The sequence below is a fragment of the Marinospirillum alkaliphilum DSM 21637 genome (assembly GCF_900119735.1).
Classification (GTDB): domain Bacteria; phylum Pseudomonadota; class Gammaproteobacteria; order Pseudomonadales; family Halomonadaceae; genus Marinospirillum; species Marinospirillum alkaliphilum.
On the sequence record NZ_FPJW01000002.1, the window covers coordinates 226,653 to 448,272 of the forward strand.

Here is a 221,620-nt window from a genome sequence, read left to right on the forward strand (position 1 = left end):
CTTGCAGGAGGCTGTACAGCCGGTGATTGAGCGGCATCAGTTGCGGTTCAGTTGGGAGGTGCAATCGGTTGATGGTGAGCTGGTGGCCAGCCTGGATTCACTGGTGGGTGCGCTGCTGAATCTGGTTAATAATGCCGTGGAGGCGGTCAGTCCGGCACCGGGCATCACCCTGCACCTGGAGGTGGTGGACGATCTGCCGGGTTTTGAAGGGGCGCACCTGTTATTGTGTGTGGCTGATGATGGCCCCGGCATTGATGAGGACAAGGTTCAAAAAGCCCAGGAGCCTTTTTATACTACCAAGTCTCAGGGTACCGGATTAGGTTTGGCCATCGTGCGTGCTGTGGTGGAAGCCCATCAAGGGCGTTTTTGGTTGCAGTCCCGCCCTGGACAGGGTGTGCGAGCCTGGATTGCCTTGCCGATGGAAGGTGGTTTACTGAATAGTGGAGCAGAAGATGCAGCAGATACTGATCGTTGAGGATGATGCGGACCTGCGGGAAGCGCTGGAAGATACCCTGGCGCTGGAGGGTTGGTCTTACATCTCGGCTGGCAACGGTCAGGAAGCCTTGTTGCTGTTAAAAAAACAGCCGGTCAGCCTGATTGTTTCCGATGTCAGCATGCCGGTGATGGATGGGCATCAACTGCTGGATTCGGTGCGCGAACACTGGCCAGGGATTCCCATGGTGCTGATGACTGCCTTCGGCTCAATTAATCAGGCCGTTGAAGCCATGCGCCGGGGCGCAGCGGACTATCTGGTCAAACCCTTTGAGCCGGATGTGCTGGTGAAAGTATTGCGTCCCCTGTTGCAGTCGCGTCCTGCGGCAGGTGTTGAATCTGATGGGCCAGTAGTGGATGACCCGGCCAGTCGAGAGCTGCTGCAACTGGCTGCACGAGTGGCTAAAAGTGACGCCTCGGTGATGATTGGTGGTGAATCGGGTACTGGTAAAGAGGTGCTGGCGCGCTATATTCATATGCAGTCTCAGCGGGCTGATAAGCCCTTTGTGGCCATCAACTGTGCGGCCATACCGGAAAGTTTGCTGGAAGCAACCCTGTTTGGTTATGAGAAGGGGGCCTTTACCGGGGCTAATGCCAGCACACCGGGCAAGTTTGAACAGGCGGACGGCGGTACCCTGCTGCTGGATGAAGTGACCGAAATGCCACTGGAATTGCAGTCCAAGCTGTTAAGGGTGTTGCAGGAGCAGGAAGTGGAGCGGTTGGGTTCGCGCAAGACTCTGAAGCTGGATGTGCGGGTATTGGCAACCAGCAACCGCAATTTGCGTCAGGCGGTAACGGATGGGGTGTTTCGTGAGGACCTCTACTACCGCCTGAATGTGTTTCCGCTGGCCTGGCCCCCGCTGCGGGAGCGGCTGGGAGATATACTGCCGCTGGCGCGAGCCTTGTTGGTCAAGCATGCTCAGCGTATGGGTGTGGCTCGTGCTCCGGAAATTCATCCTGATGCTGCTAAAATGCTAAAGCAGCATAGCTGGCCAGGTAATGTGCGTGAGCTGGAAAACGTGATGCAGCGAGCGTTGATTCTGGCGGGTGGTGACCCGATCACCCCGCGGAGTCTGGTTATTGAGCAGGTGGCAGTACCCGTGACGGGTGTGCCAAAGCCTGAGCTTTCAGGTGGTGGTGGTGAAGATTTGCGTGAAGACCTCAGGGAGCAGGAATATCGCATGATTCTGGATGCACTGCGTCTGGAAGGTGGTAAGAAAAAAGAGACTGCTGAGCGGCTGGGAATCAGTCCAAGAACGCTGCGCTACAAGCTGGCGCGAATGCGGGAAGAGGGTTTTTTGCAGGAAGGGTGATGAAGTGTAATCATGGGTGTGGATGCTTACATTTCGAAACATATCAGATCAGTATTTACCGATAAATTGTAGGCGCTTGGTGTAGTCACGCGTCAGGCTTTTCGGTAGAGTAAGCAAGCTGCGCCCTTATTGCAGTCGGGTGTCTGTGGCTGTATGCAGGGGATGCAAACAAAAAAACATTCAAAACAGCTTTGGCACATGCATAAATGTAACATTTTTTTAATGCGTGCTGAGGCAGATGGGTAACCAGGGTAGGCCGGAATGATAGAACGCGCTGACATATCAGGTGTGCTGATGCAAATTCGCTCGGCACAAGGCCAGATCAATTCGGGTTTTTCTTCATCTGTAGGGCAGGGGCCACTCGTGCACGGCTTGCGCGAAGGTGTTACTGGTCCTGCAGGCGTGCAGGACTCTTTGCCGGTCAAGGAAGTACCGTCTTTTGCCAGTCTGCTCAAACAGGCCATCGATAATGTGAATGGTCATCAGCAGACAGCCAACGATCTGCGGACTCGCTATGAACTGGGAGATCCGGATGTTGATATCGTGAACGTGATGATTGCCTCACAAAAGGCAACAGTGGCTTTTGAAGCCATGTCACAGGTCAGGTCACGGTTGGTTGGTGCCTACCAAGAAATCATGCGGATGCCGATCTGATCACCCTGGTGATCAGAATGGAATAACTGGGGTTATTGAATGGAAAATGCACCTGCCAATGTTGCGGCTGATTCTGCAGCTAACCTGCCGGAAGCTGTGCAGGCGGACGCAGGCGGCGTTACTGCGGACAAGGGCGACAGGCAAGGCAAGTCCAGCTTTCTGAAAAGCGGCAGCCGGGCCGAGACCATCCTGTCCAACTTCAATCAGTTGGACGTATTGCGTCAGATGGCTCTGCTGATTGGGTTTGCAGCAAGTATTGCACTGGGTTTTGCCGTGGTGCTCTGGTCGCAGTCCGACAGTTACCGTCCACTGATGTCCAGCCTGAATGAAGTGGATTCAGCAGCCATTGTTGAAATTCTTGAGCAAAATCGTATCAAGTACCGAATCGATCCTTCCTCTGGTGCTTTGTTGGTGCGTGAAGATGATATTCATCGTGCTCGCATGCAGGTTGCGGGTGCAGACATACGTCAGCCCAACACTGTGGGTTATGAGTTGCTGGAGCGTGATCAGGGGCTGGGTACCAGCCAGTTTATGGAAAATGCCCGCTATCTGCGTAGTGTCGAAGGTGAGTTGTCGCGCACCATTTCAAGTCTCGAAAGTGTAAGGCAGGCACGAGTTCACCTGGCGGTTCCCCGGCAGTCGGTTTTTCTGCGTGATCAACGCAAGCCTTCAGCATCCGTGTTTTTGAATCTGACGCCTGGCCGCAGCATGGAGCCGTCCCAGGCGCAGGCCATCATGCGTCTGGTTGCATCCAGCATTCCACAGATGGATGCCAAGGATGTCACGATTGTTGATCAGCGCGGCAATCTTTTGTCTCAACGGGAAGAAAACGAGACAGACAAGGCGATGGCACGCCAACTGGAACATACCCGTCTGGTTGAACAGCGCATTAATGAACGTATTCGCTCCATTCTGGAGCCGGTGGCAGGACCAGGTCGTTTTCAGGCTGCTGTATCTGTAGATATCGATTTTACCCAGATCGAACAGAGTGCAGAGCTGTTTAATCCCGATATGCCTGCCATTCGTAGTGAACAGACGGTAGATGAACAGCGTTCTGGTGATTTTGGTCCGATGGGAATTCCGGGTGCCTTGTCCAACCAGCCGCCCCAGGATGGCTTTGCCCCTGAAGAGGCAGCAGGCCTGGGTGGAGGGGCTCAGACACCGACCAACCGCCGTTCACAGGCGACTCGCAACTTTGAGCTGGATCGTACGTTGAGTTATTCGCGGAATGACTCTGGACGCATTGCGCGCATGACGGTTGCAGTGGTTGTTGATGACCTGATCCAGCGTAACCCACAAACTGGTGTGGCTGAGCGGCTGCCCTGGAACGAAAACGAAATTGAGCGGATTACCACGCTGGTACGCAACGCCGTAGGTTACAGTGCGGCCCGTGGTGATAGCGTCAGCGTGATCAACTCACCCTTTGTTGAGGGCATGGTTGAAGAACTGCCCGCACTGCCCTTGTGGGAGCAGCCTTGGGTATGGGATCTTGCCAAACAGATACTGGCAGGCCTGTTTGTCCTGATTCTGATTTTTGGTGTGTTGCGACCCATTCTCCGCAATCTGGCCACGCGCTCCGATAAGGATGTGGATGATGCCGAGCTGGATGCGCTGGCACCCTTGGATGGTGGTCTTTCTGATGACCAGGTTACACTTAGCGCTTCAGATGATCCGTTGTTGGCACCACCCAGCGACCTGTATGAGCGCCAGTTGAATGCCATCAGAGCGTTGATTGCCGAGAATCCCGGGCGCGTTGCCCAGGTTGTGCGCCACTGGATAGCAAATAATGAGTGACGACGATCTCTATAATGAGAGCCTTTCCTCGCTGGAAAGAGCTGCAATCCTGCTGATGTCTCTGGGTGAGACAGATGCAGCGCAGGTGCTCAAACACATGGGGCCGAAGGAAGTTCAGAAGATCGGTCTGGCGATGTCACAGCTGCAGAATGTCAGTCGTGCCCAGGTTGAAGAGGTGCTGGGTGACTTTCTGGAAGACGTTGGTGAGCAAACTGGTCTGGGTGTGGGTGCTGATAGTTACATCCGCCGCATGCTCAGCGAAGCGCTGGGTGAAGACAAGGCCAATGGCCTGATTGACCGGATACTGCTGGGTGGTAACACCACCGGTCTGGATACCTTGAAATGGATGGAGCCGCGCGCTGTGGCTGATATCATCCGTTTTGAGCACCCACAGATTCAGGCCATAGTGATGTCCTATCTTGATCCTGATCAGGGTGCTGAGATTCTGCGCTACTTTGATCCCAAGGTTCGCCTGGATGTCATGTTGCGCGTTGCGGCTCTGGAATCCGTGCAACCTCAGGCACTGCAAGAACTGAACGACATTCTGGAAAAACAGTTCTCCGGTTCGGGTGGCACACAAACCACCAGTATGGGTGGTGTCAAGGTGGTTGCTGACATCATGAACAACCTTGATAGCACCGTTGAAGGTGAACTGATGGATGCCATTAAGGAAATTGATGAAGCGCTGGGAGAGGAAATTGAAGACCTGATGTTTGTCTTTGATAACCTTGCTGATCTGGATGACAAGGATCTGCAGACCCTGTTGCGTGAGGTTAAACCGGAAACACTGACGCTGGCCTTGAAAGGTGCGGAAGCACGGGTACAGGAAAAAATCTTCAAAAACATGTCCAAGCGTGCTGCTGAGCTGCTGCGGGACGACCTGGAGGCTCAGGGTCCTGTTCGTGTCAGTGAAGTTGAATCTTCGCAGAAAGAAATCCTCGGTGTTGCAAGGCGTCTTGCAGAAGATGGCACCATCAACCTTGCATCGGGTGGTGATGAGCTGGTCTGATCTGAGGCCAGCCACCACTCTGAATAAGCCAGGAAACCTTTTGGGGATGTACAAGTGCATAACAAAAAGCGCATACCGGCCAGTGCAAATATTGCTTACCAACGCTGGGAAATGCCGGACCTTACCGGTGTGCGTCGCCGTATTGCCCAGCGCCTGGATGAGCTGAAAGCGGAAGAGGAGGCTTCAGCCTCTGAGGCTGCTGAATTAGAAGAACCGCATATCCCCACCCCTGAAGAAATTCTTGCCGAACGTGAAGCCGCACGTCTTGAAGGTTTTGCTGAAGGTCAGGCACAAGGCCAGCTGCAAGGTTATGAGGATGGTCGTGCCCAAGGTTATGCTGAGGGCGAAGCAACAGGTCAGCAAGCTGGTTTTGATGCTGGTTATCAGCGAGGCCTTGAACAGGCACGTCATGAAGTGGATCAGCAGTTGGCACGTTTGCAAGGGCTGATTGAACAGTTGCAAGGTCCTGTAGCAAGACTGGAGCACGAGGTAGAAGAGGCCTTGCTGTCGCTGGTTGACCTGGTCTCCCGAGCCATTCTGCGTCGTGAAATATCCCTTGATCGTACCTTTTTGGCTGATGTACTCCGCGAGTCGGTGGCTGCGCTTCCTGTGGGCCATCAACGCCTGAGAATTTTTATTCACCCTGATGATCAGGCTTTGGCCGAAGCTGCTTGTCGAGATCTGCTGGAGGACTACCGGCTGGTTTCCGACCCTGCAATTACACCGGGTGGCGTGCGGGTGGAAACCCTGCAGAGCCTGGTGGACTCAACTTTGGAAAATCGCTACAAAAAAGTGATCGATCAGCTGCTCAATGCTGGTTACCGAGTGGATGACTCCAGCCTAAAACCATTGCCAGACGATGTGCTTCCGACCAAAGACACTTCTCCTCTTGAAAGCCTGGCGTTCACTGAGCCATCCACTACGCAGCTAAGACAAGATATACCGGATCCTGACCATTCTTCGGCAGTAGATCCGTCAGATCCTGAGGCTTCAAGTATTGATGCAAGTGCGGAAGAGTTGTTGTCGGATGGCGAAGAGGCTGCCGTGATGACTCCTGCTGCAACTGAACCTACGCGGGTAAGCCTGCAACGGGGAGGTGTACCTCGCAAGCTGCCAGCAGATGCTGGTGCCGCTGGTGCAGCAGCAGTTCCTGATGTACCGGAAGCTGTGCCTCAGGATAATCCTGCCATGGATGCTGCACTTACTGATGCATCAAGTGTAGTTGATGAGCCTGTAGATGATGTTGTTGAGCCGGCTGAAGCTGATGAAGACGCTTTTTTTGAGCAGGCATTTGATGCATTGATCCAGCAATCAGGAAACACGGAAGAAAATGTTGCTGAAGATGGCGACCATGCTGAAGCTGAACTGGATGCCTTCCTTGAAGGCTTTGAAGAAAATCTGGCAGCACCGTCTTTGAAGGCGGATTCAGATGAAGCAGCCTCAATGGATCAGCTTGAGGTGAGTGAGGCTGAGTCTGAGATGGAAGAAAAAGCCTGGGCGCCTGAGTCGGTACATGATGATCGTTACCTGGAAGATGCCCTTGAAAATGCATGGATGGATGACCTTGAATCCTCATTAAAGGATGATGAGTTACCGGAGCTTCCACCCGATCAGGAGCAGCAGTGATGACCAGTGCTCTGGCTGATCGGCTAAAAGCTTTTCAGGAGCAGATCAAGGTTGATCGTCCGCTCGTTGAAGGGCGGCTGGTCAGGATGGTGGGTCTGACACTTGAAGCGGTGGGTTGTAACCTGCCGGTTGGCTCTTATTGTGATATCGAATCCGTGACTGGTGAGCCGGTAGAGGCCGAAGTTGTTGGTTTTGCGGGTGACCACGTTTACCTCATGCCATTGAAGACTGCGGAAGGTTTGCGCCCTGGAGCAAGGGTGACACCCAATATGCGCGCTTTGAATGTTCCGGTGGGTTTTGGTCTGTTGGGGCGTGTGCTGGATGGTTATGGTCGCCCACTGGATGACCGTGGTCCGCTTGCAACAGAGGGTGAGGCCAGTCTGAATGGTCGTCCGATCAATCCACTGGACAGACACCCGATCGACACCCCGCTGGACGTCGGGGTTGGTGCGATCAACTCAATGCTGACGGTGGGTCAGGGCCAGCGTATGGGTTTATTTGCCGGCAGTGGTGTGGGTAAATCGGTATTGCTGGGCATGATGACTCGCTTTACCCAGGCTGATATCACGGTGGTGGGTCTGGTCGGTGAGCGGGGCAGGGAGGTTAAGGAATTTATTGAACAGATTCTGGGTCCTGAAGGCATGGCCCGTTCTGTTGTTGTTGCCTCACCTGCAGATGATGCGCCGCTGATGCGTTTGCGCGCAGCTCAGTTGACACACAGTATTGCGGAATACTATCGCGATAAGGGAAAGCGTGTACTGTTGCTGATGGATTCACTCACGCGTTATGCCCAGGCACAACGTGAAATAGCGCTGGCAGTAGGTGAGCCGCCAGCCACAAAAGGTTATCCGCCTTCTGTTTTTGCCCGAATTCCGCAATTGGTGGAGCGCACGGGTAATGCTGCACAGGGAAAGGGATCCATCACTGCTTTTTATACGGTGCTCACTGAAGGTGATGATCAGCAGGATCCTATCGCGGATGCTGCTCGTGCGATTCTGGATGGACATGTGGTGCTGTCCAGGCGTTTGGCAGAAGAGGGGCATTATCCCGCTATCGATATCGAAGCATCCATCAGCCGTGCCATGCCCCAGATCATTTCTGCCGAGCATTTGTCCTGGGTTTACCGCTTCAAGCAGCTTTATGCCCGCTATCAGCAGAACCGCGACTTGATCAACGTCGGGGCTTATACCCGTGGCAGTGACCCGGAGATAGATCTGGCAATTGCACTGATGCCGGCGATGCGTCAGTTTTTACGTCAGCCACTGGATGAGCAGATCAATTTGCTGACCAGTCGCCAGCGTCTTGAGCTATTGGCAAAAAACATGTCACCTCAGCAGCCACTGGCAGGGTAAGGAGGATGCATGGGCCGTGAAAAACGCCTGGAACCTGTATTAAAAATGGCGGAAGCCAAGGTAGATGAAGCCGCCCGCGCACTGGGTTATCTGAACCAGAAAATCGCCCAGGAAGAAGCGACCCGAGCGCTGCTGAAAAATTATGAAGGTGAATACCTGCAATTAATGCGTGGTGGGGATCAGGCCGGTCGCAGAATGGATGTGCAGGCAGTCATGCGCTACCAATTGTTTATTCAACGCCTTGAGGCAGCACAAATTCAGCAGAATGAACAGTTGCATCTACTGCAGCAGCAGAAAGCGCAGGTGACAGAGCACTGGATTAAAACCCGCGCAAGAGCTCAGGCTGTCAGCAGTGCCATGGATTCGATTCGCAGGGAAGAAGCGGTGCAATCTAATCGCCAGGAACAAAAGCTGTTTGACGAGCTGAATACCATGCGTATTGCGCGTATGCGTTAACCCCTTCCTTATCTGGCACACTTTGTGCTGAGTAAATGGCAAAGAAGGCTTATGCCCTGTACTTAAACTTGGGCACCTAAGGAATTTTGCCAATGAATTCATCTGCCCCACTAAATTTTCTGCTTGATGTCACACCGGTTTCCACTGATGCAGTGGGTCGTTCCCAGTCCAGCGCAAGGTCACCACAAGACGGGCAGGATTTTCAAAGCCATCTTGCCAGCCGTATGGATCGTGATGGGCCAACGCAGCCACAACACACTCGCCCAACAAATGCATCAACACGCACCGAAGCCCCTTCTCAGGAAAAGGTTCGGTTGCACTCATCTCGTGGTGAAGCAGCCCAACCAGTAAAAGAAACCGTTGTTCAGGGTGGCGAAGTTTTGCCGCTGAGTGATGAGGCGCGGAATTTTCTTGCCGGTCTTGATGATGAGGTGCGCGACCAACTACTCAATGAACTGCATTCCTGGTTGGCAAATTTATCGCCTGAGGCTTTGGAAAACTTGCAGGCTACCCTTGCAGAGGGTGGCTCATTACTCACGCTGTTGCCAGATGACTTGCAGCAGCAGATGACCAGTCTTTTACAGCAGGCTGAGGATCAGAATGCACTGTTGGCTGGCTTGAACCAGTTGGTGCAATTGCTCAGCAGCAGGGAGCTGGACCCAGCAAGATTGGCGGGCACAAGGGTGGTTGCAACAGGTTTGGAGCTGCAGCCAGTTCAGCAGCAAGATGGGCGTCCGCTTGAAGTTCGCGATGCCGCACAAAGGGGAGCTGCTCCTTTAGCAGCTGAGCCATCAAAAAATGCGCTGGCTGAGTTGATGTCTGACTCGTCCGGCAACTCCGGACGTCAAACAGGTTCTGGCAAGCAGCGTCAGGATTCTTTTGCTGACATGGTGTCCAGGTTGAGTCGGGCAGATGGCGCCGCAGTGGCGGTCTCCCCGCGCCAGAGTGGAGAATCACTGCAACAGCTATTACAGGCGGCGGGGCTGGGATTGCCCGGTGTTCAGGCTGCAGCAGTTGGGCAGGGTGCGGCGCGCATGGTGGGTATGCAGCCCGCCTCAATCATGATGCAGGCGGCCGCTCAGGCTAATGCTCAGGCGCTGGCCAGTCGTATCAGCATGATGAATGGCAAGGGGCTGCAAGTTGCCGAAATGCGTCTGGATCCCCCGCATCTGGGTAGTGTAAGGGTTGAGATACGTATGCAGGGTGAACAGGCATCAGTAGTGTTTCAGGCCCCGAATGCACATGCCCGCGAGCTTTTGGAACAGTCTTTGCCTAGGCTTAGGGAGATGATGGAGGCAGAGGGGCTGCAGTTGGCTGATGCCCAGGTTTCCGAGGAGTCTCATGACGGTCAGGGAGAAGATGGAAAGGCTTCCGGGCGGTCAGGATCTGGTTATGCACTCGAAAGCTCGGATGATGACTCACAGCAGGCACAGGTAGTGTTACTCGATCAGCCTCTGGGTCTGATAGACTATTATGCCTGAAGCTAGGTTGCCGGATAATCTGTTCCGGCTTGAGTGCAAACCGGAGGAAATGAGTCATGGCTGAAGATGTGAATGAAGGTGGCAAAAAAAACAAGCTGGTATTGATTGGTGGGCTGGTGGTTGGACTGGCGATAGTGGCCGCCCTTGCAGTTGGTGGAACCTTGTTTTTTCTGGATCGTTCACCTTCGGAAGAGTCTGCAGGCACCACTTTGCCCGGGACCAGTGGCCGCATTCAGCTGAATACCGCCTTTTATTACACCTTTGAGCAGCCTTTTGTTGCGCCACTGGTCTCTTCGGATCGCCGTCAACGCTTTCTGCAGGTTTCGCTGGCAGTAAAGGCTGAAAATCAGGCTGCAGCAAATGCCATTGAAAAACACATGCCATTGATCAAGAACAATCTCAATATGCTCTTTACCCGACAGGATTATCAAACACTGCAAACACCAGAAGGCAAGTTGCAGCTGCAGCTATCCGCAGCTGAGGTGGTGCAGGGTGTGGTAGAGCGTGAAGGGGTGAGAATTAGTGAAGTGCTGATCACTGATTTTGTCATGCAGTGACACCAGATAAAAACAGTTAGACTGCACCAGACTGATAGGGTGAATTTTTATGGCAGTTCAGGATCTGCTATCGCAGGATGAAATAGACCTTCTTCTCCACGGTGTTGACGATGACGATCTTCCTGATCCGTCAGAAGCGGCCGAGGGTGCTGGTGATGTGCAGACCTATGACATCACCAGTCAGGACCGTATTGTTCGCGGTCGCATGCCAACCCTGGAGATGATCAACGAGCGTTTTGCCCGTTATACCCGTATCAGTCTTTTTAATTTGCTGCGCCGTAGTGCCCATGTGGCATCGGGCGGTGTGCAGATCATGAAGTTTGGCGAGTATGTGCATACCCTGTACGTGCCGACCAGCCTGAATCTGGTAAAAATACGTCCATTACGGGGAACGTCCCTGTTTGTCATGGATGCCAAACTGGTGTTCAAGCTGGTTGATAATTTCTTTGGTGGTGATGGTCGTCACGCCAAAATTGAAGGGCGTGAATTCACCCCGACAGAAATCCGTATTGTGCAGAAGGTGCTGGAACAGGTTTTTATCGACCTTAAAGAAGCCTGGGCCACAGTTTTACCGCTGAATTTTGAGTACATCGGTTTTGAAGTCAACCCGGCAATGGCTAACATTGTCAGTCCCAGCGAGGTTGTTGTTGTCAGCACCTTCCATATTGAACTGGATGGTGGTGGTGGTGACCTGCACATCACCATTCCTTATTCGATGATTGAACCGGTACGCGAAGAGCTGGATTCCGGTGTGCAGTCGGATGTGGATGATATTGATGAACGCTGGGTACGAGCCTTGCGAGCCGATATCATGGAAGCCAAAATCCCACTTAATGTGAAGGTCGTTGATAAAAAGCTGACCTTAAGGGATCTGGTGCACCTGGAAGCGGGTGATATTATCCCGGTTGATATGCCGGATCATGTCACCCTGCATGCCAACGGCGTACCGGTATTCAAATGTAAAATGGGGCGTTCAGGTGAAAATCTGGCGCTGAAAATAAAAGAACAGATCAGATTGGTACGCTGATCAGTGAGCACTGATCCCGTTTAAACCGCGTTGGGAAAAGGAAGATGAGCGAAGAAGAAAACAACGAAGACTGGGCATCTGCACTGGATGAGTCAGGTACTGATGATGACTGGGCTGCTGCAATGAATGAGCAGGGTGGGTCTGCATCCGCTTCCGATGATATGGATGACTGGGGTGCTGCTCTGGAAGAGCAGGCGAAATCGGATGGTGAGCTGACGGAAGATGATATCCAGTCAGCACCACTGGAGTACCTTGAGGATGACTCGGTAGGCTTTGATGGTGATAACCCGAATCTTGAAGTTATCATGGATATTCCGGTGACCATTGCCATGGAGGTTGGCAGCACGGAGATTGCCATCCGTAATCTGCTGCAGCTGAACCAGGGTTCAGTGATTGAGCTGGATCGCCTCGCTGGTGAACCACTGGACGTTAAGGTGAATGGCACCTTGATTGCTCATGGTGAAGTGGTGATGGTGAATGAAAAGTTCGGTATTCGCCTGACGGACGTAGTGAGTCCGTCCGAACGTATCAAGCGCCTGCGCTGATCAGCAAGATGCTGTATGCAGCGTTGAAAAACATCAAGGTACAGCGGGCAGGGATTTCCTGCCCGCTGCTTTTGCTGTGTTTTTTCAGTCCATCCTTGCTGGCGATGAGTGATCGCCCTGTGCCCAGCACTGCAGCTGCAGCCACCCAGATCGGGCTTGGTCTGCTTGTGGTGCTGCTGCTGTTGTTTTTTCTGGCCTGGTTGGTGCGGCGGCTTAACCTGGTGCCTGGTGCCATGGGTGCGGCTGGAGGCATGAAAGTTCTGGCAGTGTTGCCTTTGAGTAACCGCGAGCGATTGATCCTGGTGCAGGTTGGCAGTGAACAGCTCTTGTTGGGTGTCACCCAGCAGCAGATTAACTTGATCCATCGCCTGGAAGAGCCATTATCGACGGAAGGCTCACAGCAGGCAGCTTTTGCTTCACTGTTGGATTACTGGAAGCAGAAAACAACCCGACACCGTAAAGGTGATTCAGGAGACGAGGAACGATGAAGCGGGTATATGCAATCGGTTGGTTGTTGCCGCTGCTGCTTTTGCCTTTACCGGCAATGGCACAGTTGCCGGGTGTGGAAGCCTTGCGGATGATTCCCGGGGATGATGGTAGCCAAAGTTATTCGGTGACCATCCAGATCCTGGCGATCATGACGGCGCTGACACTCTTGCCGTCGATGTTGATCATGCTGACCAGCTTTACACGTATTATTGTGGTATTGGCCATTCTGCGTCAGGCACTGGGTTTGCAGCAAACGCCTTCCAACCAGATCCTGATAGGCCTGACGTTATTCCTGACTTTTTTTATCATGACGCCTGTATGGGAAAGGATTAATGCAGAAGCACTGCAGCCCTACATTGCAGAGGAAGTCTCTCCACTGGAGGCTGTTCAGCTTGCCAGGGCCCCACTGCAGGAATTCATGCTGGCCCAGACTCGAGAAGTGGATCTGGATATGTTTGCCCGGATTGGCGGTTATGATGTGATCGAGTCACCGGAGGATGTCCCGTTTGTGGTGCTGGTGCCGGCTTTTGTTACCAGTGAGCTGAAAACAGCTTTCCAGATAGGCTTTATGCTGTTTATACCTTTTTTGATACTGGATATGGTGGTGGCCAGTATTCTGATGGCCATGGGTATGATGATGCTATCTCCTATCATTATTTCCTTGCCATTTAAAATCATGCTGTTTGTGCTGGTGGATGGCTGGACACTGGTGATGGGTACCCTGGCGGCCAGTTATGGGTATTAGCCAGCTTCAGCCTGATTTAGCGCAAGGAGGTTGCCAATGAGCCCGGAAGTTGCTGTTGACCTGCTGCGGGAAGCACTTTTCATAGTTATCACCATTGTTGCAATTGGTGTGGTGCCTGGCTTGCTGGTGGGTTTGGCGGTTGCCATTTTTCAGGCCGCCACACAGATTAACGAGCAGACACTGAGTTTTTTGCCACGCCTGATGGCAACCCTGCTGGCGCTGATCATTGCCGGGCCCATGATTCTGCGTATGCTGATGGAGTTTTTTCAGCGTCTGGCAGACAGTATTCCCTATCTGATAGGTTAGGGGTGGCTGATGCTGGAGCTGACTGATGCGGAATTAACGGCCTGGGTGGGTAGTTTTTTATGGCCTTTTTTTCGTATTGGTGCCTTTTTTATGGCTGCACCAATTTTTGGTGCCAATATGGTGCCTGCGCCTGTGCGCATTGGCCTGTCCTTCTTCCTGACCCTGATGATTTTACCCCTGTTACCACCGGTGCCGGTGATGGATGGTCTGTCACCCCAGACCTGGTTGCTGGTGGCACAACAAATTATTATCGGCATCAGTCTGGGTTTCATGGTACAGCTGCTGTTTCAGGTTTTTGTGGTGTTTGGTCAGATAGTCGCGATGCAGATTGGTATGGGCATGGCCCAGATGGCTGATCCGAGCAGCGGTATTAACGTTACCGTACTCAGTCAGTACACACTGATCATGACCAATCTGGTGTTTCTGGCCGCTGGCGGCCATCTGGTCATTATTTATACCCTGGCAGAAAGTTTCACCATTATTCCCGTTGGGCTTGAAGGTTTAAACCGTGAGCGGGCCTGGCTGATAGCCGCTCAGGGTGGCTGGCTGTTTGCGGGTGCCTTGTTAATGGCCTTGCCGATCATTATCGCCAAGCTGGTGGTGAACATTGCGCTGGGTGTGGTTACTCGTGCAGCGCCACAGCTCAACATTTTTGTGATTGGTTTTCCGGTTATGATGATGCTGGGCCTTTTGGAGTTGTGGGTCTGGACCACGGAATACCTGTTTCATTTTGATCGCATGTCACGAGATGTGTTTGACCTGTTGCGCGTTTGGCTGGAGCTGGGCTGATGGCAGAGAATCAGGACGGCCAGGAAAAAACAGAAGAACCCACGTCGAAACGTAAAGAGGACTCGCGACGTGATGGTGAGGTGGCACGCTCCAAAGAGCTGAGTACAACAGTGCTGTTGCTGGCAGCGGGTATGGCACTATTGGTGTTTGGTGCCTGGATGGGTAACAAGGCACTGGATATTTTTGCCTATAACTTTGATTTAACCCGTCATGATGTGACCACTCACGATGCCATGTTCAAGCATTTTACTGTATCGGTATGGCATGCCATCGGTGTGGTGCTTCCCTTCCTGATCGTATTGTTTGTGGTTGGTGCCCTGTCACAGATTGTGGTGGGAGGGTGGAACCTCACTGCCAAGGCCTTGATTCCGAAGTTCAGCAAGCTTAACCCCATTTCCGGCATAAAACGCATCTTTTCAAAGAACTCCCTGGTGGAGTTTGTGAAGTCTGTAGCCAAGGTTCTGCTGGTTGGAGTGACCTCGTTCATCATCATCTGGGGACTGAAGGAAGAGTTTGCCACCCTCGGCGCCATGGCGCTTGAGCCTGCGATCGCCAAGGGCAGTTACCTGATCATCTGGTCGTTTCTGGCCATCAGTCTGTCACTGATCATTGTGGTGTTGATTGATGTGCCCTGGCAGCTGCATCAGCACAATGAAAAGCTGAAAATGACCCGCCAGGAGGTCAAGGATGAATACAAGAACACTGAGGGTAAACCGGAGGTCAAGAGCCGCATACGTCGCATGCAGATGGAAATGGCACAGCGTCGAATGATGGCCGATGTCCCTTCTGCAGATGTGGTCATTACCAACCCAACCCATTATGCTGTAGCACTGAAATATGATGAGTCAGGCAATGGTGCGCCGCGAGTGGTCGCCAAAGGTCAGGATCAGATCGCCGCCAAGATCAGGGAAATCGCCGATCACTATCAAGTGCCGGTATTGCAACTGCCTCCTTTAAGTCGCGCGATATATTTTTCAACTGAAATAGGGGATGAAATCCCCCATGCCCTGTTTATGGCCGTGGCTCAGGTGCTGGCTTATGTGTTCCAGTTGAAGCAATACAAGTCAGGCAAGGCTCGTAAACCTGATGCGCCGAAAAAGGTTGAAGTGCCGCCAGATCTGGACCCTGAATCCTCCTGATTTACAATTCTACGCAGCAAGGTTCCAGACCATGAGTTTATTTCATGGGCAGATGTTGGCATACTTCGGCGTCGGTGCCACCTGGCGCCGGTGTCTTTTGTTATCAGGTGAAACATGGATCGAACACAGCTGCAGAATACTTTCCGGTCAGTCGCACAGAGTCAGCTAGCCATTCCGGTGCTGCTGCTGGCTTTGCTGGGCATGATGACCTTGCCGATGCCGGTATTCCTGCTGGACCTCTTCTTCACCTTCAATATTGCCTTTGCCATCGTCATTCTGCTGGTTGCCGTCTACGCCTTGCGTCCTCTGGACTTTGCAGTATTTCCAACCATTCTGCTGGTGGCCACACTGTTGCGTCTGGCCATGAACGTGGCATCAACACGTATTGTGCTGCTCAATGGCCATGAGGGTGGTGATGCGGCTGGAAAGGTCATTGAAGCCTTTGGTTCGGTGTTGATCGGTGGTAACTATGTTGTTGGCATGATCGTGTTCCTGATCCTGATGATCATCAACTTTGTGGTTATCACCAAGGGTGCTGGACGCATTTCAGAAGTCAGTGCCCGCTTCACTCTTGATGCCATGCCCGGCAAGCAGATGGCCATCGATGCAGACCTGAACGCTGGCCTGATTGATCAGAAAGAGGCAAAAGAGCGGCGCGAAGAAATTGCCGCTGAAGCTGATTTTTACGGTTCCATGGATGGTGCCAGCAAGTTTGTGCGTGGTGATGCCGTGGCAGGCATCATGATTCTGGTGATTAACGTGGTGGGTGGCCTGCTGATTGGTATGTTGCAGCATGGCTTGCCTTTCGGTGTCGCAGCTGAGCGTTATGTGCTATTGACCATCGGTGATGGTCTGGTTGCCCAGATTCCTTCTTTGATGCTGTCAGTGGCAGCAGCCATCATGGTGACACGCGTCAATTCCTCACAGACGATTTCCAGTCAGGTGTCCAACCAGATGTTTGGTACGCCCAAGGCGCTGGCAGTTGCTGCTGGACTGATGGTGGTGATGGGTATTATTCCAGGTATGCCACACCTGGCTTTCCTGGGGTTGGCCAGTGTTGCTGGTGGTGGTGCCTGGTTGATTCACCGGATGATGGAAAAACAGCGCCAGGATCAGGCTGCTGCTGAACAGGCGGCCAGTCAACTGCCGATGACACCTGATCCTGATGTGGTGGACCAGAAGGAGCTGAACTGGCAGGACGTGGCTCCTGTTGATTTGCTGGGACTGGAAGTCGGTTACCGACTGATTCCGCTGGTGGATAAAACCCAGGGCGGCCAGTTGCTTGGGCGAATCAAGGGGATCCGCAAGAAGTTATCGCAGGATCTGGGATTCCTGATGCCTTCGGTGCATATTCGTGACAATCTGGATTTAACACCCAACAGCTATCGCATTATTCTCAAGGGTGTCACGGTTGGTGAAGCGGAAGTGCACCCAGAGCGGGAAATGGCGATTAACCCCGGTCAGGTGTATGGACCGATTAATGGCATCAAGGGCCGTGATCCGGCTTTTGGTCTGGAAGCAGTCTGGATCAACCCCAGTCAGCGGGAAGAAGCTCAGACGTTGGGTTATACCGTGGTGGATGCCAGTACTGTCATTGCCACTCAGTTGAACCAGGTGATGCATGATTATGCTCATGAGTTGATCGGTCATGATGATGTGCAGAAGATGCTCGACATGCTGTCACAAAGTGCACCGAAACTGACGGAGCAACTGGTGCCGGATAGCGTGACATTATCAATACTCTTGAAGGTGTTGCAGAACCTGTTGACCGAACAGGTGCCCGTGCGTGATTTTCGCTCCATTGCCCAGGCTCTGGTGGAGGCAGCGCATACCACACGCGATCCGATCCAGTTGACCACTGCGGTGCGGGTTGCCCTATCGCGCTCAATCGTTCAAGCCATTACCGGGCCGAGTGACCATCTGGCCGTTATTACGCTGGAACCTCAGTTGGAGCAGTTGTTGCTGAAAAGTGTGCAGCAGGCTGCGCAGCAAGGCGGTGAAACGGATCAGCTCATTCTTGAGCCGGCCATGGCCGAGAAGCTGCAGCAGTCCCTGAGTGAAGTGGCTCAGCAGCAGGAGATGGCAGGCAATCCGGCGGTACTGGTCACGGCGGCCCCTGTGCGGCCAGTGATGGCGCGCTTTGTGCGTTATGGTATACAGAATGTTCACGTTCTATCCTATCAGGAAATACCGGATAATAAGCAGATCACCATCGTGGCAACCATTGGCCAGTAAAACTGGCTGGAAGATCAGGCTGATGAGGATTTTTGATGCGGGTTAAGCGCTTTTTCGGGGCAGACTCCCGGCAGGCAATGCGATTGGTTCGGGAAGAGTTGGGCGCTGATGCGGTCATTGTCTCCAATCGCAAAGTGGAAAATGGCGTCGAGATTGTCTGTGCGCTGGATTATGATGAAGCAGACAACCCCGCTACTTTTGCCAGTGCGCTGAAACAGGCTGATCAGGGAGATGCATTGCAACGTGAGCTGGATGAGGCGCGTCAACGCATTTTGTCAGGTGCACGTTTTGATACAGGCTTGTCCGATAATGCCTTCCAGAAGAAGGCACGCATGCGCCAGTTGGGCTCGTTATCGGAAGGCCTTTCGCCGGGCGGTTATACCCCAGCGGCCAGCGAAGACTATTCACCCCCTCCCTTGCATACTGGTGGCTCTGCTGAAGAGCTTGCCATGCGGGCGATGCAATCTGAAATCCAGAGCCTCAGGGATCTTGTTCGCGAACAGTTGCGTGAGCAGGATGCCTTGCGTAATCCGACTGAGGCGCTGGTGCGCAATCGCTTGTTAAGTGCTGGTTTCAGTGATGCTTATGTACGGCGTCTGTTAAAACTTCTGGTGCTTGATCCGGATATGGACAGCAAGGCGGCCTGGCGTCAGGTGCTTGACCGTCTAAAGGGTGAAGTACAGACCCTGGACGAGGAGTTTATCGACAAGGGGGGGATTGTTGCCTTGCTGGGTCCCACCGGCGTTGGTAAAACCACCACACTGGGAAAGCTGGCTGCGCGTTATGTACTCAAACATGGTGCAGAAGGTCTGGCACTGGTCACCACGGATTGCTACCGCATTGCTGCCTATGAACAATTACGCACCTTTGGCCGAATTCTCGGTGTGACGGTGCGGGTGGTCGATGAAAACAACGCCCTGGACATGACACTCAAATCTTTGCGGAACAAAAGCCTGGTGTTGATTGATACGGCAGGATTGAATGTTCGTGACCCCAACCTGCAGGTGCAGATGGGATTGCTTGGATCAACACAGGCGCGTATTCGCAGATTCATGGTATTGCCGGCCACCAGCCAGGCGCGTGTGCTGCTGGATACCTATGAAGCCTACCGTGACGCCGGGTTAAATGGTTGTGTGCTGACCAAGCTGGATGAGGCTGTAAATATAGGTGAGGTGCTTGGACTGGTATTGGAAAAGCGCCTTCCGGTCAGTTATGTGACCAACGGTCAGAAAATACCTGATGATGTGCAACTGGCCAGCCCTACCTCTCTGATTGCACGTTTTGCCAGAGATGTTGAGCGCAGTGAAGAAGCCTGAAAGGATTGGATGGATGTAAAGCATGACAGCAGCCAAGGGCCTTAATCTCTATTCCCGCAATCAGCAACTGGCTGATTCGCGTCTGCTGGAGCAGTATGCTGCTCTGGTGCGCAGGATTGCGCACCACCTCCTTGCGCGCCTGCCGTCAACAGTGCAGTTGGATGATTTGCTGCAATCGGGCTCGATGGGGTTGATAGAAGCCTCCCGGAATTTCGACGCAGAAAAGGGTGCCAGCTTTGAAACCTTTGCATCGATCCGGATTCGCGGGGCCATGCTGGATGAAGTGCGCCGACAGGATTGGGTGCCGCGCTCAGTGCATCGCAATAGTCGTCGTGTGAGTGAAGCGGTGCGCAATATCGAAGCGCGCACCGGTCGTGATGCACAGGACCATGAAATCGCTCAGGAAATGGGCGTTTCACTGGATGAATACAATCAATACCTGGCCGATACGGCAGGTTCTCGCCTGTTCAGCATTGAAGAATTGAGCGGCCAGGAGGATTCAAGTTTTGAAGTGGCGGACGATAATGGCTCCGAACCACTGGCAGAAGTGCAGGAGAGCCGCTTTCAGGAATCGCTGGCGAAAGCAATTTCAGCTTTGCCTGAGCGTGAACAAATGGTACTTTCTCTGTACTATAACGAAGAGCTTAATCTGAAGGAGATCGGGGCGATACTATCGGTCAGTGAGTCCCGGATCAGTCAGATTCTGAGTCAGGCTGCGGCGCGTTTGCGCGGAAGGCTTGCTGATTGGAAAAATGTATAGCATGCCTTTCTTCAGGCTTGGTTGTACTATAATCATTACCGCTGCTTGCAAGGTTTAACGGAGGTTGCCTTGAATAAAGACATGAAGATTCTCATTGTGGATGATTTTGCCACCATGAGAAGGATCATTAAAAACCTGCTCCGCGACCTGGGCTTTAATAACACCCATGAAGCGGATGATGGCCTGACAGCCATACCTATGCTGAACACCGGCAATTTTGACTTTCTGGTCACCGACTGGAATATGCCGGGTATGACCGGTTTTGACCTGCTGAAGCATGTGCGAGCTGATCCTGATCTCAAGGATTTGCCTGTGCTGATGGTTACAGCAGAGTCCAAGCGTGAGCAGATAGTTGCAGCGGCCCAGGCTGGCGTGAACGGTTATATTGTCAAGCCGTTTACAGCTGCAGTGTTGAAGGAAAAGATCGAGAAGATTTTTGAGCGCATTCAGAAGTAATGGCTTGATTCCGTTGAAACCAGAGCCAGGGTGGATGCATGTCTGATTCGAGTCGTCAGCCGGAAAACTTCGAGGAACTGCTACGCAGTACCACGGGTGAACTGGTCAGCAAAATAGAGCAGGGTGATCTGGCGGATGCCGTCAACCTGCTGCAGACGATTAATGATGCACGCAACCGCAACCTCTATCAGGAAGTGGGTCGATTAACACGTGCTCTGCACGATGCGATTCGCGAATTTCAGCTGGATACTTCGGCCGTGATCGGGGACAAGGAAGCCATCTCTGATATGGCCGATGCTACAGATCGGCTGAATTATGTGATCAGCCTGACCCAGAATGCCGCCAACCGTACCATGGACAAGGTTGAAGAGTGTGTGCCGATTGCTGACCGGCTGGGTCGTGATGCAGCGAGTCTACGCAAAGAGTGGGGGCGCTTGATCCGTCGGGAAATGAAGCCAGACGAGTTCAGGAATCTGTATCATCGTATGGATGCTTTTCTGTCTGAAACAGAAACCCACGCTGGTTTACTCGGTAATAACTTCAGTGAAATCACCTTGGCGCAGGATTACCAGGATCTGACCGGCCAGGTCGTGAAAAAGGTGATTACGCTGGTGCACGAAGTGGAAGACAGCCTGGTCAATCTGGTGCGTATGGCCAGTCAGGTCGACAGAATAACAGGCATACGCCATGCGGATGCCGACAAGAAAAAAACAGAGGACATCAACAAGCAACTTCCAGAAGGTCCTGTGATCAATGCCGAGAAACGCGGGGTTGACGTAGTATCCGGACAAGATGAAGTTGATGACCTTCTCTCCAGCCTCGGGTTTTAAAGGAGCCGATGGATGAGTCTCGATGCAGATCAGGATATTCTGCAGGATTTCCTGGTAGAAGCCGGAGAAATTCTGGAACAGCTTTCTGAGCAACTGGTTGACCTTGAGCAATCACCCGATGACCCGGAATTGCTTAATGCCATTTTTCGCGGCTTCCATACAGTTAAGGGTGGTGCCGGCTTTTTACAGATCACTCCGCTGGTGGAGTGCTGTCACAACGCCGAGAACGTGTTTGATACCCTGCGCAAAAACCAGCGCCAGGTAACCCCTGAGTTGATGGATACAGTGCTGAGCGCGCTGGATGCTGTCAACGAGATGTTTGAAACCGTACGCTCCAATGAAATGCCTGAAGCTGCAGATCCTGCACTGATTGATGCGCTTGCCTATTATGCCTTGCCAGAGGATGAGGCCGGTGAAGCGCCGACCGCAACAGCTTCTGCTCCTGCCTCAGAGCCAGCAATTGTAACCTCTGAACCTGTTACTGCAGATGGTGATATCACCGATGCAGAATTTGAAAGTCTACTCAATGCCTTGAGCCCCGAAGATCGCGCTTCGATGGAAGAGCAGCGCCCTGCAGCGACACAGGCTCCGGCAGCAAAAACACCATCTGATGACCTGATCACTGAAGACGAGTTTGAAAACCTGCTGGACCAGTTGCATGGCAAAGGCAAAGGGCCTGGAGCTGCACTAGGTGCTACAAAAGCCTCTGAACCTGCTGCTGCAAAACCTGCAGCAGCAGGCGGTGATGACCTGATCACCGAAGATGAATTTGAAGCCTTGCTGGATCAGTTGCACGGCAAGGGCAAAGGGCCGGGTGCTGGTGAGATCCAGGCTGCAGCACCTGCACCTGCAGCAAAACCTGCACCGCGCCCTGCTGCACCCAAGCCGCCTGCCCCTATCGCACGTGATGATGATGATGACAAGCTGCCTGCCACCCAGTCCAAGGTTCCTGCCAAAAAAGAAGCTGCTGCAGACAACACTGTAAGGGTCGATACATCCCGGCTTGACGAGATCATGAACATGGTCGGTGAGTTGGTTCTGGTCCGCAACCGTCTGGTGCGCCTGGGTGCTGACAGCTCTGACGGTGAGCTGGCCAAGGCGGTAGCAAATCTGGATGTGGTTACGGCAGACTTGCAGACTTCCGTGATGAAAACACGCATGCAACCCATCAAGAAGGTTTTTGGTCGCTTCCCACGTGTTATTCGTGATCTATCCAGAAAAATGAACAAGGAAATTGTTCTGGAAATGATCGGTGAAGACACGGATCTGGATAAAAACCTGGTGGAAGCGCTGGCGGACCCGCTGGTTCATCTGGTGCGCAACTCTGCTGACCATGGCATTGAGCTCCCAGAGGTTCGTGAAAAACGAGGCAAGCCACGGGTTGGTACGGTGATCCTGGCTGCAGAGCAGGAGGGTGATCATATTCTGCTGACCATCTCGGATGATGGTGCAGGTATGGATCCTGAAGTGTTAAAGCGCAAAGCCGTTGAAAAAGGTCAGTTGGACCAGGATGCGGCTGATCGTTTAACTGATCAGGAAGCATTTAACCTGATTTTTGCCGCAGGCCTGTCCACCAAAGATGAAATTTCTGATGTGTCTGGCCGTGGTGTTGGCATGGATGTGGTCAAGACCAAAATTGCTCAGCTTAATGGCACCATTAATGTCTGGTCCGAGCTGGGTAAAGGCAGCAAAATCATCATCAAGGTGCCGCTGACGCTGGCAATCATGCCAACCCTGATGATCAAGCTGCAGGATCAGACCTTTGCCTTGCCTCTGGTTAACGTGAACGAAATTTTCCAGCTGGATATTTCCCGTGCCAACAAGATTGATGGCCAGGAAGTAATTATTATCCGTGAAAGAACACTGCCACTGTTCTACCTACGTCGTTGGTTGGTCAGGGATATCACCCGCCGTCAGATCTCCAAAGAAGAACTGAAGGAAGCGCACGTGGTGGTGGTATCCATTGGTAATCAGCAGGTTGGGTTTGTGGTTGATGACCTGATTGGACAAGAAGAAGTGGTCATCAAACCCTTGGGCACCATGCTGCATGGAACCCCAGGCTTGGCTGGTGCCACGATTACCGGTGACGGACGCATTGCCCTGATTCTGGATATTCCGGGGCTGTTAAAGCATTACACAGGCCGTCGCTGAAGTAGAAAAGGTTTGGGAGACAAGCATGCCAATCACCGTTCTGGTGGTTGATGACTCAGGTTTTTTTCGCCGCCGCGTTTGTGAGCTGCTTGAAACCGACCCGCGTTTAAAGGCGATAGGAACCGCCTCAAACGGCAAAGAAGCTGTTGAAAAAACGCTGGAGTTAAAACCTGACGTCATCACAATGGATTATGAAATGCCGGTAATGGACGGCATTTCGGCTGTGCGAGAAATTATGGCTCGGCAGCCTACGCCTGTTCTGATGTTCTCTTCGTTGACGCATGAAGGTGCAAGGGTAACCCTGGACGCCCTTGAAGCGGGTGCAGTGGACTATCTGCCAAAGAACTTTGAGGATATTTCCCGCAACACTGAAAAAATGGCACGCGTACTTTGTGAGCGTGTTATCACCGTTGCCAGAAGTCGCGGAGGTGTTGCTGAGCCAGTCCGTCGGCCGATGTCGAGTGAGTCTTCGGCAGCAACACCGGCTCCGCCGACATCACGTCAGTCTGTGCCGCGTCGAGAGCCGCTTGCAGACAGAATTGCGGCAAGAAGGGATGAGGCCAGAAAGAATCAGGAACGACAGCAGGCCGAGCGCGCTGCTGCCAAAGCATCGCTGGCCCCGGCAGTTAAACCGAAAGCGAATCCCCGGCATTTTTCGCTGGTGATGATTGGTACCTCAACGGGTGGGCCGATGGCCTTGCAGACAGTGTTAACGCGTTTGCCAGCAGACTTTCCTGCCCCTATAGTACTGGTTCAGCACATGCCATCCACCTTTACCGGTGCTTTTGCAGAACGGCTGAACAGCCTCTGCAAGATCCGGGTCAAGGAAGCCGAAGACGGTGATTTGTTGCGACCAGGTCAGGCATTGTTGGCGCCTGGTGGCAAGCAAATGATGATCGACAAACGCAATGGCGGTTGTGTCCGGATTTTGCCGGGTGATGAGCGCTTGAATTACAAGCCCTGCGTGGATGTGACCTTTGGTTCGGCTGCCAAGGTCTACCCCGGCAAAATTCTGGCGGTGGTTCTGACAGGTATGGGGGCTGATGGGCGTGAAGGCTGCCGCCTGTTGAAGGAAACCCAGTCCGTGGTCTGGGCGCAGGATGAGGCCAGCTCAGTGATTTATGGTATGCCCATGGCAGTTGCCAAAGCTGGACTGGCCGATGAAGTTATTAACCTTGCGGATGTGGCCGACAAGTTAATCAGCGATGTCACCTGATACGGAAAGACAACACAGGTGATCAACAGGAGTTGAGACAGGTATGCATGTCTGGGCAGTTGCGAATCAGAAGGGTGGTGTCGGCAAGACCACAACAGCTGTGACCCTCGGCGGAATTCTTGCCGATCGTGGCCATCAGGTACTGTTGCTGGACCTCGATCCTCATGGATCACTGACCAGCTACTTCAAGTACGACCCTGACAGTGTAGATAAGAGTGTTTATGACCTGTTTCAACACAAGCAGGTGCCTGAATCACTACCTGCCAGCCTGCTACTCGATACCGGCCATGACCGCTTGAAACTTATTGCCGCCTCCACCGCACTGGCTACGCTTGAGCGTCAGATGAGTGGCAAGAGTGGTATGGGATTGGTGGTCGCCAAGTCTCTGGCCCAGCTTTGGAACCGCTTTGACTATGTGCTGATTGATAGTCCACCGGTATTGGGGCTATTGATGATTAATGCGCTGGCCGCTTGTGAGCAGTTGATTATTCCGGTGCAAACTGAATTCCTGGCCATCAAGGGTCTGGAGCGCATGATGCGCACCCTCAAAATGATCAACAAGGCTCGCAAGCAGGCTTTGCCTTATACCGTGGTCCCTACCCTTTATGATCGGCGTACCCAGGCATCCATTCAGAGTCTGCGTTTGCTGCGTAATACCTATGGTGATGTGATCTGGCACTCGATGGTGCCGGTGGACACCAAGTTCAGGGATGCCAGTGTGGCAGGTATGCCAGCTTCAATGCTGGACCCTCAGAGCCGTGGTGTTCACGCTTATTCTGTTTTATTGAAATTCTTGCAGGAAAAAGAAGCTGAATTGCGGCGACAAGCTGCACCAGTGAAGGAGGGGGGCTGATGAGCTGGCATGATACCCCTCAGCAGGCTATTGAGGATTATCTCGAAGCCCTGCTCCATGATGATCTGCTTGAAGAGGCACCAGCTCCGGCTGATGTAGCGCCGATGTCCTTGCAACGCGAGGAATCACTGCAGGCTCGCCAACTCAGTGACTCAATGGAGCGTGCCCGACAGGCAGCACGGCCTGCTGCTCCGGCTATGCCACTGGAGACTGTTGAACCGGTTCCGCGGGTGATTCTGCCTGATTTGCAGATGCCTGCAGTTGAGCCAGAAGCAGTTACTGAAGTTGTGATACCTGAACCTGAGGTGTCGGCACCTGAACCGATCGATGTGCCTGAACCGATAAAGGTGCCTGAGGCTATTGAAACACCAGCAGTACCTGAACCGGTAGCGCCTGTTGTGCAAGATGAGAATAAGCATCCAGCACAACCACCCACACCGCCGGGCTGGAAAAATGGTCGGCCAGTCTGGGCTCAGGAACGTTTTGAATGCCTGTTGTTTAAAGTGAAGGGACTGACTCTGGCGGTACCCCTGGTTGAGCTGGGAGGCATTATCAAGATTGAAAAAGAGCCGACCCCGCTTTTTGGGCAGCCCAGCTGGTTTATTGGCATGCTTCGTTCCAATAATATGAATGTGTGCATGGTGGATACTGCGCAATGGGTATTGCCACCGGCGCTGATTGCAAAGAACCCGGAGCCTTACAAACTGATCATCCGTATTCACAACAGTGTATGGGGCTTGTCCTGCAATGAAGTGGATCGTTCCATTTCGCTGCAACCAGATCAGGTGCGTTGGCGCACTTCGCTGGGCAAACGCCCCTGGCTGGCGGGTACAGTAATTGATCACATGTGTGCGCTGATTGATGTTGCAGCCTTTGACCGCCTGTTGCGTGAGGGGCATGGTGAGCTTGAACCGGCAAATCTAAGTGTATTAAAGGACATGGATGAGTGAACAGTGGCCAGACTGCCACTGTTCATCAGGCCAGCAGTGTATTAGCATAACAACCCATGGGTATTCCCCGAACCGAACTGAAGGATTGAACCATGTCGAGCCCACAAAAAATTCAGGCTGAAAGCGCTTCCGATCCGGTACTCCAGTATGTGACTTTCCGACTGGCAGAAGAAACCTATGGTATCAATGTGATGATGGTGCAGGAAGTTCTGCGCTACACAGAGATAGCACCAGTTCCGGGTGCGCCGGACTATGTGTTGGGGATCATCAATCTGCGCGGCAACGTTGTTACGGTCATTGATACCCGCCAGCGCTTTGGCTTGCCACCCAGTGATGTGTCTGATGCAACACGTATCATGATCATTGAAGCAGAGCAGCAAGTGGTCGGCATTATGGTTGATTCGGTTGCTGAAGTGGTTTACCTGAAGCAGTCTGAAATTGAAACTGCTCCGAATGTTGGTAACGAAGAAAGTGCCAAGTTTATTCAGGGTGTTTGCAATAAGAACAATGAACTGCTGATTCTGGTCGAGCTGAACAAGCTGATGTCAGATGAAGAGTGGTCCGAACTGGCTGCCATCTGATGATCTTGCCTTGGTGGTTGCAATTGTTGGCCCTGGCGGTTGCTTTGCTGGGGCTGATGATGTCGCTGGTCTGCTTTAAACATATCCGCCAGCTACGCAGCCGTTTGACTGATGCCCGCAATGAAACCTACCTGCTGGTTAAAGCCTTGCGTAATGAAACCCATGCCATGGGTAGCGGAGCAATAGGTGTTGGTCAGCGGTTGGTAGAAGTCGAAAAGCGCCTTAACAATACTGTTGAGCGCCAGATGGAAATAGAGCAGCGTGACCCTGGCAGCCTGCCTTACGCTTATGCCGTGCGCCTGGTGGAAATGGGTGCAACGACTGAAGATTTGATCAATAACTGTGGTTTGGCGCGAGTGGAAGCTGAGTTGATTACACTGGTGCATTCTGAACTCAAGAAGCAGAAAGAGCAGCCAGTGCGTGAAGAGCATTACACGCTGAACTGAGCCGTTTATGGCTAACTGCTTAAACCTTTTTATCCTGTTGCTTATTTATCCTGCTGCTTAGCCCCGCTGTTTTTTTTCTTCCCTACTGGTTTTTTTCTTCCCCGCCGGTTTTTTTCTTCAAGGTATCCAGGTCATAAACAAAAGCCAGTACTTCGGCAATTGCCAGGTACAAGAGCTCGGGCACCTCATCCCCTAAATCCAGGTGCGCCAGTGCCGCTGCAAGCCCTGGGTCTTCATAAATTGGAACGCCATGCTCTTCAGCCAGCGCCAGAATTCTTTCTGCGGTCTCTGCACAGCCTTTTGCGGTTAGCCTGGGAGCACCAACTCCATCATATTGTAATGCCACTGCCCTTTTGGGTTTTCTGGGTTGCAGTGGGGTTAAGCGCATCATGGTTCAGATCCTGGTATCGATGATGGGTTGATGGCTTGCACTGGCTGTTATGCCTGGCGGCTGGCCAATATGACAATCCACTCGCTCAACTTCGGCACCAATGCGGCGTAAACGTGCGGCCAGCACTTCAGTTTCCTTGCTGATTGCGGCATGGGTGCTACTGGACTCCACCCATATGTCTGCCTTGAGTTCGCTGCCTTGTAATCTCAGGATGGTATGAAGTTTACCCCAGTGCTTCAGGTCAAAACTGAGCCTGACTTCCCAGCTGCGCGTTTTTCGAGCCTGTTCTTCCCTGGCCGCTTCAGCATCCTTTTCTTCGATCCAGCGACGAATTTCCAGTTGTGCCTGATACCAGTCACCACGGACTGAGTAGGGTAAGTCCAGTTGCAGCAGCTGGCCTGGCTGTCCACGCTCATGGGTGGCCTGGGTGGCTTGCAGGCTGGTTTGCTGCAAGACCTGCAGACGAGACTCTGCGGCCTGGAGTTGCTGATTAATTTGTTGCAAAAGTTGCTGCTGGCGGGGTGGCAGACTATTTCCTAAATAGGCTTGTTGGCGAATCAGTGCACTGGCCAATTGCAGCTGCAGTTTTAAATCGCCACCCGCTGGGTTGGTCTGAATGCCGCGCGCTAAATTGGCCTCTAACAGCAGTCCGCTATGTGGAATAAACTGCTGCAACTGGTTAGCCGTGGGTGGTTGTTCACCGCGTGGGATCATTTGCAGCAGCGCTGTTAAGTGCTCTCTTAAGGTCGGCAATAAAGCAGCAGGTTGTGGGCCGATGCTTGGGATTGTGCCTGGTGTGGCAGTGGCTGCTGCTGGTGTGGAAGGATTATTTGCACTAGTGCCTGGAGTGTTGGCTGGTGCAGTGGGTAATTGACGAACCAGTTGGGCAAGCTGCTGCAGGGGTTGTTGCAGTGGTGCTTGGCGCGGCAGTGCTTGCCTGAGTTGTGCGCTGGCAGCTTCCAACAAGGTTTGCAGGGATGCTGGTGCTGCACTACGGCTGTGTGTGCTGCCTGGTTGCGGTGCAGTGATCTGGGCAAGATCAACCAGGCGAGCTGTTTCGGCAGTAAGTAAACGTGCCAGGGGTTCGCTTTGGGGGCCTGATGTCAGCGCCAGTTGTTGTCCGGCAGGCAAGGGACGATCAGCCTGCAAAAATAAGGTTTGGCCAGTGGATAGTTGAACCTGCACACGGTAGCCTTCACCCTGAGGTGAGGCCTGACTACTCAAAACCTCGCCACGGAGTACCTGACTTGCTGAAAGCTGCAGTGACTGGCCTGCTGGAAGCTGGAGTTGCTGGCTGGGTGACTGTTGCAGTGCCTGGTTGGCCAGCTGTTGCAGTGCGGCTGGAAGCAGCAATCGAACATCAACCTGGCCATCTGGGCGCATTTGCAGCTGTAAAGCCTGTCCGGCAGTTAAGGGGCGGTCTGAGCGCAGTGACAGCTGGTCACCATTACTCAGTTGTACTTCAATACGATACCCCTGGCCCTGGCGTAGTGGCTCACTACTGATCACCTGGGCCGTTGCGGTTTGACCGGGTGTTAAAGACAGGCGCCCTTCCATTATTTGCAGTGTTCGGTTTGCCTGGCTGGGGTTGGTGACCGAGGCATCATTGCGTGCTGCAGGGGTCTGAGGCAGGCCTTGCATGAGGGTCGGTCTCCTGTTGTTGTCATCAGTCGGGCTGATGCATCCGGTGGCGGTCCAGGCTGGATCATAGTAAAGTGTGGCTTCCTTTTGAACCGCATTTTTGTAAGGTTTAACCGTCTTGAAGCCGTTGGTCAACCATTCATCTTCAGCTCTCCTTTCAGGCCGACAACTGGCCTGTGAACGTGATGAGCGCCTGTTGTTCAGTGGTTTGGACCTGGACTTGCAAGCTGGCAACCTGTTGCAGTTGGAAGGCCCAAATGGTGCAGGAAAAACCAGCTTGATGCGAATGTTGGCCGGTTTATTACCGGTTTCATCGGGTGAGCTGTATTGGCAAGGGCAGCCTCTGGATCAGGTTCGTGATGAATATTGCCAGGCGTTATTGTTTATTGGTCATCTGGCTGGCATCAAAGCCGAACTCTCACCCTTGGAAAACCTAAGCTGGTTTGCTGCCCTGGATGGCTTGCAAGATGAGGCGCTGTTAGAGCAGGCTTTACAGCAGGTAGGCCTGCAGGGATATGAAGATCACCCTTGTCACCAGCTGTCAGCCGGACAGAAACGGCGGGTGGCACTGGCTCGCCTGACTGTTTCACCACGCCCCTTGTGGTTGCTGGATGAACCCTTCACCGCCCTGGATCGTCAGGCGGTGGCGGCCATGGAAGGTTTGCTGGTTGAGCATGCAAAAGCTGGTGGTGCAGTGATACTGACCAGCCATCATGCACTGGAAAATTTGCCGGGCCTGCAGAAACTTCGTCTTGGACAGTCATTGTGAGTAGTCATTATGAGCAGTCAGATATGAACGCTCCGGAAGCAGGTTCAACTGCTGCCCAGATCCAGGCCAGAGCTGCGGCCTTTTGTCGCCTGACGGTAAAAAAATCGAACTTACCCGGTATGGGTGCTGTCTTTTCTGCAGCCGTAAAACGGGAGTGGCGTTTGCAGGTTCGTCGTAAAGGCGACCTGATCAATCCGCTGGTGTTTTTTGCACTGGTAGTGGTGTTGTTTCCACTGGGCATTTCACCCACCGCGGAGATACTTGCGCCGGTTGCCCCAGGTGTGTTGTGGGTCGCAGCATTGCTGGCTGTACTGATGTCGCTGGATGGTTTATTCCGGCCAGATCTGCAGGATGGTTCACTGGAGCAGTTGCTAGTCAGTGGTTACCCGGTGGCACCGTTGGTGCTGGCCAAGCTGGGTGTACATTGGCTGCTCAGCAGCCTACCACTGGTCTTGTTGTCCCCCTTTCTGGGTGTGATGCTTTACCTGCCCTGGCAGGGGCATGGGGTGTTGATGCTGTCGCTGCTATTGGGCAGCCTGGCACTGACGCTGGTGGGTTCCATTGGTGCAGCGTTAACCACGGGTGTTGGCAAGTCGGGCGTACTGATCACCTTGCTGGTACTGCCTTTTTACATGCCGGTTTTGATTTTTGGTACGGGAGCCATGCAGGCTGCCATAGGTGGACACCCAGCCGGTGCACACCTTGCATTGCTGGCTGCCTTGACGCTATTGGCTTTGGCGCTGGCTCCCTGGGCCATTGCGGCGGCACTGCGCATTGCCGTGTCGGGCGAATAATAAAGATGATGACAGGAAAACAACGTGTGGAACTGGCTTAAAACCCTCTATCACCGCCTGGGTTCACCCAAGTGGTTTTACCAGATCACTGGTAGTTGGCTGCCCTGGTTTGCTGGTGCAACCCTGCTGTTCATGAGTGTTGGACTGGTCTGGGGACTGGCCTATGCCCCCATGGATTATCAGCAGGGCAACAGCTTCCGGATCATTTACATTCATGTGCCAGCGGCTTTTCTGGCGCAGTCGGTGTACATGATGATGGCTGTGGCCGGTGTGGTGCTGCTGGTCTGGAAAATGAAAATGGCTGATGTGGTGGCACAGGCACTGGCACCGGTGGGTGCAGCAATGACCTTTATTGCCCTGGTGACAGGTGCCATCTGGGGTGTGCCGACCTGGGGCACCTGGTGGATGTGGGATGCCCGCCTGACCTCCATGTTGATCCTGTTTTTCCTTTATCTTGGTGTGATTGCACTGCGTGAAGCACTCAAACCACAAGAGGTGGCCGCGCGTGCTTGTGCACTGCTGGCCATTGTCGGGGTCATCAACATCCCGATCATCAAATACTCGGTGGACTGGTGGTACACCCTGCATCAACCGGCTACCTTCAAACTGACAGAAAAACCAGCAATGCCTGCATCCATGTGGCTGCCGCTACTGATGATGGTGCTGGGTTTTTATGCCCTGTTGGGTTGGTCGGTGCTTTTACGTGCACGTGCCGAGATTCTACGGCGCGAGTTCAAAGCCGGTTGGGTTCGTGAAATTTTGCAACGGAAATGAACCATGTATTTTGATTCCTTGTCCGACTTCTTCAACATGGGGGGGCACGCCTTGTATGTGTGGACCTCCTTTGGTATCAGCCTGCTGTTGATGGCTGCCAATATTTTGTTGCCCTGGTGGAACCTGAAGCGCACCCGCGCCCAGTTACAACGCCAGTTGCGTCGTGAAGCAGCTTTGAATACAAGTGCCACGACAGCTGAGTAACTCCTGATTTTTCAATAAACTGATGGTGAGCAACCCATGACACCAAAACGCAAACAGAAACTGCTGTTGATCAGCTTGATGTTGGGCGCTTTGTCTCTGGCTATTGGCCTGACACTTTATGCGCTCAGCGCCAATATCAACCTGTTTTATTCACCAACCCAGATTGCCCAGGGTGAAGCTCCGCAGGATCGAGAGATCCGTGCTGGCGGTATGGTGGTGGAAGGCAGTGTTGAACGTGATCCGAACAGCCTGAAAGTCCGTTTTGCGGTGACTGATTTTGCCGAAGAAGTCTGGATCACTTACGACAAGATCCTGCCGGACCTGTTTCGTGAAGGTCAGGGTGTGGTGGCTGTAGGGCGTCTGAACGCTGCTGGTGAGTTGGTAGCCAGTCAGGTGGTGGCTCGCCATGATGAAAACTACATGCCGCCGGAAGTGGCCGAGGCATTAAAGGCCGCCGGTCAGATGCCGGATCACTCTCCGTTCCAACGTCCGGCTGCTGAACAGCAGTATTAATTTCCGATTCCCCGACCTGACAAGGTGTATTGAATGGATGTTCTGTTTTTACCGGAGCTGGGGCAGTTTGCACTGATACTGGCGCTGGTGATGGCTGTGGTTCAGGCCCTGTTGCCGATGATTGGCAGCTTCACTCGCCAGCCTTTATGGCTGGCCTATGCCCAACCTGCCGTCTGGGCCCAGTTTACCCTGTTAACCATCAGCTTCCTGATGTTGACGGCCAGTTTCCTGCTGGATGACTTCAGTGTTGCGTATGTGGCTGCCAACTCCAACTCAGCCTTGCCCTGGTATTACAAGATGAGTGCTGTATGGGGTGCGCATGAGGGTTCGTTGCTGCTGTGGCTGTGGATTCTGGCTGGCTGGACCTTTGCAGTATCCCTGAGTCGTGGCCTGCCTGTGGAAATTCTGGCACGGGTGTTGTCGGTGCTGGGTTTTGTCAGCATTGGCATGATGTTGTTTGTGGTATTTACGTCCAATCCATTTGATCGTTTTCTGCCGCGCATTCCGGCGGATGGCGCCGACCTGAATCCCTTGTTACAGGACCCTGGCCTGATTTTCCATCCACCCTTGTTGTACATGGGTTATGTGGGTTTTGCCGTCACCTTTGCCTTTGCACTGGCGGCCCTCTGGACTGGCCAACTGGACTCTGCCTGGGCACGCTGGAGCCGCCCCTGGACCACCACTGCCTGGGCTTTCCTGACCTCCGGTATTGCGCTGGGGAGCTGGTGGGCTTATTACGAACTGGGTTGGGGCGGTTGGTGGTTCTGGGACCCAGTGGAAAACGCTTCGCTGATGCCCTGGCTGACCGGTACTGCGCTGATGCACTCACTGGCAGTGACCGAGAAGCGCGGAGTGTTCAAAAGTTGGACGCTGCTGCTGGCCATCGCCACCTTCTCACTGAGCCTGGTGGGCTTTTTCCTGGTTCGCTCGGGTGTACTCAACTCAGTGCATGCTTTTGCCAATGACCCGGATCGTGGTTTTTTCCTGCTGGTGCTGCTGGCGGTCACTGTGGGTGTTTCGTTGCTGGTGTATGCCATCCGGGTACCCAATTTCAAGGCACGCGTCAGTTATTCACTGATTTCAAAAGATGTGTTTCTGCTGGCCAACAATATCCTGTTGGTGGTGGCCTGTATTACGGTGTTGCTGGGAACCCTGTACCCACTGGTACTGGATGCACTGGGCAAAGGCAAGATTTCGGTAGGGCCGCCCTATTTTAATGCCCTGTTTGTGCCGCAGATGCTGCTACTGGGTGTGTTTATGGGGCTGGGGCCGCTGACTGACTGGAAAGCCATGCAGTGGCAAAAGCTGCGTAAAAAGCTCTGGTTGTCAGCAGCCATTACTCTGGTGCTGGGTTTTGCACTCTTGCCCTGGGTTTATGATGGCCAGTGGAGCATCTGGGTGGCGCTGGGCCTGACCTTGTTCTTCTGGGTGATGACCACCAGCTTGCGCGATATCTGGGAAGCTTCACGTGGCAAACAAGGCTGGAAAGGTATTACCCGTAGCCGCTGGGGCATGTTCTGGGGGCACGTGGGTGCAGCCCTGATTGTGCTGGGTGTGACCATGGTCTCCAACTATGGCGAAGAGCGGGATGTCCGCATGGCTGTGGGTGAAACCGTGGTGGTGAAGGGTTACCAGTTCACCATGACTGAACTGACACACCGTGAAGGCCCCAACTTCATTGCTGATCGTGCCATTGTGGAGGTCCGTAACAGCCAGGGGCGCCTGATCAGTACCCTGACACCTGAAAAGCGCCTGTATGTGGTGCGTGGCATGCCGATGACCCAGGTGGCCATCGATTGGGGCCTGTTAAAGGATATCTACGTAGCCATGGGTGAAGAACTGTCAGAAGATGCCTGGGCCATGCGGGTGCATTACAAGCCTTTTGTACGCTGGTTGTGGCTGGGAGCCTTCATTGCCTCGCTGGGCGGTATCCTGGCGATCAGTGATCGGCGTTACCGCATGCGGGTGGCGAGTGTGCCAGTCAATGCTGGAAAAACGGAGTAAGCCATGAAGCGATTTCTGTTATTCCTGCCTTTTATCCTGTTTGTGCTGGTGGGTGTTTTTCTTTACAAGGGCTTGAGTATGGACCCGGCAGCGCGTGATTCTGCGCTGCTGAACAAGCCCTTGCCTGAGTTCACCCTACCCCGGCTGGATAATGAAGCACTGTTGGTGACCCGTGATGACCTGCTGGGTGAAGTGTTTCTGCTGAACGTGTGGGGCAGTTGGTGCCCAAGCTGTTATGACGAGCATGATGAAATTCTGCGGATGGCCCAGATGGGTGTACCGGTGGTGGGCCTGAATTACAAGGATGAACGCCCCAAGGCCTTCCGTTATCTGGCACAGCTGGGTAACCCTTATGTGTTGAACCTTTATGAGCCGGATGGTGTACGGGCACTGGCCTTTGACCTGGGGGTTTACGGTGCACCGGAAACCTTTCTGATCGATCGTGAGGGTATTGTTCGTTACCACCTGGCTGGGGTGATTACCCCTCAGCTGGTTGACCAGGTCATCATGCCGGAGGTACGCAAGTGGCAAAACGCACGCTGATACTTTTACTGGCACTCTTGTTGATGGGTGTGGCACAGGCTGCAATTGAAGTGTATGACTTCAGCAGCGAAGAAAATCGCCTGCGTTTTCAAAGCCTGGGCGGTGAGCTGCGTTGCCCCAAATGTGAAAACCAGAGCATTGTGGACTCCAACTCACCCAGTGCCTACGACATGCGCCAGGAGCTGTTTCGTTTGCTCGAAGAGGGTTACACGGACCAGCAGGTGTTTGAGTTCATGAAGGCTCGTTTTGGTGAGTTCATCATGTACCGCCCGCCTGTACGCAGTGACACCTGGCTGTTGTGGTTCCTGCCACCAGTGCTGGTTGTGGCCGGGCTGCTGCTGGTGTTCCTGCTGGCGCGTCGCCGCAGTGACAAGGGCAAGGATGAAACAACCGCTGACCGACCCTTGTCTCCCTCGGAGCGTCAATTGCGTTTACAACAGATTCTGGAGCTTGAACGCTCTGCATCTTCAACAACGAATTCGAAGGAATCCTCATGATCGCTTTGTGGATCGGCATGTTTCTGCTGGCCCTGCTGACGGCCCTTTTCCTGATCTGGCCGGTATTTCGACGCACTCGACTGATGGAAAACCTTGAAGGTCAGCAACATGCCCGCCAGCTGGCCAATATTGAGCTTTACCACCAGAAACTGGCTCAACTGGAGCTGGACCTGCAGGAAGGACGGGTGGACGAAGCAGCCTATCCGGAAATGAAGGCAGAAATTGAGGACCTGCTACTGGATGATGCCCAGTTACAACAACGCAAACCCTGGCACCAGCCCGGTCGTGGGGTAATGGTTTCCGCCGTGGCTGTACTGGTTGCTGCAGTGATGGCTTCTTCCTGGATGCTTTACAGTCGTTTGGGCGCACAACCCGGCCTGGAAAGTTACTTTGCCCAGCAGCGTCTGATTGAAGAAGGCCGTCAGGATTTTGCCGGCTTGTTACGCCGTCTGGAAGAAACGGTTCAGGCTAATCCCAATGACACTCAGGGCTGGTCATTGCTGGCGCGTATCTACATAGATTTGGGGCGTCTGGAGGATGGCGCTGAAGCCATTGGTGAACTGATCCGCATCCAGGGAGCCAGTGCACGCCTGTTGGCACAGCAGGCACAAGTGCTTTATTTCCATGATGGTAATCGTATCAGTCCACGTGTTCAGCAACTGATCGATCAGGCCCAAGCGCTTGATGCCGGTGAACCAGCTACCCTCAGCTTATTGGGTATGGCTGCTTACCAGCAGGAAGATTGGGATGCTGCACGGCGTCACTGGGAAGCAGCCCTGTTGCGTGCTTCCAGTGTGGATGCCATTGAATCCTTGCGTGAAGGCATTGCCGAGGTACGTGAACGCCTGGGTATGAAACCATTACAAGTGGGTGGTCCGGAGTTTGCCGTTACCATCAGCTTGAGCAATGCGGCCAGTCTGCTGGCTGATCCTCGAGCCACAGTGTTTGTGTTTGCTCATCGTGAGGGAGGTGGTGGTGCGCCTCTGGCAGCAACTCGCTTGCGTGTTGCTGACTTACCAACCACTGTATTGCTCAGTGACAAACAAGCGATGATGCCGGATAACAACCTGTCATCGGCTGAACGAGTGGTGATCCAGGCCCGTGTTGCTCAGCGTGGCACACCCGAGGCTCAGGAAGGTGATTGGCAAGGAACCAGTGAGGTGCTGGAAGTGGATGGTCAGCAACGCATTGAACTGGAAATTAATCAGCAGCTGTAACGGACACAGCCACCCATGCGCTTAAAATCCATCAAGCTGGCCGGGTTCAAGTCCTTTGTGGACCCCACCACGGTCAGCTTCAAGAGCAACATGACCGCGATTGTCGGCCCCAATGGCTGCGGCAAATCCAATGTCATTGATGCAGTGCGCTGGGTCATGGGTGAGTCCTCTGCCAAATACCTGCGCGGGGAGTCGATGACCGATGTCATCTTTAACGGCTCGCGCAATCGAAAACCGGTGGGTCAGGCCTCCATTGAGCTGGTGTTTGACAACCGTGAAGGCAAACTGGGTGGCGCTTATGCCCAGTATGCTGAAATCTCCGTCAAGCGGGTGGTCACCCGCGATGCCCAATCCAGTTACCTGCTGAATGGCAGCAAATGCCGCCGTCGGGATATCACCGACCTGTTTTTAGGTACCGGTTTGGGTGCACGCAGTTATGCCATCATTGAACAAGGCATGATCTCGCGCCTGATTGAAGCCCGCCCTGAAGAATTGCGTGTTTATCTGGAAGAAGCAGCAGGTATTTCCAAATACAAGGAACGGCGGCGTGAAACTGAAAATCGCATGCGTCGTACTCAGGAAAACCTGGAGCGTCTCAGTGATGTGCGAGAAGAACTGGGGCGCCAGTTGGAGCGCCTGGGTCGTCAGGCAGAAGCGGCAAGGCGTTTTCAGCAGCTGAAAGCCGGTGAGCGGCGACTGAAATCCGAACTGGCGGTACTGCGCTGGCGTGAAGCGGATCATCGACTGGCTGGTATTCTTGAACAAATCGCCGAGCTGGAATTAAAGCAGGAAGCCTGCCTGGTGACTCTGCGTCAGGGTGAGGCGCGGCTGGAAGCCAGTCGAGAGCATCAGGCCCAGGCCACCGACGCGCTGGAAGTGGCCCAGAAACAACTGACTGAAACCAGCCTGCAGATTGCCCGCCTGGAACAAGGCATGCAGCATCGTCTGCAGCGGGAGCGTCAATTACAGGCTGAACTGGAACAACAGAAACAGCAGCGCCAGCAGGCTGAACAAGCCATGCAACAGGATCGTGAGCAGTTGGCGCTGTTGCAGCAGGAACTGGAAGAGTTGCTGCCGCTGGTGGAAGAGCTGATCGAGCTGGAAGCAACAGAACAGCTGCGCATGGATGAGCTGGAGCAGCAGTTGCAGGTGATGCAGGACCACTGGGATGATTTTGTGGCTGATGCTGAAAAAGACCAGCGTGAAGCCGCACTGGCCCAGGCACGCATCCAGCAACATGAACGCAGTTTATCATCACTTCGCGAGCGCATGACCCGCCTGCAGGAGCAGCAGCAACAACTGGCTGTGGTGGATGAAGAAGACGAGCAACTGCAACACCTGTTGATGGAACGTGAAGGACTGGAAGATCGCTTGCTGGAGCTGGATACCGCTGATGAACAGCAGCAGGAGCAGCGTTTAACCCTGCAGGAGCGCCAGCGCGATTTGCGTCAGCAGTTACAGCAAGCCAGCAGTCGATTGCAGCAGGTGCAAGGGCGCCTGGCTTCATTGCAGGCGTTACAGCAGGCTGAACTGGATGGCCAGGATGCAGAGCTGGAAAGCTGGTTAAAGGCACAGCAACTGGATCGCTGGTTGCATCTGGGGGAAGTTTTGCAGGTCAGTGATGGCTGGGAAAAGGCTGTGGAAGTGGCCTTGCGTGATGCACTCGCCGCGTTACTCAGTGAAGTGCCGCTGGACCAACAGTTACCACAGCAACTGGCAGACTTGCCAGCCGGTGATCTGTTGCTCTACCAGCAGCAAGGCCAGGCAGCAAGCCGTGATGGCCTGCTGCAGTATCTGTCCAACCCGGAATGTTTACCCGCCAGCCTGGCGTTACGCCTGGCACGTTGCCGACCGGTCAGCAATCTTGAACAGGCCTGGCAGCAGCGTCAGGCGTTGACCGATGATCAGTGTTGCATCACCCCGCGGGGTGAGCAGGTATTCCGCGACGGTTTGTTGTTGCAGGCAGAAACAGCCCGCTCAACCGGCGTGCTGGCTCGACAGCAGGAAATTCGACGTCTGGAGCAGGAACAGTTGGCGCTGGATGCACAACTGGAAAGCCTGGAGCAGGAAGAAGAGCAACAACATGCCCGACTGCAAGCCTGTGAAGCCAGTATTCAACAGCAAGCCGCTTTGCGTCGGCCCTTGCAGCAGCAGTTATCCGAATTGGCCAGCCAGCAAGCCAGCCTGCAAACCCGCATTCAGCATAGTCGCCAGCGCAGTCAGCAACTGGCCGATGAGTTGCAGCAATTACAGCAGGAGCAACAATTGCTGCTGGAAACCCTTGCTGAAGATCAGGAGCGCTGGCAAGAAGCGCTGCTACAGCTGGAAACCAACAGTGAACAGCGTGAAAGTCGTCAGCAGCAGCGGGATGCCTTGCGTGAACAACGTGAACAACAACGCCAGCAACTGCGCCAGCGTCAACAGGTGTTGCAGGAAGCTCGCCTGAAACAACAGCAGCTGGTGACCCGTGAACAGGCTGCAGATCAGGCTTTACAGCGACTGGAAGAACAGTTGCAGCGTCTGGATGAGCGCCATGAACATCTATTGCTGGAGCTGGAAGCGGCCCGTGAGCCGATTGATGAGCCCGGTGAGCAGTTGAATGACCTGTTGCAACTGCACCGTGAACAGGAAACCAGTGTCCAGCAGCTGCGTCAGCAACAGCAGCAAGCCCAGCAGGAGCAGCGTGAGCTGGAGCAGCAGCGTAGCCTGCAGGACCGTGAGCTGGACCGTCTAAGAGGACTGCTGGAGCAGCAACGCTTGCAGCAGCAAGGCCTGATGGTGAAACGTGACAGTCATCTGGAGCAGCTGCGTGAACTGGATCTGACGCTGCGAGCGGTGATGGAGCAACTCCCGGAAGATGCCCTGGAGTCACGCTGGCAGGCTGACCTGGAAGATACCCAGGAGCGCATTCGTCGTCTGGGCGCGATCAACCTGGCAGCGATAGAAGAGTATGACCAGCAGGCTGAGCGCAAGGCATATCTGGATGCCCAGAATGCTGAGCTGGAGGATGCACTCAACACCCTGGATCAGGCGATTAAACGCATTGATCGAGAAACCAAGGTTCGCTTTCGGGAAACCTTTGAGCAGGTGAACCAGGGACTGCAAGCACTCTTTCCCAAGGTGTTTGGTGGTGGTACCGCCTGGCTGCAATTGACCGGTGATGACCTGCTGGAAACCGGAGTGGCAATTATGGCCCGTCCACCGGGCAAGAAAAATGCCACCATTCATCTGCTGTCCGGCGGTGAAAAAGCACTGACTGCCCTGGCACTGGTGTTCTCGATCTTTGAGCTGAATCCGGCACCCTTCTGTATGCTGGATGAAGTGGATGCGCCACTGGATGATGCCAACGTCGGGCGTTATGCCAAGCTGGTGCGGGAAATGTCAGAACGTATCCAGTTCATCTACATCACTCACAACAAACAGGCGATGGAAAGTGCTGAGCAACTGATGGGTGTCACCATGCAGGAACCAGGTGTCTCCCGTCTGGTGAGTGTTGATCTGGAAGAAGCATCTGCCATGGTCGCAAGCTGAAGGTTTTTACTGTAACCGGCAGGTAGAATTGGTAACATTGCCGGTTTGATGTTTCAGGCGCAGAGAGCGGATTATGGGTTTGCAACAAGTCTTGATACTGCTGGGTGTGGTGATTTTTGCCGGGGTGCTGCTGGATGCACTGCGCCGCAAGCGGGCCGCTACTCGCCGCCGCATGGCAGAAGACTTTGATGACCCGGAAGAAGCCGAACGCAAGGCTTGTATTGCGCGTGAACTGCCTGGCTTGAATCGGGATCGTCGAGCGCTTGATCCACTATTTGATGATATTGATGTTTTTGATGATGACCCTATTCCAGTGCTGCGTAAGCGCTTGCCAGAAGCAACAGCCGTAGTGGCTGACAAGGATCACCAGACCGAACAGCACCAGCCAGAGCCAGAACGGACTGCTGCAATTTCCTCCCGTGCCATGGTGGAAGAAGACCTGCCAGAAGATGAAGAACTGGCTTGGGAAAAAATGCGCCGCCAGTTTGAAGTTGATCCAGAGTTTCTGGCCGAATCCCGTCGCTCGATGGTTGAGCAACAACAGGAACTGCAGCGCCTGCAGCAGCGCCGTGTAGCAACAGTTGGCGGTAGTGTGGATGAAGTTGCAGAAACACCCGTTGAACCACCCATTCTGGTCGCTGCGGCTGCCAATGATGAAGCCTTGCTGACCCCGGATGATGATGATCTGGTGGATCTGCCTTCTGCAGTACCCACAAGGGCGGCTGTATCAACCGCTCCTGTATCAAACAAACCAGGTAAAATTGATCCGGTTGCTGAAGCTGACGATGAAGATCCGGCTTTAACGGCTGAAGAGCTGGAAACCTACCTGCGCGAAGAAGAAGACGAAGAGCAGCAACTGCGTGCAGCGGTATTAACCAATCTGGAAAAGAGCACCTGGGGCAGCTCGGAAGAGTTTCTTACCATTAATGTCCAAGCGCCTGATGATCAGCCCTTCCATGGTCGCCACTTGAAAAAGTTCATGGAAATGATCGGCATGCGTTTAAGCTTAAGCGGCTTTTATCATTACGTGGATGAACGGGAAGGTGTTTCAACGCTGGGTTATTCGTTGGTGAACATGTTTGCCCCCGGCTGTTTTGATGAAACAACCCTGGATGACTTCACCACCCCTGGTCTGGTGTTGGTAATGCCTTTACCCAATGTTCGTCAACCCATGCCCGTGTTTGATCGCATGCTGGCAACCGCCAGGGTGATGGAAAAGAACTGGGGGGCTGAGCTGCAGGATGAACAGCGCAGTAATCTCACACAACAGACGGTGGAACACTATCGTCAGCGTATCAAGGATTTTGAACACAAGACCCGCCTGAAAGCAAAAAAAGCAGGCAAGGTCTGATTCGAATCAATCCAGTGGCCGAGCCTGCGGATAGCTTCCAAATGAACACACCTGGTTTTGAGCAGCGTATTGCTGCGTTACGTCAGCAGTTGAATGAATACAACTATCGCTATTACGTACTGGATGATCCCAGTGTGCCTGATGCTGAATATGACCGCCTGTTCCGCGAGTTGCAGCAGCTGGAAAGCGAGCATCCACAACTGATGACGCCAGACTCACCTACCCAGCGGGTGGGTGCTGAGCCACTGAAAGCCTTTCCATCCATCACCCATCAAGTGCCCATGTTGTCACTGGGTAATGTCTTTGATGATGAAAGCCTGCAGGCTTTTGTCAGCCGCATTCAGCGAGAGCTGGACGATCTGGGGCGGAGTGATGCGAATCTGGAGTTCTGCTGTGAGCCTAAGCTGGATGGCTTGGCGATCAGTCTGATTTATCAGCATGGCCTGCTGGTGCAGGGGGTGACCCGTGGAGATGGGCAGACCGGCGAAGGCATCACCGAGAACCTGAAAACCCTGCGCTCCATTCCCTTGCAACTGCGCCGTGAAACGCCTGACCAGATCTTGCCGGAGCTGCTGGAAGTTCGAGGCGAAGTGTACATGCCGCGAGCGGCGTTTGAGGCCATGAATGAACGCGCCCGTGAGGCCGGTGAAAAAACCTTTGCCAACCCGCGCAATGCCGCTGCTGGCAGCCTGCGCCAGCTGGACCCACGCATCACCGCCACCCGCCCGCTGGAGTTCACGGCTTATCAGGTGGCTCAGGTCAGCGAGGCGTTTGCTGCACCAACCCACTTTCAGGCCATGCAGCAGTTAAAAGGCTGGGGTTTTAAAATCAGTCACCTGCTGCGTTGTGTAGAAGGTTATATCGGGCTGAAAGGGTTCTGTGATGCACTGGCCGCCCAGCGGGATCAACTACCCTTTGACATTGATGGGGCGGTGCTGAAGCTTAATGATCTGCGGCTTCAGGCGGAACTGGGATTCCGCGCCCGTGAGCCACGTTGGGCCACAGCATTTAAATACCCGGCACAGGAGCAGATCACACAACTGCTGGATGTGGAGTTTCAGGTGGGTCGTACCGGCGCGGTGACTCCTGTTGCTCGGCTGGAGCCAGTGCAGGTGGCGGGTGTCACCGTATCCAACGCCACCCTGCACAATATGGACGAGGTGCGCCGTTTAGGACTTAAAAGAAAGGATATAGTCGTTGTCCGCAGAGCAGGTGATGTGATTCCGCAAATTGTCCGGGTGATTATTGAGCAGCGTCCTGCTGATGCCAGCGAAGTTGGGGTGCCCGCAGCTTGTCCGGTGTGTGGTTCACATGTTGAACGCGCTGAAGGTGAGGCGGTGTATCGTTGTACCGGTGGCCTTTATTGTGCCGCTCAGCGTAAAGAGGCCATCAAACACTTTGCCAGTCGCAAGGCCATGGACATTGAAGGCCTGGGTGACAAGCTGATTGAACAGTTGGTGGATGCAGATCTGGTGAAAAGCCCGGCAGACCTTTATCGCCTGGAGCTGGAGCCGTTGGCAGCACTGGAGCGCATGGCCGAAAAATCAGCATCCAATTTGCTGCAGGCCCTGCAAGCCAGCAAACAAACCACCCTGGCGCGTTTTATTTATGCACTGGGTATCCGTGAAGTGGGTGAAGCCACCGCGGCCAATCTGGCCCGTTATTTTGGCAGTCTGGATGCCCTGATGAAAGCCAGCAATGAAGAGCTGCTGGATGTGGATGACATCGGTCCGATTGTAGCCCAGCACATCCGAGCCTTTTTTGATGAACCCCATAACCTGGAAACCATCAGGGATCTGCTGGATCAGGGTATTGCCTGGCCAGAAGCAGAACGTCGCCGCGAAGACCTGCCATTAACCGGCCAGACCTGGGTGCTGACCGGCAGCCTGGAAAACCTGACCCGGGATCAAGCCAAAGAGCGGTTGGAAGCCCTGGGTGCCAAAGTATCGGGCAGTGTTTCAAAAAAAACCACCTGTGTGGTGGCCGGTGCAGCGGCAGGTTCAAAACTTGCCAAAGCCGAGTCGCTGGGTGTGTCTGTGCTGGATGAGGAAACCCTGAAGGCGTTGTTTGATAAGTATAAGAAGCAATGACAATGACGGTTACTCTACCCACGCTTCTCAACCGACTGGCCTCCTTATGCTGACTTGTTAAACTCAAGCAGCAGGCTTTATCTTCGCTCAAAAGGCATAATCCCATGCACCAACGCTTTGTGGAAATCCCGCCTTCGCTGCTTGAAGCAGCAACCCTGGATGCCTTGCTGGAGGTGTTTGTCACCCGTCAGGGTTATGACACCAGCAGTGAAGAAGGCATACAGAACTGGACCGCACAACTGAAACAGCAGTTGCAACGCGGTGAACTGGTGATTCTGCACGATATCGAGACAGAAACCACCGAGGTGATGACCTTGCAACAGGCCAAAAGCTTTTTGCAGGCTCTGGAATAAAGAAGGTTAACCGTGAAATTCACTCAGTTTGCAGACAAGTTTTCCGGTCAGGCCGGTATCAACAGCCTGATGGATGATCTGGGCAAGGCCTTGTCCGGTGATCAGCCGATGATCATGATGGGAGGTGGTAATCCCGGCCACCTGGAACCGGTTCAGACCCGGTTGCGGGAAGAACTGGCAGCCATTGCCGCCGATCCCCAGGCCTTTCAGCGGCTGGTTGGCATTTATGATGCCCCACAGGGGGAAGCGCGTTTCATCTCGGCCTTGAAGGATCTGTTGAATGCCACCTATGGTTGGGGACTGACGGAAGCCAATATTGCCCTGACCAATGGCAGTCAGGCGGCCTTTTTTATTCTTTTTAATTTGTTTGCCGGTCAGTTGCCGGATGGCAGTCGTCGCCAGATCCTTTTGCCTCTGGCACCGGAGTATCTGGGTTATGCGGATGCCGGGTTGGATGCGGACACCTTCCGCAGTGTTAAACCGGTGATTGAGACACTGGGTGATCACAGCTTCAAATACCGGGTGGATTTTGATCAGCTGCAACTGGATGAACAGGTCGGTGCCATCTGTGTGTCCCGCCCGACCAATCCGACCGGCAATGTGCTGACGGATGAAGAAGTGCAGCGGCTGCATGGCCTGGCTTGTCAGTGGGACATTCCGCTGATTCTGGATGGTGCTTATGGCAGCCCCTTTCCTGAGCTGATTTACACCGAGATCCATCCCTTCTGGGATGAGCAGGTGGTGCTTTGCCTCAGTCTGTCCAAGTTGGGTTTGCCGGCCGCTCGCACCGGCATTGTGATTGCCCGCCCGGAGATCATTCAGGCGCTCAGTGGTGCCAATGCCATCCTGAATCTGGCCACCGGCAGTTTTGGCCCGCAACTGATGGAGCCTCTGGTACGCAGTGGTGAAATCCTCAGCCTCAGTCGTGAGCAGGTGCGCCCCTGGTATCAAGCCAAGATGCACAAGGCAGTGGCTTTATTGCAGCAGGAGCTGGCTGATCACTGCCCCTGGATGCTGCATCAGCCGGAAGGTGCCATGTTTCTGTGGTTGTGGTTCCCCGGTTTGCCCATCACCAGCCATGAACTCTACCTGCGTTTGAAGGCACGGGGTGTACTGGTGGTATCTGGCCACTACTTCTTCCCCGGCATGCCGGATGACGGCCGTTGGCGGCATCGCCACGAATGCCTGCGGGTGACCTATTCACAAGACGATGAGCTGGTTGCCAAAGGTTTGCAGATTTTGGCCGAGGAAGTAAAACGGGCTTTTACGTCAGCGAGCTGAAACAGTTTGATGCCATAGCCTTGCATTTTATCAGTGGTATCTCAAACTGCATTTACCTAGACTGAAATCAGTCGGTAGATGACATGAGTAGCCCCTGATGAAACAGGTCGTTTTACTGTTGTTATTACTTTGTTTGCCAGTGTCAGTGGCCGCTTACCCTGAGCGCCCACTGACACTGCTGGTTGGTTTTAATCCAGGCGGTAGTGTTGATCGTCAGGCACAGCTATTGGTAGAACTGCTGCAACAAGAGCTGGGACAGCCGGTTGAGTTGCTGCATTACCCAGGTGCTGGTGGTGCAGCCGCTGCAGCCATGTTGGCAGCCAGTTCGGAACAGGGTTATGTGTTGCAGTACGGCCCTTCTCATACCTACACCTTTACCCCGCTGGTTTCACCCACTTCTTATGATCTTGGCAGCTTTCGTTATGTTGCAGCCATTAGTCGTGATCAGCTGGCACTGGTGACTTCCAGTCGTGCTCCCTGGAGCAACTGGGCAGAACTATTGAAGCAAGGGCGGCAGCTGGGCGAGTTGAGTTATGCCACCCAGATACTGCTGGATCGTTACCTGATAAGCCGTATTGCAAGCAAGGAAGGCATTAATCTGCGTATTTTGCCCACCGGGGGCGGTGCAGGCATGGCTGGCCTGGTACTGGCAGGTGATGCCGATTTTGCTTTTAGTGGCGGCACTCACAGCCGTTATCTGGAAACCGGTGAAATGAGGTTGCTGGCAGCTTTTGGCGAAGAACGGCTGCTGTTGGCACCAGAAGTACCAACACTTCAGGAGCTGGGTTATGACCTGGTGCTGGACTCACTCCGGGTCATCACTGTGCCTGCAGACACACCGGACGATCAACTGGAGCGCCTGGTGCAGGCTTTTGCATCCATTACCCAAAACCCCCGTTTTATCAAACTGACGCGTGACACCATGCAACTACCGGTGGTGTTTCACTCAGGTACTGAGTTACAAGCGTTTCTGGAGCAACAAAGCAGTAGTTTGCGCAGTCTTGTTGAACAGCAACCTCACTAAGGAGTCATCATGCCGCGCGCCTATCGCCTGACCACCCGGATGGTACTGATTTTTGGCTTGATTGGGCTGCTGGCCATGACCCTGACACTGGTTTACTCCCTGCAAGTCAGCCAGCGCAACCTGGAAGCCGAGATAGAACATAATCTGCAGCAACGCCATCGAGTGATTGAAAGTCAGTTACAGAATCGCCTGGAGCTGCTGGATGCCTATTTGCGCAGTACCCTGACCAACCATGTGATTGGTAGCCTTACGGCTGCAAACGCCAGCACTACCGGCCTGACGGAAGACATGCTGTTTCTGTTCAGGGATTCTTATGCCAGTCAGTCGCTGGACATCTTTTTTCTGCTGGATGCTGAACGCAAATTGTTGCTGGATGCTGGCTCCAGCCTTTACCCCTTGCAACCCTTGCTGCAGCAAATGCGTGCGCCTCTGCACTACACCGGGGGTTGGCGGCTGGTTGAGTATGGTGGGCATACTGCCTTGCTTAGAGCTGCACCAGTTTTTGATCCGGGTAGTATCCAGTTGCGGGGTTACCTGTTTGTGGGTCTGGCACTGAGTGATAACCGGGAATTTAAACAACAGTTGATTGACCAGGCAGGCCTGGATTATCTGAGGCTTTTTACCGAGGCTGGTGTGGTGTTTGACTGGCAACCGGATACCTCACTGGAGCAGCTGCCACAGGCAGGATTCAGCCAACAACAGGGCATGTATCGCTTGCGTCAGGCATTAGGATTTGAAGCGCTGCCTGCAGGTCTGGAACTGGAGTTGGGTGTGGCACGTTCACGTTTTCCCGGGGTTGAAGGCGAATTTCGGGAAGTATTTGCAGTAACGGGTGGTGGTTTTCTGTTGTTTCTGTTGCTGGCAGCCACTCTGTTGCATGTTGCTCACAGTCGTGCCATTGGGCAACTGCAGGATTACATCCGTGCCATACGCCAAGGGCAGCGGGGTGTCACCTTTATTCCCGGTGGGGTGCATGAGTTCAATCAGGTTGGTGAAGCCATGCAGGAGATGGTGGAAAGCCTGAAGGTGGCGGCCAGGGTGTTTGAGGCTGCTGAAGGGATGCTGGTAACGGATGAGCGACAGCAAATTCTCCGGGTCAACCAGGCTTTTACTGAAATCACTGGTTATGCCTCTGATGCAGTCGTGGGGCAATCCTTGCAACAGGTGTTTTTCAGCCAGGATCAGGCCGCAGATCAGTTGCAGGAGATGCTGCAGACCTTGCAAGCAGAAGGCTGGTGGCAGGGTGAAATCAGTGCCCAAAGGCATAATGGTCAGCCGTACCTGCAGTGGTTGAGTATTTCAGCGGTATACAGTGATATTGACCAGCGCCTGCTGAATCATGTGGTCACACTGCTGGATGTAACCCAGCGCCGGGCTGCCGAGCAGAAAATCCGGCACCTGGCCTTTTATGACCAATTGACCGGGTTGCCCAATCGTCAGCTGTTGTTGGAGCGGGTGCAGTCAGCACTCAGTCACAGCAGTCGGCATGGTGAGTACGGCGCCATTCTTTATCTGGATCTGGATGATTTTAAAACCCTGAATGACACCTTGGGTCACCAGGTGGGTGATCGGTTGTTAAAACTGGTGGCTGAGCGTCTGCAGCAGCAGGTGAATGTTCGCGATACGCTGGCCCGGCCGGGTGGCGATGAGTTTGTGGTTTTGGTTGAGCACCTGGGCACAGATCTGCAGCGTGCGCTCCAGCAGGTTGATGCCTTGGCTGCCCGGTTACAGGCCAGCCTGATCAAACCCTACGCCATGGATGCCATTCAGCATTTTTCAACCTTGAGTATGGGCATCACACTCTTTTGTGGTGAGCAAACGGGTGTTAACGAGTTGATGCAGCAGGCTGATCTGGCGATGTATCAATCCAAGGCTGCAGGGCGAAATACCTGGCGCTTTTTCAGTCCGGAAATGCAGCAGCGGGTTTTGGCCCATGCTGCTTTGGCGCAGGATATTCGTGTGGGTTTGCAGCGGGGTGAATTTCTGTTGCACTACCAGTTGCAGATGAGTGCAGCTGACCTGGTGATTGGTGCGGAAGCTTTATTGCGCTGGCAGCACCCGGAGCGTGGGGGTATTTCACCGGGTGAGTTTATCCCTGTGGCTGAGGATACCGGTTTGATTTTGCCTCTGGGGCAGTGGGTGCTGGAAAGCGCTTGTCAGGAGCTGGCGCGCTGGGGGCAGGATTCACGATCCAGTCATTTAACCCTGGCTGTTAATATCAGTGTGATGCAGTTCCGCCAGCCGGACTTTGCTGAACGGGTGGAAGCAGCCTTGAAGCAACATGGCGCTGATCCGGCTCGCCTGAAGCTGGAGATCACCGAAAGCCTGCTGCTGGATGATGATGAAATGGAAGACACCATCAGCAAGATGACCCGCTTGCAGGCGCAGGGCGTGAGTTTTTCACTGGATGATTTTGGTACCGGTTATTCATCACTGGCCTATCTGAAGAAGTTACCCCTGGATCAGCTCAAGATCGACCAGTCTTTTGTACGTGATCTGCTGACCGACCCACAAGACTGCGACATTGCCCGTACCATTATTTCACTGGCCCAGAGCATGAAGCTGTCGGTGATTGCTGAGGGTGTGGAGTTGCCTGAACAGAAACAGCGCCTGGCCGACTTTGGCTGCATGGCCTATCAGGGTTACCTGTTTGGCCGTCCGATGCCAGTGGAGGAATTGTTGCCCTTGCTGGAAGCTCCTCGAGTGCGACCCTGAGCCCAATGGGCAAAGTGGTTTGATCCATCGCATACTGGAGCATCGATCACAACCATGATGGACAGGGTGCAAACTGCTTATGAAACCACGCCTTTTATTGATGGCCACCCTGTTGCTGGGTTTTCTGGCAGGCTGGTGGCTGAACCCCGGTGTGCGATTGCCAGAGGCCAGTTTGCTGGTTGAATTTGAAAACGCCTCTGATCAACTGATCACCAGCCTGAAACTGGATTTTGGTCACGCCTCCGGCCAGTCCAGCCTGCTGGCACTGCGGCTGGCCCCCGGTGAAAAGCGCAGCTTGTTTTTGAATCATCCACCGGCTGCCGGTTTTAATGTGCTGGTGAGTTATGCCGACGGGTTACAACAGGACTTCTGCGCCAACCGGGGCACACAAGGTCAGCAGCAGCGGGTTATACTCAGGCGTTGAATAACCTGTTGATGTTGAGGCAAGGTGTTGATGAAGCTGCTTCCTGTAGTCTGATCTGGGATCAGGCACCCCATAATGCCTTTACCGATCTGATCCGATTCAACGAGCGTTGGTATTGTGCCTTTCGTGAAGGTGAAACGCACATCAGTGATGATGGCAAGCTGCGAATACTTGAGTCTTCAGATGGAAAACACTGGCGCTCGGTGGCCCTGCTGAGCCATCCCGATGGGGATCTGCGGGATGCTGATTTTTCCGTGACCGCTGATGGCCAACTATTGTTGCTGGGCGCGGTGAGATTGCTGGAGCCGGTTGATGGTTTCAAGCATCGTTCACTCAGTTGGCTGTCAGCTGATGGCAGGTATTGGAGTGATGCCTTCTGTTGTCCACAGACAGGTCTAGGAACCTGGCGCTGGAGTGCCAGCTGGCATGATGGGCAGGGTTACAGCGTGGCCTATACCGGGAAGGATCGGGAAGGTGCCTTGTATACCACCCGTGATGGCCTGCACTGGCAACAGGTGCGTGAGCAGCTTTTTCCTGAACCGGATACCTATGCCAATGAAGCCTCGCTGGCATTTGATACCGATGCCACTGCCTGGTGCCTGCTGCGCCGTGATGGTGGTAATGCCCATGGTTGGTTGGGTCAGGCTCGCCCACCTTATCGGGATTGGCAATGGCAGGCACTGAGTTGTCATGTTGGTGGACCGAAATTGTTATGTTTAACGGATGGTCGGCTGGTGGCTGCAGTGCGTCTGATCAATTTTGAAGAAAAAACGGCCACCACAGCGCTCTGTTATATTGATCCGGCCACTGGCAAGGTTCAGACTCAGCTTACCCTCCCGTCGGGAGGGGATACCAGTTATGCAGGACTGGTTGAACATGGCAGCGAACTTTGGGTCAGTTATTATTCATCCCACGAAGAAAAAACCGCCATTTATCTGGCGTGTGTAGCCTTTTAAGGAGATCGGTATGTTGGCTAATCTTTACTGGATTCTGGTGGCTTCAGTGGTGCTGGGGGCGTTTTACCTGATCGGCATGCGGCTGGGAAAAATCAAGCCGGCACTGGTGGTGGCACTGTTACTGGCGGTGATGGGGCACATTTTTTATTACTACTACCTGGAGCAGATGCTGGTTAAGCGCTGGGGTGGTTCGATGCAGATTCAGGTGCCGGAAGGTCAGTACCACATCGGTGTGACCTGGAAGGATGACAATCTGTGGATTCAGAATTATGACCCGGCCAGCAATCAGTGCATCTTCCGCGAGTATTCCCGTGGCAGTGTACTGGAAGGTGAAGTGCGTCTGCGCAACTGCAATCCGCTGCAATTGCTGGGTGTGGAGCAACTGCAGAAGCTGCTGCAAACACCGCCTCGACCAGCATCAACCGCTTCCGGTGGTGAGGGTAGTCAATGAACCAGCTAATCGAGCTGTATTATTTTCCTACCCCCAATGGCTGGAAAATTTCCATTTTGCTGGAAGAGCTGGGGCTGCCCTATGTGGTGAAACGGGTGGATATCACCCAGGGCGAGCAGTTTGATCCTGCGTTTCTGGCGATCTCACCGAATAACCGCATTCCGGCGGTGGTGGATCCGGATGGTCCGGGTGGTGCACCGATCAGTATTTTTGAGTCTGGTGCCATCCTGCAATACTTCGGTCGCAAGACCGGGCGTTTTTACCCTCAGGATGAACGCCAGCGGGTGGAAGTGGATCAGTGGCTGATGTGGCAGATGGGTGGTTTTGGCCCGATGCTGGGGCAGAATCATCACTTCAACAAATACGCACCGGAACAGGTGCCTTATGCCATCCAGCGTTATACCGAAGAAACCCGTCGCTTGTATGGGGTACTGGATCGCCGTCTGGCCGGGCGGGACTATGTGGCCGGTGATTATTCGATTGCTGACATGGCACTGGTGGGCTGGGCCAGTCTGTGGGAAGGCCAGAAGATGAACATCAACGATTTCCCACAGGTCAAGGCATGGCTGGCGCGCGTGCTGGCCAGACCCGCCGTGCAGCGCGGCATGGCACTGGATCTGGAACAACGGGGCTGAACAGCCCCGCTGTTTTTTTACCTTAGCCAGTGATGCCGCTGTGTCGGAGCAGGGCATCCACCTGAGGTTCGCGGCCACGGAAGTTGATGAAGAGTTCCATGGCATCCTGTGAGCCGCCTTTTTCCAGAATTTCCCGGCAGAAGCGCCGACCCGTTTCCGGATTGAAAATCCCTTCTTCTTCAAAGGCACTGAAGGCATCCGCCGACAGCACTTCTGCCCACTTGTAGCTGTAATAACCGGCGGCATAACCTCCGGCAAAAATGTGGCTGAAGCTGTTCTGGAAGCGGTTGAAGGCTGCCGTGGGCACCACACTGACCTGTTGGCGGACCTGATCCAGCAAGCCTTGAATGGCTGCAGCATCCGGCTTTTTCAGTTGCAGGTGCAGGCGGAAATCAAACAGTGAAAACTCCAGCTGACGTACCAGTTGCATCGCCGACTGGAAGTTTTTTGCGGCCAGCATTTTTTCGAACAGGTTTTGTGGCAGTGGCTCACCGGTGTCGATGTGCCCGGTGATCAAGTCCAGCCCTTCCCTTTCCCAGCAGAAGTTTTCCATGAACTGGCTGGGCAGCTCCACGGCATCCCAGGCGACACCGTTGATGCCAGCCACATCAGCCACATCCACCTGGGTCAGCATGTGGTGCAGGCCATGACCGAACTCGTGGAACAGGGTGGTGACCTCGGTGTGAGTCAGCAGGCTGGGTTTGCCACCCACCGGTGCGGTGAAGTTGCAGGTCAGGTAAGCGACCGGCAGTTGCAATTGATCATCCGCTGTACGGCGACGGTTGCGGCAGACATCCATCCAGGCACCGCCACGCTTGCCTTCACGGGCGTAAAGATCCAGATAAAAACCGGCCAGCGGCTGGCCATTGCGCACCACCCGATAATAACGGGCATCCGGGTGCCAGGTGGGTACCGAGGCATCCATTTCAAAACTCAGGTCAAACAGCCGTCCGGCGACCTGGAACAGGCCTTCAATGACCCTGGGTGCCGGGAACCAGGGGCGCAGCTCTTCCTGGCTGATGGCGTAACGGGCCTGGCGCAGTTTTTCAGAGTAATAACCCACATCCCAGGGCTGCAGGTGATCCACGCCCTGTTCTGCAGCAAAGGCCTGGAGTTCGGCAAACTCCTGTTGGGCTTGCGGATGAGCGCGTGCTGCCAGGTCTTCCAGAAATTGAATGACTTCCTCAGGGCTGCGCGCCATCTTGCGTTCCACGGACAGGTGGGCATAAGAAGCAAAACCCAGCAGGGCCGCTTTTTCTTCCCGCAGAGCGAGGATTTCTTCCATCAGTGGCGCATTGTCCCACTGTCCGGCCTGAGGTCCCTGATCAGAGGCGCGGGTGACAAAGGCGGTGTAAACCTCCTGACGCAGGGCGCGGTTGTCAGCGTAGGTCATCACCGGTTGAAAACTGGGAAAGTCCAGCGTGAACAACCAGCCTTGCAGATTTTTTGCCGCTGCCGCTGCTGCCGCTGAATCAAGAGCGGATGGGGGCAGTCCGACCAGCTCTGCTGCATCGGTGATGTGTTTGCTCCAACCCTGGCTGGCATCCAGTACGTTGTTGGAAAAACGGTTGGTCAGTTCGGAAAGGCGTTTCTGAATGTCGGCAAAACGCTGTTTTCTGGCTTCCGGCAGATCCACCCCACTGAGGCGAAAATCCCGCAGGGTGTTGTCGAGCATCTTTTGCTGGGCGGTGTTGAGGCTTTCACCGGCTTTTTCTGCCAGTTCGCGGTAGGCCTCGAACAGGCTGGGATGCTGGCTGAACCAGGTGGAGAATTCGGAGAGTTTTGGCAGGCACTGTTCATAAGCGCTGCGCAGCTCGGCATTGTTCTTTACACCATTCAGGTGGGAAACCGGTGACCAACTGCGAGACAGGCGATCACCGGCTTCGTCCAGTGGCACAATCAGTTGCTGCCAGTTGTGGTCAGTCTGCTGCAGTACCTTTTCCACCGCTGCACGATTGGCTGCCAGCAGCTGATCCAGTGCGGGTTCCACCTGATCGGGGCTGATGCGGTCAAAGGGTGGCAGGTCTTCAAAGTGAAGCAGGGGATTACTGGCGTTCATGCAGGACTCCATCGACAGATTGATGACCCAGTTTAACAGAGGCGGGTCAGGCCGAAATGTTCATTTGTCTGATCTTTCAATCATTGGAGGTGGGGGTGGCTGTCCGGGTTTCAACTGACAAATGCCTGATGGAGCGTTAAGCTTGGCGCCTTGGGTATGACGCAGGTGCAAAACAGCATGACAATCAGAAGTTATCAGGGTGTCACCCCCCGTCTGGGTGAGCGAGTGTTTGTGGATCCCACCTCAGTGGTATTGGGGGATGTGGAGCTGGGTGATGATGTGTCCGTGTGGCCAATGGCTGTGGTGCGGGGTGACATGCATCACATCCGTATTGGCAAGGGCACCAGTGTGCAGGATGGCGCCGTGTTGCACATCACTCATGCCAGTGACTTCAATCCGGGTGGTTATCCGCTGGTCATTGGTGAAGAGGTCACTATCGGCCATAAAGCCGTGTTGCACGGCTGCACGCTGGGCAACCGCATTCTGGTGGGTATGGGTGCCATTGTGATGGATGGTGTGACAGTGGAAGATGAGGTGATCATTGCCGCCGGTGCACTGGTGCCGCCGGGCAAGACCCTGGTCAGTGGTCATGTTTATGCCGGTAACCCGGCACGCCAGTTGCGTGCCATTTCCGATAAGGAACGCCGGTTTTTCAGCTACTCGGCCGGTAACTATGTGCGCCTGAAAGACAAGCATCTGGCCGAAGGCTGGGAGGCTTGAGATGAAGGATGGGGGGCAGGGCAACAAAAAACCACCGTCATTCAATCAACGCTTGCGCCGCTTGAGTGACTGGCAGCAACTGGCCTTTGCCACGGCGCTGGCACAGCGCAGTGCCATTAATTATCAGCTGTTCAGTGAGTCTGTGGCTTTTGAAGGTGGTGCGGAGCTGAACAAGTTGCTGGGGCTGCTGTGGGAAAGTCTGCTGGTGCGTGAGGCTCGCATCAACTGGGCGGTGCAGCAGGAAAAGTTGCCTGCCTTGCAGCCTGATCCGGCGGCGTTTGATTTTTATGGTGTTTATCCGGCACTGGATGCGGTGATGGCGCTGGAGCTGGCAGTTGAGCAGAGACAGCAGCCGGACCCGGACACTGCGGTCAGGGCCAGCAAGCTGTCCCGTTCTACCGTGCGTCAGTTCCTGGAAATGCAGTTGCCAGAAACCTTGGAAGAAGAGCAGGTTGCGGCCTGGTTGAATGCCCAGCCCCTGATGCAGGATGAAAATGATTTTCAGGATGAGTTGCTGGCGCAGGTGTCATCCCAGTTTCAGCCTCATCCGGAGCTGATTCGCCAGATACGGGAGCTGGCACGGAATCAGGGGGTCAGTAATCTGGGGATCAGTCTGGAGGATGAAGAAGCCTGAGATCAGGCTTCTGCAGTTTCCGGGTCAGTATCCGTCACCAGGGGAGCGTGGACTGCATGGAGGCGCTCGATCAGCAGGTCTTCGTGCTCAAAACGCTCAGCCAGCAGTTCTCCCGTGGTGCTGAGCGTGGCATCCAGACTGCTCAATGCCAGCGGCGTCAGGCGGTCTTCCTGTTGCATCAGTGCCTGGGTGGAGTCGTGCAAGAGCGGCAGGCTGGTATCCAGCAGGGCAATCGCTTCACGATCATCAAAGGCTTCTGCTTCGTGCAACAGCTGTTCATAAATCTCAAAGTGTCCGGCACTCAGGTAGTCCACCAGCCACTCACGAAAGGCTTCCAGTTGCTCGCTGCTGATCTGTCCCTTGTCTTTTAATGTTGAGCAAAGGCGGTTGTAACTGACCAGCAGTTGGCGGCGTTCTTCCAGCCAGCGATCAATCAGTTGATGCACACCACCCCAGCGTTCCTGAGCACTTTTGCAGGATTCCAGCATGGTCAGTACTCCTCTTTTTGTACTTGTTGCATCGATTTTAATCGGCTTTTGAACCCCCGGTGCAGCGAGTGGTTCAGGATGAATCAGTGTCGCGCATTTTCAGACTGTTATGCAAGTCTTCCCTGACGCTACGTGTTTACCCTGCTTTGTTGCATTCACAGGCTAGCCTTGCAGGAGCTAAAACAATACACTTGCTGCAGTGATCTTTTTTGGCATTTCAGGGAGTTAAATATGCGTTTTGCTGCCATTAATTTATTGTTGGCCCTGAGTCTGATGCTGGCTCCGGCAGGCACGCCCCCTGCTCAGGCTTCCAGTGACGTGTTTTACATTCCGTTGCAACCAGCATTTGTGACTAACTACGGTGGTCCGGGTCGACTGAAGTACGTCAAGGTGGACATGACGGTGATGGTGGAAGGTGCGCGTGCTGCAACAGCTGTTGAGCAGCAAATGCCGCTGATCCGCAATACCATTGTGTTGAATCTGGCACGCCAGAACGAAAACAATGTCGTCACAGCCAGTGGGCAGGAGCGCATTCGTCAGCAGATGCTGCAGGTGTTGCAGGAAGCCATGGAGCGGGAAGTGGGACAGCCGGTGATCAGGGAAGTGTTGTTTACCAATTTCATTTTTCAGAACTGAGAGGGAGCACCTCTCAGTTGAGCTGCAGTTCAGTCAGGAGTTGTTTCAGCAGATCCTGATTCAGCGGTTGGCTGGCACTGGCTGTCAGCACAAATACCAGAGGCTGACTGGTGCTTAACAGCTGAGGCGTGTTGGTCAGGCTCTTTTCTTCGCGATTAAACACTTCGCATTGATGCACAGCTTCTTCATTTTCTTCGGCTTTTTTCCAGCTTCGTTTTAACCCTGCCAGCAGTAGCTGGCGTGTGTTTTTATTGCCCAGCAGGCCGGCCAGGTTGCGAAACAGGTTTGGGCCAGTGCCCAGTGACTGCAGCCAACGGAGGATGGAGCTGGTGCGATTTGCACTCAGGCAGGGTGTAAATTGCTGAAGCGGTGCTTCACCGGTAACCGGAAACAGGCACAGGTGTCTGCCATAACCCATGCGATGAGCCAGCAACAGTGTTGAGCTGCCAATGCTGACAACCAGGCGCTGGGCAGACAGGCGTTGTCCGTTGCTGGAGTGCAGATGGTAAATGCCTTTGGCATCCCGGTGAATATCGGTTACTTCAAACTGGATGTCGGCTTCGTTGCAAGCGTCCACCAGACAGATGTCTGTCTGTGGAAAACGCTCAAGCAGTGCCTGTCTGATGGACTCACTCTGAGGGGTGCGTCCGATCAGGATCAGTTCATGAGTCCGGTCGGGTGTCATTGCCTGTTATCCTGGATGGTTTTCGGAGCTCTTATAGGTTAAGGGGTGTTTCAGTGATCTTGCAAGTGTTGCAGCTGGGCGGCAGCGGTTCTGAGGTCAGGCCCCCAGGCCAGCAAGCCATCCTGATGCCCCTGCATGACCAGCAGGCCTTGTGGGGTGTGAATTTGCTCATGAATGGCGCTGGCCATGGCCGGGGTGCCATAGGTTATTTGTCTGGCGGTGGCGGTTAGTTTCAAGGCCAGTGCTTTGTGCCACAGGTCTGGGCAGTGAATATGTATCACTGCCTTGATGCGAGGACTGCTTTGATAAACCGCTGCATGGCTCAGTGCTTCTGATGAAGGGGAGTGGCTGCCCAGGGCATCAATGCTGTTCTGTGTGGTGGAGGCCTGAATCACCAGCGGCCAGCCATCACTGGTGAGGGTTGTCAGGTGGCCGGTCTGGCTGGCGGTGATGATAAAAGCCTGAGGGTGTGCTGGTGTGGCATGACGCAGACTCAGGTTGCCAAACCCCAGTCCGCCATAACGAGCAGGATCCTGGCCCATCCAGCCTTTTTGCATCATGCGGCTGCGCCACAGGTTTAATCCGGCCAGCAGGCAATCCGGCCACTCAAACCCGGCCGGTTGTAAATTGCACTGGTAACGGATAACGCCTTCTTGTTCACTCATCTTTCTGGTTTCATCAGCCCAGCAATCGCATGGATAGATCCAGGCTCTGAATGTCCTTGGTCAGGGTGCCCAGTGAAATGCAGTCCACTCCGGTTTCTGCAACCGCCACCAGGTTGTCACGAGTGATGCCACCGCTGGCCTCCAGTCGGGCGCGGCCGGCATTAATCTGGACCGCAGTCTGCGTGTCTGTCATGGAAAACTCATCCAGCATGATCCAGTCGGCGCCTGCGTCCAGTGCTTGTTGCAGTTCGTCCAGATTTTCCACTTCCACTTCCACCGGGCGCCCCGGTGCAATCCGGTGGGCGGCAGTCACGGCAGCCTTGATGCCTCCGGCGGCCAGGATGTGATTTTCCTTGATCAGAAAGGCATCATAAAGGCCAATGCGATGGTTGTGGCCACCGCCACAGGTGATTGCGTATTTTTGTGCCAGGCGTAACCCCGGCAAGGTTTTGCGGGTGTCCAGTAATTGCACTGAAGTATGGGCCACCAGATCAACATATTCACGGCAGCGGCTGGCAGTGGCAGACAGGGTCTGCACAAAATTGAGTGCGGTGCGCTCGCCGGTCAGCAGGGCGCGTGCGGATCCTTCCAGGGTGAACAGGGTTTGATCCGGTGTCAGGCGCTGGCCATCTTCAACCTGCAATTCCACTTTCACACCTGGATCCAACTGCCGAAAAACTTCCTGCACCCAGGCGGTGCCACAGAAAACACCAGACTGGCGAGTGATCACTCGGGCTTTACTGTTTCGCTCGGCAGGAATCAGTTGTGCGGTGATGTCGCCGCTGCCGACATCTTCCTGCAGGGCCAGCCGGACTTGTTGTTCGATACTGGTGTAAGGTGGGGGCTGCAATTTCATCTGGGCTCCGCAGGTTTTCCTGTCATTAAATAGGCGGCATTATACGGTCTGAATGAATCCAGTGGAAAAGGTTGAATGAAAGGGTGGTGTATCAGGTATGGCTGAACTGGGTGCAAGTATCAAGGATCATTGGCTACAGCAGGCAAGGCGGCAACCTTCTCCATTTTTTAATGCGCGTCCGCAAGGTGAGATGAGTTTGTTGATGATTCACAATATTGCCTTGCCGCCTCAAACCTATGGTGGCGACTGGATTGAGCGTTTATTTCTGGGGCAGCTTCCAGCCGATGCCCATCCCTATTTCGCCACCATTGCAGATTTGCAGGTATCGGCTCATCTGTTGATCCGTCGTACCGGTGAGTTGGTGCAGTTTGTTCCCTTTGATCAGCGTGCCTGGCATGCTGGTCGCTCAACCTTTCAGGGGCGTGATAACTGCAATGATTTTGCGATAGGTATCGAGCTGGAGGGTTCGGATCTGCAGCCTTACACACAAAAGCAATACGCACAGCTGATTGCGGTAACCTGTGGCTTGATGCAGACTTATCCAGAGATTACGTCAGCGCGCATCTGCGGCCATCAGCAGGTGGCGCCTGGCCGCAAGACTGATCCGGGGCCTGCTTTTGACTGGTCGATGTATCTGCAGGCACTGGAAGCCAACAAGAAGGAGCTGGGCGGATGAAGTTTTTTGTAATGTTAGCGGTATTGCTGCTGCGCAGTGTGCCGGGGCAGGGTTTGACTCGACCGGTGGATCGCTGGCTTTTGAGTTGGCAGCACCGGCTTTCCGGTTGGCTGGGTCAGGCCGCTGGTTCTTCGGCAGTATTCCTGCTGACGGTTTTGCCACCGGTATTGTTGTTGTGGTTGCTGCTCTGGTGGCTGGATGGTGTGCTCTGGTCCTTGCCGGTGCTACTGGTGCATCTGGTGGTGATTTTTTATGCGCTGGGGCGGCGTAATGATCTGGTCTGGGTGGAGCGCTACATGATTGCCTGGCGTCAGGGGGATCATCAGGCGGCTTCTTATTATGCCGCCGAAATACTGGATGAACCGCTGGATGCTGCTTCAGCAACTGAACTGCACTGTCGTGTGGTATCGAGACTGGTCTTTTTTGCTTTTGACCGGCTGTTTCTGGTGCTTTTCTGGTATCTGCTGCTGGGGCCGGTAGGAGCTTTGCTGGCGCGTTTGTCAGAGCAGGCCATTGCCAATGCACGCCGAGGGCGACGGGTGCTGGAAGAAGAGGGGATTCAGGACCCCTTGTGGCCGGGTAGCTGTGAAGAGCAGGTGGAGCGCTTTCAGCGAGTGATGGAGTGGCCTGCGGCTCGCTTGATGGGGTTGACGCTGGCCTTGACCGGTCGACCCTTGCTGGGGTTGCGCCAGTTTCTGTCTGATCTGCCGCGCTGGCAGTTGTCCAGTGAGGTTTTTTTGAATCGTCAGTTACTGAGTGGTTATGGGCAGCTGTCTGGAGAAGACCTGGCTGGTGCTTCGGCTTACTGTGAGCGTCCTGAGTTGATGACCGAGGAGGCTGACCAGGAGCTTTCACTGTTGCGGGAGCGGGTCTGGCGTTCCCTTGCGGTGTGGGTTGCGGTCACTGCTGTGGGTGTCATTTTCTGGACCTGAAACCTGATATAAGCCTTCGTGTTAAGCATGGGGGCTTTTTTTTGAGTGGTTTTGTAGTAAAATTACAAGAATGGAAGTGCAGTAAAAGCAGTGCGAAAGTCACCGTAAAATCAGGGAAATAATGGTGCGGTGCAACATGAAAGCCGGTTGATTATCTGCTTTTCTTAGTGGGCAAGTGATTTGACTGGTAAGTCATGTTCCGAATTTTTCATGGGTTCGACTGAATGCTGTAGTCGGGCTACATCTGTTTGTGTTTATAAAAATTGAAGCGGAGATGTGATATGAGTCAGGAGGTTAAAGACCTGGATCCGGTGGAAACCCAGGAGTGGTTGGAGTCTCTGGATTCTGTATTGGTCAACGAAGGTGAAGAGCGGGCGAAGTTCCTGCTGACCCAGTTGGCTGACCGTATGCGTCGTGATGGTTCCCAGTTACCCTTTTCCATTACCACCCCTCACCGTAATACCATCCCGGTTCATCGTGAAGCCCGCATGCCCGGTGACCTGTTCATGGAGCGTCGGGTTCGTTCGCTGATTCGTTGGAACGCCATGGCCATGGTGATGCGTGCCAACAAGAAAAACCCGGGTATTGGTGGTCATATTTCCAGTTTCATGTCCAGTGCCACCCTTTATGATGTGGGTTTCAACTATTTTTTCCGCGCCCCGAAAGACGAGTTTGAAGGTGATCTGGTGTATTTCCAGGGTCATGGTGCTCCGGGTGTTTATGCCCGTGCTTTCCTGGAAGGTCGTCTGACCGAAGAGCAGTTGGATAACTTCCGTCAGGAAGTGGATGGCAAGGGTGTTTCTTCTTATCCACACCCCTGGCTGATGCCAGACTTCTGGCAGTTCCCTACAGTATCCATGGGTCTGGGTCCGATTCAGGCGATTTACCAGGCGCATGTCATGAAATACCTGGATTCCCGTGAGCAGAAACCGATGCTGGATCGCAAGATCTGGTGTTTCATGGGGGATGGTGAGTGTGATGAGCCGGAATCGCTGGGTGCCATTTCGCTGGCGGGCCGTGAAAAGCTGGATAACCTGATTTTTGTGATCAACTGCAACCTGCAGCGTCTGGACGGTCCGGTACGTGGTAACGGCCGCATTATGGACGAGCTGGAAGGTGTATTCCGCGGTGCCGGCTGGAACGTCATCAAGGTGGTCTGGGGCCGTCACTGGGATCCGCTGTTTGAAAAAGACACCAAGGGCCTGCTGCAGAAGCGCATGGATGAGGTGGTGGATGGTGAGTATCAGAACTACAAGGCCAGTGGTGGTGCCTACACCCGTGAAAACTTCTTTGGTGCCTATCCTGAGCTGAAGGAGATGGTCAAGGATCTGACCGATGATGACATTTATGCGCTCAATCGTGGCGGCCATGATCCCTACAAGGTTTATGCGGCTTACCATGAAGCAGTGAACAACGCCAATGGCCGTCCCACGGTGGTGCTGGCACATACCGTTAAGGGTTACGGCACCGGTGATGACGGCGAAGCCAAGAATGACACCCACTCGGTCAAGTCCTTGCAGCTGGACACCCTGAAAAAGTTCCGTGATCGTTTTGGTATCCCGTTGAGTGATGCCGAGCTGGAGCAGGTGCCTTTTTACAAGCCAGCCGAAGACAGCCCGGAAATGCGCTATATGCGCCGCTCCCGTGAGGCACTGAACGGTTACCTGCCAGCGCGTCGTGCTGATTATCAGGCACTGGAGACCCCGGCGCTGGATGACAAGGCTTATGAAGCCATGCTGCAGGGTTCCAAGGGGCGGGAGATTTCCTCCACCATGGCCTTTGTGCGCATTCTCACTGGCCTGACCAAGGATAAAAAAATCGGCGAACGCATTGTGCCGATTGTGCCGGATGAAGCCCGTACCTTCGGTATGGAAGGCATGTTCCGTCAACTCGGTATCTATACCTCTGAAGGCCAGAAGTACAAGCCCGAAGACTCCAACCAGATCATGTTCTACCGGGAAGACAAGAAGGGGCAGATCCTGGAGGAAGGCATCACCGAAGCTGGTGCCATGTCGGCCTGGATTGCAGCGGCCACCAGTTACAGTAACCACAACTACCCGTTGGTGCCTTTTTACATCTATTACTCGATGTTCGGTTTCCAGCGTATCGGTGACCTGGCCTGGGCGGCCGGTGATCTGCAGGCGCGTGGTTTCCTGGTGGGTGGTACTGCCGGGCGCACCACACTGAACGGTGAAGGTCTGCAGCACCAGGATGGTCACAGTCATCTGATGGCAGCCACCATTCCCAACTGCCGCACCTATGATCCCACTTACAGTTATGAACTGGCGGTGATCATCCAGGATGGCCTGAAGCGCATGTACCACGACAAGGAAAACTGCTTCTACTACCTGACGGTGATGAACGAAAACTACGAACACCCGGAAATGCCGCAGCGGCCGGAAGTGGTTGAGCAGATCATCAAGGGTATGTACCTGCTGAAGGAAGGTGGTAAGGGCAAACTGAAGGTTCAACTGCTGGGCTCAGGCACGATTCTGCGTGAAGTGGAAGCTGCTGCGGAACTACTGAAAGCTGACTTTGGTGTTGAAGCCGATATCTGGAGTGCCACCAGCTTTAATGAGCTGCGTCGTGATGCGCTGACCGTGGAGCGTCATAACTTCCTCAATCCGGAAGCTGAGCCGAAAAAGGCTTACATCACCAGTCTGCTGGAAGGGCGTCAGGGTCCGGCCATTGCTGCCACTGATTACATGAAGCTTTATGCTGATCAGGTACGGGCCTGGGTACCCATGGATTACAAGGTGCTGGGCACGGACGGTTATGGTCGTTCCGACACCCGCGAGAAGCTGCGCTATTTCTTTGAGGTGGATCGTCACTTTGTGGTGGTGGCTGCACTCAAGGCGCTGGCAGATCGCGGTGAACTGCCAGCCAGAACAGTCAGTGAAGCCATCAGCAAATACGGCATTGATCCGAACAAATGTGATCCGCTGTTTTGCTGAGTGATGACTGCAACCGAATTCAGGAGATAAGCCTTGAGCAACGAAATTATTAAAGTACCGGACATCGGTGGTAACGAGGATGTCGAGGTCATTGAAGTCAACGTTAAGGTCGGTGATCGCATTGAACCGGAAGACACCCTGATTGTATTGGAGTCTGACAAGGCCAGCATGGATATTCCAAGCCCGGTTGCGGGTGTGGTGAAGCAGGTGCTGGTCAAGGAAGGTGACAAGGTGTCTGAGGGTGCTGCCATTGTTGAGGTGGAAGCTGAAGGTGGCAGTGCGGCAGCCGAGGCGGAAGCGCCGGCAGCCAAAGCTGAACCAGCGCCTGCTGCAGCACCGGTTGCAGCGGCCAGTGCACCGGCTGCTCCTGTTGTGCCTGCAGCCCCTGCAGGTCGCCAGGAAGTTCGAGTGCCAGACCTGGGTGGTCATGCTGAAGTTGAGATCATCGAGGTAGCTGCCAAGGTTGGTGATCAACTGCAGGCGGAAGACGCGCTGATTACCCTGGAAACCGACAAGGCAACCATGGATGTACCCAGTCCTTTTAATGGCAAGCTGGTCGAGCTGCTGGTTAAAGAGGGTGACAAGGTATCCGAAGGTGACCTGATTGCCTGGATTGAAGCTGAAGGCGAGGCGGCTGCACCAACGGCTGCAACAACAGAAGCAGTTGTTGAGGCACCTAAGGCCGCCGCACCCGTTGCTGCTGCAGCACCTGTGGCAAGTGTGGCTCCAGTGGCTGCCGCTCAGCCTGCGGCAGCTGGCAAGTCAACCAAGGTACATGCTGGCCCTGCCGTGCGTTTGCTGGCGCGTGAACTGGGTGTTGATCTGACGGAAGTAAAAGGCTCTGGCCCGCGTGGTCGTATTCTGAAGGAAGACCTGCAGAATTTTGTCAAGCAGGTGATGCAGCAGAGTAAAGCGGGTGGTAGCACTGCCGCAGCTGTCAGTGGTGGTGCAGGTATTCCGCCGGTTCCTGTACAGGATTTCAGCCAGTTTGGTGAGATTGAAGAAAAACCCATGGGTCGACTGCTGAAAGCTGGTGCAGTTAATTTGCACCGTTCCTGGCTGAATGTACCCCATGTCACGCAATTTGATGAGGCTGATATCACTGAGCTGGAAAACTTCCGCAAGGCGATGAAGGCTGAAGCTGAAAAGCAGGGCACCAAACTCACGCCGCTGCCATTCCTGATCAAGGCCTGTGCGCTGGCATTAAAAGCCTATCCGCAGTTCAACGTTTCGTTGGGTGCCGGTGGTGACACGTTGATCTGGAAAAAATACGTCAACATCGGGTTTGCGGTGGACACACCGGACGGCCTGCTGGTGGTGGTGGTGAAGGATGCTGATAAAAAGAGCATTTACGAGCTGGCACGTGAATCCTCTGAGTTGGCATCCCGTGCCCAGAAGAAGCAGTTGAAGGGTGAAGACATGAAAGGCAGTTGTTTCACCATTTCTTCACTGGGTTCAATCGGCGGCACTGCTTTCACACCCATCGTGAATGCACCGGAAGTGGCCATTCTGGGTGTGTCCAAGGCTGATATGAAGCCAGTGTGGGATGGTAAGGCTTTCCAGCCACGGCTGATGCTGCCCTTGTCACTGTCTTATGATCACCGTGCCATTAATGGTGCTGATGCTGCCCGTTTTACCAGCTTCCTGTCACAGCAGTTGGGTGACATTCGGAAAATGCTGTTGTAAATCATGATGCTGCAATAATGAACAAAAGCTCCCATTTGTCTTGGGAGCTTTTGTTTACACAAAGTATTAAAACAATCGTTTGAAAGTTGCAGTTTTTCCGTTAAGGTTGGAGAAACATCCAACCCTGTTTCCCGGAGGGAGACACATAACAATAATAGGATGCCTTCAAGAGGGCTGAGCAATGCTGACGTTGTTTTTGAAACCGGGCATGGCGCTGATGAACCGCCTGGCCTATTTCCAGAAATTCACTTTGATTGCACTGTTGTTTCTGCTGCCACTGATGCTGCTGAGCAGTATGCAAACCAAATCCCTGTGGGATGATTTGCGCCAGTTGCAACGAGAGCGATCGGGGCTTGAGCTGCAGGTTTCAGTGCTGCAGCTGGTCGCGCTGGCCGAGCGTTACCAGGATCTGGCGGCGCTGAATGATGGCAGAGATGACCCGCTGATTCTGCAGCAGCAGGAACAGGTGCGTCAGCAATGGCATCAGGCATTTGATCGTTTTCAGCAAGACGCATCTCTGAAGCTGGAAGACACCAATATGGATGCAGCCGTGCAGGCACTGGCTGATCGGGTTGATGGTCTGTTCCGCCCGCAGGGCACCATGGGTAATCAGGCGTTGGCACTGGCACATTTTGAGCCGCTGGTGATGAACACCTATGGTCTGCTGCAAGGTATCCGTCAGAGCAGTGACCTGATGCGGGACTCCCGTACCGAAGTGCAGTTACTGCAATTCCTGTTGAATGATCAATTGCCACAGCTGCTGGCCAGCATCAGTCATGGCCGCAGTTATGGTAGTCATGTATTGCTGCAGCAGTTCATGGATTCACGTAGCAGCACCGAACTTGAAAATGTGGTGGATCTGTTGACCCGTCAGAGTCAGAGCTGGCAGTCGACCATGGATAGTCTGGCCTTCCGGGCACCGGAACTGGCTGACGAACTGCAGCGACTGGCTTCACAGGTTGGTGATCTGATTGTGGGCTTTCAGGAGTTGCTGGAAGATGAAGTGGTCTTTGCAGTCAGCCTGGATTCTGACTGGCAGGCGTTTTACCAGCAGGGCTTGCAGGCCCAGCAAGCATTCCTGGATATCGGCAGGCAGCTGATTGGTGAAGCAGACAGTTATTTACAGGCGGCAGAGGCTTCTCAATCGACTCAGCTGTGGTTGATGAGTGGATTGCAGCTGCTGCAACTGTTGGTGGTTGCCTACCTGTATACCTGTTTTTATGTGTCCATGCACACCAACATGCGTACCTTGCTGGGCAGTGTGAAAACACTGGCAGAAGGAGACTTGCGTGTGACTCCGGAAGCGACCACCAGGGATGAAATGGGGGTGCTGACAGAGGCATTTGGCAGCATGTCAGCCCGCATGCGTGAGCTGGTGCAAACGGTCCGCTGCAGTGTTGATCAGGTTGCCGAGCAGGCCGGGCATGTTTCCGGTGCAGCGGCTCAGGCGCGAGAAACCAGCGAAATACAGCAAGGAGAAACCACCCAGGTGGCCAGCTCAATGAACCAGATGAATGCCACTTCGTCAGAGGTGGCCCAGCATGCAGCTGATGCCGCAGTGATTGCCGGTGAAGCACGTCAGCAGGCCGGTCAGGGGCAGCAGCTGGCTGGTGAAATGAGTGACCGCATGGAGCGCTTGGCAACTTCGCTGGAAGATGCTGCCGGTGCCGGCCAGGCATTAGTGGAGCGGAGTGATCGGATTGGTGCGGCTCTGGAAGTGATTCGTGCCATTGCTGAACAGACCAACCTGCTGGCCCTGAATGCTGCGATTGAAGCGGCGCGGGCAGGTGATGCCGGTCGAGGTTTCGCGGTGGTGGCTGATGAAGTGCGCTCGCTGGCCAGTCGAACGCAAAGCTCCACCCACGAAATTGCCGCCATTATTGAAGATCTGCATGCCGGGGTGGACGGTGTGGTGGGGCATATTCAGAAAAGTCGTGAGCGTGCAGAACTGACCGCTGAGCAGTCGCGCCAGGTCAGTGAGGCTTTAAGTCGCATTTTGCTGGCGGTGGAAGAAATTGATGCAAAAAGCCAGCAGATCGCGGCGGCAGCGGAAGAGCAGTCTGCAGTGGCTTCGGAAATTGATGCCAACCTTGAGCGGATCCGTGATGGCAGTGAAGCCAGTGCGCAGGGTGCCAGTGCCACTGAACAGGCCAGTCAGGCGTTGACACGGACCACTGAAGCCTTGCAGTTGTCCATCAGTGCCTTCCGCGTGGCTTGATCATTATCCAGTGCAGCACTTTCCCGCCTTTGGTCTTAGTGCCCGGAACTTGTCAGTTCCGGGCGCGCCCTGTATTGTCCTACCTTTGCTGAGCATCCGGCTTTCTGTTTGACCCACTTAAAAAAATAGTAACGAAGGAGACACCCATGCGTCTGATTCTGTTGGGAGCGCCCGGCGCGGGCAAAGGCACCCAGGCCCAGTTTATCTGTGAAGCTTTTGGTATTCCCCAGATTTCCACTGGTGACATGCTGCGTGCTGCTGTTAAAGCCGGTACCGAGCTGGGCATGAAAGCCAAAGAAATCATGAATGCTGGTGGTCTGGTGTCTGACGATATCATCATTGGTCTGGTTAAAGACCGTATCAGCCAGCCAGATTGCGCCAAAGGCTTCCTGTTTGATGGCTTCCCACGCACCATTCCCCAGGCTGATGCCATGAAAGAAGCCGGTGTAAAGCTGGATCACGTGGTGGAAATTGCCGTTGATGACGAAGAAATTGTGCAGCGTATGTCTGGTCGTCGCGTTCACCCGGCTTCCGGTCGCACTTATCACCTGGTGTACAACCCGCCAAAGGTTGCCGGTAAGGATGATGTAACCGGTGAAGACCTGATTCAGCGTGAAGACGACAACGAAGCGACCGTGCGTCATCGTCTGGCGGTGTACCACGATCAGACTGCACCACTGGTGGAATACTACCAGGCCTGGGCTAAACAGGATGCTGCACAGGCACCGGTTTACTCCCATATCAAGGGTGTGGGCAGCGTGGAAGATATCCGTGCTCAGGTGATGAAGGCATTGGGTGCCTGATCCTTTATGACTTGTATTCTGGCGCTGGATACCTCCACTGATGCTGGCTCCGTTGCCTTGTGGCTGGATGGCGAGGTGGTGGAAGACTTCCAGTTGTTGCCAAGGCAGCAGGCACAGGCACTGCTGCCACAGATCGAGCAGTTGCTGTCGCGTGCCGGTATTTCGTTACAGCAACTGGATGCACTGGCATTTGGGCGGGGCCCGGGTTCTTTCACCGGTCTGCGCATTGCTGCTGCCAGTGTGCAAGGCCTGGCACTGGCTTTGGATCGCCCGGTGATCCCTGTCTCCACTTTGCAGTCACTGGCATGGACAGCCCATCAGCAGTATTTTGCCAATAAGGTACTGACCTTGCTGGATGCACGCATGGATGAGGTTTACTGGTGTGCCTGGCAATGGCAGGAAGATCGTCCAGAAGCCTTGCTGGAAGAAACACTCAGTCCGCCAGAGATGGTGTTGTTAAATAACCAGCAGGAGCTGGATTGGGTTGTGGCTGGTTCCGGAGCCGTCTTTGTTGAGCGTTTGCCACCGGTCATTAAAGGCTGTATCCAGCAGGAGTTGCCAGATATTCGTCCTTCGGCCGGTGCAATGGTGCAGCTTGCGCACCAGGCCTGGCTCAGGGGCGAACTGCAGGATGCCTCCGCTGCACTGCCGGTTTATCTGCGGGACAAGGTGACACACGGCAGCTGATGGCAAAATCATGTAAAGTTTTGTCGTTCCAGGTCGATAGTGTAAAGGTTCACCCTGTGTAGAGGTTTATCCTGTATAGAGGTTCATCCTGTGTCCATCCGGCATCCGTGAAATAACGTAGAGTGGTTGCAGCCATGCGGGTTCAAGGAACATTACAAGCACCCTTACCACAACAACTGCGGCGTAAGAATAAAGCGCCGGAAGTTGCTGAGTCTGCTGAAGAGCCTCAGCCTTCGCGTGGTGAAATCATTCGGCTGGCACCAGAAGTTGACTATATCCCTGGTGATGAGCGCCTGGACTGGGACGAGCGTCAGTTGTCTCATGCTGCCCGGCGAGCACTGCAAGGTTATTGGTCAGTTGCCCATCAAGGGAATCTCTGGGCAGAATGGCGTCGTGTTGATCTTTATGTCTGAATGCCAGGTTCTGCCTTGTCTGTGAACACCTTTCCTCCCCTTGTTTCGCTACACCCTTCTGAATCCCTGTTAAGCCTTGCCCAGCAGTTGAGTTTGCAACTCACCGATCAAGTGCCTGACCAGGGTTTTTATCTGCAGCAAGATAAGGATGGCCTGGCTTTGGTTTGTGCTGACCAGCCACGCATCCACCCGGTTCGCGTTGATTTTGCAGCTGGTGCTTTGGCTCATCGGCGCCAGTTTGGTGGTGGTCGTGGTCAGGCCATTGCCAAAGCCTGTGGTCTCAAACCAGGTGTTAACCCGCGTGTATTGGATGCCACCCTGGGGTTGGCTGGGGATGCTTTTGTATTGGCCTCGCTGGGGTGTAGGGTGCTGGGTATTGAGCGCCAGCCCTGGGTTGCAGCGCTGGTGCAGGATGCCTTGCATCGGGCGATTGCAGTGCCTGATCTGGCGTGGCTGGAACAGCGGCTACAACTGCGTGTTGGTGATGCCACCAGTCGCATGGCTGAACTTGCTGGTGACTTTGCGCCTCAGGTGGTGTATCTGGACCCGATGTTCCCGCATAGTGCAAAAACTGCTGAGGTCAAAAAGGAAATGCGCTTTTTCCGGGAGTTGGTTGGTGCGGATGCCGACTCTGACCTGTTGTTGCAGCAGGCGCTGGATCTTGTCAGCCACCGAGTGGTAGTGAAACGTCCACGTAAAGCTCCCTTCCTGGCTGGCCGAGAGCCATCCTTGAGCCTGGAAGGCAAGGCTAACCGTTTTGATATCTATACCCTGCGAAAACTCGACAAAACGCTGGATTAAACCTGACGCTTTGTTGGTTATTACAAGGAGTGATGCAGGGTCAGGCTTAACAGGCTATGACGCAGTTGTGGATCAAACACTTGTCTACCACGTCGGGTGATTTCCAGTAGCTGGTCAGTAAAGATCAGCTGTTGCTGTTCGTCTTCCTGCACCCAGCCTTGTGCCATCAATTGCTGCAAGGCTTGTTCAAACAGGCGGCTATCCGAGTATTCCGGGGAGTTCAGTCCTTGTAATACCGCCAGACGTTGTGCCATCTGCTGAGTCAGCGCTACCAGTTGTTTGTGATCCAGATGGCCGCTGCCATGGCGCTCGAGCAAGGCTAACAACAGGTAATAACGCTCCAGCATCGGTTGTACCAGGCTGCCAAGCAGGCGTAAGCGCATGCATCCAGGCAGGTGCTCGGCAGGGCGCAGCCACTCACCGCTGGTTCCCAACTCCAATAACCCGATTTGCTGCAATTGCTCAAGTGTCTGGTTGAGTTGTGCGTTGAGCTTGTCTACTGGCCAAGGCAAAAACAGCTCTTCTGCCAGCAGTGGATACACCATGCCTGCCTGCTGTTGCAGTGTTTCGGTGGTGAGGTTTTTCTGGTGAGTGAACAGGAAGGCTACCAGTGCGGGCAGGGCAAACAGGTGCAGGCTGTTGTTCCGATACCAGGTTAACAGAATTCCCTGTTGCTCCTGGCAGCGATAGAGATCACCCAATGGATGTTCCATGCGCTCAATAAACCCCAGGCGCTCTGTCGCATCCAGCCAGTCTTGTGGTTGATCTTCCGGCAACTTGTGCACACCCTGCATGCTGGCAAGTTGTTGCAGCGTTTGCATCTGAGCCAGCAGGTTGTTGGCTTCCATGGCACGGTGTGGGCTGGCCAGCAGTGCCAAAGCCACCAGGTTGACCCGGTTCAGGGTTGCTGCCTGGTTGATGCTGCAGGCCACCATGTGACTGAGCTGGTTGACTGCATCCTGATGTGTAGCCTGGTTGGTAGTAGACAGGTTATCGAGTGCCAGTGGTTCACCAAAGGATACATCCACGCGACCAAAATACTGGCGAAGGCTGTTCAGCACGCGTAGCAGGTCCAGCGGTGACTCTTTTTTCTTGCTTTTTCCACGCAGTTCGCTGAGGTAAGTGTTGCCTTCCAGTACCTTTTCATAACCCAGGTAAACGGGCACCAACAACAGTGGTTTGCGGGTGCCGCGCTGAGCGGCCTTTAATGTCATGGATAACATGCCGGGGCGGGGTGGCAAGGTGCGTCCTGTCCGTGACCGGCCGCCTTCCACAAAATATTCCACCGGGTGCCCCTGGGCCAGCAGATGACAGAAGTATTCATTAAAAACAGCGGCATAAAGCGGGTTGTCACGAAAGCTGCGGCGCATGAAAAAAGCACCGCCGCGACGTAACAGGGGACCGATCACCGGCATATTCAGGTTGATGCCGGCAGCAATGTGTGGCGGCATCAAGCCATGGCGGAAAAGTACATAAGACAGCAGCAGATAGTCGATGTGGCTGCGATGGCAGGGTAGGTAAACGAGGGTGTAGTGTCCGGCGCGGGTCTTGATGGCGTCCAGACCGGTGACCCTGACACCATCATAAAGGCGTGTCCAGAGGCGTGACAGCAAACGATCCAGAATCAGCAAAACCGGATAAGAAACACTGGAAGCAATTTCATTGATGTATTTAAGTGCCTGTTCACGCGGTTTGTGGATTTTGCCTTCGGCAGTGGCCTGACGTATGGCTTCACGTAGTGCCGGTGATGCCATCAGGCTGTTCACCAGTGTGCGCCGATGGGACAGATCGGGCCCCAGTACGCGTGTTCTGACGCGACGAAAATAAAGCTGCAGCAGTCGTCGGCTTTTTTCGGCAGCATGATTGGCACCACGTGCCATGAGTGTTTGCTGATCCATCAGCTTGCGTACCTGGATTGGTTGACCGGTTTCAACCCACAGCTGACGCCCATGCAACAGAATCGCCAACAGGCGGTGCAGGCCCCCCATCAATCCCCAGCGCTGGGCGGTGAGTAATTTGAGCAGTGGCTCTTCACGCCCGGGTGCTCGCCCCCAGAAAAAACTCACTGGAATCACCAGTACATCACTGGTTGGTTGCGCTTGTAGGACTTGCCAGAAACGCTCCAGATCCCCGGTGGTTTGTGGTCCCAGAAATGCTTTACCCAGTCCCGGAGCGCGCTGCAGGCAAAGCAGGTTGATGCTGAAATTTTCACTGCCAAGCGGTAGGCTCTGGATTCCCGGTAATCCGGCTTTTTGCATCAGCTTGCTCAACAGTAGGGTTTCCGTCAGGCTGTACTGATCCATGACATAAAAAACCGGCAGTGCAGGATTTGATGCGATATCCGGTGCAGTAAAATGGGGTTTCACCAACAGCTTCAGCAACAGCTTCAATGCCCCGTGCACTAATAACTGGAAAGGTAGTGTCAGTGGTCGAATGATGGATTTAAACATGTTGGCAGCAACAAAAAAGATGGATGCACAATGATACCTCTGGCGAGGCACTTTTCCTGGCGGTCAGGACATCATACTGATCTGCTGATTGATGGTCGCCATTTTTTTCCCGATATGTTGCAGGCCATAGAGCAAGCTCAGGACTATGTGTTGCTGGAGGTTTATCTGGCGGCCAGTGGTCGTTTAATGGATTGCTGGGTGGATGCGCTGATCACTGCTGCAGCCCGAGGCGTGCGGGTGTGTGTGTTACTGGATGGTTTTGGTGCTGCATCAGTGAACCATGCTGATCGGCAAAAGCTGGTGAAGGCGGGCGTCCGGCTGAACTGGTTTAATCCGTTGCACTGGCGCAAACTCAGTCGCAACCTGATGCGTGATCATCGCAAACTCTTGCTGGTGGATGGCCATACGGCCTGGATTGGTGGTTTTGGTCTGACCAATGCCTTTGACGGGGCTGATCACGGCTGGCATGAGGTGGTGCTGAAAATCATGGGGCCCTGTGTTGGTGATTGGCAAAGCCTGTTTTGGCATACCTGGCACCAGGCGCGTGGGCGAGCGCTAAGTTTGCCTGCCTGTCAGCAACAGGCTGTCTGGGCCGGTGGTGTTGAAGGCAGGGTCGTGCACGGACAGGGGCTTTATCTGCACGCCATCAAATGGTCGTTGATTCGCCGTATCAACCAGGCGCAGCGGCGAATCTGGCTGGCCACCCCCTATTTTGTACCCACCTATACCCTGCGGAAAGCTTTGCGCCGCGCAGCCCTTCGTGGTGTTGAAGTGCATCTGTTATTACCGGGTCCGATTACTGATCATCCCCCGGTGCGCCATGCCGGGCGGCGGTTTTATAACACCTTGTTGCAGGCTGGGGTGCGAATTTATGAGTATCAACCTCGTTTTATTCATGCCAAGGTCAGCCTTTGTGATGATTGGGTTTCGATCGGTTCCTGCAACTTTGATCACTGGGGCATGCACTGGAATCTGGAGGCTAACCAGGAGGTTGAATCTGAAGCATTAGCCAGGCGGGTGGTTGCCTGGTTTGAAAGTGCCCGTGAGCAGAGTTTGTGGCTGGATCGCCGCCTGTGGCGGCAGCGACCCAGGCTGCAGCGGATCAAGGAATATTTCTGGGGTATGGTCGACGCATTGGTACAGCGTTTAAGGTAAATCAGCGACGACGATTTTTTTTCTTACCGGCTGTTGGTGCGCTGGGTTTGGTTTTTTCTTCAGGCGCATTAAGCTGGCAATAGATGTCCAGTAACAGCTCCTGCAACTGCCCGGCAAACTGTTGCATCAGTCCGCTGTCTTCTTCCATTTCGGCAAAGTCTTCTTCATCGGCAAAAAGGCCGGAAAGTGCCATTACCGGTAACAGTAGTTCGGCCATGGTTTGTTCGTCAGCACCGAACCAGAGCTCTTCCTGCTCGAAGGCAGCCTGCAGAAAGCCGGCACACCAGTCTGCGATAAAACCTTCTTCATCGGCTTGCCAGTCTGCTTCAAAAGGGAGTTCGATGCCGCTACCCTGATAAAACCCCATGCGAGCAGTCGTAAAAGCCTGCTGCAGCAGTGGCAGCAAAGCACTGGTTATGGCTGGCTCAGGATTGGTTGCCAGCAAGGCTGGTAGCCAGGTGTCAGTGTTCATCGGGCTGGGCTCTATGGCCCTTGCAGTGATGTAACCCAGTGCCACAAACAGATTGGCATCTTCATCACTATCCTGGTCGATGCTGGTCAGCAACTCATCCAGTTGTCCGAGTTGGTCGCTGTTCAGTAATATCAGTGGAGGTTCCTGATCCTGGTTCATAATGCCTCTGTGAAGACGATGTGGCTGGATGGATGATTTTACCTGCCCGGAAGGGCTGTAGCACCTGAAAAAGGCGGTTTTGTGCAGAATTCTGCAGTGGCTCTGACAAGGCATGAGCAATATTTAAGATTGAAGGCCGCAGTGCTCAGCTGTTATGCCCATGCTGAGCATTATTATCTCAAATCCTTTCCGCGCCCGGAGGTGCTTTGCAACCTGCGTGGCCGTGCTGCTGGCATGGCTGAGCTGCAGCGTAATCGGTTGCGCTTCAATCCTGTGTTGCTGGAAGAGAATGAAGCCGCTTTTCTACAGGAGGTCGTACCCCACGAAGTTGCACACCTCTTGGCCTGGCAGTTGCATGGCCGAGGCATTCGCCCTCATGGAGCTGAATGGCAGCAGATCATGCGGCAGGTGTTTGGCCTGGCGGCAGAGCGTACCCATGATTTTGATGTGCGCCGCTCTGCCAGACAAGCCTGGATTTATGCCTGTGGTTGTGTCGATCGCGAACACGCGTTAACCATCAGGCGGCATAACCGAATTTTGCGTGGGCATGCTTATGTCTGTCTGCAGTGTCGGACGCGATTGACCTATGTCAGACTTGATGAAAGCGTGACCGAAACCTGACTGTAGGGTCACTACATTTTAAGCTATTGATTTATAAATACTTTTGGCTGCTACCAAGGTCTAATGTTGTTACCCCACGGTGGGCATGTATAACTTCCCGCAGTAATTTGACATAAAAACAATCCACCCAGGCACAGAGGCTGAGTCTGATGAGCGAACAACAGAAAGTTTATCCTGTAACCCCCGAACTGGCAGAAAATGCGTGGATCAACAAGGAAAAATACCTTGCCATGTACAAGGAGTCAGTCGAAAGCCCGGAAACCTTCTGGGGAGAGCAGGGTAAGCGTATTGACTGGTTCAAGCCTTACACCAAGGTCAAGAACACCAGCTTTGACCCGCATAATGTTGATATCCGTTGGTTCGAGGATGGCACCCTGAATGCCTCTTACAACTGTCTGGATCGTCACCTGGAAACACGCGGTGATCAGGTTGCTATCATCTGGGAAGGTGATAACCCGGCCGAAGATAAAAAAATTACCTATCGTGAGCTGTATCACGATGTTTGCCGCTTTGCTAACGGCCTGAAAAAGCTCGGCGTTAAAAAAGGCGAAGTAGTCACCCTCTACATGCCGATGGTGCCTGAGGCTGCTGTTGCCATGCTGGCTTGTGCCCGTCTGGGTGCTGTGCACTCAGTGGTGTTTGGTGGTTTCTCCCCAGACGCAATCGCCAGCCGTGTTGTTGGTTCTGATTCCCGTGTCATCATCACTGCCGACGAAGGTCTGCGTGGTGGCAAGCATGTACCGCTGAAAGAAAACGTTGATGAGGGTCTGACCAACCCTGCGGTGAAGACGGTTGAACATGTGATTGTTCTGAAACGTACCGGTGGTGACATTGCCTGGCACGACCACCGTGACGTGTGGTGGCATGACCTGATTGCCGACTGTGCCGATGAATGCCCGGCTGAAGCCATGGCTTCTGAAGATCCGCTGTTCATCCTGTTCACCTCCGGTTCGACTGGTGCACCCAAGGGTCTGAAGCACACCACCGGTGGTTACATGGTGTATGCCTCCATGACCCATCAGTACATCTTCGACTACAAGCCGGGTGATGTTTACTGGTGTACCGCTGATGTGGGCTGGGTTACTGGTCATAGCTACATTGTTTATGGCCCGCTGGCCAATGGTGCAACCACCCTGATGTTTGAAGGTGTACCTTCATACCCAAGCCATAGCCGTTTTGGCGACGTCATTGACAAGCACGGCGTAACCATTTTCTACACCGCTCCCACCGCTGTGCGTGCACTGATGGCTCAGGGTGAGGGTGTGATGGGTGATACCAAGCGTACTTCCCTGCGTCTGCTGGGTTCGGTCGGTGAGCCGATCAACCCGGAAGCCTGGCAGTGGTACTACGACAAGATTGGTAATGGCAAGTGCCCGATTGTGGACACCTGGTGGCAAACCGAAACCGGTGGCATCCTGATTGCCCCGCTGCCCGGTGCCACTGACCTGAAGCCCGGTTCTGCCACTCTGCCTTTCTTTGGTGTGCAGCCTGCACTGGTTGATGCTGAAGGTAATATTCTGGAAGGTGAAACTGAAGGTAATCTGGTGTTGCTGGATTCCTGGCCGGGTCAGGGCCGCTCCATCTGGGGTGACCATGAGCGCTTTGTACAGACCTACTTCACTACATATAAGGGCATGTATTTCACTGGTGATGGCTGCCGCCGTGATGCTGATGGTTTCTACTGGATCACTGGTCGTGTTGACGATGTCATCAACGTATCTGGTCACCGCATGGGTACTGCTGAGGTTGAGTCTGCACTGGTAGCACATGCTTCCGTTGCTGAAGCAGCGGTGGTGGGTTATCCGCACGACATCAAGGGTCAGGGCATTTATGTGTATGTGACTTTGGCTGAAGGCTTCGAGCCCAGCGATGACCTGCGTAAAGAACTGGTCAAGTGGGTGCGCAAGGAAATTGGTCCGATTGCTTCACCAGATGTAATCCAGTTCTCTCCAGGTCTGCCAAAAACACGTTCTGGCAAAATCATGCGCCGTATTCTGCGCAAGATCGCCGCCAATGAAACGGAAGGTCTGGGTGATACCAGTACTCTGGCAGATCCATCCGTGGTTGATGATCTGATTGCCAATCGCGCAGTCAAGTAATCCTCAGGTTGTAATCCTTTGGCATTGCTCTTGCCCCGCCTCGGCGGGGCTTTCTTTTTCCAGGTTTGCAGGTGTTCAGGCTTGCTTTTCAGCGAATTGATGGCCCTGATAAGAGGTGGGCAGATTGCTCCTTGATAAATCATCACAGGAATATAATAATGCTTTGGTTTATGACAGGCGGAGGAAAATGAATGGCTTTACGCCACAAGATCATCGTTGCTGACGACCACCCCCTGTTTCGGGCGGCCCTCCAGCAGGCAGTGCGTCAAGCGCTGGCTGATGTCGATATTGTTGAAGCAGATACGCTGGAAGCGGTGCATCAGGCTGTTGCTGATCACCCCGATGCGGATCTGATTCTGCTGGATCTGCATATGCCCGGTGCCCATGGTTTTTCTGGTCTGGTCTTTCTGCGCGGTGTTAACCCCGGTATTCCGGTGGTGGTGGTGTCGGGCAGTGAAGAAAACCATGTCATCCGCCGTGCCATCGATTATGGCTCGTCTGGCTTTATTCCCAAATCGGCCTCACTGGATACCATTGCATCTGCCATTCGTCAGGTTATTGAAGGCGAGGTCTGGGTGCCGCCGGAAGTGGCAGGGAATATGGATGAAATCAGTGAGGAGGAGGCCCGCTTTGCTGAAGCGCTGGCTTCTTTGACACCACAGCAGTTCAGGGTATTGAACATGCTGACGGAAGGTCTGCTGAACAAGCAGATTGCCTATGAGTTGCAGGTTTCTGAAGCCACCATCAAGGCACATGTCACGGCCATTCTGCGCAAGCTGGGTGTGCACTCCCGTACTCAGGCAGTCATCGCCGCCAAACGCTTGGAAGTCGAAGCCCCCAAGGTTGCTGGCTGAAGCCGAACGGCTTAATGACGGAAGTCAGGCGATTTGATGATTGAAGCCGCTCAGCGTCCCTGCTGGCGGCGTCTGGTCTGTAACAAGCGGGTAATCATTGCTCTCAATGCAGCTGGTTTAACCGGCTTGTGTAGCAACTGAAAACCGGCGTCATGCACTTCGTTGGCAATCACATCGGTACGATCAGCGGTAATGATGATGCCGCTCAGTTTTTCTCCCAACTGTTCTTCCAATGCCTGCAGTGCCATAACACCTGTCTGGCCATCATTCAGATGGTAGTCAGCCAGGTATATTTCAGGCAGGTTGTCTGCCTCTTGCAAGTATCGACTGGCCTGTGGCAGGTTCTCGGCGGTTGCAACCACACACTTCCACCCTTGCAGCATGGCTTGCATGCCTTCAAGAATCAGGGGCTCATTGTCAATGCACAGGATGGGCAGGTCATCCAGTTTATTAAAGCTGCGCTTGCCGGGGATGAAGCCGGTCGCGCTGTGTTGTGCAGGAGCCTGGGGAACGGTGACAGCAAAGAGGGTGCCTTGGCCTGGCCAGCTGCGCACGGTGATGGGATGATCCAGTACCCGAGACATGCGCTCCGCGATGGACAGACCTAATCCCAGGCCTTTTTCATTGCGCTTGTCGGGAGTGTCCAGGCGTCTGAACTCCTGGAAAATTTCGTTCATACGGATTTCCGGAATACCCGGACCGGTATCCCAGACTTCAATGCGCAGTGACTGACCATGGCGACGACAGCCGATTAACACCTTGCCCTCGCCGGTGTATCTCAGTGCATTGGAGAGGAAGTTCTGCAAGATGCGACGCAGCATCTGAGCATCACTGCGCACCCAGGCACGGCTTTTCACTTGATGCAGCTGCAAGTCACGCTCGGCAGCCATCACACTGAACTCGGCTTTTAATGGATCCAGAATCTCACTGAGCGGGAAGTCACTGATTTTAGGCTGCAGTGCACCGGCATCCAGCTTGGAAATGTCCAGAAGGGTGCTGAGCAGCTCTTCTGCTGCTTTTAATGAGTTGTCGATATGACGGGTGGTCTTTTGCAGCTCAGGGTCTTGCACCTGTTGTGACAAGGCAGAAGTAAACAGGCGGGCGGCATTTAATGGTTGCAGCAGGTCGTGGCTGGCTGCGGCAAGGAAGCGTGTTTTGGATGCGTTGGCATCTTCGGCTTGCTGTTTGGCAAGGCGCATGTCTTCTTCTGCTCTGGCACGAACCTGGTTTTCCTTGAACAGTGCCGAGTTCAGTTCTGACAAGGCCAGGGTGCGTTCACGCACCCGCTCTTCCAGGTGTTCATTGGTTTCCTGCAGCGCAATTTCGACCAGTCGACGTTCGGTGATGTCCTGGTAGAGTGCAAAGAAGCCCAGCACTTCACCTGTTTCAGCCAGGTGGGGAGTATAGGTCACCAGGGCATAACGTATGCTGCGGTTTCGACCGGGTAATTCCAGTTCAAACGTCTGGCGGCGGCCCTCCAGTGCAGCACGCATGAAGGGGTTGCGTGCCTCATACTCGGCAGCAGGCAAAACCTTGTAAACCGGCTGGCCAATCACCTGGTTGCGATCGATGCCCATGGCTTCTTCGTAAGCACGATTGGTGAAAAGATAGCGCCGATCAGTATCAAAATAAGCAATCAGTGCCGGTACGTTGTCGGTGTAGATGCGAATGTTGTTCTCTGACTGAATCAGCGCTTCTTCCACCTGTTTCTGCTGGGTGATGTCCTGATAACTGTAAACAAAACCACCTCCGGGCATGGGGTTGCCCTGGATTTCCAGCACGGAACCATCCTTGCGATAGCGGATATAACGATGAGGTTCACCATCCCGAATATTGTCCAGCAGTTGCTGCACATGGGTCTCGGGATCACCGGGGCCATACTCGCCTCGCTCGGCGTTGTAGCGGAAGATTTCAACGGCCGGTCGCCCAACCCGGATGAAATTGTCCGGGAAGTGGAATAATTCCAGGTAACGCTGATTCCAGATCACCAGGCTCAGGTGTTGATCCACCACGCTGATGCCTTGTGACAGGTTTTCAATGGTGGACTGTAACAGGCTGCGGTTGAACTCCAGCACCTGAGAGGCTTCATCCACAATCGAGATCACATCAGAGATTTTGATCTCTTTGCCCTGCAGGGCTGAGCTCATCACAATACGAGCAGATGAAGCACCCAGCACACCTGCCAGCAAGCGTTCAGTGAACTGAATCAGTTCAATACTGGCTGGGTCTTCATCTTTCAGCGGGGGTTGAGCACGCTTGATGGCGTAATCCCGGAAAGCCCGGTAAACCGCATCTGCACCCACAAAACGTTCTGCCAACAGCCTTAAATCACCAATATTGGTGGACCCCTTCCACAGGCGTGAAGTCTTGACTGGCTTGGATTCCAGGTTGTCCACAAAGGCTGAAGCCTGAATGCGGTCAATCACCCGCTGGCGAGTCAGGCGGGATACCAGGGTGTAAGCCAGCAGGTTGCCACTCAGGCTCCACAGAACACCCTGGGTGAAGTAATCCATGCCGGTCATGCCGAACAGGGTGCTGGGGCGCAACCAGTCAATATTAAACGGACCATGGCTTAAAAAGTGGCTGTCAGCCAGCCCTGCAACCTGAAGGCTAGGCAGCAACAGAGTGTAGATCCATAGCGCTGCACCGGTCAGCAAGCCTGCCAGTGCGCCCCAGCGATTGCCCTGCTTCCAGAGGATGCCACCCAGTGCAGCCGGTGCCAATTGACCAATCGCGGCAAAAGCCAGGAAGCCTGTTGCAGCCAGAGAATTAAATTCGGCAATGGTGCGGTAAGTCAGGTAACCCAGCAGCATCACAAGCAACATGGTCAGACGGCGGATGCGCAATACAAAGCGACCGAAGTCCTGGTGTGAGGTGTTGCTGGTCCAGCGGGTTTTTAACAGGAATGGAATAACAATTTCGCTGGAAACCATGATGCTGACTGCTACGGTTGCCATGATGGCCATGCTGGTGGCGGCAGAAAACCCGCCAATGTAAGCCAGCAAGGCTAACCAGCCAGCATCAAAGGCTAAAGGGAGGGTTAACACAAAGGTATCAGATTCCACGCGCCCGTCCGGGAAGGTAATCAGACCGGCGGCAGCTATCGGCATCACAAAAACAGCAAAAAGCGTCAGGTAAAGCGGCAGAAACCAGCGCGCATAACGGGCATCATCACGGTGGGCATTTTCCACCACGGTGACATGGAACATACGTGGCAGCAGGATGATGGCCACCATAGCTAGCAGGGTTTGTGCCAAAAACCCCTGCGTCAGTGCTGTGGCATTGAGCTGTGCTTCCAGCGGCCGGAAAAACTCGGCTTTTGCCATCAGGTCATTAAACCCACCAAATACACCCCAGGTGATAAAGATACCTACTGCAAGGAAGGCAAAGAGTTTGATCAATGACTCAAAAGCTATGGCGCGCAGCAGTCCCTCGTGGTGCTCGGTTGCATCAATGTGGCGGGTACCGAACAGAATCGCAAATACTGCCAGCGCCAGAGCAACGTGAAATGCTGTATCAGAAAGAAAGTGTATGCCACCACTGCTGGGGGTGGGTTCCGGGAAGCTGGTCAGGACTTCGTAGGCCATGGCAACAGCCTTTAACTGCAGGGCAATGTAGGGGAGGGTGCCAACCAGTGCAATCAGGGTCACCAGCACCGCAAGTAGCTGCCATTTTCCGTAACGCGAGGCAATGAAGTCGGCAATGGAGGTGATGTTCTGGGCTTTACTGACACGAAAAATTTTTCGCAGCAGCGGCCAGGCAAAAAAGTAGGTCAGGATAGGGCCGATAAAAATACTCAGATACAGCCAGCCACCACCTGCGGCCTGCCCGACGGCACCGTAAAAGGTCCAGGAGGTGCAGTAAACGGTCAAGGCCAGGCTGTATATCCATGGGCGGCTGGTAGGCTGTTGGCGGCGGCGGGCTGCACGATCGCCCTGCCAGGCAATGGCAAACAGCAGCAGCAGATAAGCCAGAGAAAAGAGAATCAGTTGCCAGCCAGCAAACATGCCAATAATCCCGTGTTAGGTTCGCAGCGCGCATTATGCGCAATTTTGTTCACCAAATCAGTGCTTCCATTCATCAGGGTTTAAAAACCAGGTGGTTTTGAAAAGAGCAGCAAGTGTTTTTGACAGGAAATTTCTTAGACTATGGTTTTGTAGGTGCGGCATCAGGGCGCATCAGTAGAAACTGATTTATTGATTATCTTGTTGTTTTTAAAGATTAAATTTTGATTGTTGAGCCTTGCTGCTTTTTCCTACTACTAAGGTCGGGGCTTTTATTCCCCAGCTTAGTTTTGCAGAATCAACCTCGGAATTTTCTCAACCTGGTGGAATTCCCAACTCTCAATAACAATAAGCGGAGAGCAACACTATGGCAGATGATAAAGCGAAAGCTGCTGCTTACTGGTCAGCGAACCTTCGTCTGATCGTCGGGAGCCTGATCGTCTGGGCACTCGTATCCTTTGGTTTTGGTATCCTCCTGCGTCCCTTGCTGTCCGGCATTGCTGTCGGTGGTACAGATCTGGGCTTCTGGTTTGCCCAGCAGGGTTCCATTCTTACCTTTATCGGTATCATCTTTCATTACGCTTGGCGCATGAACAAGCTTGATGAAGAACTGGGCGGGGAGTGATCGGCATGAGTCAATTTGCAATTAACCTGTTGTTCGTGGGTGCATCCTTTGCCCTCTATATTGGTATTGCGATCTGGGCCCGTGCCGGATCAACCAAAGAGTTCTACGTTGCAGGCGGCGGTGTAAACCCCGTAACCAACGGTATGGCCACTGCAGCTGACTGGATGTCTGCAGCTTCCTTTATTTCCATGGCCGGTCTGTTGTCTGTCGGTTATGTAAACTCTTCCTTCCTGATGGGCTGGACCGGTGGTTATGTACTGCTGGCGATGCTGCTGGCTCCTTACCTGCGCAAGTTTGGTAAGTTTACTGTGCCAGATTTCATCGGTGATCGTTTCTACAGCCGTGGTGCCCGTCTGGTCGCTGTTATCTGTCTGATCATCATGTCCGTTACTTATGTAATCGGTCAGATGACTGGTGCTGGTGTAGCCTTCTCCCGCTTCCTGGAAGTGAGCAGCGCTACCGGTATCTGGATTGCTGCCATCATCGTATTCTTCTATGCGGTATTTGGCGGTATGAAAGGTATCACCTACACTCAGGTGGCTCAGTACATCGTTCTGATTGTGGCTTACACCATTCCTGCTGTGTTCATCTCCCTGCAGCTGACTGGTAACCCGATTCCAATGTTTGGTATGTTCAGTACTCACACTGAGTCTGGCCTGCCATTGCTGCAGAAACTGGATGAAGTGGTGCGTGAGCTGGGCTTCCGTGATTACACTGCGGACGTTGCGAACAAGTGGAACATGTTCCTGTTCACCATGTCGCTGATGATCGGTACTGCGGGTCTGCCGCACGTAATCATTCGTTTCTTCACTGTGCCAAAAGTAGCTGATGCTCGTTGGTCCGGCGGCTGGGCGCTGGTGTTCATTGCCCTGCTGTACCTGACTGCACCTGCTGTTGCTTCCATGGCGCGTCTGAACCTGATCACTACCGTTTATCCAGAAGCTGCTGGCCAGGTTGAAAACTATGAAGAAGCCATGGCTAACGCCCTGCGTTATGAAGATCGTCCTGACTGGTTCAAAACCTGGGAAAACACTGGTCTGATCCGCTTCCAGGATCACAACAACGACGGCCGCATCCAGATGTACAACCCCGCTGCCGACATGTCTGATCGTGGCTGGGCTGGTAACGAACTGACCATCAACAACGACATCCTGGTACTGGCGAACCCCGAGATTGCCAACCTGCCGCCGTGGGTTATCGGTCTGATCGCTGCCGGTGGTATTGCTGCGGCTCTGTCCACTGCTGCTGGTCTGCTGCTGGCCATCTCTTCTGCAATCAGTCATGACCTGATCAAGAAGATGATCAAGCCGGACATCACAGAAAAAGGCGAGATGCTTGCTGCACGTATCTCCATGGGTGGTGCAATCCTGCTGGCAACCTATCTTGGCCTGAATCCCCCCGGATTTGCGGCACAGGTAGTAGCGCTGGCCTTCGGTATCGCTGCTGCATCCCTGTTCCCTGTGCTGATGATGGGTATCTTCTCCAAGCGCATTAACGACAAGGGTGCCATTGCCGGTATGTTGGCTGGTCTGCTGTCAACCCTGCTGTACATCTTCACTTACCTGGGCTGGTTCTTCATCCCTGGCACCAACATGCTGCCGAACACTGCTGATAACTGGCTGTTTGGTATCTCCCCGCTGTCCTTCGGTGCAGTTGGTGCAATGATCAACTTTGCTGTAGCTTACGCTGTATCCTACTCCACTGAGGCTCCGCCCCAGGAAATTCAGGATCTGGTTGAAAGCGTGCGTTCACCAAAAGGTGCTGGCGCTGCAGTTGATCACTAAGTGATAATTCATCCCTGATGGTGGCATTTGTCACCGGGGGTTGAACTCTAGCGGGCTTCCTCATGGAAGCCCGCCTTCATTTCAGGAAGTGAATTGTATGATCTGGCATCTGGTTGCATTGGTTGTAGCGGGTCTTGGCGCAGGCGGTGTAGCAATGGCGCTTTACCACCTGAGCCGGAAAAAATTACCCAAATGGATCATCCCGGGTTTTGCTGGTGTAGCCATGTTGGCTTATCAGATCAACTTTGAATATGGCTGGTTTGAACACAAGCAACTGCAGTTGCCCGAGGATTCGGTTGTTATCGAGTCTCATGCCACCAGTATGGTGTGGCGTCCCTGGACCTTTGCCAAGCCGATGACCACCAGTTTTACCGTTCTGGATAAAACCAGTCTGGTGCAGGTAGAGCAGCAGGGTGAAAAGCCGCTGGTGCGTTTTATGCTCTATCGATTTGAAAAGGAATATGTCGACCAGGTTTATCCCAGTGGTTGGTTGATGAACTGTGCGATTGGTGAAATGGTGGGTCTGGAGCTGGATGGCTCGATCAATCCTGTTAAAAGGGCGGTATTGCAGCAGGATGGTAAGCTTTATCAGGAAGTATGCCTGACCTCTGAGCGCTGAGACTAAAGTACGGCTTTCGGGTGTTCTGGCGGTTTGTTAGATTCGGTAACAGCTAGAGTTACCCGGCAGCCTCCCACTGCTCGGTTGCCCCCATGTTAAAACAAGGAAAACAGGCATGAGCAACGAGTTTGATCTGTCGCACCCGCCGTTTGATCTGCTGACAGAAGAGCAGCAGCAGCAGTTGTTAACACGTCTGGATATTGGTTATTTCGGCAAGGATGAGACCATCATGGAAGCTGGCCACTCCAGTGACTATGTTTTTGTAGTCATGAAAGGAGCGGTGGCGGAAATTGATGCCCGGCTGGCAGAAACAGACCCCGATGGTGGGGTGATCCGTGAATATGCCCACGAAGACCTGTTTGGCGCCATCAGTATCATTAACGGCAGTAGCCGTTACACCTTTCGTACCCTGGAAGAGACCATTGCCTGGTTGATCCCCAAGGCTGTTTTCCTGTCGTTGATGGAAAGCAATGAAGCTTTTGCTGCCTACTTCCAGAATACCCTGACAGAAAAAGCCCGATTGCTGGAAAGCCGTCGCAGTCGTCAATCGGGCGGCGGCGATATGTCTGCATTCATGCTGGCCAAGGTAGGTGGCTCTGTCTTGCGTGAGCCGGTGGTGCTGGATTCCGGCACCAGCATTCTGGAAGCAACCCGTACCATGCGTGAGCGGCACGCAGACTGCCTGCTGGTGCGCAAAGGCAGCCAGTATGGCATGGTCACCCGTACCGACCTGTTGGAAGGTGTGGTACTCAGTAATATGGGGCTGGATGCTGATATTTGTGAGCTGGCCAGTTACAACCTGTTGACCGTTCAGAAGGATGACTTCCTTTTTAATGCTCTGGTATTGATGACACGCCACAAGATTCAGCGGGTGGTGGTTTTTGACGGCCCGCGCCTGGCAGGCCTGGTTGAACTGACCGATGTACTGAGCTTCTTCTCCAGTCAGTCACACGTCATTGGCTTGCAGATTGAGCGGGCTGCCAGCCTGGAGGAACTGGCGGGGGTTGCCAAGGGAACCACGCATCTGGTCAGTGGCCTGGTATCCCAGGGGGTGAAAATCCGTTTTGCCATGGATCTTCTGGCGGCACTGAATGGTCGAATCATTGCAAAGGCATTTGAGTATCTGGTGCCTGAAGACATTCGCCAGAAGGTTTGCCTGCTGGTCATGGGCAGTGAAGGCCGTGGTGAGCAGGTATTAAAAACCGATCAGGATAATGCCCTGATTCTGGCAGACGATCTGCACTGGCCCGAGTGCAGCAAGGTGATGGAAAAGTTTACCCAGACCCTGCTGGATTTTGGTTACCCACTGTGTAAAGGCAAGATCATGGTTTCCAACCCTGAGTGGGTAATGAAGGAATCCGACTGGAAAAAACGTGTGGTGAAATGGAGTGGTTCGGTTGAAGGCACCGGACTGATGAATCTGGCTATTTTTGTGGATGCCCATGCAGTGGCAGGTGATCATCATTTGTTTAACCGTGTGCGTGACCACCTTTATGAAAAGCTGGCAGGCAATGAAGTATTTTATTCCTACTTTGCCATGCCCTTGCGTCGTTTCAGTACACCGCTGACCTTTTTTGGTGGCCTGAAAAGCTCTGATGGTATTGATATTAAAAAAGGTGGGATTTTTCCGCTGGTCCATGGTGTACGAACCATGGCTTTACAACACAAAATTCGTGAAACCAATACTTTTGTCCGGCTGGAAAAGCTGGCAGAACAGCGCATAATCAAAAAAGATTTTGCTGATGATCTGGCAGAGGCACTTTCGGTACTCAGTCAGCTGCGTTTGCAGCAACAGTTAAAAGCTGCCAAGGGGCAGGCCGATGCTGAAGAGTCCAATATGGTTTCTGCTGTGGATCTGAACAAACTGGACCGGGACTTGCTGAGGGAGGCATTACATCTGGTCAAGGAATTCAAGGCACGGATGAGCCACCGTTATCATCTCGAGAGGTAAACAAGATGGTGCTGAAAACAATAAGAACAGCAACCGATCGCTGGACCCATAAAGACGGCGAATTTGCTTACATGTTTGAGCCCTACGAGGGTGATGAAGTGGTTGCGCTGGACTGTGAAATGACCAGTCTGGACCCGCAGAAGGCCGAGCTGGTATCCATTGCTGCAGTAAAGATCAAAGGCACTCAGGTGTTGACCAGTGACAAGCTGGACATCAAACTGCAGAAACCTGAGAGCCTGACTGGTGACTCCATCAAGGTGCACCGTATCCGTGGTGTTGACCTGCTGGGTGGTGAGGTGTTGGGTGATGCCTTGCGCCAACTGCTGGAGTTTGTTGGTAATCGCCCGATCATGGGTTATTACATCAATTATGACATCACTGTACTGAATCGTTTTATTCGTCCACGCTTTGGTTTCAGTTTGCCAAACCGGACCATTGAATTATCCAACTGTTACCTGGACAAGGTGCAGCGCGCAAATCCGGAGCTGGTACCGGACCTGCAATTTGAAACCATTGCCGGGAAGCTGGGAGTGCCAATGGTCGGTCAGCGGCATACTGCCCTGGGTGATGCCATCACCACAGCGTTGATGTATGTACGTTTGTTAAAAGGCCCGGTACCCGCCTGATCTGTAATTGTAAGACAATAAAAAAACCGGCTCCAGGCCGGTTTTTTTATTGTCTGGTACAGCTCAGAAGTCATACCAGGTACCGTCAGGGTGAGGCAACAGCCACTGACGGGAGAACCAGAAGAAGCGGTTTTCCGTTGCATGGGGGGCTGTGCAGTTATAACGTGGACGGCCTGTAGAAAGGTCACGATCGCTGTTGACTGTGACAACCACGTTGCCATTTTCCAGTGTGCGGGTTCTGACCGGCAACACCTGCGCATCAGGGCCATAACACGCCAGTTGTCGCAGGCGGTAATCACCGGGTGCCAGGGTCAGGGTCAGGGTAGGGCGGCGCTCACGTCCTGCCAGTACAGTGGAAACGGGTTCTTCGGACAGCAGTGGAAAAGGCACTGCATGAAGTTTGGTGCGCAGTGTGGTTGGGTTGCTGAAAATGCCATTGGCAGCATATCGGGGTATGGCGGTCATGCCGGTAAAGGGGCTTGCAGGACCGGATTGTTGCCCAAAACCCACGTACCCAAGGCGCCTGACCAGCTCTTGAATCTCAGGTGTATATTCCCCGTAGGGGTAAGCCAGGTAACGAGGTGTTTCACCCAGGTGCTTTTCAATTTCGCGCTGGTTTTCAACGATTTCGTGAGTCAGGCGCTCCAGCCACTGTTCATCGGTTTCACCTTCTTCCTTGCGAATCATGTGGGGGTGGGTCAGCGTGTGGTTGGCAATGATGCCACCGGCTTCTTTTGCTTCTTTCAGCTGTGCCCAGCTCATGTGTAATGGATGCCGCTCATTGATCGGCTGGGCATTCACAAAGATGGTGAAGGGCAAGCCACGCTCTTTCAGCAGTGGCAGTGCGTTCTCATACACGCTGATGTAGCCGTCGTCAAAGGTGATGACGGCTACCCTGTCTGGCATGGGGCGGCGGCGCTGCAGGTGTTGTACCACACGATCCAGTGGCCACACCTGAAAACCATCACGCTCCAGCAGGTCCAGATGCTCCCGGAAGCGCTGTGGCGAGGTGCTGGTTGAGGGTGGGGTGCGACTGCTGATGTGGTGATACATCAGAATGGAGGCATGAAAACGGTCAGCAACTTCTGCTGGTTGATTGGCTTGCAGTTTGCTCAGTGGTACAAAACCAGTCAGCAATATCAGCAATAAAAACAGTCGTGACATAGTGCTGTCCTTTATTTTCAGGTTTGTTTCAGCAAGGGACGAAGTACTTCCATCGCTTCATTGATGGTTTGGAGTTTTTCCGGGTCGCCACCTCGGTCCGGGTGGTGTTGCATCGCCAGGCGTCGATAACTGAGCTTGATTTCCCTGGCTGTGACGCCTTCTCTTAAACCCAGTGTTTGTAGCGCCTTGGCTTTGAGACCGCCGCCGGTGAAAACCGTTTCTTCGTGCAGTCGCTTCCAGAAGTTATTCAGGGCGCTTTCGATGTCCTGCTGAGTGGTTTTTTCCAGCATATCCAGATCAAGATAATAGTCCCGCATTGGATCATGTTGCTGCAACGCCGGGCTGCCGGGGTTATAAGGCTGTAACTGCAGGCGCACAGCGGTGATTTCCAGGTGCCCCTTACCTGTACGCCATAATTCATCACGTAACTGGTACAGAGCGTTGTAGAGCAGGAAATGGGTGCGAAACAGCTTGACGCTGTCACTGAAGGTGTCGGGTTCCAAGGTTACAGTGCCCTTCTCATCCAGAGCCTTGAGCAGCGCATGCTCGTTGACTCCTTCAGGAAAACTGCGCAGCACCTCGATCAGGTCTTCAAAGAGTCGTGTTTCCTGTAGCGCTGTCATGTGTTTTTCAGGCCTTCACTTTCTTTTTTCATAAGGGGATGTTAGCAGGCGCTGGCAGGATAGAAAACGTCTCCGACCATTTACATTTCAGACAGCTTTGGTTAACTTGCGCACCTCTGTTCATTTTATAACCGGTATATCCAGATGCAGGAACTCTTGCCCAAGGCCCGCAAGGAATTCAACAAGCTGCAGAAGCGGCTGCGCCGTGAGACGGGGCAGGCGATTGCTGATTTCAACATGATACAGGATGGCGACAAGGTGATGGTGTGTCTCTCCGGAGGCAAGGACTCTTATACACTGTTACACATCCTGATGGGGCTGCAAAAAAGTGCTCCGGTGCACTTTGATCTGGTGGCAGTGAATCTGGACCAGAAGCAACCCGGTTTTCCCGAGCATGTGCTGCCCAATTATCTGGAGCAGTTGGGTGTTCCCTATTACATTCTGGAAAAAGATACCTACAGCATCGTCAAAGAAAAGATACCAGAAGGTAAAACCACCTGTGGCCTCTGTTCACGCCTGCGCCGTGGCACCCTTTATGGTTTTGCCGAGGAGATCGGAGCCACCAAGATTGCCTTGGGTCACCACCGTGATGACTTGCTGGAAACCCTGTTTCTGAACCTGTTTTTCGGGGGCAGTCTGAAAGCCATGCCACCCAAGCTGTTGTCTGATGACCTGAAGAATATTCTGATCAGACCTCTGGCTTATTGCCGCGAGAGGGATATTGCCGAGTTTGCAACCCTGATGGAGTTTCCGATCATTCCCTGCAATCTTTGTGGTTCACAGGAAAATCTGCAGCGTCAGGTGATCAAGGAAATGCTGCAGGACTGGGAAAAGCGTTTTCCCGGCCGGATTGAGACGATGTTTAATGCATTGCAAAACGTGGCGCCTTCTCAGTTGGCAGATACCCGCATCTTTGATTTTGCCGGGCTGGAAGCGCAGCGAGAGAAGGCTTTATCGAACCGCATCAACCTGCTGGATGCGCTGGTTACCGAGGCTTGATAACCAACGCCAAATGGATTTAATCGCCTTCAAAGGCCATCAGTGCATAGGTGGACACATCCATTGCCTGCAATCGCTGGCTGCCACCGTGATCAGGCAAGTCGATCAGGGTGGCAACTTCATGCACTCTGGCTTGTTGGCGCCGAATCAGGGTGGTGGCTGCAATCAAGCTGGCACCACTGGACAGCAAGTCATCAAATAACAACACGCAGCTGCTTTCATCCAGTAGCCCTTGGCGCATTTCCAGGGTGCGATCACCGGATGAGCTGGGTGCCCGCTCATGCAGCACTTCACCAGGTTCTTCACCCAGGTCGCGAATCAGGATCAGTGGCAGGTTCAAACGATAGGCCAATACAGCTGCAAACATGGTGCCACGGCCTTTAAGTGCTACAAGGTGTGTTAAAGGTGCGTCAACATATCGGTGTGCAAAGGTGTCGGTGATGGTTTGCAGTGCTCGCGGTTCACTGAGCAGCCGGGATAAGTCGCGGGTGTTGTAACCCTTGCGAGGAAAATCCCGGTGGACGTGGATGAGTTGTTTGAGTGGGAAATCATCAAGCATGGCCTTGTCTCCTCTTGAACGGTTGAAATCCTTTTCCTGCCAGTCTTGTGGCTCAGGATGCGACCAGTTTGGCTCCGGTTTCGGCTTCACATTCACTTAGACCGGCAATTTCCAGTAATTGCTGACGATCCGTGATATGCACTTCTTTACCATTCACCGCAATGATCTGGCTGGTCTGGAAGCGGGTGAAAACGCGGCTGACTGTTTCTACGGCCAGTCCAAGATAGTTGCCAATTTCGTTGCGCGACATGGGGAGCCGAAAGGTGTAAGGTGAATAACCACGTCGCTTGAAGCGAGCAGAGAGGTTAGCCAGGAAGGTGGCCACACGCTCTTCGGCATTCTTTTTGGAAAGCAGCAGCATCATTTGTTTGTCGTCACGGATTTCCTTGCTGAGGCTGCTGAACATCTGTTTGCGCAGGTCTGGCAACTCGTTGGATAACTCCTGCAGACGGGAGTAAGGAATTTCGCAGACGGTGGTGGTTTCCAGTGCTCTGGAGGAAACCGGGTAACTACTGCAGTCGATGCCATCCAGTCCAACCATTTCGCTGGGCAGATGAAAGTTGGTGATTTGCTCTTCACCATCATTGGTCATGATGTAGTTTTTTAAACTGCCGGAACGCACTGCATAGACACAGTCAAAAGAGTCACCCTGGCGGAACAGGTGTTCACCCTTTTTCAAGGGTTGGCGTCGCTTGATGATACGATCCAGTTGATCGATGTCTTCAAGATTGAGGGATAAAGGCAGGCAAAGTGAACTCAGGCTGCAGGTCATGCAGCGGGTTTCCTTGGTCAGGTTCAGGCAATTTCCTTTTTGTTGTCTGCTGGGCATCGCGTTTCTCCCTCATCGTTAACAAAACATGACACAGCTCAATTACTTGTACCATGACGCCTGCGGTATGGCAATGAGATGTCAGTTGAGTATCAGGCCAACACCTCATTTCCGCAGGAAATATAATGTTAAATGATGCGTGAAAACGCTCTGCCAAGGCTGGCCTGATCCAGGTAGGCGTCAAATACCATGCAGATGCTGCGGATCAATAGGCGGCCAGCAGGTGTAACCAGTAGCTGGTTGCCCTTGATGTGCAGCAGTCCATCCTGTTGATGCTGCTGCAGCTGTTTGAGTTCCTTGGCAAAGTACTGATCAAAGTCGATGTTATGAGTGGCACCAAAACTTGCGCCATCCAGTTCAAAATGACAGATCAGTTGGTTGATGGCTGCCCGACGAATCAGGTCATCATCAGTCAGCCGCATGCCACGCAGGGTTGCAAACTCACCTTTGCTGATGCACTGCTCATAACCTTCGGTGTCGTGATGGTTCTGGGCATAGGTTGGGCCGACCTGGCTGATGGACGAGGCTCCCATCGCCAGCAGGTCACAGTCCGAGTGGGTGGTGTAGCCCTGGAAGTTGCGATGCAGACGACCTTCCCGCTGGGCCACGGCCAGGCTGTCCTCGGGTCGGGCAAAGTGGTCCATGCCAATGTAAACGTAACCGGCCTCGACCAGGCGGCGAATGGTCTGTTCCAGAATGGTTAACTTGTCTTCCGGGCTGGGCAGATCTTCAGCATTGATGCGACGCTGGGGTTTAAACCGCTCTGGCAGGTGAGCATAGTTGAATACGGACAGGCGATCCGGATTCATTTCGATGACTTCTTCCAGGGTGGCGGCAAAGGTTTCCGGGGTCTGGTGGGGCAAGCCGTAAATGAGGTCCAGATTCAGTGAGCGGAAGCCAAGATCGCGTGCCTGTTGCAGCGCCTGCTCTGTCATCTCGCGAGGTTGAACCCGGTTGACTGCTTCCTGCACCTTCAGGTTCAGGTCCTGCAGGCCAAAGCTCATGCGATTGAAACCCAGTTCACGCAGTAGTGGCAGGGTATCTGCCTGAATTTCGCGAGGATCAATTTCGATGGAATAATCACCCAGGTCGTCATCACGCAGGGCAAAGCGCTTGCGTGTTTCCTGCATCAGTTCATGCATCTGCTGGTGAGACAGAAAGGTTGGCGTGCCACCGCCCCAGTGCAGCTGGTTAACCACGCGGGAGGTATCGAGGTGTTGGGTTGCCAGATCCATCTCTTGATAAACCCGGTGCAGGTAGGGTTCACAGCGGCTGGTGTCTTTGGTGGCGATTTTGTTGCAGCCACAGTAAAAACAAACCTTGGCACAGAAAGGAATATGGAAATAAAGCGATAGCGGCGCCCCTGTGGCATTGCTCTCGGTTAAGGCAGCAGCAAATTCACCAGAGCGAAACCCGTCGTGAAATTGTGGAGCGGTCGGATAGGAGGTGTAGCGTGGACCGGCCAGATTGTAACGATCAATCAGTTCCGGGTTCCATTCAAAGGTATTGAAGTCGACCTTGCTCATCTCTAATGACTCTCCAGGGGAGTGTTCCCCATGATTAATGGGTTCAAAGGTTTACTGGCTTATTTTAGCCCAAACAAGGGTAGTGCCATCCATAGTGCAAATGCCACCAGCAATATTGCCGAGAGCTGGCGCCATAAGGGTTGGCGCAATAAGCCCGTAAGCTGCCGGGCGAGGGCGCCGGTGACCAATAGTGTTGGTAAGGTGCCAAGCCCAAAAGCCAGCAGCAACAAGGCACCATTCAGGCTGCTGCCACTGCTGAGTGCCAGCAGCAGCATTGAATATACCAGGCCGCAAGGCAGCCAGCCCCAGATGCCACCAATCACCAGTGCCTGCCCGGCATGTTGTACCGGCATCAGTCGGCGGCTCAAAGGTTCAAGCCAGCGCCACAGGTGTTTGCCCAAGGCTTCAACACGGGTCAGGCCATTCCACCACTGACCAATGTAGCTGGCCATCAGCAGCAGCATGATCACTGCCAACCAGCTTAACACCAGACGTATGCCAACCAGTTGATTGATGAGTAACTGGCCAAGTCCACCGGCGAGCATTCCGGCAAGCATGTAGCTGCCAATGCGGCCAAGGTTGTAACTGAGCATCAGTGATGCAATGCGCAGTGGATGGCGTTGACTGGGTGGCAGGGCAAAACTCAGGGCACTGACAATACCACCACACATACCGATGCAGTGCCCTCCACCCAGGAGTCCAGCAATAAAAGCTGTCAGCAGACCTGCGGCAAGCAGTTCAGTCATTGTGGTGGCTGCTGCCGATCCTTGCTTGCAGCGTCATCAGTGGCTGTTGTCTTGGTATGGTTTTCATCCGGTTTTTCAGCTGAAGCAGGTTTTTTTTCATCTTCATCAAACAGGATGGAGTAGGCTGGGCCATCCAGATCTTCAAATTGGTCGTGTTTTACCGCCCAGAAAAAAGCCCAGATAGCCAGCGCCAGCAGTAAGAGCGAGAGTGGGATTAACAGGAACAGAATGTTCATGAGCTGGGCTCCTCGATTGGCGAGTGCTGTCGTGCAACTTCAGTTTTCTGTTCCTGCAGGCGCTGTTCACTGGCTTTGTCACGCAGGCGTAGTGCATTAAACACAACAATCAGTGAGCTGGTGGTCATGCCTATGGAGGCCAGAATCGGAGGAATCATGCCCATGGCTGCGGCAGGCAGTGCCATCAGGTTGTAACCCAGTGATATGGCGAGGTTCTGCATGATGTTGATACGCGTCATGCGTGCCTTTTCAATGGCTTGGGGAATGCGTACCAGCTTGCTGGACATCAGCAGGGTATCTGCACTGGTTTTAGCCAAATCCGTGGCATCACCCATGGCGATGGACACCTGGGCTCCTGCCAGTACCGGTACATCATTGACACCGTCGCCCACCATGATGACCTGGCGGCCTGCTTGCTGAAGTTCACGCAAGCGCTCCAGTTTGCGTTCCGGGCTGGCGCTGGCGGTGTAATGGCTGATGCCCAGCTCCTGGGCAATGCTTTCTACTGACCCTTGCTGGTCACCGGACAAGAGCTCAACCGTGATACCCAGCTTCTGGAGCTCTGCCAGCATTTCTTTGGTATCCGGGCGCAGCTGATCGCTGAGGCGGAACCAGCACAAGGCCTGCTGATCATCAGCCAGCAACAACCACTGACCTTCCTCTTCTGGCGGAGTGAAGGGTTGATTTGGGCAGGCAAAGTCAGCCCGGCCCAGTCGATAACTCTGGTCAGCAATTTTGCCACTGATGCCTTGCCCGGTATGGGCTTGAATATCGCTGGCAGTCAGGTTGGCATCCCGGCTTTCAGCAAAGGCTCGGGCAATCGGGTGTTCCGAATGGGCTTCGAGCGCGGCGGCCAGTGCACGGATATGTGTCTTGCGAGCGTCATCATTATCAGCAAGCCAGCGAACTTCTTTCAGTTCAAGACGGCCTTCGGTGAGGGTGCCGGTTTTATCAAAGATGATGTGATCTGCTTTGCCCAGGCCTTCCAGTACATGGCCACGAGTAATTAATACACCCATACGTGCCAGTGTGGCATTGGCTACTGCCAGCGCAGTGGGGGTTGCCAGTGCCAGAGCACAGGGACAGGTGACCACCAGGACGGACAGGGTGACCCAAAAGGCACGTGACGGATCAATCATCCACCAGATGCTGAACACCGTTACAGAAACCAGCAAGGTGGCCGCTACAAAGTAGCGTGAAACCAGAGTCGCCAGGGTAGCAATACGTGGTTTTTCTGCCAGCGCCCTTTCGCTGAGGCGAGAAATACTGGCCAGTCGTACATCCTGTCCGGTTTTTTCTACTTCAACAATCAAGGGGCTATCAATATTCTGGGTGCCAGCCAATACCTTGTGTCCCGGGTGGCAGGAGACCGGCAGGTATTCACCGGTCATGGTGGCTTCATTGACACTGGAATGACCACTGAGGATGACGCCATCAACCGGGAAGGTGTGGCCCGGTTTGATCAGGATGCGATCACCGGGTTTCAGGTTGCGGCTGGGCAGGTAGTGCTCTTCATTCCGTTCATTCAGCAGTATGGCTGCCTGCGGCATTAAATCCTGCAGGGCATTACCACCGCTGCCAATCCGGTGGCGGGTGCGCATCTCGATGTAGCGGCCAAACAGCAGAAAGAAGGCAAACATGGCAATTTCGTAGAAATGCAGGGTGCCGACCTGAAACAGCATGGCGTATGTACTGCCAAAATAACCCAGCAGTATGGCCAGCGAGACAGGCACGTCCATGTTCAGGCGCTTGTGTGATAACTCACGCCAGGCACTGATGAAAAATGGCCAGGAGGAATAAAGCACCACCGGAGTGACCAACAGGAACTCAGCCCATTGAAACAGCAGGGTATAAACAAAACCGACTTCGCCCAACAGCCCTTCGTCACGAGCAATACCAAACATCATCGCCTGCATGGAACCAATGGCGGCAACAATCAGGCGGCGCAGGTATTTTTTGTTTTCAATATGGAGCTTTTTCTGCTGCTCATCAGCTTGCCAGGGAAGTGCGGTATAGCCGATGGATCTGAATTCTGCCAGCAGTTTGCTGAAGGAGGTTTTGCGAATATCCCAGCGCAGGGTGGCACGCTGGGCACTGAGGTTGACGGCTGTGCGTTCCACACCATCAAGATGGTTGATCTGGTGTTCAATCAACCAGGCGCAGGCTGCACAGGTGATGCCATCAATGGCCAGGGTGGTTTCAGCCATGCCGTCTTCATCCTGGTGCACAAACTCCTGCAGCAGCTCGGGCGCGTCATAAACCTGCAGTTCGGCCAGTTCGGCTTCAGTCAGTTCCGGGCGCGGGGGCAGCTCGGTACGGAATTTATAATAACTTTCCAGGCCGCCCAGCACGATGGCATTGGAAACAGCTTCGCAGCCTGGACAACAGAGTCGCTCCATTTGATCCTTGATTTTGACAACATAGGGGCTGTCAGTTGGAACCGGTTCACCACAATGGAAGCAGGCTTGTTGCGTCATTACTCTCTCATCAGTTGTTATGGGTGCACAGAAAATAACCGAATTTTAACGTTTGCTGGGGCGTAGCTCCAGCGATTGCTGCATCGGGAAATGCCCGCGCCCATAAAGACGCCATTCACGCTCTGGGCCATAGAGTTTTACATCCCAGTCGTGCTCAGGGTTACGTGGCAGGTTGCCAACATAACGACCACCCTGAAGGTGTTGAACCGGAACAGAGAAGTCCAGAGAGGAGCGGGTGGGGTTTTCCATCAGTACAACCAGTTGATCCGGGAAGCGTTCGAGCTGTCCAGACAGATCAAGGAACAGCTGGCTGTGAGTGAAACGCAAGCTGCCTTGCAGATTCAGTTCACGAGCCACACGGTCACGCTCAAAGGACTGATTGATGGTGCGGCCTTCCTTGTAATAGTCCTCATGTACCGGGCCATCATAGTGAATGATGCCGATGACCAGCAGCGATAAACCAACAGCTACACCGGCCAGGGCTGGCGAAAATGCCAGCCAGACCATCGAGTTTTTATACCAGGGGGTCGAGGTGTTGCTTGAGTTGCTCATATTAACGGGCTGACCTTATAAAAAAGCGGGATTCACGACTCGCGGCAATGCGCGGATCTTGCTGAGACTGTAAGCGGATTTCAATGTTGACCGCAGGACTGCCAGGAAGTTGCGCAGGATTGCCGATCACCTGAATCGGGAACTGACGCACTTCACCACCGGCCAGAGTGTAAACAGCTGCACCCTGAAGCTCAACACCATCGACGCCATGAAGAGTAAGTGTGTAACTGTGCTCGCGCTGATCCATGTTGGCAATGCGGATCAGGTAGCTGTTTTCCACCATCCCATCCGAAGTCATTCGAAGCAACTGATTGCGATCCCTGAGGACTTCAAGCTCTACCGGGATGCGGTTGCTGAGTGCAACTGAAAAGGCAACCAGCATTGCCAATAGCACAATAAAATAACCGATCAAGCGCGGACGAAGAATCTTGGTGGTGCGACCGGCCAGTTCCTCTTCTGTGGTGTATCGGATCAGTCCGCGTGGATAGCCCATCTTGTCCATGACCTGATCACAGGCATCAATACAGGCTGCACAGGTGACACATTCATACTGCAGTCCATTACGAATATCGATGCCCACCGGACAAACCTGTACACAGAGGTCACAGTCAATGCAGGAGCCCAGTCCCTTGGCTGCAGGGTCATCCGATTTCTTGCGGGCACCGCGTGGTTCTCCGCGAGCGGTATCGTAAGAAACAATCAGTGTGTCCTTGTCGAACATCACTGCCTGGAAGCGGGCATAGGGGCACATGTAAATGCATACCTGCTCACGCATCCAGCCAGCAAATAAATAGGTAAAGAAGGTAAAAAACCCCAGCCAGAACAGTTCCCAGGGGCCAAGATCGAAGCTCAAAATACGAGGAATAAGATCAAGAATAGGAGAGAAGTAGCCTAAAAAGGCGATGGCAGTGGCCAGTGCAATCAATACCCAGATGAAGTGTTTGGCACCTTTGCGCAAAGCCTTCTCGGTGTTCAAAGGTTGTTTGTCGAGCTTCTTGCGCTGGTTGGGTGAGCCTTCGGTTTTGTCTTCCACCCAGATGTAAAGCCAGGTCCAGACAAACTGTGGGCAGGTGTAGCCACACCAGACGCGCCCGGCAAAGTTGGTCACAAAAAACAGTACAAAGGCCAGAATGATCAGCAGCCAGGCCAGCAGCATGAAATCATGTGGGAAAAAAGTGACGGAAAAGATGTGGAACTGGCGGTTGGGCAGGTCAAAAAAGATGGCTTGACGGCCACCCCAGGGAATAAAGCTGCCAAAGAAAAACGCCAGCATCAGCACCCAGTTGCTGCCGGTGCGCAGTTTCTGGAACAGCCCCTGCACCCTTTTGACATAAATATGGCGTCGTTTGGCATAGAGCTCGCCCTGTGGGCCGCCCGTTGTGGGTGATTTGCGGTGCTGTCCTGCATCAACAGGGGTGACATCTTTTGTGGGAATCTTTTCGGTCATGCGTTCATCACCAGGCTTGAGTGGACTTGTCTGTCAGTCGAAACCTTTTGCCTGCAGGCAGCAGGACAGGTTTTCTTGGAGGGATGATATAACTATCTGCCTGTGAAAAGAAAAAGGGAATGCGGCTGACTGCCGCATTCCCGCGGGGCGACTGCTTATTTGCCTTGGTTCAGGCTATAAATATAGGCTGTAACCAGATGCACTTTCGGCAGCAGCTCTGCTTTTTCCTGAGCACTCAGGCTGCGCAGGTTGTTCGGCAGCTCAACACCATAGTCCAGGTAACGAGCCTGGGCAGGCATCAGGCCATTACGGCCGTGACGCAGGGTGAAAGCAACCGAATCATACACGCTCTGGCCTGGCTGCACGTACATCCAGGAGTTGGCAGTCAGGTTGGGTGCGCCGATGGAATCCAGTCCCATGGCAGCACTGCCCTGGCCGTCAACACCGTGACAGGCTGAGCAGATGGCCTGGTACATGGGGGCGGCTTCTTCCGCCTTGGCGGCGTCATGTTCGAGACCGGACAGGCCCAGAACATAGTGGGTCATGGTGTCTACGCCACGCTCACCCAGCATGTCAACCCAGGCAGGCATCAAGCCGTTGCGGCCGAAGATGATTGAGTCACGAATCACCTCCGGGTCACCGCCGTACAGCCAGTTGCCATCGGTCAGGTTCGGGAAGCCATAGGCACCGCGAGCAGAAGAACCGTGACAGACTGCACAGTTGTTCTGGTACAGGCGGTCAGCAACCTGCATGGCTGCAGGATCGCTGGCCAGGGTGCGAATGTCGATCTGGGCATACTGCTGGAAGATCGGGGCGTAGCGCTCTTCAGCGCGCGCCATTTCATCTTGCCATTGACCTGTTGAGGTCCAGCCCAGCAGGCCTTTGTAGTTACCCAGGCCCGGATAGAGCGCCAGATAAACCAGACCAAATACAATGGTAATCACGAACATGATGAACCACCAGCGGGGCAGGGGGTTGTCATATTCTTCGATGCCGTCAGCTGCGTGACCGGTGGTTTCGACTTCACCGTTGGCGGCCGGGACTTTGTCAGTTTTGCGGTTCGCGTAGAGGAGCCACCAGCAGAATGCAATCACACCCAGGGTGATTACAGAGATCCACAGGCTCCAGAAGCCGCTCATGGCTTGGCTAGTCATGCTTTTTCTTCTCCAGTGATGAGCTTGCACCCTGGTTATGGTCGTCTTCGTGTTCGTCGGCGAAGGGCAGGTTAGCTGCTTCATCGAACGGCTTTTTCTGGTTCTTGCTGTAGGCCCAGAACACAATGCTCAGGAACGCAATCAGCAGGACAACCGACATCAAGCCACGAAAAACATTAATATCCATAACCTTACCGTGTGTCTTTCAGGACAGTGCCCAGCTGTTGCAGGTAAGCAACCAGGGCATCCATTTCAGTTTTTCCACGAACCATGTCCGCGGCGCCTGCGATGTCTTCATCGGTATAAGGTACGCCCAGCATTCTCAGACGCTCCATTTTGGTCGCGGTATGGCGGCCATCCAGAACGCGGTAGTTCAGCCAGGGGTAAGACGGCATGATGGACTCAGGTACTACGTCACGCGGGTTATACATGTGTGCGTAGTGCCAGTCGTCACTGTAGCGGCCGCCCACACGAGCCAGATCAGGACCGGTGCGCTTGGAGCCCCACTGGAAAGGGTGGTCGTAAACGAACTCACCCGCAACCGAATAGTGACCGTAACGTTCGGTTTCGGCACGGAACGGGCGGATCATCTGGGAGTGGCAGGTGTAGCAGCCTTCACGGATGTATACGTCACGTCCTTCAAGTTGCAGTGCATTCACTGGCTTGAGGCCTTCAACCGGTTTGGTGGTCTCATCCTGGAAGAACAGCGGAACAATTTCTGCCAGACCGCCGAAGCTGATCACAACCAGGATCAGTACGGACATCAGACCGATATTCTTTTCTACGATTTCGTGTTTCATTCAGCTAACCCCTTCCTCAGGCCGTTTGAGCGGCGGCTTTCTCAGAAGCCTTGCTGGACACAGTCATGTAGACGTTGTAAGCCATCAGCAGCATGCCGACCAGCCACAGAACGCCACCCAGCCAGCGAACCACAAAGCCTGGATGACTGGCTTCAACGGATTCAATGAAGGTGTACATCAGGGTGCCGTCAGCGTTTACTGCACGCCACATGAGGCCCTGCATGATGCCGTTAACCCACATGGAGGCAATGTAGAGCACGGTGCCGACAGTGGACAACCAGAAGTGCACGTTGATCAGGTCAACAGAGTACATTTCTTTCTTGTCGAATACTTTCGGGATCAGGTGATAAACAGCACCGATGGAAATCATGGCAACCCAACCCAGAGCACCGGCGTGTACGTGACCAATGGTCCAGTCGGTGTAGTGAGACAGGGCGTTTACAGTCTTGATGGACATCATCGGGCCTTCGAAGGTAGACATACCGTAGAAGGACAGGGAAACCACCAGGAAACGCAGTACTGGGTCGGTGCGCAGTTTGTGCCAGGCACCAGACAGGGTCATCATACCGTTGATCATGCCACCCCAGGATGGAGCCAGCAGAATCAGGGACATGATCATGCCCAGGGATTGAGCCCAGTCAGGCAGAGCGGTGTAGTGCAGGTGGTGAGGACCAGCCCACATGTACACACAGATCAGTGCCCAGAAGTGCACGATGGACAGGCGATAGGAGTAAACCGGGCGCTCAGCTTGCTTGGGTACAAAGTAGTACATCATGCCCAGGAAGCCGGCGGTCAGGAAGAAACCTACCGCGTTGTGACCATACCACCACTGCACCATGGCATCCGTAGCACCAGAGTAAATGGAGTAGGAGTGAGTCCAGGTCACCGGGATGGCCATGCTGTTAACAATGTGCAGAATGGCTACGGTCAGAATAAATGCCGCAAAGAACCAGTTGGCCACATAGATGTGGGAGGTTTTGCGTACATAAATAGTGCCCAGGAATACGATGGCGTAACTCACCCACACCACGGCAATCAGAATATCGATCGGCCAGATCAGCTCGGCGTATTCTTTACCCTGGGTCAGACCCAGTGGCAGGGTGATGGCAGCCAGTACAATGATCAGTTGCCAGCCCCAGAAGGTGAAGGCAGCCAGACCATCAGAAATCAGGCGAGCCTGACAGGTGCGCTGGACCACATAGTAGGAAGTTGCAAACAGGGCAGAACCACCAAATGCGAAGATAACCGCATTGGTGTGCAGCGGACGCAGGCGTCCGAAGCTGGTCCAGGGGAGATCAAAGTTCAGTGCAGGCCAGGCCAGCTGGGCTGCGATCCAGACGCCGACAAGCATGCCGACGATACCCCAGACCACAGTCATGATGGCAAATTGCCGAACCACCTTATAGTTATAGGTAGGGTGTTCAATTGCTGTGCTCATGTCAGGTTCCCATTACAGCAGTTAAGTTGGATGAATCCAGCGCCAAGTTTCGGGGAGCCGGGTCTCCCCAGCCATGATACATGTCAATGGATCAGGTGCATTCTAGCGCAGCGATAGAATGACCTGAACCTGAGTGGGCTGATTCCTTGGGATTTTTCTGATAAGAAAGCCTGATTGAGCGAGATATTCCTTTTATAACATGGTGTTACGTTTGCGCGTCAAAAAACCACATAGACGAAAGTCGACAAGCGGCTTGACGAACATTTTTTTCAATTAAAAAGAGGAGTTTTTTTAATTCCTGCCTTCTTATACTCATCTGAGCGAATAAAGTTCACTGAATGATTCGGGTACTTGTGTTCAAAATTTGCTCGGCGATGTGCTCGGGATGCTTGTTGCTCAATTCCGGTTATGCCTTTTGATGTTATGGTGGTGGCGAGTGTTACCGAAGCGCTTGAAAGCATGTAAAAAAATATTTGACACTCGATAAAAAGGATGTAGAATGCGCAGCCACATGAGGCGGGTGGTTAGCTCAGTTGGGAGAGCACCAGCCTTACAAGCTGGGGGTCACAGGTTCGAACCCTGTACCACCCACCATTTTCAGGTTAGGTGACACAGTCTGAAAATGAGCCTTGTCTCATGTTTTGCTGCGTAATGCGGACCGGTAGTTCAGCTGGTTAGAATGCCGGCCTGTCACGCCGGAGGTCGCGGGTTCGAGCCCCGTCCGGTCCGCCAGACAGAAGCAATTTCTGAAGCATCAATGCGGACCGGTAGTTCAGCTGGTTAGAATGCCGGCCTGTCACGCCGGAGGTCGCGGGTTCGAGCCCCGTCCGGTCCGCCACTTCAGAACACCTGGGTGGTTAGCTCAGTTGGGAGAGCACCAGCCTTACAAGCTGGGGGTCACAGGTTCGAACCCTGTACCACCCACCATTTAAAAGCCGCACAGTGTTGCGGTTTTTTTGTTTTTTCCCCCGCTTTTTCCTCTTTTGTTGCTATCCGCCTGCTTGTTGTGGTTTTTGCTGAACTTTCCAGGTGTCTGCTGGATGTTATTTGACCGGCCCGTCATTATTTATCTTGAGTGTTTCAAACGAACGCTTGACAGCTTTTGTTGGATTCACAAGACTGACGCTTGTGGCCAACAAGAATACAAGATCAGGAGTCTGCCGTGAGTCATTCCAATTACCCTCATTTGTTTGAGCCCCTGGACCTGGGTTTTGTAACCCTCAAGAACCGGGTGCTGATGGGTTCCATGCATACCAATCTGGAAGAGAGTCCTGGTGGTTTTGAACGCCTGGCGGCATTTTATGCTGAACGTGCTGCAGCGGGCGTGGCTTTGATTGTTACGGGTGGCATAGCGCCCAATGAATCAGGTGTGGTGTTTCAGGGCTCTGCAAAACTGACAAGTAATGAGGAGGCAGCAGAGCATCGAGTGGTCACTGATGCGGTGCATCGTGCCGGTGGGCGCATTTGCATGCAGATTCTCCATACCGGGCGTTATGCCTATTCCGGCAAGCTGGTTGCCCCCTCAGCCTTGCAGGCACCCATTAATCCCTTCACCCCGAGGGAACTGACCGTTGAAGACATCGAACAGCAGCTGCTGGATTACACCCGTTGCGCGGTGCTGGCCAAGGAAGCCGGCTATGACGGTGTGGAAATCATGGGCAGTGAAGGTTATCTGATCAATCAGTTTATCTCGCGGCGAACCAACCAGCGCCAGGATGACTGGGGCGGCAGTTACGAAAACCGCATCCGTTTTGCTGTGGAGTGTGTGCAGCGCGTGCGTGAAGCCGTGGGTCGTGAGTTCATCATTATTTTCCGCCTGTCGATGCTGGATCTGGTGGAGGATGGCAGCACCTGGCAGGAAATTGTGCAGCTGGCCAAAGCCATTGAAGCTGCAGGAGCCACACTGATTAATACCGGCATTGGCTGGCATGAGGCCCGCGTTCCGACCATTGCCACCAGCGTACCGCGCGCAGCTTTCACGGAAGTGACCCGACGCATGAAGGGTGAGGTTACGATTCCGTTGATCACCACCAATCGCATTAATATGCCTGAAGTGGCTGAAACGGTGCTGGCTGCCGGTCATGCCGATATGGTCTCGATGGCTCGCCCGTTTCTTGCCGATGCTGAGTGGGTCAGCAAGGCAGCAGCAGGGCGCAGTGATGAGATCAATACCTGTATTGCCTGTAATCAGGCTTGTCTGGACCAGATTTTTGTTGGCAAGTTGACGTCCTGTCTGGTGAACCCCAGGGCTTGTCATGAGACCCTGTTTGAAGCCAGTCCTGTGACACAGCCCAGAAAGCTGGCAGTGGTGGGTGCTGGCATGGCGGGTTTGTCCTGTGCCACAGAGGCAGCCGCTCGCGGACATCAGGTAACCCTGTTTGAGGCGAGTGATGAAATTGGTGGTCAGTTTAATCTGGCGCGCCAGATTCCGGGTAAAGAAGAATTTAATGAAACCCTGCGTTATTTCCGTCGTCGCCTGGCGTTGACGGGTGTTGATTTGAAGTTGAACACGCCGGTGCAAGCAGTGGACTTGCAGGGTTTTGATGAGGTGGTCGTGGCGACCGGAGTGACTCCAAGGATTCCTGATTTTTCCGGTGTGGATCATCCGAAGGTGAAAACCTATGTGGAAGCCATCCGTAATCCTCACTCCATTGGGAAGAAGGTGGCTTTGTTGGGGGCCGGTGGTATCGGTTTTGATGTTGCTGAGTTGCTGGTGCAGCAGCCGGGGCATTCAGCCAGTCTTGACTCTGAGCACTTCATGCAGGAGTGGGGAGTCGACCTGAGTGTCAGTGAGCCTGGTGGTCTGGTGCCACCTGAAGCACCTCAGGCTGCACGCGAGGTTTATCTGCTGCAACGTAAATCCAGCAAACCAGGCAAGGGGCTGGGTAAAACCACTGGCTGGATACATCGTGCTTCTTTGCAGGCGTATCAGGTGAAGATGTTGTCAGGTTGTGAATACCTGAAGGTGGATGATGCTGGTCTGCATCTACGGGTGGGCGGTGAGGAGCAGTGCCTGGCGGTGGATCACGTGGTGCTTTGTACGGGGCAGGAATCAGTGAATGACCTGTATGGCAGTCTGCAGGCGCAAGGGAAGAAGGCGCACCTGATTGGTGGTGCTGAACTTGCGGCCGAGCTGGATGCCCGGCGCGCCATTGAGCAAGGGTATCGTCTGGCCTTGTCGCTCTGAGAGGCTCCTTGGAACAGCGTGATCAGGTGGCAAAGTATTGCTGCAGGTAGGTGTCAAAATCCACCTGATCTGCAGCCTCGATAGCTTGCTGCTGCTCCAGTGAGGTTCGGCTGAGTGCTTCCAACTGGGCCTGGCGGGCCGGGTTGATCGGGTTGGCCAGCAGTTGTTCACGCTGGGCACGTGCCAGTTCCAGTACAGCGGGAATATGGCCGCCACACTCTCTGACCAGCTGCAGCATGCGGGCTGAGGGGGTTAATGCCGGGTCATCAACTCGGGTTTGCTGCTGGTTCAGTGCATCACAGAAAGGGGTGGCTTCCGGTGTACCCAGATCCAGCAGCTGGCAAACAGGGTGAAGTTGTTGCAGCAATTCGCTGGCAGCCTGTTGCAGGCGTTGGTTGTTGATCAGGGTTCCAGTGTTGCGCCCATGGTTAACCACTGACTGCAGATTACTATCAATGGCACGACAATCAGCATCGCTTAGAGGCGGGCTGTCCTGTAACAGACAGAAGAGCAGAAAGGCATCTAAAAAGTGCATTTGTGCAACGTCGATTCCACCGGGTAAAAAGGGGTTGATGTCCAGGCAGCGCACCTCGATGTACTCCACTCCTTTTTCCTGCAGTGCCTGACTGGGTTTCTGGCCGCTGCGCGCAACCCGCTTGGGACGTATGTCGCTGTAATATTCGTTTTCGATCTGCAGGATATTGGCATTCAGCTGGCGGTATTCACCATCCACCTTGACACCGATTTTTTCATAATCAGGATGGCGGGTGTGTATCGCCTGATGCAGTGTTTTTATGTAGTTATCCAGCGAGTTGAAGCAGACCTTTAAACTGGCTTGCACCTTGTTCTGATAACCCAGATCGGACATGCGCAGGCTGGTGGCCTGTTCTGCTCCCCAGGTGTTAGGGGCCAGTGGTTGCAACGGGTGTTCAGTGCGTCCATTGAGGAAACTTTCATCCAGTGCCGGACTGGCACCAAACAGGTAAATCAGCAGCCAGGAGTGGCGGCGGAAGTTGCGAATCAGGCCAAAATATCGCTCTGAACGCCAGGCATCATCTGCTGCGGTGGCTGGCAGTCCATCCAGTTCGGCCAGAAGTGGCCAGAGTGCATCAGGAAAGGAAACATTGTAGTGCAACCCGGCAATGCTCTGCATGATGCGGCCATAACGCCAGTCCAGTCCGCGCCGGTAAACGTGTTTCATGCGCCCGACATTGGAGTTGCCATATTCTGCAATTCTGACACTGTTATTGCCGTTCAGGCGGCAGGGCATGCTGGCAGGCCAGAGCAGTTCCTGCTGTTCCAGTCGTTGCAGGCTGAAGCGATGCAGGTCCAACAGAAAGTCCAGCGTGTTTTCACAGCTGGAGCAGACAGGGGTAATAAATTCCAGCAGGGCTTCAGAATAGTCTGTGGTGATGTGTGGGTGGGTCAGTGTTGAGCCCAGAGCTTTGGGATGCGCTGTCTGGCTGATATCGCCCTGAGGTGTGGTCCGTAGAGTTTCCTTTTCAAGGCCGCGACGGATGCTGTTGAACAGGCCTTGTTCTGCTGCGGTTTGAAGGCCGCTCAGGCGTTGAGAAAAGTCTTGGGTCACTGGGCGGTTGCCTTTGAATGGTTGAGCGCAATACTAGGATGAAACATGGCGCATCTTAGCCAGTTTCACTGCCTCCAACAAGTCAGTGAAACCGGCTCTATCAGTTAGCCAGGTAACTGCCCCAGGTTGGAGAGTGACAGTAAGTGGGCATAAACCCAGGGTAGCCAGCCTTTGTGATGAAACTCCAGCACTGTGGCATCATCCAGTTGCATAAAAGCAGCTTCATCAATAACACGAAAATCCTTTAGCAGGATGTTGTTACCCGGCACCCGTACCTGCAGGTCCCTTCGAACCAGCAGTTTTAGCTCTAAAAGCCGATTGATAAAAGGCTGGGTGCGCTGCATGTCTTGATGCAGGGCTTCAACAAAAGCCAGCACCTTTTTCAGTTGTTCGGTTTGTTCACCCTGTTCGGTAAACAGCGGCTCTCCTCGTTGCTCCTGATTAAAACCTTTCCAGCTGTCATCAAAACACAGTGTCTGGCGTGAGGCGTCGTCATCCTGTGCCAGAATAAAGGGATAACGGCGCACAAAGGCAGGGATGTAAGTGTTGCCTTGCCATTGGTTCTGATCATTCACAAACAGGTTTTGCTTTTCGCTGTACCCCATGATGGCTACGGCCAGCAGCCCGGCATCATCACCAGAAAAGAGGATGGGGTAATGGCGACAGGCAGCAAAAAATTCGGTGGCTGCCAGCGGAACGGCGGGGGTGCTGCGTGCAAAACCAAAGTCGTTGGTTAGTAGCTCTTGGTATAACTGGCGATGTTTTTCGCTATTCAGTGGCTGAATGCTTTTGTAAAACAGAAGGCTCATGGTTTCCTTCCCTGGTTGGTATTCGGTATCGGAAGGGCCATGTTATCCATCCGCGGCTGTTCTGTGAAGGCAGCCGCGGAATATTTGAAGGGGTATCAGACTCTGGCCGCTTCACTGCGATTACTGATCAAGGCTTTGAGTAGCAGTCCGCGGGTGATGCTGCCGACCAGTTTGCCGTTTTCCACCACCGGATAAACCTTGGGTTTGTCAGGCTGAGACATGGTCTGAGCCAGCTCAATGATGCTGTCATCCGGGTCAACGCTTAGTACATCGGTGCGCATCACTTCGTGTACGGTGGATTTGCTGCTGCTGTGATAACTGGAGTCCAGCAGCTGACGCAGCAGGTCATGCTCGGAGACAAAGCCCACCAGTGTGCCGCGTTCATCAACTACGGGTGCACCCGGTAGTTTGTGTTGCAACAGGCCAGTGACTGCCTCTTCAACACTGCTGCTGGCCAATAGCCGGAAACTGTCATGAGACATGGCTTGGCGGACTCGAATATGCTGGGTCATGGTGTTTCTCCTTCTTTCTTTATAGTGGAATCATTGTCTGATTCTTGCGGCCGCTGAGCGCAGGGCTGTGCGTAATCCTTCCTCCAGTGTTGGGTGGTAGAAGGGTTGTTGCAGCAGCTGTTCAAGGGTCAGTTGCTGCTGAATACTCCAGGCCAGCAGGTGGCCCAGATGCTCTGCTGCAGGACCCAGCATCTCCGCGCCCAGCAAAATGCCGCTGTTATTATCAGCATAGACGCTCAGGCGCCCTTTGTTAACTTGCATTACACGAGCGCGCCCCTGATTGCTGAAATCGGCTTCCCCGATGACAATTTGTTGTTTGCCAGGTTGATTCAGTAGCTGGTTGTAGCTGTTGCCAGCAATGGCCATCTGGGGATCAGTGAATACCAGGGTCAATGGCGTCCGGCGTGGCCTGGATTCAACCTTTGGCCAGAGTGCGGCATTCCTTCCTGCCAGGTGCCCTTCATCATTGGCTTCGTGTAATAAAGGACGATATCCGGCAGCATCACCGGCAATGAAAATATGAGAAGGGCTGCCGTCAAGGTTGGTGCACTGGGCGGTCAGTGGATTGGAAACGGGCAGGCCACGACGATCAAGCAGCAGGTTTGCTGCTTCCAGTTGTACCCGGTCAAGGTTTGATTGACGCCCGGTGGCGGCCAGCAGGTAGTCAAACGTTTTTGTTTGTGGTTGCCCGTTGGCATTGAGGTAGCTGATGGTTACGCCGGCAGGTGTTCTGCTGATGGTTTTCACCTCGCTGCCTAACTGTAAATCCAGCGTCTCTTCAAAGGTGGCCAGTGCTGATGCTTGCAGGGCAGGGTCTTGTAAGGGTCCCAGTTGACGGGTGCGAGCAAACAGGCTGACCTCTACACCCAGGCGTTGCATCGCCTGTCCAAGCTCCAGACCGATCACACCGGCACCGAATACCGCCAGACTGCGGGGCAGGGTTGGCAGCTCAAAGACCTGTTCATTGGTCAGTAGCCGGTCCCCGGCATTCAGGAGCTGTGATGGAATGTTTGGACGGGTACCAGTGGCAAGCAGGATGGTGCGTGCTTCAATCTGGTCTCCTCTGTCGGTTTTCAATCGGTTCGGGCTGACAAATTGCACGCTTCCTTGCAACAGGCTGTTGTCTGGCCAACCTTCAACTTCACGAACTACACCCTGCACAAAGCGGTCTCGCTCTTTGCGCAGGCGTTGCATGACAGCAGTACCATCCACCTGGATGGTGCCAGGGTGGATACCCAGTTCAGGTGCTTGTTGCAATTGATGCGCGGCATCGGCTGCGGCAATCAGTAGCTTGCTCGGCATGCAGCCGACACGAGCACAGGTGGTTCCCAGGGGGCCGTTTTCAATCAGTAGTGGCTGAAGTCCGGCCTTGCGTGCAGCCTTGTATGCACTCATGCCTGCAGTGCCTGCACCGATAATGGCCAGGTCGGTTTGGTATTGCATAAAAACTCCACTGATCAATTATAAAAGTAACTTCTAATATATCATGGGTGACCAGAGTGGATGGGTTTTGGATTCAGCTTGTCTTATAATTCGTTAACTTAAAATTTGATGGAGGTTTACAAGGTGGCGTATCTCTGGGGTGTGACCCTGTTGTGGGCCTTTTCATTCAGTCTGATTGGTGTGTATTTGTCCGGCACAGTGGATGCTTATTTTGCGGTGTTAACCCGCACCCTGCTGGCCAGCCTGGTGTTTTTGCCACTGATCCGCTTTGCCCGCATACCCATGCAGCTGGCGCTGCAGCTGATGTTTATTGGTGGTATTCAGCTGGGGGTGATGTACCTCTTCCTTTATCAGTCTTTCAGTTTTCTGAGTGTGCCGGAAGTGGTGTTGTTCACCATTTTTACACCGGTTTACATCACGCTGCTGAATGACTTGCTGAACCGGCGCTTTACCTTCTGGTATCTGGCCACCGCATCTCTGGCAGTGATTGGTGCCGGGGTGATACGTTACAACGAAATTTCCACCGGTTTTCTGGTCGGTTTTCTGCTGGTGCAGGGTGCCAACCTGTGTTTTGCCTTCGGGCAGGTGGCTTATCGCCAGGTGATGCTGACTGAAAAACAATCAGGGCGTGAGGTGCTGGAGCATCGTGAGGTGTTTGGTTACTTCTATCTTGGCGCCTTGTTGGTGGCTGTGCTGGGCATGTTGATCTGGGGGAACTGGGAAAAACTGCCAGTTACCACGACCCAGTGGGTGGTCTTGTTGTGGCTGGGATTGGTGGCTTCCGGTGCTGGTTATTTCCTCTGGAACAAGGGTGCTACACTGGTGGACGCTGGTGCGTTGGCAATCATGAACAATGCATTGGTGCCTGCTGGCCTGTTGGTGAATCTGCTGATCTGGAATCGTGAGGTGGACCTTACCCGTTTATTGTTGGGTGGTTTGATCATTTTGTTGGCACTGTGGATTAATGAAAAACTGGTACGACCAAGGGTAGAAGTGCAGCAGGCATGAGGCAGGCGCCACTGGTAATCCCGGTGGTTTAAGTGTTTAATCAGCTTTTTCGGAATTGACCGATAAGTGATGCAAGGAGAGTCAAGATGCTGCGCTGGTTACCCGCGGTGCTGCTGGGCTGGTTGGTTGTACCGCTGGCTTCGCTGTATGCCTACGATGATTATGATGCTATCCATTCTTATGTCAGTGGTGGTTTGCACCACTGGAGTTCGGAGGATTCCAGTGCACAAGGCCTGAAAATCCGTTTTGGCCAACAGCTGAATGCATTTGTCGGTGCGGAAATGCACTTTGCCATTGGCGGTGAGGATCCAGACACGGAAACTTCGCTGGATCGTCTGTTTGGCCTTTATGCCAAATTCATTCTGCCGCTGGACAGTTTCAGCCCCTATGTGAAGTTGGGTGGCACCTCTGCCAGTCTGTCGACCGCCGGTGAAAGCAGTAGTGACTTTGAGATGAGTTATGGTTTAGGCGCTGAATTCAATATCACCGATCGTTTTTTTGTTGATCTCGAATACATGGTTTACCTGGAAACAGCCACCCTGGAGCTGGAAGGCTTCACACTGGGGATAGGCTATCGTCTGCCATGAAAAAGAACACCGGTTTTCGCAATATTGGACTGATCGGGCGTTTGGGCAGTACTCGGGTAGTGGACACGCTTAAACGCTTGATGCGTTTTCTGGATGAGCGTAACTACCAGATTATTGTGGAAGACCGGACTGCTACCGTGCTGCTGGGTCATGGTTTTCAGGAAGCCAATCGCAAGATGCTGGCTGAAATCTGTGATCTGGTGATTGTTGTTGGTGGTGATGGTTCCCTGTTGGGTGCTGCCAGAGCCATGGCACGCACCGGTGTGCCCGTTTTGGGTGTGAACCGTGGGCGTCTGGGATTCCTGACTGATATCACCCCGGATCAACTGGAAGAGAAGGTTGGCGAGGTTCTGGAAGGCAAGTACACCGCTGAGCGCCGTTTCCTTTTGGATGCCGAGGTTTACCGGGAGGGAGAACCGATCGGCGCAGCGGATGGCCTGAATGATGTGGTTTTGCACCCCGGCAAGTCAGCGCGCATGATTGAATTCGACCTCTATATTGAAGGTCAGTTTGTTTATAACCAGCGTTCGGATGGTTTGATTGTTTCGACACCGACCGGATCAACAGCCTATGCCCTGTCTGGCGGTGGCCCGATCATGCATCCCAAGCTGGATGCCCTGGTGTTGGTGCCGATGTTCCCGCATACCCTCTCCAGTCGTCCGATCGTGGTGGATGGCAACAGTGAGATCAAAATCCTGATCAGCGGTAATAACGAAACCTACCCCCATGTGTCCTGTGATGGACAGACACACCTGGTGACCAAGCCGGGAGATGTACTGTACATCCGTAAAAAACCCCACAAACTCAAACTGATCCATCCGCTGGGGCATGATTATTACGAAATCTGTCGCACCAAGCTGGGCTGGAATTCCCAGCCTAGCAACTACTGACCTCTGGTCAGGCCGATACGGGATGACTTATGCCTGGTTATGACCTGATAGGGGATGTGCACGGTTGTGGCAATACCCTCAGACGCCTGCTGGAATTGCTGGGTTATCGTCGTCAAGGTGATGTCTGGCGGCACCCGGAAGGCCGCATGGCAGTGTTTGTTGGTGATATTGTGGATCGTGGGCCACGTATTCGCCAGGCCTTGCATGATGTGTATGCAATGGTGGAGGCGGGAACGGCACTGCTGGTGTTGGGTAATCATGAATACAATGCACTGGCCTATTGCACCCTGAATGAGCAGGGGCAGCCACTGCGTGAACATAATGCCCGTCATCAGCGGGTGATTCAGGAAACCCTGGACCAGTTTGCGGCTTATCCCCGGGAGTGGCGCAATTTTCTGGACTGGTTCATGACCTTGCCCTTGGCGCTGGATCTGGAATCACTGCGGGTAGTGCATGCTTGCTGGGATCTACCCTTGATGCAGGCATTTTTGCAGCGTTATCCTGATGCACGTATGGATGCTGACTTTCTGCAGGCTTCGGCTCGCCCGGGCAGTTTTGAGTTTCGGGTGGTGGATCGTTGTACACGAGGTACCTGGTTGCATCTGCCGGATGGCCGCACCCAGAAAAGTGGTGATGGTTTTGTACGGGATCGCTTTCGTACCTCTTTCTGGGTTGATCAGCCGCGTACCTGGGCTGATGTGTTGTTTCAACCAGATCGACTGGCGCCAGATCTGGAGAGCCGTACCCTGTCTGCGGCAGATGCAGGCAACCTCTGTTATTATGGTGTCAATGAAAAGCCGCTTTTTTTCGGCCATTATTGGTGCCAGGGTTTCCCTTCGGTGATTCGACCTAATCTGGCTTGCCTGGATTACAGTGCAGTCAAATACGGGCGTTTGGTGGCTTACCGTTTTGATGGTGAAAGCCGCCTTGATGCAGGGCGTTTTGTGTGGGTCGAAGTGCAGCGTGATGAATATCCACCACTGGATGAGCTGCGTGCTGAAATGACTGCCGAAAAAATTCAGAAAATCTGACAGCAGCAGGGAACTCCTTGGGCTGGACTGCCTCAAAGCAAAGGTAGTTTCCTCATGATGATCCTGTTCTGGCGACCTTCGGGTCGCCATTTTTTTCAGGCGAACGACGGTAATGGGTGTGGAAACAGACATGATCAAACTTTTGGTGATGGGGGCCGATCAGGATCCCATGCCGCTGTCCCGCCACTTGTGGCGAGCGGGTGTGGCACACCGTATCCTGCCGGATGAGCAAGGGCAACAGGTGTTCTGGCTGCTGAACCCTGAGCATCTGCCACGTTTTGAGCAAGCCATGCTGCAATGGCAAAGTGGCCAGATGGATGCACCGGTAATCAGAGACCGCCAGGCTTTAGTGTTGCGCATGCAACAGGTACCGGTCACTCTGGTGCTGATGCTGCTGGCAGTAGCCATCACCCTGGCCTTTGAGTGGTTGTGGGGCGCACAGGTGTTTCTCTGGGTATCCTTCACGCCCATGGAAATTCAGGCCGGTCAGGTGATCAGTCTGCCGATCTCGGAAACCCTGGCATCCGGACAGTGGTGGCGTCTGATCACACCCATCTTCATTCATTTTGGCTGGATGCACCTGGTGTTCAACCTGTTGTGGACCTGGGTGTTTGGTGAACGCATTGAAACGCAGCAGGGTAGCCTGAGGTTGGTCTTGCTGGTGGTGTTTGCTGCCCTGGTGTCCAACTCAGCCCAGTTTCTGTTCAACGGTTCCAGCCAGTTCGGTGGTTTGTCCGGTGTTGTGTATGCTTATCTGGGTTATATCTGGCTGTGGAATCAGCGTCATCCACAGCAGGCCATGGAACTGCCCAATGCACTGGTGATTTTCATGCTGGGCTGGATGCTGCTGGGTATGACGGATATTTCCCGCTCCATGGGCCTGAATATGGCTAATGAGGCGCACCTGGGTGGTTTGTTGGCAGGTCTTGCGTTTGCCCTGCTGCCCCGCTTTTCAAAGAGGAACAAACGATGACTTTTGCTGCAATGATTGAAAAGATGACACCGGACATTTATGCCGCACTAAAGCGTGGGGTGGAGCTGGGCAAGTGGCCTAACGGCCAGTCATTGACCGCTGAACAGCGTGAAATCAGCATGGAGGCAGTGCTGCGCTACGAAGTGCAGAATAATATCCCGGAAACCGAACGGGTCGGTTACATCGCACCCAAAAAGAAAAAAACGGCAGCGGGTGAAGCTGAACCGGTTCGCATCCTTGATCAGCACTGAACAACATGCATTTGCACGGTCATCTTCGTAAACTGGGCACCAGTCATGAACAACCGGTGGTTTACCAGTTGCGCCTGGCTTCTGCCGCAGCAACCCAGGCGCTCACGGAGCTGCCGCTGAATCCTTTGTTAGGCCAGCACATCCGTTTGCACTTTACCGGCCGCATCAATTGTATCCATTGTGGCCGCAGCACTCGCAAGAGTTTCAGTCAGGGTTATTGTTATCCCTGTTTCACTCGTCTGGCTGAGTGTGATACCTGTCTGGTGCGCCCCGAAACCTGCCATTATCAGCAGGGCACCTGCCGTGATCCTGGCTGGGGGCAACAGCACTGTTTTCGTTCGCATCTGGTTTATCTGGCCAACACCACTGGTCTGAAAGTGGGCATTACCCGTGAAACGGGCCTGGCCACCCGCTGGATGGATCAGGGGGCAGTGGCTGCTTTGCCACTTTTCCGGGTACAGGATCGTCTGGCTTCAGGTCGCATTGAAAGCCTGTTGGCCACCGAACTGAAAGATCGCACGGCCTGGCAGGCAATGCTGAAAAACCAGGTGCAGCCCCTGGATCTGGTGCAGGAGGCTCAGGCAGTTGTGGCTCGTTTTGAGCCAGTATTACAGGCGATGCCAGACCTGGATTATCAGTTGCTGGTCGAACAGCCGCTGTATTTTGAGTATCCGGTACTGGCTTATCCCGACAAGGTGCGTTCATTAAATCCGGAAAAGACACCCTGTATCGAAGGGCAGTTGATGGGCATCAAGGGGCAGTACCTGCTGCTGGATACCGGAGTGATCAATCTGCGTAAACATACCGGTTATGAAGTGGAGTTTTCCTGTCATTAACATCCTCTTCTTCAGGCCGCTGCAATGGTGGCTGTTCGTGCTGCTGTCTTGTCTGCTGATCCAGCCAGTACAAGCGAGTGTACGTCTGATGCTGGAACCCGAACTGCCAGAGGTGCGCGCTAATATTGAAGCCTACCTGGGTGAGCAGGAGCCACGCACCACCCGGGAAATGAGGCGTTATGCCAGGCATGCCCGCAACCAGGTCAGTCAGGCTTTGCAGGCGCTGGGTTATTATCAATATCAGATTCGCATTGATATTGAGGAGGGTGAACCTGCCCGTCTGCACCTGAATGTGACACCCGGTGAACCCGTGCGCTTACGCCATGTTCTTGTGGAGCTGTCGGGTGAAGCGCAATATCAGCGTGACTTCACCCTGCCGGGTCAGACAGATTTAAAACCTGGCCAGCCGTTGAATCATGCAGCCTATGAGGCTGCCAAACGCCATTTCCGTAACCAGGGCCTGCGCTACGGCTATTTTTCTGCCCGCTACCAGGTGCAGCAGCTGGACATCAACCCACAGCAGGGCTGGGCTGACATTCATCTGCATTTTGATTCAGGACCACGTTACCGCCTCGGGGCGGTGACTTTTGATCATGAGGGGGTATTGGATGAAGCCTTTCTGCAACGCTTTGTCACCTTTGCGTCGGGCACCCCCTACTCCACAGACCTGATTACGGATCTCAGTCGCGACCTGCGTGGCAGTGGCTACTTTCATGAAGTGCTGGTTGATGCCCGCCATGAGTTTGCGGAAGACTTGCAGGTACCTGTTGATGTGCTGCTGCGCATGCGTCCACCACGCACCCTGAGTGTTGGTGTGGGCTTTTCCACCGATATCGGACCACGTGTCACCACGGCCTGGACTCAGCACTGGCTGAATGATCAGGGGCACAGTCGTGGTGTGGATGCTGAAGTGTCTCAGCCACGTCAGTCAGTGGGCGGCTGGTATCAATTACCACTGACACCCCCCATGACCGATTACCTGCGCCTGACCAGTGCTGTTCGCAAGGAGCGTTATGATGAACAGGAAAGTCAGCGTTTCAGTGCCGGTATTCAATGGCATCATCGACTGGATAATGGCTGGGACCGGGTTTTGTCATTACGCGGTGAATATGAAGAGTTCCGGGTGGGTGCTGATGAAGATGCCACCTGGCTGACGCTGCCCGGTATTGGTCTGGGGCGCTTGCGCAGCAATCATCGGGTGGATCCGTCGCGCGGTTATCGGGTACAAGTGGATTTAACCGGTAGTCGCCGGGATCTGCTGGCTGATGTTGATATCCTGCAGTTAACCTTTTTTTCTCGTGGTTTGATGACCTTGAAGGATCACCATCGATTCCTGGCCAGGGTTCAGGGCGGAGCAATGGCGACCGATGCTTTTGAGCAGGTACCTGCGTCACTGCGTTTTTTTGCCGGGGGTGACCAGAGTGTAAGGGGGTATGGTTATCAGGAACTGGCGCCACGTGATGAATCCGGCCAGTTGCTGGGGGGGCGTTACCTCCTGGCAGTCGGGCTGGAATACCAGTATGCCCTGACTGATCGCTGGCGCCTGGCCACTTTTGTGGATGCTGGTGATGCTGTGTTGGAACCAAAGGATTTAAAGCAACCCTTGTTGGGTGTGGGGGTCGGTATTCGCTGGGTGTCTCCGGTGGGGCCGCTGCGGCTGGATGTGGCACGCGGCCTGGATGAACAACTGGGTGGCTGGCGCCTGCATTTTTCCATGGGGCCTGAATTATGATGATGCGTCATCGCTGGATGTTACTGCGTCACTGGCTTGAGCGCCGACTGCTGAAACCTGTACTGTGGCTGGTCAGGCTATTGCGCTGGCTGGTGCTGCTGATCAGTGGCCTGTTCAGTCTGTTCATGTTGCTGCTGGTTCTGTTGGTGATGTGGCTGTTGCTGAGTCAGCCGGGTGGTCAGTGGTTGTTGAATCAGGTGCCGGGACTTGAAGTTCAGGGCTTCCGCGGCCAGCTGCTGAATCGTTGGCAGGCAGACCACTTGCGTTGGCAAGATGATGACCATGGATTGCAGGTTGAGCTGGAGCAACTGAGTCTGCGCTGGAGCCTGACCTGCCTGCTGGAGCAGCGCCTGTGTTTGCGTCGTGTACAGGCCAGTCAGTTGCATCTGGTATTGCCAGCCGATCAAGGCGAAGCTGTGGCAACGCCTGAGCCGGTCACCGACTGGCAAGGTTTCCGGATGCCTGAATTGCAATTGCCACAAGTTGAACTGCCGCTTGCCTTGCAGGTGGATGCACTGCAACTGGGCGCTTTTAAACTGAATGAACAGTTACTGCTGCAAGGCATCAACTTGCAGCTTAAATGGCAAGCCAGTCAGTTGACCCTGCAGCATTTGAGTCTGACGAGCCCCTTGTTGCCGGAAGGAATGGATCAGCAGGTACAGCTGGCAGGCCAGGTTGATTTTCAGAATGACTGGCCGTTGCAGTTGCTGCTTCAAGGTGGCCTGGGCGGTTACCCACTGCACCTGGCAATGGATGGCAGTCTGGCCAGGTTGCATCTGGACCTGCAGTTGGATGACCCGGAACAGGCTCGTGTGTTGCAGCTGGTTGGCTGGATTAATCTGCTGCAAGCTGAATTACCCGTGGACTTGCTGTTGGATGTGCCTGGTTTTTATCCGGCCGCTGATGCCCATGCCTGGCTGGATTTCTGGCCAGAACAACTGGAGTTGGATCAAACACGCCTGCAGCTTCAGGGTGATCTGGAGTCGGGTTGGCAGCTGTTGCTGGAGTCCCAGGTGTTATGGGCTCATCAGCCACTGTTACTGGATCTTTCAGCAGGGCTGGATTTTGAGCAGCTGAGCATCGAACATTTACAGCTTTATGCAGGACAACACCAGCAGTTGCAAATGGCTGCCCGACTTGGACAGGCGCAAAATAAGTCATGGCAGCTGGAGTTTGGCGCAGAAGGTCAGTGGCTGCTGCCTGAGCTGGGTTTAACTGATTTTATCCTGCAATTGCAGGGTGACTGGGCACCTGATCAGCAGACTTATCAATTATCGGTGGAGCAACTGCAACTCCATGCTGCAGATCAGCAACTGCAACTGGTTGCTGCGCTGAACCAGCATCAATGGTCTGCTGAACTGCAGTTGGATAGCCAGACCTTGCCCCAGACGGTTACTGCAACTGATGCATCACTGCCGCAAGGAGATGTGCAACTCCAACTGGCAACACGATTGCCGACACTTTGGTCGCCTTTGATGGAGTCCTGGCCAGCACTGAATGTATTGCTGCAGCGGATCCGTCAGGGTGAGTTGCAGCTGGGAGTGCAAAGCCAGGCCATGAAATGGCAGGACTTTGCCTTGCAGCAGGCGGATTTTGCGTTCAGGTATCAGGGTGATGATGCACTTAACCCTGAGCTGGAGTTGCAGTTCAGGGCTGCCGGTTTACAGCAGGATGAACAACGGCTGGAACGGCTGCAGCTGATCATGGATGGTCATTTGCAGCAGCATCAACTGCAGCTCGCGCTCAGCCATCAAGGCCAGCCTTTGCAGCTGGAGCTGACAGGCGGCATTCAGGAGCAGGAGCAGCAGCTGCTGTGGATGTATCAGCTGGCCCCTTTTGCTGTAGAGCAACTGGCTTACTTCTGGCCGGAGGATCTGCGCTGGCAGGAGCAACTGACCGGTTATCTGCAGGGGCAATGGCGTTGGACAGACCAGGTGGTGTTTCTGGAAGCAGAACTGCTGGCAGAAGAGGGTGTGCTGGCGGTTCAGGTGAGTGATCCACTGTTGGAAACCAGTGAGTGGGTGGAGCTGGCTTATCACCGTCTGGTGCTGGGTTTTACTCTGGATGAGCAGCGTCTTGCCGCTGGATTAACCCTGGACGGTGATCAACTGGGTTATTTTGATGCCGAAATGGCTCTGGCGCTGCATGCGGATGCTGCCACCGGGCAGCGTGCCTTGCAGGGGCAGTATCTGCTGCGTGATTTACAACTGCAGTTGTTGATACCTTTTCTGGATCTGGATGAGCTCAGTGGCCAGTTACAGGGGCAAGGAGAGATCAAGGGGCATCTGCTGGAACCGGAGTTGTGGGGAAGTCTGCAGCTTCAGCAGGTCACTGCTTCTGATCAGCAATGGCCACTGAGCCTCAATCACCTGGAAGGCGAGCTGCGCCTGCAAGGTCATCGTGCATTGCTTGATGGTCGCTTCGAGGCCGGACGTCGGGGTGAAGGGCAGATTCAAGGTGAGCTGGTCTGGCGGCCTGAGCTGGAAGCCGTGTTAATGCTTCAGGCAGAACAGCTGGAGATCAGGGTTGAGCCCTGGGCGACCTTGATCATTCAGCCCGACTTGCAGCTGGGTTATCGGCAGCAGCGCTTGCATTTGTCTGGGCGCCTGGCTGTTCCATCGGGACAGATTGTCATCCGTCAGTTGCCACCCCAGGCAGTCAGGGTTTCTGATGATGCCCGCTTGATTGATCAAGATGAACGTGATGCCGCGCCACTGGATCTGGATATGGATGTTGAGGTTCTGCTGGGCAGTCAGCGTCTGCAACTGGATGCTTTTGGTTTGCTGGCAGATCTGCAGGGTCGATTGCGGATCGGGAATGACATGGATACCCGGGGTGAACTGTTGCTGGTGAATGGCAGCTACCAGTCCTGGGGGCAGGATTTACGACTGCGCCGAGCTCGGCTGGTGTTTGCCGGGCCGGTTGAGCTGCCATTTCTGGATGTGGAGGCCGTTCGAACCACCAGCTCCGGTGTGGTTGCCGGGTTACGCATCACCGGCCGAGCAGATGAACCCCAGACAGAAATTTTTTCCGAGCCCGCCATGCCCAGTGAGCAAGCCCTGGCTTATCTGGTGCTGGGTCGGCCCCTGCGCGGTGAGTCTGATGACAATGCCATGAATACTGCCGCCATTTCGCTGGGGTTGCGGGGTGCAACGGGCGTCACTCAGCGCATCGGTGACACCCTTGGCGTCAGGGATCTGCAACTGGAAACCGAGGGTGAGGGGGAGGCTGCCAGTGTGATGGCTTCCGGTTACCTCAATGAGCGCTTGAGTGTGCGTTACGGGGTAGGGCTTTACGATGAAGTCACCCGTTTTGCCGTGCGTTATGAACTCACCCGCCAGGTATACATCGAAGCAGCCAGTGCCCTGGCCAGTTCGCTGGATATTTTCTGGCGGGTCGACTATTAAAGGCTCGACCTTAACCCTCCAGGTTGTCGAGTCCTCGCTCTGCCATGGCCACTGCCCGGAACACTGCGCGTCCCTTGTTGAGGGTTTCTTCCCATTCCAGTTGTGGCACTGAGTCAGCCACCACGCCGGCACCGGCCTGGATATGCAACTGACCTTCCTTGATCACGGCAGTGCGAATGGCAATGGCAGTATCCATGTTGCCGTACCAGCCCAGATAACCGACTGCACCACCGTAAACACCGCGTTTCACCGGTTCCAGTTGATCCAGAATTTCCAGTGCACGGATTTTCGGGGCTCCGGACAGGGTGCCGGCCGGGAAGGTGGCACGCAATACATCCATTGCATTCAGTTCAGGTTTCAGCTGTCCCACCACATTGGAGACAATGTGCATGACGTGGGAATAACGCTCGATGGTCATGCTGTCGGTCACTTTCACGCTGCCGGTGGTGGCAATGCGTCCCACATCATTGCGCCCCAGGTCGATCAGCATCAGGTGCTCAGCGCACTCTTTGGGATCGGCCAGCAGCTCCTGCTCCAGCGCCAGGTCTTCCTCGGGGGTCTGGCCACGCTTGCGGGTTCCGGCAATCGGTCGCACGGTGACTTCGCCATCCTCCAGGCGGGCAAGAATCTCCGGTGATGAACCGACCACCTGAAAGTCATCCAGGTGCAGGTGGAACATGTAGGGCGACGGATTCAGGCAGCGCAAGGCTCGATAGAGGTCCAGCGACTGGGCACGAAATGGCAGACTCATGCGTTGTGACAGCACACACTGCATGATGTCACCGGACAGGATGTACTCCTTGATCTGATCAACAGCTTGCTTGAAACCGGCTTCAGTGAAGCCGGAGTGGAAGTCACTTTCTTCCACTGCAGCACGTCCGGTGCCGGGGCTGGTGGTGTTCAGGGTGGCGGTGCGCAACTGGATTTCCAGTGCCTCCAGACGTTCGTGAGCCTGCTCCAGGGCATCAGGCTGGGTCGGGTCGGCGTGGGTGATCAATTGCAGTTTGCCGGACAGGTTGTCAAACACCACCACATCTTCGGAGACCATCAGCAGGATATCCGGCACCTGCAGTGGATCAGCCATGCGTCGGGCGGCTGCACTGTCGGCCAGACGCGGCTCAATGTAGCGGATGGTGTCGTGACCGAAATAACCAACCAGGCCGCCGGTGAAGCGCGGCAGGCCTTCCACCGGAGCTACCCGGTAACGCTGCTGAAACGCTTCAATGGCAGCCAGTGGATCGGCCACAGTTTCACTGCTGACCTGCTGATGCCGGTGATAAAGGCTGAAGGTGTGGCCATGCACTTCCAGCCGCTCATGGCAGGGCAGACCAATGATGGAGTAACGTCCCCACTTTTCACCACCTTGCACGGATTCCAGCAGGTAACTGTAGGGTGTCTGGGCCAGCTTCATGTAGGTGGACAGTGGTGTGTCCAGATCAGCCAGCACCTGACGGGCAACCGGAATGCGGTTGTAACCCTGGGCAGCCAGGGCAGCAAAGTGTTCGGGGGTCATGCAGGGAATCCTTGGTTGTCCAGCAACAGGTTCAGAGAGTCGATCATCAGGTCGGGTGCCGCATCATCCAGCGGCTCACCGTGATTGTAGCCATAGGGTACACCAACACTGATGAAACCGGCAGCGCGAGCCGCCTGAATGTCATGACGGGAATCACCGATCAGGGCGCAGACTGTCGGTGAGAGTTGAAAGTGTCGAGCCAGATGCAGCAAGGGTGCCGGATCGGGTTTTTTCTGTGGCAGGCTGTCGCCCCCCAATACCTGGTCAAAGGTGTGCTCCAGCCCAAAGTGTTCCAGAATACCTGGTACAAAACGATAGGGTTTGTTGGTCACCAATGCCAGTTTCAGGTCCATGCCCCGCAGGGTGATGAGGGTTTCCCGAACGCCGGGGTAGAGGCGGGTCTGCTCACCCTTCAGGCTGTCATAAATATCCAGAAACAGGCTGTGGGCCTGAGCCAGCGTAGGATCGTCATCCGGCAGCAGGTGCTCCTGACCGATGCCGCCGGTCAGGGCACGTTGCAGCAGCTTCAGGCTGCCATTGCCGACCCAGCGGCGTACCTGGGTTTCCCCGGCTGCCGGCAGATCCAGTTCAGCCAGTGTCAGGTCAATGGCCAGTGCCAGATCCGGCACCGAATCAATCAGTGTACCGTCCAGATCAAAGGCCAGCAGACGTGCCTGTTGTAACAGCGGATGCAGTTCAGCCACCAGCCAGCTCCCGGCGCAGGGCAGCTAGCACGGTGTCGTAACGATGAGGGTCTTCGGTGCGTCCGGCACCAAAAATGGCGGAGCCGGCCACAAAGGTGTCGGCTCCGGCGGCAGCAATTTCTGCGATATTGGACACACCAACACCACCATCAATCTCCAGCCGGATCGGCAGGCCGGAAGCATCAATGCGCTGGCGGGCCTCGCGCAGCTTGTTGAGGGTGTTGGGAATGAATTTCTGGCCGCCAAAACCGGGGTTAACACTCATCAGCAACACCAGATCCAGTTTGTCCATCACATGGTCCATCCATTGCAGAGGGGTGGCTGGATTAAACACCAGTCCGGCCTGGCAGCCGCCATCCCGAATCATCTGTAGACTGCGATCCACATGCTCGGAGGCTTCCGGGTGAAAGGTGATGCTGCTGGCACCGGCTTCAATGAAATCACCGATGATGCGATCCACCGGCTTCACCATCAGGTGTACATCAATCGGTGCCTTGATGCCATGGTTGCGCAGGGCTTTGCAAACCATTGGGCCAATGGTGAGATTGGGCACATAGTGGTTGTCCATCACATCAAAATGAACCCAGTCGGCACCAGAAGCCAGTACCTGCTCCACCTCTTCGCCCAGGCGGGCAAAGTCAGCAGAAAGAATGGATGGCGCGATCAGAAAGGGGCGGCTGGACATGAGTTGATGTTTCCTTGGTGGCTGGGCAAAGGTTAATTTTAAGGGATTCGTTGAATCGATGCAGCAGCTGCTTTAACACTTGGGCTACAAAGCGTTCAGCAGGAGGACTTGGTTGCTGACTGACAGCTGTTTATACTGCCTTTTGTACAAAAGAGCGGGTATTTAAGGTTTGCAAGGATATAGGTATTCAAGGTGAAAAAACGTCTGCTGGCACTCTTGCTGTTGATCCTGGTGTTTCCGGTCTGGGCTAATCTGCCTGCAGGCTTTGGTTTTGATGAGGAAGAGGAGGAAGACACTGCACCTCAGCGAGTTGAGCCTGATCCCATGCGGGAAATGCTGCGCACACTGAGAAATGAGTTGCCAGCCAGCCAGTTGCTGGAGTTGCCGCTGGCTGATGATGAAACCTTTCTTGCCCTGCAGTTGGAAGCCTTGAGTGCTCGTCCGAAAGGTCGCTTGCTGCTGTTGCCTGGGGATGGTTTACACCCCGACTGGCCGCTGGGTATTGCACCCATTCGGCGTAATCTTCCTGAGTATGGCTGGCATACCCTGTCTTTGTCCTTGCCCGCTTATCGTCCCCTGGGTGTAGCGCCACGAACCCTGCCACCAGGGCCATTACTGAGTCGCATGCCGCAGAATCAGAAACCTGTTAAGCAGGATGAGCCTGACGCAGCAGCCAGCGCTGGTTTTGGTTTTGCAGAAGAGGATGAAGAAGAACCAGTGGTGCAAGAGCGCCCGGACCCCGCTGAGCGCCTGGCTCAGCATCGTGAAAAGGTAGAAGCCAGAGTGCAGTCTGCGCTGAATCACGTGGGTAGTGGTGGCAAGTTGGTATTGGTGCTGCAGGGTGAGAGTGTCTACTGGCTGCAACCCTGGCTGGAAAGTGGCCGTCTGGGTCGTCAGGTGCCACTGATTCTGCTGCATGTGGAAGCTCCGGTAGGTGCAGATCCGACTTCAATTGCAGACACTCTTCGCAGGTTGGGTGCCAATCGACCGATTCTGGATATCTATAACGCCAGCAACCAGGAGCAACGACACCTGGCTGAAATACGCAAGGCGGCTTATCGCCGGGCAGGTAATCAGCAGGCGGTGCAGTTTCCGATGAATTTTGAAAGTGGTGCGCGGGCCGCCACGACTGATCGCTGGTTGTCACAAAGGGTGGAAGGCTGGTTGCGCGGCCTCTGAGAGATTCCTGACGACCAGCAGGCAGTGCCCTTTTATACTTTCTGAGCCTTTTTCAGCAGTGCATAGGCCTGCTGAATTTCCTGGGCCCTTTCCTTGGCTTTTTCCAGTGCCCGGTCCGTCAGTCCTTGTGCCATGAGCTTGTCTGGGTGATTCTGACTCATCAGCTTGCGGTAGGTTTTTTTGATGTCCTCGGCACTGGCATCAGAGTTCAGGCCGAGTGTCCGGTAGGCAGTCAGCAAACTGGGCTGGGGCTGGGAGCGTTGTTTCTGGCCTTTATAGGTGTACTGCTTCTGTTCCTTGTCTGCAAAACCCTTTTGTTCACGAATGCGCCGGTGTAGTCGATCAAAGTCCACCGGGCTGATATCAAGCAGGGGTAAAAAAGCCTGTAAGCGTTCTAACTGGGAGGCGCGCGGCCCGCCATCAGCATAAGCCATGACCAGTAATTGATCGAGAAAATCCAGACGACGTGCTGGTTTGCTGGCATAACGTTTGCGCAGCTCTTCAAGCCTCGGTTCTACCTGGGTGGAAGCCAGTTTGCCTTCATTAAAACGGGCAATGGCTTCTTCCCTTTCGGCAGGCTTTAGCCTTAGGCGTTTAAATAACTTTTCGGCAACTGCAATTTCCTGGGGTGATACTCTGCCGTCCTGTTTTGCCAGATGCCCAAGGCAGATATAGAGGGACTCGCGATAGAGGCGCTCACTTCTGCCGGGTAGGTTGGCTGCAGGTCGCAGACGGCTCAGCAGCGCAAAGGCAGACTGGCGATGATAATCAAAGCTGTGGCCAAGAATGATACCCAATGCAAAGCCCACCCAGCCACCGAGCAGAAAACCCAAGGCAGCTCCCAGCAGTTTGCCGGCAAAAGCGGGAAACTTCAGCTTCATGCCAGGGGTGTCCTGTGTTGTCTGTTCATCAGTTCTATATCCAGTTCCTGCAGTCGCTGAGGTGTGCCAACATCGACCCATTGTCCCGGCAGCATTTCGCCGCTGGCAAGATTTTGCCGGATCAGTTGCCGCAACAAGGGTGCGAGAGGAAAGGCATCACCCGCTTGAAAGTGCTGGCCAAAAGCAGCCATCAACAGCTCACGCTGAAAGGCCTCGGGCCGCAGCAGGCTAAGCCCTGCAAAGGTTAAGCATTGATGTTGCTCGTCTGCGTTGTCCTGTAAATGACCATCGGGTGCCAGGTAAAAGTCACCCTGAGGATGGTGTTCCGGGTTGGCTACCAGCAACAGGTGTGCCATTTTTTCAGGGCGCAGTGCATTCAGCTTCGGTAGCTGTTCACACCAGACATCAGCATTGAGTAATAAAAAAGGTTCGGGGTGAAGAAGTGGTAGAGCCTTCAGGAGCCCGCCACCGGTTTCCAGTGGAGTGTTTTCTTCGGAAAACAGAACCTTCAGCTGCCAGGCCGAACCGTCACCAACTGCTTCCCTGATCTGGTGCCCCAGGTGGCTGATATTGATGACAGCCCGCTGGATGCCAAGGCGGGATAATCGCTCCAGATGCCAGAACAGCAGTGGTTTGCCTGCCACTTTCAGTAGTGGCTTGGGGGTGTGCTGGGTCAGGGGCAACATGCGTTGACCCAGCCCGGCTGCAAAAATCATGCATTGTTTGATCATGGAAGCATCGGGTGTGGGGGGTGCAATCATGCCGGTGTGTTCAGCAACGAATCCAGCTGTATTTCCAGTTGTGGCATCAGTTGGTTATGCAGCCACTGGCTGATGGGTTGAAATTCACTGTGCCTTGCAAGGGCGTGTTGCAGATGCTGCAGTGTGCGGGGAATGTCTTTCAGGTAACCCGCTTTGCCATCACGCAGCCATAGCCGAGCAAAAATGCCAGCGGCCTTCAAATGGCGTTGCATGCCCATTAAATCAAACCAGCGCTGCCAGTCAGTTGCATGAATGGTTTCGAAGTTACGGCAGTGTAGCTGGCGAGCCTGCTCCTGCCACTGGTCCTGGATGGCTTCAGGCCACATCAGATAACAGTCACGGATCAGCGAAACAGCATCATAGGTGCAGGGGCCGATGACTGCATCCTGAAAATCGAGGATGCCCAGTTGGTGATCTGGCAGTAGCATCAGATTGCGTGAATGGTAATCTCGGTGTACCACGACCCTGGGTTGTTCCAGTGCAGAATCCACCAGTGACTGTCGGAAAGCCGTCCAGCCGTCTGGGCGGTCATGGTCTGGCAGCTTGAGCAATTGTCCCAGCAACCAGTCGTCAAACAGATCCATTTCACGTTGCAGTAAAGCTTCGTCATAGTTCGGCAAGCTGGCAGCAGTGGGGCAGTGAGTGGCCTGAACCTGTAAGTGGGCCAGTTGTTGCAGTGCCTGATGGTAGAAGGGAGAGGCAGATGCCGGATCTTCCTCTCTGACGGCTTGCATCAGTTGTTGATCACCGAAATCTTCCAGCAGCGCTGCACCCAGTTGAGTACAGGCCTGATGGACGGTTGGTACTCGAATGCCCAGTGGCTGCCAGGCACGAGCCAGTTGCAGAAAGCGTTCGGAATTTTCCTTGTCTGGTGGTGCATCCATCAGAATCAGGCTGGTGCCCTTGCGGCTGTCAGCAGCTTCAACCCGAAAGTAGCGCCGGAAGCTGGCATCACCGGCAACGGGTGTTAACGGGATGGGGGATCTATTCAGCCAGGGTTTCAGCCATTCCTGAAGGTGAATGGAGCGTTCCGTTGCAGTGGTTTTGACATCAGGATTCATAACGGCATTAATCATGGCAGTGGCAGTGAGAAAGGCTATAATACGCGTTTTTTCAGGCTTTGGCAGTGCCTTGCCGGGTCTTCAGTTTTGAGGGTTTTCACTTGTCTTTTATGCCTGCCCGCATGAGTTCACTGGCTGCCTTGCTGCTGGTTGCCGGAGGAGGGAGCCTGCTGGCTGCCCCCCCTGCCCAGCTGCCTGCGGAACAGTTGGACTGGCAGGTTTATGACACACGCCCATCCGGCATGGTCTGTCGTGGCTTTTATCTGTCACCGGAGCTGGACTTGCCGGAGGCGGACCTGTCACCTGCAGCAGCGAGTTTGCTGATTGATGCAGGCCGTGTTCTGCACTCGCCAGTGGATGGTTTGGTGATGGATGGCGGTGTGCGCCTGCGCCAGGGACCTGTTTTTGCCCAGGCGGATGAGATTCGGTTATCAGCTGACCGCACGGAAGCGCAGATGCATGGCAACCTCGAAATACGCCAGTCTGACCTGCTGTTAAGAGCCAGAGAAGGGCAGTATGCTCTGTCAGAGCAGTCATTCAGGCTTGATGAAGTCCATTATGTCATTCATCAGCAGCGCAGGCGTGGCAGTGCCTGGCAGCTACAGCAGTTGAGTGATGGGCGAGTGGTATTGCGGGAAGCCAGCATGACCACTTGTGCACCCGATGATAGCGCCTGGCAGTTGGTTGTTGGACGCTTGACGCTGGACCAGGAGAAAGGTGTGGGTGACGCTCGTCATGTGCGCCTGCATATCAAAGATGTACCAGTATTCTACATGCCCTGGTTCCGTTTCCCGCTGGATGACCGCCGCCAGACGGGTTTGCTGTATCCACGCATCTCATGGGAAAAAGAAAGTGGCCTGGATTACCTGCAGCCTGTTTACCTGAATCTGGCGCCTTCGCATGACATGACGCTTTATCCTCGTTTGATTGAGCAGCGTGGCATACAGGGTGGTCTGGAGTTGCGCTATTTACGCCCCACAGACGAAGGTGAGATTTACTACTCCTATCTGGACAGGGATAAAGTCTATTATAAACAAAGCCGTTGGCATATTGACTTGCAGCATCGGGGTGCGTTGAGTCCTCAGCTCAGTTATAGTCTGGATTTTGCACAGGTCAGTGATGACAGTTTTTTTACGGACCTGGGCAGTTATCCGACCAATGACAGTCGTGAATTATTGCAAGAGCTGCAGTTGCGTTATCGCCAGCAGCAATGGACGGCAGAGCTGGCTTTACGCGGTTATCAGAATCTGACGCCATCACGTGATCGCAATATTGCAGCAGATGAAGCTGTGTCCCAGTATCAACTGTTTGATCTGCGCCATCAGCAGGATGCTGACCTGCAGGGTTATTATCAGCTGCCCCAGTTTGAGCTGCGAGGCACTGATGAGTGGTCAGAGCGTTTAAGCTGGGCTGTGACCTTTGAGCTGACTCACTTCAGCAAGTTGTTTGATCGTGAAGTCAGTGGTGACAGCTATTTCTCGACAGACCTGAAAGAAACGCCTGGCAAGCCTGGTGACTTTTATGTCACACAATGGGGAGCACCGGATACCTGGCGCCTGTTCCTGGAACCGGGAATCACTGCCGAGCAGCGCTGGCCCTGGTCCTTTGTAAGGGCGCAAGCCAGGCTGCGTCACAGCCAGTACTGGCTGGATCCTTACTGGAGTCCGGATGATCAGGCAGATGCAGCCCTGAATCTGGACAGTGTGAATCTGCAGCCATCCGTCACCGCTCCCATTCTCAGCCTGGATTCTGGTGTGTTCCTGGAGCGAGATGTACATCTGGGTGAACAGCCGTTTATCTATTCGTTGGAGCCAAGGGTTTTCGGGGCCTTCATTCCTTATGTGGAACAGTATGATGTACCCAACATCTTTGATGGTGCTTTCAAGGATTTTGACTTCAACCAGTTTTATCGTGCCGAACGAACCGTCGGTCGTGATCGGGTTGCAGACATCAGCAAAATCACACTTGGGTTGACTCAGCGACTGCTGAGCCCGGTGACTGGGCGTGAGGTGATGAGTTTTGGTGTGGCGCAGGAGTATTATCTGTCGGATCGACGCATGGCTGATTATTACAGCGATCCAAGAGATGCCTACCTGCATCCGGATGACCCGGACCGACCGGATAACCAGCCACGTGAAGAACGGCCCTATAGTTTGGTACGAAATCGCTCTAGTCTTGGCTTTGTATTCAATTGGAACTTTCATGAGCGACTGGGTTATCGTGCCACTCTGCTGTGGGATGATTATTTTCGGATAACAGAGCGGTCAGATCAGCGCATCAGTTACACCCACCCATCCGATGTGCATCTGAACCTTGGTCACACCTATGTATCCAATTTCAGCAATCAGGATGGTTTGCTGGGGCCAAAGCCAGATCGTTCATTGGCTGATGCTTACTCCTATCGTGCCAGTGCGGAAGATCAGGTTTATGTGTCTGGTGTGTTCCCATTGGATGACCACTGGCGCTTGTTCCTGAAGCGCAGTTATGACCTGAAACGGCGTGAAGTGCTGGATGATATTGCCGGGCTGGAGTACAACTCCTGTTGCTGGCAGGTGCAGCTGTTGTATCGTGACAGTGTCCGTTACATGGATGAATCACCGGAGCTGGTCAATGGGCGTTTTGCATCCCGGGAGCGCGACCCCGGTGTTTATTTACGTTTGATATTTAAAGGGTTGGGTGGTGCAGGACACTCCACCCAGAGCTTGCTGGCTAATGAAATACAGGGTTATACCGACCGAGAATAACGGAAGAGGTGTTTGTGTCTGAACTGAAAAATGCATCAAGAGTGATGGCTGGTCTGCTGATGCTGTTGTTATGCGGTATCACCTTTGCTGAACCTCGCTTGCTGGATCGGGTGGTGGCGGTGGTCGATCGTGAAGCCCTGATGGAAAGTGAGCTGCAGCAACGCATGCAGCAGGTGCGCGGACAGATTGCTGATCGTGGATTGCGTGCCCCACCGGAGGCAGTATTACGCCAGCAGGTGCTGGATCGCCTGATTCTGGACACCATTCAGCTGCAGTTGGCACGCCAGGCCGGTATGCGGATTGATGAGCAGACCCTGAACCAGACCCTGACGCGCATTGCTCGCCAGAATCAGATGGATCTGCGTCAGTTCAGCCAGGCCATTGAGGCTGACGGCATGAGCTTTGCTGCTTTCCGTGAGCAGATCCGTCAGGAAATGCTGATTTCTCAGGTCCGGCAGCGTCGTGTTGGTGATCGCATTCAGGTCAGTCAGCAGGAAATTGAAAATTACCTGGCTTCCCCCGAAGCTTTGGAACAGGAAGGGCGTGAGTTCCGGGTTGGGCATATCCTGGTTCAGGTACCGGATAACCCGACACCTGAGCAGATCGGTGAGGCCCAGCGGCGTGCCGAAGCATTAAAAAAGCGTCTGGATGCCGGTGAAGACTTCCAGGAAATGGCCATTTCCAGCTCTGCTGGTGACGAAGCTTTCAGTGGCGGTGATCTGGGTTGGCGTGCTGCTGCCGCTTTACCTTCCTTGTTTGCTGATCAGGTGGTGCGTTTGCCGGTTGGTGGCATGGCAGGCCCGATTCGCAGTCCCAGCGGTTTTCACCTGATCAAACTATTGGAAACACGTGGTGGTGCCCAGCATCTGGTGGATCAGACCCGTGCCCGTCACCTGTTGTTGTCCACCAATGCGCTGCGTGATGAGCAGGCGACCCTGAACCAGCTTCGCGAGCTGCGTCAGCGCATCAGTCGTGGTGAATCGCTGGCAGACCTGGCCCGTGAATATTCTGATGATCGGGGCAGCAAGCAGTCAGGTGGCAGCCTGGGTTGGGTCAGTCCGGGACAGATGGTTCCCGCTTTTGAGCAGGCCATGAACCAGTTGGCCGTTGGTGAGGTATCCGAACCCGTGCAGAGCCAGTTTGGCTGGCATCTGATTCTGGTCGAGGAGCGTCGCAAATCGGATATGACCGACAATCTGCGTCGTCAGCAGGTGCGTCAACTCTTGTCAGAACGGCGTTTTGAAGAAGAAGTGCAGAACTGGTTGCGTGAAATTCGAGACAGCACCTGGGTTGAGATTCGCGAATGACAAGAACAGCCGCTTGCTTACCATTACTGATCACTGCCGGTGAACCGGCAGGTATCGGGCCTGATCTGGTGCTGCAACTGGCCGCTGAAGGCTGGTCATCAGATTGGCTGGTAGTGGCTGATCCGCAGTTGCTGTCTGATCGGGCGGCGGTGCTGGGTTTGCCCTGCCCGCTGCATGAAGTCCGACAGGATCAGCTGCATCTGCCGGTGCCGCAGGGAAAAATCGGTGTATTGCCGGTGGCGTTGGCAACGGCAGCCCAGCCGGGTGTCCTGAATCCGGCCAATGCTGCTTATGTGCTGGAAACCCTGCGACTGGCCACCGATCTGTGTTTACAGCAGCAGGCCGCCGGCCTGGTGACTGCCCCGGTTCACAAGGGAGTGATTAATGATGCCGGTTATGTTTTCACCGGGCATACGGAATTCCTGCAGCAGCGTTGTGGTTGTGACGAAGTGGTGATGCTGCTGGCCACAGCAGAGTTGCGCGTGGCGCTGGCAACAACCCATCTGCCGTTGCGAGCGGTGGCCGATGCCATCACTGCAGAGCGACTGGAACGCATTATTCGTATTTTTCATCAGGATCTGATCAACCGCTTTGGTTATACACAACCCCGTTTGCTGGTCTGTGGGCTTAATCCCCATGCCGGTGAAGGCGGACATCTGGGGCGGGAAGAAATTGAGGTGATTGAACCGCTGTTGCAGCAGCTGCGCCAGGAAGGACTGGAGTTAATCGGGCCTTTGCCAGCAGATACCCTGTTCACTGAAAAGGTGCTGGCGCAGGGTGATGCAGTGTTGGCCATGTACCATGATCAGGGCTTGCCGGTGTTGAAACATCGTGGCTTTGGGCGAGCGGCCAACATTACTTTGGGGTTGCCGATCATTCGCACCTCAGTAGATCATGGCACTGCCTTGTCATTGGCTGGCACAGGACAGGCCGATATCGGCAGCTTGAAGACCGCACTGCACTACGCTGAGCAGTTCCGCAGTGCAGCATCTGCTGCACACCATTAAAAATTTGATTGCCGGGAAAAACAACATGGCTGGATTCCAGGGTCACCGTGCGCGTAAGCGTTTTGGTCAGAATTTCTTGCAGGACCCAGGCATGATTCGCCGTATTGTGCGGGCCATAGCACCCAGAGGTGAAGATCGACTGGTCGAGATAGGCCCGGGCATGGGTGCCATCACAGAGCTGTTGCTGGAAGAAAACCGCTTCCTGGATGTGGTCGAGCTGGATCGTGATCTGATTCCCGGTTTGAAGGTGAAGTTTTTTAATCATTCGGGTTTTCAGGTGCATGAAGCAGATGCACTGAAGTTTGATTTTGCCGGTTTGCGGCAAGGTGATGAAAAACTGCGTGTAGTGGGTAACCTGCCCTACAATATTTCCACGCCACTGATTTTTCATCTGCTGTCCTTTCAGGGATTGATTGAGGACATGCACTTCATGCTGCAGAAGGAAGTGGTTGAACGCCTGGCTGCCAGTCCGGGTAGCGGCCAGTGGGGGCGTCTCAGTGTGATGGCTCAGTACTACTGCCAGGTTGAGTTTTTATTTGAAGTGCCGCCTGAGTGTTTTAACCCCCGTCCCAAGGTGGACTCAGCCATTGTACGCTTGACTCCACACACTCAGCGGCCTTTTGTTGCCGCGGACGAGCAACTGCTTGCTGATACCGTTCGACTGGCATTTGCACAGCGCCGTAAAACCCTGCGTAATAACCTGAAAGGAGTCATTGCCGCAGAGGTGCTGGAGTTATTGGGCATTGACCCGCAGCGCAGACCGGAAACCCTGACGCTGGAAGAGTTTGTGAAATTGGCCAATCACCGTCTGGATACTGCATGGCAACCTACGCAATAGGAGACATTCAGGGCTGCTGGGAGGCCTTTCAGCAGTTACTGCAAGACATAGCCTTTGACCCCTGGCAGGATCGTCTGTGGTTGGCCGGCGATCTGGTGAATCGTGGGGCCGGTTCGCTGGAAGTGCTGCGTTATGCTGCAGGCCTGGGTGATCGGGTGCAGGTGGTGCTGGGTAACCATGATATTCATTTGTTGGCGGTTGCCAGAGGTTTGCGCAAAACACGCCGTTCGGACACGCTGGATAAGCTGCTGAAAGCACCAGATGCCCCGGCTTTACTGGACTGGCTGGCCAATCAGCCACTTTTGCATCATGACACTGCGCTGGGTTTTGTGATGACCCATGCAGGCATCCCGCCAATCTGGACCCTGACTCAGGCTAAAACGCTGGCAGCAGAGGTAGAGCAGGAGTTGCGTTCAGACCGCCAGCAGCAATTATTGACACATCTGTTTGGCAACAAGCCGCGTTGCTGGTCTGACAAGCTGCAGGGGCAGGAGCGCTTTCGTTGCATCATCAATTATTTCACTCGCATGCGTTTCTGCAAGCCGGATGGCACCCTTGAGCTGGACAGCAAGAGTGAGGCTGGCAGTGCACCCAAGGGTTATGCTCCCTGGTTCAGTTACCCCAGTCAGGTATTGCCGGAGTCCCGGATGATTTTTGGTCATTGGGCTGCTTTATCCGGGCATACCGGTGTTGGTGGTATTCATGCCCTGGATACCGGGTGTGTCTGGGGGCAGTTTCTGACCGCCATGCGGTTGGAGGATCAGCAGGTATTTCGGGTGGCTTCAATTAAGAAAGATCTCATATAATGGTTCTTTTTATGTCAAGCCGGAGAGGGATGTTATGAGTTTCAAGATCATTCAGGCGCAGATGGCCCGGGAACTGCTGGATCAGGACAAGGCCACTTTTGTTGATATCCGTGATCCGCAGAGTTTTGATGCCAGCCACATTCGTTCATCAACACGACTGGATAACAGTAATCTGCAAGCTTTTCTGGCCGCTGCCGACAAAGCTCGACCGACAGTGGTGTGTTGTTATCACGGCATGAGCAGTCAGAGTGCTGCCCAGTTTCTGGCTGAGCAGGGTTTCAGCGAGGTTTACAGCCTGGATGGCGGTTTTGAGTTCTGGAAAACCTGCCATCCGGATGCTTGTGAATAAGTCTGTCACCAGGCAATAAATGGTTTACCAGGCGATCACCAGGTCACCCTGTTGGATATTCACCATCTCTGGCAGGGTCACCAGGGTGCCGTTGGCAAAATTGGGTTGTACCCGGCGCAGGCTCAGTGTCAAATCCACCGGTACCAGCTCGGTGTAGGGTCGCTGGGTGTGATCAAAAAAAGTGTTCAGGCGGTAGACACCCAGGGTATCACCGGGGCGTAACCCTGCATCAGAGCCAGCATCAATGTATAGGGTCTTGTTGTCGGTACGGGTAATGCGAGCCATAAACGGTTGGCAACCCACCATCACATGCAAGTCACTGACCATCTGCTCAATCAAGTCATCTACTTTACGACCATAGTCAGTTTCCCAGAAACGTGGACTACCAAACCCAACCTTCTCGGTGCGATTTTCTGTCCAGTTGCCGGTGATGTTGTAACTGCGGCTGGTCACCAGCTCGCCACTGAAACCATCGTGAATAAACAGATCCACCTTAAAGTCTCTGGCAAAGCGGTCACCACGATAACGAGTACGCTCATAGATACCTTGCAGCAGTGGTCTTTCACTGGCCAGCTCCGGATGTAGCAGATCCATGCTGCGTACCACGCCGGTCAATACATACTGCGAGCCAATACGTGTTGCGGTATCAACCGCAGTGGTTAAAGTGCCGCGATCACTGACCGAGGTTGGAATGCTGCCGGTGTCGTTGTAGAGCTGATAACGAACGGCATCCAGAACCCGAAGTCGGTCGTAACCCTGCATGCGTTGCAGTAGCTCACGAGGTAGGCGCTCATTCACATCATGCAGGGCGCCCATGTTGGCAGACCAGGGTCTTTCCAGGTAAAAATTACTGATTGCAAGGCTACGTCGATAACCATTGGCATAGTTGCCACCTTCACAGCTGCCGGTATTTTCAACTCTGGCGCGAACCGTTACGAACAGCAAGCCACGCTCGACTTTTTCATTGAGCACTTCCATTTCCAGAATGCTGCTTTGGGTGCTGATGGCAACCTGGTCGGTGTGGATCTGGCCGCCGCTCATGGCTTGATAACCATTAATTTCCAGTGCACCCTGAAAGCTGGCCTGACGAAGGGCGTCACGAATGGCGGCACGACGAGCGTTGGTGAGATCCTGATGCTGGATAACAGCGGAGCCGGTTGCCTCAACCCATTGGGTTGCTTGCAGTGGCAGACTGAGTAGCAGCAACAGCATTAAGATGATCGCTTTATGCATGAATCCGGTCCATTGAAAGCAAAACGGGAAGTATCAGATTGATACTTCCCGAAGAAAAAGTCCAGTGCTGAGGAGTGCCTCTACTCCTTTGCCTCAATCCAGGTGGTAACGAGTATTGCGGCCTTGCTGGGAAGGCTGGCTGCTGCTGCTGACGGTGGCTGGACGACAGATGGGGTTATCTGCTTCACCTTCCAGCATGCAGCGCTGTACTTCAGGTTCCAGCACCAGCTCCAGTTGGGTTTCAAAAGAGCCATCGCTCAATTCGCGAACATTGGCCACGCGGGCATCACGAATCAGGCTGTCAACAAAAGCGCGAATGCTGTCATCGGTGGTGGCCAGGTTGTTGACGGTTGTCACACCTTGAATGCGGGTGCCATTCACACGCTCAGCAAGGGAGCGGTAAGCGTCAATTTTGGATGCACGCATGGCCAGGAGGCGGCGCTGAGTGGCGTTGAGCTGAACGTTTTCCTCACCAGCAGTACCGTAGCCATTAACCCGGATAATGACCACTTCCAGATTGGTGAAGGTTTGTGCCTGAGGTGCAGACTGTTCCTGTTTCTTGGAGGCGCAGCCGGTGGTCAGGGTTAATGCCAGCACCATGCTGCCTGCAAAAAGGATTTTTTTGATCATGTTGTCTCCCGGGATCCTGTATTTCCTGTACTGCAATTCTAGTCTGATGGTTCAGGCCTGCGCCATCTTTAAAATGTTACATTGCGCTATTGATTCAATGTTATCGCATAATCGGCCGCATCGATGAAAAATTTAATGTTTTGAGGCAGTCAATGCAGATTTATCTGGTGGGTGGTGCAGTCAGGGATAGGTTGCTGGGATTGCCAGTTCATGACCGGGACTGGGTGGTGGTGGGTGCCACCCCTGAAGCAATGCAGGCGCTGGGCTATCGCCCGGTGGGTCGCGATTTTCCGGTGTTTCTGCATCCGGAAACCGGAGAAGAGTATGCTTTGGCCCGTACCGAGCGTAAACAGGGTCAGGGGTATCGGGGGTTTGTGGTTTGTGCGGACCCTTCGGTTACACTGGAAGAAGATCTGCAGCGACGGGATCTGACCATCAATGCCATGGCAGAAAACAGTGAGGGTGTGCTGATCGATCCCTGGGGGGGGCAGATTGATTTGCAGCAGCGTTTATTGCGTGCAGTATCTCCGGCTTTTGCTGAAGATCCGTTAAGGGTGCTGCGCACCGCCCGTTTTGCTGCCCGTTTTGCTGAGCTGGGGTTTCAGGTTGAAGCCGGGACCATGCAATTGATGCAGCAGCTGGTGCATATCGGAGAAATGCAGGCACTGACACCAGAGCGCTGCTGGATAGAGCTTGAAAAAGCATTGCAAACGCCCAGCCCCAGTGTGTTTTTTCATGTCTTGCAACAGGTCGGTGCCTTGCAGGTTTTATGGCCTGGATTGTTTGGGCATTTGCAGCGGCAGCCGGGTAATCTTGTGTGGTTGGATCGACTGAGTCACTTGCAGTTAACCCAGAAGCTGGCGCTGCTGGGCTGGCAGGCAGAAGAATCCTTTGCCGCTGATCTGTATCGTGAAATCAAGATGCCGCAGGCCTGTTTCAGGCAGTTGCAGGCTTTGTTGCGTGCGCAGGGCAGTGAAGGGCTGGCGGGTGAGTCTGCCGAGGCGGTGATGCAGCTTTATGATCTGCTGGATGCCTGGCGTCAGCCACAGTTGCTGGAGACTACCCTTGAGCTGCTGGAGGCTTTGCAGCAAACGCCTGTCAGGCAGTCACTGGTCGCCTGGCAGTCTCAACTGCAGGGTGTTTCTGCTGCGCCGCTGGTGGCAGCAGGGTTAAAGGGACCTGCGGTAGGGGAGGCCTTGCATCAACAACGATTGGAGCGGCTGCGGCAGCTCATTAAGTCTTGAAAGAAATCTGACGCCCCTGCCAGGTGAAATCAACGGCCTGCATCAGTTGATCCGGGTGTTGATGTGTTTGCCATAGCTGAAGGAAGGTTTGCTGGCTGCCCGGTGGACACAGATTCGGTGCCAGTTCAGCCATCGGGCGCAGTACAAAATCATGCTTCAGCAGGTCTTTGTAGGGCAGTTGCAGGCCATCATGGTTGCCGCTCGCTTCTCCCCAGAGAAGAATGTCCAGATCAAGGGCGCGGACATAGGTGCTTTGATCTGTGGGGCGCAGGTATTTTTCACCGGCTTCCAGTTGTTTCAGGAAGGCATTCAGTTCCCCGGGCTGTAGCTGGGTATAAAACCCGGCCACCAGGTTGTAAAAAGGGGCGCATTTTTTCACTTTCAGGCCAACGGGCTGGGTTTCGTAAACCTGGCTGATGGTCAGCTCACCAAAGGCCTGATGCAAACCGTCCAGTGCACGGCTGATCTGGTGATGGCGATCATGATTGCTGCCCAGACTGATCCAGACCTGCACTTGTGAGTCAGTCAAGGGTTGCCTCCTGACGTTGCCGGCAGATGCGAACGCCGACAGTGGTTGCAGCAGGCACCGCACCGGGCTTGCGCAGTGTCAGGGTGACCTGTGGGGTGTTGAATTCGGCCAGCAGGCATGCCGCCATGCGTTCAGCAAGGGTTTCAATCAGATCATGGTGCTGGCTCTGTACCAGTTGCATCAGTCGCTGGCTGATGGCGGCATAATCCAGGGTCTGGTGCAGTTGTTCGCTGCTGGCTGCAGGACGAATGTCGGTCAGCAGCTCCACATCCACTTCCAGCTTTTGCAGCAGTTGTTTCTCCCAGTCAAACACGCCAATACTGGCCAGCAGTTGCAGGTTGTGAATAAAAATGACGTCTTGCATCATGCCAGTCCCTGCAGTTCAACCAGCGGCCATCTGGGTCGAAGGGCCGGGGGGGGTGACTGATCCTGCTGCCCTGCCAGCAGCCGACAGGCACCGGCATAAGCAATCATGGCACCGTTATCCGTGCAATAGGCTGGAGCCGGGTAATAAACCTCGCCACCCATACCCTGCAAAGTACTGCGCAACTGTTCACGAAGGTGTTGATTGGCACTGACGCCACCAGCAATCACCAGGCGTTTCAGGCCCGTTTGTTTCAGGGCGCGTTTGCACTTGATGACCAGGGTGTCGACCACCGCATCCTGAAAGGCCCAGGCCACATCAGCGAGGGTTTGCTGATCCAGTTGATCAGTTTCCCGCAACTGTTTCACGCAGGTCAGGGTGTGGGTTTTCAGACCGCTGAAGCTGAAATCCAGGCCGGGGCGATCGGTCATCGGGCGAGGAAAGCGGAAGCGCCCGCGGGTGCCCTGTTCGGCCAGGCGAGCCAATCGTGGGCCGCCGGGATAACCCAGATCCAGCAGCTTGGCGGTTTTGTCAAAGGCTTCACCGGCAGCATCATCCACGGATTCACCCAGCAGGGTGTATTCACCGATGGCATCCACCTGGATCAGCTGGGTGTGACCACCGGAAACCAATAGTGCCACAAAGGGGAATTCGGGGGGTGTCTGAGTCTGATCCAGCAGGGGGGCCAGCAGGTGGCCCTCCATGTGATGGATGCCCAGCGCCGGTATTTGCAGTGCAAAAGCCAGTGATCGCCCAAAGCAGGCACCGGTCATCAGTGCACCGATCAAGCCGGGGCCTGCAGTATAGGCGATGCCATCCAGTTGCTGCAGGGTATGGCCGGACTCATCAAGCAGTTGCCGCACCAGCGGGGAGAGTTTGCGCAGGTGATCGCGAGATGCCAGCTCCGGCACCACCCCCCCATAACGCTCGTGCAACTCGACCTGACTGTAGAGGGCGTCAGCGACCAGTCCTCGGGTGGTGTCATAAAGGGCAACACCGGTTTCATCACAGGAGGTTTCGATACCCAGCACCAGCATGGCGAGCGGCTCCACAAAGCAGTTTGGAAACCTCTGATTAACTACTTTGCTGGCTTATGCTGTGTTGAAATTGGCCTCAAAATGCTCATTTACTCTGTGTAAACTCCGCTTTTTCAGCCAATTTCGCCTTGCCTAACCTGCGCTCGTGACATTAATTCAGAGGTTTCTTTGAAGCCGGGCATTATAAAGGAAACTGCTTAATGTTTGCACGACTGCCGGTGAAGGAGTAAAATTCCCGCCTTGCTGTACCCCTAAACTACTACCCAACCCTTTAAGGACGGTGATTTTAATGCCTGCAGTTAAAGTCAAAGACAACGAGCCGTTTGACGTCGCCCTGCGTCGCTTCAAGCGTTCCTGCGAAAAAGCCGGTGTTCTGGCTGACGTACGTCGTCGTGAGTTTTACGAAAAACCCACCGCAGAGCGTAAGCGTAAGAAAGCAGCGGCTGTCAAACGTCATCAGAAAAAACTTCAGCGCGAACAGCGTCGTTTCGAGCGCCTGTATTAATCAGGTGCCGAAAGGCAAGTTTGCATTGAAGTTGTCTTGACGCAAGGCAACCTCTGGGCGAGTCAACAATTTCGGTTGTGGCTCGCTTTTCTTTTTTAAGGAACCTCTGATTAACGTGATGAGCGCAATAGTTAATCAAAGGATTCCTGAGTGCTGCGTTTAAACAGGGTTCTCACATGGCTGGACGCATTCCCCAACACTTCATCGATGAATTGCTGGCCCGTACGGACCTGGCAGAAGTGATTGGCTCCCGGCTGACTCTGAAAAAAACCGGCAAGAACTTCTCAGGCCTTTGTCCCTTCCACAACGAAAAATCCCCCTCGTTCAGTGTTAATCCTGACAAGCAGTTTTATTACTGTTTCGGCTGTGGTGCCAGTGGCAATGCGCTGACCTTTCTGATGGAGCACGACCACCAGGAGTTTGTTGAGGCAGTGGAAACCCTGGCGCGCATGCAGGGTATGCAGGTGCCGCGTGAAGAGGGTGGTCATTCCGGGCGCAGCGAGCAGCAACGCCAGCAGCAGAAGGTCGAAGCGGATCTGCGCCAGCATTGCATGGAGCTGGCCAGTCGCTTTTATCAGGACTACATGCAGCAGCCGGGTGGGCAGGCGGGGTTGAACTATTTTCGGCAGTTGCGGGGGCTGAGTGATGCCACGCTGGAATCTTTTGCGTTGGGTGTGGCTCCCGATGCCTGGGATGCCCTGAAAAACCACCTGTTACAGGCAGGTGTGTCCGAGGCTTTGCAGTTGGAGCTGGGTTTGCTGGTGCAGAAGGAAGAAACCGGCCGGGTTTATGACCGTTTTCGGAATCGGGTGGTGTTTCCGATTCGCAATATCAAAGGCCAGACCATCGGTTTTGGTGGTCGAGTGCTGGATGACAGCAAACCCAAATACCTCAACTCGCCGGAAACACCGCTGTTCCATAAGGGGCAGGAACTTTACGGTCTTTATGAGGCGCGGCGTCAACCGGGTCGGCTGGACCGCATTCTGGTGGTTGAAGGTTACATGGATGTGGTGGCACTGGCACAGCAGGGCATTCACTGGGCGGTGGCCACGCTGGGGACGGCAACCAGTGAAGAGCATCTGCGGCGTATTTTTCGGCTGGTTAATGAAGTAGTGTTTTGTTTTGACGGTGATGCTGCCGGTTCTCAGGCTGCGGTCAGGGCATTGCAGACGGTGTTGCCGCTGATGACGGATGGACGCCATGCCCGCTTCCTGTTTCTGCCGCAGGGCGAAGATCCGGATACGCTGGTGCGCAAAGAAGGCGCTGGCTTGTTTGAACAGCGGGTCGGACAGGCACTGCCGCTGGCTGAATACCTGTTGCGTTACCTGCAGCAGGGGCTGGATCTTGATCTGCTGGATGACCAGGCACGAATGGCCACTGCTGCCCGGCCACTGTTACAGGCTTTACCGGTGGGTTTGCTGAAACGGCGCATCATCACACAGGTCTGTCGACTGAGCGGTTTGACTGAAAATGATTTACTGGGTTCACCCGGAGGGCAGGCCCAGGGGCGTGTTGCTGAGCAATCGGTACCGGCTGCCGGTGCTTCGGCAACATTTCGCCAGGTCGCAGCGCCTGAGGTGAACCGGTCAGCGGCCACTGCTGGCATGACATTGCCACCCCAGGAGCGCCTGTTGCGTTTGCTGGTGCGGTATCCGCGATTGATTGCCCAGGTGCCTGAAAAACTGGCGGGCTTGCTGGAAGAAGAAAGCCTGCTGGCGCGCCTGCTTGATTATTTGTTACGCAGCCCTGATATCACGCCTCAGGTGTTACTGGCCTACTGGGCAGGAACGCCAGAAGGTGAGGCTTTGGCTGAGAGAGCACAGCAGGCATTGGAGCTGAATCAGGATGCAGCAGCCACTGAAGTGTGTGCGCTGGCCAGGCATTTGCTGGAGCAGCAGGAAGCATCCGTTGTTGAGGCGCGATACCAGGCCTTGCTGGAAGCTTCGCGGCAAGGCCAGTTGTCGCCACAAGAGCACCAGGAGTTGTGGCAACTGGTGCAAAGCAAGCATCACAAATCAAACGGTAAATAGACGGTTAAGTGCGGTTGTGCTAAAATTCCGCGCTTGTCATTGGGCTGTAGTTCATCAGCCCTTTACCATATCCAAGTTTCTTGCATAGCTGAGATAGGGGTTCTATGTCCGGGAACGCGCAGCAGCAGTCTCGCCTGAAAGAATTGATTGCACGCGGTAAGGAGCAGGGTTACCTGACCTACGCGGAAGTCAACGATCATCTGCCGGAAGAAATTTCCGACCCGGATCAGGTCGAAGACATCATTCGTATGATTAACGATATGGGCATCCCCGTCAGTGAGGAAGCCCCGGACATGGAAACCCTGCTGATGACCGACGGCGACTCCGCCGACGACTCAGTGGCAGAGGAAGCCGTGGCTGCACTGGCCGCTGTGGAAAGCGATGCCGGTCGAACCACTGACCCGGTGCGCATGTACATGCGTGAAATGGGTACCGTGGAGCTGCTGACTCGTGAAGGTGAAATCGTCATTGCCAAGCGCATTGAAGAAGGCATCCGCGAAGTGATGGCAGCCCTTGCCTATTTGCCTGGTTCAGTGGAAAGCATTGTCAGCGCCTATGATCAGGTGGTGGAAGCAGAAAGCGGCCGTCTGACCGATGTCTTTGCCGGCTTTATTGATCCGGTGGAAGAGCTGCCACCAGAAACAGAGGATGCAGAACTGCCAGACCAGCCTGCAGGCAATAAAGCGGGTGGCAAGGATATTGACGACGAAGATGACGAGGAAGAAACGGAGTCATCAGGTGAAGATGATGAAGACGCCGCCGTCAGTGGTCCTGATCCTGAAGAAGCGCGTATCCGTTTCACTGCCTTGCGCGAGCAGCTTGAAAAAGCGCGCAGCACAATGGCTAAACATGGCTTCCGCGACAAGCGGACCCAAAAAGAGCTGGAGCTGCTTGGTGAACTTTTTGCGCCATTTAAACTCTCCAACAAGCACTATGAGCGTCTGGTCGGTGACGTACGCAATGCTGTAACCGATATTCGTGACCAGGAAAAACAGATCATGAAGCTGTGTGTTGGCAAGGCAAAAATGCCCCGCACCGACTTTATTGGTAGCTTTCCGGGACGTGAAACAGATCTGGAATGGATTGACGAGCTGATTGCCCGTGATGATGAAATCGGCAAGAAGCTGCGCATGTACCGCTTGGACATTCAGCGTGGTCAGAAGCGTATCCGTTCTTATGAAGAAAAGTATCAACTCAGTGTTGGTGATCTGAAAGAGGTTAACCGTCGTTTGTCGATTGGTGAAGCCAAGAGTCGTCGCGCCAAGAAGGAAATGGTCGAAGCCAACCTGCGACTGGTGATCTCCATCGCCAAAAAGTATACCAACCGTGGTCTGCAATTCCTGGATCTGATCCAGGAAGGCAACATCGGTCTGATGAAAGCGGTCGACAAGTTTGAGTTTCGTCGTGGTTACAAGTTTTCGACCTACGCCACCTGGTGGATACGTCAGGCCATCACTCGCTCGATTGCTGACCAGGCGCGCACCATCCGTATTCCTGTGCACATGATTGAAACCATCAACAAGATCAATCGTGTACAGCGTCAGATGCTGCAGGAAATGGGTCGTGAACCCAGCCCAGAAGAGCTGGGCGAGCGTCTGGATATGCCGGAAGACAAGGTACGCAAGGTGCTGAAGATTGCCAAGGAGCCCATCTCGATGGAAACTCCGATCGGTGATGATGAAGACTCGCACCTGGGCGACTTCATCGAGGATACCAATCAGGAATCCCCGATTGACTCAGCCACCGGTGAAGGTCTGGTTGAAGCCACGCGCTCGGTTCTGGCGGGCTTGACTGCACGTGAATCCAAGGTGCTGCGCATGCGTTTTGGCATCGACATGAATACCGACCACACGCTGGAAGAAGTTGGTAAACAGTTTGATGTAACACGCGAGCGTATTCGTCAGATTGAGGCCAAGGCGCTGCGTAAACTGCGTCATCCGTCTCGTTGTGACGCCCTGCGTTCCTTCCTTGACGATTGATCTGTGTTTGACCAGAAAGCCTTGATTCATCAAGGCTTTCTGGTATGATCAATGGCGCTTTCAGGGCCTATAGCTCAATGGTTAGAGCAGAGGACTCATAATCCTTTGGTTGCAGGTTCGAGTCCTGCTGGGCCCACCAGCAAAAGACAGAAAACTCAGTTAGTTATGGCACCCTCGAGGTGCTTTTTTTATGCCCAGCTTTTACTGGTGTAAAAAAGCATCAACGCAGGGAAGCTGCCGGCAATCCCTTGCCGAAAGATAGGCCCAGTTCAATGGGCTTGATGGTGTGTCAGGCTTTTTGTTTTTTCTTCTGGGCGGCCATCAGCAGATCACCCAAGGTGTTGCCTTTGATGGCAGTCTGCTGCTGGTTATGCCGTTGGGTTGAACGTGCCTGGCCGCCGCCTGCTGCTGTTTTGCTGCCAGCCTGATTGCTGCGCCCGCTGGCACTTTCACCAGGTTGGTCACTCATTCTGCAGGTCAGAGCAATGCGGCGGCGCTCCAGATCCACTTCCAGTACCTTGACCTTGACGATGTCGCCAGCCTTCACCACGTCGCGTGGATCCTTGACGAAGGTGTCGGACAGTGCAGAGATGTGTACCAGGCCATCCTGGTGCACGCCGATGTCCACAAAGGCACCGAAGTTGGCTACGTTGGTAACCACCCCTTCCAGTATCATGCCGGGTTTCAGGTCTTTGATGTCTTCCACGCCTTCCAGGAACTCTGCGGCCTTGAATTCAGGGCGGGGGTCGCGTCCGGGTTTGTCCAGTTCCTTCAGAATATCGGTGATGGTCGGCACACCAAAACGTTCATCCGTGAAATCAGCCGGTTTCAGGCTTTTCAGGAAGCTGCTGTCACCAATCAGGCTGGCGACATCACGTTGATGGGCCTGAGCAATACGCTCTACCAGCGGATAGGCTTCGGGGTGAACGGCTGAGGCATCCAGTGGGTTCTTGCCGTCGTTAATGCGCAGAAAACCGGCGCATTGTTCATAAGCCTTGGGCCCCAGGCGTTTGACATCCAGCAGCTGTTTGCGCTCGATGAAGGCACCGTGTTCATCACGCCAGGCAACAATGTTTTCTGCCAGGGTGGTGTTCAGGCCGGAGGTACGGGCCAGCAGAGGGGCTGACGCCGTGTTCAGATTCACCCCCACACCATTGACACAATCCTCAATCACGGCATCCAGTGAGCGGGCCAGTTGCATCTGGGAAACGTCATGCTGGTACTGACCAACACCAATGGATTTGGGTTCGATTTTCACTAGCTCAGCCAGCGGATCCTGCAAGCGACGGGCAATGGAGACAGCACCGCGAATGGTGACATCCAGGTCCGGGAATTCACGTGCAGCAAATTCAGACGCAGAATAAACCGAAGCGCCGGCTTCGTTGACCATCACCTTGCTGATTTTCAGGGTGTTGGGTGCGGTGCTGAACTTCTTGATCAGTTCACCGGCCAGCTTGTCGGTTTCCCGGCTGGCGGTGCCGTTACCGATGGCAATCAACTCCACTCGGTGTTTCTGGCACAGTGCAGCCAGTACCGCCAGCGATTCATCCCAGCGATGCTGGGGAGCATGGGGGTAGATGGTGGCATGGTCCACCACCTTGCCGGTGGCATCCACCACAGCAACCTTGCAACCGGTGCGGATGCCGGGATCCAGCCCCAGTGTTGACCGTGCTCCAGCCGGTGCTGCCAGTAACAGGTCCTTCAGGTTATGAGCAAACACCTGAATGGCTGCCTCTTCTGCCATTTCACGCAGGCGAGTCAGCAGCTCGGTTTCAAGGCGAGTGTAGAGCTTCACCTTCCAGGTCCAGCGTACCGTATCGGCCAGCCAGCGGTCTGCTGCACGCCCGGCATCCCGGATGCCAAACTGCTCAGCAATCACGGCTTCGGCCGGATGGGATTTCATCTCCTCTTCACCGGGCAGGCGAATGGTCAGCGTCAGGAAGCCTTCATTACGGCCCCGAAACATGGCCAGCGCACGATGTGACGGTGTGGATTTCAGGGGTTCATCATGCTCAAAATAATCACGGAACTTGGCACCGGTTTCTTCCTGACCGAGCATCACCCGGCTGCTCAGCAGGCCATCACTCCACAGTGAATCGCGCAGACGGCCGGACAGCTCGGCATCTTCAGAAAAACGCTCCATCAGGATCTGGCGGGCACCATCCAGCACGGCTTTTTCATCGGCAAAACCAGCTTCAGCATTGATGTAAGCGGTTGCTTCACTTTCCGGCTGCAATTGGGGATTCTGCAGCAGGGCATCAGCCAGCGGTTCAATGCCTGCTTCCCGGGCAATCTGAGCCTTGGTACGGCGTTTGGGTTTGTAAGGCAGATAAAGGTCTTCCAGTCGCTGCTTGGTATCTGCCTGCAGCAACTGGGCTTTCAGCTCATCTGTGAGTTTGCCCTGTTCTTCCACAGAGGCCAGTACCGCAGTGCGACGCTCCTCCAGTTCACGCAGGTAACGCAGGCGTTCATCCAGATGACGCAACTGAGTATCATCCAGACCACCGGTGACTTCCTTACGGTAACGGGAAATGAATGGCACCGTGGCCCCTTCATCCAGCAACTCAATGGTGGCAGCCACCTGAATTTCACGGACATTCAGTTCATCAGCAAGACGCCGGGCAATGGAAGGCAGCATGAGAATCCTTTTCAGAAATATTCAGATGAAAACAAGACCCGGATAGCGGGTGAAAACGGACTGGACTATAACAAAAAGCTGGATGGATGAACAGTTTTCTGGTGTTGAGAAAGATGCAGGTCAGCGGGAAAACTGGCTTTTGGCCTTGCCATAAGCATTGACTGCTTTGCGGTTATGCTGATTGTCAGCGCGGAGTTTGTGCAGGGTGTCACGCATTTCACTGGATGCTTGCTGCAGCTTCTCATTCAACTCATCCAGCTCCTGCAGACTGGCCAGTTGCTGTGCGACTTCCGACTCGGTCCAGGGTTGACTGAAGACTTGCCTGACCAGCTGCTCACGAATACTTGCCAGCTTTTCTGTTTTATCAGCATTTTCAGCATCCGCATCGGCCATCTTACTGATTTCTTCCAGCAGCAGGCGAGAAGCCTTCAGTGCCTGCTCCAGCGCATCCTGGCGGCTGAGCTGGTCGATGGGTTTGCTGCTCATGGCTTGGGCGCTTCCTGCTGGGCCTTGGCGGCCTGTTCTTTCTGGAACTGAGCCAGGTCTTCACGAAATTTACGAGCCTCGGGGGCGGCTTCTTCCCAGGCTTCCTTGATAGGCGTTAGCAGGTTGATCACTTCAACAACCAATGATGTATCGCTCGCAGCCTTTGCTTTGCCCAGTTGGCGGCCACAGTATTCATAGAGGTTGTCCAGATTGGCAGAAAACTCAGCATCGATGTCATGGCGCAGGGTGACACGCAGTTCGTTGATGCCAGCCTGCGCCTTGCTGAGCCATTTGTTCTTGGAAAGGTCGTCCTTGCGCTCAATGGCACGGATACCATCATTCATGTGAGCAATGATGGCGGTATAAAGCATCAGCGTCAGCTTGTGTGCATCTGCTTCCTGAACCTCGGTTTCCAGATGACGATTGTTGTTCACCTGGGAGGCCCAGGCGGCAGCCGACTTTTTCATCTGATAGGGCGTCATGCGACGAACCATTTTTTCTCTCCGATTTTCAGCTTGTTGATGTCTGATGCATGAGGGCAGGAATTAAATCAGTTGGCTGTAAGTTTAGGGTAAGCAGCCCGGAAAAAAAAGTGGCGCGGAATTCCGCGCCATCTTTTGTATCGAGCAAGGTATACAGGATTAAAGCAGTCCAAGAATAACCTGGCTGGACTGGTTGGCCTGCGATAAAGAGGCAATACCGGCCTGCTGCAATACTTGCTGTTTGGCAAGGTTGGATGTTTCAACTGCAAAGTCAGCATCCTGAATACGGCTACGCGCTGCGGTCAGGTTTTCTGCGTAGATATTATTGCCAGAAATGACGGCTTCAAAGCGGTTCATCACCGCACCGAAGGTTGCACGCATTTCTGAAATCTTGTCAATTGCATCCCGGGTTAGTGTTATTGCCTGCTGTGCCGCAGTTTGCGTGGAAATATCAATGGCACCGCCAGTCATGAAACCAGCGCTGATAATAGACTTAATGCCAGTTGAGCCTGCACCACTCAGTTCGTACAGACCACCAGACATAATTCCTGCATTGATGCGCGATGCTGATTGGTTAGTAAAACCTATCTGCAGGATTAGGTCTTTGGCGCCAGAGTTGAGTAGTGGCATGCCATTGAACTCAGTGGTTTCAATGATCCGCGCAATCTCCATGGTCAGCTGATCCACTTCTTTCTGGATACCGCCGCGTGCTGCAGAGTTATAGGTGCCGTTAGCTGACTGTATAGCCAGCTCATTGATTCTTTGGAGGTTGTTTCCGATTTGATCCAATGCACCTTCAGCAGTCTGGGCCATAGAAATGCCATCACTGGCATTGCGTGTAGCCATATTAAGGCCACGGATATCCTTGGTCTGTGATTGAGCCAGGTAAAGACCGGCAGCGTCATCCTTAGCTGAGTTGACGCGAAGGCCTGTGGACAAACGCTGGAAGGTTGTTGCTTGCTGGCTCTGGGTGGTGGCCAGATTGCGCGTAGCATTCATCGCCGCAATGTTGGTATTAAGTACTAAACCCATGTCTGACTCCTTTTCAGGTAACGTCTGTGGCAAAAACTTGCCTGTTAGTTCGGCAATTTATTGCCGTTTTGACACTTTGACTGGAGAACCAGCGTGCTTAAGCAAGATAAAGCAAGCTCTATGCCAGCTTTATTCCGAGCGCCGTTCCTCCAGCACCTTCTCAGCTTCGGCCTTAATTGCATCCCAGCCTTCTTTCACTGGCTTCATCAGGTTGATGACTTCCTGAACCATCGAGGCATCATTGGCCGCAGTGGCCTGTACCAAGCGGCGGCCCATGTAGTCATACAGGCTGTTCAGGGTAATGGCGACCTCCTTGCCCTTTTCAAAATCCAGTGAGGTGCGCAGTTCGGTAATGATTGCCTGAGCGCGGGTGGATGACTGGGTTTTACTGAGACCATCGCCAGTCTCAATGGCACCCTTGGTGGCAGCTAAACGACCTAGCAAAGCTTCCATGAGTATCTGGATCAGCCGATAGGGGCTGGCCTGTGCGACCTCCGCCTCACGGCTGGTGCCTTTGACGTACTGAGCCACACCGCGTAATTGTTTTTTATAAGTCATTTTTAAGCTCCCATGAGACTGCATAAAATGAAAAAGGTACCCCAATAAGGATACCTTTTTTCAATTAAAAATAAGGTTATTTGGATGGTCGTGTGTAACCCGGTAGGCTTGAAAGCTGTTGGCCAATCCACATGCCCGTTGAGTTCATACCGGAAATCAGCCCTTCAATAGCACTGAACTGGCGAACCAAACGTTCCTCAAGAAGTTCCAGCCGCATATTTGTTGAATCAATGCGTGCGTCAACTCGCTTGACTTCGTTGTTCAAGCCCTCTCGCCGTATTTCCAGCAACCCTTTTCTGAGCTGGCCATCTTGCACTGTGGTACTGGTGAGTCGCTGCGCCAAGTCTGCAAAACGAGCTGCATACCCATCTGGTTGGTTATCATCAATAAAGCTGGATGCACCAATGATATGTGCTACACGATCAAAGTCATTGGTCAGCATTTCAGTCAACCGGGATTGGTTAACACGTAGCGTACCGCGTTGAGAGTCAGGGTTTTCTGGATCGAAAGTTCTAGGGCTGAAAACCTCAATACCGATAATCGCCAAGAAGTTTTTCTGGGTATCCTGAGCAAAATCAGGGTCTGAAGGGTCGAGGGAGCTGGGTGTTGGAGTGTAAAGAATATTTCTTAGTTCACTTTCAACACTCCGCACGGTGCTGTCACCATACAGTGAACCTTTTTTTGCTTCATTCAAATGGATAATGACATCGTTGTACGCCTTCACAAACTTGTCGATGTTGTCTTTGATGGCCTTGTCATCACGCTTTACTTCCAGTGTGCTGGTTTTAATGGCTTCATTCATCGCACCCTGAGTGATGTTGATGGTTACACCAGAGATTACATTACTGAAAGTATTGGTTGAGCTGGATGCCTCAATGCCATCAATCTTGATACGGGCATCCAGGTTGGCATTTTCAAGTGCCAGTTGCGCAGCCTCAAGTGCTGCAATTTCGGCAGGTGTTGGATCTGGTGATGTCAGCGCTGCTTGAGCATCATCAACTGCTTGTTGTAAAGCCACGATATCAGGAGAAGAAAGGGTGGTATCTTTTGTTATAGGTGCTTCTGTATCAGAGTAATCAATGACATTATTAAAACTAAACGTAAATGCAGAACTATCAGCATCAGGATCTACACGAGTGATCTCCAGGCGCTCTTTTGTTGCATCTTCAGGATCAGCTACAACCGTGGCAGTAAAGCCATGATCTGATGCGCTAATTTCTGCTGCAAGGTCAGCGAGGGATTTTCCACTGGCAGTGAAAGACAGATCAAACGCGGTGCCATCATCGGCTGTACCCTTAAGGGAAATTGTACCCACGTCAAACTGTGCGCCTGTGGGAATATAACCACTGGACCGAGTCTGCTCGGTGATTTTGCCATCACCGTCAGTTACAGTATTGTTGAATGCAGACGAAGCTGAAAGGCGTGTGCCAGATCTAATGGATAGATCACTGAAGTCGCTGATAAAACGCCCTTCCTCACCCATTTGTCTGGCATTGAGTACCAAGCGTGCTTCACCATTGCCTACATTAACCAGATTTGCTGAGACCTTGTCTTTTAAATCGTTGTCGGCGTTGATTTCCTGGCGCAGCCGATCCAGCGTCCAACCATCACCAATTGTGATCGTTTTTCCCGCAATGGTTACTTCACCGCTTAAGAACTCCGTTGTGCTAACGGGCGCCATCACTTCGCGATAACTACGAGCCTCTGCCAACACCTGAATGTTGTAATTCCCTGCAGTGGCACCAGCAAGGTGGTCTGCTGTGGCAGTGAATAATTTTTCGTTAGCTGCCTTTGATGAGAGGATACTGAATTTATCAAGTCCACGCAGGTCCAGCATGGCAGTGCGGAGTGAGCTGAGGCGACTGGTCAGTTGGCCAATGGCACTGATCTGAGAGCGGAAAAAATTCTTGTCGTTTTCCAGCCTCTTCAAAGGTGTTGCTTCAGCTGCCAGTGTGGCTCTGATAATGTCATTAACAGGAAGGCCGGAGCCTACACCCATAAAGCTGATACCAGACATGTTTCAGTCCTCTTATGCCGTCGTCTCAGGAAACCTGAGTAGAGAAAAAGTGTGTGTCACCTTCAAGAAGTCGTGCTTTACGCGCTAAAACCTCTTCTGAAGGGTACTGGCGAATGATTTCATCCGTTTTGGTGTTCAAAACACGTACGACCAAATCATCAGTCTTTTCATGCAGTTCAAATTTTAGTGCACGATTATAGGAGTAAAGCGCACTGTTAATTTCGTCCAGCATGGCTTTGACTTCATTGGCTGTCAGAGTCACTAACTGGTCTGGTTCACTCTCATCTTGCTCATTGTGCGAGTCAGCAGGTGGCGCTTCAAGAGCATGACCCAGCTTAAACTGTGATGAAACACTGTTCTGTGCTGCAACAAGATTGTTATCAGCGGTCAATGTCTTGTCAGCGTTATCTACTGGTCTCGCAGTGATGGCTGACTGACTGTTTTTCTGTGCTCCATTGGTCGCAGTGGACACAGGGGAACGCTCCAAGGCAGTGGATACAGAAGACAAGGATGAAAATTCCGAGGCCATAAAGGATTACCTCTGAGAGTTCAATAACATTATTTCTTAGGATAGCTATCGGCAGAAAGAACAGCAACTTTAGCGGTAGACAAGACTTTAAATAAAAACGCCGGGCGATTGCCCGGCGTTTTGAGGGTTTCTGCAAGTAAAACTTACAGTAGACCCAGTACAACCTGAGAAGAGGCGTTAGCCTGACCCAGTGCAGCAACACCAGCCTGCTGCAGAACCTGCTGTTTAGCCAGGTTGGAAGTTTCAACTGCAAAGTCGGCATCCTGAATACGGCTGCGAGCAGCCTGCAGGTTTTCAGAGTAGATCTGGTTGCCAGAAATTACAGCTTCAAAGCGGTTCATTACCGCACCAAAAGTTGCACGCTCAGCTGATACACCATCAATTGCTGCACGAGTATTGGCAATTGCCTGCTGTGCAGCTGACTGGGTGCGGATATCAATGACTGCAGTGCCCAAGAGTCCGCCATCAACAATGGCATTCAGGGCAGATGCGGCACCGGAAATGGAGCCACCAGAGAGAGCCGCTGCCAGACCGCCAGAGAGGCCAGCGTCAACGCGATAGGCAGAGCCATTCTGGTTGCCAACCTGCATGGTAATTGCGATAGCTGAAGAATTTAAAAGTTTTTGACCATTAAATTCTGTAGTCTCAATAATTCGTGCAATTTCTTGAGTCAGCTGGTTTACTTCTTTTTGCAGACCTTCACGTGCAGCTGAATTGTAGGTTCCGTTAGCAGACTGGATTGCCAGCTCGTTGATACGCTGCAAGTTTGCAGTGATCTGGTCCAGAGCGCCTTCGGCAGTCTGGGCCATTGAAATGCCATCGCCGGCATTACGAGTTGCCATCGCAAGGCCGCGAATATCTTTGGTTTGGGACTGAGCCAAGTACAGACCTGCGGCATCATCTTTTGCAGAGTTTACACGCAGACCAGTTGAAAGGCGCTGAAAGGTTTGGGCTTGCTGAGCCTGAGTGTTAGCCAGATTGCGCGCACCGTTCAATGCGGATACGTTGGTGTTGATTACTAGTGCCATGGTGAGCTCCTTAACTAAGAGTTATGTCCGGGGACAATTTCTTTATCGACAAGGAAGAAAAAAGCTTTAGCAGGTTTTTTCAGAAATTTTCAGTAGTAGATAGCATCTGAAAGTAGACTGCTGCCTCATCAGGGTTGGACAGTAGATGGAAGCTGGTAAGCTCTGGTAATTCAGCCAAGGTGTCAGTGGATGTGACAAGCCAGCCGGTGATGTAATTTTGTACCACTTGCCACTTTTCAAAATCATCAAGGCTAGTGAGGATGACCCATTGCTGGATGGTTGTGTAGGATGAAATTTCTTCGATCAGCTCGGAATGACGCACTACATCACCCAAATAAATACAAATATCAGGTGAAAGCCTTGAAAGTTCGGTTGATGTAATTGCAGTTGCAGTTGCATTTGCGTAAAAGTGATGTTCCTGATGTTGAATGGATTCTTTTTTGCTTTCCTGCTGTAATGCCTTGATCAGGTGCGCAGAGGACTGAACCTGTGAATTGCTAACATCGAGATAACAAAAGAGTACTCGGGTTCTTAGATGATATGCTGAATGCCATTTTCCAGACAGAATAATATCTGGGTTTACACCTGATCCACGAAGCTCAAGATTATTATTAAACGCTGGATCCTGGGCCAAAAGGGCAAACCAACGACTCATAAAGCTACGTCTATCGTCTTTCTTTGCTGGTGCAAGGCTTTGAGTTAAAACAACGCTGCATAACGGAGTCCACAGCAGTTTGTGACCAGAGGTACAGGCTTTAAGTTGCAGGTCATTCATTGCAAGTAGACCTTCGAAAAGTGGATCGAAGCCACCCAGCTGCTGGTAGATACTACGTTTAACTGCAATGCATGCCGCGTGTAGTGCATTGAAATTCTGCTCGCACCAGGCTCTAGGTAACCCCGGGATTTCCTGCTCAAGAAAAAAATTACTGTAAAGGTCACCAATAAGGCCATTTTTGCCAAGAATTTGACCGGCACTGATTATTGCAGCATTGCTTGATACAAGTCTTGGTGCAACCATTGCAATATCAGATCGCTGCAGTTGATCAATCAGTGGTAGGTGCCAGTTTTTTTGCACCCAGCGCAAACGGTCGATAGCCAAAATAAAGAATTCAGATTGCGAAGCATCAATCATTTTTGACCATTGTTTGATGATTGATGTCTGGTCAGATAAGGGCACCTTGACCCACTTTATTTTCTCAGAGTAAATTTCGTGAGATATTAACCAGTCTTGTGCATCACTAACTTCAAAGGTTGAAGTTATATATATTGTTAGGTTTTTTGAGTTTTCTTGTTCAAGCAAAGAACTTAAGCAAGAACTTAGCTGGTCAGATAATCCAAAGTTTGCCAGCAGTATGTCTATAACAGGGTCAGCGCAAACCTGATTGTATTTAATATTATAAATTTGAGGATGCAATCCAGGCAGTACTTCTGCATCAGTAAAACCGCAGCGTTCAAGGTGATTTTTTCTTATAAGTGCACCCAAGGCCTCGTATGACTCACTGGAAACCATGTTGTCAGTGAAGCTAGAGCGCTGGACGAGAATATTTGGAATATGACCAATTGCAGGCAAGGTCATGCGTTCTGCTATGCGGAATATCAAATCTTCGGACTGCCGGTAGGCATAGGGACTTAAGCCCCCCATTGCTGTCCAGGCGTCCTTCCGAAAAGCAGTTGCCCGATTTATGTAGTCGGTAGATCTCAGTAGATCAATGTTGAAGTCTGGTTTAAAAATTGGATCGGTTCTAATGCTGGTTCCAAGGCGTGTTTGATCATCATCCAGATCTTCCATGGTAGGTATTATGAGTGCTTCATCGCCATAAATGGCAAGCCAATCAGTATTGATGTTCGAGTAGTCAGCAATGTTGAAGAGTGCTTGTGGGTGCAATTCATCACCCGGCCAAAGTATCATTACCCATTCAGCATCCACATCGTCAATAACTGTGTTGATCGCTTCAAATGGTTGTGCATGTTTTATCCACTGAATGTTATCAGCAGACAAGATATCATCAGGACAATCGTCAGGGCTGATAATGCTGATTCCATAATGTGGATAAATTTGCATCTCAAAGCTATCCAGCGTGTTGGCTAAAGCATCAAATAAACTTTTATCCGTGATGATAACAAGGTGGAAGCGAGGGTGTGCTCTCCATTGATTGTAGCGTTCACCCATCAACTGCCCAGAGAATTCGTCTGGCCTTGTTCTGTTACTCCAAATTTGGAATGTGTCAACTTGTTGGAAGCGCTGATCTGAGCCGGTAGAACTTATTTGATCATAAAAGTTTTGGTTGTGAATAACTCTATCTGAAGAATCTTTAAATCCACAGATATCAAGAATTAAAGAAGCCGTTTTTTGAGTTGCTTCGAGTGATTGCGTTGCAGAGACATAATATTCATTTTCAAAAGCCTTGTCAGCCATTTGGTCACGGTAATTGTTATCGACTATAAGTCTTTCAAGGGTGCTTTTAAGTGTTCTTTCATCACACTGGATTACCCCGTCATCAGCAGAAAAACATAGCTGACCAAGAAAAACCTGCCTTGTCACTAGCTCGATGGTCGCCTTACCCATTGCCATACTCTCAACAGCAATGCTTGATCCTGGAGAAATGGTAATATCAGATATAAGGACTACTTTTTCTGGTCTGTCAAAGACGTATGAAAATCCATCGGTTATTCCAAGTTTTCTTGCTTTATGCAAAACCTCTTCTTCAGTAAAATGCGTACCAGAAGGGCGGTCTTTTATTATGAAAAATAATGGTCTTACAGCTTTTTTCTTGATTTCAGCAGCTGCACTTAAGAAGCTGTCCAACGTTTTTGAGTGAACTTGTGGGTCTGAGGTAGCATTTTCAGTGACTGAGTAAGTGGTGAAAAATGTTATAACAAGTGCATCACTGGGAATTTCAAGATCATTCCTAAGTTGGTTTAGGCTTTGTAGGTCAATATCCCTATAAGTATCCCAATTTACCATTCCGGTAACATGACGATGTCCAGAACCTGTGTTGAGATCATCCAAGGTTTCATTGCAGCGACTTGATGTCAGTGTTAGGTGATCACTCTCGAAGTGACGAATTCTTCCGAGATTTCTGGCTATATAAGGACTGTGGCAAGAATGTAGGCATGGTATGTTTCTGGATTTTGCCCAACTTAGCAGAGTGGCTTCGTGAATCATATATTCTTGATTTACTATAAGCGCTTTAATATCTAGCTCTTCATTTAGCTTGTCTAATCCGCTATAAATTGCTATTATTTTTTCTGTTCTTTTTTTTGCTGCTTCTAAAATTGTTTTTGTTACTGCTTTGTTTTTTTCTATGCCGATAATCTTGTCTATTTCATCGGATTTTATTTCGATGTTATTGTTATAGTGTTTCGCCAGTTCCTTTATTTCTTTTGATGTCAGGGATTTTTCTTCAATGATGTGGGATTTTGTCTTGTGTTTCCTGGTTATTGAAATTGCGGTTTGATAAAATAATTTTGGTGTTATAATATCCATTGGTTGCTCATTAAAAACTGCATCCAATAGAATGGCTTGTCGGTCAAGCAGTGTTGATATAATGGCTGGATTCTTCATTGTTTAACCTTAGCGCAAGCGTTTTTTTGTTTGGTTGCTAATGATCGATAGTGCTGTAAAAATTTCTGATTTCACGGATGAGAAAATGGGGGTCCCATTGTATGAAACTAATTCAGGATTGATCCCATCCAGCCAGTGATCAGTTATTCTTCCTTTTTCGGCATCAAGCTCGCTGTCGTGTATCCATTCATATAGAATTTGTTGTTGTTTTTCACTTAAAGATGTAAAGATCCACTTTTGGCGATTAATGTCAGCTATTTGAACTAATCTTAGAATAAAAAAGGCGGGATAGAGGTTTTCAAAGTGCTCCTCTAAAAGTCCGCTGATATTTGGTAGGTTTTTATCCTTTATTTCTGAGTGATATGTTGGTGCAATATATTCAAGCCAGTCTTTCATGAATAATTTGAACGACTCATCTACTTCAAGCCAAGTCATCAGCCGCTTCCATGCATTGGGTCCACAAAATGTTTTGTTGCCAACCATTTGTGCAAATTCATCCGAAGCATAGTTGGGAATTGTCATGCTGTTTCCTTTTTGATTTGTTTTTGTTTCAGCAGTGTCTGGCAAAATAAAAAATCCAGTTCAGTGTCTATGTCCACTGAATTTTCCTGATTCATGATCAGGGCATAGCTTTCAGGCATAAAAAATCCTTTATGCTGCATTAATAATGGCGTTTTAGCCAGATAAAATGCACCGTTTAAACGGTAATGGACTGGCATATCCTGGCTTCGCAGCCCAAGAGTTTCTTTCTTGATGAAGTTATCCATCTTGCATTCTTCATCCAGTGTATTGCACCACTGAACTGGATGATCAACTGGGCAAACACTGATGATGCTGTTGGCATTTTTTTCTTCCATTAATGCCAGTCCTTTGTTTATATCTTCAGTGCTTCTTAGTGGTGAAGTTGGTTGGAGTAACAGTGTTTGCTCTGGGTAAACGTGCTGGTCATCCAGATGCTCCAGTGCATGTTGTAGCACGGAGTAGGTGCTGGCAGTATCAGTAGCCAGTTCTGTTGGCCGTAACAGTGTCATACACCCCAATTGATCCGCTAGCTTCAGCAGGTTTGGGTCATCACTGGTGACCAGGACACGATCAATTTTTTCAGAGGCTAATGCAGCGTCTAATGTCCACTGAACCAAGGGCTTACCCTGGAGTGGCAGAAGGTTCTTGCCAGGTAATCGCTTGCTGCCAGCTCTTGCAGGAACAATAGCCAGTGTTTTCAATGTGAAGTCAGCCATTAAACAACTCGCTGACATCGGTTTGTGCTTGATTGAAGTCGTCCATGCGACCAATATCCAACCAGTAATCTTTCAGCGAATAGATGTTAACACCACGGTCGGCTTGTATTTCCTGTTGTAAAAGATCAGGCATATCCAGGTGGGTGTCCGGTGGCACGCTTTTGACCAGCTCTGGTGATAAAAGATAAATTCCTGCATTCACATTAAAGGTCTGTACAGGTTTTTCCCTGATGCCTGTCGCTCGATTTTCTTGAGACTCGATCACTCCATATGGGATCTGATACTCATATTCTCTGACACAAACTGTTGCGCTGCCGCCCAGCTCTTCATGGAAGGCGAGTAATGCCAGGTAGTTCTGTGTTGTAAGCAAATCACCGTTCATCATGATCAGTGGCAGTGTGATTTCATGGTGTGGCAGTAAACCTAGCGCACCGGCTGTTCCCAGAGGGACTTCTTCGTGGATGTAAGTGATTGTGACACCCCACCGGCTACCATCACCAAAATGCTCCCGGATTTTTTCCGGCATATAGTGGGTAGAGATGTAAAAACGATGAAAACCAGAGCTAACAAAGCTCTCCAGAATCAGCTCAAGAATCGGTTTGTCACCGACTTTAAGCAGGGGTTTCGGGCAGGTTTTAGTCAAAGGATGCAAGCGTTTACCAAAACCACCGGCCATTAGAAACACGGGGTTATCCTGCCGGGGTTTTTGAAGTAGTCCATGAAGGGTTTCCAGCCCTGTTACGCGTTGATCAGCATCTACAACTGGCAGCTGCAACAGTTGCTGCTGTTCCATAAAGGACAGTAAACGCGCTTTACTCCAGTCAGCAGTAGCCATCTTAGGCTGCCTGTTCATTATTTGAACAATGGGCGTGGTTAAATCCAGTCGTTTGAGCAGCGCTCTGCGTACATCCCCATCTGTGACTGTGCCTAAGAGCTTTTTGTCTTCGTCGGTTACGAGAAGAATCTGCTGAGCGGATAAATCCAGCTTCTCAATAGCTACTTCGAGTGATGCCGTGGGTTGAACAAGGGTGTCTTGCCAGTTTTTCATGATTTTTTCATTGTGAATACTTGGTGGCTTGCTGAGGTTTTGCAGCCAGATATTTGTGGCCGGCGGGTAGATCTGTCAATAGTGTGGAGCCTGCACCAAGGATAGCACCTTGCTCCAGATGTCGCCCTTGAACAACACAACTTCCCGGCCCCAGGTGGCACCTATCTTCAAGGTGGACATCACCACATAACATCACCCCCGGTGCGAGATGGCAATGTTTGCCCACCTTGCAATCATGATCAAGCTGGGCACCCGTATTGATCAGTGTGTTTTCATCAATTTTTACATCGGGTTGCAGAATACAGCCTGCCATGATCTGTACACCTTCAGCCAGCTCAACACCATCTGCAATGATGGCTGAAGGGTGTACCAGGGTTATAAAGGAGTAACCTGCTTCCTTGAACTGCTCAAACAGGGTTTGACGAAGGTTTTTTCCCGGCAGACTACCTACACCATTCGCCAGCAAGACAGTATTGGGTGGATACTGGTAAACATCAGCATCTTCCCCCAGCACTGGTAACCCTCGCCATTCTGTAATGCCTTTTTGCTTAAGCTGCGGGTCAATGACTCCTGACACCTGATGCTTAAATAACTGCAGCAGGTTTAAAACCACTTTGGCGTGTCCGCCTGCACCCACCAAAATGACTGGCAAACTCATAGTGCTTCGCCGGGCTGATAGTCTTTGCTGGCAGGTGTACCAAGATAATCCCAGTAATGTATGGCACTGATGCCTTGCCCGGTTCTGGCTGTGGTGAGTGTTGTTTTATCCAGCGTTTCACCCTGTTGAACCGCGTGAGCAACCAACAGGCTTTGCCGCGCTACCTGGCGCGTATCCCGCTCGGCAGGCAGCGGAATTTTTCGACCAGAACCAAGAATTTGTTCAACCGCACGCACTTGCTGAACAAGCTCCTTTAGCTCATGTGGTTCTAGAGAGGCTTTGTGATCAGGGCCAGGCAGGTGACGATCCAATGTAAAGTGCTTTTCGATAATTGTGGCACCGCGTGCTGCTGCTGCAACAGGCACCAATAACCCTTGTGTATGGTCAGAGTAGCCGACTGGCAGCGCGAAAGTGGCTCTCAGCGTATCCATGGCTTTCAGGTTGACTTGATCAAGCGGAGTCGGATAGCAGGATGTGCAGTGCAGCAACGTCACCTGATCTTTAATTGCTTCATAGGCTTGCGGCTGGCTCCAGAATTCCCAGGTTTCATTCAGGCTCCTGGGCTCCCGATCAAAAGAGTAGCCGTGTGCCAGAATTGCCAGCGCCTGTTCAACCTCACTCAGGGTTGCCATGCCTGTAGATAGAATGCAGGGCTTGCCTGTTGCCGCAAAAGCCCAAAGCAAACGCGCATTGGTAATTTCGCCAGAAGGAATCTTGTAAAAAGGTAAATCCAACGTCTGCAAAAATTCGAGGCTTTGCAGATCAAAAGCAGTGGAAATAAAGGTGATCCCTTTCTGCTCAGCATAATCCTGCAAGTCCTTATGCCAGCTTTCTTGCAGTTCGAGCTTTTTGAGCATCGCAAGCTGAGATTCAGATGTCTCAGTATTTTCTTTTTGGTACTGAGCTTTAGGTGCTGTTGCTGCAGCCAGGCGTTCTGCGTTAAAGGTCTGAAACTTGACAGCATCAGCGCCGGAATCAGCAGCAGCAGAAACTAACTGAAAAGCAAGGTCGCGTTCACCATTATGGTTTACGCCAGCTTCAGCAATGATCAAGGTGGAATTATTCATTTTCCGGATTCTGATTGAAATTAAAAAATTGTTTTGGTTTATATTCGGGTAAATCTCGAAGAAAGTTCAGTATTTGGTTGCAGGTGTCGCCCTGACCATAAGGGTTGGTAGCAATCTTTACCTGCTCTTGAAATTTTGAAGACAGTGACTTGGCTATTGCATTTCGAATGGACTGTGCGCTCGCCTGGCAATGAATAACAGACGATCCAGCGGCACGCCCCCTCTGTCGGATACCTATGTTGACAGTGGGCGTCTTCAGACTGGGCACCTCAATCAGCCCACTTGAAGAATTTCCTATTACCGCATCAGCATGGCAGGCTGCAGAAAGGTAACGCTGCGTACCGAGGGAGTTAACTGCAGCAGCTTGTTGTGGATATTGTTGAATATATCGCTTGATATGCTTAACAATGCAGTGCCCACCATGATCTGCATTTGGGAAAGTAAATAGCAGTTTATGCTGAGGAAAATTTTTCAGGACGTCCAGCAACTCAAGAAAAGTTTGCTCTGGGTCTTCGAGTTTCTCGCCGGAAGTAACCGGATGGTAGGTAATCAAGAAAAAGGAAACGCCAAGATCAAAGTTAAGGCTTTCGCTAAGTTCTGTGCGGCTAAGAATTTTTGTACGATAAATATTTTCCACACCAAGTGCACCACTATTGATCACGTATTTTGGGTTTTCGCCAAGCTGCAGGACACGTGAGCGATGCTCTTCATTGCTGACAAAGTGGTAGTGTGCCATTTTAGTAATGGCGTGGCGGATTGAGTCATCAATCGCACCTTCCGTGATTTCTCCGCCATGCAGGTGAGCTATAGGTATTTGCAGGATCATGGCTGTTTGTGCAATTGCCAATGCCTCAAATCGATCACCGAGAATCACCACGCAGTCGGGCTTTAGCCGTTCGAGAGAACCTGCAAAGCCGATGACACCAAGACCAACAGACTTGGCAATACCCTCCACACTTGATGACGAGAGGAGCATCTCAACCCTTTCGTTGATGTGGAACTCTTTCTCAATTTCATTAACTGTATAGCCAAACTCAGGAGATAGGTGCATTCCACTGACGATAAGCTGTAACTCCAGATCAGGATCAGCTTGAATTCCTTTCATCAGCCAATAGAGCAAGCCATATTCAGCACGTGTTCCAGTGAATACAGCAATCTTTTTCAAACTGAATCTCCTGACTTTACGCTGCTCGGCAAATTCACAACCCGCTCCTCAAGCCACTCTGCATTGGTGAGATCGCCGCGTCGACAATTTTGGTACATTGGCAGGTGACTCATCAGAGCCCAGATTGGGCGGGTCATCACTCCCTTGCAGTTTGTATGGTTTAACAGTTCGTCCCGCTGATTTTTGTTCTCACAAATCACCCCGTTCAACCAGTAGTTGGAACGGCAATCAGCTGGTTCGGTTATAAACTGCATGGATGAATTTTGAAAGAGGCTTTGATAGTTGCTTGCGAGTTCTCGTTTGATAGTTATGAGCTTTTCTAACTGCTCCAGCTGAGCACATCCCAATGCCGCGTTCAGATTCGGCATTCGGTAGTTGTAACCCAGTTCATCGTGAATGTACTCATAGCTGTGCGGCTTTTTGGCTGTGGTGGTAAGGTGCTTGGCTCTTGCAGCAGTTGGCTCATCCGCCAGAATCATACCGCCACCACCGGTTGTGATGATCTTGTTGCCGTTAAAGCTGAGTGCACCAATTTCACCAAAAGTTCCGGTATGTTGGCCTTTGTAGAAACTACCCAGGGACTCTGCAGCGTCCTCGACCAGAGCCAGGCTCCACTCACGAGTCACTCTTATTAAACTATCCAGCTCAGCAGGGTGACCAAAGGTATGCATAGGCACACAGGCACGAATCACTTTGTGATCAAGGCGGGTTCTGCACAAACCTTCAGCATCGACAAAGGCATTTTCTGACAACCATTGCTCCAAGGCTTGTGGTGATAATCCCAAAGTATCACGATCCACATCCACAAATACTGGCTCAGCACCACAGTAGGCAATGGCATTACAGGTCGCTACAAAAGTGAGCGGCTGGGTAATCACCAGATCACCAGACGCAACTCCTGCAAGCTTTAAGGCTATGTGTAAAGCTGCTGTACCATTCACGGCTGCAACTGCCTTGGGTGAGCCTGTGTAGCTGGCGACATCTTGCTCGAACCGATCCACATAGGCTCCTACACTGGACACAAAAGTAGACTCCAGGGTATCCACCACGTAATCTTTTTCGTGCCCGGAAAAAACAGGAGCGTGCAGGGGTATGACCTCCGATGTTTTGTAGTAGTCACGAATAAAGTCAATAAGCATGTCTGCACTTTTAGACATTGTATAAACCAGTTTTGTAGTGGCGCAGGTTTTCAGGCTGAGTAAACCAGTCTATTGTTTTCTTTAAACCATCCTTAATTTTGGTTTGTGGTTGGTATCCAGTTAAAGCGTGGAGTTTTTTGTTGCAGCCCCATAGTCGGAAAACTTCAGATTTCTCAGGTCTGATCCGTTGTTCATCGGTAATGAACTCAACATCGCTGTGCATCAGCTCACGAATGAGGTTGAGAGTATCTCCGACTGAAATTTCATAGTTAGATGCAATGTTCACTGTTTGACCGATGGCTGCGTCACATTCAGCCAAGGATAAAAAACCACGACAGGTGTCCTCAACATAGTTGAAGTCACGTGTGGGGGAGATATCACCGAGTTGAATGCTTTTCTCACCTGCTGCAATTTGAGTGATAATAGTAGGAATGACCGCTCGGGCAGATTGACGAGGGCCATAGGTATTAAAAGGCCTTGCAATTGTCAGAGGCAAATTGAATGCATTGTAAAAACTCATCGCCATAGCATCGGCAGCGATTTTTGAAGCGCTGTACGGGGATTGCGGTTGTAGTGGATGATTTTCGTCAATGGGTACGTATTGAGCTGTGCCATAAACCTCGCTGGTTGAAGTATGGATGACACGCTTTACTCCATTTTCCAAAGCTGCCTGGCAAATATTTAGTGTGCCTTTGATATTGGTATCAACATAGCTGTCCGGTGCTTGATAAGAATAGGGAATAGCGATCAAGGCTGCCAAGTGGAAAATCACATCCACATCTTTGGTGATATGTTTGCAGTAATGAGGGTCACGAATATCACCACTCAATACTTCTACTTGATCCAAGCAGTCAATATTGTCAAGCCAGCCCCAGGAGTTGAAGGAGTTGTATTGGGACAAGGCTCTGACCTGGTAACCTTGCTGTACAAGGATCTCTGTAAGGTGGGAGCCAATAAACCCATCGGCTCCTGTAACTAAAATTTTAGTCATTGCTTTATGCTTCTTTCTGGTTGTTATGCTTGTATTTTTCGGAGAATACTAAGCCTTTCTCTAATTGTTGGTTGTTCGTTGCTTGTATAACAAAACCTGCATTTTTCAATTTGAGATTTTGCATAAATAATTTCCTGATCGCTTAGGTATTGCTTGTACTTTCCGATATTTTTTAATGATTTTAGGGGGTCGAAGTGTTCGCCTTCATTGCTGATTGTTTTTGCATCAATACCAACAAATTCAAATATTTCATTTTTTGTTTTTTGGTAGTTCTTTACCAGGTCTTCAAATTTTATAACCTTTACGTTGTTCATTTTTCTAGCATAAGAATACATCAGTTCTCTCTCTCTTTCCTGATCTTCAATGAATTTTTTTATGTCTTTATATCCTTTGACGATCCAGAAAAAAGTAGAGTGTTCTTGGCAGTCTGCAATTTGGTCTAGAATATCCCTCTCCATTATGATTAGTTTTGATTCTTTGAACACTCTAGGCCATACATCAAAATCTGAGTAGGTCTTGATTGCCTGATCAAAAATCACATGGGTTATGTTTTCTTTTCCTGTTTTGCAAGGGATGTCGGAAATTTTTTCAATGTAGTCAGCTGCTACATTCAAAAAAGAGTCTCTCAGGCCATTTTTACTTTTGCTTTGAAATATCCTCTCGGATTCTTTTATGAATTCATCCCCCGCTATAAGCAGATGTTTTTTTAACTCTTGACTTACTGCCTGTACATTTTGGAATGGGTTTAATTTTATTGTGTTGATTAGATTTCTATACAGCATGGCCAGTTTTTTTTCTGGCGCACTTTCTACAGCGCTTGCAATTTCATCAAACCACCCGAGTGCGTATGCATGAAACTCAGGAAGTCCTGCTGACCTATTGTCTGGCATCATCCATACTTGTTCATGCTGGCGTAATAAGTCGCATACTGCACTAGATCCGGAATACCATAATCCAGTAATTAGTATCTTTTTCAATGTTGACTCCATTTAATGGATTTTTCTATTACTTTTATTTGGTCTGCTGCGAAAGATGTGTTGACAGTTCGGTCTTTGTTTTCGCTATTGGCCACCATCATGACCTCTTTTTTGCTAGCAAAACCAAATATTAGCTTCTTTGCTTCTATTCTTTTCAGTAGTTTCTTTGTTTGTTCAAGTGTTTTATTCTGATCGACTGTTTTTTCTTTTTGCCACATTCTAATGAGTGTTAGTAATGTAAAACTACATGCCAGACCGTGAGGCACGCCGTAGTGGCTGGTTAACGGGTAGGAGATGCTGTGTGCAATGGCTGTCCGTGTCTGACTGATGGCTAAACCTGCCAGCAGGCTTGCTTGTTGCATTTTCTCTCTGGCATCAAGATTTGCAGGTTCTTTCAGGGCAATCGGCAGTGCTTTATTGGCCAACTCAAGTGCCTGCCATGCCCAGGCTTCACTGACTGGGGTTTTGTTCTTGTTCCAGAGGGATTCCAGTGCGTGAGAGATGGCATCCAGGCCGGTATATAGGGTTTCATCATGTGGCAGTGTCAGGGTTAACTCTGGATCCATTACAGCCAGTATGGGGTAGACACAGTCACCGGTTACTGAGTGTTTTTTATGTTCACTCTGGTCCCAGACGGTTGCAAAAGGGGTAACTTCTGCACCAGTACCTGAGGTGGTGGGAATGGCAATGACCGGCAGGTTTATATTCCAGGCTTGACCTTTCCCTTCTCTTAAACTGGTTGCCAGCGGTTTTTCCAGTTCACTGGGGAGTGTCACCGACAGCACCTTGGCTGCATCCATGACACTGCCACCACCAAGGGCGATCAGCCCATCAATCTGTTGGGATCGATAACCAGCCGTTAATTGATCCAGATGATCCAGCTCTGGATTGGGAGTGATGCCGTCACAAACACTGATTTTAATCTGGGGTAACAGGTTCAGGATTTTTTCTGTCAAACAGCGACGGGTCGCTCCCGCAGTGGTGACCAATAACCAGTGCCCATCAGTCACTTCCTGTTCAAGCATCTCAAGGCAACCACGACCAGCCAGAATTCTGACGGGATTGTGGTGTGACCAGGTTGGGTTCATGACATGGCCACCTTCATGAAAGCCAGCTTGTTTTCTTCCGGTGTACTGGTTGGTCGGCCCAGATCATCCCGTGAGCCGGTCGTGATGCAAACTTCGAGCAGTACCGGGCCCGCTTGCTGGCTGAGTTGTTGCCAGGCATGTGTGAGTTCTTTTTCATTGCTGGCTTTGGCATAGGCGGTATAACCGCTGGCCTTGCTGATGGCTGCAAAATCCATCTGGTCAGCAATGGTGGGTTGACCACCTACAGACTCATGGGCAGCATTGTTGAGCAGTACATGAATCAAATTGGCAGGCTTTTGACTTCCTAGGATGGGTAAAGCCCCCAGGTGCATCAGGGCTGAGCCATCACCATCAATACAGATGACTCGCTTGCTGGGGTTGCCCAGTGCAACGCCCAGGGCAATCGAGGCGGTGTGCCCCATGGCACCAACGGTCAGGAAGTCACGCTGGGGTTCATTGCGTTCTACCCGTAGTTCAAATACCTCACGCGACGTTTTGCCGGTAGTGGAAACAATCAGATCCTCACCACTGAACGCAAGCAGGCAGCGAAGCGCTTCTTCCCGCTTCATGGTGGATTGCATGCCTGTCTGACGTTTGGTTTTGTATTTGGAGAAAGTGTCCTTGCGCACCAGCAAAGCAACCGGAGCACCGGTTATTTGCATGGTTTCAATGGCTTGATTCAGCACCTTCAAGCCATCCGATGCAGCATCCAGAATCTGGTAAGGAATTTCCAGTAAGTCCAGTTGACCGGGGGTCACTCGTCCCTGCTTGACGTGTTGAGGCTCATCTTTGACACCGGGCTCACCGCGCCAACCAATGATCAGCAGCATCGGGATGCGATAGACTTCTGGATCAGTCAGTGAGGTAAGCGGGTTCACGGTGTTACCCAGCCCGGAGTTCTGCATGTACACCGCAGCATAACGACCACTGCTGAGGTGGTAGCCGGCAGCCAGTGCAATGGCATTACCTTCGTTGGCCGTGATGATGTGCTCGCTCGGCTGACTGTGATCATCAATGTAAGCGCAGAGGCTGGAGAGCAGGGAATCCGGTACGCCGGCAAACAACTGGATACCGGAAGCCTTCATGGCATTGTAAAACTGGTCAGGTGCAATCATGGGTTACTCTGCCACTGTGTTATTTGGTGCCGGGAATCAGTTCCAGGATGTCTTTAATGGGCAGCATGTCTGCATCACATTCTGCAGAACGCTTGTGCTCAAGAATGGACTGGGCTGTTTTCAGCATGGCTGGGTAGGCACTGCGCAGTAGCTGGTTAGCATAGATGACGATATTGACGCCGTGATCCTGCAGCTCGTCTTCAGTCACTGTATTGTAGCTGGAAGGCACAGCAACCAGAGTTTTACGATTTTCCAGAGTGTTATAACGACGGCAGAATTCAAAAATTTCAGCAGGATCTTTTTTGCGGCTGTGAATCATGATGCCATCGGCACCGGCTTCCAGATAGGCTTTGGCACGAGCGAAAGCGTCATCAATGCCCTTATCCAATATCAGGCTTTCGATACGAGCAATAATCATAAAATCATTAGTGGCCTGAGCTTGTTTACCGGCCTGAATTTTCAAACAGAAGTTTTCGATGCTGTCCTGAGTTTGTTCAACATCGGTACCAAACAGGGAGTTTTTCTTCAGCCCGGTTTTATCTTCAATGATGGCAGCAGAAACACCTAAGCGTTCCAGTGTGCGAACAGTAAATTTGAAATGCTCCAGCTGACCGCCAGTATCGGCATCATAAATAATAGGCTTAGTGGTGACTTCAAGCACTTCATTCAGCGTGGTCATGCGAGCAGAAACATCGACTGCTTCAATATCCGGTTTGCCCTTGGCAGTAGAGTCAGTCAGACTGCTGCCCCACATGCCGTCAAATTCTCGTTTGCCCTGCGGAGTATCAATGCTGGTGTTTTCAATGATCAGACCGCTGAGTGCATTGTGGATATCCAGAAAGCGCAACAAGGGCTTGACTTTGAGCATGCGGCGCAGGGATTTGAGGCGCACATCAGGAGTGGTACCGATTTCTTTCAGCGCCTTGTTCAGTTGAGTGGAAGAAATGCCTTGAGTGTAAGGGACTTCAACCAGCTCGCCACCCCACTGCGCAAGGGTATCAATCACCCGCTGACGGGTTTTTTGCTGCACGCCGGTTTTCCAGTCATCGCCATGCACCACGTAGTCCGGTTTCAGACTTTCCAGATTGGGCACATAATCCAGAGTGGTCTGTGGGATAACTCGGCTGACCCCTTTGATGTTTTCAATGACTTGCTTGCGCTGTTCAAACTCCATGTAGGGAACACGCTTGTAGGTGGCAATGGCTTCATCTGTCAAAAGCCCAACCACCACTTCACCTAGCTCCTGGGCTTTTTTCAGAATATTCAGATGCCCAGGGTGAACCAGGTCGGCACTCATGCCGACATAAACCATTTTATTTTTCATTGAGTATTTTGCTTTGATGATTGGTTTTGAGTTTTAAAAAGCTTCTGGCTACAGGGTAGGAGATTCATGATCATCTAATAGATAGTAGTTCAAATTGGTGTCTATAAGCGTGTGCTGGTGTGAGTGCAAATCGAGAAGTGTTTGCTGCACATAGTTGAGTCTTTATTGGTTCTCGTAGGCACCAGGGAAAACGCATGAAACCCCTTATGCTGCAAGGATTGTAGCCAGATAGCTTTCACTCATTGCCGCCTTCTTCTGCTTGCGCTTGATCCCAGCTTTGAAACTGGTTTCGCTTTTCAGGTAGTTCATTGCAATGTGCCTGATGCCCGCCAGGTTTTCTGAGGCCATGTCTCTGCGTATCCGGCAGGCATCTTCATTCATGCCAACATCCAGGCACCAGTGTAATTTGGTCTCAATAAACCAGTGCTGGCGTGCTGCATCAGCCAGCTCACGAGCACTCAGGTCTTTGGAGCTAATGTAATAGGGTACCGTCGCATTTTCAGGGATCTGGTCACCTTCCTGTGTAGTGGTCAACTAATTCCGGACAGTGTTTTAAGTTTTTCTTCTGCTGCCATGGGTGATATCCCACCGTTGAACACATCAGGCCTTTTCTGGTTGTAGTAACCCATCAGGTATTCAGCAATATCGCGCTTTGCCTCTGACAGGTTCCTGTATCCGATTGTCGGTACCCATTCAGTCTTCAGGCTGCGGAATAACCTCTCCATCGGTGCGTTGTCCCAGCAGTTTCCTCGTCGGCTCATGCTCTGCTTCATCTGGTAACGCCATAACCGCTGGCGGAACTTCCGGCTGGCATACTGACTTCCCTGATCTGAATGGAACATCACCTGAGCAGGCTGGTCTCGTTGTTCCCAGGCATGATCCAGTGCTTTGACCACCAGGTCTGCATCAGGGCTTGATGACATTGCCCAGCCCACCACTCGACGCGCATACAGATCCAATACAACCGCCAGATAACTCCAGCGCTGGCCACTCCAGATATAGGTGATGTCACCACACCAGACTTGATTTGGCTGCTCTGCAACAAACTCCCGGTCCAGATGGTTGGGTATGTCCACTCGCTCCACCGTGGCTTGCTTGTAAGCATGAGGCCCCGGCTGCTTGCAGATTAATCCCAGTTCACGCATCAGGCTCCGAACCTTGAAGCGACCGACCTGAATGCCTTCCTGTTCAAGTAGCCCCTTGATGGATCGACTGCCAGCAGCACTGCGACTTTTCTTGAAAAGCCGATTAACATTGGCTTTCAGAGTCAGACGTTCAACATCAATGCAGTTCCGGCGCTGCCGGTGCTCGTAGTAACTGGAACGACTGATTTCAAAGGCTGCACAGACCATTTCAACCGGCAGTTGCTCACTCAACTGGTCTATCAGCGCGTAGGATTCATTCCGTCCGACATCAAGAGAGCAGTAGCCTTTTTTAATATTTCTTTTTCCATTTCAAGGCGTTTACAGCGGGCTTCCAGCTCCTGTATTCGCCGCTGATCCGGTGTCAGTGCCTTGCCCTTTGGGGTGATCCCGTTGCGCTCATCAGTCAGTTGGTTGACCCAGCGGCGAATGGCGCTTTCACCAACACCAAGAGATACACATGCTTGTTGAATGCTATAGCCTTGATCCAGCACCAGGCTGGCAGCTTCCTGTTTGAATTCAGGAGAAAATGAACGTCGTTTCTGGGGCATCTGACACCTCGCTTAGGGTGGTGATTTTACCACCTACGTTGGTGTCCGGTTTTATTGAACCACTACACTGTCTGAAAGACACCACTACCCCCAGTTTTTTCAAGCCTGCCCATTCGTAGGTGAAGTCAAAGAAGCTATCCGGCAGGTCGCTGACGATGTGGTGCCTGGTTTCCAGGCGCCCTTGGCTTTTTTCCTGGATACTGTACGAGCACCCTCATAAGTGGCGACCTTGTGCATTGGAAAATGGGCGGTGAAGGCATCCGCCAGTTTAGGCTGGTTGGCTTTCACGGCCAGTAGGTAATCCGCGCCCTGGTTAATGATCTCCAAGGCAATCTTCTTTTGACACCCCATGGCATCAATGGTGACCAGACAACCGTGCAGGTTCAGCAGTTTTAACAGCTCTGGAATGGCGGTGATTTCGTTGGACTTCTCTTCTGTCTTGATCTGCCCCAGTACCACGCCATTGGCTGCACTGAAGGCGCTGATCATGTGGGTTGCGCCTTTCTTGCGGCTTTTATCGTAAGAGCCTCTCAGCGTTTTGCCATCGATGGCAATCACTTCCCCCGCACTGACGGTATGGCAATCCTGCATCCAGTCTGCAAAGACACGCTGAAACTGTTTGGGGTTGATCATACCAACCACTCGGGCGATAGTGTCTGCACTGGGAATGCCTGCCTCAAAATCACCATAACTTCTCAGAAAATCCTGTTTAGCTTCACCAAAGTCTTCAATCTCATCCCAGCCTTCTGCACCACAGATCACTGCACAGATCGTCAGCAGCAAAATATCCGTCAGCTTGTGTTCAATTTTCCAGTCTTGCCGGAAGTCTTTGATAACAGAAAGGTGCTCTACAAGGGATGGGGTTTTCATGATTGACCTTTACAAAAGGTTCATCAAATCACATCATGCCAATCGGTGTACATTGAAAATTTCAAACCTGCCTGTATGCCGCGCCATTACTGGTGGTTTCATGCGTTTTCCCCGGCACGCTACCGCCCCAGGATTCAGTGGCGTTTTCCTGAGGGCCGGCTGCTTCAATGCATGGGTTTGACTGATACTTCAGTCATTTTGGTTGGTAACCTAGCATGCACCAATGCCTTTGCCTAGAGTGCTTTTGTTAACCCCTTTCACCACTCCCGCTTGACTGTTGGTATTTTCCTGCGTTTCAGGTATTCGCCGCTGGTGATGCTGGTGACCCAGTCGGGGTTGTTGAGGTACCAGCTAATGGTGGTTTCCAGTGCTGTTTTTAACGGGGTGGTGGGTAACCATTCATTCGGCAGGGGTTGGGGTTTTTTAAGTGGTTCGCTGGTTTTGGGTGAGTAGTAGCCTGCCAGTTCCTGGATTCCGGGTTCTGCAAAAGTGATCAGGTTACGGAAATTGAAAGGTTGTGGCTGCAGTCGTCGAGGATGTCACAGATCTGGCAGGTCAGTTCCAGTCGTGAAATCCGGTGTGATTTGTGAATCTGGTAGCTGCATCCGGGTTGGCCGCTGACCAGCAGTTGGTTGATGCCAGTTTTATTTTTTTCAATGAAGTTGGGCGAATACTTCCGGGTGCTGCTCTGCGATACGCAGTAGTGCCAATGCTGGCCCTTGTGGCTCCCTGCGACCTTGCTCCCAGTCTTGGAGGGTCCGCATGCTGACACCCAGTAACGCAGCAAATGCTGATTGTGAGATTTTTAATTTTGAACGAATGACTTGCGGCGGTGAAGGCTCCGAAAGCTGCGTGACTTTCAGTTGAACCTTGCCTCTTTTGTATTCTTTAATTTCCCTGATGCCATCAAGGATTTCGGTGCCGATATTGCGTTCACTCATGTTCGATTACCTCTGCGATCTGTTTCAGAATATGGCCTGGAATCGTGGCTCGTTCTGACTTGCTATAGATAGTTAACATCCAGATTTCATGATCCGGTTTTTTCCAGTAGTAAATCACCTGGACACCTCCACTTTTCCCTATCCCTTCAACTGCCCAGCGAACCTTTCTTACTCCGCCTGAGCCTTTTACAAGATCACCTGCATCCGGCTTTTGCATTAAATAGGTCTGTAGCGCTCGATACTCTTCATCAGCCAGGTAGGACGGTAGGAGTTTTGTAAAGCTGCTGGTTTCAATAAATAACATATTATCAACTATACGGCGTTGCCGTATCTTTTTCAAGGTCGCTATCATGACTGATATGGGTTGCCACATTCATCCGGTAACACCCTTGGAGCAATTGCAAGGGTGCAGGTGCGTTTTACCAAGGCTTCTTGGGTGTCGGTGTTTTCCTGCGTTTCAGGTATTCGCCGCTGGTGATGCTGGTGACCCAGTCGGGGTTGTTGAGGTACCAGCTGATGGTGGTTTCCAGTGCTGTTTTTAACGGGGTAGTGGGTAACCATTCATTCGGCAGGGGTTGAGATTTTTTAAGTGGTTCGTTGGTTTTGAGTGAGTAGTAGCCTGCCAGTTCCTGGATTCCGGGTTCTGCAAAAGTGATCAGGTTACGGTAACTGGAGGGTTGTGGCTGCAGTTCGTCGAGGATGTCGCAGATCTGGCAGGTCAGTTCCAGTCGTGAAATCCGGTGTGATTCGTGAATCTGGTAGCTGCATCCGGGTTGGCCGCTGACCAGCAGTTGGTTGATGCCTTCGATCAGGTCTTGTACATAAATCCACTGATCTTCGATTTCACCTTCGGTGATGCTGATGTGTTTGCCATCCAGTGCCGTCAACAGGGTGTTGGGAATCAGGTGTTCGGGAAACTGGCAGGGGCCAAAGCTGGCGGGGCAGGCCAGCGTGAGGGCGGGCAGCTGATAGGTGTTATGCCAGGTCAGCACCAGCTCTGCGGCACTTTGTCGGCTGTAACAACAGGGGGAGGTGTTGTGGGTTGATGGGGTGGGGTGCAGGTAAATCAGGCGAAAGCTTTGCTGGCGTTGAGCGGGTAGTTCCTGATGGTATGCGCGTACGGCTTCCAACAGGTTGAGTGTGCCGAAGCAGTTGTTTTGGATGGTGTTGTCGGGAGATTCGATGGAGTTGCTGATGTTGTTGGTGGTGGCCAGGTGCAGCAGGGCATCGGGCTGAAATTTTTCAAGCTCCAGTAGCAGGCGCTGTTGATCCAGCAGGTCGACTTGTTTAAAGGTGTAGCGCAGTGAGTTACGGGCTCGGCCAAGGGAGCGGGTGTTGGATGTTTCAGTGAGTTTGTCGAGATTGGTGACCTGGTTGTTGGTGTTGTCCACCTGGTAGTGGATCATGTTTGAACCAATAAAACCTGTGCCGCCCGCGATCATGAGCTTCATGAGACCTCCTTGTATTGCTGCTTGTCCTTTGATCCTGCAGGTCAGACTTTAGGCAATACGCAAGGTGAGACCATGATGTTGATCAATAAATGATCGATTAATGTCGGATGGGGCTGTTCACTGGCACTCTTTTGTGGAGTAAATGGTTATACCAACTCGGTCAATGTGCTCTTTCAAGAGCGGGTTGGTCAGTTCCTGGTAGTTCAGCAGGTCAATACTGATGGGCAGGTTGGTATCTTCCAGTTCCAGTTTGATCTGAGCCAGCTGGTGGCGATTGAGCTGACCTTTAAGTGCCAGATCAAGATCGCTACGTTGATGATAGTTACCTTTAGCTCTGGAGCCGTAAACCATTGCCTGTTCGATTTCAGGATGGTTGGCAAAGCATTGCAATACCATCTGCAGCTGATGGGGCTCAAGGCCGATCTGCAGGTTCATCAAGGTTGGCCTCCAGCAGCATCAGGTGTAAGTCTTCGAGGGCAGGTAGGTAGTCTTGTCGCAGGGTTTGGATAACGGCTTCAAACTTTGTGAAGTCATAGGTGTGGCTCATCAGGTTGCGATCACCGATCATTTGCAGCCAGAGTTCTGCCTGATCAAGGTATTTTGCACTGTAAGCCTGACGGATGATGGATTTGGGTGAAATCTGGTCGAGTACCAGTCCATCAGCTTCCATCTTGTATTTAAGCACTTTCCAGGCCAGCTCGAAGGTGTATTCAAAGCGTTGAATGATCCCTTCTTTCTCCAGTTGGCTCAGTGATGCCGCATCCAGCTCCAGTGCTGAGCGCAGTAGATTAAAAGCCCTGCTGAAATTGCTGAAACGCTGCTTCCAGCGGACATCCATATTGGTCATGGCATCAAGCTCCCCTGTCTGTTTGACGCAGCAGGTGCATCGATGCTGCTCCTGTGGCGCCAGTGGTTCCTTTCACTATAACACGAGCACTGACTGCCTTCGCAGGCTAAGAGGCCTCTTCCTGAGGTTGTGATGTTACTTCTTCTCAGCAACAGCTTTTCTGGCGCTGTGGTCTGTCGCCCATGGTGTGCAGGCGCTGCAGTTCTTCGCTGATGTAACCGGCTTTGACCTTGTAAAAGTCTTCCAGCAGCTGGCGCGTCCATTCGTCTGCTGCTGGTTTGATGCTGTAATAAACCCACTGCCCCTGGCGGCGATCGATCAGCAGGCCGCAGCTGCGCAGTTGAGCCAGGTGACGGGAGATTTTAGGCTGGCTGTCATTCAGTGCATGGGTGAACTCGCAGACGCAGAGTTCACCTTCTGCCATCACCAGCAGCAGCAGTTTACAGCGGGTGTCGTCACTCAGGCATTTAAAAAACTGTGCAGGGGTCAGCATATCAGGGTCCTTACTGGGTCCTTATAGGGTACCGCGAGCTTCTTTCCAGGCAAACCAGGCAAAAAACACTGCCATGGTCAGGTAGCCGTATACAAAATCCGGTGCGGCATGTATGCCAAGTTTTGGCGCATGCATCAAGCCAATGAAGGACAGGCCTGCCGCAATAACAGCAAAGAGTGTGGCACGACGGAACTGGCGATCTATCACGCTGACGGCCATGGCACCGAACAGAATGGCGGTGAACATGGCGCCCTGGCCAAGCACCACAATGCCTTCCGAAATGCCACTGACCACATCACCGGCGCCCCGATTGAAGCGGGTCATCACGTAGTTGGCAAAATAGGGCAGCATCGCCAGTGCCACAGCCGGATAATAGCGGGTGTCATTGGTCTGGAAGGCGGTGGCAATCATCGACATGCCAACAAACACCAGAATCGGTGCCACCACAGAAACCGGGATCAATGCTGCCAGGAAGGCGATCAGGCCGAACAGGGTGGCGAGGAAGTACACGGCGCCATTCAGCAGGCTGTAACCACGCCCGGCATTCATCCATTTGGCACCCACGGTGGCAATGTACACGGTGGTGGGGAACAGGCCGCCGAATACTGCACCCAGCATGGTGCCGACACCATCCACCGCCTGACATTCACGCACATCGTACTTGTCGCCGGCAGCTTCCATGGCTTCCACGTTGTTCATGGTTTCAATGGCGTTGTAGAGGGTGATGGGCAAAATCACCGTGAGCAGTGCCACACCGATGGTGAACAGCAGTCCCAGTCCTTCAAACCAGGCCAGTCCCGGCAGGATGGGATAAAAACCGAAGTGGGTGAAGGCGTCAGTGATTTTGCTGCTGTCAGAAGCGCCGATCAGGTAAGCCAGTGCAGTGCCGATGATGATGGCAAAAAGTGACGCGGGAATGTTGAACGGCAGCGCCACACGTGCCACCAGACCGACCAGGATGATGGCCAGTACCAGCAGGCCGATCACCGGCATTTCCAGGGTTTTGAACAGCATTTCACCGGCAATGAAGGTCAATGCCACGCCGGCCACGGCACCGAGCATGGCCGCACGGGGCAGGTGTTTCTGTACCCAGTTGCCAACCAGGCTGATGATGACTTCAATCAGGCCGCTGATGAAGCAGGCTGCCACAGCAATTTTCCAGGCCAGCTCGGCATCACCGGTCAGGGTTTTGGCAGGCAGCAGCACACCGAACAGGAATACAAACATCACCGGGGTGCTGATGCCGTAAGACAGCGCCGTGACATCTGCACGGTTTTCCTTGCGAGCCAGGCGGCTGGCGCTCCAGGCGTAATAGAAGTTGCCGAACATCACCGCTACGGCGGCACCGGGCAGTACCTGGCCGAATACAATGCTGGCTGGAAAGCCCATGCCTAACAGGGTGATGGCAATGATGACAAAGTTGGCGATGTTATTTTGAAAAAGGGCAAAGAAGGCGTCCGTGTCTTCTTTTTTGTACCAGGGGTAGTGAATCGGTTGCGATGCCATGCGGCAGGCCTCTGAATAAAAATAAAGAGGCGGATTTTAGCAGCTGCATGGCCTCAGCAGAAGTTTATTGCATCGTGGTCAGTTGGCCGGTCTGGTAATCCTGGAAAGCCTGCTGAATTTCTGCCGGTGTGTTCATTACAAACGGGCCGTAGTGAGCAATCGGCTCCCGCAGTGCCGGGCCGGTCAACAGCAGCACACCGGTATCAGCATCACCAGCCTGCAGTATCACCTGCCCGTTTTCCGGCATGAAGCTGGCGAGCTGGCCGCTGCGTACTCCCTGTGCCAGGTCGCCCTGATACACATACGCATGAACCGAGCGACCTTCTGGCTGTTGCAGGGTCAGGCTTGCTCCGGCCTTGAGCTGCAGGTCAGCCAGTGCTGCCTGTTCGCCCACCTGAGGCAGGTCGCTGCTGGCTTCTCCCGCGCTGGTTTGCCAGTGCCCGGCGATGGCTTTTAAGTGGCCGCTTTCCCAGTGCAGGTGCCCCATCTCAGCATCGCGCAGGTCACGGTACTGGGGCGCTTGCATCTTGCGGTGAGACGGCAGGTTGATCCAGATCTGGAAACCATGCAGGCCATCACTGTCCAGCAGCGGCATTTCCGAGTGAATCACACCGTGAGCGGCACTCATCCACTGGGCATCACCGGCGTGCACTTCGCCGCGGTTGCCCATGGAATCTTCATGGGTCAGGCCGCCGTGCAGGATGTAGGTCAGGGTTTCAAAACCCCGGTGCGGATGGGGTGGAAAGCCTCCGATGTAATCCTCTCTGGCGGACGCCTTGAGTTCATCCAGCATCAGGAAAGGGTCCATTCCGCCACCAAAGTCGTGGATGCGGCGGATTTTCACACCGGCACCATCCTGAGTGGGCTGGGCGTTGCGAAGGTTTCTGGGGGTGGTGAGTTGGTTCATGGTGGTTGTGAATTGGCTCATGGGGTATCTCCTCTATTAACCATGCACTTAGCTTATATGCTGATGCATCGAATAAAAATCGCAAAAAATGCCTGCTTTTGTTCGATTTTATGTGGTGTGACTGGGGGTTCATTTTTTGTTCCTACCTAGTGCTTTGGTGCACTTGCGAGATGCGGCGGTTTGTCGCACCATGCGCGGCATTCGGATCAGTGATATCCGCCCCTTTTTTGTGTGAGCGAACTCATGCCAGACCCTTTCTTTTTTCTGCCTTTTAAACTAACCAAGGAAACACACCATGACTGCTGCGTATGCGCAGGGTTTGCTGAAGAATTTTCTCGGCAACGCCCCTTACTGGTACAAATACCTGATCCTCCTGTTTTTGATCATTAACCCAGTGATGCACTGGCTGCCAGGGCCCTGGACGGCTTTGGCAGGTTGGGTGCTGCTGGCACAATTCATTTTCACCCTGGCGATGGCCCTGAAGTGTTATCCCTTGCTGCCCGGTGGATTGCTGGCCTTGCAGGCAGTGGCATTGGGTATGACCTCGCCGGAAATGGTGCTTTACGAGGTGCGTCATAATCTGGAAGTGATCCTGCTGCTGATGTTTATGGTGGCGGGCATCTATTTCATGAAGCAGCTGTTGCTGTTTGTGTTCACCAAAATGCTGGTGGGGGTGCGTTCCAAGTCACTCTTGTCCTTTATCTTCTGTGCCGCAGCCGCCTTGTTGTCTGCCTTTCTGGATGCGTTAACGGTGACTGCCGTGATTATTTCAATTGCGGTGGGGTTTTATTCGGTTTATCACCGGGTGGCATCGGGTCAGGAGTATCACCAGCATAGCCATGACCACGGCAATGATCTGAGCATCATTGAAGCTCAGCGAGAAGATCTGGAGCAGTTTCGGGGTTTCCTGCGCTCTCTGTTGATGCATGGTGCCATAGGCACTGCGCTTGGCGGGGTGGCCACCATGGTGGGTGAGCCTCAGAATTTGTTGATTGCCAAGGAAGCCGGTTGGGGTTTCAGTGAGTTCTTTCGTGAAATGGCACCGGTGAGCCTGCCAGTGCTGGTGGCTGGGTTATTCACCTGCCTGCTGCTGGAAAAGGTTAAACCCCTGGGTCGCAGTTTTGGTTATGCTGGGCGTTTACCGGGTCGCGTACGGGCGATACTGGAAGACTTTGATCGTTACCAGACCGAAAAACGTACACCGCGTGAAACGGTGCAGCTGTTGGTGCAGGCTGTGGTGGCGGTGTTTCTGGTGTTGGCATTGGCTTTTCATGTCGCTGAAGTGGGCTTGATTGGTCTGGCTGTGATTGTGTTGCTGACCAGTCTGAATGGCATCAATGAGGAGCATCAGATCGGTAAGGCGTTTCAGGAGGCACTGCCGTTCACGGGTTTGCTAGTGGTGTTTTTCACCATTGTGGCGGTGATTCACAGTCAGCAGATGTTCCAGCCTTTTATTGAATATGTGCTGAGCCAGCCGTTGGAGCGGCAGCCCGGCCTGCTGTATTTTGCCAATGGTCTGTTGTCGGCCATTTCCGATAATGTGTTTGTAGCCACGGTTTATATCGGGGAAGTGAAAGCCGCCTTTCTGCGTGGTGACATCACGCGTGAGCACTTTGAATTGCTGGCGATTGCCATCAATACCGGCACCAATCTGCCCAGTGTTGCCACACCCAATGGCCAGGCGGCGTTTCTGTTCCTGCTGACCTCTGCCATTGCACCGCTGGTGCGCCTGTCCTATGGTCGTATGGTGTTGATGGCCATGCCTTATACGCTGGTGATGGGTGGTGTAGGCTTCTGGGCGGTGACTCACTGGTTGTGATCTACCGATAACTGAATGAGGTCGGATGGATGTCGCGGGCAACCCTTGAACAATGGCGCATGTTGAAAGCAGTGGTGGATCACGGTGGCTTCAATCAGGCTGCTGCGGTGGTGCACAAGAGTGCTTCCAGCATCAATCATGCGGTGCATAAGCTGCAGGATCAGTTGGGTGTGCAGCTATTGGTGGTGGAAGGCCGCAAGGCACTGTTGACGGAGGCCGGTCAGGCACTGTTGCGTCGGGCCAGCTTGTTGCTGGAGGAAGCCGCATCGCTGGAGGATGCCGCCGAGCGACTGGCGCTGGGGGTTGAAGCGGTGGTGCGTCTGGCAGTGGATCAGATTTTTCCACCGGATCTGCTGGCTCAGGTGTTGGCAGATTTTTCTGCGGCCTGGCCAGGCACCCGTATTGAACTGCGTGAAAGTGTGCTGTCCGGCGGGGTGGAGCTGCTTTATGGCGGTGAAGTGGATCTGTTGATCAGCGGTATGCCGGTGCAGGGGTTTCTGGGACTGCCGCTGATGCCGGTGAGTTTTGTTTGTGTGGCGCACCCGGATCATCCGCTGCACCAGTTGCAACACCCGTTGAGCTTGAAGGATTTGCAGCGGCACCGTCAGTTGGTGGTACGGGATTCAGCCACGGCGCACCGGGTGGATGCCGGTTGGTTGAAGGCTGAGCAGCGCTGGACGGTAAGCCATGTGGCAACATCCATTCGCATGCTGGAACTGGGACTGGGTTTTGCCTGGTTGCCGTTAAGTCTGATCGAGCCAGCCCTGCAGGCCGGTCGATTAAAAACCCTGGCGTTGCCGTTTGAAGGGTTGCGCCAGGTGCCCTTGCAGTTGATTCAGGCTGATCCGGACACCGCTGGCCCGGCTACCCGTGCACTGGTGGCGGCATTTCTGGCTACTGCCGGGGGCTCTGATGATTCTGTTGTTGCTCCAGCAGCCGGCTGACGGTTTCCGGTGAACCGGTATGCCGGGCCAGCAGGTTGTAAGTCAGCGGCACCACCAGCAGGGTCAGCAAGGTGGCCAGCGCCACGCCTGAAAACACCACCAGCCCGATGGCTTGACGACTTTCTGAACCGGCACCTGTGGCCAGCAACAAGGGCAGTGTACCGATCAGGGTGGTGGCTGCTGTCATCAGGATCGGGCGCAGGCGGCGACGGGATGCCTCCAGAATCGCAGCCCGGAACTCCAGCCCCTGATCCCTCAATTGGTTGGCAAACTCCACGATCAGGATGCCATTTTTGGCTGACAGGCCGATCAACATGATCATCGCCAGCTGGGTGTAGATGTTGATGGTTTCTCCGGTCCACCAGAGTCCCAGCATCGCTCCGGCCAGCCCCAGCGGCACCGTCAGCAGCACCACAAAGGGGTGCACAAAACTTTCAAACTGGGCTGCCAGCACCAGAAACACGATCACCAGTGCCATCAGAAAAATGATTTCGATGGCTGCTGAGCTGGTGCGATAGTCCAGTGATTCACCCCGGTAATCAATCAATGCATAGGGTGGCAGCAATTCAGCGGCCAGTGCATCCAGGTAATCCAGTGCTTCACCCAGCGAATAACCCTCGGCCAGCGAAGCCGACAGGGTAATGGCCCGGTTGCGGTTGTAGTGAGGCAGGCGCGGGGTTTCACCCACTTCTTCAAAACTGACCAGGTTGTCGAGCCGGATCAGTTGTCCGCCCTGATCGGAACGAATCAGCAGTTTGCCCAGATCATCCAGTTCCTGCAGTGCTCTCGGCTGGCCGACCAGCCAGACATCATATTCGCGGCCACGCTCTTCAAAACGGGTGATGGCACGACCACCCAGCATCACTTCAAGGGTTTCACCCATCCGCTGTGCAGACACGCCGAGCAAGGCTGCCCTTTCCCGGTCAATGCGGGCACGCACCTGCGGCTGGGTTTCGTTGAAGTCGGTGTCCATGTCCACCAGCCCCGGGTTGTCTGCGGCGGCACGCATCATAATGCCGGCCCATTCCTGCAGCTCTTCATAACTGCTGCCACCGAGTACAAAACGCACGGGGGCACCACCACCGCCGGTCAGGGCTGAACGCACCCTGGGAATGATCACCACATCCGGAATGTCAGCCATCAGCCTGCGAATGTCAGCCAGTACCGTAAAGGCATCATCCGGCCGCTGGTTCCAGGGTTTCAGGCTGAGGATCAGGAAGCCTGAGTTATCGCCCTGGGTTGAGAAACCCGGTGCCTGCAGTGTGATGTTGCTCAGGTTCGGGCCATCCAGCAGCGGTAACAGGCGCTCTTCCACCTGCATCATGCTGTCCCGCATGCGGGCCGCACTGGCACCTTCCTGGCCGCGCACAAAAATGAAGATGGAACCCTGATCTTCCTGGGGGGCATAGGCTCTGGGCAGCTGACTGAATCCCCAGCCGGTGCCGCTCAAAGCCAGAATCAGTACCAGCAGGGCCAGCCAGCGGTGGTTGAGGCCGACTTCCAGTAATCGTCGGTAGTGTTTCTCCAGCCAGTTTAACAGGCGGTGCATCAGGCGCTGACGCTCGCCGCTGGAATGAGCCTTCAGCAGCTTGGAGCAGAGTACCGGGGTCAGGGTCAGTGCAATCAGGCTGGAGAAGGCCACGGCCGCTGCCAGTGTAAGGGCATACTCACGAAAGAATTGCCCGGCGGTGCCTTCCAGAAAAATGATTGGTACAAAGGTGGCAATCAGTACCGTGGTGGTGGCAATGACGGCAAAACCGACTTCACGGATGCCGGTCCAGGCGGCCAGCAGTGGCGGTTTGCCTTCATCCAGATGGCGGTGGATGTTTTCCAGCACCACAATGGCGTCATCCACCACCAGGCCAATGGCCAGCACCAGTGCCAGCAGAGTCATCAGATTGATGGAAAAACCGAACAGGGCAATGCCAATGAATGCCGCAATCAGGGATACCGGTACGGTGATGGCGGGAATCAGGGTGGCGCGTGGTGTGCCGAGGAAAATGAAGATCACCAGCACCACCAGCAGCATGGCCAGGCCAAGCGTGAAATAAACCTCGTTTATGGCACTCTGAATGAAGATCGAGGCATCAAAGGTGGTGTCCAGGTCCGCACCATCGGGCAGGAAGGGGCGGAAGTGATCCAGCTCCTGCTTGACGGCAGCAATGACATCCAGCGGGTTGGCGGTGGATATGGGCTCGATGGCCAGGCCGACCACATTGCGGCCATTGGAGCGAAACACCTGATCGGTATTGCGTGCACCAGTACTGATCTGGGCAACATCACCCAGGCGAATGGTTTGTTGGCCATCACTGCGTAGCACCAGCCTTTGGAAATCCTCCAGCCGGTTGTAGTCGCGGCTGATCTGGATTTGCAGGGTGCGTTGAGGGCCTTGTAAACGTCCGGCACGCAGCTCCAGATTTTCCTGGCGCAGGGTGCTGATGATATCGTTGACGGTGAGTTGGCGGGCATTCAGGGCATCAGGATCAAGCTCAACCCGCATCACCTGATCCTGGGCGCCGAGCAGCAGCACATTGCTGACACCACTTACCAGGCTTAAACGCTCCTGCAGGGTACGGCGGGCATAATCGGTCAGTTCCAGTCCGGTCATGCGGGTGCTGCCCAGAATGATGTAAAGAATGGCTTCTTCGGTGGCGCTGCGTTTCATCACCAGGGGGGTGTCCGCATCATCGGGTAGCTGGCGCATTACCCGTGCGACTGCTTCACGGACATCATTGGCGGCGTTATCCAGATCGCGGCGTTCACTGAAGGTGATGACAATACGAGAGATACCGCGGGCGGAGTTGGACTGAATGGTGCGAATGCCTTCAATGCCCGATAACTGATCTTCAATCGGGTTGGTGATCTGCAGCTCCACCACTTCGGCTGAAGCGCCCGTGTAGCTGGTCATCACCACCACTTCCGGGCGGGTGACATCCGGGTATTGGCGCAGTGGCAGTTGTTGCCAGGCCATCAGCCCGAAGGTCAGCAGCAGCAGGCTGATCACCAGCGCAAACACCGGGCGGCGGACAGCCGTCTCGGATAACTTCATACCTGTTCATCCGGCGCGGCAGCACGCACCCGCAAACCATCACGCAGCTTGACCACACCCTGGTCCACCACCTGTTCACCCGCTTTCAGGCCGGAAAGTATCTCCGCCTGTTCACCGCGAGTGGCACCGACCTCAACAATGCGGCGCTGGGCGATACCCTGTTCGTTAACCACAAACACGGCTTTTTCCTGACCACGAAACGTCAGGCTGCGAGTGGGAACAACCAGTGCCTGGCGACTGGCGGTTTCCAGTGTCAGGGTGACCAGCATGCCGGGGCGTAATAACCCGGCAGAATTATCCAGGCGAGCCTGCAGGGGCAGGTTGCGGGTGGTTGGATCAATGCGGGTGCCGATGAAGCTGACCTGGCCTTTAAAAGCCTGTTCTGGCCAACTGCTGCTGCGTGCCTGCAGTTCCAGTCCGGTATGCAGCAGCGGCAGGTGGCGTTCGGACAAGGCAAAGTCGATTCGCATCTGGCGGGTGTCGTCCAGGGTAGTGATCAGGCTGCCGCTATCCAGCAGCATGCCGGGAGTGGCCTGATGCTGGCCCAGAAAACCGGAGAAGGGTGCCAGAATCCGGTAGCGCTCCACTTCTGCCTGGTTGGCCAGTAATTGGGCACGGGCATTTTCCACGTTAGCCTGCTGGGCATCCAGCTGGTCACGGGAAATGGATTGGTTTTGATGCAGTTGGTTGAAGCGCTGCAACTGGCGCTCGGCTTCACGCAAATGGATTTCTGCTTGTTGCAGGCGCGCTCGGGCTTCACGGTCATCCAGTTGCACCAGCAGTTGACCCTGTTCGACCCACTCACCTTCCGGCAGGTGCAGCGCCACGATGCGACCACTGACCTGAGTGCGCAGGTCAGTGGATTGCCAGGCGCGCAGGGTGCCGGACGCATGGAGTTGCTGGCTGAAAGTTTGCTGGCGTACTTCGGTCAGGGTCACTGCCACACCCTGCTGGGCATGGAGTGACAGACCGGGTAACAAGAGCAGCAAGCCGGTCAGCCAGAGTTGAAGCAGCAGTGATGGATGTCTGGTATTCATGGTCACTTCTGGCTGATTTTTATCAAAAAGGTTCCGCCTGGAAGACTCTGATTCTGCCATTGAAGTGTATCAGAAGTATTTCACACCGCGCGGGAAAGTACCGGTTGGGCCACTGGGCGTCCCAGCAGGTAACCCTGCACTGAATCACAGCCATGTTGTTTCAGAAATGCCTGCTGACTTGCATCCTCAACACCCTCTGCCAGTACTTCAATATCCAGGCTTTTGCCCAGTCCGATGATGGACAGAATGATGGCTTCATCCTTGGGGTTCTTGCCGATGTCACGGACAAAGCTGCGATCGATCTTGATACGATCCAGCGGCATGTATTTGAGGCGATCAAATGAAGAGTAGCCGGTGCCAAAGTCATCCAGTGCCAGGCGATAACCCGCCAGGCGCAAGGATTTCAGCTGTTTAAACGCAAAGTCCGGGTCCTGGTGCAGCAGGGTTTCAGTGATTTCCAGCTCCAGCAGGCGTCGGCTTAATCCATAAGCATCCACAATCAGGTTCAGTTGTTCAATAAAGTCGGATTGCAGCAACTGCAAGGGTGAAATATTTACGGCCACACACTGGGGTTGTTCACCCTGTTCCAGCCACTCCGCCAGTTGGCGGCAGGCCAGATCAATCACTTGCCAGCCCAGCGGGATGATCAGTTGGGTTTCCTCGGCCAGAGGAATAAATTGGTCAGGCGGGATCATGCCGCGATGGGGGTGCTGCCAGCGAACCAGGGCTTCCAGTCCACAAAGCTGTTGGTCATCCAGGCTGAATTGGGGTTGGTAGTGCAGCAGGATTTGTGGGGTGTTGACGGCCAGTCGCAGATCCTGCTCCAGCTCAAAGTTAAGCAGTGTTGCATCCGTCTGACTGGATTGATAAATCTCCATGCGATTTTTACCGCTGGCCTTGGCCTGGTGCAGGGCGGTATCAGCATTGCGCACCAGGCTATTGAAGTCGCGCCCTTGTGACGGACTGAATACCAGTCCAATACTGGCGGTCACCTGAAGCTGCATGCCATCCACCTGTAGCGGGCGGCAGGTGGATTTCAGCAGTTTCTCGGCCATTTCAATGGCTGGGTGGTGACGATCCTTGCCAGGCAAGTGCTGCAACAGGATGAACTCGTCGCCACCCATGCGATAGAGGGTGGCTGTTTCGTCCAGCTCCTGCATCCAGCGTGCGGCCAGTTCCACCAGCAGGTGATCACCGGTCAGGTGCCCAAGGCTGTCATTGATCAGCTTGAAACGGTCCAGATCAATAAACATCAGCGCCAGGTGACTGGTTTCCGGATTGGCCAGGCTGTTTTCCAGGTCATTTTCCAGCTTCATGCGGTTGGGCAGACCGGTCAGTGGGTCGTGCTGCGCCTGAAAAGCCAGATTGCGGGTTTGTTCGCTGACACGGTGTGCCAGGGTGGTTTCACGATTGTGCATGCCCAGAATCACCGCTGTGACCAGTGCACTGAATAACACCAGCAGACTCTGGAAAGGCAGTACATTGTTGCCTGGGCTGAGGGCCAGGTAGGTGGGTCCGGCGCTGATCTGGAAGTGCCAGATTTGCTGGGCAAAGTCAAAGTCAAAAGAGTGGCTGAGCAGGGAGGTGAAACGACTGTTGTCTGCCATGCCCTGCATGCGGGTATAAAAAGGTTGTGCCTGGCCGCTTTCAGTCAGCTCAACACGAATGCCCTGCAAATGGCTCAGTTCGATGGCGGCATCAATCATCCGGCTAACCGTGAACACACCCACCATAAAACCAACCAGTTGTTTTTCAGTGCTCAGCAGGCTGGAGTCATCAATCCGGGCGTTGAGGTAAACCGGTTGCAGGATCAGCAGGCCAGGCTCATCCGGCGCCTGGGTCAGATTCAGGATCTGGGTGGCAACAGCACGCCCGGTTTCCTGGGATTGCACAACCCAGCGTCGACGGTCCTCAATCGATAGCAGGTTAAAACCCAGAGCCGCAGTGTTGAGTTCCAGTGGTTCCACGTACTGCACCACCACCAGTGGGTCGTCCGGGTGAGGGGAGTCCCCATAAATGGCATAGTCCGGGCGGTTTAGCTCCAGTCGTGTTTCAGTTTCAAAACGCTGGCGCGCTGCGGGTAAAACGATGGGGTCCCAGGAGTAGGCGCGAATGGAGGGGTTGTTGGCGAAAATGGCGGAAGTGGCTTCGCGGAAGTCGGCGGCAGTCATGCCCTGCTGTTGAACAAACTGACGCTCCAGTTTTCCCAGATCCGCCAGGTTTTGATGGTAGAGGCGATTCAGGTTGGCGTGGAATACATCCATGTCGCGCTGGAAGGTGTTGCCCAACTGGTTGTTCAGCTGTAACAGATAAACCTGGTTGGTTAATAAAATGGCCAGCAGGGCACCAGTGAATAAATGAATCAGGCGAAAGTGGTGGGGGCGGCTGGTGTATTGACCGCGTCGGGTCAGTAGTGCCAAAGCCAGGGGCGTAATCAGAATGGCGCCAAAACTGTCGCCCAGCCACCAACTCAGCCAATCCTGAACCAGACCGGCACTGCCTTCCGGCTGGATCAGCAGGTTAAGTGCCAGGGTGCCGATGGTGGCGCTGATCATGCAGGCAGCAAAACCGGTCAGCAGAATAAAGCGTATGACGCGACCTTCTCCGCGAGCCGTCAGCGGGTTGCCGGTTTTATGCCGCACCAACCAGGTGCCAACCACTGCTTGCAGGAGTACACCACCGGAGATCAACACTGCAGCAGCCAGCTCGGCAGCATCAAAAGCAAAACTCCAGCCGCTGGGTTGGCCAAGATTAAAAATCAGGCTGCCTAACGCGGCACCGGGTAAAACACCGTAACCAAAGCGAATGCCGGCAGCCAGTGCCAGGCCGGCGGGAATCCATAAGGGGATGATCTGGGCGTGCAGACCGGTATGACTGACCAGCATGCCGGTCAGCAGATAAGCGAATGCCAGTAAAAATAGTGGGGCAAGGCGCAAGATCCATCCAGTCAAACGGACATCTCCACAAGCTGATAAATCACTTCAACCCTAGCGGTTATCTCGGAGCAGATTAACGCTTTATGTCGGTCAAAACCAGTGGATGCAACGGGTAAGCTGTCGAGTTTATTTTTCTGGCAACTGCTGGTGGATAATGCTGGTCATGGGTTCAACTGGCTGTTATACTCCGCGCTCTAAATTTCGGCACGCACCGTGAACGCGTGTTCCCTGCATTGGCTGTCGTTGCCCCTTCTTGTTGTGTATCGGGCCCGCGCCCGCCCCTGCGTTCCTCTAGTACCACAGGTATTATTAATGTCCAATGATGTGACTCTGCCCGCTTTTAACGAGCTGGGCCTTCCTGATTTTATTCTTTCTGCCATCGAGTACAACACGCCTTCCCCGATTCAGGCGCAAACCATTCCGCTGTTGCTGGAAGGCCATGACCTTTTAGGTCAGGCACAAACCGGTACCGGCAAAACGGCAGCCTTTTCTCTGCCGCTGCTGGCCCGACTGGATCTGAGCGCCAGGTTGCCTCAGGTGCTGGTGCTGGCACCTACTCGTGAGTTGGCCATGCAGGTGGCTGAATCCGTTGAAAAATATGGCGCCAACATGAAGGGCGTCAAGGTAGCCAACCTTTACGGTGGTGCTGAATATCGTGACCAGATTCGTGCGTTGCGCTCTGGAGCCCAGGTCGTTGTCGGTACCCCCGGCCGGGTTATGGACCACATGCGTCGTGGCAGCCTGGATCTGTCCGGTTTGCAGACACTGATCCTGGATGAAGCCGATGAAATGCTGCGTATGGGCTTTATTGATGACGTCGAGTGGATTCTGGAGCAGACCCCGGCGGAGCGTCAGGTGGTGCTGTTTTCGGCCACCATGCCGGAAGCCATCCGTCGTATTGCCCAGCGCCACCTGAAAGAACCTAAAGAAGTACGTATTGCTGCCAAGGCACGCACTGCTGATACTGTGCGCCAGCGCGTGTGGATGGTTGCCGGCCTGCCGAAACCTGAAGCCCTGACGCGTATTCTGGAAGCTGAAGCTGCGGATGGCGTGATCATTTTCACCCGCACCAAAGCCACCAGCGCAGATCTGGCAGACTTCCTGAATGGTCGCGGTTTTAAAGCCAGCGCCCTGCATGGTGACATGGCCCAGCAGCAGCGTGAGCAGGCGGTTGAGCGTCTGAAAAATGGTCAGCTGGATATTCTGGTGGCAACTGATGTGGCTGCCCGTGGTCTGGATGTTGAGCGTATCAGCCATGTTATCAACTATGATCCACCGCATGACAGTGAATCCTATGTTCACCGCATTGGCCGTACCGGCCGTGCCGGTCGTACCGGTGATGCCATCCTGTTTGTCGGCCAGCGTGAAAAACGCATGCTGTTCAACCTGGAGCGCAGCACAGGTCAGCGTATCGAGCCGATGGAGCTGCCGAAGGCGGAAGTGATTAATGCCAAGCGCAGCGAGAAATTCAAAGAGCAAGTGATTCATGCACTGCAAGCACGTGATCTGGATCTGTATGAAGCGCTGCTGAAAGAACTGCAGGCTGAAACTGATCAGGAGCCGCTGCGGATTGCTGCTGCACTGGCCAAGATGTTCCAGGGCAACACACCGCTGTGGGTTGAAGATGTGAAAGTGCGTGCACCGCGTGAGCGTGGCGCTCGTGAAGACTTTGGCAGTGAACGTCCGCGTCGTGATGCGCGTGGGGAAGGTCGTGGCGAAAGCCGTGGTCGCTCCCGTGAGCCTGAAGCCGGTATGAAGCGTTACCGCATGCCGATTGGTCGTTCACATGGTGTGAAGCCCGCCAATATTGTGGGCGCCATTGCCAATGAGGCCAACATTTCCAGCCGCAACATCGGTCGTATCGATATCCAGCAGGATTTCAGTACGGTTGATCTGCCGGAAGGCATGCCAAAAGCGGTATTCCAGGCACTGGCCAAGGTGCGCATTTGTGGTGTGCCGATGAGCCTGACCAGCAGCAATTTTGCCGGTCGTGCCGGTAATGATGAAGATGGTGGACGCCGTCCTCTGCGTCGTCGCACCAGCGCCTGATCACTTTCTTTCAAGTCATTCAGTGCCGAAAAACCCGCTGCCCCTGGCTGCGGGTTTTTTTATGGGTGTAGATATCAAATAATAATAATTTGCACTTGCATGGCGCTTTGCTCTGCGGTAATCTAATCGAGAAAGATTGGCATTCACAGGGGCAAGCTGATATGTACGTCTGCATCTGCAAAGGCATCACTGAGCAACAGATCCGCTCTTCAGTGGCGCAGGGTGCTTCCACCATGCGGGATCTTTATCGCCAGCTGGAAGTGGGTAGTCAGTGTGGCAAGTGTGTCTGTACTGCCCGTCAGGTCCTCAGTAGCAGCCAGATTGAATGTCCATCTTATGATGCAACTGCAGTGGCTTGAGCTGCTACCAGAATTGTTTCTGATCTTTTCTGCTTTGCCTTCATGGGCAAGGCAGGCTATCCTTTAGCCTGAATCTGCCAGCCAGCCATAGCATCGGCAAGCCCGCTCCCTTTCAACTTTGACGATTCAGGGTGCTTATCATGCAAGGCAACAAAGCCCTTATCGGGCAGCTTAACAAAGTACTGACGCTTGAGCTGACCTCCATCAACCAGTATTTTCTGCACGCTCGCATGTTTCGTAACTGGGGCTTTGAAAAGCTCAATCATGCAGCCTACAAAAAATCCATCAAGGACATGAAACAGGCTGATGAGCTGATCGAGCGCATCCTGTTTCTGGAAGGCCTTCCCAACCTGCAGCATCTGGAAAGACTGCGCATCGGTGAAAACACAGCAGAAATGCTGAAGTGTGATCATGAACTGCAGCAGGACTGCCTCAAGCTGTTGCGTGAAAGCATTGCCCTGTGTGAAAAGGAGCAGGACTACATCAGTCGTCACCTGCTGGAAGAAATCCTTGAAGATGAAGAAGAATACCTGGACTGGCTGGAAACCCAGCAGTACCAGATCAAGGAAATGGGCATTGAAAACTACCTGCAGGCTGCAATCGGATCGGGAGACTGAACATGAAAGGCAGTAAAAAAGTCATTCAGGCATTAAACAAGCTGCTGGCTGGTGAACTGACCGCCATGGACCAGTATTTTATCCATTCCCGCATGTATCAGGATTGGGGGTTGAGCAAACTTTATGAGCGCATTGATCATGAGTTTGATGATGAAAAACAACATGCCGCCCAGTTGATTGAGCGCATTCTGTTCCTTGAAGGCGTGCCGGATATGGTGACCCGTGAGCCGGTCAAGATCGGTAAAGACGTCAAGGAAATGTTGACCAATGACCTGCAGTTGGAGTATGACGTCACAGAAGCGCTGAAAGAAGTGATTGCCCTGTGTGAAAAAGAGCAGGATTACCAGACCCGTGAAATCCTGCGCCAGATGCTGGATGACACGGAAATGGATCATGCCTATTGGCTGGAGAAACAGCTGGGATTGATTGAGCGCATTGGCATCAAGAATTACCTGCAGTCGCAGATGTAAGTCTGCGATTGATCCTGTGTAAGTCTGAAATAGAACCTGGCCCTGCATGCTGGATGGATGCAGGGCTTTTTATCAAGTGGAGAGAATATGTCGGTTTTGCTGTTTCGTATTGGTCATCACGTACCGGACGACGAGTTACATGAAGTGCGTCAACTCTTGACGGATCATGGTATCGACTTTTACGAAACCACTGCTGGTGTCTGGCAAGTGGGGCTGGCTGGTATCTGGCTGCATGATCCGGCGCAGGAAAATCAGGCTCGTGAGTTGCTGGACAACTACCAGCAGCAGCGCTCACTGCAGGCACGTGAACAGCAGGCAGAGCTTGAGGCCAACGGCAAGGCACCGGATTTTCTGGGCCAACTGAAAACCCGGCCTTTGCGGCTGTTGGGTGTGGTGCTGGGCCTGGTATTGATCCTACTGGTCAGCCTGATTCCGGTGTTCTGGTTGCTGCCCTGAATCAGGGGGCAGCCGGAACCAGCAAGGGAGTCACACTGCTCAGTAACAGGGCAATGGCAACCAGTTGAAACCAGAGTTTTCCAAACATGGTGTGTTCCTCCTGTCCGCAATTATCCAAGGCTGTTCATTAATTCCCGCAAACGCAGGTTTTCAGCTTTCCCCGGTGCTGTGGCACCCTGGATCTGCAGCAGCATTTCCCCTTGGGCACCAAAAATTTCCAGCGAGCTGATCCAGGCATCCCCTCTGGGTTTACGGGTCACAAAAGCAAATTCAAACTGGCCCGGATCCAGTTGGGCATGGCCTTGCGGCCACAGCAGCTCAAGCTTGTTCTGCTCCAGTCGGGGGGCAATAACCGCCTGGCGACAGGTTTGTACACAGCCGGGACTAATCATTGACAGGCTCAGCGGCAGTTCCAGCAGGGCGGCTTGCTGGATCAACTGTTCAAAGCTGTCCAGTGAAACTGAACGAGCCAGTTTTGGCCCCAGACAACAGAGGGCGGAAAAGTAGGTGGTGTGATGACGCTTTAACAACTGGGGTAATTGTTCCGGCCCGGCCATATTGCGCCATTCCTTTTCCAGCAGCTCCAGGTCATGAGGCATCGGGTGCTCGGCTGGGTGATGATGGGGCTGCTCAAACAGGGGTTTGTGACTGGCACTGCCTTCTGCGTACTGGTTGAGCAACTCCTGCCAGGCGGACTCACTGGTTTCTGCGGTTTTGCGAATGGCTAAAAACAGGCGGCCCTGGCGGGTGAAAAACTCCAGTTTGTCATCTGCTGCGCAGCCCCAGTACCAGTGCTCCAGGCGCAGTTTCAGGTGCAAACCGGAAGTCAGGAACTGAATGCCCAGCTGATGGGGATTATCCAGACACAGGTCCGGCGCAGAAAAACACCCGCGATGCTGCACTTGTCCCAGGTCATTGTAGGCGGTGACAGCCACTTCACCCAGGAAGCTCAACTGGTAAAAAACCGAGAAAACGTCGCGCAGTGGACGCACATCCTCATTGCCGATTCTGGCCGCCTGCAGATCACCCTCGCTGGCATTCAGCAGGCGTGCCCAATCCCTCAGATTGCCACGTGGCTGAGCCTGACGCACCCCCTGTAATGCTTTATACAACAGTCCTGAAAGTCCGGTTCCGGTTGCAGGGAAATTCACCAATGCATTCATATTCTGTGCTCCTGATGTCAGATGCTGAATGAGCGGTGCGCTGGCTGGCTGAATCCTGGCTTGCGGGCACTCGATAGAAAACAATAATCATTATCATTAAAGCAATGTCAGGCGTCAAGTACTCTGGAAGCAGATAAAAAGCACTGACCATGTAGAAGGGTCAGTGCCTGATAGAGGAAGGCTGGAATATCTGATGGTGGCTAGCTGAAGCGGTGGTTACTTGGTCAGGATCAGTTTGCCGCGATGGGTGATGCGCAGGGTGTAGGTTTCACCCTGGTGCAGAATCTGCAGCTGGCGACAGGCACCGAACAGCTGGTTGCTGGAGATGCAAGGGGTGTCTGGATCGGTATTTTTTGTGGCTGCATCTGATGCCAGCGGGTGTTCGGGTGTTTTGTTCATCGCAACCTGATGTTGTCGGTGAGTACTGATGTTTAATGAATCTTAATACAAGTCTAATGATAAATAAGAAGTATTGTCAATTGCATCATGTCATGAAAAAGTCATCATTAGTTGACCTGCTTGTGTGGTCAGTTCATGGATGTGGTGTGGTGATGTGAAGTGCTGGCCTGCAGTGGTGGATCAGTCAGCAAGGATGATGCAGTTGCGCCCGGCGGCTTTGGCTGCATAACAGGCTTCGTCTGCGCGTTTGATCAGCGCAGTGACGTGGCTGTCATCGGGCAGGAAATCGCTGATGCCAATGCTGGTGGTGACCCGGTATTGTTCTGAGCCGCTGATGACCAGTTGTTCAACCGCCTGGCGGATACTTTCAGCAATGACTTCAGCCTGATGCTTGTCACAGTCCTTGAGCAGCAGGGCAAATTCATCTCCACCCTGCCGAGCGGGGGTACCCTGTTGACCGGCCTGCTGGCGCAGGATGTCTGCAATGCCCTGTAGCCACAGATCGCCCATGTCATGGCCCAGGTTGTCATTCACCGGTTTGAAGTGATCCAGGTCGATCAACAGCAGTGCAGATTGTTGCTGGTGCTCCTGCCAGCGCTGCAGGGCTGCATCCATAACCTGATCAAAGCCGCGTCGGTTCAGCAGGTGGGTCAGCCCATCATGCAGTGCTGCCCAGCGATGCTTCTCTTCCTGGTTTTTGCGTTCGGTGATATCGCGGAAGGTGTTGATATAACCCTGGTATTGTCCGGCCTCATTTTTGATTGGAGAGGCATGGCTTTCCAGCCAGATTTGTTGTCCATCAGCACGGATGCAGCGGTACTGGTTTTCAAAACTGCGGTGATGGGCAATGGCCTGAAGGCGGGATTCCAGTAACGCATCACGATCATCCGGGTGAATGCTCTCCTGCCAGCGTTTGCCGCGCAGGGATTCTGCAGCATAACCAGTCATGCTTTGCAGTGCCTGATTGACATAAATCACATCACCGATCAGGTCAGACAGTGCAATGCCGGATGGTGATGAATCGAGCACTGCATCAAGATAAGCCTGACGGCGCACCAGATCATTGCGGTTACGCTCCAGCGAGCGCAATAAGGCATTGAATCGGGTGGCGACTGAACGGAGTTCACTCAGCGGGGTGTTGGCTTTCAGTCGTTCCTGTTCACCTCGGGTGATGGCATCAATTTGTATGGCAAAACGGCGTACCGGCTGCAGCAGCATTTGCAGAAATAACCAGAGGGTTGGCAGGCTGATCAGCAGTACACCACCACCAATCAGCCACAGTATCCACCAGAGGCGATCAAAAGCAGCATAGGCTTCCTGCTCGGGCAGATAAACACCAACAATCCAGTCGGGTAGCCAGAGCTGGCGATAGGCCTGCAGGGCTTGTGTGCCATCCAGCATCTGTCCTTCAGCCGCGCCTTCCCAACCCAGGGTGGCCAGTGCAATCCAGGGGTTGACTTCCGCGCCTGGCAAAGGACGGAGAATCAGTTCCGGGTTGCGGTGAACCAGAATGGTGCCGGAGGCTGTACCCAGCCCTGCAAAGCCCTCTTGTCCCAGGCGCAAGCGTTGTAACCGACCTAAAAAGTTGTCGCCGAGCACACGCACCATGCCACCGACCATGCCCTGAAACTGCAGCTCATCATCCACCAGTGGCACTGCAAACATGACCAGGGGTTCGTTGGTGACCAGACCGGTGAAGGGTTCACTGACATAACTGCGCCGGGTGTGCAGCAGGTGTTGAAAGTACTCCCTTTGAGCAACATTCAGTCCCAGGCGACCTTCTGTCGGCCATTCACCTACAAGGGTGCCATCACGATTGATCACCACCAGGGCATCAAAGTAGGCCAGCAGGCCGGTGTTATAAGTCAGTAATTGTTGCAGTGAGGCTTCCGGTGCAGGAGGTAGGGGGGCATCGATCTGTCCACGCAAACCGCTCAGGGCCTGCAGGCGTTTTTCAACATCCTGTTCGATGTCACGGGCAATCAGTTCGGCCTGGTATTCCATGTGGGTGAACAAGGTTTCGCGGGTGATGTCCCGTCCCAGATACCAGGATGAGCCCAGCAAGGCTACAACCAGCAGCACCCAGCCAGAGCCGAGGCTGATCATCAGGCGTGCATGGAGTGAGCCGTACCAGCGCTTCATGATTTATCCTTACCCTATCAGGCCGGTGGAACCTTGTCTGGCCACTGCAGGTCATTTGTTTTTAGTCTTTACCTGCGAGTAAGTCTAACAGTTTTCAGGAGTAACAGGCATTTGGACAAACTTAATGCTTCATTTCATCAACTGGTGGATTTTGTCACCGGGCATCATAAACTGCTGGTGCTGACCGGTGCCGGTGTCAGCACTGACAGTGGTATTCCGGACTATCGTGATGAGCTGGGGCAGTGGAAGCGTAATCCACCGGTGCAGCATGGCGATTTCATGTCGCAACTGCTCACCCGGCAGCGTTACTGGGCCAGAGCCCTGGCGGGTTTTCCGCTGATGCAGCAGGCACAACCCGGCATGGCACACCAGGCCCTGGCGGCATTGGAAAAGCAGGGCCTGGTGCATCACCTGATCACCCAGAATGTGGACCGGTTGCACCAGAAGGCAGGTTCCCAAAAGGTCACGGATCTGCATGGCCGCGCCGACACCGTCAGTTGTCAGGCGTGTGGTTATCGTTTGATGCGTTATGCCTTTCATCAACACCTGGAACGACTGAATCCGGCTTTTGTATCCCATCAGTCAGTGGCACCTGCGCCGGATGGGGATGCAGATCTGGAGCGGCAGGACTTTCATCACTTTCAGGTGGTGGATTGCCCGCGTTGTCGAGGCATCATTAAACCGGATGTGGTGTTTTTTGGTGATCTGGTGCCAAAGGCCATTCGACAGGCTGCTGATCAGGCCTTGCAGGAGGCGGATGCTTTGCTGGTGGTGGGTTCTTCACTGATGGTTTATTCCGGTTATCGCTTCTGCCAGCAAGCCAGTAAAGCCGGTAAGCCGGTTGCAGCCCTGAATCTGGGGAAAACCCGGGCTGATCCCCTGTTAAGCCTGAAAGTAACGGCTTCGGTGGGACAGGTTTTGCAGGCTTTGTCCGCCACGCTGTGTGGCGAAATTGCAGGTAATTGATTTTCAAAGGTTTCGATATTGGAGTTGAGCTGCTAGGATCTTTATGTTGACCATAACCTGACCTGGAGGATAACCAATGGCGGATGACAAAGATCCCATGCAGCCAGATGGGGAAGTCAATCCCATCGATACTGACTATCAGATCGGTCAGGATAATATCGAAATTCAGGTAGGTCCTTTTGGTCTGGATATTCACAACCGGGTGTTTGCCATTTCCGGTCTGTCAGTGATTGCTTTTGTGTTGCTGACGCTGATCTTCCAGAGTCAGGTGGAGCCTCTTTTCGGCAGCTTGCGTGGCTGGCTGACATCCAATCTCGACTGGTTTTTCATCAGTGCCGCCAATATTTTTGTGCTGCTGTGCCTGTTCCTGATTTTTTCTCCGCTGGGGCGAGTGCGGCTTGGCGGTACTGAAGCCACACCGGACTTTTCTTATCTGGGCTGGTTTTCCATGCTGTTTGCGGCGGGCATGGGTATTGGTCTGATGTTTTTTGGTGTATCCGAGCCCCTGTCCCATTTTTCCAGTGCTTATGGCGGCACCAGTATGGATGGTGGTGTGCGTACCGATTGGGCGCCTCTGGGCGCAGCGGCCGGTGATGCACTGGCAGCAGAACGCCTGGGCATGGCCGCCACCATCTATCACTGGGCACTGCATCCCTGGGCGATTTATGCGGTGCTGGCGCTGGGTCTGGCGTTGTTTTCCTTTAACAAGGGTTTGCCCCTGACCATTCGTTCGATTTTTTATCCGCTGCTGGGTGAGCGGGTCTGGGGCTGGCCAGGCCATGTGATCGATATTCTTGCGGTGCTGGCAACCCTGTTTGGTCTGGCCACCTCACTGGGTCTGGGTGCATCTCAGGCGGCTGCCGGTCTGAACTTTCTGTTTGGTTTGCCGGAAGGCACCACCATGGAAGTGCTGCTGGTGATTGCCATCACGCTGATTGCGCTGGTGTCTGTGGTTGCCGGGCTGGAAGCAGGGGTCAAGCGCCTGTCCGAGATCAATATGGTGCTGGCGGCCTTGCTGCTGTTGTTTGTAATCCTTGTCGGGCCAACACTGGCCATCATGACCGGCTTTTTTGCCAATCTGGTGGCTTATCTGCAGCATTTGCCCGCACTGGCCAATCCGGTGGGGCGTGAGGATGCCAACTTTGCCCAGGGCTGGACAGCCTTCTACTGGGCCTGGTGGATTTCCTGGTCACCCTTTGTTGGTATGTTCATTGCGCGGGTGTCCCGTGGTCGCACCGTGCGAGAGTTCCTGATTTCCGTGCTGCTGATTCCTTCAACGGCCTGTGTGTTGTGGATGAGCGTGTTTGGCGGCACCGCCATCAGCCAGTTGCTGGGTGGTTATGATGCCTTGACGGATGCCGCCTTGCCGCTGCAGTTGTTCACCATGCTGGATGCCCTGCCGATTGCCCAGATCACCTCTTTTGTGGCAATCATTCTGGTGGTGGTGTTTTTCATCACCTCATCGGATTCCGGCTCGCTGGTGATTGATACCATTGCTGCCGGTGGCAAGGTGAATGCTCCCACACCACAGCGGGTTTTCTGGTGCACCTTTGAAGGTCTGGTGGCGATAGCGCTGATTCTCGGTGGTGGCCTGGTTGCATTGCAGGCCATGGCGGTGTCGGCTGGCTTCCCCTTCACACTGGTGCTGCTGATGTCTTGTGTGGCCCTGATCAAGGGCTTGTCCAGCGAACCGAAATCCGTTTGATGCGCTTGCTACCTGTTGCTGCAAGGGGGTGTTGATGGAAGTGGAAGTCACTGAAGTACTGGACTTTCTGCAGCAGCACCCACCTTTCAGTGAGCTGCCACTGGAGGTGTTGCAGGAGGTGGCCAGCCAGATAGAGGTGGGTTATTTCCGCGCCGGTACCCGCATCCTGGAGTTCGGTCAGCCGATTGATGCCCTGCATCTGATCCGCAGTGGTTCAGTGGAGGTGTATCGGCGCAGTGGTGAGCTTTACAACCGCCTCAGTGAAGGCGGTTTTTTCGGTGAGTTCGGTCTGCTGCGTCAGGGGCGGGTGCGTTTTCCGGTTTCAGCGCTGGAAGATACGCTGGTGTATTTCATACCCGAAGCCATTTTCCTGCACCTGTTTGAAGCGCATGAAAGTTTTGCGGATGCCGTGGAAGTGGAAGACCGCACCCGGCTGCGTCAGGCGGTGGCGCGCCGTGAAGATGCCAATGAGTTGCTCACCGCTCGGGTGGACACCCTGATCAGTCGTGAACCCGTCACCCTGGATCAACAGGCCAGTGTGCATGAGGCTGCGGTATTGATGACACAGCAGGGTGTTTCCTGTCTGTTGATCACTGATCAGGACCGTTCATTGCCGGTGGGAATCATCACCGACAAGGATCTGCGCATGCGGGTTCTGGCGGCTGGCCTTGATGTACAGGCTCCGGTGCAGCAGATCATGACACCAGAGCCGGTGACCATTCAGCACAGCCAGCTGGTGTTTGAAGCCATGCTGTTGATGCTGCGATCCAATCTGCACCATTTGCCAGTGGTCAGAAAAGGCCAGTTGCTGGGTGTGATTGCCCTGTCTGATATCATTCGTTACGAGTCACAGAACAGTCTGTTTGTGGTTGGCAGCATCTTTCGCCAGAACAGTGTGGAAGAGTTGCAGGCACTGGTGCCGGATGTGCGTGCCAGTTTTCTGCGCATGGTCAATGAAGATGCCAACTCGCGCATGATCGGCACCGCCATGGCGGTGATCGGCCGCAGCTTCAAACAGCGGCTGCTGGAGCTGGCAGAAGCTGAGCTGGGCCCACCACCGATTCCTTATTGTTTTCTGGCGCTGGGTTCCATGGCCCGTGAAGAGCAGACCCTGGTCACGGATCAGGATAATGCCCTGGTGCTGCATGACAGCTTTGATCCGCAGCGCCACGATGCCTATTTCAGCCAGTTGGCCGAGTTTGTCTGTCAGGGTCTGGCAGCTTGTGGCTACACCCTCTGCAAGGGTGACATCATGGCCACCAATTCGCGCTGGCGGCAACCCTTGCGAGTCTGGCAGCAGTATTTCAGTGACTGGATTGATAAACCAACACCGGAAACCCTGCTGAACAGTTCGATCTTTTTTGATCTGGATGGTGTCTGGGGGCAGCTGCAGTGGGCCGATCAGTTGAATGATCTGATTCTACGCAAGGCCAGGCAGCGTCCGCGTTTTCTGGCCTGTATGGCGCGCAATGCCCTGAATCGCACACCACCGCTGGGTTTTTTCAAGGACTTTGTGATGGAAAAGGATGGCCGCCAGAACAACTCGATCAATACCAAACGGCGAGGAACCGCACCGGTGGCTGATCTGATCCGGGTGCATGCACTGGCGGTGGGTTCATCGGCACGCAATTCCTTTGAGCGACTGGAAGACATCATTCAAGCCGGCATTCTGCCGAGTGGCCGGGGGCAGGACTTGCGGGATGCACTGGAATTGATTTCCATGGTGCGCATTCGTCATCAGGCACTGGCATTGCGGGAAGGGCAGGAGCCGGACAACAACGTGGCACCGGAGCAGCTGTCTGATTTTGAACGCAAGAATCTCAAGGATGCCTTCCAGATTCTCAGTCATGCCCAGAAATACCTGAAATTCCGTTATCCGCTGTAAGCTGCTGTTTGTGGTGTTTTGTCTGTGATCTTCTGCCAATGAGGTGCAAGGGTGTTTTATCTGGACCCGAAAAAACTCCGTGATCAACCAGTGGATGAAGAACCGGAGTTGAGCCAGAGCAGTGCTTCGGCGGTGAACTGGCCTGAGCGTTTCCGGCAACTGGCAGAGACCGCAGTGGACCCTCGCCTGAAGGCTTATTACGCTGCCGGTGTGCCATCCGGTGACACCCCCCTTGCGGAAGTTCCTCTGCTGGCCATGGATGTGGAAACCACCGGCCTGAATGCACGCAAGGACGGCATTGTCAGCATTGGACTGATTCCCATGACCCTGCAACGGATTTCCTGTGCCCGTGCCGGTCACTGGGTGGTGCGACCGCGTACCAGCCTGAAGGAAGAATCCATCGTGATTCATGGCATCACCCACTCTCAGGTGCAACAGGCTCCGGATCTGGATCAGTTGCTGGAGGCCTTGTTACAAGCCATGCAAGGCAGTGTGGCGGTGGTGCATTACCGAGGCATTGAACGCCCGTTTCTGGATGCCGCACTGCGGACACGCATCGGTGAAGGATTGGAGTTTCCGGTAATTGATACCATGGAGCTGGAAGCGCGGGTGCATCGACAAAAACCACCGGGTTGGCTGGATCGCCTGCTGGGACGCCAACCCGTTTCCATCCGCCTTGCTGACAGTCGCAGCCGTTACGGGCTGCCTCGTTATCGCCCCCACCATGCACTGACTGATGCGCTGGCCTGTGCGGAATTGCTGCAAGCCCAGATTGCCCATCGTTACAGCCCGGAAACCCTGCTTGAAAGGGTGTGGAGCTGAGGCATTGATTTGTTTTGTGTTATCAGCTGGAAACAGTCATACGCAGAGAGTTTTCAATTTTTTGCACTGTTTCCTGCATTCGGGCCAGGTGTTTACGTGCAGCCTCTTCGATCAGCATGGCTTTGGCCACATACACCAGGTTTAGTACACCAATCACCCGCTGCCCCTGAAAGATCGGCAGAGCAATCGAGGCAATTTTTTCCTCTTCCGCCCATTCAGCATAGTTTTCACCATAACCACGATTGCGCGTCCGTTGGATCAGATTGCTGATGTACTCCTGATCGCGAGCCAGCTCACCTTCTTTGCCAGGTCGTGCAGCAAGTAATTCCAGTAACTCCATACGTTCTGTTTCCGGGCAGAACGCAAAATAGGCACGCCCTGTGGCAGTGGTCAGAATTGGCAGGCGTCTGCCAATCATGGATCGATGAAAAGACAGACGACTGAAGCGGTGAGTGGTTTCACGCACCACCATTGCATCCCCGTCCAGCGTACAAATATCTGTAGGCCAGGCGACCTCCTGCAGTAGTTCAGCCAGCAGTGGTGCTGCCAGCTCCGAAACCCATTGATCATCTCGAAAACCTTCACTCAGCTCTCGCACTTTCATGGTGAGTTGAAAACTGTCATCCGAAGCACTGCGCCGGACATAACCCTCTTGTTGCAAGGTTTCCAGCAGGCGTCTAACTGTTGTTCGGTGTATGCCGGTGCGGCGTGCAAGTTCAGTGCAAGTACAGCCACCATCAATACGGTTCAGCATATTCAGTAGCTGCAGACCACGCATCAGACCCCGTACTTGTTTGTATTCGGTATTTTTATCTTCAATCACTTTGTTCATTTCTTTATTTTTTCTGTGCACTAGGTGCACGCCAGTGTTGTTTTTTATTGTGACGATTATCAAGTTTCACCTAGTCTTGCGCAACCTGCTGAGAATCACAGGCACAAACAATAAAAACTTCGGATGTCTTTCCAGAGATCACTGGTGATGTAGATGGCAGATAACACAGATGTATTAAACAGCCTCGCCAATAGCCTGCGGCAGGCAGAAGAAAACCTTGCACCAATCTCCCCCGTGAGGAATCAGCTGTGTGAACAGGACTCCGTTTCTGCTTATCGCATCCAGCAGATCAATGTGGACGCTGGTGTTGCCGCTGGGCGGCGCATTGTTGGGCGTAAGGTGGGTTTGACCAATCCACGGGTGCAGCAACAACTGGGTGTGAATCAGCCGGATTTTGGCACCCTGTTCGCCGACATGAGTTATGGCGAATATCAGCCGATTCCTTTCAGTCGTGTTTTACAGCCGCGTATTGAAGCAGAAGTGGCGCTGATTCTGGACCAGGATCTGGATCGACCTGACTGCAGTCTGGCGGATCTGATTAGTGCCGTGCGTTGGGTTATGCCTGCATTTGAAGTGGTCGGCAGCCGTATTCGTGACTGGGATATCCGCTTTGTAGACACCGTGGCTGACAACGCCTCCAGTGGTTGTTTTGTGCTGGGCGGACCGGTGCGTCGCCTGGATGGGCTGGACCTGCGTGATGCACGCATGCAGATGACACGTAATGGTGAATTGGTTTCAGAGGGGGCAGGCACTGAATGTCTGGGGCACCCGCTGAATGCTGCGGTGTGGCTAGCGCGCACCCTGAGCGAGCTGGGTACACCACTCAAAGCGGGTGATCTGGTGTTGACGGGTGCACTGGGGCCCATGGTCTCAGTGGCACCATCTGACCAGTTTGAAGCAAGGATTGAAGGACTGGGCAGTGTGGTCGCCTGTTTTGACAGTCAATAACCGGAACAGCAATCAGGATTAATCCATGAATAAAAAGAAAGCAGCCATCATCGGTTCAGGAAACATCGGTACCGACCTGATGATCAAGATTCTGCGTCACGGCCAGCACCTGGAAATGGCCGCCATGGTAGGCATTGATCCGGCCTCGGATGGTCTGGCGCGGGCAGCACGCATGGGCGTGGCAACCACTCATGAAGGTGTGGCGGGTTTGTCGTGCTTGCCGGTGTTCGATGAGATCGATTTTGTCTTTGATGCCACCTCGGCTTCAGCACATCTGAAAAATGAAGTGTTTCTGCGTGGTCTTAAACCCAACCTGCGGATCATTGACCTGACTCCTGCTGCCATTGGCCCTTACTGTGTGCCAGTGGTTAATCTGGATCGTCATATCAATGAGCAGAACGTCAATATGGTGACCTGCGGGGGGCAGGCCACCATACCGATGGTGGCGGCCATCTCAAGGGTTGCCAAGGTGCACTATGCCGAAATCGTGGCCTCCATTTCCAGCCGCTCAGCGGGCCCAGGCACTCGTGACAATATCGATGAGTTCACTGAGACCACCTCCCGGGCACTGGAAGTGGTCGGTGGTGCGGCCAAAGGCAAGGCCATCATCATCCTGAATCCCGCCGAACCGCCGTTGATCATGCGTGACACCGTGCTGGTACTGTCCGAGGCGGCTGATGAAAACGCCGTGCGGGCCTCCATTGAAGCCCAGGTTCAGGCGGTGCAGTCCTATGTTCCCGGTTATCGACTCAAGCAACAGGTGCAGTTTGAGCAGTTTGATGCTGACAACCCCCTGTTTATTCCCGGTATGGGGCATTTCTCCGGACTGAAAACATCCGTGTTCCTGGAAGTGGAAGGTGCTGCTCACTATCTGCCTGCTTATGCCGGCAATCTGGACATCATGACGTCTGCTGCGTTGGCCACTGCCGAGCGCATGGCTCAGTCCATGCCAACCGCCTGAGGAATCACCATGACTTTTAATCCCGGAAAAAAACTCTACATCTCAGACGTTACCTTGCGCGACGGCAGTCATGCCATTCGCCACCAGTACAGCATCCCTCAGGTACAGGCCATTGCCCGAGCATTGGACAAGGCACGGGTGGACAGCATTGAAGTGGCTCATGGTGACGGCCTGCAGGGTTCCAGCTTCAACTATGGATTTGCTGCCCATACCGATCTGGAGTGGATCGAAGCGGTTGCAGAGGTGGTGCAGCATGCCCGTATTGCCACGCTGCTGCTGCCCGGCATTGGCACGGTGCATGATCTCGATGCGGCCTATCAGGCCGGTGCCCGGATTGTACGCGTTGCCACCCACTGTACCGAAGCCGATGTATCACGCCAGCACATTGAACATGCCCGCAAGCTGGGCATGGACACGGTCGGTTTTCTGATGATGAGTCACATGACCAGCCCGCAGAACCTGGCGGTGGAAGCCAAAAAGATGGAGGGCTACGGTGCCACCTGCATTTATGTGGTGGACTCTGGCGGCGCCATGGGCATGACCGACATCCGTGATCGTTTCCGTGCCCTCAAGGACGTGCTGCTGCCGGAAACCACAACCGGTATCCATGCCCACCACAACCTGTCACTGGGTGTTGCCAACTCCATTGTGGCGGTTGAAGAAGGTTGTGACCGCATTGATGCCAGTCTGGCTGGCATGGGTGCCGGTGCTGGCAATGCCCCACTGGAAGTGTTTATTGCCGCAGCCGAGCGCATGGGCTGGGAACACGGCACGGATCTTTACACCCTGATGGATGCAGCAGATGACCTGGTGCGTCCACTGCAGGATCGCCCGGTACGGGTCGACCGGGAAACCTTGGCTCTGGGTTATGCCGGTGTTTACTCCAGCTTTTTGCGTCATGCCGAAATGGCAGCAGCCCGTTATGGCCTGAAAACCGTCGACATCCTGGTGGAGCTGGGTAAACGCCGCATGGTGGGCGGTCAGGAGGACATGATTGTTGATGTGGCACTGGATTTACTGAAGTCCTGACAACCGCATGGCCAGGCATGCTGGCCATGTCTTCTTACAACAACAAGGTGAGTTTATGGCAATCCAATTAAAATGCCTGTCCCACACGCCGTTGCGTGGGCGTAATAACCCGGCACCGGAAATCGTGGCCGAAGTGGAAGCCCAACTGGCTCGTGCCCGTGCTGAAGTGGAAGCCTTTGATCCGGAACTGATCCTGCTGTTTGCACCCGATCATTACAACGGCCTGTTTTATGATCTGATGCCCCCTTTTGTGCTGGCGACCGAAGCCATTTCGGTAGAGGACTACGGCACCCTGCCCGGCAAACTGTCGATTCCAAAAGAGCTGGCCATGCAGCTGCAGCGTCACTTGCTGGACAGCGACATCGACATGACGCTGTCCCACCGTCTGCAAGTGGATCATGGTTGCACCCAAACACTGGAAGAAATGACCGGTAGCCTGACCCGTTACCCGGTGATTCCCATCATCATCAACTCGGTGGCACCCCCTTTTGGCCCTTACCGCAGGATTCGTCAACTGGGTGAAGCAGTGGGACGGTTTCTGGCAGGGTTAAACAAACGGGTGCTGATCCTGGGTACGGGTGGCCTGTCACATGAACCCCCGGTACCGCTGTTGCGGGATGCCCCCGAAGACATCGCTGAATTCCTCATTGCCGGGCGTAATCCAACACCTGAAGCCCGTGCTGCCCGCGAAGCGCGCACCCTGGCGGCAGGGCAGATTTATGGTGGCCCAGACTGCCCGTTGACTCCGCTGAATGTGGAGTGGGATCAGCAGTTTATGAACACCCTGCTTCAGGGTGACCTGCAAGCCGTGGATGCCTTTGATGTGGATGAAATTTCCCGTACTGCCGGACGCTCAACCCACGAAATCAGAACCTGGGTGGCTGCTTTTGCTGCCTTGCAGGCCGCCGGCAATTATCGAGCAGAAAAACGCTATTACCGAGCCATCAACGAGTGGATCTGTGGTTACGGCATCCTGACTGCAGAGCAGATGTGAAGCAATCACATCCCAATAAACGACAAGAACAGCAAGTAGAGGATTGAGCAATGAACAAGATGGTGACAGACATTCCAACGGAAGCAGAAATTGTTGAACGTGCCCAGCAAATGATTCCCTGGTTGCGTGAGCAGGCCGATGCTGTAGAGCAGGCACGGATGGTGCCCGAGGCAACCATTCAGGCTTTTAAGGACGCCGGTTTTTTCCGCATCCTGCAACCACGCCGCTGGGGTGGTTATGAAATGAGCCCGAATGTGCTCAACAAGGTATTGATGGAGCTGGCCAGAGGCTGCCCCTCCAGTGCCTGGAACGTGATGGTTCTGGGTGTTCACCCTTTTGAAGTGGGGCTGCTGGATCCACGCTGTGGTGATGAACTCTGGAGTGAAGATGATACCCGTCTGGTTTCATCCTCTTATGCCCCTTTTGGCACTGTGGAAAAGGTGGAAGGGGGCTATCGCCTGAATGGTGAATGGTTGACCTCCAGTGGCTGTGATCATGCTGAAGGCGGCGCTTTTGTGGGTGGCCGTGTGTTGGAAAATGGTGAACAGGTATTTCGTTCTTACTGGATTCAGCGCTCAGACTTCACCACTGAAGACGACTGGTTTGTTGTGGGTTTGGGTGGCACTGGCAGTAAAAAACTGATCATCAAGGATGTGTTTGTTCCCGAATACCGCAGTCACGTGATCGGTGCTTATGACGAACACTCCCACGGCCAGGTCGAAAACCTGTACAAAATGCCGTTCTTTTATGTGTTTTATGCCGCTGTATCCTCCGTCATCATCGGCATGGCACGTGGCATGATGGACCTCTACATCGAACACATGGTGCCGCGTCAGAACATCAATCAGGCGGTGGGTGCCGCCGTTCAGGACCCCTTTATCAAGGGCAAGCTGGGTGAAGCCTATGCCAAGATCACCGGGGCCACTGCTCGGGTGATTCAGAATACTGATGAAGCCTGGAGCTATGCTGCCAAAGGTGAGTTGGTACCGCTGGATGTGCGAGTTCGTCATTTTGCCACCAACCAGTTCACTGGTGGTGACTGCTTTGACGCTGCCCACATGATCTTCAAGAAAACCTCTACCCGTGGCATCTGGTTGAACAGTCCGCTGCAGCGTCAGATGCGCGACATCCTGGTGGGCGCTAACCATATTACCCAGAACCAGGACAACATCGGTGATCTGCTGGGTGGCCACCTGCTGGGCAATCCACTGCCACAGCCCAATCCTTTTGGCGCCAAACCCTGAGGTGTTGCATGAACCAGTACATTAACCAATTGCTGGACTGGACACCCAGTTCACAGCTGAGTGGCCTGCCGACCATCAGCGCCGATCAACACCGCAAGGGTATGCGCTTTTTTGCCATGGGCGTCACCCTGATTACCAGTGGCGATGAGCAGCAGCGAGCAGGATTAACAGCCACTGCGGTTTGTTCGGTCACTGCCGAGCCACCACGGCTGGTGGTCTTTGTGAATAAGAACGTTCAGGCCAGTGAAGTCATTCTGAACACGGGAGCCTTGTGTGTGAACCTGCTGGCTGACCATCAGGAACAGGAAGCCAGGGTATTTGCCGGCATGGTGGACGGTGTTCATGGCGAAGCACGTTTTAACCAGGGTGAATGGACTCGCCTGGTGACGGGTGCCCCGGTGCTGGAGCGAGCACTGGCCAATTTGGACTGTCGTGTCATCAAGGTATTTGATGAAAGTACACATCACGCCTTCTTGTGCGAAGTGCTGGCCAGTCGCGAACAGCCCGATGCGGCAGCACTGATCTACCTGAATGGTGCATTTCGCCAGTTGCCACTGGTTTAAGGCTGCAGAATAGTCATGAGGTGATTAGATGATTGATGAACAGGCTTCCAGCCGTTTTGCAGTGGTGAATGCTGATGGACAAGACTACCGCATTCACTACAACGACCTGGGGGAAGGCGAGCAGACACTGGTGATGTTGCATGGCTCAGGCCCTGGAGCCACTAGCTGGGCCAATTTCAGTCGCAATATCGAACCCTTGGTTCAAGCGGGTTACCGGGTGATTCTGATGGATTGCCCCGGCTGGGGAAAAAGTGACTCAGTGGTGTGCAGTGGAGCCCGCTCGGTGCTGAATGCCCAGGTTCTGAAAGGGCTGTTGGATGCACTGCAACTGCAGCAGGTGCACCTGATGGGCAACTCGATGGGTGCACATAGTGTTGTTGCTTTTGCACTGGAAAACCCGGAGCGGGTTGGCAAGTTAATCCTGATGGGTGGTGGCACCGGTGGGCCGAGCCAGGCCATGCCAATGCCTACCGAAGGGATCAAGTTGTTACAGCAGTTATATCGTGAACCCACCATCGAAAACCTGAAAAAAATGATGTCGGTGTTTGTGTACGACACCAGCCATCTGACCGAAGCCCTGTTCCAGGCTCGGCTTGACAACATGCTGGCGCGGCGTGATCACCTGGAAAACTTTGTAAAAAGCCTGCAGGTGAATCCCAAGCAGTTTCCAGACTTCGGCCACCGGCTGCATGAGCTACAGAATCCGACACTGATTGTCTGGGGTCGGGATGACCGCTTTGTGCCCATGGACATTGGTTTGAGACTCTTGTGGAACCTGCCGCACGCTGAGCTACATGTGTTCAACCGGTGTGGTCACTGGGCCCAGTGGGAGCATGCGGCGCGTTTTAATCGGCTAGTACTGGACTTCCTGCAGCAGGATTAAACAGGTGCACCAAGTGCACCTATTCCTGTTTTTTCATTGATATGAAATTAGCAGTTTGCCTAGGATGGTGCGCCAGAACGGGTTGCATAGCAATAACCAGAGAAGATGATGTTTGAACAACACCGATCCAATGTGGCTGAAAACAATTACAAGGATAAAAAAATGAAGAAAATCAAAATACTGTTTACGGCTGTGGCTGTCAGTCTGATGACGCTGCTGGTTTATCCGCAACTGGCTGTTGCACAGCAGCTACGTATTGCATCCGGCTTGCCGCCCATGCAGCCAGCCAATAATCCGCTTTACACCGAATTCCAGAAACGCCTGCCAGAAGCAACCAGCGGACGCCTGAGTGCCCAGATGGTGGGTATGGAAGTGGTGAATCTGGCCAACATGCGTTCTGGCCTGAACAGTGGCCTGGTGCAGGTGGGGCTGTTTCTGCCTGCTTACTTTCCAGCTGACCTGCCCAACTTCAACCTGGTGGGCGATCTGTCACTGATGGGGGGCCACCCCCAAGCCACTGCGGCAGCAATGACGGAATACATTGTGACTTGCAGTGACTGCCAGCAGGAACTCAAAAGGCTGGGCGTGGTGTACACTGGCTCTCATGCCAACCCCTACAGCCTGCTGACTACGCGCACCGTCAGGAGTACCGATGACCTGCGCGGTATGCGCATTCGTGTGGCCACTCCACAACATGCACGCTGGGTAGAAGCTATGGGCGCCACGCCGGTCAGTATGCCCACCGGTGAAGCTTTTGAAGCCCTGTCCCAGGGGATCATTGAAGGCACGGTCACTTCCATTTCCGATCTTATCTCCTTTAATCTGCAGGATGTGATCAAGAGTGTGACGCTACTGGATATGGGTACCTTTCACTCACTGATCGACCACGCGATTCGCCAGAACACCTGGAACTCTCTGTCCGTGGAAGATCGCAAGGCCATGATTTCAGTATCCAACACGGCGATATTGATGACTGTGGACCGCTGGATAGAAATGGCCGGGGAAGGCCGAGCAGTGGCTGAAAAACGCAATATTCCTTTGGTTGAACCTGATACCGCATTGGTACAGGCAACTCGCGGATTTGTTGCACAGGATGTGAGTGTTGCTGTTAATCAGGCTGAAACCCGCTTTCGGGTGACCGATGCGGCACAGAAGATCGCCCGCTTCCAGCAGTTGATGTCCAAGTGGGAGGCGCGGGTGGCTGAGCTGAATCATGATGCAGAAGCTGTACATCAGGCACTGCAGCACGAGGTCTGGGACAAGATTGATCTGGCCGCTTACGGACGCTGAGCCAACCATCTTTCGGCCGATCAGTGCAGGGAACTGCCTGATCGGCCTCAATTTTGAAGGTTTGTCTGATGGCATTTCTGGAACGTATCACCCGGCTGATGTCTCTGGCACTGGTTGTGATCGGGTTTGTTGCGGTGGCATTAATGATGCTACATATCACTGCGGATGTTTTTTTACGCAGTGCCTTTGATGTGGCGGTGCCTGCCACGGAGCGCATCGTGACACGTTATTACATGATTGCACTGGCCTTGCTGCCTCTGGGTTGGGTGGAGTGGTCCAAAAGCATGATCTCGGTGGATGCTTTTTCAGCCGCTTACGGCCGGGTTGGTGAGCGGTTTGTCGCAGTGTTTGTACCCTTGTTGTCAGCGGTGATTTACGGGGTGTTTGGTATGGCAACCTGGTTGCAGGCCATGGAGCAGTTCAAGGTTGGCGCTTACATCATGTCTTTGGATCTGGTGATTCCGCTGTGGCCTACCTACTTCCTTGTTCCGTTAGCCCTGTTTATGGCCATGCTGGTTTGTCTGGTACGTATTGTTGCCGGTTTTCTGCCTTCTTCTTCAACAGGTACTGACTCATGAGTATTGAAACCGGTGTATTTGGACTGTTGGCATTGCTGGTGTTGTTGGCACTGCGTGTTCCAGTGGCCATTGCCTTGATGAGTGTGTCACTGGTCGGCATGACCAGTATGCTGGGCTGGGATACCTCCATCAGCATGTTGTCATCACGTCCTTATGACTTTCTGGCACGTTGGACCCTCAGCGCCATCCCGATGTTTCTGCTGATGGGCTTTGTTTCTTATCATTCGGGTTTAACTGCTGGTTTGTTCAAGGCAGCTAAAGTAGTGTTTCGCTGGTTGCCCGGCGGGCTGGCTGTATCCAGTATTTTTGCCAGTTCCGGTTTTGCGGCGGTGTCCGGTTCCAGCGTTGCTTGTGCGGCCTCCATGGGGCGCATTGCCATTCCGGAAATGGTTAAAAGTGGTTACAAGCCCAGTTTTGCCTGTGGCACCATTGCGGCGGGCGGTACTATCGGTGCACTGATCCCTCCCAGTATTTTGCTGATTGTTTATGGGGTGTTTGCCCAGGTGTCCATCACTCAGCTGTTTTTAGGGGGGATCAGCATCGGTTTGCTGACTGCTCTGGGTTATAGCCTGACCATCATGGCAATGAGCTGGTTGCGACCGGATATCGTGCCACGTGTCTCCGCCGATATTGAAGAGATCACCGCCCTCCAGGCAATGAAAGAAATCTGGCCGGTGCTGGTTCTGGGACTGATTATTTTTGGCGGCATGTTTTCTGGCTTTTTTACTGCGACTGAAGCCGGTGCTGTGGGTGCACTGGGGGCCCTGCTGATTGCCTTGCTGATCGGCAAGCTGAATCTGGTAGTGCTAAAAGACTCCATGATCGACACCCTGACTACTACTGCCGGGCTGCTGATTATTGGTGTAGGTGCCAGCATGTTCACCGTCTTTCTGAGCATGAGCGGGCTGTCCTCTTATCTGCTCGGTTTTATGACTGACTGGAGCCCAACTTATTTCCAGATGATGTTGTTGATGGTATTGATTTATCTGTTGCTGGGTCTGTTCATGGAACCTTTTGGTGCGATGTTGGTGACCCTGCCGATTTTCTTGCCGATCTTGCAGGGCATGGATGTCAGCCTGATCTGGTTCGGTGTGTTTCTGGTCAAGATGCTGGAAATCGGGATGGTGACCCCGCCAGTGGGTATGAACATCTTTGTGATCAAGGGAGTGGCATCTCAGTACGCCAGTCTGACCGATATTTTCAAGGGTGTATCAGTGTTTCTGGTTTCTGACCTGCTGATTGTCCTGCTGATGATTCTGGTGCCGGGCATTGTGCTGTTCCTGATCTGATGCCTGGCAACCTTGTATGCCGGTGTTGCAACTCAAGGATGGTGTGAGCTGAAAGCGCTTCTTTTTACAGCCTTGCTATCAACTGCAATTGGCCAGAGTCTGGTGATTACCCTGCTGCCGTCTTTGGGACGTGCAGCAGGGTTGAGTGAAATCCAGGTCGCCAGCATCCTGTCCAGCTCTTCGGTGGTGTTTGCTTTAGGCGCTTCTCTCTGGAGTGTGATGGGGGAGCGCTGGGGGCGACGCCGGGTGTTGCTGATCGGAATGGCTGGTTACAGCTTGGGTACCCTGCTATTCAGCAGTGTTTTTTACCTGGGATTGTCCGGTGAGTTGATGGGTATAAAACTGCTGCTGGCTTTGTTGCTCGCCAGGGCTTTGCAATCCTCGGTGATGTCTGCCACACCCCCTGCGGTATTGGGCATGACACTGGCCATTAGCGCAGCGGATCAACGCGTTCAGAATGTCAGCCGGGTCACTGCCGCCAATACCCTGGGTCAGGTGCTGGGGCCGACACTGGGTGGTGTATTGGTGGTGTTTGGATTATTGGCACCCTTGTATGCCATCATCACTTTGACGGCACTGGCCTGGTGTGTACTGTATTGGAAACTGCCACAGCAAGTGCCAGCACAACCAGCGCCAACACAGGCTCAACCTGTTCTACCCCTAAATACAACCCCACTCCACTCGACCAACAGCCTGCGTGGTAATCCAGGGTTGGTGTATATCATTACTGCCGCAGCACTCTTTTGTGCCATTGCGATGGTGTACCAGTCACTGGGCTTTTACTTTATGGATCTGCTGGGTAAAACACCTCAGCAAGCTGCACAATCAGCTGGTTTTGCTGCCATGACCACGGCACTGGTTTCTTTTGTTGTGCAGTTTGTGTTGATCCAGCGTCTGCCACTGACCCGGCAACAACTGCTGATTTCAGGACTGACTGCCTGGGTGATGGGACTGTTGCTGTTAGCTTTTGCTAATGGTGAAGAGGTGATTTATCTGGCCATGGCGCTGATTGGTCTGGGTATGGGGTTGTCCTACCCAACGGCTACGGCCGCCGCTGCCAGCAGTGGCACCCAGCAGCAACAAAGTCGCAACACCGGGCTGGTCTCTGCCGCTCCGGCGCTGGGCTTTATCCTCGGCCCTTTGCTGGCTGCTTTAGTCTATCCTTTGCAACCCCACTATCCCTTTGTGTCAGCCGCCCTGTTATTAAGTGGTTTTTTACTTTTGTACGGTGGGTGGAGAAAACTATTTAGGTGTCCGTGACAAGAGCCTGTGGTTTTGGTTGATATTATAAGATTTTTATTTGATTAAGGTTTTTTTCTAACTTGTTGATGCTATGCAACAAGGCAACGATTTCATCAAAGCCAAAACCGACAATGCCCTGTTCATAAAACTCAGCAATACGAGTCTGCAAACTGTCCCAGAAAACCTTACCCTGTTCTGTAAGGATTACCAGTCGTGCGCGACCATCATCTGGGTGAGGAATTCGCTGCACATGGCGATCCCGCTCGAGGCGCTTTAATACACCATCCAGATTCTGACGGCTGACCACCAGATATTCGGTCAATTCGTTAAAGGATACACCCTGCTCATACCCAGGGCGGGTCAGGGCACCCAGCACCGCCCATTGCACGGTGCTGAGGCCCATTTCGTTCTGAACCTGACGTTGCAGCACGTTACCCGTCTGGAACAGGCGGAAAAACAGGCGATTTGCGAGGGCAGTGGTTTCGTGGTCAATCATGGGTTGTCCGGTTACTTCAGTTGCACCTGTTGGATTCGACAAGGTTACCGAAGTAACCTTCGCATCAGGCAGGGTTAAACTCTCTGGCGATGATGTTTTTCATGATCTGTGCAGTCCCATCACCAATTTGCAGCCCCAGTACATCACGGAGGCGCTGTGCAAATGGCAGGTCTTCACCCCAACCGGTATGACCGTGAGCCAGCATGCATTGTTTAACCACATCAAAAGCCAGCTTTGGCCCCCACCACTTGTTCATGGCTGCTTCAGCGTTATGTGGCAGGTGATTGTCTTTTAACCACAAGGCGTAATAACACTGCAAGCGGGCAGCCTGTACGTAGGTCTGGAGTTCTGCCAGTGGGTGCGTCAGCCCCTGAAAAGCTGAGAGCTTTTGTCCAAACGCTTCACGTTCAGTCAGCCACTGCCAGGTTTCATCCAGCGATTGCTGCGCCACAGCAAGGCATTGTAACCCGATCAAAGCGCGACTGTAATCAAAGCCCTGCATCACCTGCTTGAACCCCTTGTTTTCTTCTCCCAGCAAGTGGCTGGCTGGGATTTTCACCTGATCGAAGAAAATGGAGCCACGACCAATGCAGCGTTGTCCTGAGTCTTCAAAGCGCGTGGTGGTGATGCCTGGCAGGTTCATGGGTACCAGGAAGGCACTGATGCCATGTGCGCGGGATTCCTGAGTGCCCGTACGGGCAAACACCACTGCCACATCGGCCTGATCGGCCATGGAGATGGAGGTCTTTTCACCGTTCAGGATGTAATGGTCGCCCTGCCGCTCGGCTTTCATTTTCAGGTTGGCTGCATCCGACCCGCCGCCATGCTCGGTCAGGGCAATGCAAACAATTTTTTTACCAGCAACAATTTGTGGCAACCATTCGCTGGCTAATTCAGGTGTGGCATGGCTGGCAATGATCTGGCCGTTCAGTGATGTCAAAAGCGGGATATACCCAAGGTTGAAATCATGGCGGGAAATTTCTTCAATGATAATGCCACTGGTGATGCAATCCAGATTACTGCCACCGTAAACTTCCGGCAGTTCAACACCTAAAAAGCCCATATCACCCAACTGAGCAATCAGCTCACGCTCAATGATGCCGGTCTGATCACGCTTTTTGTAACCCGGTGCCAGCACTGCTTCGCTGAAGCGGGCAATGGATTCCTTGATGGCATTCTGGTCTTCGTTAAATGAGAAGTTCATATTTGTCTCCGGCCGAGGGGCTCCTCAGATCAGGCCGCACATGGCGGCCTGGTGGGGTTCTGTTGCTTTGGCTTATTTGTAGAACTTGCGGAATTCAGGTTTACGCTTTTCCTTGAAGGCAGCCACACCCTCTTTGGACTCCTCCGTGTCGTAATAGAGGCTCAGCGCCTGCATGCCCAACCCACCAATCCCGGCAATGTTTTCACTGTCAGCATTAAAAGAGCGCTTGGCAATCGACAGGGCTGTAGGGCTCATGCCCATGATTTCATCACACCACTTCTGTACCTCCGCATCCAGCTGTTCATGGGGTACCACGGCATTGACCAGCCCCCATTCGAGTGCTTGCTGAGCCGTGTATTTGCGGCACAAATACCAGATTTCACGTGCACGCTTTTCACCGACCACCCGTGCCAGATAGGCCGTACCAAAGCCAGGATCAACAGAGCCCACTTTCGGGCCAACCTGACCAAAAATGGCCTTGTCCGATGCAATTGTGAGATCGCAGACCACATGCAATACATGGCCGCCACCGATGGCAAAGCCATTCACACGGGCAATGACCGGCTTGGGCACTTCACGAATCAGCCCCTGCAGCTCTTCTACCGGCAAGCCAATCAGGCCACGGCCATCGTACTGACCTTCATGAGCCCCTTGATCACCCCCAGTGCAGAAGGCTTTGTCACCAGCACCTGTCAGTACTATGACACCAATGGATTTGTCCCAGCCTGCGCGGTTAAAGGCATCAATCAGCTCCATGCAGGTTTGGCCACGAAAAGCGTTATAACGCTCCGCACGATTGATGGTGATGGTGGCCACACCCTCTTTGACGTCATACAAAATATCTTCGTAATTCATGTTGTTACTCCTGAAAGAGAATAAGGGTAATTAACCGGCCATGGTCAGTCCGCCGGACACACTGATCACTTGCCCGGTAATGAAGTTGGCATCGTCACTGGCCAGCAGCGCGATGACTCCCGGGTAGTCTTCCGGTTGACCGATGCGACGCATGGGCACCGCGTTTTTGAAGGCTTCCAACAGTTTTTCCGGGTTACTGGACGTGTCAGCGACACTTTTTAATAGCGCCGTGTCAGTCGGACCGGGGCATACCACATTAAGATTGATGTTTTTGGTGGCCAGCTCACGAGCCAGGGTTTTACTCAGTCCTACCAGACCCGCCTTGCAGGCGGCGTAAACGGCTTCACCGGAAGAGCCAACCCGTGCCGCATCCGATGCCACATTGATGACTTTTCCACCACCGGCAGCCAGCATTTTTGGCAATACCAGGTGGTGCATATTGAGTGCACCGGTCAGGTTGATGCTGATCAGCTGATCCCAGAGTGCCGGCTCGGTTTTCAGGAAGGGCATGAACTTGTCGTAACCTGCGTTGTTGACCAGGATGACTGGCGTTCCCAGTTGCTGTTCGATCTGTTCAACCGTGTTGCTTATCGCTTGATAATCAGTGATGTCTGCGGCATAGGCAGCAGCAACACCGCCTTGCTTCAGGATGATGTCTACGGTTTTCTGGGCTGCCGCCTGATCACGATCAAGTACCGCTACCTTGCAGCCTTCTTCTGCCAGTCGTTGACTGACCGCACGACCGATGCCACCGCCACCGCCGGTGACTATGGCAGTTTTGTCTTTTAATCCACGCATGTTGATTTCCTCTGGGTTGAAGGGAGTTATTGATCAAGTCGGATGGTTTTGGCTTGTTCACGCAGTTTGAATTTTTGCAGCTTGCCAGACGGGGTTCGTGGCAAGTCATCACTGATGACCAGGTATTCGGGGAAGTAGCTTTTTGAGACCTGCTGCTCAGCAAGGTAGGCCTTGATGTCATCAAGCGTCATGGACGCGGCGCCTTCATTCAGCGTGATGTAGGCGCATACCCTTTCTCCAAGTCGTTTGTCGGGGAAGCCGACCAGCGCAACCGTATTGATATCCGGATGCTTGTAGAGAAGGTTTTCAATCTCCATGATCGGAATATTTTCACCTCCACGAATCACCACATCCTTGGTTCGCCCCGTAATGCGGATGTATCCCTGCTCATCGATGCGGGCTAAATCGCCGGTGCCGAACCAGCCGTCAGCATCCACTTCATAAAGCTCGGGGCGTTTGTGGTAACCGACAAACAGGCTGGCACCGCGCACCAGCAAGTTTCCTTCGGTGTTGGCTGGACAAGCGTTGCCATCCAGATCCACGACCTTGACCTCCATAAAAGGTAACGGCACGCCGTCACTTTCAATGGCTCGACTGGGTGGATCTTCAGGATGCGTCAAGGTCACAGCACCGTTTTCAGTCATGCCCCAGGCCGAAGCAACCTTGAACCGGGTCGTGTTCAATGCTTTTTCTACCAGTGCACTGGGAATTGGGGCTCCGGCTGCCACGAAGATTCTCAGGGATTCCAGGTCTTGCGGGTGGCTGGCGGCCTGCTCCACAAGATCACTCAGAAACGGAGTGGAAGCCATGGTGTAAGTGGGTTTTTCACGAGCGATGACCTGACGTGCAAAATCAGGTTGCCATAGATCCTGCAAGACTACGGTGGCGCCCAGATAAACAGGCATCATCAAGCCATATAAAAAGCCGGTCTGGTGCGCCATGGGTGACCCCATGAAAACAATGTCTTCACTGTTCAGGTGTAGGCGTTCGGCATAAGGGAAGATGTTGCTGAACAGGGTGTTGGAGGTGTGCATCACTCCTTTGGGTTCACCTGTAGTGCCTGAAGTGAACAGGATCTGGATGATGTCATCCGCATGGATGCGGCGTTCGGCAAACAGGGCCGTGATGTCAGTTTCTTTTTCCCATGCCCGATTGAGCAGCTGATCTTCAAAACTTTGCAGACCTTCACCGCCAATTACCAGCAAATGCTCAAGATCCGGTAGATCCTTCCGAAGCCCCTCCGCCATGGCCTGATGATTAAAGGCACGGAACATTTTTGGCACAACCAGTACCTTGCTCTGGGCATGCCGCAGCATGAAGCGCAGCTCATGCTCCCTGAAAATATGCATGAGCGGATTCAGAATGGCACCAATACGAATGCAGGCCAGATGCAGAGCCGTCATCTGCCAGCCATTGGGTAGCTGGCAGGACACCACATCACCTTTGTTGACTCCCATTCCTGCCAGACCGGCTGCCATGCGTGTGACGTGCTGATCCAGTTCCAGAAAACTCAGCCTGTGGCTGTCCTCTTCTGCGACACGGTAGCTGATGATGGCTGTTTTGTTGGGCTGCCCATCAACCGCCTTATCCAGAAAATCAGTAATGATATTGTCTTTCCATGCGCCAGAGCGGATCATCTCCGGTCTTCTCAAACTGATCAGTTCGCTAGTCATAGTCTTTACCTATAGGGGTTTGTTTGTGTTTTTTGTTTCCTCCTGCGGTGTGTTGATCTTAGTCGCTGCAAAAACATTATGTCAACATGTTGCTTTATTATTTCTGAATCGGCTAGACTGAAATTCATCACAGAAAAACTTTTGGCGGAATGGAGGGGTTATGGCGTACCAGCTGATTCTTGTTGAGCAACAGGGTGCTGTGGGCCTGATCAGGCTGAATCGCCCTCAGGTACTGAATGCCCTGAGCGATGCATTAATGGCCGAATTAGGGCAGGCATTGATGGCATTCGAAGCCGATGCAGCGATTCGTGCGATGGTCATTACCGGTAATGAGCGGGCCTTTGCAGCGGGTGCAGATATTTCCGAATTACAGCACAAGGACTTTGCCGATGTGTTCAGTCAGGGGTTTGTCACCACACACTGGGAAGCTGTTACACGCTGCCGCAAGCCAGTGATTGCAGCTGTTGCCGGACTTGCGCTGGGCGGCGGATGTGAGCTGGCGATGATGTGCGATCTGTTGATTGCTGCTGAAAATGCCCGTTTCGGCCAGCCGGAAGTCAAGGTTGGCACACTACCGGGAGCTGGTGGTACACAACGGCTCACGCGTGCGATTGGGAAAGCCAAGGCCATGGATCTTTGCTTGACCGGTCGCATGATGGACGTTGTGGAAGCAGAGCGACTGGGGTTGATCAGTCGAATCGTGCCAACGGATCGCTTGCTGGACGAAGCCATGGCTGTTGCAGCGCAGTTGGCTGGTCTTTCATCCATGGCCGTGAAGTTGAACAAGGAGGCGGTCAACCAGGCCTTTGAAACCACACTGAGCGAAGGCATTTATGTTGAGCGACGACTGCTCTATGCCAGTTTTGCCACTGAAGATCAGAAAGAGGGCATGCAGGCTTTTGTAGAAAAACGTGCGCCTGAATGGAAACACCGCTGAGGGGAGGGGTCATGAATCAGGTTGTTGAATACCAGGTGGTTCAGGGCGTGGCAACCCTGGCGGTGAATCACCCGCCGGTGAATGCCTTAAGCCATGCGGTACGCTGTGGGCTTGCAGCAGGCCTGCATCAGGCAATGACTGATCCTGAGGTGGTTGCCATTCTTCTGTACTGCAAGGGATCAACCTTTTTTGTGGGTGCAGATGTCACCGAGTTCGGCAAACTGAGACAACCTCCGCTGCTGCGTGACCTGATCCAGCAACTGGATGCCTGCAACAAACCCTTGGTTGCCGCCATGCATGGCAAGGCACTGGGTGGCGGGCTGGAAGTGGCAATGGCCTGTCACTATCGCATCCTGCAACGCGGTGCCCAGGTCGGTTTGCCAGAGGTGAAGCTTGGATTGATTCCCGGTGCCGGTGGTACACAAATGTTGCCACGTTTGATTGGCTTTCCTGCCGCTCTGGAGATGATTCTTTCGGGGACAGCAGTAAAAGCACCCAAAGCCCTTGAGTCAGGGCTGGTGGATCAATTATTCGAGGGTGATCCGCTGCTGGCTGGCTTGAGTTTTCTGGAAAAACTTCCTGCTGCTCCCAATGGGCCACCGAGAACCAGCGAACGCAGCACCAAACTGCCGGAAAACCTGTACAGCTTGAAAGCAGCCTTTGCAGTGATCGAAGCAGCGTTGAGCCTTCCTTTTGAAGAAGGGCTGATGATGGAGCAGCAGGCGTTTGATCAGTGCAGTCAATCACCCGAACACTCGGTATTACTGCAACGATTCATGAACCGAAAAACAGTGCCACCCAAGGCTTGCGAGCCAATCAAGTGACCTCATCGACTGTGGAGACCGGATATGTATTTTGAACTGACACCGGAAGACGAAGCGTTCAAAAATGAAGTAAGGGGCTTTCTTGCCGAAGCACTGCCAGAGGATATCGCCAGCAAGGTGCGCTTAGGAAAACACCTGGGCAAAGAAGACCACCAGCGCTGGCAGCAGATTCTTGCAAAAAAAGGATGGTATGCCGCCAACTGGCCACAAGACTACGGTGGTCCCGGTTGGAGTGTGGTGCAAAAGCATATCTTTGAAGAAGAGGCCGCAGCAGCAGGGGCTCCGCGCCTGGTGTCTTTTGGGGTCAATATGGTTGCTCCGGTAATCATGCAATTTGGCACTCAGGAACAGAAGGATTATTACCTGCCACGCATTCTGTCTGGTGAAGACTGGTGGTGCCAGGGTTATTCCGAGCCAGGTGCAGGTTCCGACCTGGCCGCTGTGAAAACCCGCGCCGTGCGGGAGGGTGATTTTTATGTGGTTGATGGGCAGAAAACCTGGACCACCCTGGGTCAGTACGCCAACAAAATTTTCTGTCTGGTACGCACTGATCCACAAGCCAAGCCTCAGCAAGGCATCACTTTTCTGTTAATCGACATGGACAGTCCCGGTGTCAGCATCCGTCCGATCCTGACACTGGATGGAGAGCACGAGGTCAATGAAGTGTTTTTTGATTCGGTGCGGGTGCCTGTGGCCAATCGGGTTGGAGAAGAAAACAAGGGGTGGACCTGTGCGAAATACCTGCTGACTCATGAACGCACCGGGCAAGCAGGCGTCGGCATTTCCAAAGCTGCGCTGGCGCATCTGAAACAGGTGGCTGGCCGTGAAATGAAAAATGGCAAGCCCCTGATTGAAGACCCGCTGTTTCGATTACGTTTGGCTGAAGTGGAAATCCAGTTGCTGGCAGTGGAAATCAGCACCCTGCGAATTCTTGCTGCTGTTGAAGGTGGTGGTGCGCCAGGTGCTGAAAGTTCGATCCTGAAAATAAAGGGTTCAGAAATCCGTCAGGCGATCAGTCAGCTATTGCGACAGGCCTTGGGTGCCAATGCCCTGCCGTTCCTGCAGGATCAGATTGATCCGGACTTCACGGGTGAATACCGCTATACCGATTATGCCGCAGCAGCGGCCAGCCAGTATTTCAATCTGCGCAAATTGTCGATTTACGGTGGTTCCAACGAAGTGCAGAAAAACATCATTGCCAAGATGATTCTGGAACTCTAGGAGGGTGTGATGGATTTTAATCTGACCGAAGAGCAGCAAATGCTGCAAGACATGCTGAGCAGGCTGGTGCGGGATCACTACAGCTTTGAAAAACGCATGAGCCATTACGCCAGCCAGGAAGGCTACAGCACTGCATTCTGGCAACAATTGGCTGAGCAGGGTTTGACCGGCGTTCCGATTGACGAAGCTTATGGTGGTTTTGGCGGCGGTGGTGTGGAAAACATGCTGCTGATGAAGGAGCTAGGACGGGGCTTGTGCCTTGAGCCGGTGCTGGCCTCGCAGATTTTTGCTGCGGGTTTGCTGCAACAGCTAGGCAACAAGGAACAAAAGGAAAAAATCCTGCCACTGGTGGCTTCCGGTGAGCTGAAACTGGCCGCCGCACTGACCGAGACCAACAGCCATTACAGCCTGCAACACGTCGCTTGCCGTGCCAGACAACAGGGTGATACCTGGTTTCTGAGCGGGCAGAAATCCGTGGTTGTTGGTGGAGCATCAGCAGATTTGCTGCTGGTGTCGGCACGGACTGCTGGTGAGCAGGGCGATCCGGAAGGGATCAGCCTGTTTCTGGTGGAGCCCTGGGCAAAAGGAGTGACGCGCAACGCCTATCCCTGCATTGACGGGCCAAGAGCATGCGATTTGCTGCTGGATGAAGTCATGGTTGGACGAGGCGGTGTATTAGGCAAGCCAGGTCAGGTATTCACCACCCTGCAATACCAGCAGGAGCGAGCAGCAGCTGCTGCATGCGCAGAAGCGCTCGGCAGTATGGAGGAAGCTTTTACGCTGACATTGGATTACCTGAAAACCCGACAGCAGTTTGGTCAACCCATCGGTAAATTCCAGGCTTTGCAGCACCGCATGGCTGACATGCGTGGCGAGCTGGAGCTGGCAACTTCCATGACACTATTGGCTGCCAGCCTTGCCGATCACCCCCCCAGTGATGAGCGCAGCCGTAAATTGGCAGCCAGCCGGTTTATTATCACCCGAGCGGCACGCTTTATTGCTGAGCAAGCCATTCAGCTGCATGGCGGTATCGGTATGACCTGGGAGTATGCGCTGGCACATCACGCCAAGCGTCTGGTCATGCTCAGTCATCATCTGGGTGATGAAGACACCCACCTGCAACGATTTGCTGATTTGCTGAAAGCCAGCTAACACGAGGAAAAACAATGAAAATACTGGTAGGCATCAAACGTGTCGTTGATTACAACGTCAAGGTTCGTGTTAAAGCGGATCAGTCAGGCGTTGACCTGACCAATGTCAAAATGTCCATGAACCCCTTCTGCGAAATCGCCGTTGAAGAAGCGGTACGCCTGAAGGAAAAAGGCATTGCCACTGAAATCGTTGCTGTTTCCATCGGTCCTAAAACCGCTCAGGAGCAGCTGCGTACCGCCATGGCGCTGGGTGCCGACCGCGGTATTCTGGTCGAAACCGACGAGCCGCTGGGCTCACTGGCGGTTGCCAAAATCCTCGCCAAGGTCGCTGCAGAAGAGCAACCGCAGATCCTGATGATGGGCAAACAGTCCATTGATACCGATAACAACCAGACCACCCAGATGCTGGCTGCGCTGACCGGTTATGCCCAGGGCACCTTTGCCTCCGAGCTGACTGTTGCAGGCGACAAGGCCACCGTGAAGCGTGAAATTGATGGGGGTCTGCAAACCGTTGAGCTGAAACTGCCCGCCGTGATCAGCGCTGACCTGCGTCTGAACGAGCCGCGTTATGCCAAGCTGCCGGACATCATGAAAGCCAAGAAAAAGCCGCTGGATACCAAAACCCCGGCTGACTATGGCGTGGACACGGCTTCCAAAGTCAAAACCCTGAAGGTTGAGCCACCGGCAGAACGTGCTGCGGGCATCAAAGTGGGTAGCGTGGAAGAACTGGTCAACAAACTGAAAAACGAAGCGAAGGTGGTCTAATGAGCATTCTGGTTATTGCTGATCATCATAATACTGATCTGACCCCGGTGACTGCCAACGTGGTGGCTGCGGCCAAAGCCATCGGTGGTGACATTCATGTGCTGGTTGCCGGTGCGGGTGCTCAGGCTGCTGCTGATGCTGCGGCCAAGCTGGAAGGTGTGAGCAAGGTACTGCTGGCTGATAACGCTGCTTACGGCCATCAGCTGGCTGAAAACGTGGCTGCACTGGTTGCTGAGCTGGGCAAGGGTTACAGCCACATCCTGACCGGTGCCACGGCCAACGGCAAAAACATTGCCCCACGCGTTGCTGCACTGCTGGATGTTGAGCAGATTTCTGAAATCATCGCTGTCGAAAGCGCTGACACCTTCAAGCGTCCCATCTATGCCGGTAGCGCGATTGCCACCGTGCAAAGCAGTGATGCCATCAAGGTGATCACCGTACGCGGTACAGCCTTTGATGCCGTGGCTGCCACTGGCTCTGCTGCCGTTGAAGCTGTTGCTGAAGCCAAGGATGCTGGCCTGTCCAGCTTTGTCGGTGAAGAGCTGGCTGCTTCTGACCGTCCGGAACTGACTGCCGCCAAGGTGGTGGTTGCTGGTGGTCGTGGTGTGGGCAGTGCCGAGAAGTTCGACATCATCTACAAGCTGGCTGACAAGCTGGGTGGTGCTGTGGGCGCTTCCCGTGCTGCGGTGGATGCCGGTTATGTCCCCAACGATCTTCAGGTCGGTCAGACCGGCAAAATCGTTGCACCGGAGCTGTACATTGCTGCCGGTATTTCCGGTGCCATCCAGCATCTGGCCGGTATGAAAGACTCCAAGGTCATCGTGGCCATCAACAAGGACGAAGAAGCCCCGATCTTCCAGGTGGCAGACTACGGCCTGGTGGCAGACCTGTTCGAAGCCGTACCGGCGCTGGAACAACAGCTCT

Annotated in this window: 201 protein-coding genes, 5 tRNA genes and 1 pseudogene (1 of these 207 running past the window's edge); 124 read left to right on the forward strand and 83 right to left on the reverse strand. The window is 53.4% G+C overall.

The features are described 5' to 3' along the window. The 28 genes from BT114_RS04295 to BT114_RS04430 form a co-directional block, all read left to right on the forward strand. A protein-coding gene (locus BT114_RS04295; protein WP_177247041.1) for a sensor histidine kinase crosses the window boundary here: on the forward strand, positions 1-475 show its 3' portion. The gene continues 608 nt to the left of window position 1, outside the view; only the last 475 of its 1,083 coding nucleotides appear in the window; its start codon lies beyond the left edge, outside the window; its stop codon occupies positions 473-475. Beyond that, positions 453-1,805 carry a sigma-54-dependent transcriptional regulator gene (locus BT114_RS04300; RefSeq protein WP_072325107.1) on the forward strand — a complete coding sequence of 451 codons (1,353 nt, stop codon included), beginning with the start codon at positions 453-455 and terminating at the stop codon, positions 1,803-1,805. Before BT114_RS04295 ends, BT114_RS04300 begins: the two co-directional genes overlap by 23 nt. Positions 1,806-2,066: 261 nt before the next feature. Then, positions 2,067-2,459, forward strand: a complete 393-nt coding sequence (fliE, locus tag BT114_RS04305; RefSeq protein ID WP_072325108.1) for a flagellar hook-basal body complex protein FliE — start codon at positions 2,067-2,069, stop codon at positions 2,457-2,459. Positions 2,460-2,498: 39 nt separating this feature from the next. Further along, a complete protein-coding gene (fliF, locus tag BT114_RS04310; RefSeq protein WP_084661892.1) occupies positions 2,499-4,253 on the forward strand; it encodes a flagellar basal-body MS-ring/collar protein FliF in 1,755 nt (584 codons plus the stop codon). Next, a complete protein-coding gene (gene fliG / locus BT114_RS04315) occupies positions 4,246-5,262 on the forward strand; it encodes a flagellar motor switch protein FliG (protein WP_072325109.1) in 1,017 nt (338 codons plus the stop codon). Before fliF ends, fliG begins: the two co-directional genes overlap by 8 nt. Positions 5,263-5,316: 54 nt before the next feature. Continuing rightward, complete coding sequence (locus tag BT114_RS04320; RefSeq protein ID WP_072325110.1) at positions 5,317-6,888, forward strand: flagellar assembly protein FliH; 1,572 nt, start codon at positions 5,317-5,319, stop codon at positions 6,886-6,888. Continuing rightward, on the forward strand, positions 6,888-8,240 hold the full coding sequence (fliI, locus tag BT114_RS04325; RefSeq protein WP_072325111.1) for a flagellar protein export ATPase FliI: 1,353 nt from the start codon (positions 6,888-6,890) through the stop codon (positions 8,238-8,240). Before BT114_RS04320 ends, fliI begins: the two co-directional genes overlap by 1 nt. Before the next feature lie 9 nt (positions 8,241-8,249). Further along, positions 8,250-8,696 carry a flagellar FliJ family protein gene (locus BT114_RS04330; protein WP_072325112.1) on the forward strand — a complete coding sequence of 149 codons (447 nt, stop codon included), beginning with the start codon at positions 8,250-8,252 and terminating at the stop codon, positions 8,694-8,696. Positions 8,697-8,788: 92 nt separating this feature from the next. Continuing rightward, positions 8,789-10,177 (forward strand): flagellar hook-length control protein FliK, encoded by a 1,389-nt coding sequence (locus BT114_RS04335; RefSeq protein WP_072325113.1) that lies wholly within the window; start codon positions 8,789-8,791, stop codon positions 10,175-10,177. A gap of 56 nt (positions 10,178-10,233) precedes the next feature. Next, entirely contained in the window at positions 10,234-10,734 is a 501-nt protein-coding gene (locus tag BT114_RS04340; RefSeq protein ID WP_072325114.1) for a flagellar basal body-associated FliL family protein, read from the forward strand. Positions 10,735-10,783: 49 nt separating this feature from the next. Continuing rightward, a complete protein-coding gene (fliM, locus tag BT114_RS04345; protein WP_072325115.1) occupies positions 10,784-11,761 on the forward strand; it encodes a flagellar motor switch protein FliM in 978 nt (325 codons plus the stop codon). 44 nt (positions 11,762-11,805) lie between these two features. Then, complete coding sequence (fliN, locus tag BT114_RS04350) at positions 11,806-12,306, forward strand: flagellar motor switch protein FliN (RefSeq protein ID WP_072325116.1); 501 nt, start codon at positions 11,806-11,808, stop codon at positions 12,304-12,306. An 8-nt stretch (positions 12,307-12,314) separates the two neighbouring features. Next, positions 12,315-12,794: a flagellar biosynthetic protein FliO gene (fliO, locus tag BT114_RS04355; RefSeq protein ID WP_084661894.1), complete on the forward strand. Its 480-nt coding sequence runs from the start codon at positions 12,315-12,317 to the stop codon at positions 12,792-12,794. Beyond that, positions 12,791-13,540, forward strand: a complete 750-nt coding sequence (gene fliP / locus BT114_RS04360) for a flagellar type III secretion system pore protein FliP (RefSeq protein WP_072325117.1) — start codon at positions 12,791-12,793, stop codon at positions 13,538-13,540. The genes fliO and fliP overlap by 4 nt, the downstream gene beginning before the upstream one ends. 36 nt (positions 13,541-13,576) lie before the next feature. Continuing rightward, positions 13,577-13,846 carry a flagellar biosynthesis protein FliQ gene (fliQ, locus tag BT114_RS04365; RefSeq protein ID WP_072325118.1) on the forward strand — a complete coding sequence of 90 codons (270 nt, stop codon included), beginning with the start codon at positions 13,577-13,579 and terminating at the stop codon, positions 13,844-13,846. 9 nt (positions 13,847-13,855) lie between these two features. After that, a complete protein-coding gene (gene fliR, locus BT114_RS04370) occupies positions 13,856-14,635 on the forward strand; it encodes a flagellar biosynthetic protein FliR (RefSeq protein ID WP_072325119.1) in 780 nt (259 codons plus the stop codon). Continuing rightward, positions 14,635-15,774 carry a flagellar biosynthesis protein FlhB gene (gene flhB, locus BT114_RS04375; RefSeq protein ID WP_072325120.1) on the forward strand — a complete coding sequence of 380 codons (1,140 nt, stop codon included), beginning with the start codon at positions 14,635-14,637 and terminating at the stop codon, positions 15,772-15,774. The genes fliR and flhB overlap by 1 nt, the downstream gene beginning before the upstream one ends. Before the next feature lie 114 nt (positions 15,775-15,888). Beyond that, entirely contained in the window at positions 15,889-18,009 is a 2,121-nt protein-coding gene (gene flhA / locus BT114_RS04380; protein WP_072325121.1) for a flagellar biosynthesis protein FlhA, read from the forward strand. 35 nt (positions 18,010-18,044) lie between these two features. Then, on the forward strand, positions 18,045-19,325 hold the full coding sequence (flhF, locus tag BT114_RS04385) for a flagellar biosynthesis GTPase FlhF (RefSeq protein ID WP_072325122.1): 1,281 nt from the start codon (positions 18,045-18,047) through the stop codon (positions 19,323-19,325). Positions 19,326-19,347: 22 nt separating this feature from the next. Next, positions 19,348-20,085 (forward strand): RNA polymerase sigma factor FliA, encoded by a 738-nt coding sequence (locus tag BT114_RS04390; protein WP_072325123.1) that lies wholly within the window; start codon positions 19,348-19,350, stop codon positions 20,083-20,085. 81 nt (positions 20,086-20,166) lie between these two features. Next, entirely contained in the window at positions 20,167-20,541 is a 375-nt protein-coding gene (locus tag BT114_RS04395) for a chemotaxis response regulator CheY (protein ID WP_425434769.1), read from the forward strand. 38 nt (positions 20,542-20,579) lie between these two features. Further along, positions 20,580-21,371 carry a protein phosphatase CheZ gene (locus BT114_RS04400; protein ID WP_072325125.1) on the forward strand — a complete coding sequence of 264 codons (792 nt, stop codon included), beginning with the start codon at positions 20,580-20,582 and terminating at the stop codon, positions 21,369-21,371. 12 nt (positions 21,372-21,383) lie between these two features. Further along, positions 21,384-23,522: a chemotaxis protein CheA gene (locus tag BT114_RS04405; protein WP_072325126.1), complete on the forward strand. Its 2,139-nt coding sequence runs from the start codon at positions 21,384-21,386 to the stop codon at positions 23,520-23,522. Positions 23,523-23,547: 25 nt separating this feature from the next. After that, positions 23,548-24,738 (forward strand): protein-glutamate methylesterase/protein-glutamine glutaminase, encoded by a 1,191-nt coding sequence (locus tag BT114_RS04410; protein WP_072325127.1) that lies wholly within the window; start codon positions 23,548-23,550, stop codon positions 24,736-24,738. Positions 24,739-24,781: 43 nt separating this feature from the next. Further along, a complete protein-coding gene (locus BT114_RS04415) occupies positions 24,782-25,591 on the forward strand; it encodes a ParA family protein (protein WP_072325128.1) in 810 nt (269 codons plus the stop codon). Then, complete coding sequence (locus BT114_RS04420) at positions 25,591-26,541, forward strand: chemotaxis protein CheW (RefSeq protein ID WP_072325129.1); 951 nt, start codon at positions 25,591-25,593, stop codon at positions 26,539-26,541. Before BT114_RS04415 ends, BT114_RS04420 begins: the two co-directional genes overlap by 1 nt. Positions 26,542-26,633: 92 nt before the next feature. Continuing rightward, positions 26,634-27,122: a chemotaxis protein CheW gene (locus BT114_RS04425; RefSeq protein ID WP_072325130.1), complete on the forward strand. Its 489-nt coding sequence runs from the start codon at positions 26,634-26,636 to the stop codon at positions 27,120-27,122. Continuing rightward, positions 27,122-27,568, forward strand: coding sequence for a DUF2802 domain-containing protein (locus BT114_RS04430; RefSeq protein ID WP_072325131.1), 447 nt, complete (start codon positions 27,122-27,124; stop codon positions 27,566-27,568). The genes BT114_RS04425 and BT114_RS04430 overlap by 1 nt, the downstream gene beginning before the upstream one ends. A gap of 82 nt (positions 27,569-27,650) precedes the next feature. Here BT114_RS04430 and BT114_RS04435 read toward each other — a convergent pair whose 3' ends face one another. Next, a complete protein-coding gene (locus BT114_RS04435; RefSeq protein WP_084661896.1) occupies positions 27,651-27,959 on the reverse strand; it encodes an EscU/YscU/HrcU family type III secretion system export apparatus switch protein in 309 nt (102 codons plus the stop codon). Positions 27,960-27,962: 3 nt separating this feature from the next. Then, positions 27,963-29,600, reverse strand: a complete 1,638-nt coding sequence (gene fliK, locus BT114_RS04440) for a flagellar hook-length control protein FliK (RefSeq protein WP_072325132.1) — start codon at positions 29,598-29,600, stop codon at positions 27,963-27,965. Between the two features lie 127 nt (positions 29,601-29,727). Here fliK and ccmA point away from each other — a divergent pair, with 127 nt between their 5' ends. From ccmA to BT114_RS04540, 20 genes are all read left to right on the forward strand, one after another. Beyond that, entirely contained in the window at positions 29,728-30,369 is a 642-nt protein-coding gene (ccmA, locus tag BT114_RS04445) for a cytochrome c biogenesis heme-transporting ATPase CcmA (protein ID WP_072325302.1), read from the forward strand. A 119-nt stretch (positions 30,370-30,488) separates the two neighbouring features. Beyond that, positions 30,489-31,163 (forward strand): heme exporter protein CcmB, encoded by a 675-nt coding sequence (gene ccmB / locus BT114_RS04450; protein ID WP_072325303.1) that lies wholly within the window; start codon positions 30,489-30,491, stop codon positions 31,161-31,163. A 24-nt stretch (positions 31,164-31,187) separates the two neighbouring features. Next, on the forward strand, positions 31,188-31,937 hold the full coding sequence (locus tag BT114_RS04455) for a heme ABC transporter permease (RefSeq protein ID WP_072325133.1): 750 nt from the start codon (positions 31,188-31,190) through the stop codon (positions 31,935-31,937). Positions 31,938-31,940: 3 nt separating this feature from the next. Continuing rightward, positions 31,941-32,141, forward strand: a complete 201-nt coding sequence (gene ccmD, locus BT114_RS04460) for a heme exporter protein CcmD (protein ID WP_072325134.1) — start codon at positions 31,941-31,943, stop codon at positions 32,139-32,141. Positions 32,142-32,177: 36 nt separating this feature from the next. Next, positions 32,178-32,654: a cytochrome c maturation protein CcmE gene (gene ccmE / locus BT114_RS04465; protein ID WP_072325135.1), complete on the forward strand. Its 477-nt coding sequence runs from the start codon at positions 32,178-32,180 to the stop codon at positions 32,652-32,654. Positions 32,655-32,687: 33 nt separating this feature from the next. Next, positions 32,688-34,658, forward strand: coding sequence for a heme lyase CcmF/NrfE family subunit (locus BT114_RS04470; RefSeq protein WP_072325136.1), 1,971 nt, complete (start codon positions 32,688-32,690; stop codon positions 34,656-34,658). Between the two features lie 3 nt (positions 34,659-34,661). Further along, complete coding sequence (locus BT114_RS04475; protein ID WP_072325137.1) at positions 34,662-35,201, forward strand: DsbE family thiol:disulfide interchange protein; 540 nt, start codon at positions 34,662-34,664, stop codon at positions 35,199-35,201. Next, positions 35,183-35,698: a cytochrome c-type biogenesis protein gene (locus BT114_RS04480; protein WP_072325138.1), complete on the forward strand. Its 516-nt coding sequence runs from the start codon at positions 35,183-35,185 to the stop codon at positions 35,696-35,698. The genes BT114_RS04475 and BT114_RS04480 overlap by 19 nt, the downstream gene beginning before the upstream one ends. Further along, positions 35,695-36,915 carry a c-type cytochrome biogenesis protein CcmI gene (ccmI, locus tag BT114_RS04485; RefSeq protein ID WP_072325139.1) on the forward strand — a complete coding sequence of 407 codons (1,221 nt, stop codon included), beginning with the start codon at positions 35,695-35,697 and terminating at the stop codon, positions 36,913-36,915. The genes BT114_RS04480 and ccmI overlap by 4 nt, the downstream gene beginning before the upstream one ends. Positions 36,916-36,930: 15 nt before the next feature. Further along, positions 36,931-40,446 (forward strand): chromosome segregation protein SMC, encoded by a 3,516-nt coding sequence (gene smc, locus BT114_RS04490; RefSeq protein ID WP_072325140.1) that lies wholly within the window; start codon positions 36,931-36,933, stop codon positions 40,444-40,446. 73 nt (positions 40,447-40,519) lie between these two features. Continuing rightward, positions 40,520-41,797, forward strand: a complete 1,278-nt coding sequence (locus BT114_RS04495; protein ID WP_072325141.1) for a cell division protein ZipA — start codon at positions 40,520-40,522, stop codon at positions 41,795-41,797. Positions 41,798-41,838: 41 nt separating this feature from the next. Further along, positions 41,839-43,887 carry an NAD-dependent DNA ligase LigA gene (ligA, locus tag BT114_RS04500; protein WP_072325142.1) on the forward strand — a complete coding sequence of 683 codons (2,049 nt, stop codon included), beginning with the start codon at positions 41,839-41,841 and terminating at the stop codon, positions 43,885-43,887. Between the two features lie 104 nt (positions 43,888-43,991). Then, positions 43,992-44,240 (forward strand): YheU family protein, encoded by a 249-nt coding sequence (locus BT114_RS04505; protein ID WP_072325143.1) that lies wholly within the window; start codon positions 43,992-43,994, stop codon positions 44,238-44,240. 12 nt (positions 44,241-44,252) lie between these two features. Further along, positions 44,253-45,521 carry a valine--pyruvate transaminase gene (locus tag BT114_RS04510; protein WP_072325144.1) on the forward strand — a complete coding sequence of 423 codons (1,269 nt, stop codon included), beginning with the start codon at positions 44,253-44,255 and terminating at the stop codon, positions 45,519-45,521. Positions 45,522-45,618: 97 nt separating this feature from the next. Then, positions 45,619-46,545 carry a tripartite tricarboxylate transporter substrate-binding protein gene (locus BT114_RS04515; protein WP_072325145.1) on the forward strand — a complete coding sequence of 309 codons (927 nt, stop codon included), beginning with the start codon at positions 45,619-45,621 and terminating at the stop codon, positions 46,543-46,545. Between the two features lie 9 nt (positions 46,546-46,554). Beyond that, on the forward strand, positions 46,555-49,260 hold the full coding sequence (locus tag BT114_RS04520; RefSeq protein WP_072325146.1) for an EAL domain-containing protein: 2,706 nt from the start codon (positions 46,555-46,557) through the stop codon (positions 49,258-49,260). 79 nt (positions 49,261-49,339) lie between these two features. Beyond that, positions 49,340-49,684, forward strand: coding sequence for a hypothetical protein (locus BT114_RS04525; RefSeq protein ID WP_072325147.1), 345 nt, complete (start codon positions 49,340-49,342; stop codon positions 49,682-49,684). Between the two features lie 11 nt (positions 49,685-49,695). Further along, positions 49,696-50,640 carry a hypothetical protein gene (locus tag BT114_RS04530; RefSeq protein ID WP_072325304.1) on the forward strand — a complete coding sequence of 315 codons (945 nt, stop codon included), beginning with the start codon at positions 49,696-49,698 and terminating at the stop codon, positions 50,638-50,640. Between the two features lie 10 nt (positions 50,641-50,650). Then, a complete protein-coding gene (locus BT114_RS04535; protein WP_072325148.1) occupies positions 50,651-51,091 on the forward strand; it encodes a hypothetical protein in 441 nt (146 codons plus the stop codon). Next, the gene (locus BT114_RS04540; RefSeq protein ID WP_072325149.1) at positions 51,088-51,726 is read left to right on the forward strand and encodes a glutathione S-transferase N-terminal domain-containing protein; all 639 of its coding nucleotides are present in this window, start codon (positions 51,088-51,090) and stop codon (positions 51,724-51,726) included. The genes BT114_RS04535 and BT114_RS04540 overlap by 4 nt, the downstream gene beginning before the upstream one ends. Positions 51,727-51,748: 22 nt before the next feature. Here BT114_RS04540 and prlC read toward each other — a convergent pair whose 3' ends face one another. Further along, positions 51,749-53,785: an oligopeptidase A gene (gene prlC, locus BT114_RS04545; RefSeq protein WP_072325150.1), complete on the reverse strand. Its 2,037-nt coding sequence runs from the start codon at positions 53,783-53,785 to the stop codon at positions 51,749-51,751. A 177-nt stretch (positions 53,786-53,962) separates the two neighbouring features. Between prlC and BT114_RS04550 the strand changes: the two genes are divergently transcribed. Both BT114_RS04550 and BT114_RS04555 read left to right on the forward strand, forming a co-directional pair. After that, positions 53,963-54,505 (forward strand): gamma carbonic anhydrase family protein, encoded by a 543-nt coding sequence (locus tag BT114_RS04550; RefSeq protein WP_072325305.1) that lies wholly within the window; start codon positions 53,963-53,965, stop codon positions 54,503-54,505. A 1-nt stretch (position 54,506) separates the two neighbouring features. Then, entirely contained in the window at positions 54,507-55,139 is a 633-nt protein-coding gene (locus tag BT114_RS04555; protein ID WP_084661898.1) for a YjaG family protein, read from the forward strand. Between the two features lie 2 nt (positions 55,140-55,141). Here the strand turns inward: BT114_RS04555 and BT114_RS04560 are convergent, their stop codons facing one another. Further along, positions 55,142-55,627 carry an Rsd/AlgQ family anti-sigma factor gene (locus BT114_RS04560; protein WP_072325151.1) on the reverse strand — a complete coding sequence of 162 codons (486 nt, stop codon included), beginning with the start codon at positions 55,625-55,627 and terminating at the stop codon, positions 55,142-55,144. A gap of 231 nt (positions 55,628-55,858) precedes the next feature. On the opposite strand from BT114_RS04560, the gene BT114_RS04565 reads away from it, so the two are divergent. Then, positions 55,859-56,263, forward strand: a complete 405-nt coding sequence (locus BT114_RS04565) for a flagellar basal body-associated FliL family protein (RefSeq protein WP_072325152.1) — start codon at positions 55,859-55,861, stop codon at positions 56,261-56,263. A 13-nt stretch (positions 56,264-56,276) separates the two neighbouring features. Here the strand turns inward: BT114_RS04565 and BT114_RS04570 are convergent, their stop codons facing one another. From BT114_RS04570 to nadC, 3 genes are read right to left on the reverse strand one after another with little or no spacing between them, the layout of a single operon-like run. Beyond that, positions 56,277-56,948, reverse strand: a complete 672-nt coding sequence (locus BT114_RS04570) for a hypothetical protein (RefSeq protein ID WP_072325153.1) — start codon at positions 56,946-56,948, stop codon at positions 56,277-56,279. Positions 56,949-56,998: 50 nt separating this feature from the next. After that, entirely contained in the window at positions 56,999-57,613 is a 615-nt protein-coding gene (locus tag BT114_RS04575; protein WP_072325154.1) for a class II aldolase/adducin family protein, read from the reverse strand. Positions 57,614-57,626: 13 nt separating this feature from the next. Beyond that, complete coding sequence (gene nadC / locus BT114_RS04580) at positions 57,627-58,469, reverse strand: carboxylating nicotinate-nucleotide diphosphorylase (RefSeq protein ID WP_072325155.1); 843 nt, start codon at positions 58,467-58,469, stop codon at positions 57,627-57,629. Between the two features lie 97 nt (positions 58,470-58,566). Here nadC and ampD point away from each other — a divergent pair, with 97 nt between their 5' ends. The 9 genes from ampD (at position 58,567) to BT114_RS04625 (ending at position 69,639) form a co-directional block, all read left to right on the forward strand. Continuing rightward, positions 58,567-59,145 (forward strand): 1,6-anhydro-N-acetylmuramyl-L-alanine amidase AmpD, encoded by a 579-nt coding sequence (ampD, locus tag BT114_RS04585; RefSeq protein ID WP_072325156.1) that lies wholly within the window; start codon positions 58,567-58,569, stop codon positions 59,143-59,145. Further along, positions 59,142-60,077 carry a regulatory signaling modulator protein AmpE gene (ampE, locus tag BT114_RS04590; RefSeq protein WP_072325157.1) on the forward strand — a complete coding sequence of 312 codons (936 nt, stop codon included), beginning with the start codon at positions 59,142-59,144 and terminating at the stop codon, positions 60,075-60,077. Before ampD ends, ampE begins: the two co-directional genes overlap by 4 nt. A 281-nt stretch (positions 60,078-60,358) precedes the next feature. Continuing rightward, complete coding sequence (aceE, locus tag BT114_RS04595) at positions 60,359-63,031, forward strand: pyruvate dehydrogenase (acetyl-transferring), homodimeric type (protein WP_072325158.1); 2,673 nt, start codon at positions 60,359-60,361, stop codon at positions 63,029-63,031. Positions 63,032-63,064: 33 nt separating this feature from the next. Further along, a complete protein-coding gene (aceF, locus tag BT114_RS04600; RefSeq protein WP_072325159.1) occupies positions 63,065-64,717 on the forward strand; it encodes a dihydrolipoyllysine-residue acetyltransferase in 1,653 nt (550 codons plus the stop codon). Positions 64,718-64,898: 181 nt separating this feature from the next. After that, complete coding sequence (locus tag BT114_RS04605; RefSeq protein ID WP_072325160.1) at positions 64,899-66,935, forward strand: methyl-accepting chemotaxis protein; 2,037 nt, start codon at positions 64,899-64,901, stop codon at positions 66,933-66,935. 146 nt (positions 66,936-67,081) lie between these two features. Then, entirely contained in the window at positions 67,082-67,738 is a 657-nt protein-coding gene (gene adk / locus BT114_RS04610) for an adenylate kinase (protein ID WP_072325161.1), read from the forward strand. Positions 67,739-67,744: 6 nt separating this feature from the next. Beyond that, complete coding sequence (tsaB, locus tag BT114_RS04615; protein WP_072325162.1) at positions 67,745-68,425, forward strand: tRNA (adenosine(37)-N6)-threonylcarbamoyltransferase complex dimerization subunit type 1 TsaB; 681 nt, start codon at positions 67,745-67,747, stop codon at positions 68,423-68,425. 134 nt (positions 68,426-68,559) lie between these two features. Further along, positions 68,560-68,838: a hypothetical protein gene (locus BT114_RS04620; RefSeq protein WP_072325163.1), complete on the forward strand. Its 279-nt coding sequence runs from the start codon at positions 68,560-68,562 to the stop codon at positions 68,836-68,838. 21 nt (positions 68,839-68,859) lie between these two features. Further along, entirely contained in the window at positions 68,860-69,639 is a 780-nt protein-coding gene (locus BT114_RS04625; RefSeq protein ID WP_072325307.1) for a class I SAM-dependent methyltransferase, read from the forward strand. Positions 69,640-69,659: 20 nt separating this feature from the next. Here BT114_RS04625 and plsB read toward each other — a convergent pair whose 3' ends face one another. Next, complete coding sequence (plsB, locus tag BT114_RS04630; RefSeq protein ID WP_072325308.1) at positions 69,660-72,089, reverse strand: glycerol-3-phosphate 1-O-acyltransferase PlsB; 2,430 nt, start codon at positions 72,087-72,089, stop codon at positions 69,660-69,662. 30 nt (positions 72,090-72,119) lie between these two features. Here plsB and BT114_RS04635 point away from each other — a divergent pair, with 30 nt between their 5' ends. Then, the gene (locus BT114_RS04635; protein WP_072325164.1) at positions 72,120-73,244 is read left to right on the forward strand and encodes a phospholipase D-like domain-containing protein; all 1,125 of its coding nucleotides are present in this window, start codon (positions 72,120-72,122) and stop codon (positions 73,242-73,244) included. Between the two features lies 1 nt (position 73,245). Here the strand turns inward: BT114_RS04635 and BT114_RS04640 are convergent, their stop codons facing one another. Then, positions 73,246-73,875, reverse strand: a complete 630-nt coding sequence (locus BT114_RS04640; protein ID WP_072325165.1) for a YecA/YgfB family protein — start codon at positions 73,873-73,875, stop codon at positions 73,246-73,248. Between the two features lie 96 nt (positions 73,876-73,971). On the opposite strand from BT114_RS04640, the gene BT114_RS04645 reads away from it, so the two are divergent. From BT114_RS04645 to BT114_RS04655, 3 genes are all read left to right on the forward strand, one after another. Further along, on the forward strand, positions 73,972-74,496 hold the full coding sequence (locus tag BT114_RS04645) for a SprT family zinc-dependent metalloprotease (RefSeq protein ID WP_072325166.1): 525 nt from the start codon (positions 73,972-73,974) through the stop codon (positions 74,494-74,496). 149 nt (positions 74,497-74,645) lie between these two features. Next, positions 74,646-76,595 (forward strand): acetate--CoA ligase, encoded by a 1,950-nt coding sequence (acs, locus tag BT114_RS04650; RefSeq protein WP_072325167.1) that lies wholly within the window; start codon positions 74,646-74,648, stop codon positions 76,593-76,595. 191 nt (positions 76,596-76,786) lie between these two features. After that, positions 76,787-77,449: a LuxR C-terminal-related transcriptional regulator gene (locus BT114_RS04655; RefSeq protein WP_072325168.1), complete on the forward strand. Its 663-nt coding sequence runs from the start codon at positions 76,787-76,789 to the stop codon at positions 77,447-77,449. Positions 77,450-77,499: 50 nt separating this feature from the next. On the opposite strand, the gene BT114_RS04660 is transcribed toward BT114_RS04655, so the two are convergent. After that, positions 77,500-81,456 (reverse strand): hybrid sensor histidine kinase/response regulator, encoded by a 3,957-nt coding sequence (locus BT114_RS04660; RefSeq protein WP_072325169.1) that lies wholly within the window; start codon positions 81,454-81,456, stop codon positions 77,500-77,502. Between the two features lie 364 nt (positions 81,457-81,820). Between BT114_RS04660 and BT114_RS04665 the strand changes: the two genes are divergently transcribed. From BT114_RS04665 to BT114_RS04685, 5 genes are all read left to right on the forward strand, one after another. Continuing rightward, positions 81,821-82,078, forward strand: coding sequence for a DUF4212 domain-containing protein (locus BT114_RS04665; protein WP_072325170.1), 258 nt, complete (start codon positions 81,821-81,823; stop codon positions 82,076-82,078). Positions 82,079-82,083: 5 nt separating this feature from the next. Next, entirely contained in the window at positions 82,084-83,862 is a 1,779-nt protein-coding gene (locus BT114_RS04670) for a sodium:solute symporter family protein (RefSeq protein ID WP_072325171.1), read from the forward strand. A 97-nt stretch (positions 83,863-83,959) separates the two neighbouring features. Then, on the forward strand, positions 83,960-84,481 hold the full coding sequence (locus tag BT114_RS04675; RefSeq protein ID WP_072325172.1) for a hypothetical protein: 522 nt from the start codon (positions 83,960-83,962) through the stop codon (positions 84,479-84,481). 115 nt (positions 84,482-84,596) lie between these two features. Continuing rightward, the gene (locus tag BT114_RS04680) at positions 84,597-86,432 is read left to right on the forward strand and encodes a DUF294 nucleotidyltransferase-like domain-containing protein (protein ID WP_072325173.1); all 1,836 of its coding nucleotides are present in this window, start codon (positions 84,597-84,599) and stop codon (positions 86,430-86,432) included. A gap of 5 nt (positions 86,433-86,437) precedes the next feature. Then, positions 86,438-87,058: a 3'-5' exonuclease gene (locus BT114_RS04685; RefSeq protein ID WP_072325174.1), complete on the forward strand. Its 621-nt coding sequence runs from the start codon at positions 86,438-86,440 to the stop codon at positions 87,056-87,058. 63 nt (positions 87,059-87,121) lie between these two features. Here the strand turns inward: BT114_RS04685 and BT114_RS04690 are convergent, their stop codons facing one another. Next, positions 87,122-88,222, reverse strand: coding sequence for a polysaccharide deacetylase family protein (locus BT114_RS04690; protein WP_084661904.1), 1,101 nt, complete (start codon positions 88,220-88,222; stop codon positions 87,122-87,124). Between the two features lie 17 nt (positions 88,223-88,239). After that, positions 88,240-88,845 carry a DNA-J related domain-containing protein gene (locus BT114_RS04695; protein WP_072325175.1) on the reverse strand — a complete coding sequence of 202 codons (606 nt, stop codon included), beginning with the start codon at positions 88,843-88,845 and terminating at the stop codon, positions 88,240-88,242. 144 nt (positions 88,846-88,989) lie between these two features. Here BT114_RS04695 and ttcA point away from each other — a divergent pair, with 144 nt between their 5' ends. After that, a complete protein-coding gene (gene ttcA / locus BT114_RS04700; RefSeq protein WP_072325176.1) occupies positions 88,990-89,844 on the forward strand; it encodes a tRNA 2-thiocytidine(32) synthetase TtcA in 855 nt (284 codons plus the stop codon). A 19-nt stretch (positions 89,845-89,863) separates the two neighbouring features. Here the strand turns inward: ttcA and BT114_RS04705 are convergent, their stop codons facing one another. The 12 genes from BT114_RS04705 to ccoN form a co-directional block, all read right to left on the reverse strand. Continuing rightward, positions 89,864-90,403: a phosphoribosyltransferase family protein gene (locus BT114_RS04705; RefSeq protein ID WP_072325177.1), complete on the reverse strand. Its 540-nt coding sequence runs from the start codon at positions 90,401-90,403 to the stop codon at positions 89,864-89,866. Positions 90,404-90,455: 52 nt separating this feature from the next. Continuing rightward, complete coding sequence (fnr, locus tag BT114_RS04710) at positions 90,456-91,232, reverse strand: fumarate/nitrate reduction transcriptional regulator Fnr (protein WP_281249020.1); 777 nt, start codon at positions 91,230-91,232, stop codon at positions 90,456-90,458. Positions 91,233-91,360: 128 nt separating this feature from the next. Continuing rightward, entirely contained in the window at positions 91,361-92,758 is a 1,398-nt protein-coding gene (gene hemN, locus BT114_RS04715) for an oxygen-independent coproporphyrinogen III oxidase (RefSeq protein WP_072325178.1), read from the reverse strand. A gap of 59 nt (positions 92,759-92,817) precedes the next feature. Further along, positions 92,818-93,504, reverse strand: coding sequence for a sulfite exporter TauE/SafE family protein (locus BT114_RS04720; protein WP_072325179.1), 687 nt, complete (start codon positions 93,502-93,504; stop codon positions 92,818-92,820). Next, positions 93,501-93,740 (reverse strand): cbb3-type cytochrome oxidase assembly protein CcoS, encoded by a 240-nt coding sequence (gene ccoS / locus BT114_RS04725; RefSeq protein ID WP_072325180.1) that lies wholly within the window; start codon positions 93,738-93,740, stop codon positions 93,501-93,503. The genes BT114_RS04720 and ccoS overlap by 4 nt, the downstream gene beginning before the upstream one ends. After that, positions 93,737-96,217, reverse strand: a complete 2,481-nt coding sequence (locus BT114_RS04730; protein ID WP_072325181.1) for a heavy metal translocating P-type ATPase — start codon at positions 96,215-96,217, stop codon at positions 93,737-93,739. The genes ccoS and BT114_RS04730 overlap by 4 nt, the downstream gene beginning before the upstream one ends. Before the next feature lie 45 nt (positions 96,218-96,262). Continuing rightward, positions 96,263-96,769, reverse strand: a complete 507-nt coding sequence (locus BT114_RS04735; RefSeq protein ID WP_084661906.1) for a FixH family protein — start codon at positions 96,767-96,769, stop codon at positions 96,263-96,265. 1 nt (position 96,770) lies between these two features. Further along, positions 96,771-98,216 carry a cytochrome c oxidase accessory protein CcoG gene (gene ccoG, locus BT114_RS04740; RefSeq protein ID WP_072325183.1) on the reverse strand — a complete coding sequence of 482 codons (1,446 nt, stop codon included), beginning with the start codon at positions 98,214-98,216 and terminating at the stop codon, positions 96,771-96,773. A gap of 155 nt (positions 98,217-98,371) precedes the next feature. Beyond that, on the reverse strand, positions 98,372-99,370 hold the full coding sequence (gene ccoP / locus BT114_RS04745; protein WP_072325184.1) for a cytochrome-c oxidase, cbb3-type subunit III: 999 nt from the start codon (positions 99,368-99,370) through the stop codon (positions 98,372-98,374). Continuing rightward, positions 99,363-99,557: a CcoQ/FixQ family Cbb3-type cytochrome c oxidase assembly chaperone gene (locus BT114_RS04750; RefSeq protein ID WP_072325185.1), complete on the reverse strand. Its 195-nt coding sequence runs from the start codon at positions 99,555-99,557 to the stop codon at positions 99,363-99,365. Before BT114_RS04750 ends, ccoP begins: the two co-directional genes overlap by 8 nt. A gap of 4 nt (positions 99,558-99,561) precedes the next feature. Further along, on the reverse strand, positions 99,562-100,170 hold the full coding sequence (ccoO, locus tag BT114_RS04755; protein ID WP_072325186.1) for a cytochrome-c oxidase, cbb3-type subunit II: 609 nt from the start codon (positions 100,168-100,170) through the stop codon (positions 99,562-99,564). A 16-nt stretch (positions 100,171-100,186) separates the two neighbouring features. Continuing rightward, positions 100,187-101,608 carry a cytochrome-c oxidase, cbb3-type subunit I gene (gene ccoN, locus BT114_RS04760; protein WP_072325187.1) on the reverse strand — a complete coding sequence of 474 codons (1,422 nt, stop codon included), beginning with the start codon at positions 101,606-101,608 and terminating at the stop codon, positions 100,187-100,189. 518 nt (positions 101,609-102,126) lie between these two features. Between ccoN and BT114_RS04765 the strand changes: the two genes are divergently transcribed. The 5 genes from BT114_RS04765 (at position 102,127) to BT114_RS04785 (ending at position 104,795) form a co-directional block, all read left to right on the forward strand. Beyond that, positions 102,127-102,202 (forward strand) — tRNA-Val (locus BT114_RS04765). 61 nt (positions 102,203-102,263) lie between these two features. Continuing rightward, a tRNA-Asp gene (locus BT114_RS04770) sits at positions 102,264-102,340 on the forward strand. Between the two features lie 29 nt (positions 102,341-102,369). Beyond that, positions 102,370-102,446, forward strand: a tRNA-Asp gene (locus tag BT114_RS04775). Positions 102,447-102,459: 13 nt separating this feature from the next. Then, positions 102,460-102,535, forward strand: a tRNA-Val gene (locus BT114_RS04780). A gap of 235 nt (positions 102,536-102,770) precedes the next feature. Continuing rightward, positions 102,771-104,795, forward strand: a complete 2,025-nt coding sequence (locus BT114_RS04785; protein ID WP_072325188.1) for an NADPH-dependent 2,4-dienoyl-CoA reductase — start codon at positions 102,771-102,773, stop codon at positions 104,793-104,795. 22 nt (positions 104,796-104,817) lie between these two features. Here the strand turns inward: BT114_RS04785 and gshA are convergent, their stop codons facing one another. The 4 genes from gshA to BT114_RS04805 all read right to left on the reverse strand — a co-directional run bounded on the left by gshA (position 104,818) and on the right by BT114_RS04805 (position 109,147). Beyond that, complete coding sequence (gene gshA, locus BT114_RS04790; RefSeq protein ID WP_072325189.1) at positions 104,818-106,383, reverse strand: glutamate--cysteine ligase; 1,566 nt, start codon at positions 106,381-106,383, stop codon at positions 104,818-104,820. 104 nt (positions 106,384-106,487) lie between these two features. Further along, on the reverse strand, positions 106,488-107,192 hold the full coding sequence (locus BT114_RS04795) for a SapC family protein (RefSeq protein WP_072325190.1): 705 nt from the start codon (positions 107,190-107,192) through the stop codon (positions 106,488-106,490). Between the two features lie 95 nt (positions 107,193-107,287). Next, positions 107,288-107,704, reverse strand: coding sequence for a CBS domain-containing protein (locus BT114_RS04800; RefSeq protein WP_072325191.1), 417 nt, complete (start codon positions 107,702-107,704; stop codon positions 107,288-107,290). Positions 107,705-107,734: 30 nt separating this feature from the next. Continuing rightward, positions 107,735-109,147: a dihydrolipoyl dehydrogenase gene (locus BT114_RS04805; protein WP_072325192.1), complete on the reverse strand. Its 1,413-nt coding sequence runs from the start codon at positions 109,145-109,147 to the stop codon at positions 107,735-107,737. A gap of 123 nt (positions 109,148-109,270) precedes the next feature. Between BT114_RS04805 and BT114_RS04810 the strand changes: the two genes are divergently transcribed. The 9 genes from BT114_RS04810 to BT114_RS04850 all read left to right on the forward strand — a co-directional run bounded on the left by BT114_RS04810 (position 109,271) and on the right by BT114_RS04850 (position 119,862). After that, on the forward strand, positions 109,271-110,155 hold the full coding sequence (locus BT114_RS04810; RefSeq protein ID WP_072325311.1) for a DMT family transporter: 885 nt from the start codon (positions 109,271-109,273) through the stop codon (positions 110,153-110,155). Positions 110,156-110,241: 86 nt separating this feature from the next. After that, positions 110,242-110,742 (forward strand): outer membrane beta-barrel protein, encoded by a 501-nt coding sequence (locus BT114_RS04815; protein WP_072325193.1) that lies wholly within the window; start codon positions 110,242-110,244, stop codon positions 110,740-110,742. Continuing rightward, on the forward strand, positions 110,739-111,632 hold the full coding sequence (locus BT114_RS04820; RefSeq protein ID WP_072325194.1) for an NAD(+) kinase: 894 nt from the start codon (positions 110,739-110,741) through the stop codon (positions 111,630-111,632). The genes BT114_RS04815 and BT114_RS04820 overlap by 4 nt, the downstream gene beginning before the upstream one ends. A gap of 29 nt (positions 111,633-111,661) precedes the next feature. Further along, positions 111,662-112,663: a metallophosphoesterase gene (locus BT114_RS04825; RefSeq protein ID WP_072325195.1), complete on the forward strand. Its 1,002-nt coding sequence runs from the start codon at positions 111,662-111,664 to the stop codon at positions 112,661-112,663. 130 nt (positions 112,664-112,793) lie between these two features. Next, positions 112,794-113,636, forward strand: coding sequence for a rhomboid family intramembrane serine protease (locus BT114_RS04830; RefSeq protein WP_072325312.1), 843 nt, complete (start codon positions 112,794-112,796; stop codon positions 113,634-113,636). Beyond that, the gene (locus tag BT114_RS04835) at positions 113,633-113,887 is read left to right on the forward strand and encodes a YeaC family protein (protein WP_072325196.1); all 255 of its coding nucleotides are present in this window, start codon (positions 113,633-113,635) and stop codon (positions 113,885-113,887) included. The genes BT114_RS04830 and BT114_RS04835 overlap by 4 nt, the downstream gene beginning before the upstream one ends. A 5-nt stretch (positions 113,888-113,892) precedes the next feature. Further along, entirely contained in the window at positions 113,893-114,723 is an 831-nt protein-coding gene (locus BT114_RS04840) for a DUF2797 domain-containing protein (RefSeq protein WP_072325197.1), read from the forward strand. A 37-nt stretch (positions 114,724-114,760) separates the two neighbouring features. Next, positions 114,761-116,455, forward strand: coding sequence for an autotransporter assembly complex protein TamA (locus BT114_RS04845; protein ID WP_218163453.1), 1,695 nt, complete (start codon positions 114,761-114,763; stop codon positions 116,453-116,455). Beyond that, positions 116,452-119,862: a translocation/assembly module TamB domain-containing protein gene (locus BT114_RS04850; RefSeq protein ID WP_084661914.1), complete on the forward strand. Its 3,411-nt coding sequence runs from the start codon at positions 116,452-116,454 to the stop codon at positions 119,860-119,862. Before BT114_RS04845 ends, BT114_RS04850 begins: the two co-directional genes overlap by 4 nt. A 10-nt stretch (positions 119,863-119,872) precedes the next feature. Here the strand turns inward: BT114_RS04850 and trpE are convergent, their stop codons facing one another. Genes trpE through rpe form a run of 3 tightly spaced genes read right to left on the reverse strand, consistent with a single transcriptional unit; the run spans position 119,873 to position 122,764 of the window. Next, on the reverse strand, positions 119,873-121,375 hold the full coding sequence (gene trpE / locus BT114_RS04855) for an anthranilate synthase component I (protein ID WP_072325199.1): 1,503 nt from the start codon (positions 121,373-121,375) through the stop codon (positions 119,873-119,875). Continuing rightward, positions 121,372-122,079: a phosphoglycolate phosphatase gene (locus BT114_RS04860; protein WP_342715717.1), complete on the reverse strand. Its 708-nt coding sequence runs from the start codon at positions 122,077-122,079 to the stop codon at positions 121,372-121,374. The genes trpE and BT114_RS04860 overlap by 4 nt, the downstream gene beginning before the upstream one ends. After that, entirely contained in the window at positions 122,072-122,764 is a 693-nt protein-coding gene (gene rpe / locus BT114_RS04865) for a ribulose-phosphate 3-epimerase (RefSeq protein ID WP_072325200.1), read from the reverse strand. Before rpe ends, BT114_RS04860 begins: the two co-directional genes overlap by 8 nt. Positions 122,765-122,956: 192 nt before the next feature. Here rpe and BT114_RS04870 point away from each other — a divergent pair, with 192 nt between their 5' ends. Beyond that, positions 122,957-123,943 carry a DUF3530 family protein gene (locus tag BT114_RS04870; protein ID WP_072325201.1) on the forward strand — a complete coding sequence of 329 codons (987 nt, stop codon included), beginning with the start codon at positions 122,957-122,959 and terminating at the stop codon, positions 123,941-123,943. Positions 123,944-123,975: 32 nt separating this feature from the next. Here BT114_RS04870 and djlA read toward each other — a convergent pair whose 3' ends face one another. The 3 genes from djlA to BT114_RS04885 are packed head-to-tail and all read right to left on the reverse strand — an operon-like array spanning position 123,976 to position 126,646. Further along, positions 123,976-124,824: a co-chaperone DjlA gene (djlA, locus tag BT114_RS04875; protein WP_072325202.1), complete on the reverse strand. Its 849-nt coding sequence runs from the start codon at positions 124,822-124,824 to the stop codon at positions 123,976-123,978. After that, positions 124,821-125,585, reverse strand: a complete 765-nt coding sequence (gene murU, locus BT114_RS04880) for an N-acetylmuramate alpha-1-phosphate uridylyltransferase MurU (protein ID WP_245770388.1) — start codon at positions 125,583-125,585, stop codon at positions 124,821-124,823. Before murU ends, djlA begins: the two co-directional genes overlap by 4 nt. Then, the gene (locus BT114_RS04885; protein ID WP_177247043.1) at positions 125,582-126,646 is read right to left on the reverse strand and encodes an aminoglycoside phosphotransferase family protein; all 1,065 of its coding nucleotides are present in this window, start codon (positions 126,644-126,646) and stop codon (positions 125,582-125,584) included. The genes murU and BT114_RS04885 overlap by 4 nt, the downstream gene beginning before the upstream one ends. Positions 126,647-126,756: 110 nt before the next feature. On the opposite strand from BT114_RS04885, the gene BT114_RS04890 reads away from it, so the two are divergent. The 6 genes from BT114_RS04890 to glpE are packed head-to-tail and all read left to right on the forward strand — an operon-like array spanning position 126,757 to position 133,697. After that, positions 126,757-129,390, forward strand: coding sequence for an LPS-assembly protein LptD (locus tag BT114_RS04890; protein WP_245770394.1), 2,634 nt, complete (start codon positions 126,757-126,759; stop codon positions 129,388-129,390). Between the two features lie 14 nt (positions 129,391-129,404). Then, positions 129,405-130,697: a peptidylprolyl isomerase gene (locus tag BT114_RS04895; protein ID WP_143142762.1), complete on the forward strand. Its 1,293-nt coding sequence runs from the start codon at positions 129,405-129,407 to the stop codon at positions 130,695-130,697. Continuing rightward, complete coding sequence (gene pdxA, locus BT114_RS04900; protein WP_072325205.1) at positions 130,694-131,704, forward strand: 4-hydroxythreonine-4-phosphate dehydrogenase PdxA; 1,011 nt, start codon at positions 130,694-130,696, stop codon at positions 131,702-131,704. Before BT114_RS04895 ends, pdxA begins: the two co-directional genes overlap by 4 nt. 25 nt (positions 131,705-131,729) lie before the next feature. Then, complete coding sequence (gene rsmA / locus BT114_RS04905; protein ID WP_072325317.1) at positions 131,730-132,542, forward strand: 16S rRNA (adenine(1518)-N(6)/adenine(1519)-N(6))-dimethyltransferase RsmA; 813 nt, start codon at positions 131,730-131,732, stop codon at positions 132,540-132,542. After that, the gene (locus tag BT114_RS04910; protein ID WP_072325206.1) at positions 132,524-133,348 is read left to right on the forward strand and encodes a symmetrical bis(5'-nucleosyl)-tetraphosphatase; all 825 of its coding nucleotides are present in this window, start codon (positions 132,524-132,526) and stop codon (positions 133,346-133,348) included. The genes rsmA and BT114_RS04910 overlap by 19 nt, the downstream gene beginning before the upstream one ends. A 34-nt stretch (positions 133,349-133,382) precedes the next feature. Beyond that, positions 133,383-133,697, forward strand: a complete 315-nt coding sequence (gene glpE / locus BT114_RS04915; protein WP_072325207.1) for a thiosulfate sulfurtransferase GlpE — start codon at positions 133,383-133,385, stop codon at positions 133,695-133,697. 24 nt (positions 133,698-133,721) lie between these two features. Here glpE and BT114_RS04920 read toward each other — a convergent pair whose 3' ends face one another. Next, positions 133,722-134,930, reverse strand: coding sequence for a flagella assembly protein FlgT (locus BT114_RS04920; RefSeq protein WP_072325208.1), 1,209 nt, complete (start codon positions 134,928-134,930; stop codon positions 133,722-133,724). Positions 134,931-135,023: 93 nt separating this feature from the next. Then, positions 135,024-135,560 (reverse strand): LPP20 family lipoprotein, encoded by a 537-nt coding sequence (locus tag BT114_RS04925; protein ID WP_072325209.1) that lies wholly within the window; start codon positions 135,558-135,560, stop codon positions 135,024-135,026. Positions 135,561-135,712: 152 nt separating this feature from the next. Here BT114_RS04925 and BT114_RS15275 point away from each other — a divergent pair, with 152 nt between their 5' ends. Next, entirely contained in the window at positions 135,713-136,804 is a 1,092-nt protein-coding gene (locus BT114_RS15275; protein WP_072325210.1) for a tRNA nucleotidyltransferase/poly(A) polymerase-related protein, read from the forward strand. Here the strand turns inward: BT114_RS15275 and folK are convergent. From folK to tsaD, 3 genes are read right to left on the reverse strand one after another with little or no spacing between them, the layout of a single operon-like run. Further along, positions 136,794-137,333 carry a 2-amino-4-hydroxy-6-hydroxymethyldihydropteridine diphosphokinase gene (gene folK, locus BT114_RS04935; protein WP_177247044.1) on the reverse strand — a complete coding sequence of 180 codons (540 nt, stop codon included), beginning with the start codon at positions 137,331-137,333 and terminating at the stop codon, positions 136,794-136,796. The two genes, BT114_RS15275 and folK, sit on opposite strands and share 11 nt — an antisense overlap. Continuing rightward, complete coding sequence (folB, locus tag BT114_RS04940; protein WP_245770389.1) at positions 137,326-137,700, reverse strand: dihydroneopterin aldolase; 375 nt, start codon at positions 137,698-137,700, stop codon at positions 137,326-137,328. Before folB ends, folK begins: the two co-directional genes overlap by 8 nt. Then, positions 137,697-138,734 carry a tRNA (adenosine(37)-N6)-threonylcarbamoyltransferase complex transferase subunit TsaD gene (gene tsaD / locus BT114_RS04945; protein WP_072325211.1) on the reverse strand — a complete coding sequence of 346 codons (1,038 nt, stop codon included), beginning with the start codon at positions 138,732-138,734 and terminating at the stop codon, positions 137,697-137,699. Before tsaD ends, folB begins: the two co-directional genes overlap by 4 nt. Positions 138,735-139,023: 289 nt before the next feature. Between tsaD and rpsU the strand changes: the two genes are divergently transcribed. From rpsU to BT114_RS04965, 4 genes are all read left to right on the forward strand, one after another. After that, positions 139,024-139,239, forward strand: coding sequence for a 30S ribosomal protein S21 (gene rpsU, locus BT114_RS04950; protein ID WP_072325212.1), 216 nt, complete (start codon positions 139,024-139,026; stop codon positions 139,237-139,239). A gap of 176 nt (positions 139,240-139,415) precedes the next feature. Next, positions 139,416-141,269 carry a DNA primase gene (gene dnaG, locus BT114_RS04955; RefSeq protein WP_072325213.1) on the forward strand — a complete coding sequence of 618 codons (1,854 nt, stop codon included), beginning with the start codon at positions 139,416-139,418 and terminating at the stop codon, positions 141,267-141,269. Between the two features lie 104 nt (positions 141,270-141,373). Further along, positions 141,374-143,248, forward strand: coding sequence for an RNA polymerase sigma factor RpoD (rpoD, locus tag BT114_RS04960; protein ID WP_072325214.1), 1,875 nt, complete (start codon positions 141,374-141,376; stop codon positions 143,246-143,248). Between the two features lie 63 nt (positions 143,249-143,311). Beyond that, positions 143,312-143,387, forward strand: a tRNA-Ile gene (locus BT114_RS04965). 150 nt (positions 143,388-143,537) lie between these two features. On the opposite strand, the gene BT114_RS04970 is transcribed toward BT114_RS04965, so the two are convergent. The 32 genes and pseudogenes from BT114_RS04970 to BT114_RS05135 form a co-directional block, all read right to left on the reverse strand. Then, a complete protein-coding gene (locus BT114_RS04970) occupies positions 143,538-145,886 on the reverse strand; it encodes a Tex family protein (RefSeq protein WP_072325215.1) in 2,349 nt (782 codons plus the stop codon). Between the two features lie 120 nt (positions 145,887-146,006). Then, positions 146,007-146,372 carry a flagellar protein FliT gene (gene fliT, locus BT114_RS04975; protein ID WP_072325216.1) on the reverse strand — a complete coding sequence of 122 codons (366 nt, stop codon included), beginning with the start codon at positions 146,370-146,372 and terminating at the stop codon, positions 146,007-146,009. Further along, positions 146,369-146,866, reverse strand: a complete 498-nt coding sequence (gene fliS / locus BT114_RS04980) for a flagellar export chaperone FliS (protein WP_084661922.1) — start codon at positions 146,864-146,866, stop codon at positions 146,369-146,371. The genes fliT and fliS (BT114_RS04980) overlap by 4 nt, the downstream gene beginning before the upstream one ends. Before the next feature lie 147 nt (positions 146,867-147,013). After that, a complete protein-coding gene (locus tag BT114_RS04985) occupies positions 147,014-147,886 on the reverse strand; it encodes a flagellin N-terminal helical domain-containing protein (RefSeq protein WP_072325217.1) in 873 nt (290 codons plus the stop codon). Between the two features lie 129 nt (positions 147,887-148,015). Continuing rightward, entirely contained in the window at positions 148,016-148,444 is a 429-nt protein-coding gene (fliS, locus tag BT114_RS04990; protein ID WP_072325218.1) for a flagellar export chaperone FliS, read from the reverse strand. A 76-nt stretch (positions 148,445-148,520) separates the two neighbouring features. Continuing rightward, positions 148,521-150,461, reverse strand: coding sequence for a flagellar filament capping protein FliD (gene fliD, locus BT114_RS04995; protein WP_072325219.1), 1,941 nt, complete (start codon positions 150,459-150,461; stop codon positions 148,521-148,523). Positions 150,462-150,486: 25 nt separating this feature from the next. Further along, positions 150,487-150,933, reverse strand: a complete 447-nt coding sequence (locus BT114_RS05000; RefSeq protein WP_177247045.1) for a flagellar protein FlaG — start codon at positions 150,931-150,933, stop codon at positions 150,487-150,489. Between the two features lie 200 nt (positions 150,934-151,133). Continuing rightward, on the reverse strand, positions 151,134-152,018 hold the full coding sequence (locus BT114_RS05005; RefSeq protein ID WP_072325221.1) for a flagellin N-terminal helical domain-containing protein: 885 nt from the start codon (positions 152,016-152,018) through the stop codon (positions 151,134-151,136). A 79-nt stretch (positions 152,019-152,097) separates the two neighbouring features. After that, positions 152,098-155,583 (reverse strand): hypothetical protein, encoded by a 3,486-nt coding sequence (locus BT114_RS05010; protein WP_072325222.1) that lies wholly within the window; start codon positions 155,581-155,583, stop codon positions 152,098-152,100. Between the two features lie 9 nt (positions 155,584-155,592). Then, positions 155,593-156,105 (reverse strand): hypothetical protein, encoded by a 513-nt coding sequence (locus tag BT114_RS05015; protein WP_072325223.1) that lies wholly within the window; start codon positions 156,103-156,105, stop codon positions 155,593-155,595. Continuing rightward, positions 156,102-156,821 carry an acylneuraminate cytidylyltransferase family protein gene (locus BT114_RS05020; protein ID WP_072325224.1) on the reverse strand — a complete coding sequence of 240 codons (720 nt, stop codon included), beginning with the start codon at positions 156,819-156,821 and terminating at the stop codon, positions 156,102-156,104. The genes BT114_RS05015 and BT114_RS05020 overlap by 4 nt, the downstream gene beginning before the upstream one ends. Further along, positions 156,814-157,869 carry a nucleotidyltransferase family protein gene (locus BT114_RS05025; protein ID WP_072325225.1) on the reverse strand — a complete coding sequence of 352 codons (1,056 nt, stop codon included), beginning with the start codon at positions 157,867-157,869 and terminating at the stop codon, positions 156,814-156,816. Before BT114_RS05025 ends, BT114_RS05020 begins: the two co-directional genes overlap by 8 nt. A 7-nt stretch (positions 157,870-157,876) precedes the next feature. Beyond that, a complete protein-coding gene (locus BT114_RS05030; RefSeq protein ID WP_072325226.1) occupies positions 157,877-158,527 on the reverse strand; it encodes an acetyltransferase in 651 nt (216 codons plus the stop codon). Continuing rightward, complete coding sequence (neuB, locus tag BT114_RS05035; RefSeq protein ID WP_072325227.1) at positions 158,524-159,594, reverse strand: N-acetylneuraminate synthase; 1,071 nt, start codon at positions 159,592-159,594, stop codon at positions 158,524-158,526. Before neuB ends, BT114_RS05030 begins: the two co-directional genes overlap by 4 nt. Beyond that, positions 159,587-160,759: a UDP-N-acetylglucosamine 2-epimerase gene (gene neuC / locus BT114_RS05040; protein ID WP_072325228.1), complete on the reverse strand. Its 1,173-nt coding sequence runs from the start codon at positions 160,757-160,759 to the stop codon at positions 159,587-159,589. Before neuC ends, neuB begins: the two co-directional genes overlap by 8 nt. Further along, entirely contained in the window at positions 160,756-161,898 is a 1,143-nt protein-coding gene (locus tag BT114_RS05045; RefSeq protein ID WP_218163454.1) for a LegC family aminotransferase, read from the reverse strand. Before BT114_RS05045 ends, neuC begins: the two co-directional genes overlap by 4 nt. Positions 161,899-161,908: 10 nt before the next feature. Further along, positions 161,909-162,889, reverse strand: coding sequence for an NAD-dependent 4,6-dehydratase LegB (locus BT114_RS05050; protein WP_072325230.1), 981 nt, complete (start codon positions 162,887-162,889; stop codon positions 161,909-161,911). A 23-nt stretch (positions 162,890-162,912) separates the two neighbouring features. Continuing rightward, the gene (locus tag BT114_RS05055; RefSeq protein ID WP_177247046.1) at positions 162,913-163,866 is read right to left on the reverse strand and encodes a sulfotransferase; all 954 of its coding nucleotides are present in this window, start codon (positions 163,864-163,866) and stop codon (positions 162,913-162,915) included. Continuing rightward, positions 163,863-164,954, reverse strand: a complete 1,092-nt coding sequence (locus tag BT114_RS05060; protein WP_072325232.1) for a phosphonoacetaldehyde reductase — start codon at positions 164,952-164,954, stop codon at positions 163,863-163,865. The genes BT114_RS05055 and BT114_RS05060 overlap by 4 nt, the downstream gene beginning before the upstream one ends. Then, the gene (gene aepY / locus BT114_RS05065) at positions 164,951-166,069 is read right to left on the reverse strand and encodes a phosphonopyruvate decarboxylase (RefSeq protein WP_072325233.1); all 1,119 of its coding nucleotides are present in this window, start codon (positions 166,067-166,069) and stop codon (positions 164,951-164,953) included. The genes BT114_RS05060 and aepY overlap by 4 nt, the downstream gene beginning before the upstream one ends. 19 nt (positions 166,070-166,088) lie before the next feature. Further along, a complete protein-coding gene (aepX, locus tag BT114_RS05070; protein ID WP_072325234.1) occupies positions 166,089-167,393 on the reverse strand; it encodes a phosphoenolpyruvate mutase in 1,305 nt (434 codons plus the stop codon). 204 nt (positions 167,394-167,597) lie between these two features. Next, positions 167,598-167,927: an ISAs1 family transposase gene (locus tag BT114_RS05075; protein ID WP_072325235.1), complete on the reverse strand. Its 330-nt coding sequence runs from the start codon at positions 167,925-167,927 to the stop codon at positions 167,598-167,600. Then, positions 167,924-169,086, reverse strand: a protein-coding gene (locus BT114_RS05080; protein WP_143142763.1) for an IS3 family transposase whose coding sequence is annotated in 2 segments (ribosomal slippage) — positions 167,924-168,831 and positions 168,831-169,086 — 1,164 coding nt in all. Because the reading frame shifts where the segments join, the coding sequence is not laid out codon by codon here. Before BT114_RS05080 ends, BT114_RS05075 begins: the two co-directional genes overlap by 4 nt. Before the next feature lie 70 nt (positions 169,087-169,156). After that, positions 169,157-169,956 (reverse strand): annotated as a pseudogene (locus tag BT114_RS05090) (ISAs1 family transposase); the annotation flags it as partial. Between the two features lie 653 nt (positions 169,957-170,609). Beyond that, complete coding sequence (locus BT114_RS05100; RefSeq protein WP_072325239.1) at positions 170,610-170,897, reverse strand: helix-turn-helix domain-containing protein; 288 nt, start codon at positions 170,895-170,897, stop codon at positions 170,610-170,612. Continuing rightward, complete coding sequence (locus BT114_RS05105; protein ID WP_245770390.1) at positions 170,890-171,270, reverse strand: type II toxin-antitoxin system RelE/ParE family toxin; 381 nt, start codon at positions 171,268-171,270, stop codon at positions 170,890-170,892. Before BT114_RS05105 ends, BT114_RS05100 begins: the two co-directional genes overlap by 8 nt. A gap of 46 nt (positions 171,271-171,316) precedes the next feature. Then, positions 171,317-172,348, reverse strand: a complete 1,032-nt coding sequence (locus BT114_RS05110) for a GDP-mannose 4,6-dehydratase (RefSeq protein ID WP_072325240.1) — start codon at positions 172,346-172,348, stop codon at positions 171,317-171,319. A gap of 117 nt (positions 172,349-172,465) precedes the next feature. Then, positions 172,466-172,783, reverse strand: coding sequence for a nucleotidyltransferase domain-containing protein (locus BT114_RS05115; RefSeq protein WP_072325241.1), 318 nt, complete (start codon positions 172,781-172,783; stop codon positions 172,466-172,468). Then, on the reverse strand, positions 172,761-173,195 hold the full coding sequence (locus tag BT114_RS05120) for a nucleotidyltransferase substrate binding protein (protein ID WP_072325242.1): 435 nt from the start codon (positions 173,193-173,195) through the stop codon (positions 172,761-172,763). The genes BT114_RS05115 and BT114_RS05120 overlap by 23 nt, the downstream gene beginning before the upstream one ends. A 145-nt stretch (positions 173,196-173,340) precedes the next feature. Next, positions 173,341-173,688 carry a metalloregulator ArsR/SmtB family transcription factor gene (locus BT114_RS05125; protein WP_072325243.1) on the reverse strand — a complete coding sequence of 116 codons (348 nt, stop codon included), beginning with the start codon at positions 173,686-173,688 and terminating at the stop codon, positions 173,341-173,343. A gap of 21 nt (positions 173,689-173,709) precedes the next feature. Continuing rightward, entirely contained in the window at positions 173,710-175,194 is a 1,485-nt protein-coding gene (locus BT114_RS05130) for a uracil permease (protein WP_072325244.1), read from the reverse strand. 64 nt (positions 175,195-175,258) lie between these two features. Then, entirely contained in the window at positions 175,259-176,122 is an 864-nt protein-coding gene (locus tag BT114_RS05135; RefSeq protein WP_218163455.1) for a pirin family protein, read from the reverse strand. A 274-nt stretch (positions 176,123-176,396) separates the two neighbouring features. Here BT114_RS05135 and nhaB point away from each other — a divergent pair, with 274 nt between their 5' ends. Beyond that, a complete protein-coding gene (gene nhaB, locus BT114_RS05140; protein ID WP_072325245.1) occupies positions 176,397-177,920 on the forward strand; it encodes a sodium/proton antiporter NhaB in 1,524 nt (507 codons plus the stop codon). Between the two features lie 29 nt (positions 177,921-177,949). Further along, positions 177,950-178,864, forward strand: a complete 915-nt coding sequence (locus BT114_RS05145) for a LysR family transcriptional regulator (RefSeq protein ID WP_084661928.1) — start codon at positions 177,950-177,952, stop codon at positions 178,862-178,864. On the opposite strand, the gene BT114_RS05150 is transcribed toward BT114_RS05145, so the two are convergent. The 3 genes from BT114_RS05150 to BT114_RS05160 all read right to left on the reverse strand — a co-directional run bounded on the left by BT114_RS05150 (position 178,815) and on the right by BT114_RS05160 (position 185,886). Then, complete coding sequence (locus BT114_RS05150; RefSeq protein WP_072325247.1) at positions 178,815-181,913, reverse strand: efflux RND transporter permease subunit; 3,099 nt, start codon at positions 181,911-181,913, stop codon at positions 178,815-178,817. The two genes, BT114_RS05145 and BT114_RS05150, sit on opposite strands and share 50 nt — an antisense overlap. After that, positions 181,910-182,950 (reverse strand): efflux RND transporter periplasmic adaptor subunit, encoded by a 1,041-nt coding sequence (locus BT114_RS05155; protein WP_177247047.1) that lies wholly within the window; start codon positions 182,948-182,950, stop codon positions 181,910-181,912. Before BT114_RS05155 ends, BT114_RS05150 begins: the two co-directional genes overlap by 4 nt. Before the next feature lie 80 nt (positions 182,951-183,030). Beyond that, positions 183,031-185,886 carry a bifunctional diguanylate cyclase/phosphodiesterase gene (locus BT114_RS05160; RefSeq protein WP_072325249.1) on the reverse strand — a complete coding sequence of 952 codons (2,856 nt, stop codon included), beginning with the start codon at positions 185,884-185,886 and terminating at the stop codon, positions 183,031-183,033. 312 nt (positions 185,887-186,198) lie between these two features. Between BT114_RS05160 and BT114_RS05165 the strand changes: the two genes are divergently transcribed. The 5 genes from BT114_RS05165 (at position 186,199) to BT114_RS05185 (ending at position 189,837) form a co-directional block, all read left to right on the forward strand. Beyond that, complete coding sequence (locus BT114_RS05165) at positions 186,199-187,935, forward strand: DEAD/DEAH box helicase (RefSeq protein WP_072325250.1); 1,737 nt, start codon at positions 186,199-186,201, stop codon at positions 187,933-187,935. A 161-nt stretch (positions 187,936-188,096) separates the two neighbouring features. Then, positions 188,097-188,294, forward strand: a complete 198-nt coding sequence (locus BT114_RS05170) for a (2Fe-2S)-binding protein (RefSeq protein ID WP_072325251.1) — start codon at positions 188,097-188,099, stop codon at positions 188,292-188,294. Between the two features lie 140 nt (positions 188,295-188,434). After that, a complete protein-coding gene (bfr, locus tag BT114_RS05175; protein ID WP_072325252.1) occupies positions 188,435-188,911 on the forward strand; it encodes a bacterioferritin in 477 nt (158 codons plus the stop codon). A 2-nt stretch (positions 188,912-188,913) separates the two neighbouring features. Continuing rightward, positions 188,914-189,381: a bacterioferritin gene (gene bfr, locus BT114_RS05180; protein WP_072325253.1), complete on the forward strand. Its 468-nt coding sequence runs from the start codon at positions 188,914-188,916 to the stop codon at positions 189,379-189,381. A gap of 87 nt (positions 189,382-189,468) precedes the next feature. Next, on the forward strand, positions 189,469-189,837 hold the full coding sequence (locus BT114_RS05185) for a DUF6164 family protein (protein WP_072325254.1): 369 nt from the start codon (positions 189,469-189,471) through the stop codon (positions 189,835-189,837). A 110-nt stretch (positions 189,838-189,947) separates the two neighbouring features. Here the strand turns inward: BT114_RS05185 and BT114_RS05190 are convergent, their stop codons facing one another. The 3 genes from BT114_RS05190 to BT114_RS05200 all read right to left on the reverse strand — a co-directional run bounded on the left by BT114_RS05190 (position 189,948) and on the right by BT114_RS05200 (position 193,541). Further along, positions 189,948-191,000 (reverse strand): ChuX/HutX family heme-like substrate-binding protein, encoded by a 1,053-nt coding sequence (locus BT114_RS05190; RefSeq protein WP_072325255.1) that lies wholly within the window; start codon positions 190,998-191,000, stop codon positions 189,948-189,950. Between the two features lie 216 nt (positions 191,001-191,216). Then, positions 191,217-191,399 carry a hemin uptake protein HemP gene (gene hemP, locus BT114_RS05195; protein ID WP_072325256.1) on the reverse strand — a complete coding sequence of 61 codons (183 nt, stop codon included), beginning with the start codon at positions 191,397-191,399 and terminating at the stop codon, positions 191,217-191,219. Positions 191,400-191,579: 180 nt separating this feature from the next. Further along, positions 191,580-193,541, reverse strand: coding sequence for a sensor domain-containing diguanylate cyclase (locus tag BT114_RS05200; RefSeq protein ID WP_072325257.1), 1,962 nt, complete (start codon positions 193,539-193,541; stop codon positions 191,580-191,582). 111 nt (positions 193,542-193,652) lie between these two features. Between BT114_RS05200 and BT114_RS05205 the strand changes: the two genes are divergently transcribed. From BT114_RS05205 to BT114_RS05220, 4 genes are all read left to right on the forward strand, one after another. Further along, a complete protein-coding gene (locus BT114_RS05205; protein WP_072325258.1) occupies positions 193,653-194,507 on the forward strand; it encodes an NAD-dependent protein deacetylase in 855 nt (284 codons plus the stop codon). A gap of 76 nt (positions 194,508-194,583) precedes the next feature. Continuing rightward, the gene (locus tag BT114_RS05210; protein WP_072325259.1) at positions 194,584-196,212 is read left to right on the forward strand and encodes a BCCT family transporter; all 1,629 of its coding nucleotides are present in this window, start codon (positions 194,584-194,586) and stop codon (positions 196,210-196,212) included. Between the two features lie 34 nt (positions 196,213-196,246). After that, entirely contained in the window at positions 196,247-198,097 is a 1,851-nt protein-coding gene (locus tag BT114_RS05215; protein WP_072325260.1) for a DUF294 nucleotidyltransferase-like domain-containing protein, read from the forward strand. Positions 198,098-198,148: 51 nt separating this feature from the next. Continuing rightward, entirely contained in the window at positions 198,149-198,919 is a 771-nt protein-coding gene (locus tag BT114_RS05220; RefSeq protein ID WP_084661930.1) for a 3'-5' exonuclease, read from the forward strand. Between the two features lie 22 nt (positions 198,920-198,941). On the opposite strand, the gene BT114_RS05225 is transcribed toward BT114_RS05220, so the two are convergent. Next, positions 198,942-199,751: a DNA-binding transcriptional regulator gene (locus BT114_RS05225; protein ID WP_072325261.1), complete on the reverse strand. Its 810-nt coding sequence runs from the start codon at positions 199,749-199,751 to the stop codon at positions 198,942-198,944. A gap of 153 nt (positions 199,752-199,904) precedes the next feature. Here BT114_RS05225 and mhpD point away from each other — a divergent pair, with 153 nt between their 5' ends. The 11 genes from mhpD (at position 199,905) to BT114_RS05280 (ending at position 210,790) form a co-directional block, all read left to right on the forward strand. Next, positions 199,905-200,699, forward strand: a complete 795-nt coding sequence (mhpD, locus tag BT114_RS05230; protein ID WP_072325262.1) for a 2-keto-4-pentenoate hydratase — start codon at positions 199,905-199,907, stop codon at positions 200,697-200,699. Positions 200,700-200,724: 25 nt separating this feature from the next. Further along, positions 200,725-201,660, forward strand: coding sequence for an acetaldehyde dehydrogenase (acetylating) (locus BT114_RS05235; RefSeq protein ID WP_072325263.1), 936 nt, complete (start codon positions 200,725-200,727; stop codon positions 201,658-201,660). Positions 201,661-201,669: 9 nt separating this feature from the next. Then, positions 201,670-202,689, forward strand: a complete 1,020-nt coding sequence (gene dmpG, locus BT114_RS05240) for a 4-hydroxy-2-oxovalerate aldolase (protein ID WP_072325264.1) — start codon at positions 201,670-201,672, stop codon at positions 202,687-202,689. 55 nt (positions 202,690-202,744) lie between these two features. Beyond that, positions 202,745-203,683: a 3-carboxyethylcatechol 2,3-dioxygenase gene (locus tag BT114_RS05245; RefSeq protein ID WP_072325325.1), complete on the forward strand. Its 939-nt coding sequence runs from the start codon at positions 202,745-202,747 to the stop codon at positions 203,681-203,683. A gap of 50 nt (positions 203,684-203,733) precedes the next feature. Next, positions 203,734-204,927: an acyl-CoA dehydrogenase family protein gene (locus tag BT114_RS05250; RefSeq protein ID WP_072325265.1), complete on the forward strand. Its 1,194-nt coding sequence runs from the start codon at positions 203,734-203,736 to the stop codon at positions 204,925-204,927. Positions 204,928-204,935: 8 nt separating this feature from the next. After that, positions 204,936-205,490: a flavin reductase family protein gene (locus BT114_RS05255; RefSeq protein WP_072325266.1), complete on the forward strand. Its 555-nt coding sequence runs from the start codon at positions 204,936-204,938 to the stop codon at positions 205,488-205,490. A 28-nt stretch (positions 205,491-205,518) separates the two neighbouring features. After that, positions 205,519-206,373: an alpha/beta fold hydrolase gene (locus BT114_RS05260; protein ID WP_072325267.1), complete on the forward strand. Its 855-nt coding sequence runs from the start codon at positions 205,519-205,521 to the stop codon at positions 206,371-206,373. Between the two features lie 162 nt (positions 206,374-206,535). Then, positions 206,536-207,663 (forward strand): C4-dicarboxylate TRAP transporter substrate-binding protein, encoded by a 1,128-nt coding sequence (locus tag BT114_RS05265; RefSeq protein ID WP_072325326.1) that lies wholly within the window; start codon positions 206,536-206,538, stop codon positions 207,661-207,663. 68 nt (positions 207,664-207,731) lie between these two features. Beyond that, positions 207,732-208,241, forward strand: a complete 510-nt coding sequence (locus BT114_RS05270; RefSeq protein ID WP_072325268.1) for a TRAP transporter small permease — start codon at positions 207,732-207,734, stop codon at positions 208,239-208,241. Continuing rightward, on the forward strand, positions 208,238-209,530 hold the full coding sequence (locus BT114_RS05275) for a TRAP transporter large permease (RefSeq protein ID WP_072325269.1): 1,293 nt from the start codon (positions 208,238-208,240) through the stop codon (positions 209,528-209,530). Before BT114_RS05270 ends, BT114_RS05275 begins: the two co-directional genes overlap by 4 nt. A gap of 72 nt (positions 209,531-209,602) precedes the next feature. Next, positions 209,603-210,790, forward strand: coding sequence for an MFS transporter (locus tag BT114_RS05280; protein WP_177247048.1), 1,188 nt, complete (start codon positions 209,603-209,605; stop codon positions 210,788-210,790). Between the two features lie 25 nt (positions 210,791-210,815). Here the strand turns inward: BT114_RS05280 and BT114_RS05285 are convergent, their stop codons facing one another. The 5 genes from BT114_RS05285 to BT114_RS05305 all read right to left on the reverse strand — a co-directional run bounded on the left by BT114_RS05285 (position 210,816) and on the right by BT114_RS05305 (position 215,762). Further along, positions 210,816-211,268 carry a MarR family winged helix-turn-helix transcriptional regulator gene (locus BT114_RS05285; RefSeq protein ID WP_072325270.1) on the reverse strand — a complete coding sequence of 151 codons (453 nt, stop codon included), beginning with the start codon at positions 211,266-211,268 and terminating at the stop codon, positions 210,816-210,818. A 64-nt stretch (positions 211,269-211,332) separates the two neighbouring features. Beyond that, entirely contained in the window at positions 211,333-212,472 is a 1,140-nt protein-coding gene (gene aliB, locus BT114_RS05290; RefSeq protein WP_072325271.1) for a cyclohexanecarboxyl-CoA dehydrogenase, read from the reverse strand. A gap of 72 nt (positions 212,473-212,544) precedes the next feature. After that, complete coding sequence (gene badI, locus BT114_RS05295; protein ID WP_072325272.1) at positions 212,545-213,327, reverse strand: 2-ketocyclohexanecarboxyl-CoA hydrolase; 783 nt, start codon at positions 213,325-213,327, stop codon at positions 212,545-212,547. 30 nt (positions 213,328-213,357) lie between these two features. Further along, complete coding sequence (locus BT114_RS05300; protein ID WP_072325273.1) at positions 213,358-214,125, reverse strand: SDR family NAD(P)-dependent oxidoreductase; 768 nt, start codon at positions 214,123-214,125, stop codon at positions 213,358-213,360. Between the two features lie 26 nt (positions 214,126-214,151). After that, positions 214,152-215,762: an AMP-binding protein gene (locus tag BT114_RS05305; protein ID WP_084661934.1), complete on the reverse strand. Its 1,611-nt coding sequence runs from the start codon at positions 215,760-215,762 to the stop codon at positions 214,152-214,154. Between the two features lie 196 nt (positions 215,763-215,958). Here BT114_RS05305 and BT114_RS05310 point away from each other — a divergent pair, with 196 nt between their 5' ends. The 6 genes from BT114_RS05310 to BT114_RS05335 form a co-directional block, all read left to right on the forward strand. Then, a complete protein-coding gene (locus tag BT114_RS05310; protein ID WP_072325275.1) occupies positions 215,959-216,735 on the forward strand; it encodes an enoyl-CoA hydratase in 777 nt (258 codons plus the stop codon). A gap of 11 nt (positions 216,736-216,746) precedes the next feature. Continuing rightward, entirely contained in the window at positions 216,747-217,559 is an 813-nt protein-coding gene (locus BT114_RS05315; protein ID WP_072325276.1) for an enoyl-CoA hydratase/isomerase family protein, read from the forward strand. A 24-nt stretch (positions 217,560-217,583) separates the two neighbouring features. Continuing rightward, entirely contained in the window at positions 217,584-218,780 is a 1,197-nt protein-coding gene (locus BT114_RS05320; RefSeq protein WP_072325277.1) for an acyl-CoA dehydrogenase family protein, read from the forward strand. Between the two features lie 9 nt (positions 218,781-218,789). Next, a complete protein-coding gene (locus tag BT114_RS05325) occupies positions 218,790-219,932 on the forward strand; it encodes an acyl-CoA dehydrogenase family protein (protein ID WP_072325278.1) in 1,143 nt (380 codons plus the stop codon). Positions 219,933-219,946: 14 nt separating this feature from the next. Beyond that, complete coding sequence (locus tag BT114_RS05330; protein WP_072325279.1) at positions 219,947-220,696, forward strand: electron transfer flavoprotein subunit beta/FixA family protein; 750 nt, start codon at positions 219,947-219,949, stop codon at positions 220,694-220,696. Further along, on the forward strand, positions 220,696-221,620 hold a 925-nt coding region (locus BT114_RS05335; protein ID WP_072324829.1), incomplete at its 3' end, for an electron transfer flavoprotein subunit alpha/FixB family protein. The genes BT114_RS05330 and BT114_RS05335, both read left to right, overlap by 1 nt.

Excerpts from the sequence above, each read along its gene's own strand:
- BT114_RS05005 (WP_072325221.1), bottom strand. The coding sequence starts at position 152,018 with ATGGCACTAGTAATCAACACCAACGTATCCGCATTGAACGGTGCGCGC.
- BT114_RS04620 (WP_072325163.1), top strand. The coding sequence starts at position 68,560 with ATGCGGGTTCAAGGAACATTACAAGCACCCTTACCACAACAACTGCGG.
- ampE (WP_072325157.1), top strand. The coding sequence starts at position 59,142 with ATGAAGTTTTTTGTAATGTTAGCGGTATTGCTGCTGCGCAGTGTGCCG.
- BT114_RS04695 (WP_072325175.1), bottom strand. The coding sequence starts at position 88,845 with ATGACAGCGCTACAGGAAACACGACTCTTTGAAGACCTGATCGAGGTG.
- BT114_RS04525 (WP_072325147.1), top strand. The coding sequence starts at position 49,340 with ATGAAACCACGCCTTTTATTGATGGCCACCCTGTTGCTGGGTTTTCTG.
- BT114_RS05210 (WP_072325259.1), top strand. The coding sequence starts at position 194,584 with ATGGCGGATGACAAAGATCCCATGCAGCCAGATGGGGAAGTCAATCCC.
- ccoO (WP_072325186.1), bottom strand. The coding sequence starts at position 100,170 with ATGAAACACGAAATCGTAGAAAAGAATATCGGTCTGATGTCCGTACTG.
- BT114_RS04535 (WP_072325148.1), top strand. The coding sequence starts at position 50,651 with ATGTTGGCTAATCTTTACTGGATTCTGGTGGCTTCAGTGGTGCTGGGG.
- BT114_RS04815 (WP_072325193.1), top strand. The coding sequence starts at position 110,242 with ATGCTGCGCTGGTTACCCGCGGTGCTGCTGGGCTGGTTGGTTGTACCG.
- ccoN (WP_072325187.1), bottom strand. The coding sequence starts at position 101,608 with ATGAGCACAGCAATTGAACACCCTACCTATAACTATAAGGTGGTTCGG.
- BT114_RS05190 (WP_072325255.1), bottom strand. The coding sequence starts at position 191,000 with ATGAATGCATTGGTGAATTTCCCTGCAACCGGAACCGGACTTTCAGGA.
- BT114_RS04675 (WP_072325172.1), top strand. The coding sequence starts at position 83,960 with ATGATCTGGCATCTGGTTGCATTGGTTGTAGCGGGTCTTGGCGCAGGC.
- bfr (WP_072325253.1), top strand. The coding sequence starts at position 188,914 with ATGAAAGGCAGTAAAAAAGTCATTCAGGCATTAAACAAGCTGCTGGCT.
- nhaB (WP_072325245.1), top strand. The coding sequence starts at position 176,397 with ATGACTGCTGCGTATGCGCAGGGTTTGCTGAAGAATTTTCTCGGCAAC.
- badI (WP_072325272.1), bottom strand. The coding sequence starts at position 213,327 with ATGAATTACGAAGATATTTTGTATGACGTCAAAGAGGGTGTGGCCACC.
- rsmA (WP_072325317.1), top strand. The coding sequence starts at position 131,730 with ATGGCTGGATTCCAGGGTCACCGTGCGCGTAAGCGTTTTGGTCAGAAT.
- BT114_RS05115 (WP_072325241.1), bottom strand. The coding sequence starts at position 172,783 with ATGAACCTGCAGATCGGCCTTGAGCCCCATCAGCTGCAGATGGTATTG.
- BT114_RS05025 (WP_072325225.1), bottom strand. The coding sequence starts at position 157,869 with ATGAAAAACTGGCAAGACACCCTTGTTCAACCCACGGCATCACTCGAA.
- BT114_RS05260 (WP_072325267.1), top strand. The coding sequence starts at position 205,519 with ATGATTGATGAACAGGCTTCCAGCCGTTTTGCAGTGGTGAATGCTGAT.
- BT114_RS04410 (WP_072325127.1), top strand. The coding sequence starts at position 23,548 with ATGCCAATCACCGTTCTGGTGGTTGATGACTCAGGTTTTTTTCGCCGC.
- BT114_RS05310 (WP_072325275.1), top strand. The coding sequence starts at position 215,959 with ATGGCGTACCAGCTGATTCTTGTTGAGCAACAGGGTGCTGTGGGCCTG.
- BT114_RS04730 (WP_072325181.1), bottom strand. The coding sequence starts at position 96,217 with ATGACGCAACAAGCCTGCTTCCATTGTGGTGAACCGGTTCCAACTGAC.
- fliS (WP_072325218.1), bottom strand. The coding sequence starts at position 148,444 with ATGACTTATAAAAAACAATTACGCGGTGTGGCTCAGTACGTCAAAGGC.
- BT114_RS04300 (WP_072325107.1), top strand. The coding sequence starts at position 453 with ATGCAGCAGATACTGATCGTTGAGGATGATGCGGACCTGCGGGAAGCG.
- BT114_RS04685 (WP_072325174.1), top strand. The coding sequence starts at position 86,438 with ATGGTGCTGAAAACAATAAGAACAGCAACCGATCGCTGGACCCATAAA.
- BT114_RS05015 (WP_072325223.1), bottom strand. The coding sequence starts at position 156,105 with ATGACAATTCCCAACTATGCTTCGGATGAATTTGCACAAATGGTTGGC.
- BT114_RS05265 (WP_072325326.1), top strand. The coding sequence starts at position 206,536 with ATGAAGAAAATCAAAATACTGTTTACGGCTGTGGCTGTCAGTCTGATG.
- BT114_RS05155 (WP_177247047.1), bottom strand. The coding sequence starts at position 182,950 with ATGAATACCAGACATCCATCACTGCTGCTTCAACTCTGGCTGACCGGC.
- fliR (WP_072325119.1), top strand. The coding sequence starts at position 13,856 with ATGCTGGAGCTGACTGATGCGGAATTAACGGCCTGGGTGGGTAGTTTT.
- adk (WP_072325161.1), top strand. The coding sequence starts at position 67,082 with ATGCGTCTGATTCTGTTGGGAGCGCCCGGCGCGGGCAAAGGCACCCAG.
- BT114_RS05170 (WP_072325251.1), top strand. The coding sequence starts at position 188,097 with ATGTACGTCTGCATCTGCAAAGGCATCACTGAGCAACAGATCCGCTCT.
- BT114_RS04330 (WP_072325112.1), top strand. The coding sequence starts at position 8,250 with ATGGGCCGTGAAAAACGCCTGGAACCTGTATTAAAAATGGCGGAAGCC.
- flhA (WP_072325121.1), top strand. The coding sequence starts at position 15,889 with ATGGATCGAACACAGCTGCAGAATACTTTCCGGTCAGTCGCACAGAGT.
- BT114_RS04575 (WP_072325154.1), bottom strand. The coding sequence starts at position 57,613 with ATGAGTGAACAAGAAGGCGTTATCCGTTACCAGTGCAATTTACAACCG.
- BT114_RS05050 (WP_072325230.1), bottom strand. The coding sequence starts at position 162,889 with ATGACTAAAATTTTAGTTACAGGAGCCGATGGGTTTATTGGCTCCCAC.
- BT114_RS04910 (WP_072325206.1), top strand. The coding sequence starts at position 132,524 with ATGGCAACCTACGCAATAGGAGACATTCAGGGCTGCTGGGAGGCCTTT.
- ccmI (WP_072325139.1), top strand. The coding sequence starts at position 35,695 with ATGATCGCTTTGTGGATCGGCATGTTTCTGCTGGCCCTGCTGACGGCC.
- ttcA (WP_072325176.1), top strand. The coding sequence starts at position 88,990 with ATGCAGGAACTCTTGCCCAAGGCCCGCAAGGAATTCAACAAGCTGCAG.
- BT114_RS05235 (WP_072325263.1), top strand. The coding sequence starts at position 200,725 with ATGAATAAAAAGAAAGCAGCCATCATCGGTTCAGGAAACATCGGTACC.
- BT114_RS04395 (WP_425434769.1), top strand. The coding sequence starts at position 20,167 with ATGAAGATTCTCATTGTGGATGATTTTGCCACCATGAGAAGGATCATT.
- BT114_RS05250 (WP_072325265.1), top strand. The coding sequence starts at position 203,734 with ATGAACAAGATGGTGACAGACATTCCAACGGAAGCAGAAATTGTTGAA.
- BT114_RS04400 (WP_072325125.1), top strand. The coding sequence starts at position 20,580 with ATGTCTGATTCGAGTCGTCAGCCGGAAAACTTCGAGGAACTGCTACGC.
- trpE (WP_072325199.1), bottom strand. The coding sequence starts at position 121,375 with ATGACCCCCGAACACTTTGCTGCCCTGGCTGCCCAGGGTTACAACCGC.
- BT114_RS04405 (WP_072325126.1), top strand. The coding sequence starts at position 21,384 with ATGAGTCTCGATGCAGATCAGGATATTCTGCAGGATTTCCTGGTAGAA.
- plsB (WP_072325308.1), bottom strand. The coding sequence starts at position 72,089 with ATGTTTAAATCCATCATTCGACCACTGACACTACCTTTCCAGTTATTA.
- BT114_RS04920 (WP_072325208.1), bottom strand. The coding sequence starts at position 134,930 with ATGCATAAAGCGATCATCTTAATGCTGTTGCTGCTACTCAGTCTGCCA.
- ccoS (WP_072325180.1), bottom strand. The coding sequence starts at position 93,740 with ATGAACATTCTGTTCCTGTTAATCCCACTCTCGCTCTTACTGCTGGCG.
- BT114_RS04985 (WP_072325217.1), bottom strand. The coding sequence starts at position 147,886 with ATGGGTTTAGTACTTAATACCAACATTGCGGCGATGAATGCTACGCGC.
- BT114_RS05120 (WP_072325242.1), bottom strand. The coding sequence starts at position 173,195 with ATGACCAATATGGATGTCCGCTGGAAGCAGCGTTTCAGCAATTTCAGC.
- BT114_RS15275 (WP_072325210.1), top strand. The coding sequence starts at position 135,713 with ATGCAGATTTATCTGGTGGGTGGTGCAGTCAGGGATAGGTTGCTGGGA.
- BT114_RS04520 (WP_072325146.1), top strand. The coding sequence starts at position 46,555 with ATGCCGCGCGCCTATCGCCTGACCACCCGGATGGTACTGATTTTTGGC.
- BT114_RS04540 (WP_072325149.1), top strand. The coding sequence starts at position 51,088 with ATGAACCAGCTAATCGAGCTGTATTATTTTCCTACCCCCAATGGCTGG.
- BT114_RS04495 (WP_072325141.1), top strand. The coding sequence starts at position 40,520 with ATGGGTTTGCAACAAGTCTTGATACTGCTGGGTGTGGTGATTTTTGCC.
- fliT (WP_072325216.1), bottom strand. The coding sequence starts at position 146,372 with ATGAGCAGCAAACCCATCGACCAGCTCAGCCGCCAGGATGCGCTGGAG.
- BT114_RS04805 (WP_072325192.1), bottom strand. The coding sequence starts at position 109,147 with ATGCAATACCAAACCGACCTGGCCATTATCGGTGCAGGCACTGCAGGC.
- BT114_RS04420 (WP_072325129.1), top strand. The coding sequence starts at position 25,591 with ATGAGCTGGCATGATACCCCTCAGCAGGCTATTGAGGATTATCTCGAA.
- BT114_RS05045 (WP_218163454.1), bottom strand. The coding sequence starts at position 161,898 with ATGCTTATTGACTTTATTCGTGACTACTACAAAACATCGGAGGTCATA.
- BT114_RS04665 (WP_072325170.1), top strand. The coding sequence starts at position 81,821 with ATGGCAGATGATAAAGCGAAAGCTGCTGCTTACTGGTCAGCGAACCTT.
- hemP (WP_072325256.1), bottom strand. The coding sequence starts at position 191,399 with ATGAACAAAACACCCGAACACCCGCTGGCATCAGATGCAGCCACAAAA.
- BT114_RS04560 (WP_072325151.1), bottom strand. The coding sequence starts at position 55,627 with ATGCTGGAATCCTGCAAAAGTGCTCAGGAACGCTGGGGTGGTGTGCAT.
- fliN (WP_072325116.1), top strand. The coding sequence starts at position 11,806 with ATGAGCGAAGAAGAAAACAACGAAGACTGGGCATCTGCACTGGATGAG.
- fliS (WP_084661922.1), bottom strand. The coding sequence starts at position 146,866 with ATGGTTCGTCGCATGACGCCCTATCAGATGAAAAAGTCGGCTGCCGCC.
- BT114_RS04925 (WP_072325209.1), bottom strand. The coding sequence starts at position 135,560 with ATGATCAAAAAAATCCTTTTTGCAGGCAGCATGGTGCTGGCATTAACC.
- BT114_RS04660 (WP_072325169.1), bottom strand. The coding sequence starts at position 81,456 with ATGTTTGCTGGCTGGCAACTGATTCTCTTTTCTCTGGCTTATCTGCTG.
- BT114_RS04390 (WP_072325123.1), top strand. The coding sequence starts at position 19,348 with ATGACAGCAGCCAAGGGCCTTAATCTCTATTCCCGCAATCAGCAACTG.
- dnaG (WP_072325213.1), top strand. The coding sequence starts at position 139,416 with ATGGCTGGACGCATTCCCCAACACTTCATCGATGAATTGCTGGCCCGT.
- BT114_RS05275 (WP_072325269.1), top strand. The coding sequence starts at position 208,238 with ATGAGTATTGAAACCGGTGTATTTGGACTGTTGGCATTGCTGGTGTTG.
- BT114_RS05200 (WP_072325257.1), bottom strand. The coding sequence starts at position 193,541 with ATGAAGCGCTGGTACGGCTCACTCCATGCACGCCTGATGATCAGCCTC.
- fliK (WP_072325132.1), bottom strand. The coding sequence starts at position 29,600 with ATGCAAGGCCTGCCTCAGACCCCTGCAGCACGCAATGATGCCTCGGTC.
- BT114_RS05060 (WP_072325232.1), bottom strand. The coding sequence starts at position 164,954 with ATGAACCCAACCTGGTCACACCACAATCCCGTCAGAATTCTGGCTGGT.
- aliB (WP_072325271.1), bottom strand. The coding sequence starts at position 212,472 with ATGAACTTCTCATTTAACGAAGACCAGAATGCCATCAAGGAATCCATT.
- BT114_RS04550 (WP_072325305.1), top strand. The coding sequence starts at position 53,963 with ATGACAATCAGAAGTTATCAGGGTGTCACCCCCCGTCTGGGTGAGCGA.
- djlA (WP_072325202.1), bottom strand. The coding sequence starts at position 124,824 with ATGAAGCTGAAGTTTCCCGCTTTTGCCGGCAAACTGCTGGGAGCTGCC.
- BT114_RS04890 (WP_245770394.1), top strand. The coding sequence starts at position 126,757 with ATGCCTGCCCGCATGAGTTCACTGGCTGCCTTGCTGCTGGTTGCCGGA.
- flhB (WP_072325120.1), top strand. The coding sequence starts at position 14,635 with ATGGCAGAGAATCAGGACGGCCAGGAAAAAACAGAAGAACCCACGTCG.
- BT114_RS05105 (WP_245770390.1), bottom strand. The coding sequence starts at position 171,270 with ATGTGGCAACCCATATCAGTCATGATAGCGACCTTGAAAAAGATACGG.
- BT114_RS04425 (WP_072325130.1), top strand. The coding sequence starts at position 26,634 with ATGTCGAGCCCACAAAAAATTCAGGCTGAAAGCGCTTCCGATCCGGTA.
- BT114_RS05285 (WP_072325270.1), bottom strand. The coding sequence starts at position 211,268 with ATGATTGACCACGAAACCACTGCCCTCGCAAATCGCCTGTTTTTCCGC.
- ccmD (WP_072325134.1), top strand. The coding sequence starts at position 31,941 with ATGTATTTTGATTCCTTGTCCGACTTCTTCAACATGGGGGGGCACGCC.
- ligA (WP_072325142.1), top strand. The coding sequence starts at position 41,839 with ATGAACACACCTGGTTTTGAGCAGCGTATTGCTGCGTTACGTCAGCAG.
- BT114_RS05125 (WP_072325243.1), bottom strand. The coding sequence starts at position 173,688 with ATGCTGACCCCTGCACAGTTTTTTAAATGCCTGAGTGACGACACCCGC.
- prlC (WP_072325150.1), bottom strand. The coding sequence starts at position 53,785 with ATGAACGCCAGTAATCCCCTGCTTCACTTTGAAGACCTGCCACCCTTT.
- BT114_RS05325 (WP_072325278.1), top strand. The coding sequence starts at position 218,790 with ATGGATTTTAATCTGACCGAAGAGCAGCAAATGCTGCAAGACATGCTG.
- BT114_RS04670 (WP_072325171.1), top strand. The coding sequence starts at position 82,084 with ATGAGTCAATTTGCAATTAACCTGTTGTTCGTGGGTGCATCCTTTGCC.
- pdxA (WP_072325205.1), top strand. The coding sequence starts at position 130,694 with ATGACAAGAACAGCCGCTTGCTTACCATTACTGATCACTGCCGGTGAA.
- BT114_RS05100 (WP_072325239.1), bottom strand. The coding sequence starts at position 170,897 with ATGAGTGAACGCAATATCGGCACCGAAATCCTTGATGGCATCAGGGAA.
- BT114_RS04800 (WP_072325191.1), bottom strand. The coding sequence starts at position 107,704 with ATGACCCAGCATATTCGAGTCCGCCAAGCCATGTCTCATGACAGTTTC.
- rpoD (WP_072325214.1), top strand. The coding sequence starts at position 141,374 with ATGTCCGGGAACGCGCAGCAGCAGTCTCGCCTGAAAGAATTGATTGCA.
- BT114_RS05320 (WP_072325277.1), top strand. The coding sequence starts at position 217,584 with ATGTATTTTGAACTGACACCGGAAGACGAAGCGTTCAAAAATGAAGTA.
- BT114_RS04555 (WP_084661898.1), top strand. The coding sequence starts at position 54,507 with ATGAAGGATGGGGGGCAGGGCAACAAAAAACCACCGTCATTCAATCAA.
- tsaD (WP_072325211.1), bottom strand. The coding sequence starts at position 138,734 with ATGCTGGTGCTGGGTATCGAAACCTCCTGTGATGAAACCGGTGTTGCC.
- BT114_RS04470 (WP_072325136.1), top strand. The coding sequence starts at position 32,688 with ATGGATGTTCTGTTTTTACCGGAGCTGGGGCAGTTTGCACTGATACTG.
- fliG (WP_072325109.1), top strand. The coding sequence starts at position 4,246 with ATGAGTGACGACGATCTCTATAATGAGAGCCTTTCCTCGCTGGAAAGA.
- BT114_RS04515 (WP_072325145.1), top strand. The coding sequence starts at position 45,619 with ATGAAACAGGTCGTTTTACTGTTGTTATTACTTTGTTTGCCAGTGTCA.
- BT114_RS04795 (WP_072325190.1), bottom strand. The coding sequence starts at position 107,192 with ATGAGCCTTCTGTTTTACAAAAGCATTCAGCCACTGAATAGCGAAAAA.
- BT114_RS05305 (WP_084661934.1), bottom strand. The coding sequence starts at position 215,762 with ATGATCCGCTCTGGCGCATGGAAAGACAATATCATTACTGATTTTCTG.
- BT114_RS04430 (WP_072325131.1), top strand. The coding sequence starts at position 27,122 with ATGATCTTGCCTTGGTGGTTGCAATTGTTGGCCCTGGCGGTTGCTTTG.
- fliQ (WP_072325118.1), top strand. The coding sequence starts at position 13,577 with ATGAGCCCGGAAGTTGCTGTTGACCTGCTGCGGGAAGCACTTTTCATA.
- fnr (WP_281249020.1), bottom strand. The coding sequence starts at position 91,232 with ATGCCCAGCAGACAACAAAAAGGAAATTGCCTGAACCTGACCAAGGAA.
- BT114_RS04750 (WP_072325185.1), bottom strand. The coding sequence starts at position 99,557 with ATGGATATTAATGTTTTTCGTGGCTTGATGTCGGTTGTCCTGCTGATT.
- fliI (WP_072325111.1), top strand. The coding sequence starts at position 6,888 with ATGACCAGTGCTCTGGCTGATCGGCTAAAAGCTTTTCAGGAGCAGATC.
- BT114_RS04435 (WP_084661896.1), bottom strand. The coding sequence starts at position 27,959 with ATGATGCGCTTAACCCCACTGCAACCCAGAAAACCCAAAAGGGCAGTG.
- ccmB (WP_072325303.1), top strand. The coding sequence starts at position 30,489 with ATGGGTGCTGTCTTTTCTGCAGCCGTAAAACGGGAGTGGCGTTTGCAG.
- BT114_RS05315 (WP_072325276.1), top strand. The coding sequence starts at position 216,747 with ATGAATCAGGTTGTTGAATACCAGGTGGTTCAGGGCGTGGCAACCCTG.
- ccoG (WP_072325183.1), bottom strand. The coding sequence starts at position 98,216 with ATGACCGAAAAGATTCCCACAAAAGATGTCACCCCTGTTGATGCAGGA.
- BT114_RS05185 (WP_072325254.1), top strand. The coding sequence starts at position 189,469 with ATGTCGGTTTTGCTGTTTCGTATTGGTCATCACGTACCGGACGACGAG.
- BT114_RS04640 (WP_072325165.1), bottom strand. The coding sequence starts at position 73,875 with ATGAACCAGGATCAGGAACCTCCACTGATATTACTGAACAGCGACCAA.
- BT114_RS04835 (WP_072325196.1), top strand. The coding sequence starts at position 113,633 with ATGACTTTTGCTGCAATGATTGAAAAGATGACACCGGACATTTATGCC.
- BT114_RS04340 (WP_072325114.1), top strand. The coding sequence starts at position 10,234 with ATGGCTGAAGATGTGAATGAAGGTGGCAAAAAAAACAAGCTGGTATTG.
- smc (WP_072325140.1), top strand. The coding sequence starts at position 36,931 with ATGCGCTTAAAATCCATCAAGCTGGCCGGGTTCAAGTCCTTTGTGGAC.
- BT114_RS05150 (WP_072325247.1), bottom strand. The coding sequence starts at position 181,913 with ATGAAGTTATCCGAGACGGCTGTCCGCCGCCCGGTGTTTGCGCTGGTG.
- BT114_RS04885 (WP_177247043.1), bottom strand. The coding sequence starts at position 126,646 with ATGAATCCTGATGTCAAAACCACTGCAACGGAACGCTCCATTCACCTT.
- BT114_RS04690 (WP_084661904.1), bottom strand. The coding sequence starts at position 88,222 with ATGTCACGACTGTTTTTATTGCTGATATTGCTGACTGGTTTTGTACCA.
- BT114_RS05110 (WP_072325240.1), bottom strand. The coding sequence starts at position 172,348 with ATGAAGCTCATGATCGCGGGCGGCACAGGTTTTATTGGTTCAAACATG.
- BT114_RS04570 (WP_072325153.1), bottom strand. The coding sequence starts at position 56,948 with ATGACACCCGACCGGACTCATGAACTGATCCTGATCGGACGCACCCCT.
- BT114_RS04820 (WP_072325194.1), top strand. The coding sequence starts at position 110,739 with ATGAAAAAGAACACCGGTTTTCGCAATATTGGACTGATCGGGCGTTTG.
- BT114_RS05020 (WP_072325224.1), bottom strand. The coding sequence starts at position 156,821 with ATGGCTGACTTCACATTGAAAACACTGGCTATTGTTCCTGCAAGAGCT.
- BT114_RS05135 (WP_218163455.1), bottom strand. The coding sequence starts at position 176,122 with ATGAGCCAATTCACAACCACCATGAACCAACTCACCACCCCCAGAAAC.
- fliD (WP_072325219.1), bottom strand. The coding sequence starts at position 150,461 with ATGTCTGGTATCAGCTTTATGGGTGTAGGCTCCGGCCTTCCTGTTAAT.
- BT114_RS04680 (WP_072325173.1), top strand. The coding sequence starts at position 84,597 with ATGAGCAACGAGTTTGATCTGTCGCACCCGCCGTTTGATCTGCTGACA.
- BT114_RS04415 (WP_072325128.1), top strand. The coding sequence starts at position 24,782 with ATGCATGTCTGGGCAGTTGCGAATCAGAAGGGTGGTGTCGGCAAGACC.
- BT114_RS04655 (WP_072325168.1), top strand. The coding sequence starts at position 76,787 with ATGGCTTTACGCCACAAGATCATCGTTGCTGACGACCACCCCCTGTTT.
- nadC (WP_072325155.1), bottom strand. The coding sequence starts at position 58,469 with ATGAAATTGCAGCCCCCACCTTACACCAGTATCGAACAACAAGTCCGG.
- BT114_RS04565 (WP_072325152.1), top strand. The coding sequence starts at position 55,859 with ATGCGTTTTGCTGCCATTAATTTATTGTTGGCCCTGAGTCTGATGCTG.
- aceE (WP_072325158.1), top strand. The coding sequence starts at position 60,359 with ATGAGTCAGGAGGTTAAAGACCTGGATCCGGTGGAAACCCAGGAGTGG.
- BT114_RS04735 (WP_084661906.1), bottom strand. The coding sequence starts at position 96,769 with ATGAGCAACTCAAGCAACACCTCGACCCCCTGGTATAAAAACTCGATG.
- mhpD (WP_072325262.1), top strand. The coding sequence starts at position 199,905 with ATGGCAGATAACACAGATGTATTAAACAGCCTCGCCAATAGCCTGCGG.
- BT114_RS04825 (WP_072325195.1), top strand. The coding sequence starts at position 111,662 with ATGCCTGGTTATGACCTGATAGGGGATGTGCACGGTTGTGGCAATACC.
- aepY (WP_072325233.1), bottom strand. The coding sequence starts at position 166,069 with ATGATTGCACCTGACCAGTTTTACAATGCCATGAAGGCTTCCGGTATC.
- BT114_RS04530 (WP_072325304.1), top strand. The coding sequence starts at position 49,696 with ATGTTGAGGCAAGGTGTTGATGAAGCTGCTTCCTGTAGTCTGATCTGG.
- BT114_RS04505 (WP_072325143.1), top strand. The coding sequence starts at position 43,992 with ATGCACCAACGCTTTGTGGAAATCCCGCCTTCGCTGCTTGAAGCAGCA.
- ccmE (WP_072325135.1), top strand. The coding sequence starts at position 32,178 with ATGACACCAAAACGCAAACAGAAACTGCTGTTGATCAGCTTGATGTTG.
- hemN (WP_072325178.1), bottom strand. The coding sequence starts at position 92,758 with ATGAGCAAGGTCGACTTCAATACCTTTGAATGGAACCCGGAACTGATT.
- BT114_RS04475 (WP_072325137.1), top strand. The coding sequence starts at position 34,662 with ATGAAGCGATTTCTGTTATTCCTGCCTTTTATCCTGTTTGTGCTGGTG.
- BT114_RS04605 (WP_072325160.1), top strand. The coding sequence starts at position 64,899 with ATGCTGACGTTGTTTTTGAAACCGGGCATGGCGCTGATGAACCGCCTG.
- fliP (WP_072325117.1), top strand. The coding sequence starts at position 12,791 with ATGAAGCGGGTATATGCAATCGGTTGGTTGTTGCCGCTGCTGCTTTTG.
- BT114_RS05030 (WP_072325226.1), bottom strand. The coding sequence starts at position 158,527 with ATGAGTTTGCCAGTCATTTTGGTGGGTGCAGGCGGACACGCCAAAGTG.
- BT114_RS04830 (WP_072325312.1), top strand. The coding sequence starts at position 112,794 with ATGATCAAACTTTTGGTGATGGGGGCCGATCAGGATCCCATGCCGCTG.
- folB (WP_245770389.1), bottom strand. The coding sequence starts at position 137,700 with ATGATGCAAGACGTCATTTTTATTCACAACCTGCAACTGCTGGCCAGT.
- tsaB (WP_072325162.1), top strand. The coding sequence starts at position 67,745 with ATGACTTGTATTCTGGCGCTGGATACCTCCACTGATGCTGGCTCCGTT.
- ampD (WP_072325156.1), top strand. The coding sequence starts at position 58,567 with ATGGCTGAACTGGGTGCAAGTATCAAGGATCATTGGCTACAGCAGGCA.
- flhF (WP_072325122.1), top strand. The coding sequence starts at position 18,045 with ATGCGGGTTAAGCGCTTTTTCGGGGCAGACTCCCGGCAGGCAATGCGA.
- fliF (WP_084661892.1), top strand. The coding sequence starts at position 2,499 with ATGGAAAATGCACCTGCCAATGTTGCGGCTGATTCTGCAGCTAACCTG.
- BT114_RS05255 (WP_072325266.1), top strand. The coding sequence starts at position 204,936 with ATGAACCAGTACATTAACCAATTGCTGGACTGGACACCCAGTTCACAG.
- fliM (WP_072325115.1), top strand. The coding sequence starts at position 10,784 with ATGGCAGTTCAGGATCTGCTATCGCAGGATGAAATAGACCTTCTTCTC.
- neuB (WP_072325227.1), bottom strand. The coding sequence starts at position 159,594 with ATGAATAATTCCACCTTGATCATTGCTGAAGCTGGCGTAAACCATAAT.
- BT114_RS04840 (WP_072325197.1), top strand. The coding sequence starts at position 113,893 with ATGCATTTGCACGGTCATCTTCGTAAACTGGGCACCAGTCATGAACAA.
- bfr (WP_072325252.1), top strand. The coding sequence starts at position 188,435 with ATGCAAGGCAACAAAGCCCTTATCGGGCAGCTTAACAAAGTACTGACG.
- murU (WP_245770388.1), bottom strand. The coding sequence starts at position 125,585 with ATGATTGCACCCCCCACACCCGATGCTTCCATGATCAAACAATGCATG.
- rpsU (WP_072325212.1), top strand. The coding sequence starts at position 139,024 with ATGCCTGCAGTTAAAGTCAAAGACAACGAGCCGTTTGACGTCGCCCTG.
- aepX (WP_072325234.1), bottom strand. The coding sequence starts at position 167,393 with ATGAAAAATAAAATGGTTTATGTCGGCATGAGTGCCGACCTGGTTCAC.
- BT114_RS04335 (WP_072325113.1), top strand. The coding sequence starts at position 8,789 with ATGAATTCATCTGCCCCACTAAATTTTCTGCTTGATGTCACACCGGTT.
- BT114_RS05130 (WP_072325244.1), bottom strand. The coding sequence starts at position 175,194 with ATGGCATCGCAACCGATTCACTACCCCTGGTACAAAAAAGAAGACACG.
- BT114_RS04705 (WP_072325177.1), bottom strand. The coding sequence starts at position 90,403 with ATGCTTGATGATTTCCCACTCAAACAACTCATCCACGTCCACCGGGAT.
- BT114_RS04720 (WP_072325179.1), bottom strand. The coding sequence starts at position 93,504 with ATGACTGAACTGCTTGCCGCAGGTCTGCTGACAGCTTTTATTGCTGGA.
- fliE (WP_072325108.1), top strand. The coding sequence starts at position 2,067 with ATGATAGAACGCGCTGACATATCAGGTGTGCTGATGCAAATTCGCTCG.
- fliO (WP_084661894.1), top strand. The coding sequence starts at position 12,315 with ATGCTGTATGCAGCGTTGAAAAACATCAAGGTACAGCGGGCAGGGATT.
- BT114_RS05165 (WP_072325250.1), top strand. The coding sequence starts at position 186,199 with ATGTCCAATGATGTGACTCTGCCCGCTTTTAACGAGCTGGGCCTTCCT.
- BT114_RS05300 (WP_072325273.1), bottom strand. The coding sequence starts at position 214,125 with ATGCGTGGATTAAAAGACAAAACTGCCATAGTCACCGGCGGTGGCGGT.
- acs (WP_072325167.1), top strand. The coding sequence starts at position 74,646 with ATGAGCGAACAACAGAAAGTTTATCCTGTAACCCCCGAACTGGCAGAA.
- BT114_RS05245 (WP_072325325.1), top strand. The coding sequence starts at position 202,745 with ATGGCAATCCAATTAAAATGCCTGTCCCACACGCCGTTGCGTGGGCGT.
- BT114_RS04850 (WP_084661914.1), top strand. The coding sequence starts at position 116,452 with ATGATGATGCGTCATCGCTGGATGTTACTGCGTCACTGGCTTGAGCGC.
- BT114_RS04970 (WP_072325215.1), bottom strand. The coding sequence starts at position 145,886 with ATGCTGCCTTCCATTGCCCGGCGTCTTGCTGATGAACTGAATGTCCGT.
- BT114_RS05270 (WP_072325268.1), top strand. The coding sequence starts at position 207,732 with ATGGCATTTCTGGAACGTATCACCCGGCTGATGTCTCTGGCACTGGTT.
- BT114_RS05330 (WP_072325279.1), top strand. The coding sequence starts at position 219,947 with ATGAAAATACTGGTAGGCATCAAACGTGTCGTTGATTACAACGTCAAG.
- BT114_RS05225 (WP_072325261.1), bottom strand. The coding sequence starts at position 199,751 with ATGAACAAAGTGATTGAAGATAAAAATACCGAATACAAACAAGTACGG.
- BT114_RS05215 (WP_072325260.1), top strand. The coding sequence starts at position 196,247 with ATGGAAGTGGAAGTCACTGAAGTACTGGACTTTCTGCAGCAGCACCCA.
- glpE (WP_072325207.1), top strand. The coding sequence starts at position 133,383 with ATGAGTTTCAAGATCATTCAGGCGCAGATGGCCCGGGAACTGCTGGAT.
- BT114_RS05010 (WP_072325222.1), bottom strand. The coding sequence starts at position 155,583 with ATGAAGAATCCAGCCATTATATCAACACTGCTTGACCGACAAGCCATT.
- BT114_RS04635 (WP_072325164.1), top strand. The coding sequence starts at position 72,120 with ATGATACCTCTGGCGAGGCACTTTTCCTGGCGGTCAGGACATCATACT.
- ccoP (WP_072325184.1), bottom strand. The coding sequence starts at position 99,370 with ATGACTAGCCAAGCCATGAGCGGCTTCTGGAGCCTGTGGATCTCTGTA.
- rpe (WP_072325200.1), bottom strand. The coding sequence starts at position 122,764 with ATGTCCAGCCGCCCCTTTCTGATCGCGCCATCCATTCTTTCTGCTGAC.
- dmpG (WP_072325264.1), top strand. The coding sequence starts at position 201,670 with ATGACTTTTAATCCCGGAAAAAAACTCTACATCTCAGACGTTACCTTG.
- BT114_RS05145 (WP_084661928.1), top strand. The coding sequence starts at position 177,950 with ATGTCGCGGGCAACCCTTGAACAATGGCGCATGTTGAAAGCAGTGGTG.